The 230,686-nt window shown below is 60.3% G+C and carries 196 protein-coding genes, 1 tRNA gene, 3 rRNA genes and 1 pseudogene (2 of these 201 only partly in view); 116 read left to right on the forward strand and 85 right to left on the reverse strand.

What is annotated here, in order from left to right; all coding sequences use genetic code 11:
* The 5 genes in view from hutH to hutU are tightly spaced (at most 7 nt apart) and all read right to left on the reverse strand, a layout consistent with a single transcriptional unit that may run on beyond the window.
* On the reverse strand, positions 1-1,392 hold the 5' portion of the coding sequence (gene hutH / locus HALAL_RS0110235) for a histidine ammonia-lyase (protein ID WP_025273922.1). The gene continues 141 nt to the left of window position 1, outside the view; 1,392 of the gene's 1,533 nt are visible here — the first part of the coding sequence; the start codon lies at positions 1,390-1,392; the stop codon falls past the left edge of the window.
* Positions 1,389-2,549: an imidazolonepropionase gene (gene hutI, locus HALAL_RS0110240; RefSeq protein WP_025273923.1), complete on the reverse strand. Its 1,161-nt coding sequence runs from the start codon at positions 2,547-2,549 to the stop codon at positions 1,389-1,391. Before hutI ends, hutH begins: the two co-directional genes overlap by 4 nt.
* A gap of 7 nt (positions 2,550-2,556) precedes the next feature.
* Positions 2,557-3,870, reverse strand: a complete 1,314-nt coding sequence (locus HALAL_RS0110245; RefSeq protein WP_084471949.1) for a formimidoylglutamate deiminase — start codon at positions 3,868-3,870, stop codon at positions 2,557-2,559.
* Positions 3,867-5,093, reverse strand: a complete 1,227-nt coding sequence (locus tag HALAL_RS0110250) for an allantoate amidohydrolase (RefSeq protein WP_025273925.1) — start codon at positions 5,091-5,093, stop codon at positions 3,867-3,869. The genes HALAL_RS0110245 and HALAL_RS0110250 overlap by 4 nt, the downstream gene beginning before the upstream one ends.
* Entirely contained in the window at positions 5,090-6,736 is a 1,647-nt protein-coding gene (gene hutU / locus HALAL_RS0110255; RefSeq protein ID WP_025273926.1) for a urocanate hydratase, read from the reverse strand. The genes HALAL_RS0110250 and hutU overlap by 4 nt, the downstream gene beginning before the upstream one ends.
* 819 nt (positions 6,737-7,555) lie before the next feature.
* Here hutU and HALAL_RS16835 point away from each other — a divergent pair.
* From HALAL_RS16835 to HALAL_RS0110355, 19 genes and pseudogenes are all read left to right on the forward strand, one after another.
* Positions 7,556-8,479, forward strand: a complete 924-nt coding sequence (locus HALAL_RS16835; protein ID WP_211240455.1) for a MinD/ParA family ATP-binding protein — start codon at positions 7,556-7,558, stop codon at positions 8,477-8,479.
* A gap of 31 nt (positions 8,480-8,510) precedes the next feature.
* Positions 8,511-9,164: a hypothetical protein gene (locus HALAL_RS17650; RefSeq protein ID WP_025273928.1), complete on the forward strand. Its 654-nt coding sequence runs from the start codon at positions 8,511-8,513 to the stop codon at positions 9,162-9,164.
* 120 nt (positions 9,165-9,284) lie between these two features.
* Positions 9,285-10,592 (forward strand): histidinol dehydrogenase, encoded by a 1,308-nt coding sequence (hisD, locus tag HALAL_RS0110275; protein WP_025273929.1) that lies wholly within the window; start codon positions 9,285-9,287, stop codon positions 10,590-10,592.
* Positions 10,589-11,698, forward strand: a complete 1,110-nt coding sequence (locus tag HALAL_RS0110280) for a histidinol-phosphate transaminase (protein WP_025273930.1) — start codon at positions 10,589-10,591, stop codon at positions 11,696-11,698. Before hisD ends, HALAL_RS0110280 begins: the two co-directional genes overlap by 4 nt.
* Complete coding sequence (gene hisB, locus HALAL_RS0110285; RefSeq protein WP_025273931.1) at positions 11,695-12,303, forward strand: imidazoleglycerol-phosphate dehydratase HisB; 609 nt, start codon at positions 11,695-11,697, stop codon at positions 12,301-12,303. Before HALAL_RS0110280 ends, hisB begins: the two co-directional genes overlap by 4 nt.
* 46 nt (positions 12,304-12,349) lie before the next feature.
* On the forward strand, positions 12,350-12,517 hold the full coding sequence (locus HALAL_RS18620) for a hypothetical protein (protein WP_156937698.1): 168 nt from the start codon (positions 12,350-12,352) through the stop codon (positions 12,515-12,517).
* A gap of 45 nt (positions 12,518-12,562) precedes the next feature.
* Entirely contained in the window at positions 12,563-13,183 is a 621-nt protein-coding gene (gene hisH / locus HALAL_RS0110295) for an imidazole glycerol phosphate synthase subunit HisH (protein WP_025273932.1), read from the forward strand.
* A 64-nt stretch (positions 13,184-13,247) separates the two neighbouring features.
* A complete protein-coding gene (priA, locus tag HALAL_RS0110300; RefSeq protein ID WP_025273933.1) occupies positions 13,248-13,970 on the forward strand; it encodes a bifunctional 1-(5-phosphoribosyl)-5-((5-phosphoribosylamino)methylideneamino)imidazole-4-carboxamide isomerase/phosphoribosylanthranilate isomerase PriA in 723 nt (240 codons plus the stop codon).
* A gap of 104 nt (positions 13,971-14,074) precedes the next feature.
* Entirely contained in the window at positions 14,075-14,476 is a 402-nt protein-coding gene (locus HALAL_RS0110305; RefSeq protein ID WP_025273934.1) for a VOC family protein, read from the forward strand.
* Between the two features lie 92 nt (positions 14,477-14,568).
* Positions 14,569-14,967, forward strand: a complete 399-nt coding sequence (locus HALAL_RS0110310) for a Rid family hydrolase (protein WP_025273935.1) — start codon at positions 14,569-14,571, stop codon at positions 14,965-14,967.
* A 204-nt stretch (positions 14,968-15,171) separates the two neighbouring features.
* A complete protein-coding gene (gene icmA / locus HALAL_RS0110315) occupies positions 15,172-16,902 on the forward strand; it encodes a coenzyme B12-dependent isobutyryl-CoA mutase large subunit (protein WP_025273936.1) in 1,731 nt (576 codons plus the stop codon).
* A 205-nt stretch (positions 16,903-17,107) separates the two neighbouring features.
* Positions 17,108-17,899, forward strand: coding sequence for an SDR family NAD(P)-dependent oxidoreductase (locus HALAL_RS0110320; protein ID WP_025273937.1), 792 nt, complete (start codon positions 17,108-17,110; stop codon positions 17,897-17,899).
* Positions 17,889-19,967, forward strand: a complete 2,079-nt coding sequence (locus HALAL_RS0110325) for an acyltransferase family protein (RefSeq protein ID WP_169732437.1) — start codon at positions 17,889-17,891, stop codon at positions 19,965-19,967. The genes HALAL_RS0110320 and HALAL_RS0110325 overlap by 11 nt, the downstream gene beginning before the upstream one ends.
* A gap of 168 nt (positions 19,968-20,135) precedes the next feature.
* The gene (locus HALAL_RS0110330; RefSeq protein ID WP_029767727.1) at positions 20,136-20,528 is read left to right on the forward strand and encodes a thiol-disulfide oxidoreductase DCC family protein; all 393 of its coding nucleotides are present in this window, start codon (positions 20,136-20,138) and stop codon (positions 20,526-20,528) included.
* A gap of 229 nt (positions 20,529-20,757) precedes the next feature.
* Positions 20,758-21,087, forward strand: coding sequence for a hypothetical protein (locus HALAL_RS0110335; protein ID WP_156937699.1), 330 nt, complete (start codon positions 20,758-20,760; stop codon positions 21,085-21,087).
* Positions 21,084-22,043, forward strand: a complete 960-nt coding sequence (locus HALAL_RS0110340; RefSeq protein WP_025273941.1) for a hypothetical protein — start codon at positions 21,084-21,086, stop codon at positions 22,041-22,043. Before HALAL_RS0110335 ends, HALAL_RS0110340 begins: the two co-directional genes overlap by 4 nt.
* A 99-nt stretch (positions 22,044-22,142) precedes the next feature.
* Positions 22,143-22,571, forward strand: a pseudogene (gene rnhA / locus HALAL_RS0110345) (ribonuclease HI); the annotation flags it as partial.
* A gap of 150 nt (positions 22,572-22,721) precedes the next feature.
* Positions 22,722-23,630 (forward strand): co-chaperone YbbN, encoded by a 909-nt coding sequence (locus tag HALAL_RS0110350; RefSeq protein ID WP_025273943.1) that lies wholly within the window; start codon positions 22,722-22,724, stop codon positions 23,628-23,630.
* 320 nt (positions 23,631-23,950) lie between these two features.
* Positions 23,951-24,859: an arginase family protein gene (locus tag HALAL_RS0110355; protein ID WP_245598082.1), complete on the forward strand. Its 909-nt coding sequence runs from the start codon at positions 23,951-23,953 to the stop codon at positions 24,857-24,859.
* Positions 24,860-24,865: 6 nt separating this feature from the next.
* Here the strand turns inward: HALAL_RS0110355 and HALAL_RS0110360 are convergent, their stop codons facing one another.
* The 5 genes from HALAL_RS0110360 to HALAL_RS0110380 form a co-directional block, all read right to left on the reverse strand.
* Positions 24,866-26,443 (reverse strand): polyamine aminopropyltransferase, encoded by a 1,578-nt coding sequence (locus tag HALAL_RS0110360; RefSeq protein ID WP_025273944.1) that lies wholly within the window; start codon positions 26,441-26,443, stop codon positions 24,866-24,868.
* Positions 26,444-26,567: 124 nt separating this feature from the next.
* Positions 26,568-26,993: a DUF350 domain-containing protein gene (locus tag HALAL_RS0110365; protein ID WP_025273945.1), complete on the reverse strand. Its 426-nt coding sequence runs from the start codon at positions 26,991-26,993 to the stop codon at positions 26,568-26,570.
* A 259-nt stretch (positions 26,994-27,252) separates the two neighbouring features.
* The gene (locus tag HALAL_RS17655; RefSeq protein WP_025273946.1) at positions 27,253-27,735 is read right to left on the reverse strand and encodes a DUF4247 domain-containing protein; all 483 of its coding nucleotides are present in this window, start codon (positions 27,733-27,735) and stop codon (positions 27,253-27,255) included.
* A 105-nt stretch (positions 27,736-27,840) separates the two neighbouring features.
* Complete coding sequence (locus HALAL_RS0110375; RefSeq protein WP_025273947.1) at positions 27,841-28,338, reverse strand: DUF2617 family protein; 498 nt, start codon at positions 28,336-28,338, stop codon at positions 27,841-27,843.
* A complete protein-coding gene (locus HALAL_RS0110380) occupies positions 28,335-28,952 on the reverse strand; it encodes a DUF4178 domain-containing protein (RefSeq protein ID WP_025273948.1) in 618 nt (205 codons plus the stop codon). Before HALAL_RS0110380 ends, HALAL_RS0110375 begins: the two co-directional genes overlap by 4 nt.
* 505 nt (positions 28,953-29,457) lie before the next feature.
* Here HALAL_RS0110380 and HALAL_RS0110395 point away from each other — a divergent pair.
* Both HALAL_RS0110395 and HALAL_RS0110400 read left to right on the forward strand, forming a co-directional pair.
* Entirely contained in the window at positions 29,458-34,296 is a 4,839-nt protein-coding gene (locus HALAL_RS0110395; RefSeq protein ID WP_025273950.1) for an NAD-glutamate dehydrogenase, read from the forward strand.
* 492 nt (positions 34,297-34,788) lie between these two features.
* A complete protein-coding gene (locus HALAL_RS0110400; RefSeq protein ID WP_029767737.1) occupies positions 34,789-35,961 on the forward strand; it encodes an ROK family transcriptional regulator in 1,173 nt (390 codons plus the stop codon).
* 85 nt (positions 35,962-36,046) lie between these two features.
* On the opposite strand, the gene HALAL_RS0110405 is transcribed toward HALAL_RS0110400, so the two are convergent.
* From HALAL_RS0110405 to HALAL_RS0110415, 3 genes are all read right to left on the reverse strand, one after another.
* A complete protein-coding gene (locus tag HALAL_RS0110405) occupies positions 36,047-37,048 on the reverse strand; it encodes an ABC transporter permease subunit (RefSeq protein WP_025273951.1) in 1,002 nt (333 codons plus the stop codon).
* Positions 37,049-37,265: 217 nt separating this feature from the next.
* Positions 37,266-38,240, reverse strand: coding sequence for an ABC transporter permease subunit (locus HALAL_RS0110410; protein WP_025273952.1), 975 nt, complete (start codon positions 38,238-38,240; stop codon positions 37,266-37,268).
* Positions 38,237-39,259: an ABC transporter ATP-binding protein gene (locus tag HALAL_RS0110415; protein WP_025273953.1), complete on the reverse strand. Its 1,023-nt coding sequence runs from the start codon at positions 39,257-39,259 to the stop codon at positions 38,237-38,239. The genes HALAL_RS0110410 and HALAL_RS0110415 overlap by 4 nt, the downstream gene beginning before the upstream one ends.
* A 139-nt stretch (positions 39,260-39,398) precedes the next feature.
* Between HALAL_RS0110415 and HALAL_RS0110420 the strand changes: the two genes are divergently transcribed.
* Both HALAL_RS0110420 and HALAL_RS0110425 read left to right on the forward strand, forming a co-directional pair.
* Positions 39,399-40,190 (forward strand): ABC transporter ATP-binding protein, encoded by a 792-nt coding sequence (locus HALAL_RS0110420; RefSeq protein WP_029767741.1) that lies wholly within the window; start codon positions 39,399-39,401, stop codon positions 40,188-40,190.
* 46 nt (positions 40,191-40,236) lie between these two features.
* Complete coding sequence (locus tag HALAL_RS0110425; RefSeq protein ID WP_025273955.1) at positions 40,237-41,619, forward strand: alpha/beta hydrolase; 1,383 nt, start codon at positions 40,237-40,239, stop codon at positions 41,617-41,619.
* On the opposite strand, the gene lipB is transcribed toward HALAL_RS0110425, so the two are convergent.
* Entirely contained in the window at positions 41,607-42,272 is a 666-nt protein-coding gene (gene lipB / locus HALAL_RS0110430; RefSeq protein WP_025273956.1) for a lipoyl(octanoyl) transferase LipB, read from the reverse strand. The genes HALAL_RS0110425 and lipB overlap by 13 nt on opposite strands.
* Before the next feature lie 244 nt (positions 42,273-42,516).
* Between lipB and HALAL_RS0110435 the strand changes: the two genes are divergently transcribed.
* The 7 genes from HALAL_RS0110435 to HALAL_RS0110470 all read left to right on the forward strand — a co-directional run bounded on the left by HALAL_RS0110435 (position 42,517) and on the right by HALAL_RS0110470 (position 52,894).
* Positions 42,517-43,488 (forward strand): TAXI family TRAP transporter solute-binding subunit, encoded by a 972-nt coding sequence (locus HALAL_RS0110435; RefSeq protein WP_029767742.1) that lies wholly within the window; start codon positions 42,517-42,519, stop codon positions 43,486-43,488.
* Positions 43,489-43,900: 412 nt separating this feature from the next.
* A complete protein-coding gene (locus tag HALAL_RS0110445; RefSeq protein WP_025273959.1) occupies positions 43,901-46,294 on the forward strand; it encodes a TRAP transporter permease in 2,394 nt (797 codons plus the stop codon).
* 182 nt (positions 46,295-46,476) lie between these two features.
* Positions 46,477-47,439: an ATP-binding protein gene (locus HALAL_RS0110450; protein WP_025273960.1), complete on the forward strand. Its 963-nt coding sequence runs from the start codon at positions 46,477-46,479 to the stop codon at positions 47,437-47,439.
* 159 nt (positions 47,440-47,598) lie between these two features.
* Positions 47,599-48,009, forward strand: coding sequence for an SCO5389 family protein (locus HALAL_RS0110455; protein WP_025273961.1), 411 nt, complete (start codon positions 47,599-47,601; stop codon positions 48,007-48,009).
* A gap of 131 nt (positions 48,010-48,140) precedes the next feature.
* The gene (gene hisF / locus HALAL_RS0110460; protein ID WP_025273962.1) at positions 48,141-48,920 is read left to right on the forward strand and encodes an imidazole glycerol phosphate synthase subunit HisF; all 780 of its coding nucleotides are present in this window, start codon (positions 48,141-48,143) and stop codon (positions 48,918-48,920) included.
* Positions 48,921-49,376: 456 nt separating this feature from the next.
* A complete protein-coding gene (locus tag HALAL_RS0110465; protein WP_245598084.1) occupies positions 49,377-51,122 on the forward strand; it encodes an ABC transporter ATP-binding protein in 1,746 nt (581 codons plus the stop codon).
* Positions 51,119-52,894: an ABC transporter ATP-binding protein gene (locus tag HALAL_RS0110470; RefSeq protein WP_025273964.1), complete on the forward strand. Its 1,776-nt coding sequence runs from the start codon at positions 51,119-51,121 to the stop codon at positions 52,892-52,894. Before HALAL_RS0110465 ends, HALAL_RS0110470 begins: the two co-directional genes overlap by 4 nt.
* An 81-nt stretch (positions 52,895-52,975) precedes the next feature.
* On the opposite strand, the gene HALAL_RS0110475 is transcribed toward HALAL_RS0110470, so the two are convergent.
* From HALAL_RS0110475 to dut, 4 genes are all read right to left on the reverse strand, one after another.
* Entirely contained in the window at positions 52,976-53,662 is a 687-nt protein-coding gene (locus tag HALAL_RS0110475) for a DUF3159 domain-containing protein (protein WP_025273965.1), read from the reverse strand.
* 15 nt (positions 53,663-53,677) lie between these two features.
* Entirely contained in the window at positions 53,678-54,079 is a 402-nt protein-coding gene (locus tag HALAL_RS18155; RefSeq protein WP_025273966.1) for an OB-fold nucleic acid binding domain-containing protein, read from the reverse strand.
* 9 nt (positions 54,080-54,088) lie between these two features.
* Complete coding sequence (locus tag HALAL_RS0110485; RefSeq protein WP_051462901.1) at positions 54,089-54,838, reverse strand: DUF3710 domain-containing protein; 750 nt, start codon at positions 54,836-54,838, stop codon at positions 54,089-54,091.
* Between the two features lie 117 nt (positions 54,839-54,955).
* On the reverse strand, positions 54,956-55,399 hold the full coding sequence (gene dut, locus HALAL_RS0110490) for a dUTP diphosphatase (protein WP_025273968.1): 444 nt from the start codon (positions 55,397-55,399) through the stop codon (positions 54,956-54,958).
* 58 nt (positions 55,400-55,457) lie between these two features.
* Here dut and HALAL_RS0110495 point away from each other — a divergent pair, with 58 nt between their 5' ends.
* Complete coding sequence (locus tag HALAL_RS0110495) at positions 55,458-56,132, forward strand: DUF3093 domain-containing protein (RefSeq protein WP_084471957.1); 675 nt, start codon at positions 55,458-55,460, stop codon at positions 56,130-56,132.
* A gap of 115 nt (positions 56,133-56,247) precedes the next feature.
* On the opposite strand, the gene HALAL_RS0110500 is transcribed toward HALAL_RS0110495, so the two are convergent.
* On the reverse strand, positions 56,248-56,544 hold the full coding sequence (locus HALAL_RS0110500) for a DUF4193 domain-containing protein (RefSeq protein ID WP_025273970.1): 297 nt from the start codon (positions 56,542-56,544) through the stop codon (positions 56,248-56,250).
* A 250-nt stretch (positions 56,545-56,794) separates the two neighbouring features.
* On the opposite strand from HALAL_RS0110500, the gene HALAL_RS0110505 reads away from it, so the two are divergent.
* The 3 genes from HALAL_RS0110505 to HALAL_RS0110515 all read left to right on the forward strand — a co-directional run bounded on the left by HALAL_RS0110505 (position 56,795) and on the right by HALAL_RS0110515 (position 59,970).
* Positions 56,795-57,316 carry a LytR C-terminal domain-containing protein gene (locus HALAL_RS0110505; protein ID WP_025273971.1) on the forward strand — a complete coding sequence of 174 codons (522 nt, stop codon included), beginning with the start codon at positions 56,795-56,797 and terminating at the stop codon, positions 57,314-57,316.
* Positions 57,317-57,751: 435 nt separating this feature from the next.
* Entirely contained in the window at positions 57,752-59,374 is a 1,623-nt protein-coding gene (locus tag HALAL_RS0110510; RefSeq protein ID WP_025273972.1) for an RNA polymerase sigma factor, read from the forward strand.
* 359 nt (positions 59,375-59,733) lie between these two features.
* On the forward strand, positions 59,734-59,970 hold the full coding sequence (locus HALAL_RS0110515; RefSeq protein WP_025273973.1) for a DUF7455 domain-containing protein: 237 nt from the start codon (positions 59,734-59,736) through the stop codon (positions 59,968-59,970).
* Between the two features lie 131 nt (positions 59,971-60,101).
* Here the strand turns inward: HALAL_RS0110515 and HALAL_RS0110520 are convergent, their stop codons facing one another.
* Both HALAL_RS0110520 and dtd read right to left on the reverse strand, forming a co-directional pair.
* Positions 60,102-61,823 carry a DEAD/DEAH box helicase gene (locus HALAL_RS0110520; RefSeq protein WP_245598087.1) on the reverse strand — a complete coding sequence of 574 codons (1,722 nt, stop codon included), beginning with the start codon at positions 61,821-61,823 and terminating at the stop codon, positions 60,102-60,104.
* Between the two features lie 72 nt (positions 61,824-61,895).
* Positions 61,896-62,318, reverse strand: coding sequence for a D-aminoacyl-tRNA deacylase (gene dtd / locus HALAL_RS0110525; RefSeq protein ID WP_025273975.1), 423 nt, complete (start codon positions 62,316-62,318; stop codon positions 61,896-61,898).
* Positions 62,319-62,404: 86 nt separating this feature from the next.
* Between dtd and HALAL_RS17660 the strand changes: the two genes are divergently transcribed.
* From HALAL_RS17660 to HALAL_RS0110550, 5 genes are all read left to right on the forward strand, one after another.
* Positions 62,405-62,782: a DUF3099 domain-containing protein gene (locus HALAL_RS17660; protein WP_025273976.1), complete on the forward strand. Its 378-nt coding sequence runs from the start codon at positions 62,405-62,407 to the stop codon at positions 62,780-62,782.
* A gap of 18 nt (positions 62,783-62,800) precedes the next feature.
* Entirely contained in the window at positions 62,801-63,091 is a 291-nt protein-coding gene (locus tag HALAL_RS0110535) for a DUF3039 domain-containing protein (RefSeq protein ID WP_051463070.1), read from the forward strand.
* Between the two features lie 306 nt (positions 63,092-63,397).
* On the forward strand, positions 63,398-64,018 hold the full coding sequence (locus HALAL_RS0110540; protein ID WP_025273978.1) for a trimeric intracellular cation channel family protein: 621 nt from the start codon (positions 63,398-63,400) through the stop codon (positions 64,016-64,018).
* 234 nt (positions 64,019-64,252) lie between these two features.
* On the forward strand, positions 64,253-65,272 hold the full coding sequence (locus HALAL_RS0110545) for a sigma-70 family RNA polymerase sigma factor (RefSeq protein ID WP_025273979.1): 1,020 nt from the start codon (positions 64,253-64,255) through the stop codon (positions 65,270-65,272).
* Positions 65,273-65,339: 67 nt separating this feature from the next.
* A complete protein-coding gene (locus HALAL_RS0110550; protein ID WP_025273980.1) occupies positions 65,340-66,017 on the forward strand; it encodes a metal-dependent transcriptional regulator in 678 nt (225 codons plus the stop codon).
* Positions 66,018-66,069: 52 nt separating this feature from the next.
* On the opposite strand, the gene HALAL_RS0110555 is transcribed toward HALAL_RS0110550, so the two are convergent.
* The 12 genes from HALAL_RS0110555 to HALAL_RS17665 form a co-directional block, all read right to left on the reverse strand.
* On the reverse strand, positions 66,070-66,693 hold the full coding sequence (locus HALAL_RS0110555; RefSeq protein WP_025273981.1) for a hypothetical protein: 624 nt from the start codon (positions 66,691-66,693) through the stop codon (positions 66,070-66,072).
* Positions 66,693-67,460, reverse strand: a complete 768-nt coding sequence (locus tag HALAL_RS0110560; RefSeq protein ID WP_025273982.1) for a sulfurtransferase — start codon at positions 67,458-67,460, stop codon at positions 66,693-66,695. Before HALAL_RS0110560 ends, HALAL_RS0110555 begins: the two co-directional genes overlap by 1 nt.
* A 69-nt stretch (positions 67,461-67,529) precedes the next feature.
* The gene (locus tag HALAL_RS0110565) at positions 67,530-67,967 is read right to left on the reverse strand and encodes a deaminase (protein WP_025273983.1); all 438 of its coding nucleotides are present in this window, start codon (positions 67,965-67,967) and stop codon (positions 67,530-67,532) included.
* Between the two features lie 567 nt (positions 67,968-68,534).
* Positions 68,535-68,687 (reverse strand): hypothetical protein, encoded by a 153-nt coding sequence (locus HALAL_RS18825; protein WP_169732438.1) that lies wholly within the window; start codon positions 68,685-68,687, stop codon positions 68,535-68,537.
* 247 nt (positions 68,688-68,934) lie between these two features.
* The gene (locus HALAL_RS18160) at positions 68,935-69,075 is read right to left on the reverse strand and encodes a transposase (RefSeq protein WP_245598089.1); all 141 of its coding nucleotides are present in this window, start codon (positions 69,073-69,075) and stop codon (positions 68,935-68,937) included.
* Between the two features lie 2,314 nt (positions 69,076-71,389).
* Positions 71,390-71,662: a transposase gene (locus HALAL_RS19330; protein WP_425402660.1), complete on the reverse strand. Its 273-nt coding sequence runs from the start codon at positions 71,660-71,662 to the stop codon at positions 71,390-71,392.
* Positions 71,548-71,976 carry a transposase gene (locus tag HALAL_RS19480; RefSeq protein ID WP_025273985.1) on the reverse strand — a complete coding sequence of 143 codons (429 nt, stop codon included), beginning with the start codon at positions 71,974-71,976 and terminating at the stop codon, positions 71,548-71,550. Before HALAL_RS19480 ends, HALAL_RS19330 begins: the two co-directional genes overlap by 115 nt.
* Positions 71,977-72,186: 210 nt before the next feature.
* Positions 72,187-73,080 (reverse strand): glycine betaine ABC transporter substrate-binding protein, encoded by an 894-nt coding sequence (locus tag HALAL_RS0110595; protein ID WP_025273986.1) that lies wholly within the window; start codon positions 73,078-73,080, stop codon positions 72,187-72,189.
* Positions 73,081-73,155: 75 nt separating this feature from the next.
* Positions 73,156-74,097, reverse strand: a complete 942-nt coding sequence (locus HALAL_RS0110600; RefSeq protein ID WP_029767755.1) for a glycine betaine ABC transporter substrate-binding protein — start codon at positions 74,095-74,097, stop codon at positions 73,156-73,158.
* A 25-nt stretch (positions 74,098-74,122) separates the two neighbouring features.
* A complete protein-coding gene (locus HALAL_RS0110605) occupies positions 74,123-75,034 on the reverse strand; it encodes an ABC transporter permease (RefSeq protein ID WP_025273988.1) in 912 nt (303 codons plus the stop codon).
* Positions 75,034-76,083 carry a quaternary amine ABC transporter ATP-binding protein gene (locus tag HALAL_RS0110610; protein WP_025273989.1) on the reverse strand — a complete coding sequence of 350 codons (1,050 nt, stop codon included), beginning with the start codon at positions 76,081-76,083 and terminating at the stop codon, positions 75,034-75,036. The genes HALAL_RS0110605 and HALAL_RS0110610 overlap by 1 nt, the downstream gene beginning before the upstream one ends.
* Positions 76,084-76,365: 282 nt before the next feature.
* Complete coding sequence (locus tag HALAL_RS17665) at positions 76,366-77,274, reverse strand: amidohydrolase family protein (RefSeq protein WP_025273990.1); 909 nt, start codon at positions 77,272-77,274, stop codon at positions 76,366-76,368.
* 339 nt (positions 77,275-77,613) lie between these two features.
* Here HALAL_RS17665 and dxs point away from each other — a divergent pair, with 339 nt between their 5' ends.
* Positions 77,614-79,527, forward strand: a complete 1,914-nt coding sequence (gene dxs, locus HALAL_RS0110620) for a 1-deoxy-D-xylulose-5-phosphate synthase (protein ID WP_025273991.1) — start codon at positions 77,614-77,616, stop codon at positions 79,525-79,527.
* A 57-nt stretch (positions 79,528-79,584) separates the two neighbouring features.
* A complete protein-coding gene (locus HALAL_RS0110625; protein ID WP_211240457.1) occupies positions 79,585-80,004 on the forward strand; it encodes a nuclear transport factor 2 family protein in 420 nt (139 codons plus the stop codon).
* Between the two features lie 114 nt (positions 80,005-80,118).
* Here HALAL_RS0110625 and HALAL_RS17670 read toward each other — a convergent pair whose 3' ends face one another.
* From HALAL_RS17670 to lplAB, 5 genes are all read right to left on the reverse strand, one after another.
* Positions 80,119-80,991 carry a hypothetical protein gene (locus HALAL_RS17670; protein ID WP_051462905.1) on the reverse strand — a complete coding sequence of 291 codons (873 nt, stop codon included), beginning with the start codon at positions 80,989-80,991 and terminating at the stop codon, positions 80,119-80,121.
* Positions 80,992-81,346: 355 nt separating this feature from the next.
* Positions 81,347-83,431 carry a 3-hydroxyacyl-CoA dehydrogenase NAD-binding domain-containing protein gene (locus HALAL_RS0110635; protein WP_029767763.1) on the reverse strand — a complete coding sequence of 695 codons (2,085 nt, stop codon included), beginning with the start codon at positions 83,429-83,431 and terminating at the stop codon, positions 81,347-81,349.
* Positions 83,432-84,622: a thiolase family protein gene (locus HALAL_RS0110640; protein WP_025273994.1), complete on the reverse strand. Its 1,191-nt coding sequence runs from the start codon at positions 84,620-84,622 to the stop codon at positions 83,432-83,434.
* A 172-nt stretch (positions 84,623-84,794) separates the two neighbouring features.
* Complete coding sequence (locus HALAL_RS0110645; protein ID WP_025273995.1) at positions 84,795-86,009, reverse strand: ribonuclease D; 1,215 nt, start codon at positions 86,007-86,009, stop codon at positions 84,795-84,797.
* 109 nt (positions 86,010-86,118) lie between these two features.
* Positions 86,119-87,180: a lipoate-protein ligase LplAB gene (gene lplAB, locus HALAL_RS0110650; protein WP_029767764.1), complete on the reverse strand. Its 1,062-nt coding sequence runs from the start codon at positions 87,178-87,180 to the stop codon at positions 86,119-86,121.
* Between the two features lie 206 nt (positions 87,181-87,386).
* Between lplAB and hemE the strand changes: the two genes are divergently transcribed.
* From hemE to HALAL_RS0110670, 4 genes are read left to right on the forward strand one after another with little or no spacing between them, the layout of a single operon-like run.
* On the forward strand, positions 87,387-88,436 hold the full coding sequence (gene hemE, locus HALAL_RS0110655; protein ID WP_025273997.1) for a uroporphyrinogen decarboxylase: 1,050 nt from the start codon (positions 87,387-87,389) through the stop codon (positions 88,434-88,436).
* Positions 88,417-89,880, forward strand: coding sequence for a protoporphyrinogen oxidase (hemG, locus tag HALAL_RS0110660; RefSeq protein WP_051462908.1), 1,464 nt, complete (start codon positions 88,417-88,419; stop codon positions 89,878-89,880). The genes hemE and hemG overlap by 20 nt, the downstream gene beginning before the upstream one ends.
* Complete coding sequence (gene hemQ, locus HALAL_RS0110665) at positions 89,880-90,596, forward strand: hydrogen peroxide-dependent heme synthase (RefSeq protein ID WP_025273999.1); 717 nt, start codon at positions 89,880-89,882, stop codon at positions 90,594-90,596. Before hemG ends, hemQ begins: the two co-directional genes overlap by 1 nt.
* On the forward strand, positions 90,596-91,042 hold the full coding sequence (locus tag HALAL_RS0110670; RefSeq protein ID WP_025274000.1) for a S26 family signal peptidase: 447 nt from the start codon (positions 90,596-90,598) through the stop codon (positions 91,040-91,042). Before hemQ ends, HALAL_RS0110670 begins: the two co-directional genes overlap by 1 nt.
* 135 nt (positions 91,043-91,177) lie before the next feature.
* Here the strand turns inward: HALAL_RS0110670 and HALAL_RS0110675 are convergent, their stop codons facing one another.
* Positions 91,178-91,594, reverse strand: coding sequence for a VOC family protein (locus HALAL_RS0110675; RefSeq protein ID WP_025274001.1), 417 nt, complete (start codon positions 91,592-91,594; stop codon positions 91,178-91,180).
* A gap of 198 nt (positions 91,595-91,792) precedes the next feature.
* Between HALAL_RS0110675 and ilvD the strand changes: the two genes are divergently transcribed.
* The 4 genes from ilvD (at position 91,793) to rrf (ending at position 99,913) form a co-directional block, all read left to right on the forward strand.
* Positions 91,793-93,634 (forward strand): dihydroxy-acid dehydratase, encoded by a 1,842-nt coding sequence (gene ilvD / locus HALAL_RS0110680; RefSeq protein WP_025274002.1) that lies wholly within the window; start codon positions 91,793-91,795, stop codon positions 93,632-93,634.
* Positions 93,635-94,258: 624 nt separating this feature from the next.
* Positions 94,259-95,793, forward strand: a 16S ribosomal RNA gene (locus HALAL_RS0110685).
* 749 nt (positions 95,794-96,542) lie between these two features.
* Positions 96,543-99,679 (forward strand): 23S ribosomal RNA (locus tag HALAL_RS0110690).
* 117 nt (positions 99,680-99,796) lie between these two features.
* Positions 99,797-99,913: ribosomal RNA gene (gene rrf / locus HALAL_RS0110695) — 5S ribosomal RNA — on the forward strand.
* The 16S, 23S and 5S rRNA genes sit together here, the layout of an rRNA operon.
* A 307-nt stretch (positions 99,914-100,220) precedes the next feature.
* Here rrf and HALAL_RS0110700 read toward each other — a convergent pair.
* The 5 genes from HALAL_RS0110700 to HALAL_RS0110725 all read right to left on the reverse strand — a co-directional run bounded on the left by HALAL_RS0110700 (position 100,221) and on the right by HALAL_RS0110725 (position 106,640).
* A complete protein-coding gene (locus HALAL_RS0110700) occupies positions 100,221-101,993 on the reverse strand; it encodes an SDR family oxidoreductase (RefSeq protein WP_025274003.1) in 1,773 nt (590 codons plus the stop codon).
* Positions 101,990-102,829 carry a M24 family metallopeptidase gene (locus HALAL_RS0110710; RefSeq protein ID WP_025274004.1) on the reverse strand — a complete coding sequence of 280 codons (840 nt, stop codon included), beginning with the start codon at positions 102,827-102,829 and terminating at the stop codon, positions 101,990-101,992. Before HALAL_RS0110710 ends, HALAL_RS0110700 begins: the two co-directional genes overlap by 4 nt.
* 17 nt (positions 102,830-102,846) lie before the next feature.
* Positions 102,847-103,917, reverse strand: a complete 1,071-nt coding sequence (locus tag HALAL_RS0110715; RefSeq protein WP_025274005.1) for a PDR/VanB family oxidoreductase — start codon at positions 103,915-103,917, stop codon at positions 102,847-102,849.
* Positions 103,918-103,928: 11 nt separating this feature from the next.
* Positions 103,929-104,813: a metal-dependent hydrolase gene (locus HALAL_RS0110720; protein ID WP_025274006.1), complete on the reverse strand. Its 885-nt coding sequence runs from the start codon at positions 104,811-104,813 to the stop codon at positions 103,929-103,931.
* A gap of 180 nt (positions 104,814-104,993) precedes the next feature.
* Positions 104,994-106,640 (reverse strand): carbohydrate-binding protein, encoded by a 1,647-nt coding sequence (locus HALAL_RS0110725; RefSeq protein ID WP_025274007.1) that lies wholly within the window; start codon positions 106,638-106,640, stop codon positions 104,994-104,996.
* A 568-nt stretch (positions 106,641-107,208) separates the two neighbouring features.
* Here HALAL_RS0110725 and HALAL_RS17675 point away from each other — a divergent pair.
* The 5 genes from HALAL_RS17675 to HALAL_RS0110750 all read left to right on the forward strand — a co-directional run bounded on the left by HALAL_RS17675 (position 107,209) and on the right by HALAL_RS0110750 (position 114,059).
* Positions 107,209-109,914: a GGDEF domain-containing phosphodiesterase gene (locus HALAL_RS17675; protein WP_156937703.1), complete on the forward strand. Its 2,706-nt coding sequence runs from the start codon at positions 107,209-107,211 to the stop codon at positions 109,912-109,914.
* 286 nt (positions 109,915-110,200) lie between these two features.
* Entirely contained in the window at positions 110,201-111,964 is a 1,764-nt protein-coding gene (locus HALAL_RS0110735; RefSeq protein WP_425402661.1) for an acetolactate synthase large subunit, read from the forward strand.
* 2 nt (positions 111,965-111,966) lie between these two features.
* Positions 111,967-112,494 (forward strand): acetolactate synthase small subunit, encoded by a 528-nt coding sequence (gene ilvN / locus HALAL_RS0110740; RefSeq protein ID WP_025274010.1) that lies wholly within the window; start codon positions 111,967-111,969, stop codon positions 112,492-112,494.
* Positions 112,495-112,511: 17 nt separating this feature from the next.
* Positions 112,512-113,513 (forward strand): ketol-acid reductoisomerase, encoded by a 1,002-nt coding sequence (ilvC, locus tag HALAL_RS0110745; RefSeq protein WP_025274011.1) that lies wholly within the window; start codon positions 112,512-112,514, stop codon positions 113,511-113,513.
* A gap of 186 nt (positions 113,514-113,699) precedes the next feature.
* Positions 113,700-114,059 (forward strand): DUF952 domain-containing protein, encoded by a 360-nt coding sequence (locus HALAL_RS0110750; protein ID WP_035534495.1) that lies wholly within the window; start codon positions 113,700-113,702, stop codon positions 114,057-114,059.
* A gap of 45 nt (positions 114,060-114,104) precedes the next feature.
* Here HALAL_RS0110750 and HALAL_RS0110755 read toward each other — a convergent pair whose 3' ends face one another.
* Positions 114,105-115,760: a phospho-sugar mutase gene (locus tag HALAL_RS0110755; RefSeq protein WP_245598091.1), complete on the reverse strand. Its 1,656-nt coding sequence runs from the start codon at positions 115,758-115,760 to the stop codon at positions 114,105-114,107.
* A 408-nt stretch (positions 115,761-116,168) separates the two neighbouring features.
* On the opposite strand from HALAL_RS0110755, the gene HALAL_RS0110760 reads away from it, so the two are divergent.
* The 4 genes from HALAL_RS0110760 (at position 116,169) to HALAL_RS0110775 (ending at position 120,192) form a co-directional block, all read left to right on the forward strand.
* Positions 116,169-116,834 carry a FadR/GntR family transcriptional regulator gene (locus HALAL_RS0110760; protein ID WP_025274014.1) on the forward strand — a complete coding sequence of 222 codons (666 nt, stop codon included), beginning with the start codon at positions 116,169-116,171 and terminating at the stop codon, positions 116,832-116,834.
* 132 nt (positions 116,835-116,966) lie between these two features.
* Positions 116,967-117,893, forward strand: a complete 927-nt coding sequence (gene deoC / locus HALAL_RS0110765; protein ID WP_029767771.1) for a deoxyribose-phosphate aldolase — start codon at positions 116,967-116,969, stop codon at positions 117,891-117,893.
* 2 nt (positions 117,894-117,895) lie between these two features.
* A complete protein-coding gene (locus tag HALAL_RS0110770) occupies positions 117,896-119,308 on the forward strand; it encodes an aldehyde dehydrogenase family protein (protein ID WP_025274016.1) in 1,413 nt (470 codons plus the stop codon).
* Positions 119,309-119,337: 29 nt separating this feature from the next.
* Positions 119,338-120,192, forward strand: coding sequence for an aldehyde dehydrogenase family protein (locus tag HALAL_RS0110775; RefSeq protein WP_025274017.1), 855 nt, complete (start codon positions 119,338-119,340; stop codon positions 120,190-120,192).
* A 111-nt stretch (positions 120,193-120,303) separates the two neighbouring features.
* On the opposite strand, the gene nhaA is transcribed toward HALAL_RS0110775, so the two are convergent.
* The 9 genes from nhaA to HALAL_RS0110820 all read right to left on the reverse strand — a co-directional run bounded on the left by nhaA (position 120,304) and on the right by HALAL_RS0110820 (position 132,510).
* On the reverse strand, positions 120,304-121,701 hold the full coding sequence (gene nhaA, locus HALAL_RS0110780) for a Na+/H+ antiporter NhaA (RefSeq protein WP_025274018.1): 1,398 nt from the start codon (positions 121,699-121,701) through the stop codon (positions 120,304-120,306).
* A 40-nt stretch (positions 121,702-121,741) separates the two neighbouring features.
* Positions 121,742-123,523: a peroxidase family protein gene (locus HALAL_RS0110785; protein WP_025274019.1), complete on the reverse strand. Its 1,782-nt coding sequence runs from the start codon at positions 123,521-123,523 to the stop codon at positions 121,742-121,744.
* Positions 123,523-124,944, reverse strand: a complete 1,422-nt coding sequence (locus HALAL_RS0110790) for an aldehyde dehydrogenase family protein (RefSeq protein ID WP_025274020.1) — start codon at positions 124,942-124,944, stop codon at positions 123,523-123,525. The genes HALAL_RS0110785 and HALAL_RS0110790 overlap by 1 nt, the downstream gene beginning before the upstream one ends.
* Positions 124,941-126,362 carry a cytochrome P450 gene (locus HALAL_RS0110795; RefSeq protein ID WP_025274021.1) on the reverse strand — a complete coding sequence of 474 codons (1,422 nt, stop codon included), beginning with the start codon at positions 126,360-126,362 and terminating at the stop codon, positions 124,941-124,943. Before HALAL_RS0110795 ends, HALAL_RS0110790 begins: the two co-directional genes overlap by 4 nt.
* 1 nt (position 126,363) lies before the next feature.
* Positions 126,364-127,761, reverse strand: coding sequence for an FAD-binding oxidoreductase (locus tag HALAL_RS0110800; protein ID WP_029767775.1), 1,398 nt, complete (start codon positions 127,759-127,761; stop codon positions 126,364-126,366).
* Positions 127,748-129,385, reverse strand: a complete 1,638-nt coding sequence (gene mdlC / locus HALAL_RS0110805) for a benzoylformate decarboxylase (protein ID WP_025274023.1) — start codon at positions 129,383-129,385, stop codon at positions 127,748-127,750. The genes HALAL_RS0110800 and mdlC overlap by 14 nt, the downstream gene beginning before the upstream one ends.
* Positions 129,386-129,390: 5 nt before the next feature.
* Positions 129,391-130,848 (reverse strand): lipase family protein, encoded by a 1,458-nt coding sequence (locus HALAL_RS0110810; RefSeq protein ID WP_025274024.1) that lies wholly within the window; start codon positions 130,846-130,848, stop codon positions 129,391-129,393.
* Entirely contained in the window at positions 130,832-131,197 is a 366-nt protein-coding gene (locus tag HALAL_RS0110815; protein ID WP_025274025.1) for a hypothetical protein, read from the reverse strand. The genes HALAL_RS0110810 and HALAL_RS0110815 overlap by 17 nt, the downstream gene beginning before the upstream one ends.
* Before the next feature lie 86 nt (positions 131,198-131,283).
* Entirely contained in the window at positions 131,284-132,510 is a 1,227-nt protein-coding gene (locus HALAL_RS0110820) for a DUF6923 family protein (protein ID WP_025274026.1), read from the reverse strand.
* Positions 132,511-132,590: 80 nt separating this feature from the next.
* Between HALAL_RS0110820 and HALAL_RS0110825 the strand changes: the two genes are divergently transcribed.
* Together HALAL_RS0110825 and HALAL_RS0110835 are read left to right on the forward strand one after the other, a co-directional pair.
* Entirely contained in the window at positions 132,591-133,370 is a 780-nt protein-coding gene (locus tag HALAL_RS0110825) for a bestrophin-like domain (protein ID WP_483788299.1), read from the forward strand.
* 202 nt (positions 133,371-133,572) lie between these two features.
* Positions 133,573-134,553, forward strand: coding sequence for a hypothetical protein (locus HALAL_RS0110835; protein ID WP_025274029.1), 981 nt, complete (start codon positions 133,573-133,575; stop codon positions 134,551-134,553).
* 382 nt (positions 134,554-134,935) lie between these two features.
* Here the strand turns inward: HALAL_RS0110835 and HALAL_RS0110840 are convergent, their stop codons facing one another.
* Positions 134,936-135,451 (reverse strand): DinB family protein, encoded by a 516-nt coding sequence (locus tag HALAL_RS0110840; RefSeq protein ID WP_025274030.1) that lies wholly within the window; start codon positions 135,449-135,451, stop codon positions 134,936-134,938.
* Positions 135,452-135,835: 384 nt separating this feature from the next.
* On the opposite strand from HALAL_RS0110840, the gene HALAL_RS0110845 reads away from it, so the two are divergent.
* Positions 135,836-136,711: an NAD(P)-dependent oxidoreductase gene (locus tag HALAL_RS0110845; protein WP_025274031.1), complete on the forward strand. Its 876-nt coding sequence runs from the start codon at positions 135,836-135,838 to the stop codon at positions 136,709-136,711.
* A 213-nt stretch (positions 136,712-136,924) separates the two neighbouring features.
* Here HALAL_RS0110845 and HALAL_RS0110850 read toward each other — a convergent pair whose 3' ends face one another.
* Entirely contained in the window at positions 136,925-137,290 is a 366-nt protein-coding gene (locus HALAL_RS0110850) for a winged helix-turn-helix transcriptional regulator (RefSeq protein ID WP_025274032.1), read from the reverse strand.
* 89 nt (positions 137,291-137,379) lie between these two features.
* Here HALAL_RS0110850 and HALAL_RS0110855 point away from each other — a divergent pair, with 89 nt between their 5' ends.
* Positions 137,380-138,213, forward strand: a complete 834-nt coding sequence (locus HALAL_RS0110855) for an NAD(P)-binding domain-containing protein (protein WP_084471960.1) — start codon at positions 137,380-137,382, stop codon at positions 138,211-138,213.
* Between the two features lie 92 nt (positions 138,214-138,305).
* On the opposite strand, the gene HALAL_RS0110860 is transcribed toward HALAL_RS0110855, so the two are convergent.
* Positions 138,306-139,064, reverse strand: coding sequence for an alanyl-tRNA editing protein (locus HALAL_RS0110860; protein ID WP_025274034.1), 759 nt, complete (start codon positions 139,062-139,064; stop codon positions 138,306-138,308).
* An 830-nt stretch (positions 139,065-139,894) separates the two neighbouring features.
* On the opposite strand from HALAL_RS0110860, the gene HALAL_RS0110865 reads away from it, so the two are divergent.
* Complete coding sequence (locus tag HALAL_RS0110865) at positions 139,895-140,887, forward strand: LuxR C-terminal-related transcriptional regulator (RefSeq protein ID WP_025274035.1); 993 nt, start codon at positions 139,895-139,897, stop codon at positions 140,885-140,887.
* A 136-nt stretch (positions 140,888-141,023) separates the two neighbouring features.
* Here the strand turns inward: HALAL_RS0110865 and HALAL_RS19205 are convergent, their stop codons facing one another.
* The 4 genes from HALAL_RS19205 to lanKC all read right to left on the reverse strand — a co-directional run bounded on the left by HALAL_RS19205 (position 141,024) and on the right by lanKC (position 145,494).
* Complete coding sequence (locus tag HALAL_RS19205) at positions 141,024-141,158, reverse strand: hypothetical protein (protein WP_281171616.1); 135 nt, start codon at positions 141,156-141,158, stop codon at positions 141,024-141,026.
* Positions 141,159-141,381: 223 nt separating this feature from the next.
* The gene (locus HALAL_RS0110870) at positions 141,382-142,641 is read right to left on the reverse strand and encodes an MFS transporter (protein WP_025274036.1); all 1,260 of its coding nucleotides are present in this window, start codon (positions 142,639-142,641) and stop codon (positions 141,382-141,384) included.
* Between the two features lie 181 nt (positions 142,642-142,822).
* Positions 142,823-142,945 (reverse strand): hypothetical protein, encoded by a 123-nt coding sequence (locus HALAL_RS19210; protein ID WP_281171617.1) that lies wholly within the window; start codon positions 142,943-142,945, stop codon positions 142,823-142,825.
* A 2-nt stretch (positions 142,946-142,947) separates the two neighbouring features.
* Positions 142,948-145,494, reverse strand: coding sequence for a class III lanthionine synthetase LanKC (lanKC, locus tag HALAL_RS0110880; protein WP_025274037.1), 2,547 nt, complete (start codon positions 145,492-145,494; stop codon positions 142,948-142,950).
* 212 nt (positions 145,495-145,706) lie between these two features.
* On the opposite strand from lanKC, the gene HALAL_RS0110885 reads away from it, so the two are divergent.
* From HALAL_RS0110885 to HALAL_RS0110895, 3 genes are all read left to right on the forward strand, one after another.
* The gene (locus HALAL_RS0110885) at positions 145,707-146,309 is read left to right on the forward strand and encodes a class I SAM-dependent methyltransferase (protein WP_025274038.1); all 603 of its coding nucleotides are present in this window, start codon (positions 145,707-145,709) and stop codon (positions 146,307-146,309) included.
* Between the two features lie 138 nt (positions 146,310-146,447).
* Positions 146,448-146,524, forward strand: a tRNA-Ile gene (locus HALAL_RS0110890).
* A 972-nt stretch (positions 146,525-147,496) separates the two neighbouring features.
* Positions 147,497-147,844, forward strand: coding sequence for a YnfA family protein (locus HALAL_RS0110895; protein WP_025274039.1), 348 nt, complete (start codon positions 147,497-147,499; stop codon positions 147,842-147,844).
* 87 nt (positions 147,845-147,931) lie between these two features.
* Here HALAL_RS0110895 and ppdK read toward each other — a convergent pair whose 3' ends face one another.
* Together ppdK and HALAL_RS0110905 are read right to left on the reverse strand one after the other, a co-directional pair.
* Positions 147,932-150,565, reverse strand: coding sequence for a pyruvate, phosphate dikinase (gene ppdK / locus HALAL_RS0110900; RefSeq protein WP_025274040.1), 2,634 nt, complete (start codon positions 150,563-150,565; stop codon positions 147,932-147,934).
* Positions 150,566-151,104: 539 nt separating this feature from the next.
* Positions 151,105-151,533 (reverse strand): GNAT family N-acetyltransferase, encoded by a 429-nt coding sequence (locus tag HALAL_RS0110905; protein ID WP_025274041.1) that lies wholly within the window; start codon positions 151,531-151,533, stop codon positions 151,105-151,107.
* A 195-nt stretch (positions 151,534-151,728) separates the two neighbouring features.
* On the opposite strand from HALAL_RS0110905, the gene bluB reads away from it, so the two are divergent.
* On the forward strand, positions 151,729-152,343 hold the full coding sequence (bluB, locus tag HALAL_RS0110910) for a 5,6-dimethylbenzimidazole synthase (RefSeq protein WP_029767778.1): 615 nt from the start codon (positions 151,729-151,731) through the stop codon (positions 152,341-152,343).
* 14 nt (positions 152,344-152,357) lie between these two features.
* Here bluB and HALAL_RS0110915 read toward each other — a convergent pair whose 3' ends face one another.
* Positions 152,358-153,032, reverse strand: coding sequence for a winged helix-turn-helix transcriptional regulator (locus tag HALAL_RS0110915; protein ID WP_025274042.1), 675 nt, complete (start codon positions 153,030-153,032; stop codon positions 152,358-152,360).
* Between the two features lie 204 nt (positions 153,033-153,236).
* Here HALAL_RS0110915 and HALAL_RS0110925 point away from each other — a divergent pair, with 204 nt between their 5' ends.
* Positions 153,237-153,821, forward strand: coding sequence for a carbonic anhydrase (locus tag HALAL_RS0110925; RefSeq protein ID WP_025274044.1), 585 nt, complete (start codon positions 153,237-153,239; stop codon positions 153,819-153,821).
* Here the strand turns inward: HALAL_RS0110925 and HALAL_RS0110930 are convergent.
* Positions 153,779-154,405, reverse strand: coding sequence for a hypothetical protein (locus HALAL_RS0110930; protein WP_156937705.1), 627 nt, complete (start codon positions 154,403-154,405; stop codon positions 153,779-153,781). The two genes, HALAL_RS0110925 and HALAL_RS0110930, sit on opposite strands and share 43 nt — an antisense overlap.
* Positions 154,406-154,663: 258 nt before the next feature.
* Here HALAL_RS0110930 and HALAL_RS0110935 point away from each other — a divergent pair, with 258 nt between their 5' ends.
* A complete protein-coding gene (locus tag HALAL_RS0110935) occupies positions 154,664-155,008 on the forward strand; it encodes a DUF1707 domain-containing protein (protein WP_025274046.1) in 345 nt (114 codons plus the stop codon).
* On the opposite strand, the gene HALAL_RS0110940 is transcribed toward HALAL_RS0110935, so the two are convergent.
* Entirely contained in the window at positions 154,992-156,266 is a 1,275-nt protein-coding gene (locus HALAL_RS0110940) for a pyridoxal phosphate-dependent aminotransferase (RefSeq protein WP_025274047.1), read from the reverse strand. The two genes, HALAL_RS0110935 and HALAL_RS0110940, sit on opposite strands and share 17 nt — an antisense overlap.
* A 97-nt stretch (positions 156,267-156,363) precedes the next feature.
* Here HALAL_RS0110940 and HALAL_RS0110945 point away from each other — a divergent pair, with 97 nt between their 5' ends.
* Positions 156,364-157,263, forward strand: a complete 900-nt coding sequence (locus tag HALAL_RS0110945; protein WP_025274048.1) for a LysR family transcriptional regulator — start codon at positions 156,364-156,366, stop codon at positions 157,261-157,263.
* Between the two features lie 4 nt (positions 157,264-157,267).
* Here HALAL_RS0110945 and HALAL_RS0110950 read toward each other — a convergent pair whose 3' ends face one another.
* Both HALAL_RS0110950 and HALAL_RS0110955 read right to left on the reverse strand, forming a co-directional pair.
* Positions 157,268-158,533 (reverse strand): YibE/F family protein, encoded by a 1,266-nt coding sequence (locus tag HALAL_RS0110950; protein ID WP_025274049.1) that lies wholly within the window; start codon positions 158,531-158,533, stop codon positions 157,268-157,270.
* Positions 158,534-158,652: 119 nt separating this feature from the next.
* The gene (locus tag HALAL_RS0110955) at positions 158,653-159,435 is read right to left on the reverse strand and encodes a maleylpyruvate isomerase family mycothiol-dependent enzyme (RefSeq protein ID WP_025274050.1); all 783 of its coding nucleotides are present in this window, start codon (positions 159,433-159,435) and stop codon (positions 158,653-158,655) included.
* Between the two features lie 134 nt (positions 159,436-159,569).
* Here HALAL_RS0110955 and HALAL_RS17680 point away from each other — a divergent pair, with 134 nt between their 5' ends.
* The 10 genes from HALAL_RS17680 (at position 159,570) to dapB (ending at position 170,367) form a co-directional block, all read left to right on the forward strand.
* Positions 159,570-160,142 (forward strand): thiamine phosphate synthase, encoded by a 573-nt coding sequence (locus HALAL_RS17680; RefSeq protein ID WP_025274051.1) that lies wholly within the window; start codon positions 159,570-159,572, stop codon positions 160,140-160,142.
* Positions 160,143-160,210: 68 nt separating this feature from the next.
* The gene (locus HALAL_RS0110965) at positions 160,211-160,492 is read left to right on the forward strand and encodes a hypothetical protein (protein ID WP_025274052.1); all 282 of its coding nucleotides are present in this window, start codon (positions 160,211-160,213) and stop codon (positions 160,490-160,492) included.
* A gap of 181 nt (positions 160,493-160,673) precedes the next feature.
* Positions 160,674-162,008: an ABC transporter substrate-binding protein gene (locus tag HALAL_RS0110970; RefSeq protein WP_025274053.1), complete on the forward strand. Its 1,335-nt coding sequence runs from the start codon at positions 160,674-160,676 to the stop codon at positions 162,006-162,008.
* Positions 162,009-162,205: 197 nt separating this feature from the next.
* Positions 162,206-163,165 (forward strand): carbohydrate ABC transporter permease, encoded by a 960-nt coding sequence (locus tag HALAL_RS0110975; protein WP_025274054.1) that lies wholly within the window; start codon positions 162,206-162,208, stop codon positions 163,163-163,165.
* Between the two features lie 97 nt (positions 163,166-163,262).
* On the forward strand, positions 163,263-164,147 hold the full coding sequence (locus HALAL_RS0110980) for an ABC transporter permease subunit (protein ID WP_025274055.1): 885 nt from the start codon (positions 163,263-163,265) through the stop codon (positions 164,145-164,147).
* A gap of 263 nt (positions 164,148-164,410) precedes the next feature.
* Positions 164,411-164,650: a hypothetical protein gene (locus HALAL_RS0110985; RefSeq protein ID WP_156937706.1), complete on the forward strand. Its 240-nt coding sequence runs from the start codon at positions 164,411-164,413 to the stop codon at positions 164,648-164,650.
* Positions 164,651-164,725: 75 nt separating this feature from the next.
* Positions 164,726-165,655, forward strand: coding sequence for a bifunctional riboflavin kinase/FAD synthetase (locus HALAL_RS0110990; protein WP_025274057.1), 930 nt, complete (start codon positions 164,726-164,728; stop codon positions 165,653-165,655).
* 207 nt (positions 165,656-165,862) lie between these two features.
* The gene (gene rpsO / locus HALAL_RS0110995; protein ID WP_025274058.1) at positions 165,863-166,132 is read left to right on the forward strand and encodes a 30S ribosomal protein S15; all 270 of its coding nucleotides are present in this window, start codon (positions 165,863-165,865) and stop codon (positions 166,130-166,132) included.
* Between the two features lie 494 nt (positions 166,133-166,626).
* Positions 166,627-169,071, forward strand: coding sequence for a polyribonucleotide nucleotidyltransferase (locus HALAL_RS0111000; protein WP_084471965.1), 2,445 nt, complete (start codon positions 166,627-166,629; stop codon positions 169,069-169,071).
* Positions 169,072-169,638: 567 nt separating this feature from the next.
* A complete protein-coding gene (gene dapB / locus HALAL_RS0111005) occupies positions 169,639-170,367 on the forward strand; it encodes a 4-hydroxy-tetrahydrodipicolinate reductase (RefSeq protein WP_025274060.1) in 729 nt (242 codons plus the stop codon).
* 18 nt (positions 170,368-170,385) lie between these two features.
* On the opposite strand, the gene HALAL_RS0111010 is transcribed toward dapB, so the two are convergent.
* The 3 genes from HALAL_RS0111010 to HALAL_RS0111020 all read right to left on the reverse strand — a co-directional run bounded on the left by HALAL_RS0111010 (position 170,386) and on the right by HALAL_RS0111020 (position 173,115).
* A complete protein-coding gene (locus HALAL_RS0111010; RefSeq protein ID WP_025274061.1) occupies positions 170,386-171,324 on the reverse strand; it encodes an ICP22 family protein in 939 nt (312 codons plus the stop codon).
* A 410-nt stretch (positions 171,325-171,734) separates the two neighbouring features.
* Complete coding sequence (locus tag HALAL_RS0111015) at positions 171,735-172,427, reverse strand: hypothetical protein (RefSeq protein WP_025274062.1); 693 nt, start codon at positions 172,425-172,427, stop codon at positions 171,735-171,737.
* 1 nt (position 172,428) lies between these two features.
* The gene (locus HALAL_RS0111020) at positions 172,429-173,115 is read right to left on the reverse strand and encodes an LppM family (lipo)protein (RefSeq protein ID WP_025274063.1); all 687 of its coding nucleotides are present in this window, start codon (positions 173,113-173,115) and stop codon (positions 172,429-172,431) included.
* 136 nt (positions 173,116-173,251) lie between these two features.
* On the opposite strand from HALAL_RS0111020, the gene HALAL_RS16885 reads away from it, so the two are divergent.
* Positions 173,252-173,731 (forward strand): DUF2752 domain-containing protein, encoded by a 480-nt coding sequence (locus HALAL_RS16885; protein WP_025274064.1) that lies wholly within the window; start codon positions 173,252-173,254, stop codon positions 173,729-173,731.
* A gap of 9 nt (positions 173,732-173,740) precedes the next feature.
* Here HALAL_RS16885 and HALAL_RS0111030 read toward each other — a convergent pair whose 3' ends face one another.
* Together HALAL_RS0111030 and HALAL_RS0111035 are read right to left on the reverse strand one after the other, a co-directional pair.
* Positions 173,741-174,556 (reverse strand): DUF4097 family beta strand repeat-containing protein, encoded by an 816-nt coding sequence (locus tag HALAL_RS0111030; RefSeq protein WP_025274065.1) that lies wholly within the window; start codon positions 174,554-174,556, stop codon positions 173,741-173,743.
* Positions 174,557-174,601: 45 nt separating this feature from the next.
* Entirely contained in the window at positions 174,602-175,090 is a 489-nt protein-coding gene (locus HALAL_RS0111035) for a toxin-antitoxin system HicB family antitoxin (RefSeq protein ID WP_025274066.1), read from the reverse strand.
* A gap of 332 nt (positions 175,091-175,422) precedes the next feature.
* Between HALAL_RS0111035 and thyX the strand changes: the two genes are divergently transcribed.
* The 3 genes from thyX to HALAL_RS0111050 all read left to right on the forward strand — a co-directional run bounded on the left by thyX (position 175,423) and on the right by HALAL_RS0111050 (position 178,995).
* Positions 175,423-176,175 (forward strand): FAD-dependent thymidylate synthase, encoded by a 753-nt coding sequence (thyX, locus tag HALAL_RS0111040; RefSeq protein WP_025274067.1) that lies wholly within the window; start codon positions 175,423-175,425, stop codon positions 176,173-176,175.
* A 235-nt stretch (positions 176,176-176,410) separates the two neighbouring features.
* On the forward strand, positions 176,411-177,307 hold the full coding sequence (gene dapA, locus HALAL_RS0111045) for a 4-hydroxy-tetrahydrodipicolinate synthase (protein WP_029767787.1): 897 nt from the start codon (positions 176,411-176,413) through the stop codon (positions 177,305-177,307).
* Entirely contained in the window at positions 177,304-178,995 is a 1,692-nt protein-coding gene (locus tag HALAL_RS0111050; RefSeq protein WP_025274069.1) for a ribonuclease J, read from the forward strand. The genes dapA and HALAL_RS0111050 overlap by 4 nt, the downstream gene beginning before the upstream one ends.
* A 55-nt stretch (positions 178,996-179,050) precedes the next feature.
* Here HALAL_RS0111050 and HALAL_RS0111055 read toward each other — a convergent pair whose 3' ends face one another.
* On the reverse strand, positions 179,051-179,848 hold the full coding sequence (locus HALAL_RS0111055; RefSeq protein ID WP_025274070.1) for a hypothetical protein: 798 nt from the start codon (positions 179,846-179,848) through the stop codon (positions 179,051-179,053).
* A 92-nt stretch (positions 179,849-179,940) separates the two neighbouring features.
* A complete protein-coding gene (locus HALAL_RS0111060) occupies positions 179,941-180,645 on the reverse strand; it encodes an SDR family oxidoreductase (protein ID WP_084471966.1) in 705 nt (234 codons plus the stop codon).
* A gap of 62 nt (positions 180,646-180,707) precedes the next feature.
* Between HALAL_RS0111060 and HALAL_RS0111065 the strand changes: the two genes are divergently transcribed.
* The 13 genes from HALAL_RS0111065 (at position 180,708) to HALAL_RS0111125 (ending at position 196,606) form a co-directional block, all read left to right on the forward strand.
* Positions 180,708-183,314: an FtsK/SpoIIIE family DNA translocase gene (locus HALAL_RS0111065; protein ID WP_025274072.1), complete on the forward strand. Its 2,607-nt coding sequence runs from the start codon at positions 180,708-180,710 to the stop codon at positions 183,312-183,314.
* On the forward strand, positions 183,311-183,700 hold the full coding sequence (locus HALAL_RS0111070) for a DnaJ family domain-containing protein (protein ID WP_025274073.1): 390 nt from the start codon (positions 183,311-183,313) through the stop codon (positions 183,698-183,700). The genes HALAL_RS0111065 and HALAL_RS0111070 overlap by 4 nt, the downstream gene beginning before the upstream one ends.
* Before the next feature lie 130 nt (positions 183,701-183,830).
* Positions 183,831-185,282: a 30S ribosomal protein S12 methylthiotransferase RimO gene (gene rimO, locus HALAL_RS0111075; RefSeq protein ID WP_025274074.1), complete on the forward strand. Its 1,452-nt coding sequence runs from the start codon at positions 183,831-183,833 to the stop codon at positions 185,280-185,282.
* Entirely contained in the window at positions 185,279-185,851 is a 573-nt protein-coding gene (gene pgsA / locus HALAL_RS0111080; protein ID WP_025274075.1) for a CDP-diacylglycerol--glycerol-3-phosphate 3-phosphatidyltransferase, read from the forward strand. The genes rimO and pgsA overlap by 4 nt, the downstream gene beginning before the upstream one ends.
* A 50-nt stretch (positions 185,852-185,901) precedes the next feature.
* A complete protein-coding gene (locus HALAL_RS19215; protein WP_025274076.1) occupies positions 185,902-186,336 on the forward strand; it encodes a helix-turn-helix domain-containing protein in 435 nt (144 codons plus the stop codon).
* A gap of 276 nt (positions 186,337-186,612) precedes the next feature.
* On the forward strand, positions 186,613-187,482 hold the full coding sequence (locus HALAL_RS0111090; RefSeq protein WP_025274077.1) for a PspA/IM30 family protein: 870 nt from the start codon (positions 186,613-186,615) through the stop codon (positions 187,480-187,482).
* Positions 187,483-187,641: 159 nt separating this feature from the next.
* On the forward strand, positions 187,642-188,376 hold the full coding sequence (locus HALAL_RS0111095; protein ID WP_169732439.1) for a pyrimidine reductase family protein: 735 nt from the start codon (positions 187,642-187,644) through the stop codon (positions 188,374-188,376).
* Positions 188,373-190,091 carry an ATP-binding protein gene (locus HALAL_RS0111100; RefSeq protein ID WP_025274079.1) on the forward strand — a complete coding sequence of 573 codons (1,719 nt, stop codon included), beginning with the start codon at positions 188,373-188,375 and terminating at the stop codon, positions 190,089-190,091. The genes HALAL_RS0111095 and HALAL_RS0111100 overlap by 4 nt, the downstream gene beginning before the upstream one ends.
* A gap of 14 nt (positions 190,092-190,105) precedes the next feature.
* Positions 190,106-191,263, forward strand: coding sequence for a metallophosphoesterase family protein (locus HALAL_RS0111105; RefSeq protein ID WP_025274080.1), 1,158 nt, complete (start codon positions 190,106-190,108; stop codon positions 191,261-191,263).
* The gene (locus tag HALAL_RS0111110; protein ID WP_025274081.1) at positions 191,263-193,692 is read left to right on the forward strand and encodes an AAA family ATPase; all 2,430 of its coding nucleotides are present in this window, start codon (positions 191,263-191,265) and stop codon (positions 193,690-193,692) included. The genes HALAL_RS0111105 and HALAL_RS0111110 overlap by 1 nt, the downstream gene beginning before the upstream one ends.
* Positions 193,692-194,597 (forward strand): DNA double-strand break repair nuclease NurA, encoded by a 906-nt coding sequence (locus HALAL_RS0111115; protein ID WP_029767791.1) that lies wholly within the window; start codon positions 193,692-193,694, stop codon positions 194,595-194,597. Before HALAL_RS0111110 ends, HALAL_RS0111115 begins: the two co-directional genes overlap by 1 nt.
* A gap of 134 nt (positions 194,598-194,731) precedes the next feature.
* Positions 194,732-195,781, forward strand: coding sequence for an LCP family protein (locus HALAL_RS0111120; protein ID WP_025274083.1), 1,050 nt, complete (start codon positions 194,732-194,734; stop codon positions 195,779-195,781).
* A gap of 144 nt (positions 195,782-195,925) precedes the next feature.
* On the forward strand, positions 195,926-196,606 hold the full coding sequence (locus HALAL_RS0111125) for a peptidoglycan recognition protein family protein (RefSeq protein WP_051462914.1): 681 nt from the start codon (positions 195,926-195,928) through the stop codon (positions 196,604-196,606).
* A gap of 151 nt (positions 196,607-196,757) precedes the next feature.
* On the opposite strand, the gene gltX is transcribed toward HALAL_RS0111125, so the two are convergent.
* The 5 genes from gltX to HALAL_RS0111150 all read right to left on the reverse strand — a co-directional run bounded on the left by gltX (position 196,758) and on the right by HALAL_RS0111150 (position 200,975).
* The gene (gltX, locus tag HALAL_RS0111130; protein ID WP_025274084.1) at positions 196,758-198,227 is read right to left on the reverse strand and encodes a glutamate--tRNA ligase; all 1,470 of its coding nucleotides are present in this window, start codon (positions 198,225-198,227) and stop codon (positions 196,758-196,760) included.
* Positions 198,220-198,996: a fumarylacetoacetate hydrolase family protein gene (locus HALAL_RS0111135; RefSeq protein WP_084471967.1), complete on the reverse strand. Its 777-nt coding sequence runs from the start codon at positions 198,994-198,996 to the stop codon at positions 198,220-198,222. The genes gltX and HALAL_RS0111135 overlap by 8 nt, the downstream gene beginning before the upstream one ends.
* A gap of 41 nt (positions 198,997-199,037) precedes the next feature.
* Positions 199,038-199,361 (reverse strand): hypothetical protein, encoded by a 324-nt coding sequence (locus HALAL_RS0111140; protein ID WP_156937708.1) that lies wholly within the window; start codon positions 199,359-199,361, stop codon positions 199,038-199,040.
* A gap of 35 nt (positions 199,362-199,396) precedes the next feature.
* Entirely contained in the window at positions 199,397-199,831 is a 435-nt protein-coding gene (locus HALAL_RS0111145) for a GNAT family N-acetyltransferase (RefSeq protein WP_025274087.1), read from the reverse strand.
* A 166-nt stretch (positions 199,832-199,997) separates the two neighbouring features.
* On the reverse strand, positions 199,998-200,975 hold the full coding sequence (locus HALAL_RS0111150; RefSeq protein WP_029767794.1) for a GlxA family transcriptional regulator: 978 nt from the start codon (positions 200,973-200,975) through the stop codon (positions 199,998-200,000).
* A 125-nt stretch (positions 200,976-201,100) separates the two neighbouring features.
* On the opposite strand from HALAL_RS0111150, the gene HALAL_RS0111155 reads away from it, so the two are divergent.
* From HALAL_RS0111155 to HALAL_RS0111185, 8 genes are all read left to right on the forward strand, one after another.
* Positions 201,101-201,691 (forward strand): cysteine hydrolase family protein, encoded by a 591-nt coding sequence (locus HALAL_RS0111155; RefSeq protein ID WP_025274089.1) that lies wholly within the window; start codon positions 201,101-201,103, stop codon positions 201,689-201,691.
* 501 nt (positions 201,692-202,192) lie between these two features.
* Positions 202,193-203,611 (forward strand): cytochrome ubiquinol oxidase subunit I, encoded by a 1,419-nt coding sequence (locus tag HALAL_RS0111160; RefSeq protein WP_025274090.1) that lies wholly within the window; start codon positions 202,193-202,195, stop codon positions 203,609-203,611.
* A gap of 17 nt (positions 203,612-203,628) precedes the next feature.
* On the forward strand, positions 203,629-204,624 hold the full coding sequence (gene cydB, locus HALAL_RS0111165) for a cytochrome d ubiquinol oxidase subunit II (protein WP_025274091.1): 996 nt from the start codon (positions 203,629-203,631) through the stop codon (positions 204,622-204,624).
* Entirely contained in the window at positions 204,621-206,285 is a 1,665-nt protein-coding gene (cydD, locus tag HALAL_RS16895; RefSeq protein ID WP_035534506.1) for a thiol reductant ABC exporter subunit CydD, read from the forward strand. The genes cydB and cydD overlap by 4 nt, the downstream gene beginning before the upstream one ends.
* Positions 206,282-208,009: a thiol reductant ABC exporter subunit CydC gene (gene cydC, locus HALAL_RS16900; RefSeq protein WP_169732440.1), complete on the forward strand. Its 1,728-nt coding sequence runs from the start codon at positions 206,282-206,284 to the stop codon at positions 208,007-208,009. The genes cydD and cydC overlap by 4 nt, the downstream gene beginning before the upstream one ends.
* Positions 208,010-208,232: 223 nt before the next feature.
* Positions 208,233-209,528 (forward strand): sensor histidine kinase, encoded by a 1,296-nt coding sequence (locus HALAL_RS0111175; RefSeq protein ID WP_025274092.1) that lies wholly within the window; start codon positions 208,233-208,235, stop codon positions 209,526-209,528.
* A 79-nt stretch (positions 209,529-209,607) separates the two neighbouring features.
* Complete coding sequence (locus HALAL_RS0111180) at positions 209,608-210,255, forward strand: response regulator (RefSeq protein ID WP_025274093.1); 648 nt, start codon at positions 209,608-209,610, stop codon at positions 210,253-210,255.
* 130 nt (positions 210,256-210,385) lie between these two features.
* On the forward strand, positions 210,386-211,111 hold the full coding sequence (locus HALAL_RS0111185) for an LPXTG cell wall anchor domain-containing protein (RefSeq protein ID WP_025274094.1): 726 nt from the start codon (positions 210,386-210,388) through the stop codon (positions 211,109-211,111).
* A gap of 15 nt (positions 211,112-211,126) precedes the next feature.
* Here HALAL_RS0111185 and HALAL_RS0111190 read toward each other — a convergent pair whose 3' ends face one another.
* Positions 211,127-212,464, reverse strand: a complete 1,338-nt coding sequence (locus tag HALAL_RS0111190; RefSeq protein ID WP_025274095.1) for a cellulase family glycosylhydrolase — start codon at positions 212,462-212,464, stop codon at positions 211,127-211,129.
* Positions 212,465-212,657: 193 nt separating this feature from the next.
* Here HALAL_RS0111190 and HALAL_RS0111195 point away from each other — a divergent pair, with 193 nt between their 5' ends.
* Together HALAL_RS0111195 and HALAL_RS0111200 are read left to right on the forward strand one after the other, a co-directional pair.
* The gene (locus HALAL_RS0111195; RefSeq protein ID WP_156937709.1) at positions 212,658-213,206 is read left to right on the forward strand and encodes a hypothetical protein; all 549 of its coding nucleotides are present in this window, start codon (positions 212,658-212,660) and stop codon (positions 213,204-213,206) included.
* A 156-nt stretch (positions 213,207-213,362) separates the two neighbouring features.
* On the forward strand, positions 213,363-214,325 hold the full coding sequence (locus HALAL_RS0111200) for an acyl-CoA desaturase (protein ID WP_025274097.1): 963 nt from the start codon (positions 213,363-213,365) through the stop codon (positions 214,323-214,325).
* 94 nt (positions 214,326-214,419) lie between these two features.
* On the opposite strand, the gene HALAL_RS0111205 is transcribed toward HALAL_RS0111200, so the two are convergent.
* Positions 214,420-216,480 (reverse strand): M3 family metallopeptidase, encoded by a 2,061-nt coding sequence (locus tag HALAL_RS0111205; protein WP_025274098.1) that lies wholly within the window; start codon positions 216,478-216,480, stop codon positions 214,420-214,422.
* 202 nt (positions 216,481-216,682) lie between these two features.
* Here HALAL_RS0111205 and HALAL_RS0111210 point away from each other — a divergent pair, with 202 nt between their 5' ends.
* The 6 genes from HALAL_RS0111210 to HALAL_RS0111240 all read left to right on the forward strand — a co-directional run bounded on the left by HALAL_RS0111210 (position 216,683) and on the right by HALAL_RS0111240 (position 223,374).
* Positions 216,683-217,492, forward strand: a complete 810-nt coding sequence (locus HALAL_RS0111210) for a metallophosphoesterase (RefSeq protein ID WP_029767801.1) — start codon at positions 216,683-216,685, stop codon at positions 217,490-217,492.
* A 495-nt stretch (positions 217,493-217,987) separates the two neighbouring features.
* A complete protein-coding gene (locus tag HALAL_RS0111220; protein ID WP_029767803.1) occupies positions 217,988-219,208 on the forward strand; it encodes a helix-turn-helix domain-containing protein in 1,221 nt (406 codons plus the stop codon).
* A gap of 110 nt (positions 219,209-219,318) precedes the next feature.
* Positions 219,319-220,149, forward strand: coding sequence for a Nif3-like dinuclear metal center hexameric protein (locus HALAL_RS0111225; RefSeq protein ID WP_029767804.1), 831 nt, complete (start codon positions 219,319-219,321; stop codon positions 220,147-220,149).
* Positions 220,146-220,931, forward strand: a complete 786-nt coding sequence (locus HALAL_RS0111230) for a zinc ribbon domain-containing protein (protein ID WP_025274100.1) — start codon at positions 220,146-220,148, stop codon at positions 220,929-220,931. The genes HALAL_RS0111225 and HALAL_RS0111230 overlap by 4 nt, the downstream gene beginning before the upstream one ends.
* A gap of 186 nt (positions 220,932-221,117) precedes the next feature.
* A complete protein-coding gene (gene ftsY / locus HALAL_RS0111235; protein ID WP_025274101.1) occupies positions 221,118-222,272 on the forward strand; it encodes a signal recognition particle-docking protein FtsY in 1,155 nt (384 codons plus the stop codon).
* A 313-nt stretch (positions 222,273-222,585) separates the two neighbouring features.
* Positions 222,586-223,374 carry an aminoglycoside phosphotransferase family protein gene (locus HALAL_RS0111240; protein WP_025274102.1) on the forward strand — a complete coding sequence of 263 codons (789 nt, stop codon included), beginning with the start codon at positions 222,586-222,588 and terminating at the stop codon, positions 223,372-223,374.
* A gap of 20 nt (positions 223,375-223,394) precedes the next feature.
* On the opposite strand, the gene HALAL_RS0111245 is transcribed toward HALAL_RS0111240, so the two are convergent.
* Positions 223,395-224,012, reverse strand: a complete 618-nt coding sequence (locus HALAL_RS0111245; protein ID WP_025274103.1) for a LysE/ArgO family amino acid transporter — start codon at positions 224,010-224,012, stop codon at positions 223,395-223,397.
* Positions 224,013-224,126: 114 nt separating this feature from the next.
* Entirely contained in the window at positions 224,127-225,125 is a 999-nt protein-coding gene (locus HALAL_RS0111250; protein ID WP_025274104.1) for a nicotinate-nucleotide--dimethylbenzimidazole phosphoribosyltransferase, read from the reverse strand.
* A gap of 68 nt (positions 225,126-225,193) precedes the next feature.
* Between HALAL_RS0111250 and dapF the strand changes: the two genes are divergently transcribed.
* Positions 225,194-225,994 (forward strand): diaminopimelate epimerase, encoded by an 801-nt coding sequence (gene dapF / locus HALAL_RS0111255; RefSeq protein ID WP_025274105.1) that lies wholly within the window; start codon positions 225,194-225,196, stop codon positions 225,992-225,994.
* On the opposite strand, the gene HALAL_RS0111260 is transcribed toward dapF, so the two are convergent.
* Complete coding sequence (locus tag HALAL_RS0111260) at positions 225,991-227,406, reverse strand: NAD-dependent malic enzyme (RefSeq protein WP_025274106.1); 1,416 nt, start codon at positions 227,404-227,406, stop codon at positions 225,991-225,993. The two genes, dapF and HALAL_RS0111260, sit on opposite strands and share 4 nt — an antisense overlap.
* Before the next feature lie 425 nt (positions 227,407-227,831).
* On the opposite strand from HALAL_RS0111260, the gene hflX reads away from it, so the two are divergent.
* A complete protein-coding gene (gene hflX / locus HALAL_RS0111265; protein WP_025274107.1) occupies positions 227,832-229,265 on the forward strand; it encodes a GTPase HflX in 1,434 nt (477 codons plus the stop codon).
* A 137-nt stretch (positions 229,266-229,402) separates the two neighbouring features.
* Positions 229,403-230,686, forward strand: the 5' portion of a protein-coding gene (locus HALAL_RS0111270; RefSeq protein WP_156937711.1) for a hypothetical protein. It continues 321 nt past the right edge of the window; 1,284 of the gene's 1,605 nt are visible here — the first part of the coding sequence; its start codon is at positions 229,403-229,405; the stop codon falls past the right edge of the window.

Genomic DNA, 230,686 nt, shown 5'->3' on the forward strand with positions numbered 1-230,686 from the left:
GATGTGTCCCGATGGAGAAGGAGTCAGCGGCGCGCGCAGTTGCAGTCCGCGCGAAGCGCTCAGGAACTCCACGGCCAGCAGGTTGGCCAGGTTCGTGACGACGGTCCGCAGCTTATAGCCGGCCGACCAACCCATGGACACGTGGTCCTCCTGCATCCCGGAGGTGGGGATGCTGTCTACCGAAGCGGGGTTGGCGAGGCGACGGTTCTCCGCTACGATCCCGGCCGCGGTGTATTGGGCGATCATGAGGCCCGAGTTCACCCCGGGCTCCGGAGTGAGGAACGCGGGGAGCTCACGGTTGCGGGTGGCGTCGAGGAGACGGTCCACGCGGCGTTCGGCGATGGATCCCATGTCCGTGGCGGCGATCGCGAGGAAATCGAGGGCGTAGGCGAGAGGCGCACCGTGGAAGTTACCGGTGGACTCGACGCGTCCGTCCCGCAGCACCACCGGGTTATCCACGATGGATTCCAGTTCGTGGAGGCTGACCTGGCGGGCATAGTCGACGACGTCGCGAGCCGCTCCTGACACTTGTGGGGCGCAACGCATGGAATACGCGTCCTGTACCGCGTGCTCGAAGTCGTCGCGGTGTGAATCCATGATGGCCGAATGCTGGAGCAGCTTGTACAGGTTGGCCGCGCTCTTGCCCTGGCCCGGTTGTGGGCGTATGGCATGCAATTCGGGTGCGAAGGGGCGGTCGGTACCGAGCATGGCCTCGATCGAGAGCGCGGCGGTGACGTCGGCGACGGTGCTGAAGTGATTGAGGTCGTCGACCGCGAGGATGAGCATGGCCAACATGCCGTCCGTGCCGTTGATGAGGGCGATTCCCTCTTTGGCCGACAGCTCGACCGGCTCGATTCCGGCCTCGGCCAAGGCGGCTGCCGCGTCGACACGCTTCCCGTCGTGGTTGATCCATCCTTCACCCATCGCGACCATGGCGCAGTGTGCCAATGGAGCGAGGTCGCCCGAGGCTCCGAGAGATCCGTGACGGGGAACCCAGGGAACGATTCCGGAGTTGAGGAGGTCGGCCAGTTGTTGGGCGATGACGGGACGTACACCCGAGTAACCTTTGGCCAGAGAACGAATGCGGAGCAGGATCATGGCCCGCACGACCTCGGCGTCCATGGGGTCGTCGACACCTGCCGCATGGGAGCGCACCAGAGATTTCTGCATCCGCGCCCGGTCGGACTCTCCGATGAGCGTGTTGGCGAGCGCCCCAAAACCGGTGGAGACGCCGTAGACGGGTTTGCCCTGCTGTTCGATGTCGTCGATGATGGTGCGCGATTGGCGCATCTTGTCGAGGGCGGATTCCGACAGTTCGACGTTGTGCCCGTGGCGGGCGACGGCAATGACGTCGGCGAGGGTGGGGCCCTCAGGAGTAATGGTGATGGTCATCGGTTGTTCTCCCTGTGAATGATTTGTCCACCTTGGATGACGGTGGACACCAACGGTGTACCCGGCCGGTAGGCGAGGTGTATATGGCTGTCGGCGTTGAGCACGGTGAAATCGGCACGGCGTCCGACTTGGATGATGCCGATGTCGTCGCGCCGCAGCGCCCGTGCTCCCCCCGCGGTGGCGGCGGTGACCGCTTCGTGGGGGGTCAGGTGCATCTCGCGGACGGCCAAGGCGATGCAGAAGGCCATCGACGAGGTATAGGACGATCCGGGGTTGCAGTCGGTGGCCAGGGCGACGGTCGCACCGGCGTCGATCAGGCCCCTGGCGTCCGGGTAAGGGTTGCGGGTGGAGAACTCCGCGCCGGGTAGCAGGGTGGCGACGGTGTTGGAGTTGGCGAGTGCATCGACGTCGTCGGTGTCGAGGTGGGTGCAGTGGTCGGCGGAGGCGGCGTCGAATTCCACCGCGATCTGGACCCCGGGGCCGTGACTGAGCTGATTGGCGTGCAGGCGTGGAAGCAGCCCCGCCTTGACCCCGGCTTCCAGCACGTGCCTGGTTTGATCGCCGTTGAAGGCTCCCTTTTCGCAGAAGACGTCCACCCATTTGGCTTGAGGTGCGCACACGCTGAGCATCGATCCGGCGACTTCGTGCGTGTAGTCGTCGGAGTCGCGACCGCTGGGGACGGTGTGGGCACCGAGGAAGGTGACCTCACCGGTGTGCCGGGCGGCGATGGACAGCTGTTTGAGCTCGGTTTCGGGATTCAATCCGTAACCTGATTTGATTTCCACCGTGGTTGTACCGGTACGAGTCATTTCCCCGACGATGCGCTGGGCGGTCCGTTCCAGTTCGCTCTCCGTGGCGTCGTTCACGTCGGCGACCGTGGTGCGAATGCCGCCGCCGGTATAGGGCTGCCCGGCCATGCGGGCGGCGAATTCGGCGGCGCGGTCGTGACGGAAGACGATGTGGGAATGTGAGTCCACGAATCCCGGGAGCATTGCCTTGCCGCCCAGGTCGTAGCGGATATCGGCGGCCGGTGCCTCGCTGGAGGGGCCGATCCATTCGATACGGTCGCCATCGGTGACGACCGCGGCGTCGGTCAGTATCCCGGTCTGCGGGTCGGCGGTGAACAGTTCCCCGATATTGTCAAAGATTTGGCTCATAGTGTCTCTAATTTCGGTCCCAGAGTTTCTCGATGGCGGTGCGCAGTTCGTAGGCGGTGTCGATGGAGCCGTGCTGCCGATGGTTGGCGATGTGTCGGCCCTCGATGATGACATTGGTGATGTCACTGTCGGAGGCGCTGAGGGGCGCGGCCTCAATCGTAACGCCGGCGGTTCGTGGAGTATCGAGACTCAGCGTGACCAGGTCGGCGCGGGCTCCCGCTTTGATGACCCCGGCATCGTCCCACCCGAGGGCTTGGTGCCCGGTCCGGGTGGCGGCGCTCATGAGGTAGTGAGGACTGAAGTGACCTCGTTTATTGGTCGCGAGTCGTTGGTGACCTTCCAGCGCCTGCGTTTCGGCGAGCATGTTGATGAAGGTGTTGGAATCGGTTCCCAGGCAGAGCTGTGAGCCGGCTTGGGCCAGTCCGCGAGCTGGGCCGATGCCGTCGGCCAGCTCGATTTCGGTGGTGGGGCAGAAACACGCTCGCGCCCGGCTCTCGCCGAGGGTGGTGATATCGAAGTTGGTCAGGTGGGTGGCGTGAACGACGGTGGTGTTGGGGCCGAGAAGATTATTGCGTCGCAACAGTTCGGTGGGTGTAACGCCGAAGGCCGACATGCACTCGGCGTTCTCGGCGACCTGTTCGGACAGGTGGAGGTGAAGAGGCCGTTCGCCCACATAGTCCGCCAGCGGTTTGAAGTGCGCCACCGGCACCGCGCGCACCGAATGTGCGGCAAAGCCCTGCATGACGTGGTTACGCGCGGGCAATTGCTGGTGGCGCGCCACCCAGGCGTCGAAGTCGTCGTCGCTGAAACGACGTTGCACCGAATCGAGTTCCTTGTTGAATCCGCCCTGCAGATAGAGGGTATCAAGCAGGGTGATGCGGATACCGGCGTCGGCCGCTGCGGCGATCAAGGCTTCGCCCATGGCGTTGGGGTCGTCGTAACGTCCGCCTTCGGCGGGATGGTGGAGGTAGTGGAACTCGCCGACACAGGATATTCCCGCCTGAGCCATTTCGGCGTAGACGGCGCGGGCGAGGCGGTAATAGCCGTCGGGGTCGAGCTTATGGGCGAGCCGATACATCTTTTCGCGCCAGGTCCAGAACGTGCCGCCGTCGGTCCAGGCCCGTCCCCGCAGGGCGCGGTGGAAGGCGTGGGAATGGACGTTGGCGAAGCCGGGAACGGTGAGCCCGTAGAGGTGCTTGAACCGCCCGGTGGGTACCTCGGCTCCAGGGGTGACGGAGTGTAGGCGGCCGGCTTTGGTTTCAATGAGGACATTGGCGTGCGGGCCTGACTCGAGCCAGGCCCATTGTGCGAAATACTTCACCTGGTGAATTCCTTTAGAACGGTGGCCAAGGCCTGTACGCCGGTACCGCAGTCCTCGTCGGTCGCCCCCTCAGCGGGAGCGTGTGAGACGCCTGAAGGGTTGCGTACAAACAGCATGGCGGTGGGAAGTTCAGTGGACAGCACTCCGGCGTCGTGGCCCGCGCCGGTCGGGAGGATGGGCGCGTCGCCCAGTAGTTCACTGATTCGATCGCGCAGGCGGTGGTCGAAGTTCACCACCGCCGACTGCGATTCGCAGGTGATCGCCACCTCGGTACCGTCCTTGACGGCGCGTTGCCGGGCTTGGTCGTCCAAGCGCGACAGGATACGCCCCAGGGTTTCCTCGTCGGGCGCGCGGGCGTCGAGCCATGCGGACACGTGGGCGGCGATGGCGTTGGTCGCGCCCGGGTCGACTGCGACGCGCCCGACCGTGGCCAGGGCCTGTTCCTGAGCGGCCGCCTTGCGGGCGGCGAGAACGGTGAAAGCGAACGTGAGCATGGGGTCGCGCCGGTCGGTCAGATGCGTCGTTCCGGCGTGATCGCCTTCTCCGGTGAAATCAAAGCGCCAACGGCCGTGTGGCCAGATCGCGCTGGCGACACCGACGGCCCGATCTCCGTATACCAGGGACTTCCCCTGCTCGACGTGAAGTTCCACGAAGCGTTCGAATCGTTGTGCCGGTTGGGGAGCCTGTCCCAAGGCGTCGGGGTCGAATCCGGCGGCGGTCAGGGCTTCCGCATAGGTGGTTCCGTCGGCGTCGGTGAGGGAACGTGCCTTATCCGGAGCGACGGCTCCGGTGGACAGGCGCGAGCCCAGGCAGGGGACACCGAAGCGCCCGCCTTCCTCTTCCACGAAATCGGCGACCGTGATCGGGCGGGAAGGAGTGAATCCCTCCTCACGCAATCGGTCGATGGCGAGGAACGCCGATACGATGCCGAGTGGACCGTCGTAGGCGCCTCCGCCGGGGACGGAATCAAAATGACTTCCGGTGAGGACGGCCTTGTCGTCGCCGGTGCCCCAGGTGGCGAACATATTGCCGTTGGCGTCGGTCTCCACCTTCAAATCCCGCAGTTCAGCCTGCTCGACGAACCACGAGCGAAGTCGTGCGTGCTCGGGAGTCCAGCTGAATCGACGGTATCCACCGTTGGAGAGCCGGCCGACGGGGGCGAGTTGATTCCACAGGCGGCGAAACTCGGAGGCACCGTCGCTGGGCGTGGGTGTGTCGCTCACTCTGTCTCGCTCTCGCGGGTCGGCACGCGTACACCACGCTCGGCGGCGACGGTTTCCGCCTCCTCATAGCCGGCGTCCACATGGCGGATGACACCCATTGCCGGGTCGTTGGTCAGTACGCGCGACAGTTTCTCGCCGGCGAGTTTGGTTCCGTCGGCGACGCTGACCTGACCGGCGTGCAGTGACCGGCCGATACCGACACCGCCGCCGTGGTGAATGGATACCCAGCTGGCCCCCGACGAGGTGTTCACCAGTGCGTTCAGTAGAGGCCAGTCGGCGATCGCATCGGAACCGTCCTTCATGGATTCCGTTTCGCGGTAGGGACTGGCTACCGAACCGCAGTCCAGGTGGTCACGGCCGATCGCGACCGGAGCCTCGAGTTCTCCCGCTGCGACGAGTTCGTTGAAACGGGCTCCGGCGGCGGCTCGATCTCCCTGTCCCAACCAGCAGATACGGGCGGGAAGCCCTTGGAAGGACACCTTTTCTCCCGCCAGACGCAGCCAGCGCTGCAAGGGCTCATTGTCGGGGAACAGCTCGCCTATCGCGCGGTCGGTGCGGTAGATGTCGGCAGGGTTGCCCGACAGTGCCGCCCAGCGGAAAGGCCCTTTGCCTTCGCAGAAGAGCGGCCTGATGTAGGCGGGAACGAAGCCGGGATAGGCGAAGGCGCGGTGGTATCCGCCCTGTTCGGCTTCATTACGTAGGGAATTGCCGTAGTCGAACACCTCGGCTCCGGCATCGAGGAATCCGACCATCGCCTCGACGTGTGTGGCCATGGAGGCGCGCGCCGCCTCGGTGTAGCCTTCCGGGTCGGCGGCGGCCGCCTCGAGGGCCTTGTCGGCGTCAACGTTTTCGGGCACGTAGGACAGTGGATCGTGGGCGCTGGTCTGGTCGGTGACGATATCGACCTCGACGCCGCGACGCAGGAGTTCCGGCAGGACGGTGGCGGCATTGCCGACCAGTCCGACCGACAGGGCGCGACGCTCCCGCTTGGCCTGGACGACACGTTCCACAGCCTCGTCGAGGTTGGGAGCCACTTCGTCCAGGTAATCCTGTTCCACACGGCGATGGAGTCGACCGGCGTCGACGTCGATGATGAGGCAGGCCCCTTCGTTCATGGTGATGGCGAGCGGCTGGGCGCCTCCCATGCCGCCACAGCCGGCGGTGACGGTCAAGGTACCGGACAGGCTACCGTCGAAGCGTTTCGCGGCGACGGCGGCGAAAGTCTCATACGTTCCCTGCAGAATCCCCTGGGTGCCGATGTAAATCCAGGACCCGGCCGTCATTTGCCCGTACATGGTCAATCCGGCCTGTTCCAGACGGCGGAACTCCGGCCATGTCGAGGATTCGCCCACGAGGTTGGAATTGGCCAATAGGACTCGGGGCGCCCATTCGTGGGTCTGCATGACGCCGACCGGGCGTCCCGATTGCACGAGCATGGTTTCATCGTCCCGGAGCGTGCGCAATGTCCGCAGTATCGCGTTGAGGTCCTTGTGCGTGCGGGCGGCTTTGCCCGTACCACCGTAAACGACCAGGTCATCGGGTCGCTCGGCGACTTCAGGGTCCAGGTTGTTGTGCAACATGCGGTACGCTGCTTCGGTTTGCCATGAACCGCAGTGGAGTTCTGTTCCTCGCGGAGAACGCATCGTTGAGTCCGTCCTTTCCACATTTTGGGCGGGTGGCCCAATGTTGTCGTGAACCCGAACCGGTTGGGTGGTCAGGTGATGGTTCACGGGTCGTGTCAGTCGCCGTCAGCCGTCGAACCGGGTCGGTGACCCAAGGATTCAGCGGCCCCACGTAGCGGCATTACGTTCGATACGCTGCCGCTCACCGATCTCCTATCGCCGTATCAGGTCCAAGTAGGCAAGTATCGGGGTGCCGATCTTGAAACAACTCTGCTTGACGAGAGTCGTGCCCGTATTCGAAGGTGGCTTGTTTGCCATTATTCTCACAGATCCGCAGCAAAGCCTCAAGGGGAGTCGGTCGTGGCCACGCGCGAATCGCGCGACACGACATTCGGTTATGGAAATCGATCGCGAAGGCGTAGGTCCTACACAGGAGCGGATTATTCGGTAGGCAAGCGGAAATGCCGTCGGCGGCATTAGGTACAGGGCGCGAATGTATGGGATCGTATGAGTGGAGTGTGTTGACTGCGGCGAACACACCGGACGCAATTGCGCGATATACAATCGTCATAGGAAGGGGGCCCGAACAACGTGGCGACGCCAGAAGGTTGGAAGGAACCAAGGCGGACTTCGACATCACGATGGAGGAATTTTCTCTCCCGAGGTCGGAGTAGGAACACCGAATCCGCCTCGACGCCAGAGCGAGGTGACCACGAACAACCGAGCGATCGCCCGCCCCGTAACGAAGCACGTCCCGCACGCAGTACAGCCTCCGTGCCGCAGCCGCCTCCTTCACGATCGCGTGCCGGGATTCCGGTTGCCGGAAGTCAGCCCGAGGCCATGTCGACGCCCACCCCAGTGCACAGCCGGCCACGCGGTGGTGCCCCGGTGGCGGGAGCGGCGCAGGTGGGTGCGCCCATGCCCAATCCGACGCCACCTCGGCAAGTGCCACCTCAGCCTGTACAGCCCGGTCCGCAATTGATGGACGAGCTACGTCGTCCCCTGGGGCGCTCCCGGGTGATCGCCTTCATCAATCCCAAGGGCGGAGTCCATAAGACCACCGCCACCGTATTGGCGGCCGCGGCCATGGGAACCGCCCGTCAGAACGGGATCATCGCCTGGGACAACAACGAACTGCGCGGCACTCTCGGCTTGCGAGCCGGTTCGGCACGTCACGGCCGAACGATTCGCCATCTTGTCGAGCATCTTGATCAAGTTGAAGCCGCCGGTGTGCATTTGCCCGAACACCTGGACGAATTCCTGCGTCATTCCGCGGACGGGTCCTTCGACGTGCTTGCGGGCGACGAAGATCCCAAGCTGCAGACGAAATTGGACCCCACCACGGTGTTGCGTGTTCTCGACATTCTGACGCGTACACACGAGCTGGTTTACATCGATACGGGAAACAACGTGGAATCCAATAACTGGCGCACCGTCGTTTCCTCGGCCGACCGCTTGGTCATCACCACCGTTCCGCGTGAGGACGCCGCATTCAGCGCCGACTGGATGCTCGACCTGCTCGAAGACAGCGGATACAAACATCTCGTGTCCGATGCCGTGACTCTCCTGTCGCTCCCGACTCCAAACCCCGGCCCGCTCTTGGACGACTTGAGCAAGCATTTCAACAACCGCACCAGGTCGGTAGCGGTCGTGCCGTACGATCCCGCGCTGGAGCCGGGTTCGAAGATCGAGTTCTCGGGTTTGCGCGATCAAACCCGCCAGGCGTGGTTCGAAGCGGCACAGAAGATCGTCGCCGACTGGTAGACGCCCCCTTCGTTATGGCAAGATCTAAACCGTGACAGACACCGCCGCCCCGCATTCGGACCGCTCCACAGAGCAGAGTCGTTCCGACGCAACCAAGAATACGACGAAGGCCCCCGGCCGAACGCAGACTTTCGGAGTGGCCGCGGTGCTGGCCGCGACCCTGACGGCCCTGGGCTACCCCATGGCGGTGCTCTGGCAGGTCGTGACGCCGAGGGTAGAGATCATCTCGGCCGGATCCGGCTGGGCGATGACCGAACACTATCCGAGTGAGTTCGTGGAAGCCGACCTCAGTTTGGTGCTCATGGGACTGATCGCGGGGCTATTGGCCGCCGTTATCACCTGGACATGGCTACGGCGTTGGCGTGGCCCGACCGTCCTGCTCGGACTGGTGCTGGGATCCTTGGCCAATCAGATCGTGATCTGGCGATATGGTGTGACGCAATTCAATCAGTTCTGGGACAGCGTGCGCGACGCTCCCGAAGGCTGGCACATGTGGCGACCGGCGGCCGTCAAAATGGTCAACATCGATGTAGGGGCCGCTTGGCATGCCCTCGCAGACGGTGCCATTGGGGCCATGTTTTCGCACCTTGAACTGGGAGTTTTGGCGGGAATGCCGTTCATGGCGGCCTTCGTGTACACCGGTATCGCCGGATGGTCACGTTACGCCTCGCTGCGACCCGAGTGAGAACTCCGTGCCGTCGCCGTCCCTAACGAGGTCCTCCGGTGCCGCCGGCGACACGTTTGCGACGTCTCGTATCGCGGTCTCCTCCTCGTCACCGCGCTCTGCGACGGCTACGCTGGAAGAGTGTTGAGACGCATCGAGCTAGCAAACCGTGTATCAACCCACACGACCCGGCAGCTGTCCGAACTCATGCCTCGTGCGGAGGTCGACGTTCAGTCTGCCCTGAAATCGGTCCATCCGATCCTGCAGGCGATTCAGGCCCGGGGCACTACCGCCGTCATCGACACGGTAGAGCATTTCGACCGGGTGAAGCTCGAAACCACGCGCGTGCCCACGTCCGACATCAAAGAGGCCGTGCAACACCTCGACGCCGACCTGCGTCGGGCCTACCAAACCTCCATCGACCGCGCCCGTATCGCCCATGAAGCACAGACGGTGCCCAATAAGCGCACCGACGTCGCTCCCGGCGGTGTGGTGAGCGAACGCTACGTCCCCGTACGGCGCGTCGGTCTCTACGCACCCGGCGGCCTGGCCCCGCTCGCGTCCAGCGTCATCATGAACGCAGTCCCCGCGCAGGTGGCCGGGGTGGATTCCATCGCGCTCGCCAGTCCGGCTCAGAAAGCCAACGGAGGGCTGCCCGATTCGGGCGTTCTCGCGGTCGCCGGTCTACTGGGCATCGACGAGGTCTACGCGGTCGGCGGGCCCGCCGCGATCGGCATGTTCGCCTATGGAACCGATGAGTGTGAACCGGTCGATGTGGTCAGCGGCCCCGGAAACGTCTATGTCGCGGCCGCCAAACGCGCGGTTCGCGGTCTCGTGGGCATTGACGCCGAAGCGGGTACCACCGAGATCGCCATCGTCGCCGACCGGACCGCCGACCCGGCGCACGTGGCCGTGGACCTCATCAGCCAGGCGGAACACGATCCCTCCGCCGCGGCGGTGTTGATCACCGACTCGCCCTCGCTTGCCTCGGCAGTCGACGAGGAATTGGCCGAACGCGTTCCCGATACCCGACACAGCGAACGCATTCACACCGCCCTGACCGGGCCACAATCGGCAGCGGTATTGGTGGCCGACATGGAAGAGGCCATTACCGTCGCCGATGCCTACGCCGCCGAACACCTGGAGATTCACACCGTCGATCCACACCAGGTCGCCGACGACATCCACAATGCCGGGGCCATCTTCATCGGACCGTACTCTCCGGTGTCGCTGGGAGACTATTGCGCCGGTTCCAACCACGTACTTCCCACCGGCGGCTGCGCGCGGCACACCGGTGGACTGTCGGTGCACACCTTCCAACGGGCGATTCACGTGGTCGACTACACCGCCGAGGCCCTCCGTGACGTCGCCTCCGACGTCATCACCTTCGCCAATTCGGAAGACCTCCCCGCGCACGGGCAGGCGATCGCGGAGCGTTTTCAGAAGTGAGCGACGAAATTCACCGACTACTGCGCGAGGACCTGCGTGGGAAGCGTCCCTATGGAGCGCCTCAGATTCAGGTACCCATTGCACTGAACACCAATGAGAACGCCTATCCGCTCGATGACGAGGTCGTCGCGGTCGTCTCGCGGCACTTGGAGCAACGGCTGCGGAATCTGAACCGTTACCCCGACCGCGATGCCGTCGACCTACGCCACGACCTGGCGAAATACCTAGGTGCCGGGTTGTCGGTGGACAACCTCTGGGCGGCCAACGGCTCCAATGAGATCCTGCAACAGTTGTTGCAGGCCTTCGGCGGACCGAACCGGACGGCGCTGGGATTCATGCCTTCCTATTCCATGCATCCTCTACTGGCACGCGGAACCGGCACCGACTTCGTCGACGCCGGTCGTCGGGCGGACTACAGCCTGGACGCCGAACACGTCGCACAGGCGATCACCGCACACGATCCGGACGTGACCTTCCTGGTCTCTCCCAACAATCCGACAGGCACGGCCTTGACCACCGACGTCATCACCGCCGCCTACGACGCTTCCCACGGACTGGTCGTCGTCGACGAAGCTTACGCCGAATTCGCCCGCGACTCGTCGCACTCCGCGATTCACCTGCTACCGGGGAGATCGCGACTGGTCGTCAGCCGCACCATGTCCAAAGCGTTCGCCTTTGCGGGGGCGCGAGTGGGGTACCTCGCCGCCGATCCCGCGGTCGTCGAAGCGCTCCAGTTGGTACGGCTGCCCTATCACCTGTCCGCTTTGACACAAGCGGCGGCTCGTGGCGCCCTCGAATGCTCCGAACAACTGCAGCACGGAGTGGAGAGGCTACGTCGCGAACGCGATCGAATCGTCGACACCCTGCGGTCGTGGGGACTGCCGGTCGCCGACTCCGACGCCAACTTCGTCCTGTTCGGCGGCCTGACCGACAGCCACGCGGTATGGCAGAAACTGCTGGACCGAGGGGTGCTCGTGCGTGACATCGGTCTGGACGGACGCCTGCGCGTCACCGCCGGAACGGAAACAGAGACGACCGGGTTCCTGGACGCCCTGGACAGCACCCGGAACGAAAACCCGGAACTATTTGTGGAGGCCGAACAATGAGCCGAACCGCCCACGTCAACCGCACCACCGGTGAAACCAGTGTCGACGTTCACCTCGACCTCGATCCCGACACGGTGACCGTCGACGTGTCCACCGGCGTTGGATTCTACGACCACATGCTGCATCAACTGGGAAAACACGGTGGTTTCGGACTCTCCGTTCGTACCGAAGGCGACTTGCACATCGACGCTCACCACACGCTCGAGGACACCGCGATCGCGCTCGGGAGCGCCTTCGCGGAGGCACTCGGCGACAAACGCGGAGTCGTACGATTCGCCGATGCCACGGTCCCCCTCGACGAGGCCCTGTCCCGCGCGGTCGTCGATCTGTCCGGCAGGCCCTACTGCGTCCACGACGAGCCTCTGGAGATGGCCGACACCATCGGAGGGGACTATCCCACCTCCATGACTCGGCACGTTCTGGAGTCCTTCGCACACCATGCGCGAATCTGCCTCCACGTATCGGTGTTGCGTGCCTCCAACCCAGGACAGAAACCCGATGCGCACCACATCGTCGAATCACAGTTCAAAGCGCTCGCTCGCGCACTTCGCGCCGCGACTCGGCGCGAAGGAGACGAGATTCCCTCAACCAAGGGCGTCATCTGAGACTCGCCGTGAACAACGGAGACCACCGAACCGGGAAGGACTGATCATGGGTGAGAGCGTCGCCCCCATCCTCTTGATGGCACTGGCGGGAATACTGGCCGGAGGGTCGTATACCCTGCGACAGAACGACAAGACCCTGGCCTCCCTCATCTGCGGTTTGATCGGAATGGTGGCCTTCGCCTACGCGATCTACGTCCTGTACGGCCCGCAGTAGCGGCGCGAACCGCTCCAGGGAAGCTCCAGAAGGAGACATACAGCAATGGCTCAACCGCACGTCGTACTGTTCGACTACGGCTCCGGAAATCTCCGTTCCGCCTACCGGGCGCTCAGTCATGCCGGGGCGGATGTGGAACTGACCGGTGATCTCACCGCCGCCACAGCGGCCGATGGACTGGTGATTCCCGGAGTCGGAGCCTTCGCCGCCTGCATGAGAGGAATCCACGCGTCCGGAGTCGACCGCGTCGTACGAGAACGAGCCGCGACACATCGCCCCGTACTCGGAATCTGCGTGGGACACCAAGTCCTGTTCCAATCCGGAAACGAACACGGGCACGTTGCCGCGGGAATCGGGCTGTTCGACACCGCAGTGGAACGCTTGGACGCCCCCGTCCTTCCGCATATGGGATGGAATACCGTCACCGGTGGTGGCGACCTCCGGCTCTTCGACGGGATCGACCCCAATGAACGGTTCTACTTCGTCCACTCCTATGCGGTGAAAACCGCGCCGCACGATGCCCGGGTCGCCCGAACCGACCACGGTGGAGACTTTATCGCCGCCGTGGAATCCGGGCCGATCTCGGCGACTCAGTTCCATCCCGAGAAGTCCGGCACCGCCGGACTTCGACTGCTGGGAAACTGGCTGTCCACACTGGCGGAGTAGACGGCACCCGTAGTCGTCGAAGACCGCACCGTACCCGAAATAGTATCGCTGTAGAGGACCTGACATGACTTCACTTGAACTACTGCCGGCAGTCGACGTGGTCGGCGGCAAAGCCGTACAACTTGTCCAGGGCGTGGCCGGAACCGGGAAGCAATACGGCGACCCGCTCGACGCCGCCCTCGAATGGCAACGTCAGGGCGCGCAGTGGCTGCACCTCGTCGATCTCGACGCCGCATTCGGCCGAGGCGACAATCGCGAACTGCTGTCCCGCGTCGTATCAGAGGTGGAGATGAACGTCGAGCTATCCGGCGGAATCCGCGATACCGCCAGCCTCGAACGTGCCCTGGAATCCGGGGCAAAACGAGTCAACATCGGCACGGCCGCCCTGGAAAACCCCGACTGGTGCGACCAGGTGTGCGCCGAATACGGCGACCGCGTCGCCATTGGACTCGACGTGAAGGGCAACCGCCTGGCCGCGCGAGGCTGGACCCGCGAAGGCGGTCAACTGGACGACGTACTGGAACGTCTGGAGAAGGCCGGGTGCGCTCGCTACGTGGTGACCGACGTCGCGGGTGACGGTATGTTGAGCGGACCGAATGTGGACCTGTTGCGGCACGTCTGTGAACGCACCGACAAACCGGTCATCGCCTCCGGAGGAGTGTCGTCATTGGACGACATCCGAGCTCTGAATGCTCTGACCGATATCGGCGTTGAAGGAGCGATCGTGGGCACAGCTCTGTATGAACAACGCTTTTCGGTGGCCGAGGCCCTGGAGGCTGTTGCCTGAGCGGGTACCTCTGGACGGGTGATACCCGGACATCGCTAAAACCCTTGTCGGTATCCGCACGGTCACTTAAGCTGAATTCCTCAGCGACAGAAGGGAAAACAGCGTTGAAACTGACATTCAACCACACCATCGTGTGGGCATACGACAAGCAGAAGACCGCCGAGTGGTGGGAGCAGATCTTCGATGTGACGGCCGAGCCGTTCGGTCCGTTCCTGCAGATCAAATGTGAGAACGGTGCTGACCTTGATATTGCCGACATCGATATCAATGGGGACATGGATTCGGTTGTGGAGCAGCACTATGCGTTCCTTATCGAGGATCACGCCTTCGATGAGATCCTGGGGCGGATTCGGGACCGCGGTATTGAGATTCATGCCCACCCGGATGGAAGCGGACAGGGGGAGTACAACACCAACGACGGTGGCCGAGGAATGTACTTCAGTGACCCCAACGGGCATAACCTCGAAGTCATCACCGTTCCCTACGGCGGTTGGGATCAGGCTTAGGGCACGTTAGGCGATCGTCACTTTCGTTCATCTCAATCGTTAATTGCAATGACGAAGGGTCGGAATTGGATTGAACGTCAAGGTGGGCGAAAGTGGCGATTCTTAAGCGTGTAGAGGAAAGCGGACCGTGGGCGAACCTGTACGGCTACGCCAAAGCCGTAGGGGTCGGCCCCCTGGTCTTGACGAGTGCCTGTTCGGCGGATGTGGTGGCGAGTCCGCACCTATTGGATGAACCGGCAGGTCAAGCTAAGGAGTCGTTTCGGCGTGCTCTCGACGCCGTCGTGGAGGCGGGGGCCGGAGTGGCCGACGTGGTGCGCACTCGTATCTATCTGACCGATCCCGAATACGCCGATGTCGTGGGCCGGGTACACGGAGAGATCTTTGGAGTGGTGAAACCGGTGGCCACGGTGGTCATGGTTTCCCAGTTGATGATCCCGGGGCAGATCGTGGCCGTGGAGGTGGAGGCCTTTCGCGCCTGGCGCGAATCGTAGCGTCGGGAGCGACGCGAGCGGCGATCGAATCCTGGTGCCGCGGTTGCGACGTTGAGGTGGTCGAACCCGATCGACATCCCTGCTACCGTGATGTTGTGTGTCACACTTATAGGGCTCTGAGGAGGCACAACAGCGGTTTGCCGACGGCTGCCACTGTCAACCTGAACGATCGTTAAAGTACGATGGTGCTAGGAGGACGATCACATGCACTCTGATGACATCGCCGCAGGCCGGAAACGCTGGCAAGACCGCTATGAGGCTGCGCGTAAACGGGACGCCGACTTCACGACCATATCGGGGATGGAAGTCGACCCGCTGTATCACCCGCCCGAGGGCCAGGACGACGAACGATTCGAACGGATCGGATGGCCCGGCGAGTACCCGTACACCCGAGGGCTCTATCCCACCGGGTATCGAGGACGCGAGTGGACGATACGCCAGTTTTCCGGTTTCGGAAACGCCAAACAGACCAATGAACGTTATAAGATGCTGCTCGCCGCCGGTGGTGGCGGTCTGTCGGTCGCCTTTGACATGCCGACCCTGATGGGCCGAGACTCCGATGAGGCGGCCTCCGCGGGCGAGGTGGGCCACTGTGGTGTCGCGATCGATTCCGTATCCGATATGGAGATTCTCTTCGACGGAATCAATTTGCAGGACACCACCACTTCAATGACCATCTCGGGGCCCGCGATCCCGGTATTCTGCTTTTATCTGGCGGCCGCCGAACGGCAAGGTGCCGATATCACGCAACTCGACGGGACCCTGCAGACCGATATTCACAAAGAATACATCGCGCAGAAGGAATGGCTCTTCCCGCCGAAACCGCACCTGCGTCTTATCGGCGACTTGATGGAGTACACCAGTAGTACGATTCCGCGCTACAAGCCACTATCGGTTTCCGGTTACCACATCCGCGAAGCGGGAGCCACCGCCGCGCAGGAGTTGGCCTTCACGCTGGCCGATGGATTCTCGTACGTCGAACTTGGGCTGTCGCGGGGACTCGATCCCAATAAGTTCGCCCCGGGGCTGTCGTTCTTCTTCGACTCTCATATCGACTTCTTCGAAGAGATCGCCAAGTTCCGCGCCGCCCGCCGTATCTGGGCGCGTTGGTTGCGCGATACCTACGGCGCCGACAGCGAACGTGCCCAATGGTTGCGTTTCCATACGCAGACGGCCGGGGTATCCCTGACGGCGCAGCAGCCCTACAACAATGTGGTGCGAACGGCGGTCGAGGCACTGGCAGCCGTGATGGGGGGAACCAACTCGCTCCACACCAACGCCTTGGACGAGACGCTCGCACTGCCCACCGAGGAATCGGCCGAAATCGCCTTGCGTACCCAGGCCGTGCTGCGCGACGAAACCGGTATTACCAATGTGGCCGATCCATTGGGTGGATCGTGGTACGTCGAGGCGTTGACCGACAAGATCGAAGCTCAGGCGGAGGAAATCTTCCGTCAGATCCTGGCCCTGGGCGGGGAGGTCGGCGACGCCGACGCGGCCGAGGTCACCAAGGAGGCGTTCGACCGTCACGAGGTCGGCCCCATCACCACCGGAATCCTCCGTGGCATTGATGACGGCTGGTTCACCAGTGGAATCGCCGATTCGGCCTTCCGCTACCAGCAAGATCTCGAACAAGGTCGCAAACACGTGGTCGGGGTCACCGGGCATACCGACACGGTGTCCAAGGAACTCGACATTCTGCGCATCTCTCACGAAGTGGAGCGTGACCAGAACGAGCTCTTGAAGGACCGACGCGCGAAGCGTGACCAAGCTGCGGTGGACGCGAGCCTGGAGGACGTCCGCACCGCGTCTCGTGGAAGCGCCAATATGATCGAACCGATCCTGAACGCCGCCCGTCGGGAGGCGACTCTCGGTGAAATCTGCGGAGCGCTCAAGGACGAATGGGGTATCTACCGCGAACCCGCCGGTTATTAAGCCAAACGATCGACACGATGACGTGCGCCGTCCTGGACTACCGGGGCGGCGCATTTCGTTTACCCGCTTCCCGGTTCGGCCTCATCGGTCGGCACGATACACAATATCGTTCGCCAATCCAGTCGCTCTCGGGTACAACAGGGGAGGGACAGGTCATCCACGAAAGTAGGCGTTCAGTGGAAAACCGAAGGGACGACCACTAGCCATGTGGGCTTTGGTGACCGGTGCTACATCTGGGATCGGTCTGGAATTCGCGCGTGCGCTGGCACAGCGTGGCTTTCACCTTGCGCTTCTCGCTCGCACCTCCGTCGCGCTACGCGCCGTCGCGGAAGAGTTGGAAACCCAACACCGTATCCGAACTCACGTCATAGTTCAGGATCTCGCCGCCGAGGACGCCGCTCTGCACGTGGCAAAAGATCTGCACAACAGCGGAATAGACGTCGAACTTCTGGTCAGCAACGCCGGAATCGGAACGGTCGGCCCGGTGAGCGACGCATCGATTCTGGACCGCCAGCCCGAGTTGAACGTCAACATTCGCGCTACAGTAGGGCTCACCCAGGCCTTTCTCCCCGACATGCTGGAACGCGGTCACGGCTCCCTTCTCTTCGTCGGATCGCTGGCCGGAACCCGGCCCGTGCCGTATATGGCCTCATACAGTGCGAGTAACGCCTACGTGGAAAAGTACGGTCTGGCGCTGTGGGCCGAACTACGCCACACCGACATCCGTGTGCTCACCGTCGCCCCCGGCCCGGTCGCCACCGACTTCGCCACGCACAATGGAGTTTCCTGGAACCCGGCCTGGTTCGCCACTCTCACCATGAGTCCGGAAACCGTGGTCAAGCGGAGCCTGCGCGCCCTGGAAAAGAACCGAGGCTACTTCGTCCCCGACCGTAGATACCGCATTCTGGCCAAGGTAGCATCGCTTTTGCCTGGGAAACTCCTAGCGCGGACGATCGAGCCACTCATGCGGAAAGTTGCCTCTAAACGTGACCATTAAGCGACCTCCACTTAATTGGCCCCGGACGAAAAACCAAGTGGACGACAGTGGGGGCGAAACGGGGAACCGAACGACGTCCCGTCCCTCGACCACCAAGCGGATCGTCGAACTCGACGGTCTCCGAGGGCTCGCCATCATTATCATCGCCACTTATCACGTCTGGTTCAACGAAGTATCCGGCGGAGTGGACATCTTCCTCCTCCTGACGGGATTCTTCATCACCACCGGCCTCGTCCGCCGTCTACAGGACCGTGGCAACCTCGGCTACACGTCCTTCCTCGCCCGCATCATGCGCAAAATCCTCCCCACCGCGCTCGTCGTCGCAGCCGCCTGCCTCATCATGACGGCGATCTGGGTCCCCAAAGCCAAATGGAGTGAAACCCTCGGCGATATCGTCGGGGTGGCCCTGAACGTGGGCAACTGGCGTTTTGCCGAGCAATCGGTCGACTACCTGTCGTCCAATAACGGCGCCAGCATTGTGCAGCACTATTGGTCGCTCAGCATGCAATTCCAGTTCTATCTGGTGTGGCCGTTGCTATTGGGGCTGATCTATCTATTCGCTCGTCGTATCGACCGCTCGTTTACGGTCCTCACTGCCATCGGTATGTCATTGCTTCTGGTGGCCTCACTGGCGTATGCGCAATACGCGGTGGACGTTAATCAGGCATACGCCTACTTCGACACCCGCGCGCGCCTCTGGCAGTTCGCCCTAGGCGCGCTCTTGGCCCTGACGGTCCATAAGATACGACCGTTTCCAGGGGCCTGGTTCTTGTCCTGGATCGGCGTTTTTGGGCTTATCGCGACCGGAATGGTCACCGACAGCCGTGGATTCCCCGGGGTGACGGCCCTGCTTCCCATGACGGCGGCGGCACTGATCGTGGTCTCCGCCGCGGTACAGCCGGGTCGAGGTGCCGGAGTCATCCTGTCGTCCCGGCCGATGCTGTGGCTGGGGGACCTCGCCTTCACGCTCTACCTCTGGCATTGGCCGGTACTCGTCTGTTATCTGACGATCACCGATCGGTCCGTGGCCACCCCGACGGGCGGAATCGTGATTATCGCACTGTCGCTCGCCCTGGCCGTGGCCACCCGGTGGCTCATGCAGGTGCGCCTTCCCGCGACCGGATGGGGCCAGACGACCAATCGCAGTGCCTATGGTCTGGCAGCCGGTTGTCTAGCCGTCGTCCTTGCCGGGAGTGGAGTCTTCGCCGCGGGAATTCAGTGGCAGCGGCAGGACAACGATAAGCCGTTGGACCCCGATACGTTTCCCGGTGCCGCGGCGTTGAGTGAGGACATCGCGGTACCTCCCGCCGACTTCTCCCCCAGCACCTTGGTCGCTCCCGAGGATCGCCTTCCCGAACTGTCGGGTGAATGCAATCAGTCGATGGTGGGCAGTGAGGTCGTGGAGTGTGAGTTCGGAGCCGCTGCTGAGGATGCCGAACGTGAAGTGGTCATGTACGGGGCTTCGAAGATCTGGCACTGGTTTCCGGCGATGCGCCGGGTCGCCCAGGATCGGGACTGGCATCTGACGACCTATATCAAGAACGCTTGTCTGATCACCCCCACGCAACCCAACGACACCGACGACCGCTATGTTTCCTGCAACGCGTGGAATGAGAAGGTGACCGAGCGGATCGTCGACCGACAGCCGGACATGGTGTTCGTCATGGGCTCACGGATCGGGTACGACCCGGTGGAGACCTTCCCGGACTATGCGGAGCGCTGGAAGGAATTCACCTCGGTGGGGATCGAAGTAGCGGCGATTCGGGATACTCCGAGCCCTCGGTTTGACATTCCCACCTGTGTTGACGTTCATGGAGCCGGTGATGCGGAATGCGAGGTAGAACGATCATCGTATTATCCGGACGCGAGCGCCTTCGCACGCTGGGAGGTTCCCGAAGGGGTGCATAAAATCGACCTTATTGATTTTATTTGCGGTGCGACCATATGTTCACCGGTGGTGGGCAACGTCCTGGTGTATCGTGATGATGCTCACTTGACGGCCAGTTACGCACGCACCTTGGCGGAACCGCTGGAAGATCGATTGGTGGAAGTGCTGGAACGGGAATGACCGATATGGTGGTATGGCGGATCGTGTCACGGTCGACCGTGGGCGGCATTGCTTGGTGACGCCGAGCGGTGGAGGGACTATGATGGGGATGTCAGTTCGTTGTCGGGCCAAGACCGGAACGGTAACGCTCGGAACCACTGGACGTGGTGTGTGGAACGGTGAGGAGCAATGCATATGAAGCCGGTGTTCATCTTCGACGGCGATTGCGCGTTCTGCACCAACAGCGCGGAGTTCTTGAAACGGCGTGTGCGCACAGATGCTGAGGTTATTCCTTGGCAGGAGGCTGATCTCGACAGCCTGGGTCTCACGTTCGAGGACGTGGAGACGGCCGTGCAGTGGATCGATGATACCCAACGGGCGGCCGGTCCGGATGCGATTTCTGTCCTTCTGCGTCACGCCCAGTGGTACTGGAAACCGTTCGGTTGGGCGTTGCGTCCGGCTCTGGTGTCCAAAATGGCGTGGCCACTGTACAACCTCGTGGCTCGCAACCGGCACCGTATGCCTGGAGGAACCGCGGCCTGCGCGATATCCTTGCCGCCCTCAAGTAAAGAATCGGTTTGAGTACCGTCATCGTTGACGTTTGATAACTCGCGCATTACATGGACCTGGATGAGTTCGCGGAATCGGGTTTTGCCATACTCGGAACGTGCTTGCGAAATCCCAGACTGAACCTCCATTGACAACCCCAGGTCGAACGATTCGGATTCTCGTGACGACCGTCGTGACAGCTCTCATCGTAGCGACGACGTTTTGGGGCTCTGATGACTTTTTCCCATTTGCACCGTTCAAAATGTACACGCATCCGGCCGATCTTGACGGTGCGGTCAATTCCACTCGCCTGGAGGCGGTCAACGCCGACGGAGTGCGGTTCAAATTCACCACGTCGAACTCAGGACTGCGGCGTGCCGAGATTGAAGGGCAGATGTCGCGGTTTCGCGATGATCCCGAAGAGCTGAAGTACGTTGCTCAGTCCTATGAGAATACGAACCCGGACAAGGCTGAAGTCGTGACCGTGGAAATCATTGTGCGCTATTACGATTTGGAAGACGGAGAGCGTAGTGGCGAGGTGACCGAAAAGGTCGTCGCCAGCTGGACCAAAGAAGGTGAGGGCAGCGCATGAACACGATGCCGTTGACGCAGGGTTCGGCCCGACCATCGTGGATGTTTCAGCCGGTCGCCATGGGGCGGATCGCGGTATTGCGTTTTCTGGCCGCGGCGTTTACGCTCACCGACTGGTGGTGGTACATGCCGTGGATGATCGGTCACCGCCACGTCCCCGGGGAACTGTACGAGCCGTTGTTCATCGGTCGCCTCCTACCGTTGCCGGTGCCGAACTACGCTATTGTGGTGGGGACCCTGGTCGTGGTCATAGCTTCCTCGATCCCGCTACTCTTCAACGTGATGCCCCGCCTGTTCGGATGGATCCTGGCGTTTGCCTATCTGGAGTGGATGATCATCGCCATGTCGTACGGCAAGGTGGATCACGGAAAGTTCGCTCTTCTCGTACTGCTCTTCGTTCTCCCGACTTTGGGGAAAGCCGAATGGGGCGACCGCGAGACGCTTTCCGAGCGTGCGGGCTGGGCGGTCAATCTCACCATGATCGCAGTGGTGTGCACGTATTTCCTGGCCGCCATGGCCAAGTTGCGCTACGGCGGATTTGAGTGGTTGAATTCTGCGACCATGACCTGGGCGGTCATCCGTCGGGGGACCGACTTTTCGAATTGGACACTGGACTACCCGTGGATTCTGCACGCCTCGCAATGGGGCATCGTCGGGTTTGAACTGCTGAGTCCCATCGTACTCATCGCCGTATGGCGTAACTGGACGAAGACGAAATACGGGATCGTCGCATTCTTCTACCTCTTCCATCTGGTCGTTTACCTGTCGGTGGGAATCAGTTTCATGCCGCATCTGGTGGCCATGGCGTGCTTCCTGCCGCTGGAACGGCTGGACGTGCCCGGATGGACCCGTGCGCTGAAACAGAGGCTGACGGGATCGGCCGGCTCGGATGGTTCTTCGAGTCCCCGGCAACGTTCCGCGAGCGAGGACGAGGTCCCGAGCGAACCGACACGATAGTCGACCGGTGGTGCCGTGGCGATGTCGTTGTTACGGGTCGCAGCGGGACGGCACCGTCCGGTTAAGCTCTAGGACGTGACTTTTGACGACGACGATTCAGTGGTGATATACACCGACGGCGCGTGTTCCGGAAACCCCGGCCCCGGTGGCTGGGGCGTGTTTCTCAGCTATCGGGGTCAGGAAAAGGACCTGTACGGTGGCGAACGTGAGACGACGAACAACCGAATGGAACTGACCGCCGCCATCGAAGGGCTGCGGGCTCTCAAACGCCCCATGCGCGTCCACCTGTACACGGACTCGAGTTATGTGCGCAATGGGATCACCTCCTGGATGGCGGGGTGGAAACGCAATGGGTGGAAGACCGCGAAGAAGGCTCCGGTGAAAAACGCCGATCTCTGGCAAGAGCTGGACGAGGCGGTCCAGGACCATACAATTGAGTGGCATTGGGTGAAGGGACATTCGGGCGACCCGGGCAACGAACGCGCGGACGGCTTGGCGGTGAAGGGCCGCGACGAGGCCGCGTCGTTAGGGAATTCACCGGTGGGATATCGGACGAACCGCCGGAGACGGGCGAACGTGAATCCAGTCCGAGTACAAACGACCGTTGATACCGGGTAGTCGTGACACAACCGTCGCGCCCAGGTGGCAGCAAGTGACATGGAATGGAAAAATTGAAGCATGAGTGACCAAGTACCTTCCCGCTTTGCCAGTGGCGCTGTCGATCTCAGCGCACTACAGCAACAGGCACAGCAACAGCAGGCCCCAACGGGCCCGAGTCAACCTGCAGCGGCACCCTCTGAAGCGATGGGACCGAGTTCAGGTGTCGTCGCGGTGGACGTGACCGATGCGACGGTGCAGAGTGAAGTCCTGGAACGTTCCGCCAATACTCTGGTGATTCTGGTGTTCTGGGCCGACCAGTCTCCCGAAAGTGTGACCGCACGGGATCAGCTGGAACAAATGGCGCACAATTCCGGAGGAGCCTGGTCTCTGGCCAAGGCGGATGTCCAGTCGAACCAGCAACTCGCGGCCGCACTACAGCTCCAGTCGCTGCCGGCCCTGGTGGCCTTTGCCGGAGGTCGCCCCGTGGATCTGGTGCAAGGGCCGCAGACGCAGCAGGGTTTGCAGGACTGGATCAACAAGGTCGCTTCGGCGGCGGGAATGGCCTCACCCACCGAGGTGGATCCGGAATTGGCGTCGGCGGACGACGCCTTGATGAACGGTGATTTGGATACGGCGGAAGCGGCCTACACCAAGTACTTGAAGAATCATCCCGGATCCAACGACGCCGAGGTCGGTCTGGCACAGGTGAAATTGATGCGCCGTGCGTCCTCCGCTCCCGAGGATGTCGTTACCAAGGCCGATGCCAATCCCGCCGACGTTGACGGTGCTCTGGCCGCCGCCGACGTCGAAATGCTGTCGGGGCAACCGGAGGCGGCCTTTGAACGCCTGTTGGCCGTGGTGGCACGGACGGCCGGAGACGACAAGGAACACGTTCGTCAGCGTCTGGTTGAGCTGTTTTCGATTGCGGGAGCTGACGATCCGGCCGTCAATAGCGCGCGGCGTAAGCTCTCCGCCCTGTTGTTCTAATACTGTATTCAAATTTAGGATGCGGCTGGGTCACCGTTAACACCTTGTACTCTGCGTCGTCATCTCCGCTCCGCGTATGCTGAGGTAGCAGCTACAGGTTCGGCTCGGCGGTAGGGCAGTGTGACGGTCCCGGCCCGCCGGTTGGATCGACCCGTTCGTAAACGAGGTGCACGACCCCACTCCGACGTGCGCTCAAGGACAATCCCCCGGGGGTCGGTTACGGCATTGCCGTGGTCTCGTGTGTCGCTCGTTTGCGTCCGGTGGGGCGTGATTGGTCAGCCACGCCGGAACGAGAACAACGCACAGAAGGTAGAATGCCAGTGGACCGATCCAGGAAAATTGCCATACTCGATGCCCCATCGAACTTGGGCCTTCGGCCACCGGCACCGCACACCGTTCCCGGTTGCGCCAAAGCTCCCGGTGCATTGCGCGACCAGCGCCTGATCCATCGATTGAAAGCTCGCGATACCGGCTGTTTGACTCCGCCACGTTACGATCCGACCCATTGGCAGCCCGGAGACGGGGTGGATCAGGCCGCCGAGATAGGGCGTTACACCCGTCGCTTGGCCGATCGGATTGAAGACATGTGGCGGGAACGAACGTTTCCACTGGTATTGGGTGGTGATTGTTCGATCGTCCTCGGGCCCTTGTTGGCGTCTCGCCGACGGTCCGACCGCGACCGCTCACGCCGCGGACTGGTCTTCATTGACGGAAATTCGGATTTTCGACACCCGGGTAACAGCGAATTCGTGGGAGCCGCCGCCGCTGAGGAGTTGGCATTGGCGACCGGTCGGGGACAACCCGACCTCACTGATATCGAAGGCCTGCGCCCGTACGTGGAACAGGATTCGGTGGCCCTATTGGGGATTCGTACCGACGATCCGCATCGGGTGGAGCTCGAGGCGTCGGGAATCGCGGCACGAACCTCACCGCGTCTCAGAGCCGAGGGGCCGCAGCGTTCGGCTCAGTGGGCCTGCGACAGGCTGGGGAACGTCGCGACCTTTTGGCTGCATGTAGACGTCGACGTCCTGGACCCGTCGGTGATGCCGGCGGTCGACGGTCCCGTCAACGGAGGAATATCGATCGGCGAACTGGGGCATTTGGTCAGCGCGATCGTGTCGGATCAGCGCTGCGTCGGGATGGATATTACGGTGTTCGATCCCGATGGCGATCCCACCGGTGAATACGGGAGGGCCTTGGTGGACATGCTGGTGTCCGCCCTCACCTGACTGAGGCTAATAGTGCTTCCACTCGGTCCGTGAGTACTCCACGATAACCGGGTCGATCAAGGTATTGGGCGGTAGATCGCGCCGTTGTCGATCGACGGGGAAACTCTGTGCCGCCGCGAGGCTCTCTGAGTTCATGGAGCGAAGCGGACCGATGCTGTCGTCCAGACTCAAAGTCGGCTTACCTTCGCTACTCACCGAGTGGAATCCCCAGTCGCCGAAGGTGGGCACGCTGACCCAGTAGGAGACCGGGTCGAACCCGGCTTCTTCCAAGGTCGAGGCGACCGTCCAATACGAATCGGGAGCGAAGTATGGGGATGAGGATTGAATCGTCATCCGTCCTTCGTCCCCCAAAGCTTGGCGTGCCAGGGAATAGAACTCGACCGAATAGAGCTTGGCGAGTTCGGTGGAGTCCGGGTCCGGCATGTCGACGATGATGGTGTCCCAGGTGTCGTTCTGCTCCCGGAGCCAGGTGAAGGCGTCGTCGTTGACGACGTCGACTCGATCGTCGTGCATCGCCCCCTGGTTGAGATCGACGAGCCGTTCGTAGCTCATCGCCAATTCGGTGACCGCTGGATCCAGGTCGACCAATGTGATCGTGTCAACGTCGGGGTACCGTACGACCTCCCGTACCGCGAGTCCGTCGCCTCCTCCCAAGATCAACACGTCGTCACGTGGCCCGTCCATGATGGGATGGACAAGGGCTTCGTGGTAGCGATACTCGTCGACCGAGGAGAACTGTAGGTCGCCGTTGAGGAACATACGGAAGTCGTCGGTTTGAAACGGCGAGATCGATTCGGTCAGGACGATGTCCTGGTACTGGGTGGTATCGCTGTAGATGATGGGGTGGGAGTAGAACTCCTGCCGCGCCGAGGCCTCGATTTGCTTGGTGAACACGAAGACCGACACCAGCGACACCGCAACCAGCGCCGCCAGGCTCCCGGTCAGAATACGGCCGAGGCGAGTCAAGTCGGGACGGAAGACGGCGAACACCAACACCAGACCGGCGATGGCGTTGACCGCACCGACCAGAACGGCCCCTCGGATTTGTCCCATGAAGGGTAGGAGTAGAAACGGGAAGGCCAAGCCCCCGATCAGTCCACCCAGATAGTCCGCGGCATTGAGATCGGCCACCGCCGTTCCCGCCGATTGTTTCTTGATCCGCTGGAGAAGTTCCATCAGCAGAGGAATTTCCGCGCCGACCAGGCCTCCGATCAGAAAGGCGATGGTCACCAGCGGCGCGGTGTAGAGATGCAGCCAGGCGAAGGAGGCGTACAGGGCGACCACGCTGAGACCGCCGATTCCTGCCAGGGCCAACTCGATGAGTGCGAACGACAGCGCGGGACGTTTCTGGAGTGGTTTGGCGGCCAAGGCCCCCAACCCCATGGCGAAGACCATCACACTGAGCACAATCGATGCTTGCGCTGCGGTATTACCGATGAGATAGGCTCCGAGCGTGATGAGAGCCAGCTCGTATACCAGACCACAGGCGGCACAGACGAAAACCGTCGCCAAGAGAATCGCTCGTGACAAACGGGTGCGTTGAATCGGGTTGGGGACGGTTGCTTCTGCGGACGCAGTGGTCATGGTGCTCTCTTCTGAGAAATCGGGTGGGACGGGAAGATGTGTGTCGTGGACCGACAAGGTGGACCGTTACCGGAGGTAGACGGTGCGACCGGAGAAATCTTCCCGTCGCCGGGGACACTGTCTGTTACGACAATGCCATGGCGATGACGCCTCCGATCGCGATGTGCATGGTCGAGGTGACCCATACGGCAGGGTGCAGTTCCTCCGAGGTAACGATCTTGCCGAGTTTTCCGGGAGTAAGAGCGTCCAAGAGGAGGAACGCCACGGCCATGGCGGCGAGACCGATGGCTCCATACGTGAAAGTGCCGGCGAGCCCCTGTACCAGGTTTCCACTGCTGGCCCAGATTGCTCCCACGGTAATGATTCCGATTCCCAGGATATTGGACGACAGCAGTAGTGCGGCGTTCTTATTGCGTTCGGTCCAGATCAAGGTGCCGATGCGACCGGGGGTCAGCAGATCGACCAGGAAGTAGCCGATGATCATCAGGGCAATGCCGACCAGGCTGTACGAGGCGGCACCGATGATGTTGTCGAGGTAGTTGTCGTACATAGTGGGCTTGAATACCTTTCAATATGCCTCGAACCGTCGGTTCGAGTTCTGCTTTGTTCGTCACGGGTGCCTGAGGGCACACATCGCTGAATGATGTCAGACTGGGCGGCCGTTCCGGAAACGGGCGTCGGTTAAACTGCGTTTTTTCCTCTGGCTCAACGCATGTCCGTTTACGGCCACACCCGTATCGGGGCCGGGGTGTGGCCGTACGGCCGCCTAGACCACATGGCGTACACGGTAGGCCGGCGGGCGAGACCGCCTACTTGCCGCTTCCCCAGCCGCCACCGCGATAAGAGGAGCTCGGCGGAGTAGAGGACCAGCCGAAGAAGGCGAAGTGACTGCCGTAGTAAGACGATCCGCGCCGGTAGTTGAACAGCAGGATCTTCGACCCGGAACCGTTGCTTTCAATCGACACGATGTGCTTGGGGTACTGCAGGAAGTACATATTGTCCCGGTAGCGGTCACTGCGTTGATCGGTGTTCTCTCGCAAGTCGTTACGCACATCCCTGGGGCTCTTGGATGAGGTGAAGACACGGGCGTTCCCGTTGTCGTCGTCCATCGAGGCCGCGCGGGAATAATTGTCCTCAATATGGGAGGTGGGGTCTTCCCTGCGTGAATTGCAGGAGACGAAGACCAGGGAGAGGCACAGCGCGCCGATGACACCGATAACGATCCACATCGTGATCGAAATCTGACGTGCTTGCGTCTTCGCATCCTGGGTTTGGTCGTAGTCGTCGCTCATATTACTGAGCCTTCCTCTGTTTTCCGGGGGTCGTATAGGCGGATGGATGTCGTCCCAATCGTCGCGGGAACGACGATGATTGGGATCGGTCCAAGGTTTGTCAGGTCAGTGTAGTTGACGTACGCAACTTCTCGTGGTAACCACCTCACCGTATTGTGGATACGTATGGACTGTAGTCCATTCCATCTGGGTATCGCCAACTTCCAGCGCGGTGATCGCGTCGGGCGAGTCGCCGAAGACACCGATGAGCGTGCCGTCTCGGTGAGCTCTCGCCTGAAGTCCGCGAATCCGTGTGCGTAGGTCGGGCAGCGACAACGTCTCGACGACACAGGTGTACTCATGCCGCCATTGACCCGCGTTCTGTCCGAATTCGGAGGGAAGGTCGGGGTCGAGATCGGTTCGGTAGGCGAGGGTTTCAGCAAGTGTGCCCTCGGGTGTGGCCACCACCGCCTGATGACTCGCTCCCAACAACCGAAGGGAAAGTGCCAATGGGCCGCGTTGGGCCTCAATGGAATCCAACACGGGCAATGCGGGAGCGTCGGGGCGAAAGGTCAGGTTGGCGGCGGACACGTCGATAAAGGGAACGTCCAGTGCGGTAATCACGTGTCGGGATTCTGGTGGAAGATCGTGATTTGATTGCGGTCGAGTGTCAGACCGAGCCCCGCCTCCCAAGACCCGTCCTCGCCGAAGGCTTCGAAACTGATGAGTTTCCCTTCCGGCCCACGATAATCGTGATAGCGCACCGTTCCGTTCTCGGCGAGCCCCGTCGTCGCTTCGCTGGTGTACTTGGCTTTCCCGGATTCGTCGAGGCGGAACTTCTCACCCTCGTGTTCCACCGAGGAAGCACCCGGTTCCATGTCGGCGATCGGGATCTGGTCCCAGAGCACGATTTCCAAATCGGGGTCGGCCTCGACCGACAACCAACGTTTGACCCCCGTACCGGTGTCCAAGAAGTGTTCCGCCCAGGTGTAGTCGCCTTCCCGCAGACGCAGAGATCCGCGGACCGCGACGGTCTTGCCGTACACCTCGATCATGTCGCCGGCGGCGATCGTGCGGGGGTTTCCGCGTAGGATGTCGGAATCGCCGTCCGCGAAAGGGTCCTGAGGGGCGTTGTACTTGTCGTGCTCGGCCCGCTGCTTTTCCTTGACGCCCTTCCAGACCCAGTAAGCGACACCGGCCGCGGCCACGATAATGAGAATGATCAAAAGTGTAGTCATCACAGTCCTTTGGTCGGAACCGTTGAATTGGTGAGTGGATTGTACCTTTCAGAGGTGACCGCTTATTTTCACCTGAATCGTATCCGGAACGGTGACTCACGGTGGAACGCCGAAATGCGTCGCCGCCAATGGATGTCCCGGATGCCGTCGTTGAAATTCGTTTAAAACGGACTGGCCTCGAATTCATGATATCCGCCCGCTCCCAATCGGGACAAAGCCGATGGACCCGGTTGCGGTCGTCAGCGGTGTAGAGGTAGTGATGGAAGTGGCCGGCGGAAGTCGTGTGGAGGCGATGCCCCAGGGGGCCGTTGCGTTGTCGCGCGGAGTTGATCGGCTGTCATGGTGGGAGCTTGTCGCGACAAGTGCGGCTGCGGCCGTTGTGCCTGATGTCTCCATTTGTTAATCGTGTCTAGCGGGACGACATCGGGTGCAATTTTGACCATAGAGTTCTAATCTAGAGTTGAACCACAACGACGTGGCCTGAGAATTGATTTGGAGATGTAACGTGCTGTCGTTTATCGGTGATGAGGAATTTCCGGAGACCGTACCCGACCGGGATGAGATTTTGAATGAAGCGACCGAGGGTGCGCACGACGAGAATCTGGCAACGCTCATTCGGCTCTACTGGGGTCTGGTTGCCGATGACGACCTGATTGGTCGCAGTGCTGAACAGATCCGCGATATCACCGTCCACCATCAGGATTTGGCGTCCGTTCGTCAACCCGGCGAGTGCAATATCGACTTCGACTGTGAGCGCACCGAAGGCACCAGTGACGCCGATGCGGCGACTCGGATCGATGTCGTGTGCGACGATTCCCCGTTCCTGGTCGATTCTCTGACCGGGCTGTTCGCGCGGCACGGGCTCGACATTCACGTCTTCGTTCACCCCATCGTCGCGGTCAAACGCGATTCCGAGGGCCGCTTGTTGGAGGCTCCCGCTCAGCCCGGCGACGGTGAGGCGATGAACGAGTCCTGGATGCACATCGAGGTCCAACGGGTTACCGACCCGGACCTGCAGGAGACTCTTGAATCCGACATCCGCCAGGTACTGCGTGACGTCAAAGCGGCGGTTGCCGATTGGAAACCAATGCGCGCCAAGGCGTTGGAGATCGCTGAGAACCTGGAGAAGGACGGATCCGATCTTCCCGTTCCCGATAAGGACGTTACCGACACCATTGCTCTCATGCGTTGGTTGGCCGCCGATCGATTTACCTTCCTGGGATTTCGGCAGTATCGACTCGAGGGAAGCGGTTCGGAACGTGTCCTCGCGCCGGTCGATGGTACCGGCTTGGGGCTCAACGGTCTGCGGTCGGGGACGCCGAAGCCGCTGGCTAAATTCACTCCGGGCGCACGCGAGCAGATCAGTGCGAAACGCCTGCTGGTCATCACCAAGTCCAATGCGCGCTCGACGGTCCACAGTAATTCGTATATGGACTACATCGGGGTGAAGACCTTTGGCCCCGACGGAGAGCCGGACGGGGAACTGCGTTTTCTGGGACTGTTCACCTCTGCCGCGTACCTCTCCTCGGTGACCGAGCTACCGGTGGTTAGCCGTAAGGTCGACGAGGTACTGTCCCGCTCCGGGGTCACCCTCTCCTCCCATTCGGGGAAGGATCTGGTGACGGCTCTGGAAACCTATCCGCGCGACGAACTCTTTCAAGCCCGGACGGACGACCTTTTCGACACGGCCATGGGGGTTCTCCGACTGGCCGGGCGGCGGCGTCTCCGCCTATTCATGCGGCGTGACGCCTATGACCGTTTCGTCTCCTGCCTGGTGTATCTGCCTAAAGACCGTTTCAACACGGCTACCCGGCTGAAGATTCAGCGAATTCTGTTGGAACGCATCGGTGGGGCCGGAGTCGATTTCGACGTCCGCATGGGGGATTCGGCCTTGGCGCGTCTGCATTTCATCATCCGTCTGGATCGCACCAAGGAAATAAAGGACATCGATTCCGAAAGCATCCAGGTGGAGTTGGCGAACGCCACCCGTTCGTGGGACTCCGATCTTGCCTTTCAACTGGATCACCAAGTGGGAGAAGGGCAGGCACGGAAGCTGTACGGCATGTACGCCGAGGCCTTCCCGCCCGGTTACAAGGCCGATCATTCGGTGCTCGACGCGGTGAAGGACATCGCTTCTCTGGAAGTGCTTCATGACGAAGGCGACCTGGAACTACAGCTCTTCCGCGCCAAAGGCGACGAATCCGACGTGCACTTCAAGATCTATTCGGCGGGACAGTCGATTTCCATTTCGCACGCTCTCCCCGTCATGAAGAACCTCGGAGTCGAAGTGTCCGCCGAGCACCCCTACGAGATCAAACGCGACGACATGTCGCTGTTCCTCCACGACTTCTCAGTCACCTTGCCGGAGAACATGTCAGCCGGTGTACCGGAGGTACGGGCACGTTTCGAAAACGCCTTCCGAGCGGCCTGGACGAAAGAGACCGAATCTGACCGCTTCGACGAGCTGGTACTCATTGCGGGATTGACCTGGAAACAGGTGGTCATCCTGCGTGCCCTGTCGAAATATCTGCGTCAAGCCGGCCTGGTATACACACAGGACTTCATGGCCGACACCTTCCGGGACTATCCGGCGATCACGGCCGCTCTGGTGCGTTTGTTCGAGGCTCGCTTCGCTCCGGGCGTGGGCGACGACCGCCCCAATGCGATCGCTCGCATCGAAGAGGTACTGAGTTCCGAGCTGGAGCGGGTCCCCAGTCTGGACGCCGATCGGACGCTGCGCGCGTTCCAGACGTTGATCCAGACGATGCTGCGCACATCGTACTACCAGCGTGGGGAGCATGGACGTCCGAAGGAGAACATCGCCTTCAAGTTCGATGCTCGGTCCATCGACTTTCTGCCCCTGCCCCGGCCGGTGTTCGAGGTGTTCGTGTATTCGCCCAATTTCGAAGGGGTGCACATGCGCTACGGGAAGGTCGCCCGTGGCGGGCTGCGTTGGTCCGACCGTCGGGAGGACTTCCGCACCGAGATACTGGGGCTCGTCAAAGCCCAGGAGGTCAAGAACACCGTCATTACCCCGGTGGGTGCTAAGGGCGGGTTCGTTCTAAAAAAGACGGGCTTCGCCGATCGGGCGGCGTTCCAACAGGAAGGCGTGACCCGATACCGCCAGTTCATTTCGGCCCTGCTCGACATCACCGACAATCGCGATGCCGATGGAACGGTGATACCTGCGCACGACGTCGTTCGGCACGACGAGGACGACCCGTATTTGGTGGTGGCGGCCGATAAAGGTACGGCGACCTTTTCCGATATCGCCAATGAGGTGTCGGCCTCCTACGATTTCTGGCTCGGCGACGCCTTCGCCTCCGGCGGTTCGGTCGGATACGACCACAAGAAGATGGGTATCACCGCCCGGGGCGCCTGGGAATCCGTTAAACGACACTTCCGGGGAATCGGGAAGGACACCCAGACCGAGGACTTCACCGTCGTGGGAATCGGTGACATGGGCGGCGATGTGTTCGGCAACGGGATGTTGCTCAGCGAACACATCCGTTTGGTCGCGGCGTTCAACCACATGCACATCTTCATCGACCCCGATCCCGACGCCGCCACCTCCTTCGCGGAGCGGCAGCGCCTGTTCGAGACACCTCGAACGACGTGGGCCGATTACAATCCCGACCTTTTCAGTGAAGGCGGGGGCGTCTGGGACCGCAGTGCCAAGTCGATCACCATCACCCCACAGGTGCGGGAGGCACTGGGGTTGGACGCGTCGGTCACCGAATTGACACCGCCGCAGTTGATACAGGCGATCCTGCGAGCGCCGGTCGACCTCCTGTGGAACGGGGGAATCGGTACCTACGTCAAGTCCTCCGTCGAGACGAACGCCGCCGCCGGGGACAAGGCGAACGACAACGTCCGGGTCGATGGTAAGGAATTGCGCTGCACCGTTGTCGGTGAGGGCGGTAATCTGGGGTTGACTCAGTTGGGCCGCATTGAATATGCCCAGACCGGAGGTCGTATCACCACCGATTTCATTGACAATTCGGGTGGTGTGGACACGTCGGACCACGAGGTCAACATCAAGATTCTGCTCCGTACCGCGATGCTGCGTGGGCGGATCGAACCGGAGGCTCGCGACGAGCTGTTCATGGACATGGCGGATACCGTCGCGAACATGGTTCTGGGGGACAACTACCAGCAGAACCTGGCGTTGGCGTCGGCGACACAGCAGTCAGCTCGGTTGTTGCCGGTACACGTTCGCCTCATGAAGCACTTGGAGCGCGTTGCCGGTCTGGATCGCGAGATCGAGGGTCTGCCGAGCGACAAGCAGTTGAAGGATCGTGCCGCGCGCGGGCAGGGTCTGATGGAGCCGGAATTCGCCGTTCTGTTGTCGTACGTCAAGATTCATGCCAAGCGGGAGGTCAATGCTTCCAACCTTCCCGACGAAGCGTGGACCGACCAGGTACTGTACGACTACTTTCCCGGTCCATTGCAGGAATCCTATCGGGACCTGATGGACAAACACCCGTTGCGGCGGGAAATCGTCACCACGGCGGTGGTCAATGAGTGCGTGAACCGTTGCGGCACGACCTTCCTGTACCGAATCGCGGACGAGACCGGCGCGGAGCTGGTGGATATCGTGCGGGCGTACTTGATCATTCGTGACGCCTTCGGACTCCCGAAGCTGTGGCGGCGGATCCAGGATCTGGACAATCGTGCCGCGCAATCGGCTCAGATCGCGGCACTATTGGTGCTACGGCGTGCCCTGGATCGTGGGGTCCGGTGGCTGATTCAGCATCGGCGTGCGCCGTTGAGCGTGGAGACGGCACGGGAACGTCTGGTTCCGGCGATTCGTTCGTTGCTGCCGAACTTGAACGAATACCTGGTTGGTTCGGAGGCCGACGGCTTTGAGGAGTTCAAGGCGCAGTTGGTGGACAAAGGTATCGAACCGCAGCTGGCCGATGAGGTGTCGTCGCCGGTCTACGGTTTTGGTTTGGTCGATGTGGCGGATGTGTCGCGGCACCTGGGCGTTGACCCGACACGGACGGCACGGGTCTACTACCACATTGCCGCCGAACTCGGTGCGGACGCGATCTTGAACCAGATTTCGGCTCTGCCGCGCCGTAATCGGTGGCAGTCGTTGGCGCGTGGGGCGCTGCGATACGACTTGTACGGTGCGTTGGCCAGTTTGACCGCCGCGATTGAGTCGGAGTTGGACGGTCGTACTCCGGCGGATGCGGTCGCCGACTGGGCCAAGGGGCTGGGTAGCACCATGGACCGAATCCGACAGGGTGCCGCAGAAGCGGAGCATTCCGACGAAAAGCTGGCCGTCCTGTCAGTGGTTCTGCGTCAGATCCGTTCTTTGATCGAGACCGCGGACAACTAGAAATCGAACAGCATTTACTGAGGTGGATTCGAATAGTGCCGTCCGGATGGCACGGCACGTGCCTTTTCAGACAGAGGCCCGGGAACACTAAGTGTCCTTTCGAATCCACCTCAGTGCTTTTCACGGGGGAGCACGTTTCGGATATATCGGACGCATAAAGTCTCCGATCGGTAATGCCCGGTGAAATGAAGCATGTCTGTCATGCCTACTGGATTATAGTTTAATTGCAGTTCACGGCCATTGTTTCTGATGTTGCGTGCACATTGTGGTGTATTACTGCGCGTTTTCCGGCATGGGCGAGCATTAAGTTGCAGTCACTGGGGGCCATTTCCTCATGAGCGTCAAGCTGCGATAATATCGGAAAGTGACGAGACTTGATCTTGTTTTCCATAAGTGAAGAGCCGATAAGTACCGTTTATCATCACAGATAAATATGATGAGATACCGCCCTTGCCCCCTGGAACCAGGTTTGTGCCACATAGGAGCAAAATAATGGCCGATAAACGCACCCCGGGTGTCCCGAAGCTACTGCGTGTGCTCAACGATCAAGCCGCGATGAAATTGTTGATGGAAAAGGGACCGCAAACCCGTGCGCAGCTGGCGGAACATACGAATATGTCCAAGGTGACCGCTTCGCAGATCGTGGAGCGTCTGCAACGTCGCGGTCTCGTAGAAATCGTGGGCACGAAGTCCGGGGGGCGTGGACCGAACGCCGCTTTGTACGCGCCGGTCGCCAGTTATACCTATGTTGTCGGAGTCGACGCGGGGCCGCACTCGGCCCGAGCCGCGTGTGCGGACTTTGCCGGACGCATCGTGGGCGAGGCCCATGCGGAGGTGGGCGGCTCCAGCGAACCGGTCTCGGTGGTTCGGGGCGTGGTTCACGAAGCCGTCGCCAACGCCAATACCGACCTGAGTAAGGTCAGCCGTATTGTTCTGGGGACCCCCGGGGTCATCGACCCCGAAAGCGGCGAGATCGGCTTCTCCTGGGACCTGCCGGCATGGCATCGTGGGCTACTCACCGCCCTGAATCAGGAATTCAAGCCGGAAGTCAGCATTGAAAACGACGTCAATCTGGCGACCATCGCCGAACAACGCTACGGCGTGGCGGCCGGGGCCAGCGATTTTCTCTACACCTGGTATGGCCAGGGAATCGGTCTGGGCGTTATTCTGAACAACGAACTCTACCGGGGGCGCACCGGTGCGGCAGGGGAAATGGGTTTTCTCCCCGTTCCGGGCGGTGAAGTCCCCAGCAGTGGTGTGGTGACTCGACTCAGCCAAGGCTCCTACCAACGGGTTCTCGGTGGCGAGGCCATCGCGTCGCTGGCAGACGACCACGGTTATGACACGACCGATCCCGCCGAGATTTGTCAGCGAGCCCTGTCCGATGGGGATAACGGCAGTGCGCTCTTGGATGAACTGGCACGCCGCATCGCCTACGGGGTGGCCGCCTCCTGCATCGTTCTGGACCCGGCGGTCGTCGTGCTGGGCGGACCGATCGGATATGCGGGTGGTTTGGAACTGGCCGAACGGGTGGCGGCTCAGACCGCCCAGATCGCTCCGGTCAACCCGAACGTAGTGGCGGGCACCGTTTCCGAGGACACCGTTTTGCGCGGTGCGATCCGCGCCGGACTGGACGTCGTGGGCAATCAACTCTTCGAAAGCTGAACGTGCGAGCGGGGTGACCCCGCCCGCACGTACTCGATCCGGTTGCTCGGTGATCGGTCGTGCCACCGGAACGACCATGTGTCGGTTAGGAAATGTCGCGCTTGCTGAACGAAAAGGACGATATTGCCAGCAGGACGCCGGTGACGATGAGCATTCCGATCCCCACGGAACCGTAGGTCAGGGTCATTTCCTCCGCTTTGACCGGACCGGGTTCGAACGGCCCGGTATCGGGCCAGTGTTGCAGCGTGACCTCCCCGTCAAGCCATGCCTGCGTCCAGATGGTCACCGACCACAGCTCGGGGTACTTCACTTGTAGCGCGAGGGCGGCGAAACCGACCAGCATCGTATTGAGGATCAACAGTGCGGCTACGATTCCTCCGGCGATGGCGGTGTGGCGGCCCAAATAGGTGATCGTGGTACCGAACATCGTCATGAACAGTCCGAGAACGACGGCTCGTACCGTCCCGGCGAGGAGGTCGGACCACCACTCTCCGTCCAATGTGCCGATTTCCCCTTGCAGAGCCGCTGCGGCGTACAGCGCGAGGAATACGACGGCAATAAAGGCGGTCAGCGCCACAACGGTGACGGTCAGAGCGGCAGCGAGTTTACTGTAGAACACCTGCATTCGGTTGGGATGCCACAGCAGGAGGTTCGATATGCCACCGGAACGCCATTCGGCACCGATCAGTGAGGACGCCAAGATCAACATCAACAATCCGGCTATGACGGTGAGAGGTAGGATATAACCGGGCGCGTTCTCAGAAAAGTTGAAGGTCGAGATGACCAGATCGTAATAGTCCTCTTTGTCGTCCGAGTAGCCCATGTGCTCACATGGTTCTTGCACCGCTTCGCCACTGTGGGGATCGGTTTGCTCGGTTGGAGGGTTTTCCTCGCACTCTTCGATTCGTTGTTGGTCGTTTTCCCACATCCGTTCGGCTTCGGCGCGTTGGGAGGCAGTGGGCTCGGCCTGACTGGTCAGGGCGGTCAATCCGGATACCAATAGTACGATTCCCAGCGCGAGAATCATGAAAACCCAGGTCAAGCGGCGATGGGTTATTCGTCTTAGTTCGGCGAGAAAAAGGTTCATTGTCCCCTCCTGGGGAGTCAAAGTATTCGGCGGATTATTGATTCTTGTAGGTGGAGTGTCTCAACGGTGGTTGTCGGCCGTTATGTGCGACGTACGTGGACGTCCCGGAAAGCAAGGAACGTACGAGCAGAATCCTGTCCGCTCGCACGTGTCGGCGATAGCGCGTGGAGGCCACGCCTTGGAACGCCGACTTTCGTGATCCACGATTGGCGAACCCTTAGGCGATGTCCCGCTTGCGGAACGTCCATGAGGACAGGGCCAGCAGGACGACGGTTGTCACCAGCATCGCAATCCCGACCGTTCCGTAGGTGAGCGTCATGGTTTCCGGTTCCGTAACGACGTCGGCTGATTCGGGAAAGTGCGTCAGGGTCAACTCGCCGTCGAACCAGGCGTTCACCCACGTGTTGAGCGACCACATCTGGGGGTACTTCAACTCCAGAGCCAGTCTGGCGAATCCGACCATCAGCATGTTGAGGATCAGGGTCGCGGCCACGACCCCTCCGGCGATGGCGGTGTGGCGACCCAGATAGGTGATCGTGATTCCGAACAGTGCCATGAACATGCTCAGTACCACCGCGCGTCCTGCCTTGGGAAGAAATGCGGCCCACCATTCTCCATCCAAGGTGCCGACGTCCCCTCTCACAGCCGCTGCCACGTAGTAGGCGAGAAATACGATCACAATGAGAGCAGACAATGCGACGGTACAGGCGATGAGACTAGCGGTCAGTTTGCTCCACAGGACCTTCATGCGAGTGGGGTGCCACAGCAGGAGGTTCGACATGCCTCCGGAGCGCCACTCGGCGCCGATCAACGACGATCCGAGAATCAACATCAGGAGTCCGCCGACCACCGTCAAGCGAAGAATGAAGTACGGGGCCTCATCGGAGAAGACGAACGTCGAGGTGAACATGTCGTAGTAGTCTTCTTTGCTCTGCGAATAGGCCCTGTCCTCGCAGGTGAAATCCGGATCATCGTTTGCGGGCGGAGGACTCTCTTGGCACTCCGCTACACGTTCCTGGTCGGCCGCCCACACTTCTTCCGCATTGGCCAACTGGCTGGGAGTGGGTTCCGTGTGGCTGGTCAGGGCGGTCATTCCCGACGCCAGCAGGACGATACCCAGTGCAATGGCCATGAATATCCACGTGAGCCGGCGGTGAGTGATGCGTCGCAGTTCGGCGAGAAAAAGGTTCACTGCGCCACCTCTCGTGAAGCGGGAGTCTCCTCGTGCGCAACATCGCCGCCATCGTGGATGGACTGTCCCACCGGTACGGCCTCGCCGTTCTGCGGTGCGGTTCCGGTAAGCTCCAAGAAGACCGCTTCCAGGTTCTTAGATTCCGACGACAAGTGGGTCAAGTAGACTCCCCCGTCGGCGAGGTGTCGGGTGACCTCCGATGGATCGTTGATTCCGCTGACTCGGAAGTAGTCGTCGCCGTTGCGCGATACGGAGGCCCCCTCCAGGCTCTGGAGTACCTCCTCGGCTCGTGAATGGTCGTCTTCGTCCACCTTCAGCTTCAAATTCGTGCCGGAATGTTGCTCGATGATATCGTCCACCGGTCCGGTGATAATGCGCCGCCCCTGGGTAACGATCGTCATCGTGTCGGCCAACTGCTGAACCTCGCTGAGCAGGTGTGAAGAGACGATGACCGTCACGCCCTTGTCGTGTGCCAAGTGCTGCAAGAGTTCCCGCATTTGATGGATACCGGCCGGATCGAGACCGTTGGCGGGCTCGTCCAGAATCAACAGGTCGGGGCGCTTCAGCAGTGCCTGCGCGACTGCCAGGCGTTGGCGCATACCAAGCGAATACCCTTTGATCTTTCGGTCCGCTTGGTCGGGCAGGCCAACGGTGTGCAGTACTTCGTCGACCCGCTCTTGGGGGAGGCCCGCGCTCTTGGCCAAGAGGCTCAACGTGGTTCGGCCCGTGAATTGCGGAAAGAACTGGGGAGACTCCACAACGGCGCCGACGCGGTGGATGACGGACGGCAGTTTCTCGGGAACCGATTCTCCGAACAGTCGCATCGAACCGCCGTTGACCGAAATCAGGCCCATCAGAGCCCGCAAGGTGGTGGTTTTACCGCAACCGTTGGGGCCTAGGAATCCATGGACCTCACCTTGATTGACGGTCAAATCCAATCCGTCCAGCGCGTGGTGCGTGCCTTTGAGGACACTGCGATAGGTCTTACGGAGACCCGATATTTCAACTACAGCTGTCATTGGAATTTCCTAACAAATCGTCACTTTCGAGTAGAATACTCGGTATCCTTTATCGCTCTGCGGCGGCCCCCACTGACTCACGCCATACCGCGCACAGTTCCCGGACGAAGTGTGTGATTCGCATGATTAGATTGTGTACGTGGGACAAGCCGAAGCAATCATTCAAACCGCCGACCTGACCATTCGACGCGGTACCAAGAACCTGCTCAACCATATCGACTGGCGCGTAGAAGCGGACCAGCGCTGGGTTATTTTGGGGCCCAACGGTGCGGGTAAAACCACCCTGCTTAATCTGGCCGCCGCCCGTTCACACCCGACCAGTGGCACCGTCGACGTCCTAGGGGAGAGGATTGGGAAGGTGGACCTCTTCGAGTTGCGACCGCGCATCGGACTGTCGACGACCGACGTCGCCGCCTCCATCCCCAGCGAGGAAACGGCACTTGACGTCGTTCGTACCGCCGCTTGGGCCGTGGTGGGCCGCTGGCGGGAGGAGTATGATTCCTATGACACCGAAAGGGCTCAGTCCCTTCTCAATTGGCTCGGTATCGGTGATTTCGCCGAACGCAGTTTCGGGACACTCTCGGAAGGCGAGCGCAAGCGCACTCTCATCGCGCGTGCCCTGATGACCGATCCGGAACTGTTGTTGCTGGACGAGCCGGCGGCCGGACTGGACCTGGGAGCCCGCGAGGCGCTGATCGCCACACTCTCGTCGCTTGCCGCGGAGGCGTCCTCGCCCGCCATGGCGGTGGTGACGCACCATGTCGAGGAGATTCCCCCGAACTTCACGCATGTGCTGATCATGTCCGACGGCGATGTGGTGGCGCAGGGTCCGATTTCGGAGACCCTGACCGCCGACGCCCTGACCAAGGCTTTCGGAATGCCTCTGCGTCTTGATTATCACGAGGGGCGCTATGGAGCGAGGGCGGCCTAATCCAGGGACGTCGGAAAAGATGAGGACAGACTGTACGAGGTGAGAAGTGGAGCAGGTGAACCGCCGCAGAGGTCGGCATCCGTGGTTGACCGCTTTGATCGGAATCATGGTGGTCGTGCTCGTGAGTTCACCGACCCATGTGGTGCAGCCGGTGAACCTCACCGCGCCACCGCCGGTCACGTCTGACTTGGATGCCGAACTAGAACGCTTGCGAGCGGAGGCCGACGTCGACGTCTATGACACGCCCAAGGAAGCGGTGACGGCGGCACGAGAGGAACCGCGGTTGGCCCGGGAACGTGTACAGGCGGAGCCCAAGGGAGCCACGGGAAGCGTGGAATCCGCCGTACGTCTGCTCGCGGCCGACCCCACCGATCTGGCGGCGAACGTGCAGGCGGAGTTCTTCGCCGGTCTGGGCGCGGATGTGAACGACTGGCTGGCGGTCGTGTTTCCGCAGGAGATGATGAACCTGGACGGCGTGCCGCTGGACAGTAAACGATTGGCGGCCGACGTGACCGTCAGCGCGGCCCTCGAGGAGTCTCAGGGTTTCGATTCCCCTCCTCGCCCGTGGCACACGGGCGAGGGCCGTCCACAACGTCCCGACCTCAGCGAACTCCGGACCTCGGGACGTGACTTCGTTTACGTCGATCCCTACCTCAACGACGGGCACGGCGCGTGGATCGAAAGCGTCGGGGACATCGATGCCGCTGAGAGTCTAGCGATCCTGGTTCCAGGGGCTGCCGCGACGATCGACAACCACAATTTCGACCTTTATTACCAGCGTGCAAAGAGCCTGGTGGACGCGGAGGACGGCGATCTGGCCGTTCTCGTCTGGGCCGGTGCTCCGTGGCCGACCGGCTGGGTGGAGTCCTCCTGGGCCGATTGGTCTCAGGTCGCGGGGAAACGGCTGGCTCGATTCAGTCGTGACATCGGCACACAATATCCGGAGAAGCACCTGACGGTCATGGGGCATTCGTACGGTGGGGCCGTCGTAGGTGAGGCCGAGCGGCACCCGATGACGGCAGAGGCGGTTCTGCATCTGGCGTCGGCCGGTATGGGCCACGGAGTGGGTGGACCGGACGACTACTCTCAACCCTGTCGTGATCGCTACGCGATGACCGCTCCCGGTGACCCGATCTCCTATGTGCAAGGTGTGCCGGATTTTCCACTCCTGGGCCATGGGGAGGATCCGGCGAAGTTTCCCGGGATCGTCAACTTGGAACCCGGTTATCTCCCCAGTGCTCCCGATTCGGTCGACGACGAAGGAGAGCCCTTGTCGGAGAAAGGCATTCTCGGGAAGAAGGTCGAAGGAATGCATTCCCACTCGGAGGTCTTCTATCCCCATTCCGACGCATGGGAGAACGTGCTGGCCTTCATGACCGACCGGGAGCCGGCTCCGGCTGCGGAACAGCCGGAATCCTATGAATGTTGAACCGCGGCGGAACGCTCGTCGGGCTCGAGGAGCAATTCGAGGTGCTTTTCCACCACCGGAGTCACTTCCTCCACCGTCACTTCACGTCCCAGCTCGCGACTGAGGCTGGTGACGCCGGCGTCGGTGATCGCGCACGGCGCGATACGGTCGTAAAAGCTCATGTCCGGATTACAGTTGAGAGCGAAGCCGTGCATGGTTGTCGCCCAGCGGACGCGCACTCCGATGGCACAGATTTTTCGTTCGGGTCCTTGGTCGTCGGCGGGAAGCCAGACGCCTGTCCGATCCTTCATGCGACCGCGAGCCGAGGTGACTCCGAATTCGTGGCAGACGGCCGAAATCAGATCTTCGACCCGCCGCACGTAAGCGACGACGTCCACTCCGTGTTTCAGTTTGACAATGGGGTATCCGACGATCTGTCCCGGCCCGTGCCAGGTGATCTGGCCACCTCGGTCCACTGTCACCACCGGTGTGTCGTCTTGGGGAAGCGCCCACGCCTGGGTACGGCGACCTGCGGTGTAGACGCTGGGGTGCTGTAGTAGGACGACGGTGTCGTCGATGGCGTCGTCGATGCGTTCTTGCTGGAGTTCCTTCTGCCAGTCCCACGCCTCGCGGTATTCGATGAGGCCTCGATGCAGCACATGAATCTTTGACACGCCATTAGTCTAGCGCGCCGCCCAAGAGTTCGATGATTCTCGAATTAAAATGGGTGCACATGAGGTAGTCGTGATGACTCGCAGTGTTGGGGAACATAACGGTTTGAAAACACCTGAGCAACATCCCGCACCCAGGGGATGAATTCGGTTTGTGTACGACGTAGAGTCAGAGAATCCCCCGACACGTATGCGCGCGTGTCGAGTATCAACAACGTTGTTAATCAGAACTTGAATGGAGACGCGAATGCTGCGTAAAGCAGGACGTGTGCTGGCCCCGATAGCGGCCGGAGCCCTTCTGTTCACCGCCGCCTGCGGTGACAATGTCGGAACCGAGGACGTTGAAGAGGGCGAAGACCGCGACACCATGGAACTGGGTACCGGTTCCACCGGAGGTGACTACTACCCCTTCGGTACCGGCATCGCCGACATGTGGTCGCAAAAGACCGACATTAAGGTCAGTGGTATTGAAACCGGAGCGTCGGTTGAGAACCTCACCAAGATCAGCCAAGGGGAGATGGACCTCGGTATGGCGGTGAACGGCACCGCCACCGGCGCTCAGGCCGGGGAAGGCGACTTCGCCGAAGTCGAGGCGAACTTCCAGTTCATGGGGAACCTCTACCCCGAGGTCATGCACATCGTCGCCACCGAGGAATCGGGGATCGAAACGATCGACGATCTCGAAGGACAGCGCGTCGCCCTGGGACCGGACGGTTCGGGTACCGCGGCGCTGTCGGAGACCATTCTGGAAACCGCCGGTGTCGAAGTGGACGGCTTCCACGACGGTTTCGGCGACGCCGGTAACAAGATGCGTGACGGTCAACTGGACGCCGCCTTTGGAATTCTCTCGGTACCGTCCTCCACGATCACCGAGGTCGCCAATGCCATTGACATCAACTTCGTGGAGATTCCCAGCGAATTGAGCGAAGAGCTCCGTTCCAACGATCCGACGATGTCCACCTACACGATTGAGGACGGTGACTACGAAGGCGTCTCCGGCGACTGGACCACCGTTTCCAACTGGGCCTCGATCTACTGTGACCCGGCACTGAGCGAGGACCAGGTATACGAACTGACCAAGGCGCTGTACGAGGACATCGGCGACGTCAGCCACGCGCTGTCGGGGAACGTTGAGATCGAAAACGCCGTGAAGGGGCTGCAGGGGATTGAAATCCACCCCGGCGCGAAGCGTTACTTCGAGGAGCAAGACCTCCTGTAAGGGTCGTGTTGCTACCTGCGAATCGCATGTGAGACGCATGCGGGTATAAAGAATAAGGCTCTCTTGACGTCAAGAAGCCCTTAGCGCGATAACCAGGCGAGATATAACTCGCCTGGTTATCGCGCTAAGAGAAGGAATCATCTCCGAATCGGTCGCGGGTCATCATCACCCGCAATCCGAAGCAGCGGATCCTGTTGGGACCTTCCGCCGATATACCGTTCAGTTCGATCGTGCGGTTGACGCGACTGTGACGACCGGAAAGCGTCGGATCGGTGACGATGCGGTGGAACGGGGTCTGTTGGAGGAGAGGTATCGGGTTGCGCGCGGATCGAGTCCGGTGCGACCGGTTGACGACGATTGTGGTGAGATCCCATTTCACCAGGCAGTGCAATTCCCCGGAAAGGCGTGATCGATGGCGAATGCGCAGACCGATGCGAACGACGCATCGGAGGAGACGGTCGCCTATGACCGCGAACAAGCGGCCCGTGACATTCAAGCCCTATCGCAGGCAGAGCCGGTTACGGAAACCGGACCGATCCGCACCGACCTCAGTGCGGTATGGAAATGGATCATATGGACCATCGCCCTCAGTATGAGCCTGTTCCATCTCTGGATGGGATGGCGCGGAACTCTTCCGACGCTGGAGAGTGGTTCCATACACCTCGCCTTCGGGCTGGCCCTCATCTTCCTCGCCTATAAGCCCAGACGAGGGCGGGAATGGGGCCTCGAGGAGGAATATCGCGGTCCGGACGTATCTCCGGCTACGCGAATCCGGGGGTACCTTTTCGGCACCGAATCCGGTCGAGGCGTGATATGGACGGCTCTTCTGGTGGGGATTCTCCTCTACCTGACGTCGATCGCCGAAATGAACGTCGCGATCATCGTTCCCTCCTTGGCGGTCATCGCGCTGGTGCAGTCCACCCGAGTACTGCGCCTCGACTTCGGTGGGATTCCCGTAGCCGACGTGGTACTCGCCGTCTTGGCGGTGTGGGCCGCCTACTGGATCTTTACCCACCAACGGCAGGAATTTTGGCGCGACGAAGGTGAATTCACGGCAGCGGCACTGGCGGCGGCCACGGTGGGAACCTTGCTGGTGCTGGTAGCGGCCGTTCGCGCGGTTGGTCTGGCGCTGGGAATCGTCTGCGGTCTCATGTTCGCCTATGCTCTGTACGGACGAGCCATGCCCGACTTCCTGTACCACGGTGGCCGCGATCCGGAATCGATCCTGGAGACCTCGTTTCTGGGTACCACGGGTATTTTCGGCACCCCCCTCCAGGTGTCATACACCACAATATTCCTATTCATGATTTTTGCGGCCTTGCTGCAGTCCACCGGAATGGAACGCTTCTTCACCAACCTGGCCCTGGCCCTGGCCGGGAAACGAGTGGGTGGAACGGCGAAGGTCGGCGTCATCACCAGTGTTTTCTCCGGAACCATCACCGGTTCCTCGGTGGCCAATACGGTGTCCAACGGCGCGTTCACCATTCCCATGATGCGCCGCTCGGGCTATAAACGAGATTTCGCCGGTGCGGTGGAAGCGGCGTCGTCGACCGGTGGACAGATCGCTCCGCCGATCATGGGTGCGGGGGCCTTCCTTATGTTGGCTCTCATCGGAAACGGCGTTACCTATCGCGAAATCATGCTGGTGGCGATCGTTCCGGCGGTGCTGTTCTTTACCGCGCAGTTCATCATCGTCCACTATGTTTCCAAACGGGAGGGGATTACCGGGCTTCCCAAGGAGGAACTACCGAACGGACTGCGACTACTGCTGCGGCAGGGATACCTGCTATTGCCGCTCGTGGTCATCGTGGTCATCATTTCCTCCGGTAAGACGGCCAACGCCGCCGCCTTTGAGGCGATCTTCTGGACCATCGGAATCAACTTCGCGGTACAGCTGATTTTCTTCCTGCGTGGATTCCTGAAAGCCGACGCGGACGGAGGTCGTTGGGCGGCAGGGGTTTCCGCTTGGAAGCGGCTGGACTATCGCCTGACTCCCTTCGCTTTGCTGCAAACCTTGGTGAACGCGGCGAAGATGGCGCTCCCCGTCGTGGCGGCCACGGCGGCGGCCGGAATCATCGCCGGAATGATCAACGGAACCGGACTGGGCGGTTCCCTGGGAACCCGTCTGCTGCGGCTGGGACAGGACTTGGGAGCGGATATACCGTTCATTGACAATGCGGAACTGTACTTGGTTCTGCTCTTCACCGTCATCGCCTGCTTGATTCTGGGGATCGGATTGCCGACCACGGCGAACTTCGTGGTGATGTACACCGTCGCCGTGCCGACCGTGGTCGAACTGATTCAACCGCGATACGACGCCATCGGATTGACCGAACTGCAGGTCATGATCGTGGCCTCACTGTTCGTGTACTACTACGGCGTACTCGCCGATATCACTCCACCGGTATGTTTGGCGGCCTTCGCGGCGGCCGGAATTTCGGGGGGATCTCCGATGAAGACCGGTGTTCAGTCGGTACGAATCGCGATTTCCGGATTCGTGGTGCCGTTCGCGTTCATTTTGACCCCGGAAATGCTGATGCTGGGTGGCGACTGGCTGGCCTCCGGCGTAGCCATCGTGGCCGCTATCGCTGGAATTACGGCCATTGGAGCGGCCTTCGCCGGATTCTGGGACGTCAAACTGCTGTGGTATGAACGCCTGGGTCTGTTGGCGGCCGGTGCGCTCCTGCTGGGAGGTTCATGGACCACCGACCTTATCGGTCTAGTGGTGGGAGGACTGGCATTGGCCTCGCACTTCGCCCGCAAGAAGGCGGGGCGAGGAGAGACCGTGCAGCCTACCGCCGGATAGGTAGGTTCGCCCGACGGAAAGGGCCGGAAGTCGCTCACCGACTTCCGGCCCTTTCCGCGTCGAGACTTCGAAACCGGTCGGTGCGACGGCGTGTCACGGAGGTCAACGACGACTCGCTTGCTAATCTGAGCTTATTAATAATAGTAATCGTTTTCAACAAGCGACACGATAAGGAGCTCGGAGTGAAAATCGCATTCGTCGGTAAGGGTGGATCGGGAAAGACGACCCTGGCTTCGCTGTTCGCGCGTCACGCGGCTGACGCCGGAAGCCGAGTCATGGCGCTGGACGCCGACATCAATCAACATTTCGCCACCGCTCTGGGGATGGACCCGGAAACGGCCGAACGGCATCCGCGCTTGGCCGAGTACATGAGCGATCTGAAAACACTGCTCCGGGGCTCGAATCCACGTATTCCGAACAACGACCTCATGTTGAAGACGACCCCTCCCGGGCCCGGTTCAACCTTGCTGACTCTCGAGGACGACAACCCCGTCTTCGAGGCGGCGTTCAGCCGGATCGGTGACATCCGCTTCGCCGCCACCGGGGGCTTTGACACCGAAGACCTCGGAATCGCTTGCTATCACTCCAAGGTCGGGGCGGTGGAGATGATTCTCAACCACTTGATCGATCGCACGGATGAGTTCGTGGTCGTGGACATGGTCGCGGGGGCGGAGGCCTTCGCCTCCGGCATGTTCACTCGATTCGACCATACGTTCCTGGTTTGCGAACCCACCCTGCGCAGTGTGGGGGTTTACGAGCAGTATGCGGCCTATGCGGCCGATTACGACGTCAATATCGCCGTTATCGGAAATAAGATCGACGAAGACGACGATATCGAATTTCTCAAACGGCACGTCGGCGATGATCTCGCGGCGGTGGTGGGGAGGTCCCGATACGTCAAAGCCGCCGAACGCGGTGTCGTCGGTCCGATATCCGAGCTGGAGCCGGACAACCGACAGGCGATCGACCGGCTGCACCGTTGCGCGACGACGGCGACCAAAAACTGGACCAAATTCAGCCGACAAGCTCATGAATTCCATGCCCGTGCCGCCAAATCATGGGGCAACGACCGTACCGGTTCGGATCTCACCCAACAGATCGTTTCGGATTACATCCTCGGCCCTCATCTTCTACCCGAGGTATAGCGCCTGTTGGCCATCGCGCCGATCCGCCCGTACCCGACATCTTGGGGATTGTCGTCTGGACGTTTTGCGTGCGGGAACGGCCATGGGTCGTTTAAGCGACAGCGATCGGCTCATTCCTTATTGACAATGATGTGCAACGTTCTGTGAGAGGAGAATCGTATGTCCCTTGACGTACCAGAACAACTATTGGCCAAAGCGGAGCGGGGAAACGTGGAGGACTCCGAATTCGTGGAGTGCATCCGCACGTCTCTGCCCTTCGCCTGGGAAGTGATCAGCCGGGTCGTGGACGATCTCAAGAACGGCGTCGCCTCGTCGACGGGTTCGACCCAGTTCGCCGACAACACCACGCCGCCTCCCGACGAGGTGTCGCGCGGGCAACTGCTACGAGTGCTCGCCTCCGACTCCATGCGGGACGTCCTGGAGCGGTACTTCGGAGTCAAACTGGCGTTTCAGAACTGCCATCGGGTTGCCGCGTTCCCGCCCACCGAGGTTTCTTCGGGAACATACCAGGCGTTCGTCTCTCCACGCGGACAGCTGTTGAACCAATCGCCGGAACTACGCGATTGTTAGGAATCGCCGCTTACCCACTTTCGGCTCGTATCGGCCTACCTCGTCGCGAGGTGGGCCGGAGCCGCTTATGACGGAAATGATCGACCTCTCACCGGGGTTACCGCCCTCGTGACGGCCTGTATTCTGGAGGCATGTCAGTTGCCGTGCGTGTGATTCCCTGCCTTGACGTCGATGCCGGTCGTGTGGTGAAGGGGGTCAACTTCACCGATCTCATCGACGCGGGCGACCCCGTGGAATTGGCACGAGCCTATGACCGCGCCGGGGCGGATGAAATTACCTTCCTGGACGTCACCGCTTCCAGCTCTGATCGCGAGACCACCTATGACGTGGTGCGCCGTTGTGCGGAGGAAGTGTTCATCCCCCTGACCGTAGGGGGCGGAGTACGCAGTGCCGCCGATGTGGACCGGCTCCTGCGCGCCGGAGCCGACAAGGTGGGTGTCAACACCGCCGCCGTCAACCGCCCCGAGCTGATCGGCGAGATCGCCGACCGGTTCGGCAATCAGGTTCTCGTGCTCAGCGCCGATATCGCCGCGGAGGCGGACACGGATTCCGGCTGGGAAGTCACCACCCGCGGCGGACGCCGTCGCACCGGTATCGACGCCTTGGACTGGCTACGGCGCGCGGAGGAACTGGGCGTCGGCGAGATCCTGTTGAACTCGATCGCCGCCGACGGCACGAGGGCCGGGTTTGACCTGCCGCTGATTTCGGCTGCTCGTGCCTGCGTCGACGTTCCGATCATCGCCTCGGGCGGGGCCGGGAGGCTGCAGGATTTTCCACCCGCCGCCGCGGCTGGAGCCGACGCGATGCTCGCTGCCAGCGTATTTCACTTTGGCGAGCTGGCGATTCCCGACGTCAAGACGACCCTGTCGGAAGCGGGCCATCCCGTTCGCCACGTGGTCTCCACCACCTGAATCGCCCACGTTTCCACTTCCCGGGGTGTCGGACCTCACGGGAAAACGGGGAATTTTGTACCGCAATATACGGTTGGTAGAGGTGCGGCCCACAGTGTGCCTGCCTCGCCGCCGAACCGATGCTCGATAAATCGGTTTGCTCTAAGAGTCGAAGTAAGGCATCATTGCTAGGCTGACTACTTGCCTGTCGGCAGGCAAGTTCGACTTTGAGGTGCCGATCGGCACCATCGCTGACGTTCAAGTAATGGCGAACTGGAACAGCCGGCAAGGATGAGCCGGTTCACCATCTCCTGAACAGCAGATAGGTCTGGAACGCACCCAAGGTGCAGTACTCACCCCAGGAGGCGCCGTATGAGTGAATCGACCATTGACGAACCTTCCGAGGCGGATTCAACTCTGCCCAAGCCTACGAACAGGCACATACTCCGGCGCGGATTTTCCAATCTCGTACATTCCGTGCGTCTGGAACCAAAGCTCTTCTCCTTGGCCGTTTCAGGAGCCGTAGTCAACTCGGCGACCCAGATCGGAGCGGCCTTCGCGATCGGGTACGTGGTGGACAACGTCGTCGTCCCCAGCTATGAACAGGAACGTTTTCTCGTGGGAACGGTGCTGGTCGGAATTCTGGCGCTCTTCGCCCTCTCGCTGGTGCGGTTCTGCTCCATGGCGACCCGCCGGATATTCGCCGGGTCCATGATGTACCGGGTACAGGCCCATCATCGTCGGAACATCACGCGGCGCTACTTGGCGTTGCCGATTTCCTGGCACCAGAAACACCCCACCGGAACTCTGTTGTCGAACGCCAACGCGGACGTCGAAGCCTCCACCCGTCCCTTGGCCCCGCTGCCCTTCGCCTTCGGTACGGCCTTCCTCATCCTGGCTTCCGTCGGAGTGCTGTTCAGCCTGGACTGGGCGCTCGCACTGGTGGCTCTGGGGTTGATTCCGACGCTCTTTCTGCTCAACTCCGTCTACGCCACGCGTGTCTCACCACGTGCGAAGCGAGCTCAGGAATTGCGGGCCGAGGTATCCGGCGTCGCGCACGAATCCTTTGACGGGGCCCTGGTCGTCAAGGCCATGGGGCAGGAGGAACAGGAGACTCTTCGGTTCCGCCGCTCTGCACATCGTCTTCGGGATGCCCTGATCCGCGTCGGGCGGATACGCGCCGCCTTTGAACCGATCATCACCGCGCTTCCCGAATTCGCGTCGGTGACCGTGCTCCTGGTCGGTCTGTATCGTTACCAGGGCGGGCATCTCAACCTCGATCAGCTGGTGACGGCCACGTTCCTGTTCACCGTCATCGCCTTCCCCATTCGTGCCATTGGATGGGTACTCAGCGAACTTCCCACCTCGGTCGTGGGACGTGACCGTGTCGACCGCGTTACATCGGCGACCGGTGACATGACCTATGGGACGGCGCAATTGCCACCCAGCGATACGGCCGCTCGTCTCGAATTCGACGAAGTGGCCTACGAATACCCGGACGGCACGGTGGCGTTGAAGGACGTCAGCTTCGCGATTGAACCGGGTGAGACGGTGGCCCTGGTAGGAGCCACGGGCGCGGGTAAATCGACCGTGGCACATCTGGCCACTCGCCTGATAGACCCCAGCGACGGGCAGGTTCGCCTGGACGGCTATGACAGCCTCGACCTGGACCACCCCAGTCTGGCGGCGACCACCTCACTGGTGACACAGATTCCGTTCGTATTCGATGATTCGGTGCGACACAATCTAACGTTGGAACGCTCTCACGTCGACGACGACGATGTGAAACAGGCTCTGGCGGCCGCTCAAGCCGACGGATTCATTGGAGAGCTGTCCGACGGCTTGGAGACGGAACTGGGGGAGCGCGGCGCGAGCCTGTCGGGTGGACAACGGCAGCGCCTCACCATTGCCCGAGCCTTGGCGGGTCAGCCGCGCCTGCTGATACTCGACGATGCCACCAGCGCGGTGGATCCGACCGTGGAGGCGGCGATTCTGACCGGATTGCGGAATTCCGCACAAGCGACGTCGGTTCTGGTGGTTGCTTATCGACGCGCCAGCATTGCCTTGGCGGACAAAGTCGTGTTCCTGAAAGACGGCCACATCGACGACATCGGCGGTCACCGCGAACTGCTACGGCGCAATTCGGCCTATGCCGATCTGGTAACCGCTTATGAACAGGCGGAAGCGGAACGCGAATTCGACGAAGAAGCGAGCACGACATGAGCGAGATATCGGAAGCAAACCCACTGAACACGGTTCGTCGTGGCCTGGCGCTGTCACCGGAGCTCAAGCGCGGACTCACCTTGACGCTTATTCTCGCCCTCTTCGCCACGATAGGGCGCATTGTGGTCCCGGTTTCGGTGCAGAACGTTCTGGACAACGGAATCCTCGGCAGCGGTGGGCCGGATGTGGACTACGTGGTCGGGGTGGCAGTGTTGGCCTTCGCCGTCATCGTGGTGACGGCTGTGGCGAGCTACTGGATGAACCGGCGACTCTTCGTCTCCTCGGAGACGGCTCTGGCCAACGTTCGGGAACGTGCGTTTCGGCATATCCACGATCTTTCGATGCTGCATCAGCAGTCGGAACGGCGTGGTTCATTGACCGCTCGAGTCACTACCGACATCGACCAGTTGAGTCAGTTCCTGCAGTTCGGGGGAATCCAGCTGGTCGTCGCGGGAGGGCAGGTTCTGGCCGCCTCGGTGATCATGTTCGTTTACTCGCCCGTGCTGGCCGTCGTCGTCTGGGCGGCGGTCTTCCCCGCGCTTTGGCTCGTGAAATGGTTGCAGCCCCGCTTGGCCGTCGCCTATACGAGGGTGCGGCTTTCGGTGGGAACCATGTTGACGCGGGTGTCGGAATCGGTGGTCGGAGCCAACGTCATCCGTTCCTACGGGATCGGTGCTCGGACCAGCCGACGACTGGACGATGCGGTGGAACATCACCGGGTCGCCCAACAAAAGGCCATGTATCGTTCGGCCTTTTCCTTTGGAGCCGGGGAAATGGCGAACTTCATCGTGCTCGCCGCCGTGGTGGCGTTCGGGACCTGGCAGGCCTCTAACGGACAGATCTCAGTTGGTGAGCTGGCCGCATTCCTCTTCCTGGTGACCCTGTTCGTACAGCCGATCGTGATGGGTACCGAGATCCTCAATGAGGCGCAGAACGCGGTCTCGGGTTGGCGTCGCGTACTCGATATTCTGGACACCGACCCGGACGTCGCCGACCCGGGAGAAGAGGGAGTGGAACTTCCCGAAGGAACCTTGGGTGCAACGTTCTCGGACGTCCGGTTCTCCTATACGGAAGACGAAGAGATTCTGCACGGGATCAATGTCGACATCGATCCGGGCAAGAAGGTCGCCATTGTAGGTGAGACCGGTTCGGGGAAGACGACCTTCGCGAAGCTGTTGACCCGGCTGATGGACCCGACCTCCGGAGCCGTCACGCTGTCGGGTGTGGACTTGCGGGAGGTCCGCTTCGAGTCGCTGCGACGTCGCGTCGTCATGGTTCCTCAGGAGGGGTTCCTATTCGACGGGACACTGGCCGACAATATCCGCTTCGCACGCCCCGACATCGACGATGCCGAGATTTACACGGCGTTCTCCGCCATGGGCTTGGACGACTGGGTGGATTCCCTCCCGAGCGGCCTGAACACCGAGTTGGGGGAAGCCGGCGAAAACGTCAGCGTCGGCGAGCGCCAGTTGGTCGCCTTGGTGCGTGCCTATGTCGCCGATCCCGACCTTCTCGTTCTCGACGAGGCCACCAGTGCCGTCGATCCGGCCACCGAACTTCGTCTGGCACAGGCTTTGGACGCGGTGACGCGGGGGAGGACGACCGTCATCATCGCGCACCGTCTGTCGACGGCCGAAACCAGTGACGAGGTCATCGTGTTCGATCAGGGACAGATCGTGCAGCACGGGCCGCACACCGATCTGGTGGAGCAATCGGGAACGATCTACGCCAATCTCCATTCGTCATGGATCGAGCAAACTCGGGCAGTGTAGACCGCGCAGCTTAACGTCGGACGTCTAACGTGCCGTCGGTCAGGACATTTGGTGTTCCGACCGACGGCACGTTCGCGTCGCCTAATCGGCTGTGGTCGATCGTTGCGCCAGGTGGGGGAGCCGACGCTTGACCATCCAGATGGTCCAAACCACCAGCAGTGCCGTCACCGGCCATCCCCCGACAAGGGTGGCGAGTCCCAACATTTCTTCCGCCTCGATTTGGTAGAGCCACAGGCGAAGGACGTTCTTCAGCAGGAAGACGACTCCCCATACGACGGTGACGAAGGACATGACCCGAAGGAGGCTCTTGTCCTCCCGCCATTCCTTCTTTCCGCCCAGCGACAGGATGGCGTACAGCCATCCGACGATCGGGTGTCGCACCAGACTGGAGCCGATCAGCGCGAACCCGTAGATGAGCCCTTGGATGACGCCCCATATGTAGAAGTTGCGGGCCTCTCCGGTCTTCCATGCCAACACCGCACCGATGGCGACTCCGAAGAGACCGTTGAGCGCGTACCGGACGGATTCTTTCCGTATCAGCCGAAAACCGGCGATGGCCAAGGCGGCCAGCACCGCGGTCGTGATCGCGACATGGAGGCCCTCGAAGGGGCCGACCTGATCGGGGAGCAGGGGGTTGAGAACTATGAACACCGTCAGGGGAACGGCGGCCTCGATAACACCTCGTGCACCGCCCAGCTGTTGTGACAGTTGTTCGGTGAACGGAGGTAGTTCGTCTTCCGGCCGAGTGCCGTTGGAGTCGATGGCCACAGGTCCCCTTTCGGTTTAACGTACCAATTCATAGTACGGGTTGTAGAACGTGAAAAGCCCGTCACGGTCGGCGACACGTCCAGCGACGCGGAGACGGGCTCCCGCTTCCAAGCCGGGGATGCGTCCCCGGCCCAACCAAATCAAGGTGGCGGTAGCGCTGCCATCGGAGATTTCGGCGCTGACCCGTAGCTGTTGCCCACCCGTTTCGAAGACCACCAACGTCAGTCGGCCCAGGATCGTGGCATACGAGCGCACGTCGAGGTCGGCGATCGGAGTTCGCTGAAAGCGGCGTCGCGAGCGCACGTCACGGTTCAAGTCGGCGGCGTAGAGTTCCTCACTGGGGGCGCTCAGCTTACGGAAGCCGGCGCGTAGGCGTTCGCTCCAGCCGGTCTCGTCTCCCTTGGCGGCGGGGCTCATAGGGCGGTCTTATTTCCGTGGCTTGGGCGACGGTTTACGGCGTACCTTGGGGGTTTTGGTGTCGCCGGCGGCGATGACCGCTCGGTCGGATTCGCCCCCTTGTTTTTTGCGTTCCTCGATCTGGGCCGCCGCTTGCTCGGCCATCTTGGGAGGCAGTCGCAACGGCAGGGGCTCCCGCACCGGCATGGCGTTGTTGCCTCGATCGACCACGATATTGCGGAAGGCCTCGGTGAGTTCGGGCGCGGCTTCGGGATTGGCCGCGATCTCGCCTTGGAATGTGGCGGTGAGCAGCCAGCGGGGTCCGTCCACTCCGACGAAGCGAACCGTGGAGGTTCCTTTCTTTCCGGGGACTTTGGCGACGATTTCGGTGCCCCATTCCCCGTCGGTGCTCTCGTAGCTCCCGCCCTGGGAAGAGATTTGAGCGACGATGTCTTCTTGCAGCTCGTCCCAGATTCCTTCGCTACGGGGAGCGGCTCGCAGCATCAACTGCATTCCGGATTTTCCGGCCGAAAGCGTCACCTTGCCGACATTGCCCTTGGAGTCGGTCTGTGCTTGAAATCCGACCCCACTGGGGATCGGTAGTCGGAACGCGCCTAGATCAAGTTGACGACCATTGTCGTCGTCTTCGAGAGCGTCCTTGACGTCGTAGGGGCCCGAGGTGGTGGCTTGCTCGACGGTGTTGTCGGTATCCGCCAGCGAGTCCAACACGGCTCCGTCGTCATTGCTACGTTTTTTCGACGACCGTCGGCGACCAAACACAAGCACTCTCCTTTTGGTTGTGGATCCGCTGTTCCGGGGGTCCGGCCGGTGGATGACTCCGATGTCCCGTCGGGTGCGGTATTCGGCCGCGGTGACGGGGACCCATCACATGACTACCTAACCGGTCATTTTAAGGCCACTGTGTCCACCCGATGAACCGTGTCCGTTGTCCCCTCGGCTTGAGTCGTCGAGCGAGCTCACGGGTACGAACCGGGCCTGCAGCACCGGCTGTATGACCAGCTGGGCGATTCGATCACCTCGGTGAATGGTGACGGAGTCGGTGCGGTCCAGGTTGATCAGGTTGACACGTATCTCTCCACGGTAGCCCGAATCGACGGTTCCTGGCGAATTGACCCCGGTAATCCCCAAACGATGCGCCAAGCCCGAACGCGGAGTGATGAAGCCGACGTACCCGTGTGGGATCTCGACCGCCACCCCGGTGGAGAACAGGGCACGCTCTCCGGGAGCAAGGGTGGCGTCGTGGGCGGACCGTAGGTCGGCACCGGCGTCGCCCGGGTGTGCGTATTCGGGTGGAGGAAGATCTGGATCGAGCAGCACCATGCGGACGGGCAGGGTATTTGTCGCGACATTTGGTTGTTCCACACCTTGAGTCTAAGACGTGACGGGAACGATCGAGGTCCCCGCCTCCGGGGCCCTTGCGAGTCATCGTTGTGTCGGTTCCGACGAAGCCGGAATCGAGGCGGCGTCGGCCGTGGGACTCCGAACACCGCCGTTTCTCGCAGGATCTTCGCGTGTTTTCCAGTGGGGTAGTCTCGGGGACGTGGCTGAGGGAAAACCGCTGACGAATAGGCCGAGGGCAGCAGAGGCCCCGGCAAAGGGGTATGAAGAACAGCTGTATCTACCTTGGTGGGGTTGGATCGCGGCGGTCCTCGTCGCCTTGGTGTTGGCCGCGATTTTCTACATGGGTGACAACGTCTGGTATCGCCAGGCCCCACTGTTTCTGTTTCCATTGATGGCCGTTGCAGGTCTCTGGTGGTTGGGGCGGATACGTCTGGCAGTCGACACCAATGGAGGCGATGATCGTCGATTTCACGTCGACGACGCCCAGTTGCCTCGGTGGGCCGTGGACCGTATTGAGGTTCTGCGTGACCATGAATGGGCTGACGCGCTTTCGGTCGGGGCCCATCCCTTGGGGTTTGTCATCCAACGCCCCTGGATACGTTCGGGTGTCATGATCCATCTCGATGATCCGGACGACCCCACTCCGTATTGGCTGGTGTCGAGCAGAGATCCAGAGGCGTTGCGAAACGCCTTTATCGGCGAGGCGACGTAGCTACGTCGGGTCCTCCCAGCGCCGATGCTGATCGGAGGACCGGACCGAACGGCCGTGTAACGAATTCACGTTTACCGGTATGCGGATAACCGCGGTCTGTCCGGCATGCGGGCGTCTAGACGCAGTCGGTGCAAATCGGTTGGCCCTTTTTATCTCCCGCGTACTGGCTGCGGTGGTGGACCAGGAAACAACTCGAGCAACGGAACTCATCGTTCTGCATGGGCAGCACTTTGACCGACAGTTCCTCATCGCCCAGGTCGGCACCGGGCAGTTCAAAATTCTCCGCAACTTCGGCCTCGTCGACGTCTACACTTCCAGACTGGTCGCTACGGCCTTTGGCTAGCGCCTCAATGCCGTCACTGGCGGGCGTTTCGTCTTTTTCGCGACGAGGGGCGTCATAATCGGTCGCCATCGTGGGACTCCTCTTTATTGGTTTCCTTAGTGGTGAGCACTGGTTTTACCGAAGCGTTACGTAACAACTTCGGAACAGTTGGCGTACTGTACCGTACGCCGTTCCCTCATATACAACAGGGGGTGCGAAAATCTTCCTTGTTGTGATAAAACACACAGTAGGTGGTGGAATCTTCCCATCTACAGCGTCTGTGTAACACAAGAAAAAACTCAGGATAGTCTAAAGGCGAGTTCAACTCCTGGGAGGTTACATGCGGTTTGCGCGGTTTAGGGCACTTCTGGTAGTGAGTGTCCTGTGCATCGGGGCGGGTATCAGTGTATGGGTGGCGGTCGAAAGCGATACCCAGGCAGACGGTCAGAGGTCCCAATGCGACGATGACGCGATCCTCATTGAGACTGATCCGGAAAAGGTGCCTGCGACAACCGAGATTGAAGTGGTTGTCCTCAACGCGACGGATAGGGCCGGTCTCGCCGAGACGGTCAAGGATCAATTGGAGGATCGCGGATTCTCGGTATTGGAGACCGACGATTCTGATGCCGAGGTTCCCGATAGCGCACAGGTGACTTTTGGGGCCGAACAATATCTGGCCGGGGTGCATACAAAGGCCTATTTCTATCGCGGTGAGATGGACTTTCAAGCCGACTGGGACAAGCCCATAACCATCGTGGTGGGTGACGCGTTTGATCAAGTCAAACGCACCGACGAAGCCTTGCGCACCTTCGGGCAGGCCTCCAGCATTCAGGAGCCCGAGGGCACCTGTTCGATAGACTGATATTGTGTCGGATCGGCCTAATATGAATAGTGCGGACATTTAAAAGATGGCCCACAAAATTTAAAAACACATCCGAAAACGACCGTGCGGGCGAGCACTGCGGCGAATTCAGCGCTACAATTCACGCCTGCCCGGTTGTTTTGGCGCGTGAAACGGCACTCGCACTTGATTGACAACGCACGAACGTGTTATGGCAATTCTGCGATCGTAGCCCGTACAGTTGAATATCGGGAGGTCTGGTCGAAGGGCCGCTCGCCTCGCGGAAATATCCGACGTTTGTGGAGGTCAAACGCGGTAAAGCGAGAGCTGAGAGTGGCCGTTGAACGAACCTCCGTAACCGCGCTAGTTCAGCTTGGTTGCCGACCCATTTGCCAACGCTCATTAAGATAGGAGCTCGGCGTCAGCCGTGCCCACCACTGCCTCGGAAGGTTGCTCGTGACAGACGCACGTCCCAACGGCACTGACGTACAGTCGTTGACCGAATCGCTGCTCGCTCTCGCCCGTGAAAGCGAAGGCCAACTAACTTCAGCCACAGTCGCACAGGTACTCGAATCTGCGCAAGCCAGCCCAACGGAAGGCAAGCAGATTCTGCGTTCTCTGGCGGAGGCCAATGTGACCGTTGTGGTGGATGGCTCCTCATCCGCCCGTAAGCGTGTGCCCGCCGCCCGGACTGCTTCGACGTCACGATCCACGTCCGCGAAAGCCACGAAGAATTCGACGAAGAAGGCAGCGAAGAAGACGACGAAGAAGTCGGCCGCCGCCACCGCCGCGGCGAGCGCGCAAACCGATGACGCCGCCGACGACTCCGAGTCGAACGGCAAGGCGGCGAAGAAGACCACCGCCAAGAAGACGACGAAGAAGGCGGCCAAGAAGACGACCGCCAAGAAAGCGGCCAAGAAGGCCACCGCTAAGAAGGCGACCAAGGCGGCCGAACCGGTTTCCGACGTTGACGTCGTCATTGAAGAGGAACTCCTGGAACCGGAGAAACCCAAGAAGAAGTCGGCTAAGAAAGCCGCCAAGAAGGCCGCTAAGAAGGTGGACCTCGATGAGGAGCCCCCACCGGAGGACGCGGACTTCGAGTGGGACGAGGAAGACTCTGAGGCCCTGAAGCAGGCGCGAAAAGACGCCGAGATGACCGCTTCGGCCGATTCGGTGCGTGCCTACCTCAAACAAATCGGTAAGGTTCCACTGCTGAACGCGGCTCAGGAAGTAGAGCTCGCCAAGCGCATTGAGGCCGGGCTGTACGCCATTGAGCGTGTGCGGCAGATGCGTGAAGCGGGTGAGGAGATCCCCACTCGTCTGCGGCGTGATCTGGAATGGATCGGGCGCGACGGAGAGCGGGCCAAGGATCACCTCCTGGAAGCCAACCTACGGCTGGTCGTGTCCCTGGCAAAACGGTACACGGGGCGGGGAATGGCGTTCCTCGATCTGATTCAGGAGGGCAACCTCGGTCTCATCCGCGCGGTGGAGAAGTTCGATTACACCAAGGGCTATAAGTTCTCGACGTATGCGACTTGGTGGATTCGGCAGGCGATTACCCGCGCGATGGCCGATCAGGCCCGGACGATTCGCATCCCCGTGCACATGGTCGAAGTCATCAATAAGTTGGGTCGTATCCAGCGCGAAATGCTGCAGGACCTAGGGCGTGAGCCGACGCCGGAGGAACTGGCCAAGGAAATGGACATTACCCCCGATAAGGTCCTGGAAATCCAACAGTACGCTCGAGAGCCGATCAGTCTGGACCAGACCATCGGCGATGAGGGCGACAGCCAACTGGGCGATTTCATCGAAGACTCCGAAGCGATCGTCGCCGTTGACGCGGTGTCGTTCAGCCTCCTGCAGGGCCAGCTGCAGCAGGTGCTGCAGACACTGTCGGAACGTGAGGCGGGCGTGGTTCGCCTGCGCTTTGGGCTGACCGACGGGCAGCCGCGTACCTTGGACGAAATCGGCCAGGTGTACGGCGTCACGCGCGAGCGGATTCGACAGATCGAGTCCAAGACGATGTCGAAACTGCGCCACCCCTCGCGTTCGCAGGTCTTGCGCGATTACCTGGACTAGTCGGTGCCGCGGAATCCGTTTCATCCGACGCCGAGCGGAAGCGTGGTTATCACCCGAAAGAAGTCATCTGGTTTTGCCGACAGCGATATTGGGCGGTAACCGCTTGTCGTTCGGGTGGTAGTCGGATAACGTTTTGGTGTCCCCGCGACACGACACGCGATTCAGTGAGGATGGTCTCACCTGGATTTGGAACAGTAGAGTGTCTGGAGACGTTGTATTGGCCAGGAGTCGCAGAACGACTACTTGGATGAGAGAAACTCGGTCCAGGGCTCGATTTGGAGCCGGTCGCAGGGTAGACTCGTCCGACAAGCCAATACTGCGAACGAAATTATCAACCGGTCACAGCGGAGGAGTACTTCATGACATCCACCCTGACGCCCCCGAAGACGTCGGAACGTTCTATCGCGGGAGAGCGCTGCGATCGGTGTGGCGCTGCGGCTAAACTTCGTGTTCTGCTGGCAGAGGGCAGCGACCTCGTCTTCTGCGGTCACCACGCGAACGCTTACGCCGAAAAGCTCGTACCGATTGCCGTTGACTTCACCGTGGATCCAGAATTCGAATGGCGCGGTAAGGACTTGATGGCCAGCGAGAACTAGTCGATCGTTACGGGCCAAGGTCCCCGTCTGCAGCGTCATAATTGAACAAGGACCGGTCGATACCACTCGTATCGACCCCGAGACTTTCATGCCAGGTGCCGCAAGGCACCTGGCATTATTTTTATCCCGGTTTACCAGGAACGCAGCTTGCTGATGCGCTGTTCCAGCTGGTCGATGGTGGCTTGCGCGCTGGGAGGGCCACCGCAGGCTTTGCGCAGCATCGCGTGGATCTTGCCGTGGGGTTCCCCCGTGGCGTGGGAGCGCGCACCCACCAACTGGTTGAGCTGTTTACGCAGCTTCAGACGCCGCTGGGCATTGGTGAGGGGCGGCTCTGAGGCGCGTTTGGGCTCCTCGGCCTTCTCAGCGGTCGCCTGAGGTTGCTTTTCCTGCTTGCTGACTTGCTCACGTTGCCGTTTACGCAGGAGCAGCTCGACTTGATCACTGGTCAAGAGCCCGGGAATTCCCAGGTACTCTTCCTCTTCAGCCGTACCCGTTTGAGCCGGGATACCGAAGGAACTGCCCTCAAAGATGACCTGATCGAGTTCGGCATTGGTCTCCAGCGTTTCGTGACCACCGTCCAACTCCGCCGAAGGTTCGTTGACCTGGCGTTGCGCCTGTTCCATCAGATCTTCGGGGTCGGTGTCCGTCTTTTCGACGATGACGTGGTCGCGATCGGCTTCCAGGTTCTCCGCCAAACTCAACAACGGCACCACGCTGGGGAGAAACACCGAGGCGGTCTCACCGGGACGTCGTGACCGTACGAAACGCCCGATGGCCTGAGCGAAGAACAACGGAGTATGGGCGTTGGTAGCGTAAACTCCGACCGCCAGCCGAGGAATGTCCACACCCTCCGACACCATCCGGACGGCGATCAGCCATTCTCTGGTGCTATCGGCGAATTTGGCGATTCGGTCGGACGCGGAATCATCGTCGGACAGGACGACTTCAGCGGATTTTCCCGTCACACGTTTCAAAATCCCCGCATAGGCACGAGCGGTGTTTTGATCGGAGGCGATGATCAAACCGCCCGCATCGGACATACCGGCCGCACGCAACGATTCCAGACGTTTATTGGCCGCCTTGAGGACCTGCGGTATCCAGTCGCCTTTCGGGTCCAGGGTACTTTTCCACGCCTGCGACACCATGTCCTTGGTCATCGGCTCGCCGAGCCGGACATTGAGTTCGTCCCCGGCGCGTGAACGCCACTTCGCCTGTCCGGAATAGGCCATGAAGATGACCGGACGAACCACACCGTCGGTCAACGCTTCGCGATAACCGTAGAGCGCGTCGGCCTTGCTGCGCTTACCGTCAGGGCCCTCCTCATAGGTCACGAACGGAATCGGATTGTCGTCACTACGGAAGGGCGTACCGGTGAGAGACAGGCGGCGCTCTGCCTCGTCGAAGGCCTTGAACACCCCGTCACCCCAGGAGCGGGAATCCCCGGCGTGGTGCACCTCGTCCAGAATGACGAGTGAACGACGGGCCAGAGTGCGACGGCGATGCACCAGCGGATCAGCGCCCACCTGCGCGTAGGTGAGGACGACTCCGTGATAGTCGGCGGCCGAGTGGACGTCGGCATTGCGGAAGTTCGGGTCGAGCTGGATACCGAACCGAGCCGCCGCGATCGACCACTGGGTTTTCAAATGCTCGGTTGGGGCGACCACCGTCACGGTGTCGACCGTGCGCTCCGAGAGCAGGTCATAGGCGATACGCAGAGCGAACGTGGTCTTGCCCGCACCGGGAGTCGCGACCGCCATGAAATCCCGTCTGCGTTCCCGGTGGTATTCAAGCATGGCTTGTCGCTGCCAAACCCGAAGAGTAGGAAGAGATTCGGGTGAAACGGCAGGAATCATGCACGCTCCTTTTCTGTGGGGAACCGAAGATGGCGAACGACCATTCATTCTAATCGTGCAATAGTCGAGCTTTCAGCGCTCCAAGATAATCGTGCGCGGGCCGACGTTGACGCTCGAGACGTCCATCATGGCCCCAAACTTCCCGGTCTCCACCCGAGCGCCCAGCGTACGCAGCTGCTCCACCACCTGGTTGACGATCGGTTCCGCCACTTCCGAAGGGGCGGCCTCCTTCCACGACGGGCGGCGCCCCTTGCGAGCGTCAGCATAGAGAGTGAATTGACTGACGCACAGAATCGGAGCGTCACGATCGGAGGCCGACTGCTCATCGTCCATGATTCGAAGATTCCAAATCTTATTGGCCATCCACTCCACCTCGGCCCGTGAGTCGGTGTGAGTGACTCCGAGCAGCACCAACAGTCCTTCGTCAATGGCACCCACCACGGCGTCGTCAACGGTGACACGAGCCTGAGAAACGGTTTGAACTACAGCCTTCATACCCCCGATCCTCTCCGATTCCGGGAGGGAATCTACAGATCGGGGAGGGGCTTTTGTGAGCTCTCTAAGAGGAATACCCTGGAAGTATGAAACGCCAAGCGCAGGTGATCACCGATGCCGAGATGAGCCTGCAAGAAGCGCGTCGGATACGCACCAGGCGCTATCTGATCATGATGTCCTTGCGCATCGTGATCCTTCTCCTGTGTGGCCTGCTCGTCGCCCTGCACGTGCCGCTACTCGGTCTGTGGCTGCTGCTCGGCGTCATCGTCGTGGCCGCGATGCCCTGGATGACGGTACTTCTGGCGAACGACAGGCTCATGACCCGCAAAATGAAGCGCGTAAAGAAAGAACGGCGCCGCGCGCAAGCGGTCTCACGTCAATCCCCACGTTCGTTGGATTCGGATTTAGGCATCGCGCTCGCTACACTGGAATTGAAGCTGAACAGGGTGTTAGAAAGAGGGTGAGCTTTCGTGAGCGACCTGATGGAGTCCGGTATAGGGCTGCAGGCGTCGGGCGATGGCATTCCGACCACCGGTGGATCGACGGTTCTCGACGAACAGACCGAGACGAATCCGGACTATCGTTTCGACGAAGGCGATGAGGATCGTTTTTCGCACTACGTGCCGAAAGACAAGCTAATGCAGGCGATGCTGGACGGAATCCCGGTCAAAGCACTCTGCGGGAAAATGTGGGTACCCACCCGTGACCCCGAGCGTTTCCCCATTTGCCCAACGTGCAAAGAAGTCTACGAGGAAATGAATAAGGGCTCATAACCCGGTCAGCCGGTAGCCGCGTCGCGGTAAAGACCACGATGAGCAATGCCATTGACTGTGCGTCAACCGTCGTATCCCGGACTGGCGGAGGGACCGTCTGCGTGACGTCATACTGTACGGACGTCGTAAAAAGGACTTCTCGAGATCCCTCCGCATCGTCGTTGACGATTCGCACACCGGCCAGGGTGGCCGTGTCAGGAGGATCGCAGAGTTCCACCGGCGAGGACGTGGTCAGACGGCCCTACCGTCTCACAGATATGTCGCTCTTGGACATTATCGGGGCTTCGCGCTGTTATAACCGTAGGCGTGGAGCCCTTTTCCGTTACCTTGGCCGCCGACCTCCTAGGTGTCGCCGTGTTCGCCGCCTCAGGAGCCTCCGCAGCCGTCGCACGCCGCTTCGACATGTTCGGAGTGTCGGTCATCGGCATCGTGACCGCCTTGGGCGGAGGCGCTACACGTGACGTCCTCATTGGAGATATACCGCCGCTCCTATTGACCGACTGGCGCTACCCCGCCGTAGCGATAACCTCGGCTTTGGTGGTGTTCTACTTCCATCCCGCCTTTTCCCGCCTGTACCGATCCGTCCTCATCCTCGATGCGGCCGGTCTGGCGATTTTCACGGTATTGGGCACTCAGAAGGGGCTCGAATTCGGCCTCAGCGGCTACGCCGCCTGCATGGTAGGAATCCTATCCGGTGTCGGGGGAGGAATGGTACGCGATATTCTCACCCAGACCGTGCCGGTTATCCTGCGAGAGGACTTCTACGCCCTGGCCGCCCTGATCGGTTCGGTGATCGTCGTGATCGGATACCACTGGGACCCCACCCCCGGGTACTGGGCCAGCGGCCTCTTTGCCGGCGCAGTGGTCTTCATCAGTAGACTTCTAGCCATCCGTTATCGGTGGTCGGCACCGAAACCGCGAATTTAAGTGCCGCAAAGGGTTGCGTTCCGAAGCGATAACAGGCACACTCTAAGTGAATGTGACGGAGCCCAATCGACATACTGTCGGGTCACTCGTACAAAACGGCAAACCGTTATCTCCCAACTTTGTGCCACATCTACGGCCAAGGGGTTTCACCGCAGCGTTTTTCGGTCAAGCTGTAATTCCAAGCGATAGTTCTCCCCGGTGCCCGGTTGGAGTTGTCCAGGAAGGTGAATCCCGATGGCTCAGTCAGACAACACACGACCCCGCCAAGCCGCCCTTGATATCACAACAGACCCGGTTCGCCACTACCTCAATGGAATCGGAAAACACCGGCTACTCACCGCCGCCGAAGAAGTCGCCCACGCCAAGGCCATCGAAGTCGGCCTCATGGCGGAGCACAAGCTCAAACAGAATCCCCCGACCGACTTCGCCGACCGTCGCGCGGATCTGGCGGCGCTCGCGGCAGAAGGACGTGCGGCCAAATCCCGTATGTTGGAGGCCAATCTACGGTTGGTCGTCAGTATCGCCAAACGTTATACCCACCATTCGCTCAGCATGCTCGACCTGATCCAGGAAGGCAACCTTGGGCTTATCCGCGCCGTTGAGAAGTTCGATTACACGAAAGGCTACAAGTTCTCCACGTACGCCACGTGGTGGATTCGTCAGTCGATCAATCGGGCGCTGACCGAACAGTCACGCACCATCCGCGTGCCCGCCCACGCCATGGACCAGATCAAGCGTATGAACAAGGCTCGTTCCGACCTGTCGGCCCGACTGGGGCGTGAACCGCGTAGCCATGAGATAGCGGCGGAAATGGAGGTGGACACCCTGAAAGTCCTCGAGCTGTTGAGCTTTGAACGTGAACCGGTCAGTCTCGACCAGACCGTCGGCGAAGAGGACAACACCTCATTGGGTGACATGATCGCCGGGTTGACCGTTGAAACCACCTCGGAGCACTCGGTGGCGTACCGGATGATGCGTCGACACATCAACATGATTCTGGGTTCCCTGCCACAGCGGGAGAGCACGGTACTGCGACTGCGGTTCGGAATCGACGACGGTCGGCAGCGTACTCTGGAAGAAGTATCATCGGATTTCGGCCTGTCGCGGGAACGCGTACGGCAGATCGAAAAGAACGCCCTCCACCTCCTCCGCCAACCTGATTACGCCACTCAACTGTCGGAATATGTCGCCTTACCCACAACCATGCCGGTATCAGGGGAGGTTAATACCGGATTCGTCCGAGCATGGCGCTAAAATTGGGTTATACGATTTAGCGAACGTAGAGCCTTTTCAGCCGAACTCGACTCGAAGGAACAACCATATGGCTACCGACCTGGTTGACACAACGGAAATGTACCTGCGCACCATCCTGGAGTTGGAGGAAGAAGGCGTGCCCGCGCTACGTGCGCGGATCGCCGAACGGCTGGAACAGAGCGGGCCGACGGTCTCTCAGACCGTGGCCCGGATGGAGAGGCACGGTCTTCTACACGTCAAGAGCAACCGTCAATTGATACTCACCGATCTCGGGCGTAAGCAAGCCGTATCGGTCATGCGCAAACATCGACTGGCCGAACGACTGTTGGTCGACATTATCGGCCTGCCCTATGAACAGGCTCACGATGAGGCCTGCAAATGGGAGCACGTCATGAGTGACGACGTGGAACGCCGGGTCTACGAACTATTGCACAAACCCGATCATTCGCCCTATGGGAACGCGATTCCGGGGCTCGTGGAGTTCGATCGCGGCGCCGACGATACGGACCCCGAAGGCGTATCGCTGACCAGCGTCGACGATGGTCAGCAGGTCCGCGTCGTGCGGCTGGTGGAATCCGTGCAGACCCAACCCGAATTGTTGACGTCTCTCCACGAGGCCGGGCTGGACCCGGACGCCGTGGCCGATGTCAATGTCCGCAACGGCGATTTCGTTCTCGCCGGTCCCAAAGGAGAAGCTCTGGTCACTAGGGCCGATGCGGAGCGGTTTTTCGTATCGGTGGTGTGAACCCGAAGTAGGAGGGAGCCGGGTGCGCGGCGGACAACCCGCGGTCCCCGGTTCAATCCTCTTGCTCGGTAAAGCGGCTTTCAATGTCGCGGGCCAGTTCGACGAAATCGTCGGAATGGTCGTAGATGTCCTCGGTGTCCGCATCGTCGGCTGCGGTGTAGCGCAGTTCAAACCACACATCGTCGGCTTCGCTCAACCAACCGAGGTAGACGGCGGGACCGGCCCCGGTTTCCTCCGAAACGGTGAGGACATAGCCGATGTCCCCCAAATCGTCGATCGGTTCGGCGTCGTCGGGGATTTCTCGGTCGGTGTACGTCTCCACGCTGACGGCCCCGCTGCCGTTGGCCAGCGTGACGTCGGGGAACGATCCTTCGGCGGTTTTAAAAACGCAGGTGGACTCGTCGTATTCTTCCTCGTCGGCGTCGGTGTCCTCGTTCGGATATCCCGAGGCGTACTTGAAGTCGTCACCGGTGATTTCCATGAGGCGGTCGGCGTCGATGAGGGGACATAGCCCGCCCGCCGCTTCCGGATCCAGCTCGACCGGTTCGGAGGATTCGCTGGGGGACTCGTCCTCGGTGAGGTCACCTTCAAGCGAGTCATCGTCCGGCTCCGAGGAGTCGCCGCATCCGGTGGCGAAGAGCAGCGTGGAGAAAAGTACCGCCGTGAAACGTTTCATCATGCCTCCCCAACAGCTACGTCCCGTTCATGGGAAATCCAGTCACTCCACGAACCGACGTAAATCGGTGGGACGTCCTTGCCGTGCGATGCCTGCGTCCAGGCCGCCATTGCCGCCGTAACCCCGGAACCGCAGTAGAAGGCGGCGTCCTCGATGTCCGCTACGGAGTCGGCGTCCGTCATCGGTATGTTGATCGCTCCCGGGATATGCCCGGCAACCGGATCGATCGGTTCTTCGTCTCCACGGTACCGTTCAGGCGTGCGGACATCTACGAGATTATGTGATTCCACCCACTCTGGGATGTCATCGGCTTCCAGAAGGGGGAGACGTCCCGGGTCCAGCGTGACGCCACCCGGCTCGGGAAGGGCGGTGCTGCCGGACTCGACGCCACGTCCGGCTTCGCACCAGGCGGCAAAGCCGCCTTCGAGTACGGTTACCTCGGTGAGACCGGCCCACCGCAGCGTCCACCACGTGCGTGCGGCCGCGAGCGGCGCTCCGTCGTCGTAGATCACGATCGTGGAATCGTTATTGACACCAACGTCGCGCAGCGTGGTTTGCAGTTGATTGACGTCCGGAAGTGGATGGCGACCGCCGACCGAACCGGGTTCGCCGGTGATGTCGGTATCCAATTCCAGGAAATAGGCGTTAGGAATGTGAGCCGACAGGTAATCGGGGTGGCGACTGGCTCCCCCAAGTGTCCATCGGACGTCGATGACGATGGGCTCTCTCAATCGAGAGAAGTCAGCAACACTGATGCTGGGATTCATACCGTTCAGGTTACTAGGGAGCTCAGGAGAACGTCGGTTGAGGCGGACGAATTCGTTCGCACCTGTCGTTCAATGTGGGGGCAGATGCTCATTGGCCTCTCCAAGGGCGGCGTCGCTCAATTCGCCGACAACCGTGACTTCGATTCCCGCGTCCCGTAGCTGCTGTGCCCCGCTGGGACGCGACACGAATACGGTCGGCTCGGCCGCTGCGTATACCACGCGGGAGACGCCAGCGTCGATGAGAAGACGGGCACACGGCGACGGACGTGAAGCGCGATAACCGCAGGGTTCCATGGAAGAATAGATCGTCGCGCCCCGTGCGAGGCGACCAGCGTGGCGCAGGGCCACCTCTTCGGCGTGGTCGTGGTCTTGTTCGGCCCGTGAATAGCCTTCGCCGACCACCTCGTCGCCCTGCACCAGGATGGCCCCCACACTGAACGCCGTGGGTGACGGTGGGGCCTGTTGTGCGAGGGATATGGCGCGACGCAACCAATCGTGGTCATTCATGGAGTCGATTCTATCCCGTCCGGTGAACCCGGCGCGATTTCCGTGAACGTCCGGATCGGCAGCAACGCTTCACCAAATATTTCTCCTTTAACACGACTACCGTAAGTTCTCAGGGTGGAGCGTATTTTCGTTGGTAACGTCCTTGTCGGGCCTTTTCGCGGCAGCGTCGTTGCTAGTTGATAGACGCGAGGACATGTTCTAGGGAGCCGACTGTGGGGAAGATCAGGCCCAACAAACACCGAACGATCGGCGTGGTGAGCCTGCCCAGTCCGCATTGCCCTTCGGCCTCTTCGAAACCAGATTCGATTCTCCAGCGTGTCCCGGTAATGCTCACCAACTTGGATTTGGTCGTCCCTACGGGGCGAAGCACAAGTAGTAGGCGATATCGTCAGGGTCGGTCGGTGACCGGCGGGCGAGAACGGAGCGCTCATAGCCGTTACGGATGTTGCCCTGACCGGGAAGCAAATCTCAGGCCCAATCGTATTCACGGGGCCACGTTCTCCCTCGCCCTGGGAGAGAGGAGCCCATGCACGAAGTGGAGCCTCGGTGAACAGAGTTCGGATTTCTCTATTTCTGTCCGTCGGCGTCCGAGACCATGTGGTTGGTCTTCACTTCCAGCACATTCCGAATGCGTGCTTCTTCTAGGACGCGGAGTGTGAGGCCGTCGATGCCGTAGGCGGAGTCGGCGGTGACCCACACCCCCGAACTCGATCCTTGCATCGCGTGCTTGGGCGATCATGGCTCGCCGCAGTGTGTGTCTTGGCCACCAGGCCCTGTTCGGCCCGCCAGGCGGGGATGCCGGCGTCGGCGCAGCGGTCCGCGTCGCGGATCCACGACGCGGGGAGATAGACCTCCCTGTCGATCAGAGCTCATCCCCGCGGGGGAGACCAATGCGGCGAAGACTCCGATCCGGCAGTTATCCACTTTGCCCCGTCATGTTTGTGTATTGGCGTTGCACCCCAACTGATCACTGTCCCTTCGTGACGAAACCGGTGTCATCGACCACCAAAACCGCGTCCGGGCCACCGAACTGCGCTGAGACCGCCTGTGTCAGATGGTTACGAATCCGGCTGGCCTCCCAGGTCGCTCGCATCAAGAAGTTTTGCACCGTATGAGGATCAGCATGGCCGACCGCTTCAGAGATCTGCCAGCCGTTCTTCTGCTCCCACCGACGACAACAGCGCCGTCAGGTACTCCTTCGCATGTCGCGCTGTCTCGATCCGGCCGAAGTCATTCGTGATCCGCCCGAACCACTCCTCAAACCTCTATGATCAGGAGACCACGTCGTCCACCGCGATGTCCTCGACATCCACCACATCCATCATGACTGGAGAATACGACTTGACCAGCCGGAACACCACCGCCATGCAGCTCTCCACAGAAAATAGAAGCCATTGACGCACAATGGAACACAGAGACCGTCACCAATCCGTCACAGGCACTTACGGTAGTCGTGTTAACCACTAAATCGAGGACATCGCCGTATTTAAATTGATTCCGGAAAATCTCATAGGTCTACGCTGTAGCAATCCAATATTGGGGACAGCAGCTGTATTCGGGCAGAGTCAAAACTGGCTAGAGCATGCCCTCTTAACGGTTGACACCGTATAAGATGGGCATGCTCTAGAGTGAAGTTGGTCCTAAGGACGTGCTGGCTTCAAGTCGGGATCCACTTCCCGTCTGTATGTCATCGTCCGAGTTAGATTCCCAAGCCCAAAGCCAGATGTAATCTCCTTCTGGGATAAGGTTATGCAGGCCGTCGCAAACGGTCCATCCGGCAGCTGAGCCATGGCGGTTGTGGCAAATATACGTACCGTCAGTATCGGCAGTCCAGAATACGACGTCGGCATGGTAGCCGTCTCGTTTTGCGTCCTTGATCCATATTTCGTCGCCGTGGGGTTCGAAGCACATATGCACCCAACCATTAAGGTTGCACGTAACTTCACCAGCAGGAGGTCCTCCAGAGACGTTTTCCGCATAGTACTCCCCGTCATGTGACGATACTGTAGCTTGTGCTGCAGTAGGAGAAAAAATCGCAACAGCGAGAAGAAGCCCACCAGCAACGCCGAGGCGCGCACATATCCTGCGAAACTGTCTAAACATGTTATCCCTTTCTGTTAATAGGATGCTGTATCAGTCAATGTATGTAGCTCTCATGCTCCTATAGCCCAGAATTAGAGCCGTTTTGAATGACTAATGTGGCGAAATATTAGATTTAGGATTGGGGTTTGGCGAGCACCAGACTTCGCATAATCTCGTGGTATCTTTCCACTACGTTATGAGGAAACCCCGGCTAGGTGGTTCTTCGCGATTGATGCATTGCTAAGAAACCTAGGAATAGTGCTGGGTTGCAAGAGCCTTAATGTTCCAACGGTGAGCTATCAGAACAGTTGCCATATTTGTACGTATGGACCCCTAATGTTGTTGAAGTTTGGGTGAGCGGCCCGTGTCCACCGCCTGTCCATTTTGGCTTCTCATTCGATTTCTTAACCATCGCACGAAACAAGATAGTAGTGTTTTCTGGGATTCGGTCGTGCAGGCCGTCGCAAATGGTCCACCCCGCTTTTGCCGTCTGCTTATTATGGCATAGACCTGTAGAGATTCTACTGCCATGATCATCGTGAAGCTGGTAGTACAAGTCAACATGGTATCCGTCAGCGACTTTATCTTTGACCCAGAGTTCGTCACCGTACGATTCGAAGCATGCGACTGCATGAGATCCCATCGAGCATGGAGCGTCCAGTGGGGGCGTTGAAGATGTATTTGCGGCATACGCTTCTAGTTCTGCGTCAACCATATTGGCTTGCGCTGTAATTGGAAATAGGAGTGAGCCTGCTATGGCTGCTGCTAGGACAACAAGTATCCGTTTGAGATTCATAATGCCTTTCTGTTGAATGCGGACGAATTGCTTATGTTCATCCGCGTTGATGAGCCAGAAACTACTGTATGTGTCTGTAGTCAATCGATGCTACATGCGTTATTCTTTCGTTAACACAGTCATATACTCATGTTATTGAAGTAGGTCATTTCTCATCCTTTATGGATAATGAATCGACATATATGAGAAAAAAGATAAAGGCATGGTTATATAAGTGGAAGGGGCAGTTTGATGAATTCAGCCTTGATTTATATGAGTGTCATTCTGATATTGAGGCGGATCTTCAATCGAGTTGATATTCTACTCCCGTAACGACAGTTTAGAATTCACATACCTTAGAGCTGGGTTTAAGTTGCGTGTCGCACGTCGTCTGCAGTAGCTGAGGTGCGCAAATCCGTTGTGGAGCACCAGCGATCAATCCCACCGGATGGCGAGCCCTTTGAACTGGTGCCGATGGGGAATCGCTTGTTCGATTGCCCATCTGGCCTTGCCAAACCCTCTGATCACCCGGCATCCTCGACCGTTGACGATGGGCGTAATTCGCCTAGACGGCGGAAAGGTCGTGCATCGTAGCCTTAGTCAGCCAGTACAGTATCTGGGCGGCGTCGAGGTCGTCCGGTCGTCTCGCCACAGCCGGAACCGTTTCTTCTACGGCCGGACCGACCCTGATGTCATTAACATTAGCGCTAGTGGCCATGATTGCTAGGGGACCTCCGCGACCATCAAAGGTGACATGGTGTTTCGAACCAGGCCGGGACCGATCGACCGGGGAAAGACCGATACTAGGACCCCCTTTTTTTTGGCCCGGATATGGGATCCGTTCACACAGACGGATGACCAGTCGGTTGTGTCAACCCGGTGGAGCTCGGACGGCAGCTGGCGATGGAGTTTCTCCCAGATACCGGTCGCAGTCCACTGCTTGAACCTCCGCCTGTACGTGACCTCTGATCTGAACCCGAACTCGGTCGGTTGATGCTTCCACACTATGCCGGTATACGGGACGAACAGGAGGCCTTGGAGGCCCCTGCGGTGTCCGATAGGAACAGTGCCCCTGCAGTGCGGCCGGTCCTCCGGCTGCAAGTACTCGACCAGTTCCCACAACTGATCATCGATTTCCCATGGTTTTGCCATAACCTGACCAACGAACGAACCCCAAAGACCCGTCGTACAGCCAGTATGTTTAAAACACTACTTGAAACCTGATCTTAGCTGGCTACTAGCCGTATCATCTTCGCCACTGCTGGCAAGGGGTAGTGAGTGAGGGAAACTGTATTTTGGCGGCAGCAATGCTTCAGTGTGGGAGGCAGGGAAGCATTGCTGCCGGCCAGTCTGAACAGTAACTTAGGAGCTCGGGGGCTCCATCATCGAATCCATTGGATTGTCCTGCATCCAGGTGCTTACCGCCTGGGAGACGTCTTCGGATTCGTTGAGCGCGAAGTTCTCCAGGTCGGCCAGCTGCTCATTCGACATGGTGAACAGACGCAAGGCCTCCGCGAGATCGGGTTGGTCGGATGCGAAACCCGATCTAGTGAGAATATGCAAGGTCTCCACTGAATTCAGGGTATCGTACGGATCGATGAGGTCCCGCATGTTGAACGCCGTATACGCCCAATGCGGATGCCAGAGCGTTACCGCGATCGCCTCCTGTGATTCGGTGGCGGCTCGCAGGTCGGACAGCATTTCGGGGGTGGAGCTGGTTTTCAGTTCCACTTCGGTGAGATTGTAGGTGGGGATCACTTCGTTGCGCACGGCGGCGGTGAGACCGGCTCCCGGTTCAATGCCCGTCACAGTGCCGTCGAGAAGGTCCGCATAGGAATCCAGTTCATCAATCGCATTGATGTCGGTTACATAGTCGGGAACCGCGATCGCCAATGAACCGTTGTCGTACCAGAAACTCAAGTTGTCAATCGAGTCGCCGTGTTTTTCCATATAGTCGGCGTGCGTGGAGGGGAGCCAACCGTCGAGGAAAAAGTCGACGTCGCCGTTGGCGAGGTCGCGGAAAAGCGGTGCCGCGTCATCGTATTCGACCACATTGACGGTCCATCCTGCAGCGGTTAGAGCCTGGCGCCATAGCTCAGTGACGACGATGGCCTCATCCCAGTTGATGGAGGCGATGGTGAGGGAGTCCTCGCCGACGGGAATGGTCTCATCACTGCCCGAACCGGTTGCGCAAGCGGCGGAAGCGCCGGCCAACGCTCCTGTGGCGGTGAGCAAAACTGTGCGTCGGTGCATCATTCTCTATTCTTTAGGCAGTAAAAACGGCAGTGAAGGATTGCCATCAATCCCTCACTGCCGGTCATTATATGACGATTACTTGGTGAGTTCCTCGAAGGGGTTGTCCTGCAACCACTCCAGCACACCGGCAGCGATGTCGTCCTCGTACTCTTCGCCTTCGAAGACGACGCGCTCGAGGTCCGCCAGCTGCTCATCGCTCATGTAGAAGTTCTGCATGGCGTCAGCGATTTCGGGGAAGTCCTCTCCGAATCCGTCGCGCGACAGATTGTGGATTTCTTCGACGTCACCGAGAGCGCCCTCGGGATCTTCCAGGTCCTTCAGATCGTAGGAGCTGTATGCCCAGTGCGGCTTCCACAGCGTCACTAGAATCGGCTCCTCGTTGCTGATGGACGAGTCAAGACTTGCCAGCATGGCCGAGGTGGAGGAAGTGACGTGGTTGAAGTCCTCCAAGCCGTAGGTCGGAATGACCTCTTCGTCGGTGGCCGTGGCGAGGCCGGAACCTGCCTCGATGCCGGTGATCTTTCCGTCGAAGAGATCGACATTGTCTGGTAGATCTTCCAGGCTGTCGACTTCATCTACGTATTCAGGTACGGCAATCGTCAGCTTGGCGCTGTCGTACCAAACGCCATGTTGCTCCAACGAGTCGCCGTACTCATCCATGTAGCTGGCGTGAGTGTAAGGCAACCAGCCATCTAGGAACAAGTCGTAGGTTCCATCCGACAGACCCTGGAAGATGACACCTGCATCGGACATTTCGTGCATTTCAACGTCGTATCCGGCCTCTTCAAGCGCCATGCTCCACATGTGGCTGGTCACGACGTTCTCATCCCACGTGCCCAGATAGGCCAGATTGATTTCACCTTCCCCTTCGGGGATATTGAAACCGGCGTTCGCCATCTTGTCTTCGTCGACGGAGTCGTCGTCTTCACTTTCGACGTTGCACGCTGCCAAGCTAGTGGCCAGCATTCCTGCTGAGCCGAGGGCAACGGCACTACGGAAAAATGAGCTGCGTTTCATTTCTCATCCTTTCTTTCTGCTTCGGTTAGCTGTTGGCAAGGCGTTGTGCACGGGCGACCGGCGTGCGGTCGGACAGGCCCTGCGAGACACGGTCGAGGAAAATGGCCAGGAAGGCAACGGCGAGACCGGCATTGATGCCGTCCTCAACCCTAACGTGGCTGAGCGCGGAGTTGATTTCTTGACCCAGTCCGTCGCCTCCGACCAGACCGGCAATAACCACCATGGACAAGGACAGCATGATGACCTGGTTGAGACCGGCCATAATGGTTGGAAGCGCCAGCGGGAGTTTGATACGGGTCAGGATGCTCCAGGGGCTGGCACCGAATGCTTGTCCTGCCTCAATCGTTTCTTTGTCAACCTGACGGATGCCGAGCTCGGTAAAACGAACCCCGGGAGGCATGCAGAACACGATGGTGGCGATCATTCCGGGGACGACGCCAGGACTGAAAAGGATAACGACGGGAATGAGGTAGACAAACGCTGGAAGCGTCTGCATGAAGTCCAGTACGGGTCGGATCATGCGACTGACAGTCGCATTGTGTGAAGCCCAGACGCCCAAGGGAATGGCCAGAACAGTTGCAACCACTGTTGATATGAACACCATGGCCAGGGTCTCCATCGTGGCATGCCAATAAGGAGTCCAGGCAATGACGAAGGCGAAAATACCCATGCCCAGTCCGAGTTTCCACGACCGGCAGGCCCAGGCAACGAGGGCCAGAATGATGATCATGATTCCACTGGGGAGATAGGTGAAAACCTGGACAAGGCTATCAAACATCCAGGTCATTCCGTCAGTGATGCCGTTGAAGAGCGGGGCCCAGTTCGTGTCGAGCCACTTAACCAGCTGATCACCCCACTCACCGAATTTCATCTCGGGAAGCGGTTTCCAGACGTAGGTGTAGAACCAATCGTGGAGGTATTGTACGAAATCGCTCATTATGCATCACTCTTTTCGGAGCTGGGGCCATCACCGTCGTCGGGTGATAGCGATTCGAGGATGCGCTGCTGTGTGATCATGCCGATGGCGTCCTCGGAGTCGTCGACCACCAAAAGCGGGTCGGTCGTGGACGCGGCGGTCTCAAAGAGCTCGGTGACGGGAGTGCCGGCTTCAACCGTTTCGAATTCGCCGGTATCGGTACTGGCTGCGGGCTCCATGATTGTTTCCGCGGTGAGGACGCGGGAACGATCGACGTCCGCGATGAACTCCGAAACGTATTCGTTCGCCGGGTGAAGGAGTATATCCTCGGCGGTACCGATTTGGATGATGCGACCGTCACGCATGATGGCGATTCGGTCGCCGATCTTCATGGCCTCGTTGAGGTCGTGGGTAATGAAGACGATCGTCTTACCTAGAGACGTCTGCAGATCCAGAAGCTGGTCTTGCATCTCCTGGCGAATCAGAGGGTCAAGGGCGCTGAAGGCTTCGTCCATCAGGAGGATTTCGGTGTCCGAGGCAAGGGCACGGGCCAAGCCTACACGCTGGCGCATACCACCGGACAATTGAGCGGGGAGTTTATCTTCCCAGCCGTCCAGCCCGACCATTTCAATGGCTTTACGGGCGTTTTCGTATCGTTCTTCCTTCGAATTCCCCTGGATTTCGAGGCCGAAGGCAACATTGTCCAAAACCGAGCGGTGGGGCAGTAGAGCGAAGTGCTGGAATACCATACTGACCTTTTCGCGGCGCGTAGCCCGCAGGTCGGAGGCACTCAGAGAATTCACTTCCTCGTCGCCGATCTTCACCGAACCAGACGTGGGTTTGAGCAATCCGTTCAGCATTCGAATGAGCGTGGATTTACCCGAACCTGATAGCCCCATAACCACAAAAATTTCGGCTGGAGCCACTTCAAAATTGGCATCGATGACGGCTGCGGTCACTTTTCGGTTCTGCAGCTCGTCACGGTGGATGCCGGTAGACAGTTCTTTAACTGCATTTTTGGCACCCTTGCCAAATACCTTATATAGGGATTCGACCGTTATTGCTGACATGCTTTCCTTCCCCGGAACTAATTCCAGATCAGTATGGGGAATCGCTGTGCGATTTATTGTGCAAAACTCTTTTGCACGACCCTTAATTGTGTTCGACAATTAACATGCGAATGTGCGTCCCCACAATTAATATGTAGGGGCGCAAGGCGATCCGAATGAATATTGCGAACGTTCTTATGAGCTTACCGCAAAGTAGAGCTGAAATCATGTCCAATGGTGGTGATGGGAAAATCACGAAAGGTGACGATCCTGCGCACGGCTCCACCTGTTAAGGGTTCGTTACTAAATCGCAATTGACATGAGAGTTGAGGCGCGACGTGAAATACAGTCCAGATCCGAGTCGGAGACCCCGAGGGTGCGAGCCAGATCATACTCGTGGGCGATAGACGTGCCCAGACGCAGTGGGGAGTCAGTGCCAAGGACAACGTCTATATCCTCATTCAGGAAAGTATGAATGGGATGTCCCGCGGGTGAATCCACCATCCCCAGTAGAATTGCGGAGGTAAGGCATATTTCGACTGAAATCGACCTTTCCCGTATTTGTTGGAGGAAACGTTCGTCGCCTACAGCGTGGACTCCGTGACCGATCCGGCTGACGCCGTCCAATTGGAGAACAGATTCCATATTTGCATCTGTGAAGGCGCCGACGGGAACGGAGACCTCCAGTCCGGATTCCGCCGCAGAAGTGGCGAGAATGCGGCCGATCGACCAATCCGCTTCGGCCGCGTAGGGGACGTATAGAAGTTCGATACCAGCGAGGCCCTCGGATGCGGCATCGGGTAGAACGTCCGCTACCTCTTCGGCGGTCGGGTCCCAAAGATTCAGGCTCAACATGGCCCCGGCTTGAAAATCGGGATAGTCCCGCTGCACCTGTTTGAGGGCCAATTTGAAGTGTTCCATAAACGAGCCTAGAGCCACGGCCTCTTGGGGGAGTCGCAACTGGGTGAAACGGGCGCCCGCTGCGGCGGCGTCCTCGAGCGCGTCGGCGACGACTTCTTCAAATAGTGATGAAGAGACGTCTTCCATGTCGGTTGATGGAACTGAGAAGAGGTACTGGAGTCGAGCCAGGCCACCGGTGGGAATGTCGGACAAGCCTTCTCTGCGAGCGGGCCAGTCAATGGGGGCGGACGAGAGCAGGCCGTTGAGACGTGAATTCCACTCAACGTGCTGATGTAGATCGAACAATTCCATTAGACGATAGTCACACCACAATCCCGTATAGCGCGACCTTTTTGACGCGTGTTCAGCCAGAAAAAACTGACCAATTTCCGACATTACCGTACATCAGGCGCGTGAAATGCAACAAGGTTGCCAAGCGTAATCCCGAACCGAGGACTCATCGCATAATGCTGGTCTCCGGATACAGGTTGAATACACGGCAGCACCGCGTGGGTTCGGCAGTGGCCGACGGGGAACATACCGCCCCTGAGCTCAGCCGACAGGGCGGTTGCGGAATATGTCGTCGTTCTGTGACACCCAATGGCATGTGCAGGGTCCCTTAGAGCGTCGCGCCCGATAGAATTGGAAACCATGGATTCACCGCGCGACACCGAGCACGAGCAGCTCATGGAAGCCATATCCGACGTGGCCGACCTGAAACAGCTGGATACGGACCGGCTACCGATGCTGGCGGAGGAGATTCGCCGATTTCTCATCGAAGCAGTATCGAAGACCGGCGGTCATATCGGTCCGAACCTCGGTGTCGTGGAGCTGACCATCGCCATACATCGAGTCTTTGATTCCCCGGACGACCCGGTCATATTCGACACCGGGCACCAGTCGTACGTGCATAAGATCCTGACCGGGCGCGCCGACATGTTCGACGGGCTGCGTACTCGCGGCGGTCTCACCGGCTATCCGAATCAGAACGAGTCCCCCCACGACTTCGTGGAAAACTCCCACGCCTCTACCTCACTGTCCTATGCCGAAGGACTGGCGAAAGCCGCGTGCCTCAAGCAATCGGGAAACCACGTCGTGGCAGTCATCGGTGACGGGGCGCTGACCGGGGGAATGGCATGGGAAGCGCTCAACAACATCGCCGCACGCGAAGACCTGCCGCTGATCATCGTGGTCAACGACAACGGCCGCTCCTACGCGCCCACAGTCGGCGGCCTCGCGAAACGCCTGACGGGCCTACGGCTCGACCCGTCCTACGAGCCGACCTTGGACAAACTCAAAAACCACATCGAATCGATTCCCGTGGTGGGGAAGACAGCGTACTCCGCCTTGCACGCGGCCAAGACCGGTTTGAAGGACGCACTGTCGCCTCAAGGCATGTTCTCTGACCTCGGCTTGAAATACGTGGGGCCAATCGACGGCCATGACCTGGGTGAGCTTACCGAAGCGCTCGAGAAGGCCAAGAACTTCGGCGGCCCGGTACTGGTACACGCTCTCACCGAGAAAGGGCACGGCTGGGCTCCCGCCCGAGCCGATGAGGCCGAACAGATGCACGCCCCCTCGGCGGCGTTCGACCCCATCACCGGCGAATCGCTCAAGGGCAAAAAGACCCGATGGACGAACATTTTCAGTGAAAGCCTGATCGAGCAGGCGGAACAGGACGAGCGGATTGTGGCTCTCACCGCCGCCATGCCCGGTCCGACCGGGGTCGCGGCTCTGGCCGAGCGCATGCCCGATCGCGTATTCGACGTCGGAATCGCCGAACAACACGCGACCACCTCGGCAGCCGGACTCGCTTTGGCCGGAATGCACCCTGTGGTCGCGGTATACGCCACTTTCATGAACCGGGCCTTCGACCAGGTACTTCTGGACGTCGCCATGCATCGACTTCCCGTGACGTTTGTCCTGGACCGCGCGGGAATCACCGGACCCGACGGGCCCAGCCACTATGGAATGTGGGACCTTTCGCTGTTCCGCATGGTGCCGGGCCTGAAAATGGCCGCTCCACGCGATGCCGCCACCCTGCGGACCGAATTCGCCGAGGCGGTCGCGGAGGAAAACGGCCCCACCATGCTGCGCTTCCCAACCGGGGGAGTTCCGGAAAACAACCTCGACGCGCTCGATCAGCGACACGGACTGGATGTCCTGCACCAGGGACAGAAACCCACCGTCCTGCTCTTCAGCATCGGTGCCATGGCCCCGGTCGCCCTACGGGCCGCGGAACTTCTAGAGGAACGCGGACTAGGCGCCGTCGTCGTCGACCCGCGGTGGGTGGATTCGGTCGGCGAAGACGCGGTCAAATACGCCGCCGAATTCGATCTCGTCGCCTCCATTGAAGATGGAGTGCGAGAGGGCGGATACGGCGATACCCTGTCGGCCGCCATGCGCGATTACGGCGTGACCGTACCCTTCCAGGACTTTGCGGTACCCAAACGATGGATCGGCCACGGTACTCGAGCGGAGATTTTGGAGGAGATCGGCCTGACTCCTGAAGCCGTCAGCGAATCCATTGCTGCTAAACACCGAACCGTCGATCCGGGAAAGTAAACGGTGCCGTCCGAACCAGGGTGACCGGTAGACGACGGATAACGTCATCGTTTCATCATGCGGCAGAACTTGTGGGACAGTGGCGATATGGGGGACGGGGATACGGTAGGCATGGACGCCAAAGACCTATATCGGAGCTGGATCGAGCACCTCTGGAACGGCCCGAGCGATGCGGACGCGCTGCGGGCCGCCGCTGCGCGTATTGTGACCGCTGACTTCGTGGGACACTGGCCCGGACGTGACGTCCGGGGGTCAGAACGATTGGCCGAGCTAATCGCAGAGGCTAAGACCATGTTTAGCGGCCTCGCTTTTCAGATAGAGGTCCAGCCTCTTGTGGATGCCGACATGGTTTCTGCCCGATGGAACGGAGCCGGAACAACCGTCGACGGAAGTGTAACGCGCTTTTTCGGTAACGATATTCTGCGTGTTCGAGACGGTCGATTCTGCGAGTACTGGGTCGCCACCGGCGAAGTGTGAGGGTGCCCCGGCTCGAGTCCTGCGCGTTCCGTACCGATAGACCGAACGAGTACGCATAGGCAAAGGCGGGGTCGAATACGACCCCGCCTTTAACGTTATGACGTTGATTGGGATTTAAGCGGCTGAGTGGTAGGCGTCCACCACTTCATGAGCCATGTCCTCCCACTGCGCGTACGCGTCCGGGAAGGCCGATACCTGGACGGCCTGTGCGGCCGCTGCGATCGACATGTCCTCCCAGCCGCTGACCTGCTGTAGTGAACCGTAGAATTTATCGGCCGACGTCTTGACGTCCATGAGCTCCTCGACCGAGCCCCATCCCATCGAGGGGCGTTGCTGGAAGATGCCGACGGAGTCGTGGTCTTCCCAGTGGACCGAGGAATTGGTGTGATCCCAGCTTTCGGGGACGTCGTTGGAGGCCGCGTTGTACATCTTGGCCTCTTGCATGGCCGTGGCAAGAGCGACGGCTTGGCCGCGCTCGCTGATGCCCTTGTCTTCTCCGGCTTCGATGATCGTGACGGCATTGGCCAGCTGTTCATCGTCGAGCCCGGCAACGTTGTGCAGGGTAACGGTCTTGTCGTCGGAGGTCTCGGCCTTGTCCGCGCCGGAGTCTTCGGACTTTTCGGTCTTATCGGAGTCGTCGGATTCGGATTTTTCATCCTTTTCCTCGCCCTCGACTTCTTCCGAGGCGCCTTCACCGGAGGCTGCCTCCTCGGAGGCGGTTTCGGACGTGGCCGGTTCGGTGTGGTCGGAGTTGGCCAGGGCCAGCGTTCCGGGGCCACCAATGCCGATGAAGGCGATGGCGGCAGCGCCGGTCATGACGGCCTTTTGTTTGGCCTTGGGTAGAGCTTTGAACTTGTCGAAACTGAGCAGCGAAAGGCGGGAACGCAATGATGCGAAGATACCGGCCTGTGAGGTTGTCTCGCTGGTTTCGTTGTTGAGTTCGGTTTCCGTGGATTTTTTGCTTGAGTTTTTCTCGAATGAACGCACCCCGAAACCGTAGTTCGCGAGAAGGCCAGGTCAAAACGCATTACTAGCCAGTAGATAACAATTGGATTTCGAAAAGTTCTCGGAACGTAACAGAAGGGGCTTTCGCCGGATGTGGGCACTATCCAGAGGTATGTCGGGATTTTTGTACTTTGGCCTCACAGGATTGTTTGATCTCTAGACCAAAGCTGAAAATGGGTTCAACCTTTCGGTTGAGCCCATTTTCAGCAAAAAGATAATGTGACACTAGATACAGATAGTGGAATTGTGGCCCGATCGAGGGGACGACCGCCCGCCCGGACCGATTCCGAGCGCTGACGCAACGCCGCAAGCGGACGTCCCCACCCTGGATCCAGAACTACTTGAGGCCGGCGGCGAACTTCTTGCCGTTGGCCTTTTCCGCAGCTCCAATACGGTCCAGATACGGTGTCAGCCCACCGAGCCAGAACGGGAAGCCCGCACCCATGATCATGGCGAGGTCGATCTGCTCGGGGCCTTCGACTACGCCTTCTTGCAGCATGAGGCCAGCTTCCTCGGCTAGACCGTTGACGATCCGCTCATGCAGTTCATCGGCGGTCAGAGCTGCGTCACCTTGCTGCAGGAGTGACTTGCCGTGCTCGGTGAGAGCGAACTTGCCGTTGGAACCCTTTTCGAAGACCGGTTCTTTCGACTCTGCCATGCGCTTCTGGTTTTCCGACAGCGGGAAACGGTCGCCCAGGTCTTCGTGCAAGTGAGTGACCAGGTGTTCGGCGACCGCCGCGCCGACGAGCCCGAGGAGCTCGAACGGACGCATCGGAAGTCCCATCGGGTCGGTAGCCTGGTTGGCCACCTCGACCGGGGTTCCCTCGTCCACGGCACGTGCCACTTCGCCCAACATGCGTCCCAGCAGGCGGTTAACGATGAAGGCAGGACGGTCGGCGGACTTGACACAGGTCTTCTTGAGTTTCTTGCCGACGACGAATGCGGTGGCCAGAGTTTCCTCAGCGGTCTTTTCGGTGGGGATGATCTCCAGCAGCGGCATGACGGCCACCGGGTTGAAGAAGTGCATTCCCACCAGACGCTCAGGCTTGTTCAGGTCCGATCCCATTTCGGAGATCGACAGTCCCGAGGTGTTGGTGACCAACAGCGCCTCGTCGTGAAGCAGCGGTTCCACTTCCGCGAAGACCGACTTCTTGACCGACATTTCCTCGAACACGGCCTCAATCACCAGGTCGCAGTCGCCGTAGACGCTCTTGTCGTCGGTGCCGCTGACCAGGCCGCGTAGCTTCCCGGCCTTGACCTTGTCGATCCGACCCTTGCTTTCGAGCTTGTCGATCTCGCCGTTGACGTAGTCGACGCCCTTCTGCGCGCGATCGGCATCGAGGTCGGTCATGACGACCGGAACTTCCAGACGACGTGCGAACAGCAATGCCAGCTGGCTCGCCATGAGCCCGGCGCCGATAACGCCGACCTTGTTGACGTCTTTTGCCAGCGTCTTCTTGGGGGCTCCGGCGGGCTTTTTGGCCAGCTTGCGAGTCAAGTCGAAGGCATAGAGGCTGGACTTGCACTCCGGGCTGACCATGGAGTCGGCCAGGGCAACGTCCTCGGCCTCGCAACCGGCGTCGAACTCAGCGTCCTTTGCCAGGCGCAGCAACTCGACGGCGCGCTTGGCAGCCGGCGACGCCCCGTGGGTGCGCTCGTCGACTTCGGCTTCCACCGCCGCCATGACACCGTCCCAGGAGTTGGTGTCGATCTCGGGACGCTCAACAGTGGTTTCACCGTTGACCACGTCGACCGCCCATTCCAGCGAACGCTCCAGGAAGTCGGCGGCCTCGAACTCGGCATCGGCGATGCCGAGCTTGTAGGCGTCGTGGCCCTTGAGCATCTTGTTTTGGTTGAGCGGATTACGCAGGACGACCTGGGCGGCTTTCTCCGGTCCAATGAGATTGGGAAGCAGTTGCGTCCCGCCCCAGCCGGGGATGAGGCCGATGGCGACCTCAGGTAGCCCTATCGCCGCGGCCGTCGGAACGATCGTGCGGTAGTGACAGTGCAGCGCCAGTTCCATTCCGCCGCCGAGCGTGACGCCGTTGACGAAGGCGAACGTCGGGATGGACGAATCCTTGAGGCGACGGTACAGAGCGTGTCCCGCCTGACCCATGGCTTTGGCCTGCTCATGCGTCTCCAGGTGCGGCATCGCGGAGATGTCGGCTCCGGCAAGGAAGATGAAGGGCTTACCGGTGACGGCAATGAGCTTGACGTCTTCTTCGGCGTCGATTTCGTCCAGTGCGTCCCACAGCTTTTGAATACCGGCGGGGCCGTACGAGTTGGGACGATTGTGGTCGAAGCCGTTGTCAAGCGTAATGAGTGCCGCTTTGCCACCGAGACCTTTTGGCTCGGTGAAACGGACGTGAGCCTCGGTGACGACTTCATCGGGGAACTCGGGGAGTGTTGGCAGCTGATTCATTTACTTGCTCCCTTCGTAGTTCGGGTTTTCCCAAATGACGGTTCCACCCTGTCCGATACCGACACACATGGTGGTAATGCCGTAGCGGACATCGGGACGCTCGGCGAATTGCCGCGCCAGTTGGGTCATGAGACGGACACCCGAGGAAGCCAGTGGGTGACCGACCGCGATGGCTCCGCCCCACGGGTTGACGCGGGGGTCGGTTTCGGAGATCTTGAAGTGGTCCAGGAAGGCAAGTACCTGCACGGCAAATGCCTCGTTGATCTCGAACAGACCGATATCGTCAATGGAGAGGCCGGCTTTGGCGAGTGCCTTTTCGGTCGCCGGCACCGGACCGATTCCCATGACTTCCGGGTCCACGCCGGAGAAGGCGTAGCCGACCATCTTCATGGCCGCGGACAGACCCATGTCGGAAGCCGTTTCCGAATCGGTGAGTACACACGCGGTGGCTCCGTCGGTCAGTGGTGCCGAGTTACCGGCGGTGACGCGACCGTACGGGCGGAACGGGGTCTTGAGCTCGGCAAGGCCCTCTACCGTGGTTCCCGGACGAGGCGGCTCGTCGCCGTTGGCTACCGTCCAGCCTTCTTCGCTGCTGTAGGCGGACATGGAAACGATGTCGTTCTGCAGCTGCTTCACGTGCTCGGCGTAGCGAGCCTGAGTCTGCGCCGCGTAGGCGTCAGCCCGGTCCTTGGTGATCTCGGGATACAGGTCGTGAATGTTCTCGGCGGTCTTACCCATCTGCAGTGCTTCCGGGTCGACCAGCTTTTCGGCGATGATGCGTGGGTTGGGGTCGGCGCCCTCACCCATGGGGTGATTGGACATCGACTCCACGCCACCGGCGATGACCAGGTCGTAGTTACGCGAGGCGATTGCTGAGGCCGTGGTGGTCACGGCGGTCATGGCACCCGCGCACATGCGGTCGATGGAGAAACCGGGAACGGTTTTGGGCAGGCCCGCCAACAGTGAGGCGGTACGCCCCATGGTCAGACCCTGGTCACCGGTTTGGGTGGTAGCGGCTAGAGCCACTTCGTCAATCTTCTCTGGTGGGAGCGATGGATTGCGCTCCAGAAGCGAACGGATACAACGAATGATCATGTCGTCGGCCCGGGTTTCATCGTACATTTTCCCGGCCTTACCGAACGGTGTCCGTACACCGTCTACGAACACGACATCGCGAATGGTGTCGTTCACGCTTGCCCTCCTTTGGGTATGCGGCGTCACAAACTATGTTACTTGCCAGTAATCAGGCTTTGTCAACGCCCTGCCCCCACCTTACTGACGTCACAGATCTCCTGGGGAAACGACCTCACAGCGCGTGGAGAAAAGCATCCGTCGGTGCGGCATGGTGCCGGGGCATCTCGCGCTAGGACTCCACCTCGAGCAGAGTCGCCGTGATTTCGTCGCAGACCGCTTCGATCTGCCACGGTCGGGCACCGAGCTCGCGTAGGCGTTCTGCGATGTCTTCACTGGTCAACCGGTGCGGAGGTTCCCACAACAGGCGACGCAGGGTGGCGGGCGCCAATAGGTTTTCGGCGGGAAGACCGTGCTCTTTGGCAAGTTGGGCAACGGCATGGCGCGTGCGTTTGAGCCGACGGGCCGCCAAGGGGTCTTTATCGGACCAGCGATGTGCGGCCGGTGGCCCGTCGTTCGGCGGGTTCGTGATCGGCAAATCCTGTCGATCCAGTTGCCCGGCTCGCTCAAGTGCGGTCAACCAGCGGCGCGTCCATTGCCGACCTCTGCGTTCCAGAGTGGGAAGTTTCACCAATTCTCCGTGATCCGTGGGATTCACCGAGGCGATTTCCACAATCGCCTTATCGGAGAGGACCTTTGACGGAGCTTTATCCAGAGAGGCGGCGATATCGTCACGTTCCATCCAAATCGCGCGAACGCGCCCCAAGGCCTGCCGTCCCTTGACGCGATGGATGCCACTCGTGCGACGCCACGGCTCGGCGCGCGGGCTTGGGGGAGGTGCGAGGCGTTCGGACTCGAATTCCTGTTCAGCCCACTCCAATTTGCCCTGGAACTCCAATATTTCGCGCAACTGATCCCATAGGGGATGCAGGAATTCCACGTCGAGGGCGGCGTAGGAAAGCCACGAATGGGGCAGTGGGCGTTGCGACCAGTCCGCCGCCGAGTGTTGCTTTTTCAACTTCACCTGGAGCAGGCGTTCACACAATGACCCGAGTGCCACCTTGTCGAAACCGCACAGTCGGGCGGCCAATTCGGTATCGAACAGTCGTTTGGGAAGCAGATCGAGCATGTGCAGACAGGGCATGTCCTGGCTCGCCGCATGCAGAATCCACTCCGAACGGCCCAATAGGGCCCGAAGACGGGAGAGGTCGACGTCGGCAACCGGGTCGATCAGTACGATGCCCGCACCAGGGCGTTTGAACTGCAGCAGGTAAGCGCGATTGGTATAGCGAAAACCCGACGCCCTTTCGGTGTCCACCGCGATGGGGCCGTCGCCGTGACCAAGTCGGTCCACGGCTTCGTCGACGGTCTCCTGAGTATCGCAGAGCGGAGGTGTTCCCTCGGCGGGCTGGTCAATCGTCTGGGCATTGGAAAGCGCATCGGTCACCTCATCACCCTACGAGGTAAAGCCCAGTGGCGACTACCCGAACCGGTAAACACCACAAATTCACGTGGAAGACCACAGGTGTGGCGGTGCGGACTCCTCCGAGGACGCTTTACGGAACGCGGTGGAGCCAGTCCTCGGTGGCGAATTTGTCGGATACCAGACGTTCCGCGCGGTCATGTTCGGACTCACTCGGACGGTCGGGGCGCAAGCCGTAGCGACCTGCGAAATGATCGATCAAGGTATCGACGATGACCTCGCGCGCGAGCCCGGTCTGTCGCCGCAGCGGATCGACACGCTTGTTCGCACTACGGGTGCCCTTCTTTGCCAGCTTTTCCCGACCGATCCGAAGGACGTCCAGCATTTTGTCGGCATCGATGTCATAGGCCATGGTGACGTGATGCAGGACGGTGCCGTCGGCAAGCCGCTTCTGCGCCGCTCCAGCGACCTTGCCCTCGGCCGAAGTGATGTCGTTGATGGGTTCGTACCAAGCCGTGATACCGACGTCTCGCAAAGCTCCCAGCACCCAGTCGTCCAGGAACGCGTAGCTGTCGATAAACGACATGCCGGACACCAGCTCCGGGGGAGCGTACAGGGAGTACGTGATGGTGTTCCCCGGCTCGATGAACATGGCACCGCCTCCGGAAATGCGGCGAACGACATCGATTCCGTGGCGCCGGGCGGAATCCACGTCGACCTCATTGCGAACCGACTGAAAACTTCCTAGGACCACCGTCGGCGCCGCCCATTCCCAAATACGCAAGGTCGGTTGTCGGCGTCCATCCGCGACCTGACGGGCGAGTACCTCGTCGAGGGCCATATGAGTAAGGGGCGATTGCGGCTTCTCGTGAATCAGCCGCCAGTCGTAGTCCAACCAGCGAGAAGAGGTCGGTATGGCACGCCGGAACGCCGCCACGACGGCCTCCGGAGTGATTCCCACCATGGAAACGTCTCGTGGAAGCTCGGTATTGAGGCGCGCCACGATCTCGTCGTCTCGGTCCGATACCGACACACCGACCAGGGCGGCATTGAGAATTTCCAGAACCTCGTCCGGTTCCAAAAAGAAATCCCCACTCAATCTGGCGTCGGCAATGACCCCGTCGCTCACCCAGGCTTCCAGAACCACCAGTTTCGCTCCGGGTGCCTTGTACTCTCCACGTACGTATTCGCTCATATCCCAATTGAACACCACAAGACGCACAGGCATTCCGCCTAGTGACAGAGAAAGCTGAGGTATGGCGAACACCGTTGGGTCGACGGAGCCCGCCTCGCGGAAGTCTGCACCTTATGTTCGAAGATCAGAGCATTCCGATGAGGCTCTTGTACCACAATCACGTCCGGAAAGCGGCGACTCCGGACACGACGTGACACCATTGCACCATGGATTCCACGGCAGCGGGTACAACGACGACGTCCACTTCTCCTTATATGGCCGCAGCGCGCGGCGAGACTCCTCAGCACACTCCGGTCTGGTTCATGCGCCAAGCCGGGCGTTCTCTTCCCGAATACCGTGAGCTGCGGTCGGGCACGACCATGCTGGAGGCGTGCACTAACCCCGAAATGACCTGCGAGATCACACTGCAGCCGGTGCAGCGCTACGACGTAGACGCGGCCGTGTTCTTCTCCGACATCGTCGTACCGCTGGCGGCGGTCGGTATCGATATCGATATCGTTCCAGGAACGGGCCCTGTTCTCAATCAACCCTTCCGCACCGAGGCCGACCTCGAACGGCTTCGCAACCTGGACCCCTGCGACATCCCCTACATCACAGAAGCCATCGGTCTTGCCACAAAAGAGTTGGGCGACAAGCCTCTCATCGGCTTCGCCGGAGCGCCTTATACTCTGGCCTCCTACCTCATCGAAGGCGGACCGTCACGCGATTACCTGAACACCAAGACCATGATGCGTAACAACCCCGACCTGTGGAACAGGCTCCTGAACAAGTTGGCCGCAATCTGCGGCGAATTCCTCCGCGTGCAAGTGGAAGCGGGCGCGAGCGCGATCCAATTGTTCGATTCCTGGGCCGGAAGTCTCAGTAAAGCCGATTTCCGAACCTATGCCCTCCCCTACGCGGCTCAGGCCATGATGAGCGTCAGCGAAAGCACTCCGCGAACCTATTTCGGAGTCGGGACGAGCCACCTTCTGGAATCCATGCGGGATACGGGCGCGAGCGTTATCGGAGTAGATTGGCGCACCACACTTGACGAGGCGGCCGAAAGGCTTCCCGGAACCGTCCTCCAAGGCAATCTCGACCCCACGGTACCGTTCGCCGACACCGACATCATGCTTCAGGAAGCCGATAAGGTCCTTCAGGCGGGACAGGCGGCTCCCGGCCATATCTTCAATCTCGGGCACGGCGTTCACCCCACCACCAACCCCGACCAACTGAAACGCCTCGTCGACCACATTCATGAAACCACTCGACGTTGAGGAAGGAGTCAACGCCAGCCCACCCGCTGACGCCACCATTATGAATACCCAAGGACCCAAACGAATCCTGGTCATCGGCGGAGGCATCACCGGCCTCACCGCCGCGCATCGTCTCCGAGAGAACCTCGGTCCCGACGCCGACATCACCATCGCCGAGCACTCCGATCGGCTAGGTGGCCGCATCAAAACCGTTGACTTCGCCGGCTATCGGATCGAATCCGGAGCCGAATCCATGCTGGCGACCCGCCCCGAGACGACCGAACTCGCCAAAGCCGTCGGCCTCAGCGAACGACTCGTCGCACCGGCCCCGGTACCGGCCGGGTTGAGCTTCAACGGTCAGCTCCACGACCTACCGACCGGCACGTTCATGGGAATCCCACAGGATCCTGACGACGTCGCTGAAATCGTCGGTACCCAACGCCCACAAGTATCGGACAATGAATCCAATGCTCCGCTGCTGGGCGCCGAAGAGGATATTTCCGTGGGCGAGCTCGTCCGCACCCACTACGGTGACGAAGTGCTCAACCGTCTCGTGACTCCTCTGCTCGGCGGAGTCTATGCCGGAGATCCCGACCAGTTGTCTCTCGAAGCGACAATGCCCGCCCTGGCCGCTGCTCTACGAGAGCACAGCAGCGTACCCAGCGCGATCGAGGCGGTCAAGAGCCAACGGTCCACCAACAGCCAACCGCGCTCGCCGTTCGCGACCGTAAAGAACGGGTTGTCTGCCCTTATTACGGCTACCGCAGCGGCATCCGGAGCCAATATCAATCTCGGCGTCACCGTTCGTGAACTCCATCAAACCCCGTACGGTTGGGATGTCGTCGCCGGTCCCGTCGCCAACCCGTTCCAATTCAGCGCAGACGCCGTCATCATAGCGACCCCTGCTTACGTGACCGCTCGCCTGCTAAAACACGTGGCACCGGAGACGAGCACGGCGCTTGACAATCTAAAATACGCCTCGATCGCGCTGGCCACCTTCGCCTTTGACGAGATCAACCTGCCTGAACGATCCGGATTCCTGGTAGCGGAAGGAAAGGGGCTCGTTAAGGCCTCCACTTTCATTACCCACAAATGGCCGCACATTCGATCCCGCCGACCGATCGTCCGCGTCAGCCTGGGACGGATCGGCGACGTTGCGGAACTACACCAATCCAGTGACGACGACCTTGTTCAAGCGGCGCTCGGTGGTTTGGCCGAACATCTGGGACAAACGGTTCCCGAGCCGATCGAATCACGACTCGACCGGCACAACGACGCCATGCCGCAGTACTCACCGGGGCACGTGCAACGGATGCAGGGAGCGCGGGCGGAACTGGCCGGGAAGAATGGACTGGCCATCGCAGGCGCCGCCGCCGACGGCATTGGGATCGCATCGTGCATAGCGTCCGGTCGCCGAGTTGCGGACGAAATTTCGCAGGAAATACATATCGAAGAGGCAGGATAATGTCCGAAGCATCAAGCAACAACTCAAATGCGCAGCGCATTAACGAGCTAAACAACAGTATCCGCTATACGCTGTGGTCGGTATTCCGCTTTTCCGAGCCGATGCCGTCGATCCGTAATGACCTCATAGCCGATTCTCGTGAATTCTTCGAAAAGCATTGTGCGGATTACGGCGTCGTCGTGCGTGGCACCTATGACCTCACCGGAATGCGGGCCGATGCGGACCTCATGGTCTGGTGGCACGCTGATAACAGTGATGACCTGCAGAAAGCCTACAGTGAACTACGGCGAACGGCGTTCGGGCGACACCTGGCGCCCGTCTGGTCCAATATGGCGCTGCACCGGCCCGCCGAATTCAATCGGAGCCACATCCCCGCCTTTCTGGCCGACGAAGAACCTCGCGATTACATTTGCGTCTACCCGTTTGTGCGCTCCTACGACTGGTACCTGCTACCTGACGATGAGCGGCGTGACATGCTACGCGAACACGGTCAAATGGCGCGCGACTACCCTGACGTCCGGGCGAACACGGTGGCGAGTTTCGGGCTGGGAGACTACGAATGGATCCTTGCCTTCGAGGCCAGTCAGCTCCACCGGATCGTCGATCTGATGCGTGAACTGCGAGCATCTCGCGCCCGTCTCCACGTGCGCGAAGAGATCCCCTTCTTCACAGGCCGTCGCCGCGATATCGGCGACGTCATCGCGGACATGCCCTGATGACACTCTTCGGCATTCTTGTCACTGCGGGAGCGATCGGAATCGGATACTTTCTCGTCGCTCGTCGACTGCTGACCGTCACGGTCAACGGCGAAAGCATGACTCCGACGTTCCCGCCTGAAATGGATGCCCTCGTACGCCGTACGACGAAGGCGTCGAACGACGACGTGGTCATCGTGGCCGCACCCGATCCACTGACAGGTTGGCTGGAAGCCGACGAGCGCGCTCGGTTGACTAAAAACAACCGCACGTCCGCTCACTGGTGGATCAAACGCGTCGCCGCTACGACAGGGGAGACCATTCCCGATTCCACTGAAGTCGTTCCCGAGGGACATTATTATCTACTCAGCGACAATCCGGCCGGAGAGGACTCTCGCAAGCACGGAACGGTTCCCGCCCACCAGGTTCTAGGGACGGTCGTTCATGCGTGGAGCAACGACGAGTAACAGCGGTATCGGTTGCCCCGTACTCCTCCTGACAGTTGCGGGACGGCCGCCGGCACCGTCTGAGAACAAACAAGAAGCTTGGGTGGTCCCAGTGCCCCGGGGCCACCCAAGCTTGTCTACGACCGACATCGTTTCTTATGCGTGGGTATCTGAACCGCTGCCCGACCAGCCGCCGTACGGGACGGTTATCAATTCCATGTAGTGTCCCGCCGGGTCAAGGAAATAAAATCCTCGACCGCCGTCATTGGTGTTGTAATCGTTCTTCACCTGCTGCCGAGGATCGGCCCAATAGTCCTGTCCCCATTGCCGGATTTTACCGAGAGCTCGGTCGAAGACCTCATCTGAAACCAGGAACGCATAGTGTTGCGGCTGAATTTCTTCGATGTGTTCGGGAACGTTGGCGAAGTCGAGGGTGACGCCGTTCTCCAACTCGATGGGGATGAACGGTCCCCACTCTTTTCCGACTTTCAGGCCGAGCAGCTCGGCGAAATACTCAGCTGAGACTCGATTATCTCTAGATCCAATGATCGTATGATTGAACTGTACTGACAAGTACTACTCCTTATTGCTTCAAGCAGGATCACGACAAAGCTCCTGAAACAGCAATTCTGGACCAGAATCTTCATACGACAATCCCGCTGCGCGAAGGAGTCTAGCGTAGAGCCGGTCGATTGCCAAGACTCCTATCGACAAAACTCCCAGAATGTAGCCCCAGACGTCCCATGATATGAAACATGGGAGAATCGATTAATGGCAGAGCTACGTTCGAAAACAACCACACACGGTCGAAATATGGCCGGTGCTCGTGCGCTGTGGCGCGCCACCGGCATGGGGGACGGCGATTTCGGCAAGCCGATTGTCGCCATTGCCAATTCGTATACCCAGTTCGTTCCCGGCCACGTACACCTTAAGGAGCTCGGCGGCCTTGTAGCTCAATCAGTGGAGGCCAGCGGTGGAGTCGCCAAGGAATTTCATTCCATCGCCGTTGACGACGGTATCGCAATGGGGCATAGCGGGATGCTCTATTCCCTCCCGAGCAGGGAGATTATTGCCGACAGCGTGGAATACATGGTGAACGCGCACTGTGCGGACGCTTTGGTCTGCATTTCCAACTGCGACAAGATCACCCCGGGCATGTTCATGGCAGCTCTGCGTCTCAACATCCCCGTCGTATTCGTCTCCGGTGGTCCCATGGAGGCCGGTAAAACGGTCGACGATAACGGGGTCGTTACCCGGAAACTTGATCTGGTCGATGCCATGGTCGCGACTGCCGATGACAGTGTCAGCGACTCTGAACTCACTACGATGGAGCAGTCGGCCTGTCCCACCTGTGGTTCCTGTTCCGGCATGTTCACGGCTAATTCCATGAACTGTTTGACTGAAGCGATCGGCCTTTCGCTGCCGGGCAACGGTTCCACCCTTGCCACGCACGCGGCGCGTAAAGATCTCTTCTTCAAGGCGGGCGAGACGGTGATGGAACTGTGCCGCCAGTACTACGATCAAGACGATTCATCTGTCCTTCCTCGTAGCATTGCCAATCGGCACGCCTTTGAAAACGCCATGGCGCTCGATGTAGCGATGGGTGGATCGACCAATACGATTCTGCATCTCCTGGCAGCAGCTCGCGAGGCCGAACTCGATTTTCAAGTGGCTGATATCGACGACATCAGTCGGAGCATCCCATGTCTCTCGAAGGTCGCGCCGAACTCACCGAAATTTCATATGGAGGATGTACACCGTGCGGGTGGTATTCCGGCGATCCTCGGTGAACTCGATCGGGGAGGATTGTTGCACCGGGATGTGCGGGCCATTCATTCTCCCTCTCTGAACGATTGGCTTTCCCAATGGGACATTCGGTCAGCCGCACCTTCGACGGAGGCTAAAGAACTGTTCCACGCCGCACCGGGAGGTGTTCGTACGACTGAACCGTTCTCTACACAGAATCGTTGGGACAGTCTCGACGTCGACGATGAAGACGGCTGTATTCGCTCGGTTGCCAATGCGTATTCGGCCGACGGCGGTCTTGCCGTTCTGTTTGGGAACTTGGCGGAGGACGGGTGCGTGGTGAAGACCGCGGGCGTCCCCGACGAATGTCTGACCTTCGAAGGACGTGCCGTTGTCTTTGAGTCTCAAGACGATGCGGTCACCGGTATTCTCAATAAGAAGGTAGTGGCAGGTGATGTCGTTGTGATCCGTTACGAAGGCCCCAAAGGCGGCCCGGGAATGCAGGAGATGCTGTATCCCACGTCGTTTTTGAAGGGGCGTGGCCTGGGACAAAAGTGCGCGTTGATTACCGATGGTCGTTTCTCGGGAGGAACGTCCGGGCTGTCGATCGGTCACATCAGTCCTGAAGCTGCCGGAGAAGGAACGATCGGCCTGGTGGAAGACGGTGACACGATCCAAATCGATATCCCCAAGCGACGGATTGACCTGATGGTCAGCGCGAACGCGTTGCAGGAGCGGAAGATAGCGCAGGAGAAGCGGGATGCTCCGTACACACCGGTTGATCGCGACCGTACCGTGAGCAAAGCGCTCAAAGCCTATGCGTCTATGGCAACTCCTGCATCGGACGGAGCCGTACGAGAGATCTGATGTCAATCCGATACTGGATCTATTAATTGAGGGGTGGACCGATCTTGCTCGGTCCACCCCTCAATTAACTTCAGGTAAGCGCCAGAAGACGTCAAAGTTACGTTTGTGCAGGTCAATGTATGTGTCTTCGAGCACGCACCCCCCTTACATGAGCACTTCTACGATGCCGTAAATTAGTTCTTGTCGCCGAGGCAATCGGACAGACCGGCAGGAATGCGACATTTTGGTTGTGTTGTTGTGGGTGGCTTGGCTCTGTTGGGGTTGGGTGTTGTTTGGTTGTGTTGGTGGTGCCTTTGGCTTGCTGGCGTGTCTGTGTGATGCGGTCTACTGGGGGTTGTTCTTGACTTTCTGGTGGGGTTTGGTAATGTTGAGGGGTTGCTTCGGCTGGTGATGCTGTTTTGTGGTGTTGTTGGTTGTGGCGTGTTGTTTGAGAACTGAACAGGGTGTTTGGATAGTCAGCGTGCGGGCTGGCTGGATGATGCTGTTGTTGTGTCTGTTTGGGCATGGTGGTGGTGTTGTTTGGTTGGTTTGTATGACTGTTGATTTCTTTATTCCGATATTTTTTGGATTATTGTGGTCAGGTTGAGTTTTCGGCATTTGCCTTAACATTTTTGTTTTTGGTTTTTGTTGGAGAGTTTGATCCTGGCTCAGGACGAACGCTGGCGGCGTGCTTCACACATGCAAGTCGAACGGAAAGGCCCAGCTTGCTGGGTACTCGAGTGGCGAACGGGTGAGTAACACGTAAGTAACCTGCCTCTGGCTTTGGGATAACTGCTGGAAACGGCAGCTAATACTGGATATGACATGTCATCGCATGGTGGTGTGTGGAAAGTTTTTTCGGCTGGAGAGGGGCTTGCGGCCTATCAGTTTGTTGGTGGGGTGATGGCCTACCAAGGCGGTGACGGGTAGCCGGCCTGAGAGGGCGGTCGGTCACATTGGGACTGAGATACGGCCCAGACTCCTACGGGAGGCAGCAGTGGGGAATATTGCACAATGGGGGGAACCCTGATGCAGCGACGTCGCGTGGAGGATGACGGTTTTCGGATTGTAAACTCCTTTTATTCATGGCGAAGGCAGGCTTGTTGTCTGTTGACGGTAGTGTTTGAATAAGTGCCGGCTAACTACGTGCCAGCAGCCGCGGTAAGACGTAGGGCGCGAGCGTTGTCCGGATTTATTGGGCGTAAAGGGCTCGTAGGCGGCTTGTTGCGTCTGTCGTGAAAGGCAGTGACTTAATCATTGTTTTGCGGTGGATACGGGCAGGCTTGAGGCAAGTAGGGGAGATTGGAATTCTACGTGTAGCGGTGGAATGCGCAGATATGTGGAGGAACACCGGTGGCGAAGGCGGATCTCTGGGCTTGTTCTGACGCTGAGGAGCGAAAGCGTGGGGAGCGAACAGGATTAGATACCCTGGTAGTCCATGCTGTAAACGGTGGGCGCTAGGTGTGGGGCTCTTTTGTGGGTTCTGTGCCGTAGCTAACGCATTAAGCGCCCCGCCTGGGGAGTACGGTCGCAAGGCTAAAACTCAAAGGAATTGACGGGGGCCCGCACAAGCGGCGGAGCATGCGGATTAATTCGATGCAACGCGAAGAACCTTACCTGGGTTTGACATCACCCGGACGCCTGCAGAGATGTGGGTTTCTTCGGACTGGGTGACAGGTGGTGCATGGCTGTCGTCAGCTCGTGTCGTGAGATGTTGGGTTAAGTCCCGCAACGAGCGCAACCCTTATCCTGTATTGCCAGCAGTTCGGCTGGGGACTTGCGGGAGACTGCCGGTGTTAAACCGGAGGAGGGTGGGGATGAGGTCAAGTCATCATGCCCCTTATGTCCAGGGCTTCACGCATGCTACATTGGCCGGTACAGCGGGTAGCGAAGCTGTGAGGTGGAGCGAATCTCTGTAAAGCCGGTCGTGGTTCGGATTCGAGTCTGCAACTCGGCTCGATGAAGGTGGAGTCGCTAGTAATCGCAGATCAGCAACGCTGCGGTGAATGCGTTCCCGGGCCTTGTACACACCGCCCGTCACGTCATGAAAGTTGGCAACACCCGAAGCCTGCGGCCTAACCGGTTTTTGCTGGGGGGAGTGGTCGAAGGTGGGGCTGGCGATTAGGACGAAGTCGTAACAAGGTAGCCGTACCGGAAGGTGCGGCTGGATCACCTCCTTTCTAAGGAGTCTGTTGAGGGATTGCTGATGAAGTTGCTGTTGGGTGCTTTTGGGTGTCTGATGGTGTGCTGCTGGTTGGTTGAGTCTGACTGGTGGTGAGTAGTTGGTGGTTTCTTTATTGTCTGGAATGGTCTGGCTGATGCTGTGTGCAGTTGATGATTGGTGATCATTGGTTTGGTTAGTGGTTGTTGATTGTGGTGTTGGTTGGCGCGAGCGGCGAGTGTCGTTTGTTGTTGTGCTGTTTTGGATGTGGACTGATTGTTTTTTATGGTGTGTCGTTTACTCGTTGACTGTCTATTTACGCATTGATGCTGGTGTTTGCTGGTGTGGTGTTTCTTGTTGTCACTGTTGTTTGATGGTGGTGCTGGGGGTGCTGTGTTGGTGGTTCTGGTGTTGGTGTGGCACCCTGTTTGGGTTCTGAGGCGATAGGCCTTGGAGCGGGTTGATGTTGAGCGTGTGTGGCGTGTGTGCATTGGCTGGCGGATTGCTGCTGTGTTGTCTGTTGTGGATGGTGTGGTGGTGATGTGTTGGTTGGTGTGGTGCGTGTTGTGTGCGTGTGCATTGGCTGGTGTGTTGTTTGAGATTTGTATAGTGTGCGTGAGTGTCTTTATGTTTCTATCCTGACTGACTTGTGCCTACATGTGCTGTGGCGCGTGGGTGGTGTGTTGGTGTGGCTGTTGCGGGGTTGTGTCTTCGTGGTGGTGCATGAGCGGGCTGCTTTGTCGTGTGTGGTGTGTGTGGGTGTGTGTTGGTTAAGTTGTGTAGGGCGCATGGTGGATGCCTTGGTGCCGAATGATGCCGATGAAGGACGTGTGAGGCTGCGATATTCCTGGGGGAGTTGTCAACAGGGCGTTGATCCCAGGGTTTCCGAATGGGGTAACCTAGCCGGCTTGGTGGTCGGTTGCTGCTGGTTGAATGTATAGGCCAGTTGGTGGTGTGCGGGGAAGTGAAACATCTTAGTACCTGTTGGAGAAAACAATAGTGATTTCGTGAGTAGTGGCGAGCGAAAGCGGATGGAGGCTAAACTGTGATCGTGTGAAGAGGCGGTAGCTGTTGCGGTTGCGGGGTTGTGAGGTTGCGCTGGTCGTCTTCTACCGGGGGCGTGCGTGTGTGTGCTGGTTAGCTGAATGGCTTGGGATGGTCAACCGGAGTGGGTGAGAGTCCTGTAGGTGAAGGCTGGTGTGCATGTGTTGGTGTGATGCTCGAGTAGTGCGGGGTTCGTGGAGCCTTGTGTGAATCTGCCAGGACCGTCTGGTAAGCCTAAACGTGTTTGGTGACCGATAGTGGATGAGTACCGTGAGGGAATGGTGAAAAGTACCCCGGGAGGGGAGTGAAAGAGTGCTTGAAACCGTGTGCCTGTAAGCCGTCAGAGCCTGTTGCCTGTCTTTTGGTGGGTGTGGGTGATGGCGTGCCTTTTGAAGAATGAGCCTGCGAGTTAAGGTGTGCAGCGAGGTTAACCTGTTGTGGGGTAGCCGGAGCGAAAGCGAGTCTGAAGAGGGCGTAGAGTTGTGTGTTTTAGACCCGAAGCGGGGTGATCTACCCATGTCCAGGGTGAAGCGCGTGTAAGAGCGTGTGGAGGCCCGAACCCACCTAAGTTGCAAATTGGGGGGATGAGGTGTGGGTAGGGGTGAAAGGCCAATCAAACTCCGTGATAGCTGGTTCTCCCCGAAATGTATTTAGGTACAGCGTCAACATGTTCATGTGATGGTGGTAGGGCTCTGATTCGGGAATGGGCCGTGTTGGTTACTGACTCGAGTTAAACTTCGAATGCTGTTGTGTGGTGTTGGCAGTGAGACTGTTGGTGAAAAGATCAAGGGTCGAGAGGGAAACAGCCCTGATTACCGGCTAAGGCCCCTAAGGGTGTGCTGAGTGGAAAAGGATGTTTGATCGCGTTGACAGCCAGGAGGTTGGCTTAGAAGCAGCCATCCTTGAAAGAGTGCGTAATAGCTCACTGGTCGAGTGGTTGAGCGCCGATAATGTAGCGGGGCTGAAGTGCACCGCCGAAGCCGTAGCGCATGTGGCCACGTTGGTGGTTGTGTGTGGGTAGGGGAGCGTCGTGCATGCGGGGAAGCGGAAGCGTGAGCTAGCCCGTTGGGGTGTGTCCGTGGAGTGTGTGCGAGTGAGAATGCAGGCATGAGTAGCGTAAGGCTAGTGAGAATCTAGTCCGCCGTTTGACTAAGGGTTCCAGAGGACGGTTGTTCCGCTCTGGGTTAGTCGGGTCCTAAGGCGAGGCCGTGAGGCGTAGTCGATGGTTGACCGGTTGATATTCCGGTACCCGAGTGATGCGTGTTGTGCGAAGGCAGTTATGCTAACCGGCTGGTGACGGATGGTTGAGGGGTTTTGCTTCTTGGCTGTTTTGATCTGGTTGGGGTCCTTTCTGTTGGTAGTGTAGTGATGGGGTGACGCATGGGGATAGCAGTACCGTCTGGTGGATGAGGCGGGGTAAGGTGGTAGCCCGTTGTTTAGGTAAATCCGAGCAATGGCCCTTGAGTGGGTGTGGGTGAGCGCTGATGCGTAGACCGTTGGGTTGAATTCTGTGATTCCGTGGTGTCGAGAAAAGCCTCTAGCGAGTGTTGTTCGGCCCGTACCCTAAACCGACACTGGTGGTCAGGTAGAGTATACTGAGGCGTTCGAGTGATGTATGGTTAAGGAATTCGGCAAATTGCCTCCGTAACTTCGGGAGAAGGAGGGCCCTTACTGGTGTAGTCAAGCGACTGTGAGCTGGTGGGGGTTGCAGAGTCTGGTGGGGAACGACTGTTTACTAAAAACATAGGTCCATGCGAAGCCGTGAGGTGAGGTATATGGACTGACGCCTGCCCGGTGCTGGAACGTTAAGAGGATCCATTAGCCCTGTGGGGTGTCGTGGTGAATTGAAGCGCCAGTAAACGGCGGTGGTAACTATAACCATCCTAAGGTAGCGAAATTCCTTGTCGGGTAAGTTCCGACCTGCACGAATGGCGTAACGATTCCCTTGCTGTCTCAACCATATGCTCGGCGAAATTGCAGTACGAGTAAAGATGCTCGTTTCGCGCGGCAGGACGGAAAGACCCCGGGACCTTTACTATAGCTTGGTATTGGTGCACTGTTTGGTTTGTGTAGGATAGGCAGGAGACTGGGAAGCTGGCACGCTAGTGTTGGTGGAGTCGTTGGTGAAATACTGCTCTGGTTTGATGGTGTGTCTAACCTTCGGCCCTGATCGGGTTGGGGGACAGTGCCTGGTGGGTAGTTTAACTGGGGCGGTTGCCTCCTAAATGGTAACGGAGGCGTTCAATGGTGCCCTCGGGCTGGTTGGAAACCAGTTGGTGAGTGTAAGCGTATAAGGGTGCTTGACTGTGAGACTGACGGGTCGAGCAGGAACGAAAGTTGGGGCTAGTGATCCGGCATCAACGTACGGGTGTGGTGTCGCTCAACGGATAAAAGGTACCCCGGGGATAACAGGCTGATCTTCCCCAAGAGTCCGTATCGACGGGATGGTTTGGCACCTCGATGTCGGCTCGTCGCATCCTGGGGCTGGAGTTGGTCCCAAGGGTTGGGCTGTTCGCCCATTAAAGCGGCACGCGAGCTGGGTTTAGAACGTCGTGAGACAGTTCGGTCCCTATCCGCCGCGCGCGTTGGAGATTTGATGAGGGGCTGTCCCTAGTACGAGAGGACCGGGATGGACGAACCGCTGGTGTGCCAGTTGTTCCGCCAGGGGCATGGCTGGTTGGCTACGTTCGGGAGCGATAACCGCTGAAAGCATCTAAGTGGGAAGCGTGCTTCGAGATGAGATCTCCGTCAACATTGGTTTGTTGGTGAGGTTCCCTAGAGATGATGGGGTTGATAGGCCGGGTATGGAAGCAGGGTGACTTGTGGAGTGGACCGGTACTAATGGCCGAGAGCTTAACCAATATTTCCCTTTTTTGGGGGTTGGTTGGGGTAGAGATTTGATGCTCACGTGCATTATATGATTCTGAGGCAACATGCTGGGGTTTGTGTTCCTGGGTGTGTTGGCCTGTGTGTTTTTGTTTGGTGGTGTGTGCGGGAGGGGTACACTCAGTTCCATTCCGAACCTGGTGGTTAAGGCTTTCTGCGCTGATGGTACTGCACTCGTGGGGGTGTGGGAGAGTAGGTCGCTGCCAAACAATTTAATTTTATGTGAGGAGAAGGGGGAAAAGCCACTCTTATAGTGGCTTTTCCCCCTTCTCCTTTTTGTGTCTGGTGGTAGGGGTATGGAATGGAGTAGAAGGCGGATTGTTGTCTGCCGCCAGAACCACTTACAGAACGGACTTGTTCCACGCAAGCTTGTAGCGAAGCGGTAGAACGAAAACGTTGCAGTCATGTGCGTTCTGAAATTGTTGTTTTGACAGCAACTGGGGCGGTGGTGGTCGAAATCGACCACCACCGCCCCAGTCTTGTGTTACCAGCTAATTTTGACGCCGCTACGATGTTTTAGGAGGGGTCGACCCTCCCCACTAGGCGCATGATGCCAGGGCTGAAGCGCGAACCAAACCGAGCCATCTTGCCGTCGAAGGTAAGCGGTACAACGGCTCTGTCCTTGACAGCGGCCTTCACGATGTTCTTAGCGATCTTTTCAGGTCCGTAACCCTTGATGGCGAAGAGCTTAGTCGCGTGGTTACGTTGGTCGTCTTCAGTCGAGTCTTCCTTGCTTGAGAATGTCGATGCCTGGGTAATATTCGTACTGACAAAACCAGGGCAGATCGCCGATACGGAGATATCCGTCGGTGCCAATTCCACACGTAGACATTCCGACGCCATGAGTGCAGCCGATTTGCTAGTGGCATAGGCAGGAAGGATACGGACAGGAGAGTACGCCGCAGCCGAAGCGACATTGACGATATGCCCGTTTCCTCGTTCCACCATGGCGGGGGCGAAGGCTTTACACCCGTAGACGATTCCCCAGAAGTTGACATCCATCAGCTGTTGCCATCGATCGACGGGAGTGTCAAGGAACGCTCCCGAATGTGCGATCCCCGCATTGTTAACCAGAACATTGGGAACTCCGACATCGGCCATGACCTGCTTAGCGAAGCTCTGCACCTCATCGAAGTCAGATACGTTCACCTTGTATGCCTTGGCGAGCCCTTCACTGTGCTCAATCAGGCGGCAGGTCTCGCGCGCACCGTCGATATTGATATCAGCTGCGACCACAATCGCGCCTTCGGTAGCCATCTCGAGCGCCGTGGCTCTGCCAATGCCGCTTCCAGCGCCGGTAATGACGGCAACCTGACCTTCGAATCGAGGTTTGCGAGGGGGCTCAAGCAACACCTTGGAAGCCTCGGGAGCCGTATCGGTCGTAATCGCATTGACGAACTCATCAATATGGACCGCAAGTTCGTTCGGGTGCGTATTCGGTGCCCAGTGCGGTGCCTCCAGCGTCGTCCGCCAGAGGCGAGGTGCCCAGCGTTCGGCCGAGCGCGCCAACTGAGGTCGCACGAAGCGGTCCTTTGTAGGCACAATCTGGTGCACGGGAACTACAGTGCTACGAGACCGAGGTCGTGTGAGTCGTGGGAACATGTTGGCCCTATACAAGCGGAGCCCGCTCACAGCGTCTGCCTTGATGGTTTCGCTGGGGGTTTGCCCGATGGCGGCGCTGAGTTTGGGGCCCAGCATCTTCCAGGTCATTTTGGCGACGACCGGAGTATGAAAGTATCCGATGTACCAAGAGTGGAGAAACTGTCCGGTAAGATCAGCGACGTTACGCGGGGTCGGGTGACTGATATTGTGCCGCCACCATTTTCCCGTGTGGTCTAGGGACGGACCTGATATCGAGGTAAATGATGCAAACCGACTTTCGGCCCCAATATCGGTCATGGCTTCCCACGCCTGAATCGAACCCCAGTCATGTCCGACGACATGGACTCTTTCGCCAGGAGATACCGCATTGGCCACGGTGTGAAGATCGCTCGCGAGGCGGTCCAACCGATAATCGCGCAGCCGTTCCGGCCGCTGGGACCGTCCCGAACCCCGTACGTCGTAACGTACAACGTGGTAGCTGTTCTTGAGTTTCTCCGCGACATCGTCCCAGACCTGGTGGTTGTCCGGGTATCCGTGGACCAAAATCACGGTTGGATTGTTACGGTCTCCAGCCTGATAGACGGCAAGACGAACCCCGTCGTCCGAGACCACAAAATCTGTAGGTGCCGGGAGGTCTATCGGGCCGGTATTGGAGGCGGGTGGCTCCATGATGCTATTGGTGGTCATGACTTCGCTTTCTTCCGGTTCCAGCGGCGTACATGGGGCAGGTCGTCATCCAGCCAATAGGCGTCATCGTCGGTAACGACCAGTATTTCTTCGAACTTGATGCCAACGTCGCCACGCCCGATGTGTGGTTCTACCGCCCACAGACCTGGTGTAGGCGCATGACGGGAGGCCCGCCCATCGGCCCACAGGGGAGAACGTCCTTTGATCTTGTCGGTGACGAACTCGCGTCCCAGGGTCTGGAGGGTGCGGATGCCGAATCCGAACATGGTGAACCGTCCCGGTCCGAAGCCCTTGAGACGGGTGACGCGATGTCCGATGACCCGGCCGGGATAGACGCGGTGGCGATTGTCGTTACCTTGGGAAGCGACGAGTTCATCGACTTCGGTATAGATGTCGTCGAGCGTCAGTCCTTCTTTGACTTTGGCCAGTATGAAATCTCGGCACGCCGACAAGTCCTCGTCGAGTTTGTCCCAGGTTGGATTGTGCCCGAGGACCCCGCCGTAGCCAATATCTGCGGTGTATCCGTCAATGATGGGAGCGCAATCGAGGACGAACGGGGTTTTCTCATGCAGCCGTTTATTGGTCGGAAAGAATTGCAGTGGTACTTTGAAGCGTCGGAAGGCGGTTCGTCGGCCGAACCAGGCAAAGGGGACATGGAAGAAATCCTGTACGCCCGCCTTGACCAATTCGCGACGCAGTTTAGCTGCGGCTTCTTTTTCGGTGACGCCCGTTTCCAACCAAGCGGCAGTGGTCGTCGCACAATCGTAAGCGATCTGTTGCAACTCCCGGAAGCGCTTGATGTCTTTTTCGCTATAGTTGAATTCAGGTGCAGCCATATGCGCTCCCCTTGGTGTTACAGGTCCAGGACGAGACGGTCGTTATCAGAGCGCGAAACACAGATAAGGGCGTCACCGCGTCGGCGTTCTTCCTCGCCCAATCGTGAATCGTGATGAATGACTTCTCCGGACAGGACCTTGACTTTGCATGTGCCGCAGAAGCCCTGCCGGCAGGAATACTGTGTCGACGGATCGTGGTCGGTCAAAACGTCGAGTGCGGTTTGGTCGTCTGGTACGTCCAATACCGGCCCGCCTTGCCCGACCTGGATTTGGAATGGTTTTCCATCCACAATGGGCGGTGGGGAGAATCGTTCGGTATGGATTCGGAACGCCGGACTCTCCTCGAAGGCGGCGTATGCGGCCTTGAGCATCGGTGGTGGGCCGCAACAGTACACCGCGGCGTCCTGAGGAGTTTGGGCGAGTATTTCGGCGATATCAGGAGTTCCGTTGTCCTCGTCGGAAAGGATATGGACCCGCTTGGAATCCAGAGCCTGAAGCTCCCGGATGAACGGAAGGCTCTTTCGGCTGCGCCCGGTGTAGGTAAGACGCCAGTTGTGCCCGACCCGTTCACAGTGGTGGATCATTGCCAACAAGGGCGTGATTCCGATTCCCCCGGCGATGAAATGGATGGGGCGATCTGTCACCAGAGGAAACGCATTATGCGGACCGCTGACGGTGAGTACCGTGCCCTTCTTCAAGCGGTGGATCTCTCCGGAACCGCCCTTCTTATTGATCAAGCGAACGGCGATTCGATAATGGGTGCGTTGCGCCGGGTCTCCCGACAGGGAATACTGCCGTTTAAGTCCTGATGGAAGGGTGAGGTCAACGTGAGCACCCGCGCTCCATGGAGGAAGTGGAGTTCCGTCCGCGCTTTCCAAGCGAACGCTGACGACACCGTCTGCTTCTTTCTTTGTGGCGGTCACGGTGACTTTGAAACTACGGTCCTTGGGCGGCTGCGATTTGACCGGTCGCAATAGGTGTCGGTTAATGACGGCATTGCCCTTGAACAATAGGTCGAGGAACCGGATGTAACGATCGGTATGCTGGCGACCGTAGAGGTCGCCAGGCAATTCTGACTTGTTTGACATTGCGCCTCAATCTAATGAGCGGCTCGAGCGGCTGGGGATGTGGCGAGATAAGCGATGGCTTGGGCGGTATTGAAGTCCTGCAATGGGTGGTAGGACGGTTTCATATACCGCATGTAGGTGCGAGTCATGGACCCGAGTCCAGGAAGCAGACCGCGCTGACTGGCTCGGTAGTATCGACCGGCTCGCGCCAGACGACGACCACGGGTTGCCGGGTCCGATTGTAGGAAGAATCGCACTCCGCGCCACCAGAGCGCGAGAAGAGTGGTGACGCTGATGAGCGCCGATTTAATACGCAAGGGATAGCTGGGGGCGAGGTGTTGAGCCAAGTCGAAAGCCACCGAGCGGTGTTCCACTTCTTCGGCGCCGTGCCAGCGCAGTAGGTCAACCATCATGGGGTCGGCATTGGCCGCGTCCAAACCCTCCGCGTCGAGGGCCCATTGGCCGAGGAAGGCGGTGAAGTGCTCGATCGCGGCGATGAGTGCTACGCGCTCCTGGAGGTACCGCTTGCTCTGTGACTCGGAGAGACCTGGTTTATCTCCCAGAGCACGATGGAATAGCCACCGCATGTGCTCCTGATAGGGCTCGCAGTCGATGCCCTGTTCCTTAAGGTGATCGAGTACGCGCTCGTGTGCGTCGGCGTGCAGAGCCTCTTGCCCGATGAAACCGAGTACGTCCTTGCGGAGTTCCTCGTCCTGGATATACGGCAATGCTTCTTCGAAGACGCGAATAAACCAGCGTTCACCTTCGGGAAGAAGAAGATGAAGAACATTGATCGTGTGTGTGGCGAACGGTTCATTCGGAATCCAGTGCAAGGGCACCTTTGACCAGTTGAACTCTACATTCCGCGGTTGAAGGACGAGCTTATCGTCCTGTGAGGCTGCGGTCGAGGCTGACATAGGGGCCTCCTAAGCGACAGTTGAAAACAGTACTTACTCATGCGTAATATTACGTTCCAGTAAGTATTGCATGAAGACATTGAAGAACGCAATGGTGTTGTAAAAATGAATTCAAGCCGAGGTAAGAATACGTTCTTACCTCGGCTTGTGCCGTTTTCTAGCTATCGCCTGACGATGGGCTTAAACCTCCTGCCAGAGAGACGGAGTGGTCGGCGGTTCCCAACCGGGCAGCGAGGTGTGGCTGATCCGGCACTCATAAGTGCTTCCGCCGTAAGTTACCTGATCACCGGCCGAATATTGCGTCCACGGTTCCCACGATCCACCTGGGTCGCCGCCGTCGTCACCGACCGTCAGCGTCAGATCGGCGGTACGCTCCTCACTTCCCATGGCGGAAACGGTAATGGTGTAGGTGCCGTCGGCAACGTAATCTTTGACGACGACGTTCACCGACGTGGACTGTCCACTGGTGATGGTGTCGGACTCGAAGGCGAGGCTGACACCACTGGGTGCCCCGGTCGCGGACAGATTGAGGTTTTGCGGTTGACCCGACAGGGTCTCCGAGTTCAGAGATACATTGCCTTCAGAACCGGGATCGAGTTCCAAGTTATTGGGACTCAGAGATATGGCAAAACCGTCCTCCTCGCCGTTCCCGGTGGTCGTCAGTGTCGCTCCCGCCAAGTTCAGCGCTCCAGACAATGTGGAGAACCAAATGGGACCGCTTCCAGGGCAGCCGGTTTGGCCGCCTGACGTCTGGCCCTGAGCGCTGTTTCCGGAAATGAACGCGCCCCCGGAATCGCCGCCTTCCGCACAGGTCGAGGTGCGGGTCAATTGTCCGACAGTGCCTTCGGGGTAGTTGACCGATTCATTCTTGCCTTGCACCTGGCCGCATTGCCAGTTGGTAGTGGATCCGGATCGACAGATGTCCGCTCCGACAGGTGCTTCCGTACCGTCGTGTACCTGACGATCGCCTTGACCCCAGGTGTATACCAAGGGAGCCGCTTCCCAGCTCGAACCTGCCTCTACCCAGGCAATGTCCTGCCCGGGGAACGTGGAGTGTCGGAACTGGCCTCCAGAGCCGGTGCCGTCCGAGATCGGTTCACCGGTTCCGCCGCAGTGCCCTGCGGTGGTGAACCCGTCGCCATACGTCGGGTGCGTGGAGGAGAATCCGACGGAACAACGATACTGGCTGGTCCAGTAGGCCTCCCCGCCACGGATGTCGGCTGCCAATTCCAAATCGAGATCGTCGATCTCGACGGTGACTAGATTTGGATCGACGTCGGCGGCCGCGATGAATTCTGCGGCGACGTCCTCATTGGCGGCACTGACTGTGAGGCCGTTGTCATCGACGTCCACGGCCCAGCTGTAAACGTCGGAGCTGACTCCGTTGTTATGGGCCACCGCATCGAGATCCGCTTTCCAGGTATCCAGTTGCGCGTAGCTGTGGTCGACGACGACGGGAGTCGCGCCCTGTGCGGTGATATCGGATTTCGCCGCCGAGTCGGTGGTGGCAACGAAGATCTCATCGACGTCTTCGCTGACCCACGTTCCCGCGTACGAGTCGCCTAGGTCGAACTGTATGGACTGTTCGATCCATGCCCCGACCTTTGCCGTTGCCAGTCGATCCATAACATCGGCATGGGGCAGGTCGAGTTCCTCGGATAGGGCCTCAAGCATGCTGGGATCGACCGTGCTGCTTAGCTCCTCATGGGCCTGTTCGAACGCAGTGGGTTCTTCCGCCTGTGCCGGGGTGGTCAGTGAAAGAACGGTGAGTCCTGTTGCGGCCAAAACTGAAGAACCGAATGCAGCGAATGTTCTTCGCGATCGCATTGAACTTCCTTTTCATTGTGCGGAGGTTTGAATGGACAACGCATCCATTCCCGCAACTGAAATAATATAGAAAGAAAACTATTTGTCAATGAAAACTGCCCCCGGTTGTCCAATGCTCCTACTATGTAAGACGGCTGGTATGACCGGACCAAGGGGATCAGGGGCAGATTGCGGACATTGGAATGCGTTGCGCACCTTGTGCTACGGGAAATTGTGTTAATGAATGTAGAAATGTCAACTTTGTGACAAGGGGGTGACAACCGGGAGTGCGTGCCAATAATCTGTAATGACAATATGTGCAGTAAATAGTACCTATAGTAATTTCGGGAATGTTGCTGCACCGATAACGGTGGTCCGGATGGCGATCGAGTGTAGACAGGTCCCGTCACCTGCTCTCGACTCCCGACGATCCGCGGCCCGACCAAGAAGAATAATATGGCGCTCTTCTATTTCCGATAGGCGTGTTTGAAATCAGAGGACACCTCAGGGCACTGTCAGGCGCACAGGGCCTGCGTGCGATAGTTGAAGTCGCCATAGAGTTACGTGTCCGTCAAGGTGTGGTGATGTCGTGGAGGAAAGGTGGCGTCGGCAGTGGCGTGAATCCAATACCGGCAAGTTCATCCTCTCCGCTACGCCCCCCATCGTCGTGTGCGCCATTTGGGTAACCGTCTTTTATGCGATTTCGTTTACTGGAAGTCGTATGCCCGAAGGTGGGGTTCACCCCGATACCCCCTTGGTGTTGGCCAGTCTTGGATCTGCCGGTGCCGGCCTTATCGTTTGGCGGTGGGCGGTCAAAGTACGGCGTTCGAAGCGGGTCACGTTCCGTATGTTCGGGGCCACCATACAGGCGATCGCACTGATCTTCGCCGTTATGGTTTTGGTCCCCCATCAGCTTGCGCTAACGGTCGGAGCATGGGGCTTGAGCTTGTCGAGTCTCAGTTTTGCCGTGGCACTTATGCGACTTCCCGATTCCGAGTGGTCCTTCCCCGCACATCTGCGGCGTGGACTGGACGGATTGTTCATAGGCAGCACCATCGCCTTGGGCCTGTGGCTATTGTTCGGGCGCGAGCTGTTTCTCCATGCCAATTTCCGTGTCGATACCGAACCACTGGTGTTCTTTCCGCCTATTCTCGCTGAGATCGCACTGTTCGGCATCGGAATCGGAACGACCCTGCGCCTACAACGATGGCGAAGTCTGCACGCCGCCACTCTGGTCGGCATGATGCTGGTGCAGGTCTCCGCCGTAGGCGTCCTGAGTACCTGGCAATTGGAACGAGACACTTCCGAAGTCATCTGGTGGTCGGTCGTCCTTGCCGTCGCCTTGGCCTTGGGAATCGTACTGGTGCGCTGGGCGAGACATCAGAAGGCCTCGGTTCCGGGACCCGACGAACCGGTGTGGCATTACGGTATTTACATCGCGGCCGCGGCTTTGAGCGCCTTCGCCTTGCTTTACTACTCGATCACCGCCGGTGGAGGGCGTCCGCACATCGTGTTCATGGCGCTGGTTTGCTATGCCGCGCTGGGAGCACGATTGCTCATGACCTACCTTGACGTAAAACGTCTTGCCTCCGAATCGGAATCCCGCGAAGAACATTTGGCGGCCATAGTGGATGCCTCGTCGGACGCCGTGGTCATTACCGATGACGACTTCACGGTCCTCTGGGCCAGCGAAGGATCGGCGTGGGTTCCCAACGTATCGGTGGGGGAGTCGTTTCTGGCGGCGATTTCGTTTGGGGATCGATCCTTCTGCCAGCAGCGCCTCCGTGAATTCCTTGCCAATCCCACAGGTCGATCCCGCTCGTCGTTCAGCTTCCGCTTGGAAGATCGCAGGGGACGCTTGCGCAGAGTCGAAGTGACCGTAACCGACCGCAGGAGTGAACGCAGCCTATCGGGCATCGTCCTGCGTCTGGTGGATGTCGCCGAACGGCACCAGCTGGAGGTGGAACTGGCGCGCCTGGCTTACAGCGATCCCTTGACCGGCCTGGCGAATCGGCGTGCCTTGCTGAGTCGCCTTGAAGAGGTGGCGTTCCACAACAACGATCGCGTGATCTTGCTGTTGCTGGACCTCGACGGCTTTAAGAACGTCAACGATACCCGGGGACATGACCAGGGAGACGAGGTCCTTCAAGAGGTGGCGCGCCGCATGCTCGACATGTTGCGCCCCACTGATGTCGCCGCACGACTGGGCGGAGACGAGTTCGCCGTGATGTTGCGATCGTCGTGGGCCGACGCCCGTGCGCTCGCTGAGAAACTCGTGGACGAACTGTCCGAGCCCTATGAACTGGGTGAGGCACAGGTGGAGTTCGTGACCGCGAGCGTCGGCCTAGCGGTGGTGGACGAAAGCGTCGAAAACCCGCAGACCTTGCTACGCAATGCGGATCTGGCATTGCGGTCGGCAAAACAGTCGGGGAAAAACAGGTGTGAAACCTTCGACGCCGGGTTTGAGGCGCGACTGCGCCGCCGCAACGACGTCATCAAGAAACTTCGAGGTGCGATTGACCGAGGCGAGTTGGACGTCGTGTATCAGCCTATCGTGGCGGCCGATTCACTTCCGAACGATCTTTCGGTGGTGGGAGCCGAGGCGTTGATTAGATGGCATCATCCGTCGTTGGGCACCGTCAGCCCCGGGGAGTTCATTCCCGCCGCCTCCGAGGCGGGGCTGACCCATGACCTGGCGGTATGGATGGTGAAACAGGTAGCGCGACAACTGAATCAGTGGCGGTCCATCGCACCACGCCTGTGGGTATCGGTCAACGTCTCAGTCAAGGAGCTCCACACCTATCGGTTCGCCGAAGCGGTGAGCGAGCTGCTGATCGAGCATGGCATCTCGCCCAAACGACTGGTCATTGAAGTGACCGAACACGACTTCTCACAACAGGTCGCCACGTTGATCGCTCAGCTGAAGGCGTTGCGGGCCGCCGGTGTGTCCATCGCCTTGGACGACTTCGGAGCGGGCTACTCGTCGTTGAACCAACTGGACCGGCTTCCCATCGACATTGTGAAAATCGACCGCGATCTGGTGGCCAAGGACGACGGCGACCTGGGGACGCTGGCGCCGGTCATCGTGGATCTGGGGCATCGCCTCGGGCTGACGGTCATCGCCGAGGGAATCGAGTCACGTCGGCAGTTGGATCTCATTACCGCCGAACAAAAACCATTGCTCCAGGGGTATCTTCTGGCCCGCCCCATGTTGAGCGGGGAGCTCGTGGAGCTCTTTGACCGGGCCGAATCCAATCCGGAACCCGACTCCGACACACCCTATTCCAAAGTTTGAGAAAAGTTGACTCACGAGCCGGAATCGTGCATCCTAGGAGACATGCAAAAGGGGAACTACCGTGAGATTACCGCCGCGTCGCGGCGGCTCATTGTAGTACTTACCTAGCGCACCGCCGATATTCCAGGCGGTGCGCTCGCCCCGTGCGTCTTAGCACGCGGGCGATTTTTTCTGCCTAGGGTATCGGCGCTAACCAGACCGTACTACTCCCGAAACGGATGGTCACATGAGTACCGAAGCGAAGGCCCAGCGCCCGAAACCTGCCAAACCGGCACCGCCGCCACGAATGCGGGAAACGGTGGACCCCACTTTCACCGGTGCCCAGCTCGTCGTTAAGTCACTGGCTCAACTCGACGTAGAAGCCGTATTCGGCATTCCCGGAGGGGCCATCCTCCCCACCTACGACCCGCTTTTGGACTCGGCCGACGTTCGTCATATTCTCGTGCGCCACGAACAGGGTGCCGGCCACGCTGCCACCGGCTATGCCGCTGCGACCGGACGTGTCGGAGTCTGTATGGCCACGTCGGGACCGGGAGCCACAAACCTGGTCACGACTCTGGCCGACGCGCATATGGATTCGGTTCCCATCGTGGCCATCACCGGTCAGGTCGCCTCCAACGCGATCGGCAGTGACGCCTTCCAAGAAGCGGATATCCACGGCATCACCATGCCCATCACCAAGCATTCGTACCTGGTGGAAAAAGTCGACGACATTCCGCGCATCCTGGCGGAGGCCTTTCACATCGCCGCGACGGGGCGCCCCGGTCCGGTATTGGTCGACATACCCAAGGACATACAGAGCGCCAAAACCGGTTTCCATTGGCCGCCAACCATGCACCTACCCGGGTACCGTCCCGTCACACAACCGCATTCCAAGCAGATCCGTGAGGCGGCCGCCCTGCTGGCCGAATCGAATCGACCGGTCATCTACGCGGGCGGCGGTGTCATCAAATCCGAAGCACACGCCGAACTGCTCCACTTGGCCGATCGCAGCGGCGTCCCCGTCACCACCACGCTGATGGCCCGCGGCGCTTTCCCCGACGATCACCCGCAGCACGTCGGAATGCCGGGAATGCACGGAACCGTGCCGGCCGTATACGCCCTGCAGAAGTCCGACCTTATTGTGGCGCTTGGTGCCAGGTTCGACGACCGAGTCACCGGAAAACTGGATGCCTTCGCCCCTGACGCCAAGATCGTCCACGTCGACATCGATCCGGCCGAGATCGGGAAGAACCGGACCGCCGACGTTCCCATAGTCGGAGACTGCAAAGCAGCTCTCTCGGCCATTACCGAGGCCTACGAGCAGCAACGGCCGGACGCCTCACGCCTGCTTGCCTGGTGGGATCAACTCAGCGACCTGCGTAAACGCTATCCGGTGGGTTACGACAAGAGCGACGAGACGAACCTCGTGCCGCAGTATGTGATTGAGCGCCTTGGAGCGCTGGCACCGGAAGACACCATCTGGACGGCCGGAGTCGGACAGCATCAAATGTGGGCCAGCCAGTTCATCTCCTACAACCGACCAAAGACCTTCCTCAACTCCGGAGGGTTGGGAACGATGGGCTACGCCGTTCCAGCCGCCATGGGCGCCAAGCTCGGCTATCCCGACCAGTGCGTCTGGGCCATCGACGGCGACGGTTGTTTCCAGATGACCAATCAAGAGCTGGCCACCTGTGCCCTGGAAGGCCTTCCCATCAAGGTCGCCGTCATCAACAACGGAAACCTGGGAATGGTGCGACAATGGCAGACTCTGTTCTACGACCAGCGTTATTCGAACACGGATCTGGGCACCCACGGCGCGGCGCGTATCCCGGATTTCGTCGCGCTTGCCGAGGCATTGGGATGTGTGGGGCTGCGCGCGGAGACCAGCGAAGAGGTCGATTCGGTTATTGAACAGGCCAACGCGATCAACGACCGTCCCGTCGTCGTCGATTTCACCGTAGGGAAGGACGCCATGGTGTGGCCGATGGTGCCCGCCGGGCTCTCCAACGACGAAATCCTCTACGCCCGTGATCTCCGCCCCCAATTCGATGAAGACGAGGACTGTTAGCCATGTCAAAACACACATTGTCCGTGCTGGTGGAAAACAAACCGGGTGTCCTGGCGCGTATCTCGGGACTGTTTTCCCGACGTGGATTCAATATAGATTCGCTTGCCGTCGGGGAAACCGAGCACCCCGATATCAGCCGCATCACGATCGTGGTCGATGTGGAGAACCACTCCCTGGAGCAGGTCACCAAACAGCTGAACAAACTCGTACACGTTCTCAAGATCGTGGAACTGGAAACTCAGGCCTCCGTGCAGCGGGAACTGCTGCTGGTGAAGGTGAGAGCCGATACCGCTACCCGCGGTCAAGTGCTCGAGGCCGCCGGCCTATACAAGGCCCGTAACGTCGATGTCACACCTGACACGATTACTTTTGAGGTCACAGGAAACCGAGACAAAATCGAATCGTTCCTCGAAGTGATGGAGCCTTTCGGGATCCGGGAACTCGTTCAATCCGGCACCGTCGCCCTTGGACGCGGATCGAAGGCGATGACCAGCCTCACCAGATATCTACCGCCACAAATGACGAAGTAAGTAAGGAAAACCAGCAAATGGCAGCAGACGTTTACTACGACCACGACTCCGACCTCAGCCTGATTCAAGGCAAGAAGGTCGCCGTGCTCGGGTACGGATCCCAAGGGCACGCTCATTCGCTGTCCCTGCGTGACTCAGGTGTCGAAGTCGCCATCGGACTGCAAGACGGCTCGAAATCGCGGGCGAAGGCCGAAGAAGCCGGTCTCGACGTGAAAACGCCCGGGGAGGCCACCGCTTGGGCCGACGTCATCATGATTCTTGTTCCCGACACGGTTCAGGCTGATCTGTACAGAGACGAGATCGCCCCGAATCTGCGCAGCGGCCAGACTCTCATGTTCGGCCACGGTTTCAACATCCGTTACAACCTCATCCAAGCTCCCGGAGATGTGAACGTCGCCATGGTGGCGCCCAAGGGGCCCGGTCACCTCGTGCGTCGGCAATACGTCGACGGCAAAGGCGTCCCGTCTCTCATCGCCGTCGAACAGGATCCCAGCGGCAACACTCAGGAGCTCGCTCTGTCGTACGCGCAGGGGATCGGAGCCACCCGCGCCGGAGTTCTGAAGACGACGTTCAAAGAGGAGACGGAAACCGATCTGTTCGGAGAACAGGTCGTTCTGTGCGGTGGCATATCCGAATTGATTCGTGCGGGGTTCGAGACCCTCGTGGAAGCCGGATACGCGCCCGAAGCGGCCTATTTCGAATGCCTCCACGAGACGAAGCTGATCGTGGACCTCATCTACGAGGGCGGTCTGTCCAATATGTGGTACTCGGTATCCGACACGGCGGAATACGGTGGTTTGACCCGTGGCTCGCGTGTCATCAATTCGGAGACCAAGAAGGAAATGAAGCGGATTCTCACCGAGGTTCAGGACGGAACCTTCGCCAAGGAGTGGGTGCAGGAATCCAAGGAGCGTTCGAACCTGAAGCGCTTGCAGGACAAGCAGGAGGAACATCAGATCGAGAAGATCGGTAGTGAGATCCGCGATCTCATGCCGTGGGTCAAGAAGAAGCTGGACTAGGGGACTGCCCGAACGTACGGTTAAACCGGCGCCGGGGTGAACCCCTCGGTGCCGGTTCGTCCTTTGGTGACTTTGGACCAGTGTCGTTCTCACCGGCAATGATATCGCTGTAGCAATTCGAGAGTGCCGATCACATGGACACTAAAACGAATGGATCGTTCGCGGGGGCGTGGCTACCATAAGCGAATGGATCTCATTTGGCACGTCACTCGGGCGTCGGATTGGCACGTGGCCCAGGACAACGGCGAGTACACCGTTTCCACAAAGGGGATATCCCTGGCGCAGCAAGGGTTTATTCACGCTAGCCTGGCGCATCAGGTTGCCAGGGTCGCCAACGTCGTCCACGTGGACGACAATGACCTCATCGTGCTCGGAATCGATGTGGCCAGGCTCGGCGCACCGGTGAAGTATGAAGCTCCGCCGGATGAGGACGAGGAATTCCCACATATTTACGGACCGCTGAACCTCAATGCCGTGGTGTCCGTGCAACCGCTTTTGCGAGGCAAGGACGGCCGCTTTTCCTTCGCGGCGGAAAACGTCGGCTAGGTGCGGCATTATGGGTGCCGGAGCGGTACTCCGGCACCGCAGGACCTAGTTGATACCCAATGTGCTACGTACCTCGGTCCGCAACTGTTCGAGGCGATCACTCGCCTGACGGCGCGCTGCGGTGACGTCGCCCGCCGCATCCAGCCGGACCTCCAGGTAGGCCTTGAGCTTCGGTTCGGTTCCCGAAGGACGCACGACCAGTCGAACGCTATCGGTCTTGACGGTCACCACGTCCGTTTCCGGAGCCAGGTCGACGTAGTCCACTACCGGCTCGGACAGCAGCGTTTCAGGACGTTCGGCCCGCAGCCGCTCCATAATCGCGGTGATTTCGGCGGTTTCGTCGACCCGGACCGACACCTGGCCGGTCGCATATACGCCGTGGCGCTCGGCCAATTCGTCGAGGCGGTCGAAAACGGTCTTGTCCTGGGAACGTAGTTCACCGGCGATTTCGCAGACCGACAGGGCGGCCGCGATGCCGTCCTTATCGCGCGCCACCGTCGGTGCGACGCAGTAGCCCAGTGCCTCTTCAAAGCCAAAAGCCAGGTCGTCAGCCGCGCGAGCGATCCACTTGAAACCGGTCAGCGATTCGGCGTAGGGAACCTCGTTGTCTCGGCACATCCGCTCCAGCTGGGTCGTCGACACGATCGTCGTCACGTAAGTGCCGCTCCGGCCCTGGTGCATGAGGTGATCGGCGAGCAGGACGCCGACTTCGTTTCCGGTCAACGCACGCCATTCTCCTGTTGCGGTGGGCGCGGCGACCGCACAGCGATCAGCGTCGGGGTCGAGTGCGACGGCGACGTCGGCCTTCCGTTCGCGTGCGAGATCGAGTAGCCGGTCCATCGCGCCGGGCTCCTCCGGGTTGGGGAAGGAGACGGTCGAAAAATCGGGGTCGGGTTCGGCCTGTGAGGGGACCAAGGTCGGTTCGTCGAAGCCCGCCTGATAAATCGCCTCTACCAGCGTCGACCCGCCTACGCCGTGCATGGGCGTGGCGACCACGGACAGGTCCTTGGGACTCTTGGGGTCGACGATCGCGCTGACGGCGTCGATGTAGCCGGCGGTGATGCTGAGGGGAAGAGTCGTATAGAACTCGTCGACGGGAAGGTCCGCCAAGGATCCCACTCGTTGAATGGCGGCCTCGATGTCGCGGTCCGCCGGTGGGGCGATTTGGGCGGCGGCCCCGCGCTTTCCTCCGAGCTGCTCGCCGAGGTAAACCTTGTAACCGTTGTCCTGTGGGGGGTTGTGGCTGGCAGTGACCATAACGCCCGCGACGGCATTGAGCTCGTTGACCGCCCAGGCGAGCAGTGGAGTGGGAACGGTATGGGGCATCAGGTAGGCGTAACGGCCCGACCCTTGGATGATCCGAGCGCTTTGCTGCGCGAACTTCTCAGATCCGTATCGGGCGTCGTAACCGATGACGACGGGGCCTTGGGCCTCGTTCTCGTTCAGCCAGTCCGCGAGTCCCGCCGCGGCCGTGGACACGACGGCCAGATTCATACCGTTCGGTCCTGCCCGTAGCCGGCCGCGTAGTCCGGCCGTACCGAAGGTGAGTCGGCCGGAGAATCGGTCGGCGAGGTCGTCGGCGCTGTCGGGCCACTGTTTGAGGAGGGAGTCGAGTTCTTCCCGGTCTTCGGAGTCGGGGTCGTCGGCGATCCAGTCGCTCACTGCTTGTTTGAGTTCGTCGAGATTGAGCTCGTTTGTCATGCTCTTCATTTTTCCACGTTGCTTGTGTCGACGGCGTCAAGCGGACCGGGAAAGGGACGTGGTCAGAGGCTGATCCAGGTAGAACGATCGCCATACGGGGTGTTAAACTGTGATGTGATATTAGTCCTATGAGTCGGTGATCGGATGAATCGTGCGCTGTTCCCGGTGGCTGACGTGATCGTGGTGTGGTCGAACGTGCTTTTTCGCATGTGACGGGCGCATCATGATTCGGTGTCGTTGGGGTCTCGGGGTCTTCCTGAGGGGTATGGATGACAATTGATCTGATTTAATGAAATATGAAGGTAGCGCGTAAGTCCTGGAGGTCTGTGGTTGACGGTACCAAAGGCGACACGACGTGCGGCGTACCCTGTAGTGCACGACCCTACCCGCCCCCGGAGGTTGCCAACGATGGCTATTGAATCGGCTCGCAAGACGGGCCTGGTGGACCATGTTATCGAGCAGTTGCGTGCTCAAGTGACCTCCGGCGAATGGCCGGTCGGCTCGCGCATTCCTCCGGAAACCGAGTTGATCGATCTACTGGGAGTGGGGCGCAATACCCTGCGCGAAGGGGTTCGGGTGCTGGTCCATTCCGGCCTTCTGGAAGTTCAGCAGGGGTCGGGAACCTTCGTCGTCAGCCGCTCCGAAGCCACCGCCACCGTCCGCGAGAGAATTGCCTCGTCGCACGCGGCCGACACCATGGAGGTCCGTCGGGGACTTGAGCTTGAAGCCGCCCGACTGGCGGCTCTGCGCCGCACCGATGCCGATATCGTCAACCTGCGCGAGGCGCTCGCCAATCGTGAGGCGGCATTTCATTCGCGTGACTCCGAGCAGTTCGTCAAGGCCGACATTGCCGTCCATCAGGCCGTGGCCGATGCGAGTCACAATCAACTTCTATCGGATCTGTATCGGGAACTGTCGGAATCGCTGTACGAGACGGTTCGGGCCGGCTTGGGCGATGACTTCAACGGGCCCCATATTGATCACAGCAAGGCCATCGAGGCGATCGTCTCCGGAGACGTGGACGCCGCGGTTGCCGAAACAATGGCCTATATGCGGGAATTGATCGACAGCTAGGTCGTCTCCCCGCGAGATCACGTTCTCAGAGTTTCAGTGCGCCGTTCGGCGGCGTGAGCCGCCGAAGAACTCTATCCTGAAAGCGGCACCGGCCCGTGGCTAAGATAAAAGGTTTTCAGGTATCATCCCATCATGGGATCAATTTCAGGTAGCGTTACCAGCGGCGCTAACGCCGCCGCTCTCGTGCGCACCTTGCCGCGTATCGACGCCCAGGGACTCGAAGCACGAGCTGCCGACCTGTCGACCAGGTCGATTAAGAAAGACAGTAAGGCGCGGGCCATTGACCTGGCCATCAGCATGGTGGACCTGACCACTCTAGAAGGGGCCGATACCCCCGGAAAGGTCCGCACCCTGTGCACCAAGGCGAAGAATCCCGGCAGTGGATCGGGTCCGGTAGCCGCCGTCTGCGTCTATCCCGCCATGGTCGCCACCGCACGTGACGCACTGGCCGGAAGTGGAGTCAACATCGCTTCGGTGGCGACGGCCTTTCCGTCCGGGCAGGTACCCTTGCACGTCAAACTGGACGACACCCGAGCGGCCGTCGAAGCCGGGGCGACCGAAATCGACATGGTCATTAACCGAGGCGCCTTCCTGAGCGGAGACTTGGAAACCGTCTTCGACGAAATCGTCGCCGTCAAGGCCGTCTGCGGCAATGCTCACCTGAAGGTCATCCTGGAAACGGGCGAACTGGGCACGTACGACAATATCCGTCGCGCCTCCTGGCTGGCCATGTACGCCGGGGCCGATTTCATCAAGACCTCGACCGGTAAGGTCGCCCCCGCCGCGACCCTCCCGGTGACCCTGTTGATGATGCAGGCGGTGCGTGACTTCCGCGCCGAGACGGGAACTCAGATCGGAGTCAAACCCGCGGGCGGGATCCGGACGACCAAGGACGCCGTCAAGTACCTCGTCACGGTCAACGAAACCCTCGGCGACGAATGGCTCAACCCGGGATGGTTCCGTTTCGGAGCCTCCAGTCTGCTCAACGACCTGCTCATGCAGCGACAGAAGCTCGCCAGCGGTCACTACTCCGGCCCCAACTACGTCACGGTGGATTAACAATGTTCGATTACTCACCGGCGCCGGAGTCGGCGCCCGCCCACATCAACGACCATTACGGACTGTTCATCGACGGCGAGTTCGTCGAGGCGGACGGTGACCAGGTAGAAGCCTCGATCAACCCGGCGACCGGGGCCGAACTATTCACCTATGCCGGTGCCGGTTCGACCGACGTCGTCCGTGCCGTCGCCGCCGCTCGCAAGGCTCAAGCCGACTGGGCCGCCCTACCCGGGCTGGAGCGAGGAAAGTACCTGTACCGCATCGCTCGTCTGCTCCAAGAACGTGGCCGGGAATTCGCCGTCGCCGAATCGATGGACAACGGAAAACCGATCCGGGAAAGCCGTGACTTCGATATCCCGCAGGCGGCACAGCACTTCTTCTACCACGCCGGTTGGGCCGACAAACTCGACTACGTCCGACCGGGCGCGCAGCCGCTCGGAGTGGCCGGGCAGATCATCCCCTGGAACTTCCCGCTCCTCATGCTGGCATGGAAGATCGCCCCGGCCCTCGCGGCGGGCAATACCGTCGTGTTGAAACCGGCGGAGACCACTCCTTTGACGGCGCTCAAATTCGCCGAGCTGTGTCAGGAAGCCGAGTTGCCGCGCGGCGTGGTCAATATCGTTGGAGGAGGACCGCAGACGGGTACGGCTCTGGTGGAATCCGACGTGGAGAAATTGGCCTTCACCGGGTCCACCGGAGTAGGACGTCGCATCGCGCAGTCCATCGCCGGTTCCGACAAGCGCTTGACACTGGAGCTCGGTGGTAAGGGTGCCAACGTCGTGTTCGACGACGCCGCGCTGGACCAAGCCGTCGAGGGAGTTTTGAAGGGCGTGTTCTTCAACCAGGGGCACGTGTGCTGTGCCGGTTCGCGTCTGCTGGTACAGGAGAACATCGCCGAGGAAGTCGTGGAACGCTTGAAGACCCGGCTGTCCACACTGCGTTTGGGAGATCCGCTGGACAAGAACACCGATATCGGAGCGGTCAATTCCGGCGCGCAGCTCGACCGAATCCGTCAACTGGTGGAGCAGGGCCGTGAGGAAGGCGCACGGTTGTGGGACACCGGAACCGAGCTTCCCACCGAGGGATTCTGGCACCGTCCCACGATCTTCACCGACGTGCAGCAGTCGCACAGCGTCGCGCAGGAGGAGATCTTCGGTCCCGTGCTGAGTGTGCTGACGTTCCGGACTCCGCAAGAGGCCATGGTGAAGGCCAATAACACGCCCTATGGTCTGGCGGCCGGGGTATGGACGTCCGACGCGGCGAAACTGAACTGGGCCGCGGACAAACTACGGGCCGGAATCGTGTGGGCCAATACGTACAACCGCTTTGATCCGGCCAGTCCCTTCGGCGGAATGAAGGAATCCGGATACGGACGTGAAGGTGGACTGCAAGGACTGGAGGCCTACCTCAAATGAATTCCCGATCGGCACAGCGGAGCCAACGCATGAACACTCGACTCAATACCCTGAAGACCTACAAGATGTACGTAGGCGGAAAATTTCCTCGTTCGGAATCGGGAAGGACCTATGCAGTGACCACGCCCGAGGGTGACCATCTCGCGAACGCTCCACATGCGACTCGTAAGGACGTTCGCGACGCGGTGGCCAAAGCGCGTGCGGCCCAGTCTGCTTGGGCCGATGCGACCGCCTACCTGCGCGGCCAGATGTTGTATCGGGCGGCCGAGATGATGGAGGGTCGCTTTGAACAGTACGTCGACGAGCTGGTCGACGCCCAAGGACTGGATCGCGACGATGCCTCCGACGTGGTGGCCGACAGCATTGACCGTCTGATTCACTACGCGGGCTGGACCGACAAGATCGATGCGGTCCTGTCCAGCAACAATACCGTTGCCGGTAGCTTCTCCAATGTGACCAGCGTGGAGACTCGCGGGGTGATCGGACTGATCGCTCCGCAGGACGACCCGCTGTACGGCTTTATCGACGCCGTCGGTGCGGCGATCGTGTCGGGAAACACGGTGGTGGCCGTGACCAGTCACCGTCATCCGCTTCCGGCGCTGAGCCTCGGAGAGGTCTTTGCGACCAGTGACATTCCCGGGGGAGTGGTGAACATTCTCAGCGCCGACGCTGCCGAGGTCGGCTCCTGGCTGGCGTCACACGACGACGTGGACGGTGTCGACCTGACCGGGGTGTCCGATCGCGAGTTGGCGGCGGAATTGGAGACCAAGGCGGCCAACAGTCTGCGAGTCGTCCGTCGTCCCGGCGCCGATTCCTCCGATTCCCTCGACCGGATTCGCACATGGGTACAGTACAAGACCGTGTGGCAGCCCAGCGCCATTTAGAGCGGTAAGAGCCTCGCTCAACGGCAGTCGATATCGCGGCCTCCGCTCCTTTTCTTCGCAGCGGAGGTCGCGAACTCGTTTCCGGAACGGTGACGCGACGGCCACGTCGCCTCACCGTTCGCCCAGCGGAGAGGTGGTCTCCGAACGCGGACCGTCGGAGTTCTCGGTCTGACGTCCTCGTGTTGCCGCTGACAGAAGCACGATCGCTACGATCGCGGCAATGGCCGAGGCCCCGAGGACACCGATCTTGGCGGAGTCGAGCAGTTCGGACGTGTCGCCGCCGAAAGCCAGTTCGGTGATGAACAGTGCCACGGTGAATCCGATTCCGGCGGTCATGGCCAGTCCCAGCATCATGTTCCACGGAGTGTTCTTCGGTAGAGCGCCCCACCCCAGTTTCACCATCAGCCAGGCCATCCCGCTGATTCCAACGAACTTTCCGACCAACAGACCGGTCACGATCCCCAAGGTCACCGGTTCGCTCGTGGCCTGGCGAAGGATCTCCCCACTCAAGGGCACGCCGGCGTTGGCCAGAGCGAAGATCGGTAGCACGAAGAATGTGGAGAACGGATGCAGTCGGTGCTGGATTCGTTCGGTCGGCGGCATGGTTCCGCGCGCCAGCACTTCCAGATGGTGGTTGTTCTGAAAGGTCGCGTCGTCCTGTACAAGTCGGTCGGCCCAGTCGCGGGCCGCGTCCGGGTTGAACAACGGTTTGGCACTGATCAGGAGGCCCATGACGACGCCCGCGATGGTAGCGTGCACCCCCGACTGCAACATGGAGAACCACAGGGCGATCCCCAACGCCACGTAGACGGTGGGTGACCATACCCGCAACAGTCGCATCATCACGACCATCGCGACGATCACCCCCGCCGCCAGCAGCCATTCCAGTGACAGTGACGCCGTATAGAACACCGCGATGACAACAATGGCGCCGAGATCGTCCACAATCGCCAAGGTCAGGAGGAAAACCCGTGCGGGTGAGGGTATCCGTTTCCCGAAAAGGGCTACCACCCCGAGAGCAAAGGCGATGTCGGTCGCCATGGGAATACCCCATCCGCTTTGCCCCGGGCCACCGGCGTTGAAGGCAAGATAGATCGCGGCGGGAAGTACCATGCCGCCGACCGCGGCGGCGATCGGTGTGACGGCGTTCTTTGGTCTGTTCAGTTCCCCGGAGACGATTTCGCTCTTTATCTCGAGACCGACCACGAAAAAGAACAGTGCCATGAGCCCGTCGTTGACCCAGTGTTGCAGCGACATGTCCACTTGAGTCACCGTCAAATCCACGGTGATGTGGCTGTGCCAAAAGGAATCATAGCCGGCGGCCCACGGTGAATTGGCCCAGAGCAGGGCGATAACCGCGCAGAGAAAGAGAACCAGCCCCCCGGCCGGTTCGATCTTCAGGAACTGGGCGGCGGGGCGACCGATGTACCGAGCGATGGCCTTATCGGAGTGCAACAGGGTAGGTCCGGACTCCCATAGCCGTTCCCCTTTTGAATGCCGTCCGCTCATGCTTCGAACCCTCCTTCTCCGACGGTTGCGAGTCCCACGCCTATCGCCGTGGCCAAGGCGCGAACACGTTCTCCACTCCGTCCAGATGCGGGGCCAAACGCGGATGGTGACGACAGATGACCGTTGCCATCGAATTATCGTCGATCCAGCGCAAGCCCTCGGGCGTATAGATTTCCGGACGGTAGTCATCGGTGAAGAAGCGGTCGCTCTTCAGACGACGGGATGCCATGAGAACGAAGACGCGAAAAGCCGTGTCGGAGAATCCGAAACCCGCCGGAGGGCGCTCTGCGTACATCCCCACCAGCGAATCCACCGCATCTATGCGGTTGTCGTAGACCTCGCGCATTTCCTCGACCCAGCGGGTGTTGTCGCTCAAATCCGAGAAACGTTCCACGCGTGGTTTGCCGAGCATGGCACGGAAATCGTTGTAACGCGGAATCTTGCGCTCGCGATCTCGCAGTATGTCCACGGTTCCCAGATCGAGATGCTCGCCGTTGACCCGTACGAGGTCGCGTAGCACGTTCGGGTGGTTGTGCAAGGTGATCGACCCAGGGTGTTGTGTGGCCATCGAATACAGCAGATTGTCCTCCCCGAACCCCTCCACGGCCGTGCGAGTTCCATTTCCTTGGAGCGGCATGAAATCGACCGTCGCTATTGGTGCGTCATTGCGAAACGACCGGATGGAGAATTCATCGGGAATCAGCGGATGCAGCCGGTAGCAGGTCACGAACTCCTCGGTGATGGAATACGGTGCCGCGTGATGGTCGGACGGCGAGCCCAGAATTCCCGACAGCGCCTCGTTCTTGGAGACGCGACCCAATTTGGTGCGTACGGTTTTCCCCAGCGCCCCGTACCAGTTGCAGTTCATGCCGAACTGCAGAACCGGGTGAGGAAGAATCGCCGGGGTCCATTCGACGGTGTGGATTTTGGCCATGAGCGCGGTAGTCACCAACCGCGCGGTCTGAAACAGCCGTTCGTCACTCCAGGCCCGGTAGTGGCGGCGCAACATGTCGCAGACGGCATTGTGCTCCTTGACGAACATGGTGTGCAGAAGCGCCAATCCGGCCCAGTAGTTTTCGTTCATACCGGTCAGGTCCACACCTGGTAGTTCGGGATTCGTCTCCAACGGCAAACGTCCGTAATCGTCGACGATCATCTTGCCGTGTTCCCCGGTTCGCATGCGGGCATTGTGTTCACGGCTGGAACCGTAGATTTGGGAACCGTCCCACCAGTGCGTCCGGGTGTTGACATAGGTGTCCGGTCCCTTCGCGTGGTGTGTGGCGGTGGGATCGGGCATGGTACGACGGACGCACATAGGACGGTCGGGCCACGGGTCGTCGGATTCAAGAGGAACCTCGATCGGATGCTCCTTCGGAGATTCCCCGTGAAAAAACCAGTCGTGGTTTTGGAACTGAATCCAGGCGGCGGCGAAGAGGTTGACGATCTCCGCCGGTTGAAAGGATTCGCGATTCAGGAGACTGCGACTGACTTCCCGAGGCGACGGATCCAAATCGGCGTACGGAGAACCGATCTCCTCCAATGCCTGGTTCCGGTCGAATCGCGTCCACGCCCGGCCCATGTCGACGTCGTCGGCGTCGTATCCGGAACCGTCATAACTGCGATGCCAGGGGAGTTCACCGTCGCGTACCGCGCGTCGTGTCGCTTCACCGCCCAATACATAGGTGTCGTGCAGGTTGTCCCGACGCATCCTCTCTCGCAGGCGCGCCAGTGCGAGGGTCGCCAGTGGAAACGGCTTCTCATGCCATTCCTTCTTGGTGGAGCGACCGGAACGTCGATCGGTGTTCTCAGGATCAAGTACCATTATTGTCTCCCAAAACGCTTGCCTAGCTTACGAATGAGGCCTTCGGCCAGTTTGCGACCGTCGGTGGAGAAGAGCAGTGGGGATCGCAACGGGCTCCACCGAGGACGCGAGGTTGCCTTGGGTTGTGCCAGAGCGCGTAGTCCGTCGTCACCGCCGACCCGGCCCAGACCTCCCATGCCCCCGAACGGAAGGGTGGGCTGAGTCGCCCAAGCCAGACCGGAGTTCACCGCCGTCATCCCGGTGCGACTGGTGCGTGCGAGATGGGCGGCGTTTTTCTTGGAGAACACCGAGGAGGCGATTCCTCCAGAGGTGGAGTGTGCCAGAGTTATCGCCTCCCTAATGGAATCCACTTTAGATATACAGAGGACGGGGCCGGGAATCTCGTCCGTCAGGAGGCGAGCGTCGGTGGGCACGTCGATGAGGACGCTGGGTGGAGCATATGGCGGGTTGATCTCATCGGGGCCGCCGATGACCGCGGTAGCTCCAGCGGCGAGCGCCTCGTCCATTGCCGTGCGCAATTGTCCGCACCGTTCGTGTTTGGTCATCGGGCCCAGGTCCGCCCAGGGATCGTCTGATACGGTCAGTCGATCCGCGCGCTGGGTGACTCGACGTAGGAAAGCGTCGTATACCTCGGCGTGCGCCCAGGCTCGCTGAATGCCTACAGCGGCTTGCCCCGAGCCGGAAAACGCGGCGTAAACCGCTGCCGCGGCGGCTCGATCGGCATTGGCGTCGGCATCGACGATCATGGAGTCTTTGCCGCCGCACTGCATGATGGCCGGAGTCAGATTCTTTGCACAGTCGGCCATAATAGACTGCCCAATCGTCTCGGAGCCGATGAACAGTACCGCGTCAACTGAGCTCTGGCAGAGCTGTTGCCCCACTTGACCGTCGCCGTTGACCAGCTGAAGTACGGGTGCGTTGGGCGCGGCGTACTGGAACAATCGAGCCAAGGCCTGACCCGTTGCCGGGGCGTATTCGCTGGGTTTGTACACCACCGAGTTGCCGCCGGCAAGGGCGTATCCGATTGAGGAGATACCGGCGTAGAGCGGAAGGTCGGTGGAACCGATGATGCCCACGGTCCCGTACGGGCGATAACAGAGCGTATTGGTGTATTCGCGGAAGATTCCTTTGGTGGGCAGTCGTTTCTGTCCCAGTATTCGACGCGCCGACCGGGCTGCCCACATGACCGAATTGACCGCCAAAGAGATTTCCAGAACCCCGGTGGGAATGGGTTTTCCCGTTTCCCGGTGACACAGCCGCGCCAAATCGCGGGCGTTGTTGCTTATCGCGGCGCACCACCGTAGAAGATGGGATCGTCGCTGCGTAAACCCGATCTCGTCCCACCATGACGCGATGTCATGAGCCTTCTGCAGGGAAATATTCACATCACTGTGCGTTCCGTTCAATGTGGTCGTCGTCATGAACGCTCCTTTCCTCGGCCCACGGCGGCGGGCACGGGTATGTCGGTCAGGCTCTGCGTGGTGACGCGTTCGGAGACGGTGAAGGCCAGGTTCCAGAACGCGTTGAATTTGGGCAGCCCCTCACCGGTGCCCACGACGGAGCGACGGCCCCGGAAGGTGGCGCGACGTAGGAAAGAGTTCAAAGCCTCTTGAATCAGAAAAATACCCAGGTCACGGCCCGGGCATGACCCCGGTCCCTTACTGAAGGGGAGGTAGGCCCAATTGTCCTGGGCCTCGCCGCTCAACCATCGTTCGGGGACGAATCGGTTGGCTTCCTCCCCTCGTGCCTGCGAGCGCGCCAAAAAATGCGCGGGAACCATGATCGAGGTGCCCGACTCCAACTCGACACCGCCGAGGGAGGTATCCTCCGTCGTCACCCGCGAGAGGTTGGCGACCATCGGCCACAGGCGTGCGGCGTCACAGATGACGGCCGTCAAATACGGCTGCGCGAGAAAATGATCCTTGCTTCCCCGTCGATGAAAACGATCGGCTGTTTCAAGATCGTCGAGGACCCGCACCAGGGAACGTGGATACGAATCCAACAAGGCCAAGGCACGCATGGTAACGGGGCCCAGAAGCGCAGTGGCCATCAACCAGTGCGGAACCTGCCCCAAGGGACGAACACTCCCGTCGACCGGCAGATCGGACATCGAACCCACCAGTGACCGCGAATCCGCGCGTGTCGCATAGGCGCCGATCCGGTCTTCCAAACGACGTCGACACCGATCCGAGCGCCGCCTTGCCCCGGGGAGTCGACCGAACCAATTGCCTTCTCTGCGCAGCGCGGTCAGAAGTTCCGTGACTTCCTCGTCGTCTCGAGCGGCCCGCCCCAAACACACCTGCCGTCCAATGCGATCGAACATTCGTTTTACCGACGGCCATGACAGTCGACCGGTGACCAGCGCCGAATCCAAGACCTCACCCACCTCGAACGCCACGATCGCCGCGTCCGAACTCGCGGCGCGGGGAACCGGGTGGTGATAGTCCAAGACCTCGTCGTTCAACTCCCGGCGTCGATCCCGCAACTCGCCACCCGACAACAACAACCCGTCCGGTTGCATCCCTTCCGCCATCGCACGTTTCTCCGCCGAGGCGGGAGAGAAAACCGTGGCCGGCTGCGACAACATCTCGTGCGCATCCGAAGAGCTCAGCAGATAAAGCGTGCCGCCCGGGCCCCACAGAGGCAATCCATGGTATTTGCGCCGCAGACCGTCGAAATAGCTCACCATGGCCGGGTCGGTCAACCAATGCAGGATCGACCGCGCTCGCGGACGGACCATGAGCGTCCCACCCGCAACAGAGGGAACGGTGTGGACCATGAGCGTGGCGATTTTCTCCCAGCCGTTCATGGTGGGCCAGTTGTTCGGAGTCGCGGTCATCTCAGAGCACCTTCCCGGGGTTCAAGATCCCCTGTGGGTCGAAGACTTTTTTGATTTCCTGCATCAGAGCGAGTTCGACCGGGTCGATTTGGCGCGTCAGCCAGTCCTTTTTCAACGTGCCGACTCCGTGTTCCCCTGAAATCGTTCCGCCTAGGCGTAGACCGGCGGCCATGATGTCGTCGTAGGCGGCATGGGCGCGTTGAAGTTGAGCTTCGTCGTCGGGATCGAAGACCACGATGGGATGGAGGTTTCCGTCGCCAGCGTGCCCGAGCGTGGCGATCCACGTATCGCGCCGCCGTGAGATCTCCTCGATCTCCTCGATCAACTCCGCCAAGGCGGTGCGAGGTACGGCGACGTCCTCGATGAACGACACCGCTCGTGGGGAAATCGAGACGGCCTTGTCGTGAAGAGCGGCAGGAACCATGCGACGAGCCTCCAACAGCCGTGCGGCCGCCTCACCGTCGTCGCCAACGGCGACGTGATTGGCCCCGGCCGCCTCGCAGAGACGCCCGAACTCCGCTACATCGTCTTCCTGCGTAGGAGCATCGGATTCCACGATCAGACAAGTCGCTTCGGCCTCGACGAGATCCGGATGCCCCAACGCCGCTACCGCCTGGGTGGCGGTGGAATCCATCAGCTCCAAAGCCGACGGCGTATGTCCGGCCGCCACGATCGCGGCTACCGCGTCACCTGCCGCCGAGGCGCTGGGAAACTGTGCCAACAGCGCCAGAGCATCACTGCGTACGGGACGCAAGGCCAGCGTGGCTTCCACGACCACTCCGAGAGTGCCTTCCGCCCCCACGAACAGTTGCGTCAGGTTGTACCCGGCGACGTTTTTGACGGTGTCGCTACCCACCCGGACGAGTCGACCGTCGGCCAGGACGACCGACAGGCCCCGCACGTAGTCGGCGGTGACACCGTATTTCACGCAGCAGACCCCGCCGGCTCCGGTGGCGATGTTCCCGCCGACGGTGCAATCGCGGAAACTGACCGGATCGGGCGGGTAGGCCAGGCCCGATTCGGCGGCGGCCGCGGCCACCGCCTGCGTCGTGGCCCCCGGCTGGCAGCGAATGAGGCGGTTGTTCGCGTCGACGTCGAGGATCGCGTCCATCTGCTGCAGGTTGAGGACGATCCCATCGTCAACCGCGGTGGCCGCGCCGGCCAAACCTGTCCGAGCCCCTTGCGGGACAACGCCGATGCCCAGTTCACCGGCTACCCGCATGACATGTTGCACCTGCGCCACATTCTGCGGAAACACCACCACCGACGGCGATCCCACTTCGCAGAACGGTGCAGAATCCCGGGAATATTCGGCGAGAACGGCCTCTTCGGTTCGAACGTCGGAGGCGTCCAGCACCTCCCGCAGACGTTCGACAACGGTTTTGCTATCTATCAACATGGGACACATCGCCTCCCAACAATGGAGTCACGGTGGTGACGGGAACTTCGATGAGCGTCGGTCCACGCCGCTCCAACGCTTCGGTAACGGCGGCGATGATCTCGTCGCGGGTGCGAACCGATGCGGTGGCCAGACCGTAGCCGGAGGCGATCGTGGTCGTCTCGATGCCGCCCACGTCCAGACCCGGTACCGAGTCGGCGTTTTCAAACTGCGCGAACCACTTCAAAATCGCGTATTCGTCATTACGCAAAACCACGAACACAACCGGAATCGAATAGCGTTGCGCCGTCCACATCGCCGGCAACGCGTATTGAGCCGATCCGTCTCCGATGACGGCGATAACGGGTCGATGCGGTTGAGCCATCCCGGCGCCGACCGCGGCCGCCATCCCGTATCCGAGGCCGCCACCGGCCGAGAAATAGAACGAGTGCGGTTCACTCGGCCGAACCCGTTGCCAAAATTGACCTACGTTGGAAGGGGACTCATTGACCCACACCGTATTGGCGGGAGCGCTCGCCGCCAACGCGTCGAACACCGCTTCGGGCAAGGGCGGGTCAACGTCGGATACCGAGACCGGTTCCGGCAACGGTTCTGGTGGAGTGCGATGGTGCTGTACCTTCTTCAACAGGCCCTCAAGAGCACTACCGACATGTCCCACCCACGCCGAACCCACTACCGCGTCGACCGCCTCGTTCGGCGCCGAGGTCAGCTGGATCAGGTCCGTCCCGTTGGCCAGCCACGGCCCGGGCACGTACGGATAATATTTGAACACCGGAGCTCCGACCACCACAACCAGATCGAACTCCGCGAAGACATGAGCGATCAGCCCGATCGCCGGTTCCAGTTCGCCCTGGTACTGCGGATGGTTGTTCGGAAAGCACAATCGTCCCTCCACCGGGGCCGACCAGACCGGCGCGCCGGTGGAATCCGCGAGAGCCACCGCGGCGGAATGCGCGTCGTCGCGGTCGATCTCGCCACCGAACACCAAGGCGACCTGATCGGCCGCATCCATACGTTCGGCGATGGTCGCCAGCGAATCGTCCGCCACCACCGGTGTGGACCGGCACTCGCGAGCCAAGGTCGCCCGCAACCGATACAAATCGTCGGCAGACAGCTCCCGGCCCAGATCGTCCATCGGTGTGGAGAGGAAAACCGGACCGCACGGTGGTGTCAGGGCGGCTCGCAATGCGCGGGCCACATCGATGGGGATATCGCCGGCCCGTGTCGACTCGTGGGACCACTTGGCGATCGGGCGTGTCAGCGTGACCGCATCGGGATTGGCCAGCAACGGCTCGGCCACCAACATCTCACGGTGTTGCTGACCCGCGATGACCAGCATCGGTGTCTTATTGTCACGGGCGTTCGCCATGGCTCCCATGCCGTTGCCGACCCCGGTAGCGGTATGCAGATTCACCACCGCCGGGCGTCCCGAAGCGGCGGCGTAGGCGTCGGCCATGCCCACCACCACCGCTTCTTGAAGCCCGAGTACATAATCCAGATCGCTTGGGAAACGTTGGAGAAACGACAGCTCCGTGGAGCCGGGGTTTCCAAAGACCCGATCGATCCCGAAAGCACGGAAAACTTCGAATACCGCATCTTGAACAGTCGTAGTTTTTTCAGTCATCGACGTCAGTCCTTCAAAAGCCATAGGGACGTCTCCGCTACACGTCCTCGATAACGCTCCATACGCGCATCGATTTCGGCGGCGGCCTGTGGAATGTCGTGAGCCAGATTCTCGGCATACTTCATTGCGTGATGGCATGCCGGAAAACCGTGACTAGGGTCGGAGTAGTCCACCTCGAACCACTCCGGGTGTGGATTATGTGGGCTTCCCGGCCCTCGACCGTCCAGAGACGGAACGATGTCGTGCTGATTGGTGACTGAAGCGCACCAGATCGATTCCAACGGATTCTTATGGTCCACCGGAGAACCGATCGCCACGATATGGGTGATCGTATATTTCTTATTGAAATCCTCGTCCTCACCCATGTTCATCGCCACCGAACCGCCTTGGCTGTGCCCGATAAAGGCGATTTCACTCCCCTCCGGGACGGCGTGGGCGATAACGAACTGTTTGAGCGCCCGCGTGTAGGTCGAATCAGAATGCTGCACATTACGAATCGCTCCCACCAGATCCTGAGTCGATTCGCCGCTCACCTCGTCGGCGGTCATTCCCGGAAGATCCACAATGTAGCGATCCTGCCCATCGTGACAGTCAATACGCTGCACCAAGACATAACCTTCCGCACGAAGCGCGCCAATGTTACGCATATGCGACTCCACACCGAAATCGGCGTTCAACCTGGACGCCACTTCAGCGCTCGGTTCCACCTTCACCGCGCTACCGGCACCGGACTCAAGGCCCGCGACCCACTCGGCCGACACACCCAGCAAAGGCTCACCCCTAGGTGCGGTGCTGGTGACCAGACTCCAGGCGACCGCATCATTGAACGGATTATTGTCCAAAAGGGCCAAAAGCCCCGTCAGCTCCGTAAAGATCGGAGCGAAATCCGCCATCACCTGCGAATTACCGCGCTCACTCTTCATACGTCGATAGATACGGAGAGCGTCCAACTGCCGCCCGTCGGACAGCGCGACGATAATCGAGTGAACCTCGGAATCCTCCAACAACTCCGGATGCGCCTCCGCCATAGCCTCAATACGCAGGCGCAAGGCCAAGGCCGCCACATGTGAGGACAGACTGTTCGACCCCGTCACCGTGCGGATTGCCGCGAGACTACGCGCCACATTGCCCCCGTGGGCCATACAACCCAACCGCGATGAGCTCACCAGCACCCGAGCCAATCGGGTCATGAAGGCGCTGGTCGGCCCCGGCAACGCGCGGAGCGCTCGCCGCGTTCGCTCGTTGGAGAGCAAACCGTTGAGACGTTTGGAGACGTTGGCGATGGCCTCGGCGGAATTCGCCAGCTGCCGCGAGGCCGACATTCGAACCGCTTGACCTCCGGTCGCGTCGCGGCTGATATGAGTGCTGGTCGCGCGGGGAGTCGCGTGCGGACATCCCTCGGAGACCATTTCGGCCTCCGGGCCCTCCAGCTCGGTAGTGTCCTGCTCAATCGCGTGTGCCACGACGTTTCCCTTTCAGCCCGAACCAGAGCCCGGCACCGCCCACGACACTGGCCGCCAGCGCGGCCACCGTCCATTTCATCGGACTTCGAGCCTGCGCGTATTGATGTGCGAGGCGGTCGGAGGCGTAGTCGACCGAGGCGGCCAGTTGATCGAGTTCGTAGGCGACCGATTCAGCACGTCGTGCTTGCTGAAGTGCATCGCGTTTCCACACGCCGCTGGAATCGGTGTTCTCCGCGAGTTGGTTGATCTCAGAGGCGTGGGCCCACATGTCGTCCGCTTCGATGCGGACCATGTTGGCCAGTTCGGACACCTCTGTGGGTGACACGGTTTGCTTGGTGAGCGTCGGCACGCTCCCACCTCCTCAGTGGATAGGTATCGCAACTGAGGGTGATGCTAACAATCGCTCACATAAAGTCAGTCGTTTTAGAAAAGAACTCATCTTGCTCTCCCGATGCGGGCGACCCCCGCTCCCAAAACACCCATTGTCACAAATCCGACGAACATCATGCGGGTACGAAGGCTGGTACTTTCGCTGGACTCGGTGGCGGCTTCCTCTTCGCCGGAAGAAACAATCAAACGGGCGGGACGGTCGGGTATTACTTCGATGGACGGAGAGGGCGACGTGGGTTCGTCGACCGCTGGATCGTCGCTCGGAGGCGGGGGCGGGTTGCTCGGCTGAGGTTCCGGCGGTGGAATCACCGTCGGTGGGGGAACGGCCGCAGGTGCGTCGTCGGGCACGGGTTCGGAGGTCGGCTTCGGCGGCGTCGGTTCGACGGGAGTCGGCGACTCCGGCGGTATGGGGTCTGCCGGAAGCGTGGGGGATTCGCTCGGGTCGGCGGGTTCGTCCTGTTCCCGCGCGGGGCAGTGGGCGGAATCCGAGGACGTCACCACCTCTACCTCAGCCAAACGCTCCATATCCTCGCCGTCGAGGTCGGCCTCGAACAATACCGCTTGGTCGTCGAGGTTATTGACCAGAAAACGAATCCGGTCGTCGGAAACCGATACGGCACCGGCCGTGGAGTCGGATGGAACGTCGGGTACAGAACGGTATTCCACAGTACCGTCAACCAAGTCGATCCGAACGAAGGCCTGGCGTTCGGTACTGACACCCCAGAGAGCGTCGTCCCAGTATCCGACGTCTCCCACGCCCCCGGTGGCGACTACTTCGTCAAGCGCCAACTTCTCGGTAACGACTCCCAGCTCGGACTCCAGGTCGATGCCGACCACCGCCCGTCGAGTGACGACCATGAGGTGATCGTCGACGACGTCACCGGCGAACGCGCCCGCCAATCCGGGTAGGGGAGCGCCGTGCCATTCCAACGGACCGTGGTCGGTCCACTCGCCATCGCGGTCTATCTCCACGAGACGTGGCAGGTAGTCGGTAGAGTCCTCCGGCGGCCTGGCGAGACCGAAAAGGGACTGGCGGGAGTCGTGCCAACCGACGGCGTTGATGCGTTCGGGGAGAGAAGCCAAAGGGCGTACCGAAGTGTCGCGTTCCGGTTCGATGCCGAACATGCCCCATTCGCGGGTCTCAGGATCGGACCACGTGTAGATGAATTGGTCGTCACACGGTTCACTATCTTGTGCCACAGCAACATGAGGCGAGCAGGCCACGGCTCCGGCGCATACGGCGATCACGAATCGACGCACCGAATTGGACATGTCGTACCCCCTTTTATTCCAGTCGGAACGTTACCATTTGCACAGAAATATGGTCGTATGCGTTGCTTAGGGGAAATGTCGTGTTGTGGCTTGGAAGTCTCTTTTTTGTTGTAGCGGCGGTAGGTTTGACCTGCATGCTGGTATGGATTGTGCAGCGGCGCAGCAGTTCGGAGGGGATTTCCGAAGACAATGACGTACGGGTAACCCTGTTTGAAATCACGACAGTCCTGTACGCGATCGTCCTTGCCTTTGTACTCATCACGGCGTGGGAACAATGGAGCGACGCGCGCAACACCACCTATCGAGAGGCGGACGCCTTGGTGGAGGTCTATTGGGGAGCCGACGCCTTTGCCGATGAAGACAAAGAGGACGTTCGACAGGCGGTGCGCAGCTACACCAACGAGGTCATCGACTCCGAATGGCCCGCGATGGACGAGCAAGAGCCGGTGGGGAATCGAGGTTGGCGTTTGCTGGACGACATGCGTGGCCCCTTGACCGAGTACGAGGAAGAATCCGAGTCGGCACAGATGCGTTTGGACGACGCACGCGACCAAATGCGAGTGGTGGCCGACTCCCGGATCGAGCGCCTGTTTGAGGCGTACCGGGGGCTGACTCCGGCGATGTGGACGCTTTTGATCATCGGAGCGTTCGTGGTGATGGGGGTGCTATTGAGCCTCCGGACGACGAACCGGCGTTATCAGTACTTCATGGCCGGAACGATCGCGGCGATGATGACCCTATTGCTGTTCTCGGTGTATAACCTGGAGTTCCCCTTCAGCCGGGGAGTGGCATTGGACGCGGCACCGTACGAGACGGCCCTGGATCGCTTTGATCAGATCGATGAAGAATATCCGAATTAGAGGTTCATTCGAGCATTCCCCGATGTCGCAAGTGGCCCATAGTCCACGCCGCTCACGCCGTATTTTAGGAGGCGGGAAACCACCGTGCCATGCTCGACCGAGTGGATCCGACGCCGCTCGACCTGCATGTTGTCGCTGAGGAGCTGAGCCTGTAACGTCGAATCGTTTGACGGATTTGACCCCCAGAGGAAGTTAGCCCCCAATGCCCTCAACACCCGCAATACTCAAAAAGCGCCTGCCCGTGGTAGCAATTGCGGTTCTGATTTTCAGCGCGACGATCGTTTCCAACATCGCCCTGTGGGATACGACCTGGACCTGGACAGTGGACGGCGACGAACTGAGCTCCGTGCTCGCGTCGAGTACGCCGACCAGGTGGGACGATTCCCTTCCGGATGAACTGGGAATGCGAACCTCAGCCGCCATCCCCGCCACATCGGCGACATTCCAATACGAGGACGGTGCTAGGGACGGCACAATCAACCTGACTTGGCAGGAAGGCCTGACACCTACGTCCATGGCGATTACCAGAACCCATGACGCGGCGCGAACCTCCGACCGTTTTGAAATCGCCTACGACATCACCGAAGAGGCACGGAACCCCTGTATTCACGTGGAATATACCCTCTCGGACTCCGCAGGGGAAGCAACCCATGTCGGGGTTGTCTGCGCCGGGCAATATTACGGCGAGAAAGACGAGAAGATTCGCATCACTGCCTTGCGAAAGATCGCTGTGACGTCCCCTTCCTCAAAGGACGCATGGGTCACCGACTACAGTCTGTTTGCGCGGGCACACGATACTCGCGGCGAACACACCCTCAACCACATCAACTCACCACATGGTAAAACCTACCCAGACCGTGGATGTGAGGAGAACTCCTATATGCGCCTCAATTATCCGGGCTCAGGTATGGAGGACCATACTGGCCTACGAGTTTACAAAAACGTCTGCGTGCCGTATAACGGCTCAACTCCTCGCGGTATCGAAGGGAAAAGTTACACGGGGATGGAAGCTCAAGCCGACTTCCCACTCTCCTATGACACCCGTCTTGAAGTCGCGAAGGAATACAGCCGCAACTATCCGAACACTGAAGGCGTGGAATGGAACGACATTGCCACGTTCGAGATCACGAACTGTACTCTTCCCGCCGACCTGTCCTGCAACATTGACAATACGGCCCCATAATGTTGAGGCGCATTGAGCAATGAAACTCTGTTCGTAACTCCGGTTGTACCGATATCCAACGATGCCGTTTCGGATGGTGTCGTCCCCAACGACGCATCAAACAACGGTGGTTATCCCGTAAAGGTTGTGCAGCGCGAACCCGTGATTCGTTTGAGAATGCCGGACGCGCCTCAAGTACGGTCGACCTCTTGGCGGCGGATTCCGAGTTCACCGCCCGAGACCGTTTCCCTTAAAGCGGATAACAGCAGTGACCGGACCAACTCAGCGGGTCGGGTGCGCATTGGCTTAGGGGTAAACACAAAACCGAATCAATCGGTAACGCTAAACAGGGGGTTCAATGGTCACTGTTGAGCCATTGTACTGAGCCCAGTGGTCGAAGGGGCTAGTAATAGCCGGTTTGTCCGTCGAGCAGCTCGCGTATCGCGTCGGCATGACCGGCATGGCGTGCGGTCTCCTCGATCATGTGCAGAACCATCCAGCGCAGGGACGCTTCTGACACACGATATTTGGAGTTGGAATTGCCGGTTTGATCGAGGTCGTGTTCCGCGATGATCCGGTTCGAAATGTCGCATTGGTCTTTGTAGTTGTCAATCAACTGTGGAAGAGTCAAGCCGTCCGCCAACATGTCGGCGTCCTCTTCGTCCTCGCTGAACTGTGGGTTGTCATCCGGACGACCGAGAAACATTACTTCGAACCAAGTGCTCTCGGTCCATCGCAGGTGCGCCAGTAGTCCGGCCATGGTCATGCGGGGAGACGCGGGTAGGACCGCACGGTGGGCGTCTGTTTCGGATAGGCCCTCGCACTTCCACAGAACCACGGCACGTTGCATGTCCAGCCAGCTGACAAGCTGGGTTGGTTCGTCTGCGGTAAAAGGAGGGCGAGTACGATGTATGTTCATATCCGCTGATCCTACTCCGGCGAGGCTCGTCGGGCATCTGGTTATTGATCGTCCATTTCCGCCAACCAGTACATAAGAGTGGAGGGTATACCGTGAGTGCGAAAGCACCGATCCACGTGGGCAACCGCGCCGGATCAGTTACCTTACGCTCCTTCGGCACGGGTTCAAGTAAATGAAACGGTTGCGACCCGACATGTCCCCGCGGGACTCAACGATGTTCCAGGCATATGTTGTGTTTCCCGTCTCGCCTTTGCGATTCGGTACGGGTGTCACCGGATTCCTTACTCGCCGGTTAGTGGCTTACTAAAAAGTATGGTCTTGTGCAGGACAGAAACCTGGCCGACTCTTGTTCGTACCGGAATCGAACCCAAGACAGGAGTCACAATGTCAGACATCAATACCTCGATCAGCTTTCTCGGTTTGGGAGCCATGGGAACAGCGTTGGCTCAAACTGCACTGCAGAAAAGCTACGACGTTACCGTCTGGAACCGAACGCGATCCAAAGCCGAAGCCTTGCGGGAGTCCGGTGCTCAAGTGGCGGATTCCGTAGAGGACGCCCTCCTCGCCAGTCCAATCGTTGTGGTTTGTCTTCTCGATCGTGATTCGATGACCGAACAGCTCTACAGCCGATCCGAATATCTGCGCGGGAAGGATATCATCAATTTGACCACCACCAGCCCTAACGAATCTCGGGAGATCAACCGGTGGGCAGAGAAGCATGGCATCAACTTCCTCGACGGTGGAATCCTCGCCGTACCGCCCATGATCGGTCAAGAGGGGGCGTCGATTCTCTATAGCGGAGATGCCAACGTATTCGAACATCATCGGGATATCCTGGACATTTGGGCCTCATCTACGTACTTCGGTTCTGATGCCGGGTTGGCTTCGCTGTACGATTTGGCATTGCTTGCAGCGATGTATACGATGTTCGCCGGGTTCTTCCAAGGTGCGGCCATGGTGAAATCCGAAGGCGTGAGCGTATCCGAGTTCGCCGGCATGGCGGCACCTTGGCTGACAGCCATGACTGGAGGTCTCAGTGGATTCGCCAAGGTAATCGAGGGAGGTGATTACCGGCAAGCTGAGCAAAGCCTGGAGTTCTCGGACTTGAAAGCCATGGTCGAGGCCGCTAAAGCGCAAAACGTAAAAACCCATGCGATCGATATGGTTCAAGGCCTTATTCAAGAGCAAATCGGTCAAGGTCATGGGCGCGACGGATTCGAGCGAATCTTCGAAAGCTTCCGTCAACTCAAGCGACGATGAACCTCGCACTTATGCACGCTGCCTCAACGTACTACCGATCGGATATACGAATATAGTCACGGTCGGTTAATGTGCTGCTCAGTCCCCTTACGCCGAGTCTTCTGCGAATTTCGTTGGACGTCTTTCGGTGTAGGGGGAACTTCTGCTCCGGCCTACAATGGCCACCACAGACTACGAGGTATCAGGCGATGCCCATCGGGCGTTCGACTCCGCCTAATTGTTGGTTTCCTCGATCGTCTGCGAATTCAGGATACGTTCGCGCACTGCCTCACCCCAATGTTCCAGCGATTCCAACGCCTTCGCAAGCTCCCAGCCTTGTTCCGTTAGTTCGTATTCCACTCGGGGAGGAATCTCCGCGTAGACGGTTCGCTTTACGATGTCGTCATCTTCCAGCTGCCGTAGTTGTTCGGCAAGTACCTTTTCGCTAATGCCGTCGAGAAGGCGCCGAATCTCTCCGAACCGTTTCGGCCCGTCGTCGAGCACCCACATCATGTGTAGCTTCCATTTTCCGCCTACGATCTCGATCGCGACGCCCATGCCGCACATGTTAGCTACATCTCTCAATTGGCTCACCGTCATACCTCTGACAATATTGCTCACGTATAGGTAACTACCGTACTTGAAAGTGCGTTCTTGCAGATCAACCCCGATAGCCTCATCATTTTTACATGGCTGACCACAAGATCAACACAATCAATGCTCCATCGGTGACGGTTATAGGCCTAGGTCCGATGGGGAAAGCTACTGTTCGTATGCTTCTTAATCAGGAATACCGGGTCACCGTTTGGAATCGAACCTCGGCTAAGGCAGAAAGAATGGCAGCCGAAGGCACTGCCTCTGCAGCAACCGTATCGGAAGCCGTTCGCGCGAACGAGGTGACGATTCTCAGCTTGACCGACTACACGGCCATGTACGACGTCCTGAGTCAGGCGGAGAACGCCCTGGACGGTAAAGTGATCGTCAATCTGTCCTCCGGGACACCCCAGGAGGCGCGTGACGGTGCCAAGTGGGTGGATGACCGGGGAGGGACCTTGTTTACTGGAGGTTTTATCTCCCAATCCGACGATATCGAACATGAATTGTCGTACGTACTCTACAGTGGTCCGCAACGAATCTACGATCAGTATTGGACTCTCCTGCAGTCTATTTGCCGCCCAGAATATCTCGGCGACGACCCTGGTTTGTCGCAGTTGTACTACCAAGCGATGCTGGCTCTTTTCCACCCCTTCCTCCTGACCGTGCAGCAGTCTATTTCGGCCGTCGATGATGCGAATGGAGACAGCGGTAGGTTCGCCGCATTCGCGGCCGACTTTACCGCGAACCTGACGGAGTTCGTCCCCCTGATCCATCGTCTACATCAACAGGGCGCGAACGACAACGCCTCTGATGCCATGATGCGTGCGAGTGCGGGCCATGTTGCCGATACCTTCAATGCGGCCGGTGTCGACGATTCGATTCTCCGAGCGGTGGAGAGAGTTTATGAGAACCGGTTAGGTAGTTGAGCGGTCGTCCTCAATCGGACGACCGCTCAACTACCTGGACGTGTGGCAACGTCGCTCGGTAACGTTATTAATGCCCGGTGGTGCAAGGGAGTCTATCGATCATTGGGACGTTGCAAGGTGACTGTCAAGCGAACCTTTCCTTTTCCCTTCGAACGACGGGATACGGAGATCTCGCCTTCGATTTGAGAGAGATCGTTGACATGTGTGCCGCCACAGGGTATTTCGATTTCGCCAAGGCGCCATATATAGGCGTCGTCGGCACCGTTGATGGGAGTAACCGTAGCGGTTCCCCCTTCAGCGAGTCTCTTGTTCACACGGCATTCGATCTCAGTGGCATCGTCGTGATCGAAGCTGTTGAGAAAGTCGAATCGGGAACGGTATGAGTCGATATAGCATCCCAAGGTATTACGTTCCTCGCCCCGTTCGCTGAGCAGCTCGCCTGCTGCGACGAACATGAGGTGGGCGAGGGTGTGCATCTGCATGTTTTGGAAACGGTGGTCCCAATCCAAGCGACAGTGAACTTTCTGGCCGGGGCTGAACGTAGGGACCGGTCCTTCGGGGTCCAGCTCGTGGACGAACACCGTGTCAACCTTGATGCTCTCTCCGTTGGGGAGCAAAAACGGCGAGCCGCCTACCTTCTTCACGTTCGTGACTTCAGCGCCGTCGATGAAGCCGAGGTCGGCGACCTGTCCGCCCGATTCGGCGTAGAACAATGTTTCTTCCAGCGCTACCAGGTTTTCCACCTGTTTGACCACAACACATTCGGCTTCGGTGCGCCACAAATTATGGTGATACAGCTTTTCAGTACGCGGCAACGCCGTGAACCGAGCGATTCTTGAATCATTCGCCATGGGGATTCTCCAGTATGCCTGTTCTGTTGAGGATACGTCTGTATGGGGTTACCACGATCGTGATTGCCGTGGGTGACAAATGCGGCAACGCGGCTTCTTGCCTATCCCTCGGATTCGCCGACACATGCGCGTTCGGTTGTTGACGTTGTGGGATTGGCGCACGATGTTATCTCACGCTCAGTGGTCCCGACGAGCATTATGTGTCCAACCGCCATAGTCGTTTGGCCGGCTACTAATTCGGTACCGGCGATTTGCCCCAATGCCTACTCCCCGAACGGAGGTTTCATGTTCTCCCACATCGTAATCCATCGTGGGCGTCGAATCCAGTTACGAGCCGGTGCCGTCGGGCGAGTCTGTTGACACTGGTCCGCGTCCAAAACGGCGGGTGCGCAGATTCATCGCTGAATCCTCATTCGCCTCTGTCGTCCCGAGGGAGGTCGTCGCTGGGTCTGACCGTCTCCTAACAATCGGCGCTGTGGAGAGAAAGAACCCAGCCCTGTGGTGGGGCTCTGGATGGTGTGGCAGCGCCGCTAGTGGCGCTCAAGGATAGGTGATGAACCCCTATCTCGTCGCTGTTGAAGGGAGGGGCCTTAGTTTCCCAAGATTCGAGGTACCCGTGTACCAAGGAGGGTCTGTATTTCTGCATCGGATGGGGGACTGCGATGGCTGTGTCCAGGTGAATGAAAGTGATATCATGCATATTTGCATGGTAGATACAGAAATAAACTCCGTGTCATGCATGTGCGACAATGGTTTTCCCTATATAAACGTCTTCGCGGCCCAGGTGCCCCGGGGTCGCTGTTGCGAAGCCTATATCGTAAGGAGACCGGATGCTCGAATCGTTGGGCATTGACAAGAATATTGAATCGGTCTATGTTGCCCTCCTGCAGAACCCAGGTGCCTCCGTTCGGGTTTTGGCGGAATCAGTGGGAATCGATGAATCTGAGTCGACCGAAGCGGTCAATGTACTCACCGGATTGTCCTTGGTGGCCCCGCGAGCCGACGGTGGTTACGCCGCAATCGATCCTGAAGTAGGACTGTCCTCCCTGTTGACGGATCAGAGCCATGAGCTATTGCAACGCCAGCGTGAAATCGAACAGACTCGTCTGGGAGTCGCGACTCTGCTGGCCAATATCGGCGGTGCCGGACATGGGCGGGATTCCGATACCGAACGGGTTATCGGTCGAGAAGCGATCGGACGACGCCTGAGGGAACTGGAACAGTCCTGCGTCGAGGAAATGCTGTCGTTCAATCCGCAGAGTAGTATTCCGCCGGAACACATCGAAGAAAGTCGACCGTTGTTCGAGGATTCCCTTGAGCGAGGGGTACGGACTCGCATGGTCTTCCTGGAATCGATTCGCCGCGACCGACCATCGGTGGAGTATCTCGACTGGATAGGTGCGGAGGGCGGTCTGGTGAGAGTCACTCCTTCACTGCCGGTTCGGCTGTTGATCGTGGACCGGTCCGTTGCCTTCGTCCCGATCAGTGATCGGCATTGTTCCGGTGGTGCGCTCGTTGTGAAGGGGGAAACCTTGGTGACCGCTATGGTGGCGCTGTTTCACGATGTATGGAGATCGGCGGTGCCGCTGGGGCGGAAAAGGAAGCGCGATGACAACGATCTCTCCGACCAGGAGAGGCACGTGCTACAGATGTGGAGTCGAGGGCTCACCGACGATGCTGTTGCCCGACAGCTTCACGTCTCACCACGTACCGTTCGGCGCATCAGTGCCGACCTGTTGGAGCGCCTCGGTGCGCAGAGCAGGTTCCAGGCTGGAGCCTTGGCGATCGCTCGCGGTTGGTTGTTGGCCCACGACTTGGTCTGACCTGGGAGTGGGAGCCTGAAAACGTGATGGCGATTGCCCCTTGTGGGCAAATTGCTTGTGCATTGTGCTGAGTTGTCGGTCGGCGGGCTGATGTTGAGCCACGGCCTCGCCGACCGATGGCGACATCTCGAGAGGATTAATCCGGATCGCACCAGATCCAGCATCCTGCCGATGAGACGTCAACGGGGTCACCTGCTTCGATAGCGTGTGGCAGGATCAGCGCGCCTAGAAGGGCCGTCAGAGTGAGTACCGCACGGGTCCAACGTCGCATATGAAGTCCTTTCGGTGGCGATTGAACTGCTACTTCAGTTCTACGCTCGACGGAAGAAGATATCAATAAACATGCAGTGTCCTCAATGTGCCTGTCTCGTATAGGACACACCAGGGAACGACCGTAGCCGTCAGGATTGGAACTCTGACAAATTCTACTAAGTCGAGTCGTGATCCCGTGGTAATCGGCGGTCGCTGCGGCCGTCCTGTATGTTCAGGGCTTTTCAGCTTTGTGAGGCCGATTGGCCTGCCGGTTCGCTTTTCACGTCTGTGCCATGTCCGTCCCGGCTTGACTTCAGCAATGGCCGCAATAGGAAGAGCCCGCACAGAGACAGTATCGCCCCGGTCCATAGGCCTCCCCGAATACTGATGAGTCCGCCGAGGATACCGCCCGCAAGTGCGCCCACCAAGGTCGCACCACTGGTGACCAGCCGGAGGGTGACGATGAATCGTCCGAGTTTGTCCTCGTCGACGGCTTTGGTAATGAACGTGGTTATCCCGATGTTGTGCATTGAGCTGAGGAGCGCCGGGGTGGAGATGGCAATGATCAGGATTGCGACCGCCACGGGAAAAGGCCCTGAGGCCGCCGGAAGCAGCACGACACTCACGGCCATTCCAACCGCGGTAAAGACTGTCAGTTTGCGAGGATCCATATCGCTGCACCACCGAGCGACAATGACCGTCCCGGAGAAGGCGGCGGCGGTGACACCGATGAACATAAGCGAATACCACTGCTCGCTCACGCCGATCACAGTAAGTATCAGGAGGGCCATTAGGGCCCGGGTGATTCCGGTGACGAACGACTGTAGCGAAGTGTAAGCGATGTACCAGCGAAGGAAGGTATTCTCGCGGAGCACCCGGAAGCCTTCGAATACGCTGGACCATCGCGAGGTCTTGTCACTCGACGGCCTTTCCGTCGGTACTTCCGGCGTACGGATTCGCGATAGAGCCAATGCGCTGAGCACCGAAGTTATTGTATCCACAATGAACACTAGGCTGGTGCTGAGCGCTACCAGCGGGCTGGAGGTTCCTTGCCCGAAAACTCGAGCGGTCTGCTCACCTCCCTGCAAGCGTGCCCGTGCGGCCATGAGCCCGTCGTCTGACACGATGCTCTTCAGGTGAGAGAAGTAGAGCGACTCGATCGCTACCCCCACCACCGCCAGCCCCAGGTTGACGGCGATCAAGAGCCAGAGTGTCGCATCGAACATCAGAATGTAGAGGCCCGCGAGAGCCACGATCGCGGCGGAACCGAGGTCGCAGGCGATCAAAGCGGGGCGTTTGCGGCGTAGGCGATCTGTCCATGTCGCGATGAGAAGGCCGAGAAACAACATGGGGACCGTGGACGACGCCGTCAAAAGCCCCACTTCGAAGGGCGTGGCCCCGAGTTTGCCGACTGCGATCAGCGGTATCCCGAAGGTGACGACGGTAGCGCCGTAGACGGAGGAGGTCTGGCCGAGGAGATAGGTGCGGAGATCGCGATTCATCGTTCACGTCCTTATATCGAGAATGTCCTGCGTCCGAAGCCCGTCCCCCCATCTGAATTCGGAGTCAGGTATGTCGGCAGTGGGGCTTCTTGGGCGCCGACCGGAAGGCGAGCAAACCGTTCTGACTCCGGGGCGGGTCGATCGGGTCTTCCCGACCAACCCGCCCCGGAGTGATGATGAACTAGTTCATCTGCTGATCGCCGCAGCAGCAGCTGACGGTGGACCAGTTCGAGGAGGCGAGGACGCCGTCGTTGGCGTCGAGCTCTTCGTTCTCAATGGCCTGAAGGTCGAGTACGTCGCTCATTGTTATATCCTTTCGTTGAATTTCATTGATACCGTTCCGGTCGCGCCGACTGTTCGGTCTGGCGTGACCGGAGTTGTGAACTCGAAACCGGGGAGTTCACAAGTCTGTGGTTCGGACAAGGTCATCTCCGTCAAAGCCATTCCGGCTGAGCCGGTGGCCAAGTCGGTGGAGAGACGCAGACCGAACCGTCCGATTCCTGCGGGGCCTTGGGCGCTGTGGGCATAGTGGATGTTCTGTAGGTGACTACTGTTCTGCGCGAGGAAGTGGTATTCCGGATGTGCTCGAGAGGATTGAGCAAGGAAGTAGGTGAGACCACTACGGCCGTGGAGGAGACTGCCGTCGAGGACCACACGAGTGCGGGCCCCGTTGAGCGCCAGCCGTAGATGGGCGGACAAAGCCTCCGTTAGATGGTCTTCCCACGCCAGCAATGCCATTCCGTATCCCGCTGAGCCATTGCCGAGGTATGGATACAGTCCCGTCCTCTGCCGCAAGCCCAAAGCACTACCATGCCGATTGGTTTCAGCGTGCGGAGCTTCGGCTTCCAATGCGGCAAGCCCGGCGCGGACCCAAGATGCATCTCCGGTCAGTGTGTGGCACCGAGCGAATAGGAGCGCCGCTCCGGAACGCCCGAAGAGCGCTCCAGGGGCGGAGAAAGCCTGGGGGTCCTCAAGGGAAGCGGCGACCTTTTCCGCCAGTCGGACGGCGTCGTTGGCGCGGCCCGCTTCGAAACAGAGGTGAGCAATTCCTACCGTCCCTGATTGCAGGCTGGAGGACAGTGAGGTGTTGTCCTCCATGATCTTATCCAGCAGACCGGTGGCTGACGGGTGTGCGAGTCGATGAAGTACGAAGGCCGCTCCTCCCAATCCGTCGTACAGACCTGTGGGGGTGCCGGTCCGAGCTCGTTCAGCCGACGTCGCGAGCCATTCGACATGATCGTCCGGCGGTGTGTGGCCATTCGCAAGCAGTGCGAACATGACGCCGGAGGCGCCCGACGCAAGTCCTAGGCTGCCGCCCGCCTCCAGGGCAGTGGGATCGGCGGGATAAAGCAGATCTCCACGGTCTGTTCTGGCGCATTTCAGAGCGGTTCGCAGGAGTTCGTTCGGCGTGGCGTCAGGTGAACGACGTGTCTGGCCGATTCCGATGCCGAGCCGATTTCTCATGCGTTCGACCATTGCCGACGCACAGTCGAATTGTTCCTCGATGACGTCTATCGCATCGGTGATCGCTCCGGGATTGAGGTGAAACAAGGTGTTAAACGGTGCGAGCACCGCTATTTGACTGGCGGCAAAGGCGAACCAATCCTTCTCCACCGGGTCGTCGGAAGCGGTCGTCATATAACCGGGAGCACCCATGGCGAGGTCGTTCGGAGCGTCGATCCGGCCGGCCGCTTCGAAGTCGATGAGAGTCAAGGAACCGTCCGGCTTGATAAGGACGTTCTTAATATGCAGGTCGCCGAAGTAGAGGCCGATCTCATGTAGGTCCTCGACGATCGATTCAAGCTGTTCAAGATGAGGGAGGGCCTCATCGAGGTAGTCTTGCCGTTCCTGTGTCGACGGATCGGGATGGATGAGCGGGTATCCGTCAACGACGAACTGCTGCAACGATGTTCCTTGGACGTGTTCCATGGCCAGGAAACTGTGTTCCCACACTTGGAAAAAGCGGTGTGCCTGAGGAGCCCACGGCACGTCGTCAAGGTGTCGCAGGGTTTCGTATTCGTTTCGCAAGCGGTCGACCGCGTCTTGTCCGGCAGCGTCGATCCCGGTATGGGGTCGAGCCTCCTTGAGTACGATGTCGTGGCCGTTTTCATCTTCGGCCAGGTAAACGCCTCCGGAGTTGGAGAAGTGCAGTGGTTTGACGACCGTGTACCCGTCGATGTGGCGATTGGGCACGCGCTCGGGATCGAAACCGGTGCCCTCTCGCAACCACTCCGGCATTCGGACCCAGTCAGGTAGGTCGAAACTCGCTCTGCGTCGGTCCGGCACCTTCTCTCCACTGGGATTCCGCAATGCCGCCACCTCTGTGCCTTTGTCGTCAAGACAAACTAGGCGGACGAATGAACCGTAGCGGAGGAAGATCGGCAGTTCTTTCCATCTGAGGTCTGAGAGAATATAGGGCCCTGCGCAATCCGCCAGGAGTGCTTCCAGACGTTCGATGACCGAGCGAAGTTGGTCTTCGCCGTCGGGGTACACGGTGACGGCCTTTCCGCTGCCACCACGGTGCGAGGCCTTATCGTTCTGGGCATTGAGGATTGCCGTATGAGGAATAAATTTCCAGGTTATTCGCATGGCAGAGCATACTTGCCAGGCTTTTTCCACAACATACTCATGATTGGACGGCGTGCAGCTGAGGTGAACCTTCCATCCTTGTTCCGGTAGCGTGCCGCCTGTGGGAGTCAATTCGGTCCAAATACCGTGGGTCGACCGGTGCCAGTCCGAAATCGGCTCGCGTGCAAGTCGAAGTGCTGAGGTACGCCCGGCCAACTCGGCGGGGTTCTCGAACCACACGGGGTCGGCGAGGAGGTAGCTCGTGGCAATCGGTCTGTCCATCATGTATGAGATCCTTGTCCATCGGTGTGATGTGACTGTTTCTCCATTGTTGGCGCCTAAGAAATCCGAATACAAGGGTCACAACAGGACTCGAGATCGTTGTCCGAATTAGGAATTCGCGGCCAAAGTGTCCGCGATAGGATATTCCGCCATAGGACACGTCGTCGCATGCCGCCGGTACAAAACATTGATGGAAATGGGTGAAAAAGAGGGTGATGACAACCGAGCAGATAAGGAATGCGTACGGCATTCGTTCCCACGAATACGTGGAGAAACTCGGCTCCGTGGGCGACATGTCTCCAGAGGACAAATCCGTGATCGAGGAGTGGGGTCACAGCGTGGTCGGGTCACTTGTTGACGCTGGTTCGGGACCCGGTCACTGGACGGAATACCTGCGAGAGTGCGGGGCCGACGTTGTCGGGGTGGATGTTGTACCGGAGTTCGTCGCGTCCGCGCGGCAGCGATTTCCCAAATCTCGGTATCGTCGGGGGACTCTGGATGAACTCCCTGCCGGTAACGGTGAGCTGGGAGGGGTACTGGCCTGGTATTCGCTTATCCATACGCCGCCTGCCGACGTGGCGGTAGTTCTCGGCGAATTCGCCCGTGTCCTGCGTCCAGGCGGGTCATTGCTTCTCGGCGTTTTTGAAGGTCCACACGCCGTCGCGTTCGATCATGCCGTCGTTACCGCTTATTTCTGGTCGGTCGATGCTCTCCGGTCGGCACTGGAAACGGCTGGATTCGCGATCCAAGAGGTGCATACGAGGCATGACCCGGGGGCGCGCCCTCACGCTGCGATCGTCGCGAAACGGAACAGGTGATGCGGGCGAGAACATTAATGCGCAGTACAACCGATCAACCGCGCGCCGATAGAATCGTGATGGGAGTCACTTGATACGGGCCATTGGTCGATTATCGGTACCAGTGCTGAGAACATCATCAGGGCAGTAATGCTTTGAGGGGCAGTAGCTCAGATGGTTAGAGCAGGGAACTCATAATTCCTTGGTCGCGGGTTCAAGTCCTGCCTGCCCCACCATCGATAATCGATGGATGTGTCCCTGAATTATGGTGCTAACCCCTTCACGCAGCTCGGCTGATTCGTGATGATCCGCTCATGGCATCTGAACGGCGCAGTGAAGTCAGGAACCGAGTTGATGTGATCATCGCCCGAGGTGTGATGCGGCGGTCCCATTCCCTGCCTATTGTGGTGAATAAAGAATTCGCGTGTACGGTTTTGTTTCCTGACTCTTCAGCGCTCATGTATCACTCCTCGCCATCTGTGCGATGTCGTTTAATGTACGGTCGTGACGGGCCTTTCATGACGTATGAATCCAGCATCGGTTATTGATTATTCAGCTTGGAAGTTTCGATTAATAGTGTGGCGCACGCGATTAGACGTCTATATAGCTGAACATAGAAATGCAGCTATGGTTGAATCGGTATTCATGGTTTAAAGGCAGAGGTAGGGAGATCGAATGAAGCTCGACTACGAGTTTCTTTGTCGAACTTCGTCATTTATGAAAATCGTATTCGGGATACGTGCGACCTTTATTGTCTTTCTCTCTGGAATATCCCTTATCATGGTATATGTTTCGGTTCCTGGGTGGCGTTCTCTCTTTGAGGAATTCGGTTTTGTCCCACTCATTTTGACAATGCTGATGGTCTGTTCCCGTGATTGCGGCATCAGGAATCAAGGAATTGGAAGACCACGTTACTCCACTCTCGTTCAGCAGCGTTAGTCCATATCATGCACATCAGATGAACCATGTATGGAAACTCGTCGTTGAGCCGTTTCGGCAAGCGTTTCTTCTAAAAAGAAGAATCTAAGCCCGGCGTACGATGAACAGCTGATTTTAGTTCACGCCACTATGGTCTCATTTTGTCGACAGTTCGTCGTTACGAGCATCTATGCGACGTCGAATCTTCCTGAGTTGACCGTCCGTGTCCGTGTTGAATCTGATCGGTAACCGACCTCATGGCAGCCTGAGTCACCGCATAGAATCGCGCCATGGATATCGTGCGTTCAATACTTCTGTTCTTGCTGGCTGCCCTCGCTGAAATCGGGGGTGCCTGGTTGGTGTGGCAAGGCTGGCGGGAAGAACGTGGAATTCTCTGGATCGCCTTCGGCGTCTTGGCTTTGGGCGCGTACGGGTTCGTTGCCACCTTTCAACCCGACCCTCATTTCGGGCGCATCCTCGCCGCCTACGGTGGTGTCTTCGTAGCGGGCTCGCTGGCGTGGGGGATGATTGTGGACGGTTTTCGCCCGGATCGATGGGATGTCATCGGTGCCGGTATTTGTCTGGTCGGCGTTGCCATCATCATGTATGCGCCGCGGGCGGACTCGATGGGGGCGTGACAACACTGTGGGGTGCCGTCTATCAACGAGCACCCCACATGGACGTCACGCCCGCCGCTGGTTAGTAAACCAGACGTCGGGGACCGATCAGTCCTTCTGTTTGACCGCGGCTTGGCCGCTCGCTAGACGTGCGACGGGAGCACGGTACGGCGAGCAGGACACGTAATCCAGCCCGGTCTGGTTGAAGAACTGGATCGACGCCGGATCGCCACCGTGTTCACCGCAGACACCAATGTGCATGTCGGAATTGGCCTTGCGGCCCAAAGAGACCGCCGTGGAAACCAAGGAGCCCACTCCGTCGGTGTCCAAGGTCGCGAACGGCGACGTCTCAAAGACCCCTTGTTCCAAGTACTCGCTGAAGAACGAACCTTCGACATCGTCACGCGAGAAACCCCACGTCATTTGAGTGAGATCGTTCGTGCCGAACGAGAAGAAATCGGCGTGCGGAGCGATGCGGTCGGCGGTCAATGCGGCTCGGGGAACCTCGATCATCGTTCCCACGGGGATTTCCACGTTGAAGTCGGACAGGACCTCATTGGCCTTGTCCTTCATGATCTCCAGTTCGCGGTGATCACCGACCAACGGAATCATGATCTCCGGCTTCGGCTGCAAACCACGTTCACTCAGCCGCGCGGCCGCTTCGGCCACCGCTTGGATCTGCATGGTGTATAGACCTTCCAGCACGATGCCCAGGCGGACTCCGCGCAGACCCAGCATCGGGTTGTGTTCATGGAGCTTACGTGCCGTCCGTAGCAGCTCAGCGTTGGCCTCGGTCGGGTTGACGGCATTCTCCACCGACAAGTCGACGAACGACGGAAGGAACTCGTGGAGCGGCGGATCGAGGAGGCGAATCACGACCGGTAGCTCGTCCATGGCCTCCAGGATTTCCTGGAAATCGCCAACCTGCAACTCTTTGAGTTGCTCCAAGACGCCTCCGCGCTGTTCCGGTTCCGCGAGAATGAGCTTCTCCACCAATTCCCGGCGGTCGCCCAGGAACATGTGCTCGGTACGGCACAGGCCGATGCCCACGGCACCGAAGCGCCGCGCCAGAGCCGCGTCGGCACCGGTGTCGGCATTGGCCCACACCTCCATGCGGGAACGTTCATCCGCGTACGTCATCAGACGGTCGACCGCGCGCGTCAATGCGTCCGCGTCGGCGCCCAGTTCACCCTTGAAGTATTTCTCCACCGGGGAACTGGTGACGGCCACGGCGTCGGCCCAGATTTCCCCCGAAGTCCCGTCGATCGAGACGATGTCGCCTTCGTGGATTTCCGATCCGTTCGGCCCCTTGGCGTGATCGTCCAGAACCTCCAGGCTGTCGGCCCCGCACACACAGGTCTTCCCCAAACCGCGTGCCACCACGGCCGCGTGCGAGGTCTTACCGCCCCGAGCGGTGAGAATTCCGACCGCGCCGATCATGCCCGGAAGATCGTCGGGGTTGGTCTCGTCGCGAATCAAGATGACGTCCTCGCCGGCCTCGGCTTTTTCGGCTGCCCGCTGTGGGTCGAAGATCGCCTGACCCACCGCGGCACCCGGCGCGGCCGCCACACCCGAAGCGATCGGTTCCGGGGCGTTGGCGCGATCGAAGGCGGGGAACATCAATCGGGTCAACTGTTCCCCCGACACACGCGTCAGCGCTTCGTCCGCCGAGATCAAGCCTTCGTCGACCAGATCGATCGCGACGCGGAACGCCGCAGCCGGGGTACGTTTACCGATCCGGGTTTGCAGCATCCACAGTTTGCCCTGCTCGATCGTGAACTCGATGTCACAGACGTCGCGATAATGCTGCTCCAGCAACTCCATGTGCTCCAGCAGTTGACGGTAAGCGGTGGGGTTGATGTGTTCGAGGTCGGCCAGCGGCGAGACGTTGCGGATACCGGCGACCACATCCTCCCCTTGGGCGTTGGCGAGGTAATCGCCCCAGACTCCGGGCTCACCCGAAGACGGGTCACGGGTAAAGGCGACGCCGGTACCGGAGTCGGATCCCCGGTTCCCAAAGACCATGCCCACGATGTTGACGGCGGTGCCGAGGTCGTCGGGAATACCTTCCCGTTTGCGGTACACCTTGGCTCGTTCGCCGTTCCACGACGTGAAGACGGCTTCAATGGCCATCCACAGTTGATCGAGCGGGTTTTGCGGAAACGGGGAACCGGTCTGTTGATAAATAACGTCTTTGTAGTCATTAACGAGATCCCACAGTGCCGATGCCGGTAGCTCACCATCATTGTCGACGCCCGCCTTGGTGCGGGCAATGCTGAGAGGCCCTGAGAACAATGCGGCGTCCAGTCCCAGGACGGTTTGCCCGAACATGGTGAGAAGACGGCGGTAGGTGTCGGCGGCAAAGGCTTCGTCATTGAAGGTGGCGGCCAAACCGTGCACGGTCTCGTCGTTGAGACCGACGTTGAGAACCGTATCCATCATGCCTGGCATGGATACCTTGGCCCCCGAACGAACCGACACGAGAAGCGGATCGGCACTGTCGCCGAAGCGACGACCGATGGCTTTCTCCAGAGCGTCCACCTGCTGACGTACCTGTTCCTCCAATTCAGAGGGAACCGCGCCTTCGGCCAGGAAATACCGGCAAGCGTCGGTGGTGATGGTGAACCCGGGCGGTACGGGTAGCCCCAGCCGAGTCATTTCGGCGAGGTTGGCTCCCTTCCCTCCCAGGAGATCAGCCTGCGTGGCGTCTCCGGAATCGAAATTGAAAACGTAATTGGTCATGTCATCCTCCGGTCTCAGGCCCAAAAGGCCTGGGATCGTGTTCATGCTAATTAACAGGGAGCGTAACCATGTTCTGAACTAAAGGGAAGGTGCATGTGTTTTATTTTACTGCCCAGTGAGTGGTTGTAATCGAATTGCGTGATACTCGATCGTGTATGCGCAAGCGGTGGGCATAAACTGCACAAAGACATGGGATCAATTACGGTATCGTAGTTATCGGATTTTAGTTCAGGGAATCGCGAAACGATAGTCCAATCGGGATAATTCTGTTCACAGAGTGGGATTTCCCTTTGATCTCCCAATTCATCTACCGGCGAGTAGGAAACAATGGCCAATGACCTCGGTATTGTCTGGAATGCGACCGGATCCACGATGAAATTCAAATTCCGTGTCCGCAACGGTATCGCTTGTGCCCGTTGCTTATTACGCGGATTGGGTTAAAACCGGATAAGTCGGGGAGGCCTGGTAAGTACCGTCGCCTTCCGGTCAGGCTTACCTCCCAGGCGTTCTGCAGCGTATTAAATTTTCGGAAAGCGCCCTTACGAAGTGGGGTTTCTGCGCACCATGCAGGTACTGTCTCCTTGTTCTGCGGGAACGAAGTCGTATTTCTCGTACAATCCCTCGGCACCCTGCGTGAACAGTGCGGTGCGACGTAGCCCCACGGCGTCCAGATCGGTGAAGATTCGGTCAAGCAGAAAACGAGACAGGCCGTGACCGCGTTGCGCCGGGTCGACGTACACGTCGGCAAGATAGGCAAAGGTGGAGTGGTCGGTGGTGACTCGGGCGCACCCGATCTGTTGCCCCGCAGCGGTGTACAGACCATACGCGATTGAATTCTCGAAGGCGGTTTCGGTGATGGATCGGTCCCGTCCCTTGGCCCAATAGGTATCCGTGGCGAGGACATGATGCACCCAATCGAGATCGAAGCGATCGCGGTCGGTGGAAACGAAGCATTCAAGCTGCGACATGGTGAATCCTTAAAGGAGAGAAAAAATGAACCGATGTCGCATTTTAGGGTAGTTCGGATGTCAGATAGGCGGGCCGGTGATTTGATGTGAGATATCGGTTTCAGCGCTACCCTCGGTGACCGGTACGGCGGTGAGCTGACTGGCTTTTGTCGGGTTCGGTACCGAACGGCGAAACGTCGGCGATACTAATAGCGAGTGGATCTTTATGAAGCCGTATACCGCCGCCGCGACGTCCGAGCGGAATTCTCCGGTGCACCGCTACCGGACGGTGCCTTGGAGCGAGTACTCAATGCCGCCAACGCCGCGCCGAGCGTAGGAATGTCACAACCTTGGGATTTCATCGTCGTATCCGATTCCGATCTCAAACGACGGTTCCATACCCATGTTGACGAGGAACGCCGTGAATACGCCTCCCAACTGGACGCCGAACAACGGGAGAAGTTCCAACGCATCAAAATCGACGGAATCCTGGAGTCCACCCTTTCCGTGGTCGTCACCTACAACGCCGATCGTGGCGGACCGAACGTTCTAGGGCGGCACGCCATCGCCGATGCGGGCCTGTATTCCGTATGCCTGGCCATCGAAAACCTCTGGCTGGCCGCCACCGCGGAAGAGCTGGGCATGGGATGGGTCTCGTTCTATCGCGAGCATTTCCTCTCACAACTGCTTGGAATACCCGACGGCATCCGCCCGATCGCGTGGCTGTGTCTGGGGCCGGTGACGCGCCTGCAGGAGACGCCGGATCTGGAGAGACACCGCTGGAGGAAGCGTCGCCCGCTGGAAGACAGCCTGCACCGCAACGGATGGTAAGTCCCTCAGCAGCATCAGCGTTCGAAATCCGGACGAGCCGCGCCCGCCGATTCGGGTAGTCGGAACATGTCCAGAAATCGTTCCGCCAGGTCCTGGTTACCCGTCACTACGGCACGTTCGGCGTGCAGGGCCACCCCGAGGGAGCGTTTACCGATCGTCAGACGCTTCAGAGTCTCCGCGTCGGTGGTGATCGTGGCGTGCGGGTGTTCGATCATGCCCGGATTGAGAAGTAGGGCCCGGTCGGTGATCTCAGCGGAGAAAAAGCGCTCCCCGATCACCAACTGTACGGCCAGATCGAGTCCCTGCGCGGCAGCCGGAACAAAGAGGCTGCGCAGGGTCAGAATGACCGCATCAGTTCCGACCTTGGTGTCCAGTGGAATCGCCGGGGAACGTGCGCCCCAGCGCAGTAGCTGCACGATGATCCCCTCCAGACCACGCCCCCACTCCGTCAGCTCGTATACTCGACTGGCCGCCGGTGGAGGCAATCGCCGCCTGGCAACCACCCCGGCAGCCTCCAAGTGCCGTAGTCGATCGGAGAGAACGTTCGCGCTCGCTCCCGGAAGGCCGGATCGAACATCGGTGAATCGTTTCGGTCCCAGTAGGAGTTCGCGCACTATGAGCAGTGACCAGCGTTCTCCGACGATGTCGAGCGCGTGAGCGGCGGGGCATCCGTCGTCGTAGGAACGCATGCGTACTCCTCAAGTCGTGGTGATGGTCGTTCCAATGCCCGTACGTGTGTGGGCGTGAAGTTGGACGTTGGAACGAGTGGCGCAGTCCGACTCCAGCATACTGTCGCGGATGAGTGCGGCGAGCTCGGTCAGTACGCTCAGTATGGCGTTGATCGAAGACGTGTCGGAATGTTTCCGACAAGCCAGGATATGGAGGTACAAAGGATGAACGTATCCATGCCGGACGAGGCGAAACAGACTCTGCGAGGTCTGTTGGAAGGCAACGATCGATTTCGCGACGACCGAATGCGCTACCGGCGCGATGTGGAGGCGGCGAAACGAACCGCGCCGTCACAGAGCCCAAAGGCGGCGGTGTTCACCTGTGTGGATTCGCGGGTGATGGTCGAGTCGGTTTTCGATTGTGACTTCGGCGAACTGGCGGTGGTCCGTACGGCCGGGCACGTACCGGATCGAGCGGCCGTGGGGTCGTTGGAGTTCATCGCCACCGAGTTGAAGGTCGATGTAGTCGTCGTTTTGGGACACCAACGGTGCGGGGCCATCGCGGCGGCCTTGGAGACGGTCAAGGAGTCCGACGACAGCACGGGGACCGGGTTCTTGATCGAGCAACTGTGGGATCCCGCTGCCCAGGCGCTGAAGGAGTGCCCCGACGATGCGGCTCCGTACGCCGAAACCCTGCATGTGCGGAAAACCGTCGCTTCCCTGAATGAGAGGGACAAGTTTCACAATGTCCCGGTCATCGGCGCGACTTATGAATTGGACACCGGAGCGGTCAAGTTTCTGGACGTCTGAGCGGGTTCGTGATCGGCGCACTGCACCACGACCGTCGCCCCGGCACGAACCAGGTTCCGCGCCACGGCGCGTCCCCGGACGGCGGGAATGCGGTGCAGTATGACCGCCGGGCGCCGGTGGACCAGCGAACGAGCGTTCCTTTTGGCGTGACGATCGCCGGATGCTTGCAGTGATTCGGCGATGATGCCGACGATCCGGCGGTAGTCACCCCAATCCTCCGGTACATGGGTGAGAACGACGTCCAATCGAGAAGTACCGTTGTTGACGTCAAGGCTGCCTTCGAGGAGGACGTGGGCTTCGGGGTCGCGCACGCGACGGGACATGGTGAATCGTCCTTTCGTGATGAGACGGAACAATACCGTCACCAAGGTGAGAAGGGAAAGAGCAGCGAGCCACTGCCGGAAATCAGACAAAGAGGGATCCGAGCCGGCGACCCGGACGATGAACACGATGACGGCTATTCCATTGCCGACCAGAAGCGCCGCGTAGACGATCGGAGCTCGCGAGATGCTTTCCACCGGGCGTTTTCCAGGTATTTCAGCATCACGAACACCGTCTACGCTCATGCGGCTTGGCGTGTGCATGGGTTAACCCTAAGCATTGAAGGGAAATTCAGAGTTGCCCTTATGTGTACTTGGGTGGAAATTTGAGAAACCTGCGGTGGTGGAGCGGAACGCACCGGTGTCGGAGCACGTCATCGGGGACCGGGTGACCGGTGTGCTCCATCGGTGTCATCGCTTGCGGCGAATTACGCCAATGGCTTTCGCGCCTTGTGAATCAGGGGGTTACATCTGTGGAATTCCTCTGCCATGCTGAGGAAAAAGCAATGGAGGAATTCCGCTATGGACCCGTTTAACATTCGTGCCGGAAGGGCGGACAAGCGATTCGCCATTGATTGTCTCAATGAAGCCGTCAAACGGGGAAACCTGCCCAAAGAGGAATATACGTCCCGCCGTCACGACATCATCAGTGCGGTTTCGGTGGGGGAACTGCAGCAACTGATCGACGACCTCGACCGCCTCGAAGGCCGCGACAGCTGGCGCTACGGCCATTGGCGCGGACCCGTTCAAGACGGTCGAGAACTGGAGATTCAGCGAGCGGTCGGCGTCGCCTTCCTCATCGCCGCTCTCGTTGTGCTCATAGTGGTCGTCTACGTCGTGGTCAATGTGATCAACGACTGGCTGTGAGCAGCTGGTCGGCCGCTACCAGACCGTTGACGGCCGTGTCGAGACGGGCCAAAGCGTGCGATACCCACGGCACCGACAGCGGGTCGTCCGCTTCCAAGACCTCGGTGCGTTGGGCATCGTTGATCCCGTACAAACCGGGAACGGCGACACGCAGCGTCAAACTCCCGGGAGCGTCACCGAATTCCGACCCCGGAATGGTCACCACGTCCCACTGTTCGGTCAGCCACTCGGCCAGCTCAGCGGAGGTGGAAATGCCGTGTTCCGTCTTAAGGTAGGCGCGCCACGGCTCGAAATCCGGCCAAACGTAAAACGCCCCTCGTGGTTTGACGACTTCCAGGTCATAGGACCGAAAGATGTCGGCCACCGCCGACGCGACGGTGCAGTGCAGGTGACGGGAGCGGTCAATGCGGTCACGCAGGGCCGGGAGGTCGGACCAGGCCAGTGCGGCCGCGTGCTGAGCCGGAAGCGGAGGAGTCGACCAGATTTCGCTGGCCGCCGTTCGTACCCGCTTCATCAGGCGTTCACCTGTCGGCCCCGCGGAAAATCGCAGACCTCCGAGCCGCCAGCCTCCCAGAGCGAAGTTCTTTGACAAACCGGTGGAGACGACTGTACGGTCGGGCGCCCATTGTACCGGCGTCGGCACCGCTGCCTGGTCGAACACCAGGTCCCGGTAAATCTCATCGCTAATGATCGTCAAGCCGAATTCCTCCGCCACGGAACAGACGCCCCGCATGGTCGTTTCCGACGGCAAGGCACCAGTGGGGTTGTCGGGGAGGGTGACGATGATGCTGCGTGGACGCATCCCCGCTTTGATCGCCTGGAACAGCGCCGGCCGCAACAGTTCGGGGTCAGGTGCACCGCCCTCACCGGCGGAAGCGGGAACCCGGATCGGGCGGGACCCCACCATGGCCGTCTGCGCCGCGTAGGAAACCCATGCGGGAGACGCCACCACCACGTCTCCATCGAGGGCTTGCAAGAGCGCGAACAGCAGAGGTTTGGTACCCGGTCCGAGAAGTACCTGGTCGGCATCGGTAGGGACGTCATGTCGGGTGAAGTAACCGGCGAGCGCCTCGCGGGCGGACTTGATACCCGCCACCGGGCCGTAGTCGGCTAGAGAGGCGGCGCTGGCGTACGCCTCCCGCAGTGCGGGGTGGACGGGTAGGTTGGCCCCGCCGAAGGCCAGGGGTACGACGTCCCGGCCGGCTGCTCGGCGAGCGGCAATGGTCTCGTTGGCGGCGAGTGTGGCAGAGATGGTCATGATCGTTCCTTCTATATCCGATGTGGTATTTAAAGCCTCGCTCGCCTTAAGAGATAATACAAGTAATTGCCGCTTGTGCTTAGGGTAAGATTAACTTATGCTCGGAGTTTCGCGCCTCAGTCTGCTATACGAATTCGCCTCCCACGGCTCAATTCGGGCAACAGCCGTTTCTACTGGTCAAACCCCCTCAGCGGTGTCACAACAATTGCGAGCCTTGGAAGACGAAGTCGGTGTTGCCCTGCTGGAGCGGACGGCCCGTTCGGCACGCCTCACCGATGCCGGTCGTCGCCTGGTGGAACATGCGGGCGCCATTTTGGACGCCATTGCCGCCGCGGAAGCCGATGTGGCCTCCGTGGACGCCACCCCGCAAGGCGAAGTGACGGTATCGGCCACCCCGTCGGTTGCGGTGGCGCTCGCCGGTTCGGTGTTGAAACGGTTGCGCCGGTACAAAAAGCTGACCTTGGTTCTGCGGCAGCAACCGAACGTGTCCGAAGCGGAGGGACGAGTCAAGGCGGGACAGTTGGACATCGCCCTGATCGATGATTGGACCGGATTGCGGCGTTCCGATAAGGAGGGTCCGTTGACCTATCATTACCTGTTGCGGGATCCGTTGATGGCGGTGCTTCCGAAAGATCATCCGTTGGCCGCGAATAAGCGGGTATCGTTGCGCCAATTGGCAGGACAGCCGTGGATAGCCTCTCCGGAAGGCGAGCCGTCGCGTTTGGCCATGGAGCGGCTCTGGAGACGTGAGTCCATTGCCGCGCCGCTATCGGTGTTCGAAGGTCTGGACACGATTCTCATGCTTGTCGCCAAGGGGCTCGGTGTGACCGTCGCGCCTTGGATGGCGACACTGGAACGTAAAGGTATCGTCGTTCGGCCCTTGGTCGGTGCGGCACCCGGCCGTGAGATCTATGCGGTGCATCGGACCGCTTCGACCGGGCGCCCTTCCGTCATGACGGTGTTGCAGGCCCTGCACCACGCCGCTCGGGTGCTGTAATGCGCTAGAGGTGGCCGGGCGGGTATGGCAGATCCTCGTCCCACGACGGCTCTTCGGAGATTCGCTTGCGTCGCCGTGTGGGTGGTGTGAGCGGATCGTCGTCCGGATCATGGTGGGACGAGCGGCCTTTGCGAATGAAGACGGCTGCCAGGTAGGTGGTGATCGGGACGGCCGCGATCAGCCCCAGGGTTCCTACCACGGAGCGTAGAATCTCTGCCGCGATCAGTTCGTTGGTGAGTACCTGCCCGACCGGGGAGTCGGAACCGACGATCAGAACCAATAGGGGCAGGGAGGCTCCCGCGTAGGCCAGTACAAGGGTGTTGACCACTGAGGTGATGTGGTCGGTACCCACTCGGGTTCCCGAGCGGAACAGGTGACCGATGGTCCATTTGGGATTGGCCTTGGCCAGTTCGTCCACTGTGGCGGCTTGGGAGACGGTGATGTCGTCGATAACACCCAGAGCACCGATCAGAATGCCCGCCAATAGCAGCCCCGACATGTCGAGATCAAAGTTGAGGCTGAGGTTGCTGGTGTCCTCGTCGACGATGCCGGTGAGATTGGCCAGCGAAGTCGCGGCGGCCGCGAGGACTCCGGTCACAAGGAGGGCGCTCAGAGTTCCCAGTACCGCCACTGTCGCACTGCGGTTCCATCCGTGCGTCACGAAGATCGACACCAACATGATCGCCGAGGCCCCGACGACGGCGACGGTCAACGGTGATGAGCCGTTGAGAATGGCGGGAATGATGAACAGGAGCAATACTGCGAAGGTGATCGCCAGGCTCAACAGGGATCGCAGGCCCTTCCAGCGCCCGAAGGCGATGATGGCGAGAGCGAAGGCGATCAGCGCCGCCCACAGGACGGACGAACGTTCGTGGTCGATGATGTGATAGACGGTTCCGTCCATGGCGCCGGGGAGATGCATGACGATGACGGAGTCACCGACGTCCACCGTCGGCGCGCCCGGCCCGGACGGCAGATCCACGATGGTTTCCTTCCCCTGATCGGGTCCGCTCATGAGCCGGATGGCCACCTCACCACAGGGCCCGGGTACGGCGAGTTCACCTTGACCTTCGGGACATTCCATTTCATTGACGGCCAAGACGTCGGCCTTGTACTCGTCGTTGTGTTCAACGTCGGCGGCGGAATAGTCGATCGGCCAGAGCCAGACGAGCCCGATAAGGGTGGCCAGCGCGGCGGGTATCAGTATCCAGAGTGCGCGGCGTGGGACGGTGTCGTTTCCGGTTGTGTGGGTGTGATGGTTGTGGCTCACCCGCCCAGGATAAGGATGACCGTCGACTTTCGCCAGTGGCCCCGTGAGCGTGGGCGGGTCTCACACTTGGCCTCGACTTCATGACTGACGTCAGGGAGCCGCACACCGCGACGCCCCGATCATACGTCGATGGGAACGGACCAAACGACCGGAGACAGCTCGGCCCACAGTTGCAGCGGATACCGGTCTCCGACACAGTCGAGATCCTGGAAGGGGAGTCGGTTCCACAGGGAAAGGTACAGCAGTTCGGCCGGACCCCGCACGGCTGATTCCGGGGGCAGGGTGGGGTAGGAGGTCACCAGGGGCGGCATGTGACTGAGATGAATGTACCAGTCACCGCGAGTGTGGGGGACGTCGCTGGCTTGCAGGTGAATGCAGGTGGGGCGGATGGTTCGCAACAGGGTGGAGCTGCGGCTTTGAAATCCCATCAACATTTCGTCGATGCCGTCGAGGGCGTACAGCGGATGGATTTCGGATATCTCGTCTCCGAGGGTGAGCTCGGCGTCGACTCGGTGGATCGTGGTCTCGTGTACCTGGCGGCGCGTCCAGAACTCCAGGCTGCTCGGGGCGGCGAACGACTGCCAACATCGCAGGTCGTCGGGGGCTTTTCCCAAGGTGTCGCAGAGGTCGAGCACACCCTGCATGGCCCACTCGCTGAGCTGGTCGTCATTGGGAAGCGGGCCGACGAACTGTGTAAAAGCGGTGGGGTCGGGTTCGTTGTGTCGGCGTTGGCCGACAATATAGGTCGACCAACGATGTGAGATTCCAATGTGTCGAATGAGATCGCGTAGGCACCAGGTGGGGCACGACGGTACGGGATGGTCAAGGGAGGTGGCATCGGCTATGCTGACGATGCGTGCCCCCTCGTTCTGTATCACGTCGATCTGATCCCCAATACTCATTACAAGCAGTCTTACGCATAAAATGTGACGAACGCAAGTGTTGGAGATAACTGTTATCGTAGCGTTAGGAAAACCAACAGTCCGTTTTCTTAACGTTACTTATGAGTAGATTCTATGATTTAGGCTGTGCGGCAATGACTCTCCCGGGTAACCGCCTTTTGGTTATTACTGATGAAACTCAATGTTTCGATGACACCGTACTGCGGCGGCTCGTGGAGGCGCGTAGTGGGGGTCCGTTCAGCGTGGTGGTGCGGGACAAGCACATGAGTCCACGTTGGCGTCGTGGCTTGACCGAGGAGCTGAAACGCGCCGATTTCGAGGTTATCGTGGCCGATCCTCCGGATTCGGAGGCCAGGGTGCACCTGTCGGCACAGGCGGAGTTGCCGAATCACGCCGTCACGTGTCTGGGTCGCTCGTGGCACCAGGGTGACGGGATTCCATCAAGCCGCACACTGGATTACGTGACGTATTCACCGATCTGGGCCAGTGCTTCGAAGCCGGGGTACGGACCGACGGTGGGAATCGACGGCTTGGGGGCCTTCTGCGGGGCCGCGCCGATTCCGGTGTATGCGCTGGGCGGCGTGGAGACTCCCGAGCGGATTCACGCGGCCCGCGCGGCGGGGGCCTATGGAGTAGCGGTCATGGGTGCGGTCATGCGCAGCGTCGAGCCCGCCGAGGTCGTCAGGCGTTTCAACGACGCCTTGTAGCGGGATTGTAGAGTGTCAGGGTAGCGAATATCCGATCTCCTGTCCCTCTTAACACTTGGAAGGATTCCATGGTCTCTCGCGATAAATCGGAAAATCACGACGATCTACCGACGGATGTGTCCCGTCGGGGACTGAAGGCCGCCCGTGCCATCCAGTATTCCGTCGTTCCCCTCGGGCTCGGCGGGGCCGTTCTTGGCGTCCTAGGGCTCAGTTTGCTGATAGTGGTGTTCTCGATAATGGGAAGCCTCATTCTCTATGCCTTGGGAAGCATCCTCGAAGTGCAGATCATCAGCCTCTGGGAGGCACACAAGGACCGTCAGGCGTCTGCGGCGGACCGAATGGGAAGCTGACGGTCTACTCCGGCCCGTATCGGCGGAAGAACGGTAAATAGTCGTAACAAGTTCATAAACAAATCTTGACCTGGATCATACTTGGCGGCAATATTACTTGAGACACAAGCGATCATGGTTGCCGTGCGAACGGCTGGGAGGAGCCGTGGTCGCCGCGCAGATATGTTTCAGGGAGTCATCTATGACAAGAGCGAAGACCACCACCTCCCGTGCCGTGGGGATCACAGCCCTATTCGGACTGGTGTTGACCTCGTGCGGGGCACCGGATGAGGAAGACACCCGGGGAGACACCGCTGAAGGGGCGGAAGACTGCTCGAACTACTCCGAATACGGAGAGTTCGACGGAGAGACCGTTCAGATCATGTCGTCCATCCGTGATCAGGAAGCGGATGAGATGGCCGCCGCGTGGACCGACTTCGCCGAATGCGTCAACATCGACATTCAGCATGAGGGGACCGGCGACTTCGAGACCATTATTCAGCAGCGGGTCGATGGTGGTTCGGCTCCCGACATCGCCCTCTTCCCCCAACCCGGCCTCATGCGGTACTTTGCCGACGACATGGTTCCCGCCTCTGACGAACTGCGTGAACGTGCCGAAGAGGGCTGGAGCGAGGACTGGCTGAACTACGCGACCTTCGACGGCACATTCTACGGCGCTCCGCACTCCGGCAATGCCAAGTCGTTGATCTGGTACTCCCCGAAAATGTTCGCCGACAAAGGCTATGAGATCCCCGAAACCTGGGACGATCTCATGGCGCTGTCCAATGAGGTCGCTGCCGATGGGATGGCTCCCTGGTGCGTCGGTTTCGGTTCGGGCGACGCGACCGGGTGGGTCGGAACCGACTGGGTCGAAGACATCATATTGCGGGAAGACACCGACCTCTATGACGACTGGGTGACCAACGACGTCTCGTTTACCGACCCCCGCGTTAAAGACGCTTTCGACAAGGCCGGAGACGTCCTGCTCAATGACGAATACGTGTACGGCGGCTCCGACCGGATCTCGTCCAACGCCTTCGAGACCTCGGCCCGTCCCATGTTGGAGGACAACTGCGCCTTGCACCGGCAGGCGTCGTTCCTGGGATGGCCGGAAGACACCGATGTTTCGGAGGACGGCGACGTCTTCATTTTCCGTTTCCCTGAAACGAACGCCGAGGACAACCGCATGTTGATCGGTGGAGAGTTCGTGGCCGGGTTCAATGACGACGCCGCGACCGAAGCCGTCCGGATGTATCTGGCCAGCGAGTTCTACCACAACAACCGCCTGCAGACCGGTCCCTGGACGACCGCTCGACAGGGTGTTGATCCTTCGAACGCCACCACCGCCGTCAACCAGTACGCCACCGAGATCATGACCGACCCCGAAGTGACCGTCAGGTTCGACGGGTCCGACCTCATGCCCGGTGAAGTAGGGGCTTCCGTCTTCTGGGAGGCGATCACCGATTGGGTGGACGGACGTAAAAGCACCGAGGAAATCCTGGAGGACATCCAAGCCGCCTGGGACGACTTGGAATAACTCCGAGTGAGGTGGTGCTGCTCCCGGAAGTCGAGCAGCACCACCGCCTCGAACAGCGCTGACATCGCTCGTCCCACCTGGGACGAGCGTGCTCACGCGACATGTCCGCCAGTATTCGGCGGTGGTGCCCGTAGCTCGCCGTCGAATACCCCGCCCTCGACGTGTTGAGGAATAGTCCATTGAATCCCGACGATATAATGAGTCGTCTATTGTGGCTGGGGATCGGCCTGGCCGCGGTAGGCGGTCTGGTATCTCTTGTCCTGGCTCAAGCCGAGTTGTCCAAACGAGTGCGGCGACAGGGTGTGACCGCCGCAGTTTTTCTCTTCCCCGCGTTGCTGTTCATAGCCGTGGGACTGATCTATCCAGCCAGTCGAACCCTGATTCTGTCGTTCTATGACAGAGACGGCGATAACCCGGTCGGTTGGGATAACTTCACGTGGGTGGTGACCGATCCCGACACCCAGCACATGCTGATCAACACCGCGATGTGGATCATTATCGTTCCGATGACGGCGACGTTCATCGGGTTGGTCTACGCCGCGCTGATCGACGGTAAACGCGGCGAACGGGTTTACAAGATGCTGGTATTCCTGCCGATGTCGATTTCCTTTGTCGGGGCTTCGGTGATCTGGGCGTTTATTTATGATGTGCGTCCGCCGCAGGAAAACCAGATCGGAATTTTGAACGCGATGGTGACCGCCTTCGGCGGGGAGCCGGTCGATTGGCTGCGAGACTGGCCGGTCAACACCCTTCTACTCATAGCAATCTTGGTGTGGATCCAGGTAGGTTTTGCCACGGTTCTATTGTCGGCCGCGCTGAAAGCGGTGCCCAGTGAAATCAACGAAGCGGCTCGCATGGACGGAGCGAGTCGGTGGCAATTGTTTTGGCGGATCACCGTCCCTTCCGTGAAACCCGCGATCGTCTTGGTCATGATTACGATCTTCATCGCCACCTTGAAGTTGTTCGACATCGTGCGGACCATGACCGGTGGTCGACGCGGAACCGACGTCATCGCCCACAACATGTGGGCCCAAATTTACGAACAACGGCATATCGGACGAGGGTCGGCCATGGCGGTATTGCTGTTGGTACTGGTCGTCCCGGTGATCGTGTACCAGGTCCGGAACTTGCGTCGTTATCAGCGGGAGGGGCGTTAAGATGTCGCAGGAGAGTACCCTTACATCCGACGTCGGAGGATCGTCTGACCGGCGCGACGATCGGAGAACCGAGTCTAAGCCCAAGCGGCGTTCGGGGATGGGCTGGCTGTCGAGCCGAGTGGGTTCGGCGGTGGCCATTCTGATCGCGGTTCTGTGGACCTTGCCGACGGCCGGTCTGTTCATCAATTCACTCCGTTCTCAAGACGACATCGAGGATGCCGGATGGTGGACGACGGTTCGCGACCCGGCTTTTACCGTGGAGACGTACAACTACGTTCTGTACAGTTCCGGTTCCGGCGGAGGGTTTGCCAACTATTTTCTGAACAGCCTCGTCATCGCCGTTCCCAGCGTTCTGTTGCCCATCGCATTGGGGACCATGGCGGCATACGCCTTGTCGTGGATTCGCTTTCGCGGACGCGGAATCATCTTCATTGGAATCTTCTCCTTGCAGATTGTTCCGCTGCAAATGTCCATTGTTCCGCTTCTGTCGTTTTTCAGCGATGGTTTGAGTTTGGGTGGAATGACGATTGTGCCGCCGTGGGACCTGGCCGGGTTCGAACGCTATATTCAGATTTGGATCGCGCACACCGTTTTCGGGCTCCCTTTGGCAATTTTCTTGCTGCACAACTTTATTCGTGAAATACCGGCGGATGTGGTCGAGGCGGCTAGAATGGACGGAGCCAGTCACGTCCAGATATTCCGAAGTGTGGTGTTGCCGTTGGCGGCACCCGCCATTGCCTCCATCTCGATTTTCCAGTTCCTCTGGGTATGGAACGACTACCTGGTAGGTCTGGTGTTCGGCGGTGGCCCGATGACCAATCCCCTGACCGTCCAATTGGCGAACATGGCGGGGACTTATGGGGACAATTGGACCCGTTTGCCCGCTGCCGCGTTCGTATCGATCATTGTGCCGCTTATGGTGTTTTTGGTATTGCAACGGTACTTTGTCCGGGGGCTTTTGGCCGGAAGTGTCAAAGGTTAGACAGTTTGAGTTGACCAAACAATGAACAAATCTCAGATGTTTTGCTAATTCGCTGCGGCCCGAGAAGGCGTAGGACACAATCGGAATTGCCAGAGATTCCAATCTCACTTGTGTCGGAAGATTGATTGACATGGCGGTACGGCCGGGGTAGGAAAACGGGAACGGATAGGGACCTGTCATTCCCGTTTTCTCTACTTCGCGGCTTCGGCACATGTCGGTGATCGATACGAGTGGCGATACTTCGCTTGCATCTGGGGGACGTCATGTCTGATCGAGATCTACCGGAGGAATTCCGCGACACTCTACCACTGGAGGAACGCGATTCTTCGGGAAATCCACCCGTTGACCAGCCTTCGGTGATGGGGGACGAAGCGGACGCCCAAAGCGGTTCGGTAGGAAACGCCTGGGTCCTGTTGGGTCTGTTCTTGTTGATTGGAATCGGGGTGGTCATGCTGATCGTATTCGCTTCGAGTGGGGACGCTTCTGAATCCATGCTGTTGTGAGGCCATGGCGAGATCCACGCCAAAGCATGGCCCGTTCAGTTGTTACTCCGACGTTGGAGTGGGAAACTCGAACGCATGGAAACTTGGCGCGGAATCGAAGCGACCCCGCAGAACTGGCCGAAGTCGGTCGTCGCCATCGGCGTATTCGACGGGGTGCATCGAGGACATCAGGCTCTCATTCGCACAACCGTCGCGGAAGCCGAACGGCGAGGCGACTCGGCCTCGGTCGTCATCACCTTTGACCCCCATCCCACGGCGGTAGTGGCCCCGAAACACGTGCCCGCCTCCCTGGCCACCGTGGACCGCCGCATCGAACTGATCGGTGAATGCGGTGCGGACGCGGTCTGCGTTCTTCCCTTTACCCGCGAACTGTCTCAACTGAGCCCAGAAGACTTCGTGAAGCAGGTCTTGGTGGATCGGCTCCATGCGGAGGCCGTCGTGGTCGGGGAGGACTTCCGTTTCGGGCACAAGGCCGCCGGAGATACCGCTCTACTCGCGCGCTTGGGCGCGGAATGGGGTTTCGACGTCTACCCACAGACCTTGGAGGCCGATACGGAATCGTTTTCCTCCAGCCGAGTGCGGCGCCTTATCTCCTCCGGTGATGTGGAGGGGGCGGCCGAAGTGCTCGGACGGCCGTACAGTATTTCGGGAACCGTGGTCCGAGGAGCCGGTCGAGGTGTCGACCTGGGATTTCCGACCGCGAATATCGGCCACGACACCCACGTGGCGGTCCCGACCGACGGTATCTACTCCGGGTGGCTGCACGTCGACGAACGCCGTTTGCCCGCCGCCGTCAGTGTGGGGACGAATCCGACCTTCGGCGAAGCCGAACGAACCATCGAGGCCTACGTGCTGGATTTCGAGGAGGACCTCTACAACCAGCGGGTACGACTTGACTTCGCTCACCACCTGCGAGGACAAATCACCTTCGACAACCTGGACGAACTGGTAAAACAGATTAGTGACGATGTCACGCAGGTGCGCCGCCTTTTGGAGGGGGAATAGCCGGACTGCTAAGGTTAGGCAGGTTACCGGTCTGCGACCGCCCGTCCGGGTAGGTCGACGAATGGAACCGACACCGTCGTTGCGGGGTTCAGGCCCCCACGGCCGTAACACGGGTCTGCACGACGCCGCGGGCCGCGTGTGACCCTCATCGATCCGAACGGAGGAATCGGTGAGGCATCATTGGTGCGAAACAAGATTGTGAGAGAAATGGCGCTCGATACTGCCCAGAAGGCTGAAATCATCAAGGAATACGCCACCCACGAAGGTGACTCGGGTTCGACCGAGGTCCAGGTGGCGCTGTTGACCGCTCGTATTTCGGAGCTGACCGAACACTCCAAGCAGCACAAGCACGACCACCACTCACGTCGTGGTCTTCTCCTGCTGGTCGGTAAGCGTCGTCGTCTGCTGAAATACCTGCGTAATCAGGACATCAACCGCTACCGCTCGCTCATCGAGCGTCTCGGAATTCGCGGTTAATCAGCTGGATGGGAGCGGCAAGGGCCGCTCCCATCGGCGTATAAGGGGTCTTGTAGGTCTATCGAGATTCCCAGTCGAACACGAAGACGGCACCGCGCTGGAAAATCGCGTCATTGAGCGAAAACCAAAGAAACGTCCAGCGAGCGTTTGAGTAAGCCTGTCAAATGTGAAATGTTCGTCTGGTGGACTCATGACAGGTAGCATTCCAAAGAGACCGACGTACTGTATATCGCGTACAACTCGCCGCGTACCCCGGTCCTCGGTAGTGGCATACGGTGACACCATCGGTTCGAGTCTCGACTCGAACGACGGCAATTACCGTGTGCTTCGATCGAAGACCGGAACCGTCGGGCCAAGCTCGGTCCCGACCACAGGATGGCTCCAATGCACTGCGGTGTGGAGTTGACCCCGCGCAATGAGTCGCTGGGCCCACTCGGTGACAACCTGACAGGTGAGTTGTACTCCAAACAAATGAACGGAGTAAAGCAACTCTTATGACAGAACCAGAAGCCCCAAACGGGGTGAGCAACGCACACCGTCTTGGCAACGACCACGCCACCGCGGTGATCGACAACGGTGATTTCGGAAAGCGCGAGATCACCTTCAGTGCGGGAAAACTCGCCAAACTCGCGCAGGGGTCGGCGGTAGTCACGATGGGCGACAGCGTCGTCCTCTCCACCACCTCCGCCTCCCGTACGCCCAAGGAACACTTCGACTTCTTCCCACTGACGGTCGACATCGAAGAGCGTATGTACGCCGCCGGTCGGATTCCCGGGTCCTTCTTCCGCCGGGAAGGGCGTCCCAGTGAAAACGCCATCCTTACCTGCCGTCTCATCGACCGAGGCATCCGTCCCACGTTCGCCGACGGACTGCGCAACGAGGTGCAGGTAGTCGGAACGATCATGTCGCTCGACGAAAAACACGAGTACGACGTCATCGCCATGAACGCCGCATCCATGTCCACCCAGTTGGCCGGGCTCCCGTTCTCGGGTCCCCTGGGGTCGACCCGAGCGGTGCACATCGACGGCCAGTGGGTCTTCTTCCCCACTGTGGAGGAAATCGAACGGGCCACCTTCGACATGGTCGTCACCGGCCGTGTCCTCGACGACGGCGACGTGGCCATCATGATGGTCGAGGCCGAAGCCACCGACACCTCCTATGACCTCATCGAAAACGGCGCACCGCAGCCGACTGAGAACATCGTCGCCGACGGTATCGAAGCGGTCAAGCCCGTCATCGCCGAACTGGTACGGGCCCAGAGTGATCTGGCCTCCCGCACCGCCAAATCCGAAGGCGAGTACCCGCGCTTCCCCGAATACCAGGACGATGTCTTCGAGGCCGTGGAACAAGCCGTCGGGCCACGTCTGGATCGCGCCCTCACCATCGCCGACAAGGCCGAACGCGGGACCGAACTCGACGCGGTCAAAGCCGAACTACTCGAGAAGATCGGCGCCGATTTCGAAGGTCGCGAAGGCGAAATCAGCAATGCGCTGCGCTCGCTGACCAAAAAGTACGTGCGTCGTCGGGTGATTTCCGAGCGCCTCCGTATCGACGGACGGACGCCGACCGATATCCGTCCTCTGGCGGCGGAAGTGGGCATCCTGCCCCGCGTGCACGGTTCGGCCCTGTTCGAACGCGGCGAAACCCAGATCCTGGGAGTCACGACGCTCAACATGCTGCGCATGGAGCAGTCGATCGACACGCTCTCGCCGGTCACCAAAAAGCGCTACATGCACAACTACAACATGCCGCCCTACTCCACAGGGGAGACCGGTCGCGTCGGCACGCCGAAGCGCCGCGAAATCGGTCACGGCGCCTTGGCGGAACGGGCTCTGGTGCCCGTGCTTCCCGGCAAAGAGGAATTCCCCTACGCCATCCGTCAGGTATCGGAGGCGATCGGTTCGAACGGTTCGACCTCGATGGGGTCGGTCTGTGCGTCGTCCATGAGCCTGATGAGCGCCGGGGTTCCACTGAAGGCCTCGGTTGCCGGTATCGCCATGGGACTCATCAGCGAAGAGGTCGACGGGGAAACCAACTACGTCACCCTGACCGACATCCTCGGAGCGGAAGACGCCTATGGCGACATGGACTTCAAGGTCGCCGGTACCACCGAATTCGTCACCGCGCTGCAGTTGGACACCAAACTCGACGGGCTTCCTTCGGACGTGCTGAAGAACGCTCTCAGCCAAGCCAGGGAAGCGCGCCTGGAAATCCTGGACGTCATGTCCTCGGCCATTATCGCGCCCGGCGAACTGGCCGCCTCCGCACCGCGCATCACTACGCTCAAGGTTCCGGTGGACAAGATCGGTGCGGTCATCGGTCCGAAGGGACAGACGATCAACCAGATCACCGAAGACACCGGTGCCGACGTGACCGTCGAAGACGACGGCACGATCTACGTATCGGCGGAAAACGGCTCGCAGGCCGATGCCGCCGTCGAAGTGATCAACGGAATCGCCAACCCGGCACAGGCCAACGTGGGTGACCGTTTCCTCGGTACGGTCGTCAAGACCACCGACTTCGGTGCCTTCATCTCACTTCTGCCCGGTCGCGACGGGCTCCTGCACATCTCGAAGGTGGGCGACGGCAAGCGCGTCGACCGCGTGGAAGACGTGCTCAACGTAGGCGACAAGCTCGAGGTGGAGATCAGCGATCTCGACAATCGCGGCAAGATCTACCTCGACAAGGTCTACCCCGAAGGCGAAGAGCCGGAAGGCTACAAGAAGGGACGTCCACAGCGCGACGAAAACCGTCGCGAAGGTCGCGGCGGTGGCCGTGGAGGTTCGCGCGGGGGAGGATCGCGGAACAACAACGAAGGCCGCGGCGACTCGGACAACGAAGGGCAACAGCGCCGCCGCCGTCGTCGTCGGGAGTTAGGTGACCGCTCAGCTTGCCCCAGGCACTCCATATTTGCGCTGTGGGGGATTCTCACGACCTGAAGGTCGCGACGAATCCTCCTCGCGCAAATCTGAAGCACCTGGAACAACCTGAGCTCTTCTCCAGCTCTACCGCCGCTGCACACGCGCTACGCGCGCTGTTAGCGGCTCGCCAGTTGGCTCATCCTTGGGGAAAGTGTGACGGCAGCTCTTTAGGGAGCACAGGCAGCTCTACCGCTTCTGCGCTGCGCTCGAAGCTCGCCAGTTTCGTAAAACTTGCGCGATGGCCGATTTCGTCCTGAAGGTACGGCCGGCTCTACCGCCGCATCGCACTTTCAGTGCTAGCATCTCGCCAGTTGGCGTAGCCGTGGGGATGGAGTGACGGCAGCTCTTTAGGGAGCACAGGCAGCATTACCTACCGCATGTACGCACGCTATGTGGTCTGCTGGCGGCTCGCTGGTTGGGTTTTCGGATTGGTGCTGGAGCTTGGGCGTGCTCGCGGTTCAACTTGATACGTTATATCTTTGGCTGGTTCCTCGGTTTGACACTGGGGGACCGGCTTTTAATGTCTACGGGCGATGGTAGATACGCCTGCGTTAACCGGTTAACGAACCAGAAGGGTGGACGATGATTCGGGTAGGTATTTTGGGGGCGCATGGACGGATGGGTTCTACTGCCGTTCAAGCGGTTAATGAGGCCGGGGACATGGAATTGGTCGCCGCGCTGGGACGGGATGACGAGTTGGAAGAACTCAGTCGGGCCGAAGCCGAAGTGGTTCTGGACTTCACCTTGCCCGACGTGGTCATGTCGAATGTGAAATGGTGTCTGGACAACGGCATTCGTCCTGTAGTGGGCGTCAGCGGTTTTGACGCCGAACGGATTGATCGTGTTCGTCAGTGGGTCGATGGCGCACAGTCGGGCGCGGCCATTATTCCGAACTTCTCGATCGGAGCGGTCTTGATGATGCGGTTCGCCGCTCAAGCGGCTCCGTATTTTCCGTCGGTGGAGGTCATCGAAGCGCACCATCCCCGTAAGATCGATGCTCCTTCCGGCACCGCAGCGCATACCGCTGAGCGCATCGCACAGGCACGACGGGGTTTGCCGCCCGCTCCGGACGCCACCGAGCGAGATGAGAAAGGTGCGCGGGGAGCCGATATCGATGGAGTTCCGGTCCATGCGATACGTTCTGCCGGGTACGTGGCCAGCCAGCAAGTCTGGTTCGGTGGTGAAGGGGAACGGTTGACGCTGTCTCACGACTCCACCGATCGGCAGTCCTTCATGCCGGGTGTTTTGCTGGCGATTCGACGTACCGCCGAATCGCCAGGTCTTACAGTTGGTCTCGATGAAATCTTGGACTGATTTTTCTCTATGCGAGGTTTAGGAACTCTGTTCTTCGTCCTCGCTGCTTTCATCGCTGGGTTCGCTCGGTTCCGGCTCGGTGTCGTCCTCCGGCACGTCCTCCGACTCCTCGGGTGTTTCAGGCTCGTCGGAGGTTGATTCCTCTGGAGACTCGGTGGGTTCGTCCTCCGGGGTCCCGGAATCGTTCGCCTCAGGGGAGTCGGTATTCTCCGCATCCGTCTCGCTGTCGGCGTCTTCCTCAGGGACAACGTCTTCCGGAACAGCACCGCCTGGATCGTCGTATGGCGCCTCGTCCTGTTCGGCGGGGGCGCTTTCCGGCGGTGCGCTGTTGTCGCCGTAGTAACGACTGACGTTTCCAGTGGCGACTTGGCCGACGATCGACAATATGATCATGGTGAGAACGAACACCACGGCCGAAGAGATGGCGGCCGTCAGCGTGGTCCGTTTCCAGCGCTTGCTCTGTTTGTCGGTCGAATCGAATTCGGCGAGCGGCGGCATTTTCCGCGTTTCGGTGAGGGGAGCCGGTGTTTCGGGAACGACCGGAATCACCGACACCTGAGTCGCGTCCAGGTCGGAGTCGTCGGCGTAGCGAATTGCCACCGGATACGTGGCGCTGGCGGTAGGTCCGTCGCCGGTATGGGACGCCGGGTTTGAGCGACGTAGAGAGTTCAACTGGGTGACCTGCGCCTTGACCTTGGCGTGGGTCGAGCGCATGGCACGCAGTATGAATACGGAACCGACAGTGGCGCACACACTGAGAATCGCGGTTCCGGTGACTGTCCCCCACAATCCGAGCCCTTTGGCCACCACGGCTCCTAGGGTCGAGGCGGCGGTCGCGGCCGCTATCTGCCCCAAGCTCAGCGACGTATCGCCGCTTCTATGAGTCCGAGTGCGGTTAACGGTGGCCGGCTGTGGGGTAATGGTTGGTGTCTGTTTTTCAGCCTGCTGTACAGCCACGAGCCCTCCTGGCATAAGTCAATGAGGTGGTGGTATGGACGTGGAAGGTGGTCTGGACATGGAATGTGTCCCGGCTCGAGTGGCATTGAGACCGGTGAGATGACGAGTGATCGTCTCCGTGAACGGATCCTGTCGGTAGACCGTGAAGATGGGGTTCCCCCGATGGCGAGTATTCAATTATGGGTATACATGGAGTCGGAGAATCAATGAGACGATCCATGCCCGAACTCCAATGGTCACAGTTCACGCATCAGGATGCTACCCATTGTGTGAAGTATTACGATTTGATATCAACCGTATTACGATACTTTACCGCCTGCTACACACGAGCATTCACTCGGGTGGGCATAGTCCCCTTGATGCGGCACTACATTGTGCAACACGCTATTGACCAAGGGTATTCCGTGGATTTATTCCTCCACCGGGCTCGGCGACGGGCTCGGAGAGGGAGACGGGGAAGGCGACGGTGAGGGTGAGGGCGATATGGAAGGTGAGGGCGACGGGCTGATCGAAATGCTGGGTTCGGCCGTCGGGGTCTCGGTCGGGGATTCGGTGGGAGACGGTGAGGCGGTTTGGGGAGGGGGCTCAGCGGTCGGCGGATTGATCGTGACCGTCACCCGGGGTGGAGTAACGTAACGATCCCCTTGGCCGGTGAACACCCCGAGCAGGAGGAGTGCGCCCATGGTGATGGCGAAGACGATGACACTGGCAATGGCGGTGCTGACCAACAGGCGTTTACGGGAGGAGGATTTGTGTACGTATTCGTGGGACGTGGCTTTAAAGGTGGGTATGACATTCGTGCGCTCGTCATCCGCTTCTGCGGTGGCTTCGGTTTCGGTGGAGTCCTGTTCGGTTACCCGAATACGCTCGTGAGCGCGTCGCATGGCACGCAGGATCAGTACCGATCCAATGGTGGCGACCAGACTCAGAATCGCGGTACCCCAGACGGTTCCCCAGGCACCGAGGTAACGGATGATCAACGCTCCCAAAGTGGAGGCACCGGCGGCGGCGATGACCTGTCCCACCGTGACCTTGGTTTCGGACTCGTCGGGTTCTTCCGCGGGTTTCTTTCCTCGTGTGCTCCCGCTGCGATAAAGCTCCATGTTAGAAGCCCTGTCCCGGTTTACGCAGGGAGTACCGGCTGAGGCGATGCAATTGCCATGCCCATAGGGCACCGAGCACCGCGATGGACAGGGACAATGCGATGAGGGTGATGCGACCGCCGTCGAACTGCACTGCCCGGGCGTGGAGACGGTATTCCTGACCCGGTTCCAGAACCCAGGTGACCGTTCGGCCTTCCAGCGTTCCGTTGTGTTCGGCTACGTTGGCGGGAAAGGTGACCGCAACCTGGTAATTCAGGCCGGGGGGTAGCGTGGCGGTCGAATCGTGCTTGAGATTCCAATAGCCTTCGGCCACCCAGGTGCGCTCGCTTCTACTGACCGATAGATTGCCCATTTCGTTGGTGATGAACGGATGCATGGCATCGATCGGTATATTGTGGAACGACACGCGCTGTCCTACCAATCCGTGGCGGTGAATCGATTCCCGGTGCTGGTAGGGAACGGACTCGATAACTCCGTTGACGAAACCGTTGAATTGTCTCGGCGTCATTTCGGAATCGTTCACACTGGTCTGTTGCCACAGGTCTCCGTCCCACATCACCGTGATCGAGCCGCTGGCGGTGTTGTCCGCGCGCAGGTCGACGGCAGCGTTGGCGTGAACGCACGCGGTCAGAGCGAACACGAGCCCCAACGTCATCGTGAGCGCGGCGTAGCGGCGTGGGAGAGACATGACATGAGATTAAATCCAAATCATCCCGTGATGTCGCGAATTCGCCAGACCGCGTTATTGGATTCGTGTTCGATGCGAAAGTTCTGAGGTAGACCGCCGTCGAGCGTTCCTGGTGTAATTCCTCTATGCTGTAGGCATGTCGTTGAGTACCGTACCGGAGACCGACACCTCGCAGTCTCGTTCTGATCAGCCCTCGCAGCGTGGATTCTGGCGAGGCTGGATGGGGCCGGTCGCGGTTCTGGCCGGTTTTGTCGTGGCGGCCGGGGCGGTTCTGTGGATCGATCCGACCGACGACGTCGGCCCGACGACGTGTCTGTTTAAAATGATGACCGGTTTCGACTGCCCGGGGTGTGGTGGAACGAGGGCCTTCTACTACGCGTTGACGCTGGACATACCTGAGGCGGCGCGTCACCATGCGATTGCGGTGTTCGCCGCCCCGTTCTTGGTATGGATGTTCGCTACCTGGGCCGGGCCGCGTTTGTTTCCCCGCCTACGCTGGAATGTACCGCGATTGCGAATGACTCCGGCCGTTATCGGTTGGTTCTTTGGTGCCTGGGGGTTGTACTGGGTATTGCGGAATCTGCCCTTCGAACCCTTTAGCCTCCTGTACGTCTAGCGTGTGCCATCAAGCCCGTACCGAACGGTGCAGGTGGATGTCTCCCGACAGCGAGCGGGCGTTGATCTCTACGTTCTTGCCGTCCTCGCTCGGTCGAGGCGAGGTGTCTCCGGCGGCGAGGTCGCTGATGACCGAACCGGCCTTCGCGTCCAAGTCCATCCATATGTCCGTGCCCGGAACGACGCCGATGTCGATGGAGCCGGAGACGGTCTTGGTGTTCACCACGCCGTGGGAGACCGCTTCCAGGTCGATGGAACCGGACACCGTTTTGGCCTTGATCGAGGAGTCGGCGCGGTAGACGGTCGCGGTTCCGGAAACGGTGTTGATGCTGAGTTCACCGCCGACGTGATTGATGTCGACCGATCCCGAGGCGGTGTTCACGCGAACGTCGTCCGAAGCGTTTTGGATGTTGATGCTTCCCGAGGCCGTGGTGGCGCGCACGGTCTGTGCCTGCTCTATTTCGATCTGCCCGGCGGCCGTGTGTGCGGCGACGGGACCCATCCGTCCCAGCGTGTAGAGCGGTGCGGAGGCCGATTTCAGGCTGATGTCGGAACCGAACGGCACCTTGACGTCGATGTGGACGGCGATGTTCTTTTTGAAAAACCAGTTGCTTTGTTTTTCCGGGGCGACGATCCGAAGGTGGTTGGAATCGAAGTCGACCTTGGCCAAATCGGCCGCGTCGTCACCGGAATCGCTGGTGCGGGCCGCCCGGATCTCGACGAAAACGGTATCGGAGTCGTGTCCGGTAACGGTGGCGGATCCATCGGCCAGGGTGATGGACGCGGTTATGGGCCCATCGGCTTCGAATTCGGTGTACTCATTCATGGTTATTCCCTTTGCTGATGTGTGTGAGCGGTCATGGGTCGCGTATTAGGCCCGTGCGTAGCCGGTGACGCGTTGACTGTGCTTGGCGCCGCGTTGCGGTCCCGAGCCGCGTGAATGTACGGCGCCGTTGACCGCTCGTACCAGCCAGGCATTGACGGATATGCCGGAGTTCGCGGCCGCGGCCTCCACATCCTCCTTGAGCGATTCGGGTAGTCGTAGCGTGATTCGGGAGACGTCGTCGTCGCTGGGTGGTGTCGGTGGAACTTCTGCCACGTCGGTTTCGACGTTGTTTATGGTGAAGCTGACGTCTTTACCTCGGATCTTGAGGTCGACCGAAGCATCCGACCCTGCCTTGTCGAGATCGTCGGTGATCTCGGCGGCGGCCTCGGAGAGAGCCTCCATCAAGGCAAGACGTGCACCGGAGTCGAGAGCCTCGGCCAAGAGTTCGGCGGTCTGTGCGGCATCGTCACCCGCCGGCGCGGCAGCGGCTGTGAGGCTGCGGCGCAGTGAGTCGATGTACGGTGTCAAATCCATGACGCCATAATGACATCATATTTGATGTCTGTCAAGTCCAGCGGGCGAAACCGAACGTTCCGTCGTGCTGATGTCACGGTACTCGAGTTGAAACACGGTCAAGCGAATGTTGGACGCCCAGGGTGGAGAACTGAAAACCGGTGGTAAACGGGTGCGCGGCCGCAGGTGGAGTGGAAGGGGTCGTCGCACGCCGGTGAGTGCTGGCTCTCGCGGGTTCAGAGGGTAGAGTCATTAGTCGAAGGACCACGGTGACCAGGCCCGGGTGGTGCTACGACGGCAAGCGTAGGCCCGGATCGGCCTAGGTACGGCGATAATACAAGGGGGACACTTCCATGACAGAGATTGCACCGCTCAATGTTCGGCTCATCGCCTGGACGCATTTCGAACCGCCGGAGGACGTGCCGTGGGAGGCCGACGCCGAGGGCGGCCAGGCTCTCGCGGAATTCGCCGGACGTGCCTGCTATCAGTCCTGGAAGAAACCCAACCCTAAAACCGCGACCAATACCGGCTACCTTGATCATATTATGCGTGTGGGTCACCTGTCGGTCTTGGAGCACGGCAGTGTCTCCTTCTATTTGACCGGAATTTCACGGTCGCTCACCCACGAGCTGATTCGCCACCGGCACTTCTCCTATTCGCAGCTGTCGCAGCGTTATGTTCCCGAACGGGACGCCCAAATGGTCGAGCCCGACGTGATCGCCGACGACCCGGAGCTGCATCAGAAGTTTCTCGACGCCGCCGAAGCGAGCCAGAAAGCCTATACCGAACTGCTCGAAGGGCTGGAGAAGAAATTCGCGGATGTGGAGAACCGGACGCTGCGTCGCAAGCAAGCGCGCCAGGCTGCACGGGCGATTCTTCCCAACGCGACTGAGACTCGTATGGTGGTAACAGGCAATTACCGTGCTTGGCGTCACTTCATCGCGATGCGGGCGAGCGAGCACGCCGACGTGGAAATTCGGGCCATGGCGATCGAGTGCCTGCGCCAGCTGCAGGACAAGGCCCCCAATGTGTTCGCTGATTTCACCATCACCGAACTCGAGGATGGAACCGAAGTGGCATCGTCTCCGTATGTCACGGAGGGGTAGAATCCGCCGAATTCCCCGTGGAAAAATGTTGAAGGTGGCCCCGTGGGGCGGCCACAATTGAGGTAGTTGTGACTGGTCAGGTAGTGGAGCTTCGAGCGATAAGACGGTAACGTCAGAGCTGGAATGGACCGGGTCGGACGGCCTGGTAGTGACCTGACCAGTAGCGTTGGTTCGTTCGCGTCCCTCCGGTGGGTAGCCTCCGGTGCGGGCGCCTAACTAGTATTGGTGAAAAAGTATGCGTAATGTGACGCGCCCCTTCGGGCGGACATTGGTTGCCATGATCACGCCGTTTACCCGTTCCGGAGAGCTGGATGTGCCGGGGGCGGCGGAATTGGCCAGGTATCTGGTGGATGACCAAGGTTGTGACGGTTTGGTGCTCAACGGCACGACCGGTGAATCCCCGACGACCACTGACGCCGAGAAGGTTCAGCTCATCGAAACCGTGGTCGACGCGGTGGGAGATCGTGCTCATATCGTGTCCGGAGCGTCCACGAACAATACTGCGCATTCCATCGAACAGGCCAAGGCCGCTGAGAAGGCCGGAGCCAACGGTTTGCTGCTGGTGACGCCGTACTACTCGCAGCCGCCTCAAGACGGTGTGGAAGCGCATTTCAAGGCGATCGTCGACTCCACCGATCTGCCCGCCATGCTGTACGACATTCCGATACGCACGGGTATCACCCTTACTCCCTACACCTATGACATTTTGGCAAAACACCCGCAGATCGTGGCGGTCAAAGACGCCACGCACGATATTCGTTTTACGCAACGTGTTCGTGTGGACACCGGCCTGGCGGTATACTGTGGTGTCGATTCGTTGAATCTTCCGGCGTATTCCACCGGTCAGGTCGGCGTGGTCAGCGTCATCGCCCACCTGGTTGGCAAGCACATCAATACGATGTTCGACGCTTACGACAAAGGCGAGACGGATCGCGCGCTGGCGGTGTCCGACGGTCTGCTGCCTGCGTTGCATGCCTTGCAGGGTCCGGCCCAGGGGGTAGTCGCGGTGAAGGCGGCATTGAAGGCGAAGGGCCTTCCCGCCGGTGATCCGCGTATGCCTTTGCCGCCCGCCGATGCGCCGACCGTTGAGCTTATTAAACAGAATCTGGCGCTGGTGGAGGAAAACCTGTGAGTCTAACGCGACCGAAGAATCTTGCCGCACCGTCCGAATTGGCTCCCGGAGGGTTGCGCGTCGTTCCTCTGGGGGGACTGGGCGCGATCGGTCGTAACATGACCCTCTTCGAGCATGAGGGTCGTCTTCTGATTGTGGACTGCGGAGTGCTGTTTCCCGATGTGGATCAGCCCGGGGTGGATTTGATTCTGCCGGACTTCTCACCGATTCTGGATCGGCTCGACGACATTGAAGCCATCGTGGTCACTCACGGCCACGAGGATCATATCGGTGGTATTCCATACCTGTTGAAACATAAAAACGACATTCCTCTGGTCGGGTCGCAGTTCTCGATCTCGCTCGTTGAGGCGAAGCTGAGAGAGCACCGCATCAAGCCGACCACCACGATCGTCACCGAGGACGACACCCTGGACCTTGGTCCGTTCGGGCTGGAGTTTCTAGCGGTCAACCACTCGATTCCGGACGCTTTGGCGGTCGCGATTCGTACCTCTGCCGGTTTGGCCCTGCACACCGGGGACTTCAAAATGGACCAGTTGCCGCTGGACGGCCGCATTACCGACCTGGCCGGCTTCGGTCGTTTGGGCCGTGAAGGTGTGGACCTGCTCCTGTCCGATTCCACGAACGCGGAGACGCCTGGTTTCGTGACGTCGGAACGTGAAATCGGACCGGTCATCGACGACATGTTCGACGGGGTGCAGGGGCGTATCATCGTCGCCTCGTTCGCCAGCCACGTGCACCGCGTGCAGCAGATCTTCGACGCCGCGCACAATCACGGCCGGAAGGTCGCCTTCGTGGGCCGTTCCATGGTGCGCAACATGGGGATCGCCCAGGACCTTGGCTTGTTGCGGGTTCCCGAGGGGCTTCTGGTCAGCATGGATCGGGCGGTGGATCTGCCCAACGACGAGGTCGTCTTCATGTCGACCGGTTCGCAGGGCGAACCGATGAGTGCCTTGGGACGCATGGCCTCCGGTGACCACCGGCATATCACCATCGAGCCCGACGACACGATCATTCTGGCCTCGTCGCTGGTACCGGGCAATGAGACCGCCGTCTATGGTGTGATCAACCGTCTTGCCATGACCGGGGCTACGGTGATCCACAAGGGTGTGGCCAAGGTGCACGTCTCGGGGCACGCGCCGGCCGGTGAGTTGCTGTACGTGCTCAATACCGTGAAGCCGTCCAACGTCATTCCAATCCACGGAGAGGCACGCCATCTACAGGCGCACGCGCGTTTGGCGACGCAGTCCGGAGTGGAAGAGGATCAGGTGATCGTGGCGGAGAACGGTGACGTCATCGATCTGATCGACGGTAAGGCGGAGCTGGTCGGGCATGTCGACAACAAACTCGTTTACGTGGACGGTCTTTCCGTGGGCGACGTGGTCGAGCCCGTTCTGCGGGAACGTCGCGTGCTCGGAGACGGGGGATTCATCTCGGCGACGGTAGTGATCGATTCGGAGAACGGCAAGGTCGTCGGTGGCCCCACGATCTCGGCCAAAGGCTTCTCCAACGATCCACGTGCCTTTGACGAGGTTTTGCCGTTGATCAACAGTGCGATGGAAAAGGCGGCCCGTGACGACGTCCTCGATCCGCACCGTCTGCAACAGATCATGCGTCGAACGGTGGGGAAGTGGGTCAACGACACCTATCGGCGGCGCCCCATGATCGTTCCGCACGTGCTGGAGGTTTAAAGCGCCGAGTTATCGTAATGGCCCTGGAATTCTTCGCAATTCCAGGGCCATAATTCTATTGCGGTGGGTTTTGGTTGGGTTGCATGGTCACCGTCGGCTGATTGGGGCCGCCGCCGGTCACCGGCCCGTAGTATGGTCCCTGGTTCTGCTGGGGCTGCATCTGCAGTTTTAGATCCATGAGGAACGTGGAGGCCGCGAGCGCGATGGAGCCGAACATGACGAAGTAGAAGCCGCCCCCGACCGAGACGCTGATGTCCACCTCGTCTTGGTCCTGCTGCAGAAAGTCGACCATATGGGAGGCCTCGGCCATGGGAATGTAGGCGGCGGCGATGCTCAGGACCGCCAGAAAGACCGCAGCGGCACGGACCGGCCATTTGATTCGATCGAAGCGGGTTGCGGCCGCGATGACGGCGAGAACCAGGAACGGCAGGATGATCAGGCTCTTGTTTTCGAATCCACCCGAAGCGGCATAAGGGATGGAGTAAATGGAGAACATGCCTCCCGATTCACTGAGATCCTCCGTGTCGACCTCGACGATGGGGAGGATGAGTCCCACTGCCAGGAGGATGAGTCCGAGGGCGGCGACGATGAGCCCCAGGATCATGCCCAGCGGCGGTTCGGGTTTCGACATCGCGGGAGCGGGTGGAGGCATGGCCGGGGGTGGCGGGGGCGGCGCCGAGTGCGGCGGTTGCTGCTCACTTGGGCTGCTGGGTTGAGACGAGCCTTGGTCGGTCGGCGGGGTCATGTCCGGCGCGAAGGAGACCTTGTCGGCATCGGAATCGGGTATGGAGTCGTCCCCGGATTGATTGCCGTGTTCCGGAGGCCCCGAGGGAGACGGGTTTGAATGTGTCATGTCCCCACCATACTGGACGGGGACTCCGGGCAACCGTATGATTGCGTGAAACACCGTCACGTCGTTGGGAAGTGCCGACGAACGTCGCCGTGTTACTTCTTTGGTGTGGACATCGACAATGGATTCGGCGGTGCGACACGGACGTCCTCGAAAACCAGGTCGGCGGGAGAGTCCACCAGGGCGATGATCGAGTCGGCGATGCTGTCGACACTGGTGGCGCGGGCAGGATCGTACTTCGCTCCGAGGTCGTCGCGAACCTGACGCTGCATGTCGGTGTCGAAATGGGAGGGATACAGGCTCGAAACCCGCACTCCGTGAGGTCGTTCCTCCGCTCGTAGGGAATCGGCGACCGCTTTCAGCGCATGCTTGGACGCCGCATACGAGGCCCATACCGGACCGGCGGAGAGTCCCGCTCCGGAATTGACGAACAGAATATGCCCCTTCGATTCTCGCAGGCGAGGCAAGAGCACTCGAGTCAACTCCACGGGAGCCAGTACATTGACGTCCAGAGACTGACGCCACTGTTCCAAACCTTGTTCGGCGAGTGAACCGATATGGGCCACACCGGCATTGTGAATGAGAATGTCCACCTCGTCCACATCGGCTTGCTGTACGGCACCGGCTATCGTCGTGGCGTCCGACAGATCCGCCACAATGGTCGTATCGACGTCCAGGTCTTCCACAGACGAGTCGTTCCGTACCACCGGAACCACCCGGTCGCCGTGAGCGATGAATTTTTCCGCCAGCGCACGACCCAAACCGCGTCCGGCGCCTGTAATCACTACTGTTTTTCCCACGTCTGTACTTTAACGCCCAACTCCGCAGCAAGTCTTCCATTGTGAGGGTTATCCTCAATTACATGGCCGGAACCTCACGTGCCCGTAAGACTACGGCGAAGAAGCGATCGCGCACCACGCGATCGAGTGCACGACGCTCCACGAACACACGTCGCACTCCACCGAGGCAGAGCGGCGGAGCCAAAAAGCGGACCACCGCACGCCGTTCCTCCACGGCGGGGCGCACGAAAAGGACCCCCGCGCAGAAGCGGGCCGCCAAACAACGTCGTGCCGATATGATTCCCGGACCGCTCGAAGCCGGAGGTATGGCGGCACGGGGAATTTGGAGCGGAACCGCCCGCGCCACCGGGTGGCTCGCCCGTTCGGTGGGACAGGAAGCCGCCAGCGCGCGCGAGTTGGACCCCGAATTCCGACGTGACGGTTTGGGGCTCATCTGGATCGCGCTCGGCATTGTGTTGGGCGCGGCCGTATGGTTCGACGTCACCGGCGTGGCGGGCAAGTACTTTTCCTTCGGTTTGGAATGGCTCATGGGCTTGGCCACCCGCGTGTTGCCGGTCCTCTTGGCGTTGTGGGGAGTCAAACTCATGCGTCAAGCACCTCCCGAGGAAGGACACGGACGCTCTCTGGTCGGCTGGATCGCCATGTGGGCCGCCTGCCTCGGCCTACTGCATCTCATTGACGGCCAACCCACCGCCATGAGTGACCGTATGGAGGCGGGCGGACAGCTCGGCTGGATCATCGGTGGAGCGCTGTCCTTCGGAGTCTCGGCCTGGGTGGCGGTGCCTTTGCTCGTGCTGCTGCTGTTTTTCGGCGTATTGGTCGCCACGGCCACGCCGGTCGCCGAGATCCCGGCACGTCTGGCGTCGTTGTGGGCCTTGGCGACCGGAAAGGTTCCCGACTATTCCGGAGCGTCGGAAACGCGCGATGCGGACCCGCCGGATACTCCCAAGAAGTCAAAACGGCGTCGTCCCACCAAATCCGAAACACAGGACACCGTGGTCATGAGCGAGGAGGACGAGCCCTCCGGGCCACCACGGTTGAAACCACAGGAGGTACCCCAGCTCAACGACGATCCGATCGATGTGGCGGAGGAAGCCGGTACCGGAAGTGCCGATTCGGCGGCGGTCATCATGCCCGAGAAAGCCCCCGAACCGCCTACCGCGTCCGCGCCGTTGGTCAACGAGGTGGATTCGGAGGGTACGTACGAGACGCCCTCGCTCGACCTCCTGACGGTCGGCCCGGCCGCCAAGAAACGCTCGAAGGCCAACGAAACCGTCATCGCCTCACTTCAAGAGGTCTTTGAACAGTTCAAAGTAGACGCCGCGGTTACCGGATTTACGCGTGGACCCACGGTGACACGCTACGAAGTGGAACTCGGCCCGGCGGTGAAGGTCGAACGTGTTCTGCAGCTGTCGAAGAACATCGCCTACGCGGTCAAAAGCGCCGATATCCGTATCATCAACCCGATCCCCGGGAAAAGCGCCGTCGGTGTGGAAATCCCCAATACCGACCGGGAAAACGTCGCCCTGGGAGACGTGCTGCGCTCGCGGCAGGCACGCGACGACCAACACCCCCTCGTGACCGGGCTGGGCAAGGACATCGAAGGCGGCTTCGTGCTGTCCAACCTGACCAAGGCTCCGCACATGCTCATCGCCGGAGCGACCGGGTCGGGTAAATCCAGCTGCATCAACTCGATCCTCATGTCACTGTTGACCCGTGCGACCCCGGACGAGGTGCGTGTCCTGTTGGTGGACCCCAAACGCGTCGAGCTCAGTTCCTATGAGGGCATTCCCCATCTGGTGCATCCCATCGTCACCAACCCGAAGAAGGCCGCCGACGCGTTGAACTGGGTGGTCAAGGAAATGGACCAGCGTTACGAAGACCTCGCCGGAGCCGGAGTGCGGCACATCGAGGAGTTCAACAAAAAGGTCGACGCCGGAGAGCTGGAAACCATGCCCGGCAGTGACCGTCCCGCCCGCAAACACCCCTACCTCCTGGTCATCGTCGATGAGTTGGCCGATCTGATGATGGTGGCGGCACGGGACGTCGAGGAAGCCGTGGTCCGTATCACGCAGCTGGCCCGAGCGGCGGGCATCCACCTCATCCTGGCGACACAACGCCCCTCGGTGGACGTCGTGACCGGACTGATCAAGGCCAATGTGCCCTCGCGGCTGGCCTTCTCCACCTCGTCCCTGGCCGACAGCCGAGTCATCCTGGACCAGCCGGGAGCCGAGAAACTGGTCGGTCGCGGAGACGGGCTCTTCCTCCCCATGGGTGCGGCCAAACCCGAGCGTATCCAAGGGTCCTGGGTCGGAGACGCCGAAATCGACGCCGTGGTCGCCCATGCCAAACAGCAGATGACCCCGCAATACATCGAAGAGGTCACCGCGAGCGCATCGGCCAAGAAGGACATCGACCCGGATATCGGCGGTGATCTCGACGTGCTCTGTCAGGCCGTCGAGCAGGTCGTGACCACGCAATTCGGATCGACATCGATGCTGCAACGTAAACTACGTGTCGGGTTCGCCAAGGCGGGCCGCCTGATGGACCTCATGGAAACGCGAGGCGTCGTCGGCCCCTCCGAAGGTACCAAGGCCCGAGACGTCCTGGTGAAACCGGATGACCTGGACGGGGTCATCGCTTCGTTGAGAGGAGAACCCACCCCATGACCAAAGCGGAACGCGGAATCGAAGGAGCCATCGCCGACGCACAGCGGCGTGGAGAATTCGACAACCTACCCGGCGCGGGGAAACCCTTGCCGCAGGATTCCGAATCCTATGGCGAGGACTGGTGGTTGAAGCAGAAGAGTACCCGGGAAAACATCGGTGCCGACGCCTTGCCCACCACCATCAAGCTCGCCCGTGAACTCGACGCACTCGACGACACTCTCGCAGGGCTTTCCACCGAAACCCGGGTACGAAAATACCTGGACGACCTCAACACGCGACTGAAGAAGGCCCTCATGTTCCCCGGCGACGGGCCACCCCTCCGGCGTGGACTCGTGCAGGTGGACGAGGCCGTCGACGCCTGGCGCTCCCAGCGACGCGACGCCTGAGGCCGCCCCTGAGCCGGCGAGTCGACCGGGTGGCGGAGGTGCACATCACTCTCTAGTCGTGGAGTGAAAGGTAATGCACCTCGCCGCCTCGGCCCCCGGCAAAGTCCCCACGATGGTCGGTAGAATCTGACTGGTGTCAGCAGTGGATGAAAACTCACGAAAAGTATCGGTCGTCACCCTAGGATGCGCTCGCAATGAAACCGACTCCGAAGAGTTGGCGGCGCGTCTGGACCAGGGTGGGTGGTCGCTCACCGAGGAAAGCGACGACGCCGATGTCATCATGGTGAATACCTGCGGTTTCATCGAGCAGGCCAAGACCGAATCGATCGACACGCTTCTGGCGGCGTCCGACACCGGCAAGAAGGTCGTCGCTACCGGCTGCATGGCACAGCGTTACGGTGACGAACTGGCCGGATCGCTGCCGGAAGCCGACGCCGTTCTCGGTTTCGACCATTATCCTCGCATCGCCGAACGGCTGGATCAGGTCCTCGCCGGGGAGACGGTCACCTCGCATCGACCCACCGACCGGCGCAAGATGCTCCCGGTCAGTCCGGTACAGCGCCAGGACAACGACACGGTCGTCCCAGGCCACAGCCGGGAAAGCCAGGCCGACTCCGCGGCCGTCGACCAATCGGCGCCGGCCCACCTCACCGTCATGCGTCGACGGCTCAGCAGCGGACCGGTGGCCAACTTGAAGATCGCCTCAGGTTGCGATCGACGCTGCACCTTCTGCGCCATCCCCAGCTTCCGTGGCTCGTTCATCTCCCGTCATCCCGATGAGATCGTCGCCGAGGCGGAGTGGCTCGCCTCCGACGGCGTCCGTGAACTCAACCTTGTCAGTGAGAACACCACGTCCTACGGTAAGGACCTGGGCGACCCCGACGCGCTGGTGGGCGTATTGAAGCGCCTCGCCGACATTGACGGGATTGAGTGGATACGGCTGTCGTACCTGCAGCCGGCCGAACTGCGCCCGGCGCTGATTACGGCAATGGGAACGATAGACCAGGTCGTTCCCTATTACGATCTGTCGTTCCAGCATTCCGCATCGGAGGTACTGCGGCGGATGCGGCGTTTCGGTTCCACCGAGACCTTCTTGGCGCTTCTCGATCAAATTCGCTCCTATGACCCGAACGCGGGAGCCCGCACGAACGTCATCGTCGGCTTCCCCGGCGAGACGGAGGCCGACGTCGACGAATTGGCGGATTTCCTGGATCGGGCCCAGCTGGATGCCACCGGAGTATTCGCCTACTCTGACGAAGACGGGACCGCCGCCGTCGAACTCGACGGTCACGTGGACCAAGACGTCGTCGACGAACGTGTCAGCCGCATATCGGCATTGGTCGACGAGCTGGTCACCCAGCGCGCGGCGGAGCGTATCGGTGAGACCGTCGACGTGCTGGTGGAATCGGTCGCCGACGACGGTGTCGACGGGCGGGCGGCGCATCAGGCCCCCGAGGTGGACGGAACGACCGCGCTGGTGGGCGATGTCGACGATCTTCGGGTGGGCGATATGGTTACGGCACAAGTTGTAGACGCCTACGGTGTAGATCTGACCGCTGAAGTAATCGAGGTTTCTCGGTGAGCACACATCCCCGACCGGTATCGGTGTGGAATATCGCCAATGCCATTACCGTCGCGCGAATCGCGCTGATCCCGCTGTTCGTCTATATCGTCGTTCAATCGGGTATGGACGACGCCAAGCTCCAAATCATCGCGACCGCGGTGTTTCTCATCGCCTCCCTTACCGATTTTCTGGACGGTTGGCTGGCGCGTTCGCGCGGATTGGTGACGTCGTTCGGTAAGCTCGCCGATCCGATCGCGGACAAGGCGTTGATCGGGGCCGCGCTTATTCTGTTCAGTTTTTACGAGGTACTCCCGTGGTGGGTAACGGTTATTATTCTGGTTCGTGAACTGGGAATAACCGGACTACGCATGGCTGTTTTGAGACATGCGGTGATTCCGGCGGGTAGCGGTGGTAAAGCCAAGACTGTTTTTCAGATCTCCGCTGTGGCCTGGTATTTGTTCCCTTGGCCCGAGCCGATTGACATGCTGGGGCCGATATTGATGGCTATAGCGTTCGTACTGACGGTATTCACCGGACTGGACTATCTCTGGAAAGCCTGGAAAGTGTCTGGACGCAATGTCGGGTAAACGCGCTAGTCTATAAAGCAACACTCAAATTGACAGACTTGGAGGACGCGATGGTCTTGATGAGGGAAATGCTTGGACAGACCCTTCGACGACGTCGCCGTGCCCAAAGGCGGACCCTGCGCGAGGTTTCCAAAGACGCGAACGTGAGTCTGGGGTACCTCTCCGAAATCGAAAGAGGTCACAAGGAACCGTCCAGCGAGCTGCTCTCGTCGGTTTGCGGCGCACTCCAAGTGAAACTCAGCGAGGTCCTAGCGGATGTCACCCGTGAAGTCTCCAGGGCCGAACGCGACGATCACGTGGAAACGGACGCCACACAGGTTCGGGTGCTGCCTCGTCCGCAGCTGCCCGCCACCGAGCACCGTCGCCCTCTGGGTGGCGGCGACAAGCACGCTCGGCCCAAGGGTTCTTCCGTGCCGGTGAATTCGTCTCACAAGCGAACGACGGGTGGCGAAGTGACCAATTCGGTGCTGGAGTCGATCGGCTGACCGTAATCGGGCGTCGACTCCGCCTCGAGGCTTGCACTGGGGCGTACTAGAATCGGGTATTGACCTGTGCGTGAGGCCGCTACGGCGGTCTCTACAATTAGTTGTGGTTATCCTTGAACGTACTGCGGTAGCGAGGATGGCTCACCCTGGAAACAGGACCTATCTCGTCTCTAGTTGCGCAGCGGCCCGAGCTGATTCACACTGGAAACAGGTGGGGAACGTTTGCAAACCTTATTAAAGCGTCGGCGTAGAGTAAACCACCGGAAGGACCCAATAATGGCCAATCCGTTCGTTAAGGGCTGGAAGTATCTAATGGCGCTGTTCGGCGCGAAAATCGATGAACACGCCGACCCCAAGATTCAAATCCAGCAAGCCATTGAAGAGGCACAGAAGCAGCACCAGACCTTGGTCAGCCAGGCTGCCTCCGTATTGGGAAACCAGCGTCAGCTGGAGATGAAGCTGAACCGTCAGATGGAAGAGGTCGAGCGCCTCCAATCGCAGGCTCGCCAGGCGTTGGTCCTTGCCGACAAAGCCCGTGCCGACGGGGACGAGAGCAAAGCCCGCGAGTTCGAAAACACCGCTGAAGTGCTCGCCGGTCAATTGGTGTCCACCGAACAGTCGCTGGAAGACCTGAAGGTCATGCACGACCAGGCCCTTCAAGCGGCGGACCAGGCGAAGGAAGCGGTGGAGAACAACCAGAAGATGCTGCAGCAGAAGCTGCAGGAGCGCACCAAGCTCATGGGGCAGCTCGAACAGGCCAAAATGCAGGAGACGATCGCTTCGTCGTTGGAATCGATGTCCAGCACCGCCGGTGGTGGCAGCACGCCCGACTTCGGCGAGGTGCGCGACAAGATCGAATCGCGCTACTCCACGGCCATGGGGCGTGCCGAATTGGCGAGCAACAGTGTGGAAGGCCGCATGATGGAGGTCGAGAAGGCCTCCCAAGACATGGCGGGTGTCTCGCGACTCGATCAGATTCGTGCCTCCATGGAAGGCGACAAGCTCTCCGGTTCGGCCTCGGAATCGAAGGGGGCCGAAGAGAAGCCAGCGGCCGAGGGGAAGGACTCGTCGGTCACCAACGCTCGTTTGGCCGATATCCGCGCCTCGATGGACGACGGTGGAGAGGCCGACACCGCGAAAAGCTAGAGTCGGCGACACGGCTTGCCGACGTCAGCGTTTCCGCAGCGAGCCGTGGAACCGAGCCCGACGGACCGGTGGGCCAAACCGGTCCTTTTTTCGTGTGCGGAACTCCCGTCTCAGCCGTGGGTAGGACGTCGTGACCGCCCCCTGCGGTACGCTGGCGTGGTGCACAAGCTACCTACCCTGAACCGGCTGGACGGGCTGACCGACGATGAACTGCGCGAGGCCTATCGACCCCCGAAGGAATCCTGGTTGCGGGTGAACTTCGTGTCGTCGGCCGACGGAGCCGCCACCCTCGACGGAGTCAGCGGCGGCCTGTCGGGACAGGAGGACAAGCGGGTTTTCAAGCTTCTACGCGCCGGCTGTGACGTCCTGCTGGCGGGAATGGGAACCGTGTCGGCCGAGAACTACGGCCCCCTGTTGTTGAGTTCCGAGCGGCGGCAGTGGCGGCTCGCCCAAGGGAAACCCGAGTATCCCGTCATGGCGGTGGCGAGCGCTTCGGCAGGTTTGAGCCCGACGGCGTCGCTGATCACCGATGCCCCACGTACTCCGATCGTCGTCTGTGCCGCCGACGCACCGGCATCACGCCTTTCCGCGCTCCGTGAGGTCTGCGACGTGATCGCCGTCGGTAGGGGCGCGATCGACTATCAGTCCGCGATCGCACACTTGCGTGAACGCGGACTGCGGCATGTCCTCAGCGAGGGTGGACCGCGCGTTTTCGGTGATCTTGTGGCCGCCGGACTGGTCGACGAGTTGGACGTCACCTATTCGCCCTTGTTGGTGGGCGCGGGGCCCGACCGGATAGCTGCGGGAACGCCCGCGAAGGCGACGAATTCCATGCGACTGGCCCACGCCCTGGAAGCCAACGGTAATTTGATCTGCCGATATCTGTCACAATGACGCTCATGAGTGAAGCCATCGGACGAGTACTGGGGACCGAGGACGCCACTCCGCTGTCGTTCTGGACAGCGGTGGAATCCACCGCTTACGCACAACTCGACGATGTGCTGATCACCGAACGCGAGGTACCCGAGGTGGGGACGGTGCGGATCTCCGGCGTGGTGACCGCGGTTCGCAGCCGTCACGAAGGGGCCCAGTTCGACTCGGACGTGTTCGACATCAGTGAAGGGCATCTTCCCGCCCAGGTGCAGGAGGCCGCCGAAGTCACCGTGACTCGGGTGGAGCCGGAGATCTTCGTTCCGCCGCTTCCCGGAGCGGTCGTCTCCCGAGCGGCCGCCGACGACCGCGATCGGGCCCTGTACTTTGACGGGATGGAACATCGTGTGCCCCTGGGATTCTCACGCGACGGCCATCCGGTGTTTCTGAACGCCGACTTCCTCACCGGGAAACGCGGTGCCCACGTGTCGATTTCCGGCGTCAGCGGGGTGGCGACCAAAACCTCCTTCGCCACGTGGCTTCTGTACTCCCTGTTTCGTTCCAAGGCGCTCGAAGGGGAGGCGGCCAACACCAAGGCCCTCATATTCAACGTCAAGGGAGAGGACCTTCTTCTCCTCGACCACCCCAACAGCAAATTGGACGACGCCACCGGTGAACAGTACCACCGTTTGGGCCTCACGCCCGGACCGTTTCCGTCCGTGCGGGTCGACGCTCCGCCCCGAATCGGGGACCCGAAGGGCGTCCCGGACGTGGCCTGCCGCTCCACAGGTGTGGCACCGCTGTACTGGAGTCTGGCGGAATTCTGCACCGAAGGACTCCTGCCTTTCGTATTCGCCGACGCGGACGACGACCGGCAGCAGTACACCATGGTGGTCAACCAGGTCACCGCCCGTCTGCGCAAAGAGGCACGCCCGAAGGACAACGGCGCGGTCGCTCTGGACGGAGAACTGCTGACCAGTTACGACCACCTGGTGGACTTCATCTGCGAGCGGCTCTCCGACGAAGCCGAACGCGGCCAATGGGCGGGAACGGCCGTCGGACTCGGAACGATCAGTGCGTTCATTCGACGTTTGGTCGCCAGCCGTCGTGACCTGTCGCGAATCGTGCGTGGCGACCTGTCTCCGCCCGCCGAAGACGAATCGCCCGCCCAAGTACGCGTGGTGGATCTGCACAATCTTCCCGACCGGGCCCAGCGATTCGTTGTCGGAGTGACGCTTCGCGCCGAATTCGAGCGAAAGGAAAAGTCCGGCACGGCTCGACCGCTGCAGTTCATCGTGCTCGACGAACTGAACAAGTACGCTCCACGGGACGGGTCCAGCCCCATCAAGGACCTTCTCCTCGACATCGCCGAACGTGGGCGCTCGCTGGGTATCGTTCTCATCGGTGCGCAACAGACGGCCTCGGAAGTGGAGCGGCGGGTGGCGGCCAACTCCGCCGTTCGCGTCGTGGGTCGTTTGGACGCCGCCGAAGCGACCCGACCCGAGTACGGATTCCTGACCCACGCGCAGCGGGGACGGGTGCTGATGGCGAAACCGGGAACCATGTTCGTGGCACAGCCGGAACTCCCCGTTCCCTTGGTGGTGGGATTCCCGTTCCCGTCCTGGGCGACTCGTCCGGAAGAAGCGGGCCCGCCACCGGCGGGTACCGGTGCGTCGGTGACCGCCGCCCGCGATCCCTTCGAACTGGCCGCTGACGATGACGACGACATTCCGTTCTAAGAGGGAAGGCTGACATGCGGATACTGCACACGTCCGATTGGCATGTGGGAGTGAGTTTGAAGGGGCGTGCGCGTCTCGACGAACAGCGGCGAGTCTTCAGCGAGATCGTCGACGTCGCACGGGAGAAAAAACCCGACCTTGTCATCGTGGCCGGTGACCTGTACGATTCCGCCTCTCCCTCGTCGGCGGCGCAGAAGGTGCTGACCTCCGCGCTGTCGGCACTGCGCTCGACGGGAGCCGAAGTCGTCGCCGTGGCGGGCAACCACGATAACGGACCGGGGCTGGAGGCCCTGCGAACGTGGGCCCATGCGGCGGGGATCCATCTGCGTGGCCGTATCACCAGTGCCGACGACCACATCATTGCCTCGCAGACCGCGAGCGGGGAAGAGTGGGTGCTGGCCGCCTTGCCGTTCGTTTCGCAACGGTACGCCGTGCGGGCGGCGGAAATGTTCGAACTGTCGGCGGCGGAAACGGAATCGGGATACGCCGATCACCTACGGCGTCTAGTCGTCCGCCTGTCACAGTCGTTCCGTGACGACGCGGTGAATCTCTTTACCGGACACCTCACCGTCGTCGGCGGTACGACCGGCGGCGGCGAACGTGAAGTACACACCGTAGCCGACTATGCGGTGCCCGCCTCCATTTTTCCCAGCTCTACGTCCTATGTGGCATTGGGGCACCTGCACAAGGCACAGACGATATCCGGGCCGTGTCCGATTCGGTATTCGGGCGGACCGGTCATGGTGAACTTCGGGGAGGAAAGCTACCGCCCGTCCGTTTCGATCGTCGATGTCACCGCCGATACGCCCGCCAAAGTGGAAACGGTCGACATCGACGCCGCCGTGCCCTTCCAAACCGTGCGGGGAACGGTCGATAAGTTGCGGGAGGCCACGGTTGACGATAAGGCCTTCCTGCGAGTGTTCGTAGAGGAGCCCGCTCGAGCCGGTCTGCGCGGAGAGGTCGCCGAACTGTTCCCCGACGCCGCCCAGGTCCACATTCAGCCTCCGGTAACGGGAACCGACGAACCGCCCGCCTCCCGTCGACTCGGACGTAGTCCCGCCGAGCTGTTCAGCACCTACCTCGACGAAAGCGGGCACGATGATCCGGCGGTACTGGAGTTGTTCAACGAACTCTACGCCGACGCCCAGACCAACCCGGGAGAGGACGACTGATGCGACCCATCCGTTTGGATCTCAACGGTTTCGGTTCCTACGCCGACACCACGACGCTCGACTTCAGCGACGTCGAATTCTTCGCCCTCACCGGACCGACAGGAGCGGGAAAATCCACCGTTCTGGACAGCATCTGCTTCGCCCTTTATGGACGGACTCCCCGACTGAAAGGCAAACTCGACTTCACCATCGCACCGTCGGCGACCGAAGGGAGCGTACGGTTCGTATTCGCCGCAGGGGCCAACCGTTACGTTCTCACCCGCACCCTTCGGCGCTCCAAACAAGGGCAAGTGAAGACCCAGAACGCGGGCATCGAACGTCTGCCCGCCGATGTCGACGTCACCGACGCGAACGAACTCACCTCCGGCCTGGGCACCCCGCTGGCCACGGGGGCCAATAAGGTGAACACCGTGGTGGAAAAGATCATCGGTCTGCCGTTCGAGCAGTTCACCAAATCGGTGCTGCTGCCGCAGGGCGAGTTCGCTCAGTTTCTCCACGCCACCGCCGCCGAACGACGTAACATCCTGGAAAACCTCCTCGGACACGGTGTCTACGCTGACATTCAACGCAAAGCCGCCGCGCGACGCGATCACGCCGATACGACTCGTAAAACTCTCGACGCTCAGCTGGCCAAGATACCCACCGTCGGCGACGCCGACCTCTCCCACGCGGAAGGAAAGGTCACCGAACTCGACGACCTCTCCCACACCGTTCGACAACGTGCCGAGGAACTCGACAACCTCACCACGACGGTCACCAACCTGCGTGAGCGGCTCACGGCCCTGGACGCGGATCTCTCCCACCTGACCTACGTCAAACGTCCTCACGGACTGGACGACCTGACCGAACGATTCAACGACGCGGCGGAAAAGGTCGCGGCCAAAGCCGCCGATGTGGAAAACGCCGAGGCCGACGACGAACGCCTCCGTGAGGAGCTGGCCGGGCTCAATCTCGCCGTCATCACCCGCCGCATCGACGCCTGGCACCAGCTGCACGAATGCGAAAACAATATCAACCTGGGCACCGAAATGGTCGATGCGCTCAAGGGTGAAATCTCCGAACAGCGCGAACTGGTCGACGCTGCCCGCGAAGAGGTCGACGTCCAGACGCAGCAGGTTGAACAGGCCCGCCTGGTCGACTTCGCGGGAAGTCTCCGTGATCAACTCGCGGAAGGATACCCGTGCCCCGTTTGCGATCAGGAAGTCGACCGCCTACCCAAACGCGACATCAACCACGCCCTCCATGACGCCCAGCAGGCAGTCGGCCTGGCCAAACAGGAACTCGAAGACGCCGAGAAGAACCTACAGAGCAATGAATCCAAGCTCATCACCTATGAAACCCGGCTGAACGAGCGACTGGCGGAACAAAAACGCCTCAAACGCAAACTCGCCGAAGCGCCCGACCTCGCACAATTGCAAGAGCAACAGGAACGCGCCGAAGCCGCAGACAGCCGACTGAAAGCCAGTTCCACGACGCTCGCAACGGCCCGTAAAGCCCTCCGCGCCGCACAAAAACGCCGCGACACGATCGAAAACGAGCATCAAAACGCGTGGCACGACTTCCGTCACGCCCGCGATCAAGTGGCGGGACTCAACCCGCCGGTCGCCCCCGACGACCTCCACACGGCCTGGGGCGAATTGGTCGACTGGGCGAAAGCACGCCACGCCGACACCCGGGCGGCACGGGACGAGGTCCAACGCGAGCTGGCGGCGTCCGACGACCGTGCCGGAGCTCTGCGGCGCGATATGGCCGGAGCGCTCGCGGAAGTGGGAGTGAAGGCCCCGACCGGCGGGACGGGGACCGATTACATCACCGCGCATCTGGAGGCGACCAAGGACGCACGTTTCCGCCTCGACGGACTGCGGGAATCGCGGCAGCGCCGGGTGGACTTGGAGTCGGAGATCGGTCGGCATGTCCGCGAATGGGAAGTGGCCAAGGCCCTGGCCGATCACTTGAAGGCCAATCGCTTTACCGGGTGGCTGCTCAGCGAGGCCCTCGATGAGCTGGTGCTGGGTGCGTCGCAGACGTTGAATCGCATCAGTAACGGGCAGTACGATCTGGTGCGGCGCGACAACGAATTCTGGGTCATCGACCACCATGACGCGGATTTGGCGCGACCGGTACGGTCGCTTTCCGGCGGTGAGACGTTCGCGGCTTCGCTGTCGCTCGCTCTGGCCCTGTCGGATCAGTTGGCGGCCATGGCTTCCGGCGGAACGGCCCTGGAATCGATCCTTCTCGACGAGGGATTCGGCACCCTGGACCCCGACAGTCTCGACGCCGTGGCGACCACTCTGGAAGCTTTGACCACCGATTCGAACCGCATGGTCGGGGTCGTGACTCACGTGGCGGACCTGGCCAATCGAGTACCGGTACGCTACGAGGTCACTAAGGGCGTACGCGGTTCACGAGTCGAGAAGCTGGTGAACTGATGCGGATCACCGTAGACGCGTGGGACCCTTCCTTCGCCGACGGTTCCGAGTCGCCGGGAGCGGCCGGTGCGGCGGAATTGGAGGTCAATGTCGAACGTCCGGGTGCGGACTGGGCACCGATCACTCCCACCGCGCCGGGGCCGAACCGAGTGGCCGTCGTCGACGGGGTGCGACGTCTCGACGCCCGGGTGGAACTGTCCGACTCGGAGGGACGGTGGCCCGGGCTGTGCGTGTCCTGGGCGGCGGGGCTGGTAACCTGCGACTTCGCGGCCGCCCACTCAGAGGTGTCGACCACTCGGGTTCAACGCGGGCTGTTCAGTCCGGTTGATCCGGAGCGGGAACTGGGACCGTATCCGTATTTCCCCATCAAAAGCGACGACACCGCCGAGTTGATCGCGGCCTCGCAGAACGCGATGTCCGCTCTGGAAGCGGAGATCGCCCTCAACGCGGAAGAAACGGATCTGGCCGTATTGGACGGAACCCTGCGGGGACGGCGGCACGCGGACAGAGCGATCGGATACATTAAAAGTCATCAGCGTTCCTATTTGCCCGCCGACCTCAATCCGATCGTGGAACAACTTCAACCGGCACAACGCACTCCGGTCTTCCAATTGACCACCACCTGGCCACGCTACTGCGCCTATTTGCGCCTGCCCGGAGTAACGCCCTACGGGTGGAACGGCATTGCCCGGCTGGAGGCGGCCGACCACGGTCAGGCCGACGATGCGGCGGAGGCGATCCGACTGGTGAACTCCGCTGCCGCCGTTCTGCCTCGGCTCGCCTCTTCCAGCCATAAGGATCCGCGTGCGCCGCAGAACCTCACTCCCATCGCGGGTCTGGAACGGCGCTTGAAACATCTCATGGGAGATCCGCGAATCCTGTTGCGCACCATTCGGCGTGCGTGACATTTTTGTTATAAATAAGCGTTCGAACCGCAACCATCCTTGGTATCTCAGACGTCTAGCCACATAGAACAACCGTCGACGTCCCCTCGCGTTTCCGCGGCTGGGCGTTCTATTCATTACCGAGGAGATTTTTCATGGTCAGAGCGCAGCGTTCCCCCTGGTGGGCACATGCTCTCGTGTGGGTCGGTGCCGTGACGTTCCTTTTGGCGGGGACCACCGCCGCACTGACCCATCTCACCGATTCACTGGTGGAGGAGACGATTCCCGATGAGAACTTTCTGGGCGATGACCGGGCCGAGATGGACACCGAGAACATCTCCGGTCCGCTGAATTTTCTCGTCGTGGGCCGAGATAAGGACGAGAACGGTGTGACCCGTACCGACACGCTCATCATCGTGCACATCAACGCCGAGTTGGATACGGCGTCGATGATTTCCGTGCCACGTGACTTGTGGATCGAAATCGCGGATTGCGGGAACGGATCTCCGTGCGTGGACAAGATCAACAGCGCCGCCACCAAGTTTTCCGAGGAGAAGCGGCAGGTGCAGAACATTACGGATACGCTCTACAATCTGACCGGCCTGCGCTTCAACGGTCTGGCCATCGCCAACTTCGAGGGGTTCCTCGACCTGATCGAGGTGGTCGGGGAAGTCGAGCTCTGCCCGTGGCATGAGATCACCACCGACCACACCGGTCAGACCTTCCCCGGGGAATGCCGCTATTACGGTAAGGACGACGCGCTGGAGATCGTGCGAGAGCGCAAAGCGTGGAGCGAGCCGGAGGACTATCGGGAAGGTCGCGGAGGAGACTACGGGCGGCAGGCCATGCAGCAGCAGGCCATCATGTCGATTCTCAAGGAGGCCAAAAAACAGGGCTACCATACGAACCCTGGGAAGGCCATCGAAATTTTGGAGGAAATCGGGGAAAACCTGGTATTCGATCGAGGTGGGATGAAGTTGACCGACTTGATCCTCTCGCTCAGCGATATCGACCCCGACGGTATTCAGCGGGTGCGTATTCCCAGTACGACGTCCAGCGTCATGGTGAACGGGAATCCGACCTCGATTGAAATCATGAGTGAAGAGCAGGGGCATGTGGAGACGGCCGACAATCTGTGGCGCTCCGTGGAAAACGACACCGTAGACGAATGGATCGGCGACAACCCCGAGTGGGTCCACTCCTAGCGGCTCGCGGTGCCGAGGTGATCGGGTGTCGACGCGGCGATGATTATCGGCCGTTGAGAATTCATCCTCCCATAGGTTGACATCAATACGTATGGCAATCATAGTTTCAGATGTATAGTTTGAAACCCACATCGAGGGGGAGAAGTGAAATCAACCCAAGGTATCGCGCTGTCACGGCGCGGACTCTTCCAAGCCGGGACGGCCGTCGCGGCGGGAGCCGCCCTGTCGGCGGCCTGGCCCGACGCTGCCGCGGCGAGTGACGAACCCACCCTGCTGTACGGACGAGCCGTCTGGAACGCGCGCCCGCCGAGCTCACCGGTGTCGATCATTTCGGCCCCCGATACGATCGTCATACATCACGCCGTATGGCCCAACACCATGGACTTCTCCCTCGATCGAGCAGCCCAGGTGTCACGCGAGATTCAAGATCTCCACATGGACCAGAACGGTTGGCGCGACTCGGGCCAGCAACTGACCGTGGGACGTGGCGGCCACGTCATGGAGGGACGACACCGCTCTTTTGAGGCCATCCGCTACGGCCAGAACGTCCACGGAGCCCACGTCGGGGGACACAACCACCACACCATCGGAATCGAAAGCGAAGGTACCTACACCGACGCCGACACCATCATCCCCAGCGGACAATTCGGTTCCCTCGTCCAGACCTGCTCCTGGCTGTGCCAACAGTACGGACTCAACCCCTACCACGCCATTGCCGGACACCGCGACTTCAACAACACCATCTGCCCGGGAGACGCACTCTACCAACGACTCCCCGAACTGCGGCAGCGTACCGCTCAGCACATGGAACAACACGGACGCTGAAGCGGCGCATCGTCGTCAACTCGCTATAAGGAAAAGTGGGACCGCCTCTCAAGGGAGGCGGTCCCACTCAACGATTACTCAGCGACGGTGTCCACGGCTCGTTCACCGGGATGAATACGGTCTTCTCCGCGACCGTCGCACTGCCAACCGTTTACAGCGTCGCACGGGCATCGCGGAGGCGCTGTAGGCTGACGTCCCGGCCCAACAGCTCCATCGACTCGAACAGAGGCGGCGACACCGTCTTTCCCGATACGGCGACCCGCAACGGTGTGAAGGCCTTGCGCGGTTTCAGCTCCATGCGTTCCACCAACGCCGTCTTCAAAACGGATTCGATGCCGTCGGTTCTCCAGTCGTCGAGGCCCTCCAGGGCGTTGATGGAGGCGTCCAGTACAGCGTCGGAGCCCTCCTTGAAACCCTTCTTCACACTTCCGGCCTCCATCTCGAAGTCCTGACCGGCGAAGAAGAACCGCATCATCTCCGCGGCCTCGCCCAAGTTCGCGCAGCGTTCCTGCACCATCGGCATCGCGGAACGGACGATGTACATCTGAGCGTCGGTCGGCTCGTCCGGAAGCAAGCCGCGGTTCCGGAGGAACGGTACAGTCTGCTCCACCAGCTGTTCGGTGTCGGCGGCGCGGAAATGATCCGAACAGATCGCCCGGAACTTCTTCTCGTCGAACCGAGCCGGGTTGCTCTTGACGTCGTGCAGATCGAAGGACTTCAAGAACTCACTCACCGTGAACACGTCACGATCGGGACCGATCGCCCAGCCCAAGGTGGCCACGTAGTTGAGAACGCCTTCAGGGAGGTAGCCCTCGTCCTTGTACAACAACAGGTTCGAACGGGGGTCACGCTTCGACATCTTCTTGCCGCGTTCATCGGTGATCAACGGCAAATGCGCGTATTCGGGGACGCCGTCGGCGATGCCCAGATCGGTCAACGCGCGCCACAGCACGATCTGGCGTGGAGTGGACGGCAAGAGGTCCTCGCCGCGAACCACCACATTGACCTTCTGCATGGCGTCGTCAAGCGGATTGGTCAAGGTATAGAGAGGCGAACCGTCGCCACGGGCAATGACGTAGTCGGGGATCGTTCCCGCCGGGTACGTGACCTCCCCGCGTACGAAGTCGGTGAAGGTGATGTCCTCGTCCGGCATCCGCATCCGGTACACCGGGCGGCGTCCCTCGGCGCGGAACGCCGCCTTCTGCTCTTCGGTGAGGTCGCGGTCGTAATTGTCATATCCCAGCTGCGGGTCGCGTCCAGCGGCCTCGTGACGTGCTTTGACCTCGTCGTTAGTGGAAAAAGCCGCATAGGCGTAGCCGTTCTCCACCAGTTTGTCGATGACGTCGGAATACGAATCGCCGCGCTCGCTCTGGCGGTAGGGGCCGTACGGACCACCGATATCGGGGCCTTCGTCCCAGCTGAGGCCCAACCAGGACAGGGCGTCCAGAAGCTGGTTGTACGATTCTTCGCTGTCCCGGGCCGCATCGGTGTCTTCAATGCGGAAAATGAACGACCCGTCGAAGTGACGGGCGTATCCCCAGGAGAACAGGCAGGTGCGCACCAGTCCTACGTGAGGGGTTCCAGTGGGGGACGGGCAAAATCGGGTACGAATATTACTCACTTGCGACCACCTGATTTGTCAGAGTTCCAATACCGGCGACAGAGATGGACACTTTATCGCCCGCGTTCATCGGCCCGATTCCCGCCGGGGTTCCGGTGAGAACCACATCGCCGGGAAGCAGAGTCATCACCTGGGAAATATAAGCGACGATCGAGGCCGGATCGAAGACCATGCTCTTGGTGGAGTCCAACTGCCGCACCTCTTCGTTGACCTCACAGCGGATTTCGGCGTCGTGAGTGTCGAGGTCGGTCTCAACCCACGGACCGAGCGGGCAGAAGGAATCGAATCCCTTGGCGCGAGTCCATTGTCCGTCACGTTTCTGCAAGTCCCGTGCGGTGACATCGTTGGCACAAGTGTAGCCCAGAATGGCCTGCCGGGCCGCTTCTCGAGAGACTTTGCGGGCCCCCGGCAGTCCGATGACGACGGCCATTTCGGCTTCGTGCTCGATATCGTCGGCAACGGTGGGTACGGTGACCGGGTCGCCCGGTCCAACGACGGCGGTGGACGGCTTCAGAAAGAGCAGCGGTTCACTCGGTACCTCGGCACCCTGTTCTTCGGCGTGCTCGGCGTAATTTCGCCCGATGCAGACGATTTTGGACGGTATGACGGGAGCCAACAGTCGCACGTCGTCGAGGGCCCAACGTTGCCCGGTCAGCTTGACGCCGGCAAAGGGGTGGCCGTCGATTTCGGCGGCGGTGGCCCCCGGGCCGTCCCCTTCCAGACGAGCGAAGGACATGCCTTGTGGATGTGCGATTCGCGCTATGCGCACGTTATTCTCCTTATTGGTCACGATGGAGGCAGGGTGGCGCCCTAAATCAGTAGGAACGCTCCTGCGGTAATGGCGGTCATGAGGATCGATCCTATGACAATGCCCATGCCGAGGCGGCGAAGTCGCCCGGACAGGCCGATGGCGAAGCCGAGGCTGCAGAGGGCGGGAGTGGCGACGAGGAAGGACATGACCGTGGCACCAAGACGGACCTTCCAATCGAGATCCCCGGTCAGGAAGAAACCGAGGACGCCGGCGAGGATCCCGGTCAAAACGAAACCCGCCGCGATGCCCGCACCCATACGACGGCGTGCGTACACGGCTTGATCACCGGGTCGAGATGTTCGGTAGTTTGCTTGTGATGTCACCATGTCAGAATAGACCGTCAATTCATCTTGGATTATTATCCCTCGGGGAGACGACGCATGCGGCGGTGCGGAATGTCGTCCTCCAAGAATTCCTCCCCTTCGGCGACGAAGCCGTGTTTTGCGTAAAACCCCAGGGCGTAGGTTTGTGAGTCCAGAATGATCGGAACGTTTCCCGCCGTCTTCAATGCCGCCTCCATGAGTTTTGCCCCGAGCCCGGTGCCACGTTGGTCGTGAGCCGTGCAGACTCGACCGATTTTCCGGCCGTCCTCGTACGGGTACACGCGTAGGTAGCCCACGACTTGATCGTTCTCTTCGGCCCAGAGGTGAACGGTGTCGGATTGGAGATCCAGCGCATCCAGATCCGGATACGGGCAGTTCTGCTCGACAACGAAAACGTCCTGCCGCAGTCGAGCGATCTGGAACACGGTTGTGGCGTTGAGATCGGCTAGGTGGGCATCGAAGACGGGCATGGTGGCTCAGCTTCCTCACGTCGCCTGGATTCGGATGACCTCCAAATACTAGCGCGGTTGCCGTGACGGATCCGGGCGATCGTGGGCGATCTTGCTCATGCGGAGGAGAGCATCGACGCTCAAGTAAAGTCGACCGCCGGCACGATTCATACCGGAATTCCGTGGTTCAATCCTTTCGAAATCGACTTCGATAGTCGGTGGGAGTCGTATTCAACCGTCGGCGGAATGCTCGCACCAAGGTGTCGGAGCTTCCGAAGCCACTCAGACGGGCCACGCGTCCCAGTGTGTCGTCAGTGGATTCCAAACGGTTTCGGGCGATCTCCACCCGGGCGGCTTCAATGTAGGCGGCCGGGGTCGTATTCAATTCCGTCTTGAAGATTCTGGCCAGCTGACGTTCGCTGACATGAGCCCGACGAGCCAGGTCGGCTATATCGATGGGGCCGGTGGCGTGTTCGTGGACAAAGCGCCTCAGGTCGTCGATCCGTCGCGACGCAGAAATCGGTTCCAACGGCACACTGAACTGGCTCTGCCCGCCGGGGCGCTTCAGATACATGACCATTTGCCGAGCTATGCGCAGGGCGATGTCATCGCCGTATTCCTCGGCGACCAGAGCCAAGCTGAGGTCGAGACAGGCAGTGACACCCGCACCAGTCCACACGTCCCCATCACGAATGAAGATGGGGTCGGGATCGACGTCGACGTTGGGGTATTCCCTGGCCAGTTGCTCCGCAGTCAACCAGTGTGTCGTCACCCGTCGCCCTTCCAGCAAACCCGCCGCTGCCAGGACGTGAGCGCCCACGCACACCGACGTCACCCGACGGGTATCGCGTGCCAGACGACGGATCCACGCGACGACCGCCGGGTCGACGTCGGCGATGGCGTGTCCGGCCGCATCGAGGTTGACGGCGCCAGGGACGACGAGTGTATCGATCGGAGTGCCGTCCAGCTCGGCGAAGGTGCAGTCGGGGACCACAGTGACACCTGCCGCCGTGACAACGGGGTCGGCAGAGGGCGCCGCGAGGCGGACGATGTGGCGTGACTCTACCGCTCTTTCTCGGGCGAGCAGCGAGAATACTTCCGCCGGTCCCGTCACGTCCAGCAGGTCGACATTGGGAAACAGGGCGATGACCAAGGTTTTGTGCATGACCGCCTCCAAGATGACGGGACGACGATAGGGATGTCTGAATCTGCATGCTACCTGACATTGCAGACACGACGGTGCGACCATACGCTTGGTTCTGAAACCGCAATCGAGAAGGGGTACACCATATGTCGAGCACAACTCTCCGAGATCTCAATGGACTCGAATCCACCCCGGCAAGCCTGGACGACGCCACATTGGTCCTGATCGACTACCAAAACACCTACACCACCGGCGTCATGGAACTCGACGGCTGGAAAGAGGCACTCGAGCGCGCCTCCGCCTGTCTACAGCAGGCCCGTCACAAGCAAACACCCGTCATTCACGTCCGACACGACGGCGGAGCCGGATCACCCTACGATCTCAGCACTCACCTCGGTGCGATTCACGACGACGTCGCACCACGCGACGGGGAACCGGTCGTCACCAAACAGGCCCCGGACGCCTTCGTCGGTACCGATCTGGCCGAACACATCGCCGAAACCGGCCGCGACAAACTGATCGTTATCGGCTTTATGACCCATATGTGCGTCACGTTCACCAGCCAAGGTGCTTTCCTTCGTCAGTTGGCTCCCACAGTGGTCGCCGACGCCTGCGCCACCCGGCCCTTGGAGACCGACGTGGCTCCAGTCGATTCCGCACAAATGCACGCCGGCGCGCTCGCCACGATCGGCGACCTCTACGGTGTCGTGGTGCCGCGCGTCGCCGACCTCGCATAGGGAACGTCCCATCGGGAACCGTGTCCCGACCGTGTACCGGTTCCCGATGTTCGGCGCTGTGGCGTCCTCGACAAGAAATGCGACATCGTCGCAATCCGCCGACATCGTCTCGATCACCTCAATGACCGAGACCTGTGGCATACGGGCCTAAGACACTATATTTCCGGTGCTCGCTCTCTCCATTAGAAAAAACTGTTCCGCCGTATTCCGGACGGTATGGTGACCGTTTCTTCGTGACAGCAGTGTGTGGCCGTCGCTCCGTACATATTAATTCCATAAAAGACGATACGTAGATATAGTGGTGCAACGTCGGTCACTTTCAGCGGTCGCCTGTTTCGGTTCATATCATGGTTTTCCGTTGTAAGCACAGAAATGTCACTAGACTTCCGAAGCAGTGATGTTACATCGGTGAACCTACTCGTGTCGGAGCGATTCGACGAGTTCTCATGCTGGTTGAGGCAGTTCGACACCTGGGGTTCTGCTTTGGGGGAATGGTTGACCATGGATGTGCTCGAAGTCGCCCGACTGCAGTTCGGGACGACGACCGTATACCACTTTCTGTTTGTGCCCATCACAATCGGAATGTCAATGTTGGTGGCCCTACTACAAACAATGTGGAGGGTCACCGGTAAGGACTCGTACCTCAGAGCGACCAAGTTCTGGGGCAACCTCTTTCTCATTACTCTTGCCATGGGGATTGTGACCGGGATCGTGCAGGAATTTCAGTTCGGGATGAACTGGAGCGCCTACTCTCGCTTCGTCGGAGACATCTTCGGTGCACCACTCGCGTTCGAAGCTCTACTGGCCTTTTTCCTCGAGGCCACCTTCGCCGGGATCTGGATCTTCGGCTGGGACAAATTGAAGCCCTCCCTCCACCTCGCCTGTATTTGGATAGTCGCGTTCGGAACGGTCCTATCGGGATACTTCATTCTGGCGGCGAACGCCTTCATGCAAAACCCGGTCGGCTATGAATACAGTGAGGCCAACGGGCGTGCCGAACTCACCGACTTCGGTGCCGTACTGACCAACCCGGTGGCCTTGACGCAGTTTCCACACACCATATTCGCCTCCTGGCTGACCGCCGCCATGATCATGATCGCCGTCAGTGCCTGGCACTTCAAACGCAAGCGCGACCTCGACGTACATCGTCCGGCCCTGCGTCTGGGAGTTCTCACCAGCGTCATCGCCGGGATCGGGCTCGTCATCTCCGGTGACTCCCTGGGTAAAGTCATGACCTCCACTCAGCCGATGAAGATGGCGGCCGCCGAAGCGCTGTACAACACCACCTCGGGTGCCCCGTTCTCCGTGTTGACCGTCGGCGACATCAGCGGACAGGAACATACGCCGATTCTCGAAATCCCCGGTCTGCTGTCGTTCCTGGGAACCGGTTCGTTCGGGGCCGAAGTCCAGGGCATCAACGATCTGCAAGCGCAGTACGCCGCCCAGTACGGGCCGGGAGACTACACTCCGTACATTCCACTCACCTACTGGTCCTTCCGCGCCATGATCGGTTTCGGCATGCTCGCCGTCCTGATCGCTTTGTACGTATGGTGGCGGACGCGGCGAGGCAAGCTGCCGCAAGGCCGCCTGTTCTGGATCGTTGCCGTCTGGTCGGCCGTCCTGCCGTTCGTCGCCAATTCCACCGGATGGATCTTCACGGAAATGGGCCGTCAACCGTGGGTGGTGTTCTCCCTCATGCTCACCGAAGACGGTGTCAGTCCAACGGTGGGGGAGAGATCCGTCTGGGTGTCGTTCGTCGGATTCACCCTCGTCTACGCGATATTGGCGGTGGTCTGTATGAAACTGTTCCTCAAATACGCGAAGCTCGGTCCGCCCGATGAGGAAAAGGCCAAGGCCGGTGTCGGGGGTCCCTCCTCCGACGATGACGACAGCGATAAACCCATGGCATTCGCCTACTGAAGTGAAGGAACCTCTAGATGGATTTGACAACGATCTGGTTTCTCGCCATAGCGATCCTCTTCACCGGATACTTCGTCCTGGAAGGCTTCGACTTCGGCGTCGGCATGCTGCTTCCCGTCCTCGGCCGTGACGATCGCGAGCGCCGCCTGGCGATCAACACCATCGGCCCGGTATGGGACGGGAACGAAACCTGGGTAATCACCGCCGGTGGAGCCATGTTCGCGGCGTTCCCGGTGTGGTACTCGAGCTTGTTCAGCGGATTCTATCTGCTGTTGTTCCTGATTCTCATCGCACTGATCGTACGCGGAGTGGCCTTCGAATACCGTGCGAAGGGCAAGACCGAACGATGGAAGGCCACCTGGGATCGCTCGATCTTCTGGTGTTCCCTGGCAGCAAGTCTCCTGTGGGGAATGGTCGTCGGCAACATGGTGTACGGAGTGGCGCTGGACGCCGACCACTATTACGTCGGATCGTTCTGGGAGCTGTTCAACCTTCCGGCACTACTGGGCGCGGCCACCTTCGTTCTACTCTTCGCGGGTCACGGCGCGACCTTCCTGTCACTGAAAACCAAGGGCGAGTTCTCACAGCGGGCCCACTCCCTGGCATGGAAGTTGTCCACCGTAGGAGCACTTCCGGCCGCGGTTTGGCTGGTGTGGATGCAGACCCACAGTGGCTCGGTACTGTCGGGCGTCTTCATCGCCGTCGCCGTTGCCTCTCTGCTCACGTCCATCGTGTGCAACCTGATCGGCAGGGACGGATTCTCCTTCAGTTTCACCGCCGCGACCATCGCATTCGCCTCCGCCGGGCTGTTCGCCGCCCTGTGGCCCAACGTCATGCCCTCCACGATTCAGCCGTCCTACTCCTTGACCCACGAGAACGCGGCGGCGACCGAACTGACGCTGACGATCATGAGTTGGGCGGGAGCGATATTCCTCCCGGTCGTTCTGCTCTATCAAGGCTGGACCTACTGGGTGTTCCGCAAGCGCATGAGCGTGGAGAACATACCCGCATGACGACGACGGAAGCACCGCGCTCGCGCGGTATCGACCGGAGGTTGTTGCGGTATACGGTGGGCACCCGACGCTACATCGTACTCTCTGCGCTGTTGGGCGTCGCCACGACCGCCTGCATTATCGCCGGTGCCTGGTTGATCGCGACCATAGTGGCAGGAGTGTTCGCGGGTAACGAGAGCTTCGGCGACGTCTCCGATTCACTGCTCGCCTTGGCGCTGGTTTTGATCGCTCGGGCCTTGGTGACGTCCGTACAGGAAAGTGCGGCACAGGCGTCGTCGTCGAGGGTGAAACGGGACCTGCGTTCCCGTGTGTTGACGTCGTTGGCGGACAATCCCAACGACGGGCGCAACTCCGGAGAGACGGCGAACCTGCTGGTGCGAGGAATCGAGGCCCTGGACGCCTACTTTTCCCGGTACATACCGCAGTTGGTGCTGGCGACGCTCGTTCCCCTGACGATCGTGGCGACGCTGGCGTGGGTCGACATGACCTCGGCGATCGTGGTGATGGTGACCCTACCGCTGATCCCGGTGTTCGGCATACTGATCGGGCTCTACACGAACACCAAGGCGGAAAAACAGTGGAAGACCACCGCCTTGCTGGCTCGCCGCTTTACCGACCTGGTCGCCGGCCTGCCAACGCTCAAGGCCTTCGGGCGGGCCGAACGGCAGTCGCGCCATCTGGAAGAGACGACGGCGACCTATCGCAAGCGCACCATGGGGCTCCTGCGCGTCGCGTTCATGTCCGCCTTGGCGCTGGAGTTGGCGGCGTCACTGTCGGTGGCTATTGTGGCCGTCCAAATCGGAATACGTTTGATCGAAGGAAATCTGACCGGAGTCGAGGGACTGACCCTGGCGCTGTTCGTCCTCATCCTGGCACCGGAGGCGTACCTTCCCCTCCGACAAGTGGGCGTGCACTACCACGCCAGTGCCGAGGGACTGGCCGCCGCCGATGACCTGTTTCAGACCATGTCGCCGGAACGCACGCCCGGCCACGAAACTCAGAAAACCAGGCCGGTACCGGCAGCACCGCCGAACCGGGCCCCGCTGATCCACATCGATCGGGCGGTCTTCGCTTACCCGGGACGAGAACCGCTTCCCGAACTGTCCGTCACGATTCGCGGCGGGGCACTGACGGTGTTGACCGCTCCCTCGGGTGCGGGAAAATCCACCCTGTTCGCGGCCCTCCTGGGCTTCCGTTCACCGCAATCCGGACGGATCACGGTCGGCCAACGCCGCCTGGAGACGATGGACCTGTCGCAGTGGCGCGGCCGGGTCGCCTGGATGCCACAGAGGCCGGTCCTCATCGACGGGACCGTCGCCGACAACGTGCGACTGGCCGTGGCGGAAGAGACGAGTGACGCGCGGGTCGCCACGGTTCTGGAACGCGCCCAGGCGCCGGAAGCCGACCGTCTGGTCGCCGCCACGGGAACGGGCGTCAGTGCCGGGGAAGCGGCCCGCATCGCATTGGCCCGCCTTTTTCTGCGTACCGACGTTGTCGATCCGGACGTTCTCCTGCTCGATGAACCGACCGCCCATCTCGACCCCGATACCGAATCCACCGTTTTGGAGGCGTTGACCGAGTACACGCGCGGCCGAACGACCGTCGTCGCGTCGCACCGTCCGGCGCTCGCCGCCCTGGCAGATCGTGAGGTCACCTGGTGAGAAAAAGACTTGGTTTGTCCGTCCTGTTGGGTACGGTCGCCCAGCTCAGTGCGATCGCATTGATCGCACTGTCGGCGTATCTGATTTCCCGCGCCTGGCAACAGCCGCCGATCCTGCACCTCATGGTCGTGATCACCTCGGTGCGGCTCTTCGGCACCAGTCGAGGCGTTTTTCGTTATGCCGAACGGGTCGTCAGCCACGACACGGCGTTTCGGGGGATGGAGAAACTGCGGGTGGCCATGTGGCGGAAGTTGGTCCGCCTCGCGCCCGCTCCCGTGCAGCGATCGGGACGTGCGCGGTCGACCGGTGAACGAGAGCCCTCTCTCTGGCGCAACGGCGATGTGCAGACCCGCCTCATCGACGACGTGGACGGCGTCGGGCAGCGCTGGATACGTGGCCCGCTGCCGGTCATCACGACGTTGTTGACCATGGCCGCCGCGATCGCCGTTCAGTTCGTCATCTATCCACCCGCGGGTTGGATCATGGCGGCCGCCGCGACCGGCGCGGCGGTGCTCGCTCCGGCGATGGCCGCGCTTTCGGACCGCTCCGGAGCCCGGGCCACGGCTCGGGCGCGCGCCGACCTGACCGCTGACGTACAGGCTTTTCTGGCCGGACGCGAGGAACTCGTCGCCGCTGGAACGGCCTCTCGTGCCTTGCGCGCGATGGAGCACACGCAACGCGGCCTGTCCAAGGCGGAGACGAAGACGGCATGGACGGCGGGGCTCGCCGGTGGAAGCGTGTGGATCGCCATGGCGGTCGCCGTGGTCGGTGGTCTGTACGTTGCCGTTCCCGCCGTCGAATCCGGTCGATTGCCGGGTGTGGAGCTGGCCGTTCTCGCCCTCACGCCACTGGCCGCGTTCGAAAGCCTGCAGGCGCTCCCGCAGGCGGTCCAGGAGGCGGCTAAATCCCGTGCGAGCGGACGGCGCTTGCGGGACGTTTCCGAGTCGCCGATACCTCGACCCGACCCGGTCGACCCGATGGACGTGCCGGTCGACCCCTCCTCCGGGCCGCCCTGTCTGGAGGCGAAGAATCTACAACTGACCTGGCCGGGAGCCTCTCACTCCGCGGTGCGGGGATTGACCTTTACCGTGCGTCCGGGGGAGCATATCGGAATTCACGGCCCGTCGGGAGCGGGTAAGTCGAGCCTGGCCGCCGCGCTGGCGGGCTTCGTCGCCTATCAGGGGAGCCTTCGTATCGGAGGGATCGAGTATTCGGAGCTGACCGGGGACGCCGTGCGGGAGAACGTCGCATTGTGCAGTCAGGAGGCGTACGTCTTCGACGCCACGGTGGCCGAGAATCTCAAAATCGCTCGACCGGAGGCCTCGGTCGCCGAGCTGGAACGTACCCTGCGCTGGGCGGGTCTACGTGACTGGTACGAGCAACTCGAGTCTGGACTCGACACCAGGCTGGGCGAATTCGGTAAGGAGATCTCGGGAGGAGAAAAGGGACGGATCGCCTTGGCGCGGGCGTTTCTGGCCGACCGTGAGATCGTCGTCATCGACGAGTTGGACGCTCACCTCGACGCCGCTTTGGCACGTCGGGTGTTGCGGACGGCCGTCGCGGCCTTGGAGGGTAAAACCGCGATCATCATCAGCCACCGACCGTTCCCCACAGGGGTCGTGGATCGGGTGCTGGAGCTGTCGCGGCCGGACGAAACGGTACGCCTGACTCAGAACCGGAGTAGTAGTGACCTTTCGCTCCCGGCGGCAGGAACGACGCGGTGACCAAGGCGCCCGTCACGTTGCGCCTCTGCCTCCGATTCCCTTCAATCAGGCACATGAACAGTGTAAGTATTACTCTACTATTCTATAGTTAGAAATAATAACTACTAGATTGTATTTATTAACAATCAAGTGGTTATTATCGTCTTAAGATTACCCTCGGTGGCCTGCCTGTCATCCGGCCTGCCTCGAACTGGATTTTCAGACGAGTTACTACCATTGAAGTGTGTTCAAACTGAAGCCGCGCATTCACGCCCACCTGAGCTTTATCGCCGCGACCCTGGCGTTGCTGGTGAGCTCCGTACTTGGAGTGGTGTTGATCGCCATTGCCCTGGTATCGGGAGTTTTGGTGCTGTTTTGGGTGGGCATACCGCTGACCCTGGCCACCTTCGCGGCAGTACGAGAATGGTCGGATTGGCATCGTCGTCTGTTCAGCCTGGTCTTCGACCTCGACATCGCCAGTCCCTACCAAGAGCCGACCGCGCGGTCCTGGGACCGGCGCCTGCTGGACCGGGTGAAACAGGCCGCGACCTGGCGAGACGCCGCGTGGCTGGGAATCAATTCAACGCTGGGTTTTCTGGTCTACGCCACTTTGCTCGCCATTTTGGTGTCCGGACTCTATTTGACCGTACATCCGATGGTGAACCTCGTCGTCGACGGAGGCCTGGCCGGGCTGGATCGTTGGGGACTGGGCGCCGACCATCCGTGGCGATCGCTCCTCACCGTTCCCGTCGGGCTCCTGCTTATCGCCAGTTGGTTGCATTGGGGGCGCCGCTTGGTGGCCTGGTATTCCCGTATCGCCGCCCTGCTCCTCGGTCCGACGCGAGCGATGCGCTTGGCACGTCGTGTCAACGAGCTCAGCAGGTCTCGTGCCGACACGGTGGAGGCGGCGGCCGCCGAACTGCGTCGCATCGAACGCGATCTCCACGATGGGGCTCAAGCTCGCTTGGTGGCATTGGCGTTGAACCTGGGAATGGCCGAACAGATCGTTCTGAACGATCCCAAACAAGCGCGGACGATGGTACTCGAGGCTCGACAGGAAACCCAGTCGGTATTGGCCGAGATACGTGATCTGGTCCGGGGCATCTATCCACCCGTGTTGGCCGACCGTGGACTTTCCGGCGCGCTGGAAGAGGTCGCCCTCGAGCACCCCCTGCCGGCGACCCTCATCGACCGGGCGCAAGTGTCCCTGCCGCTGCCGTTGGAGTCGGCGGTGTACTTCGCCGTCAATGAACTGCTCACGAATGTGACGAAGTATTCCCGTGCCACCGAAGTCTCCCTAACCGCCGATGTCACCGATACCGGCTACCGACTGGAGGTCACCGACAACGGGATCGGCGGTGCGGAAATGAATCCGGGCGGAGGGCTGGAAGGGATACAGCGCCGTTTGGAGGCGTTCGACGGGGAATTTCGGATTGCCAGTCCTGACGGGGGTCCGACCACCATGACGCTGGACGTGCCCTGTACCGAGATGAAACGTTGCACGGATGCGGAGCGCGCCGGCAGCGAGTCGGCGCGCTAAACTGCCCATTCGAGGGCGGCGCGGGTGAGGCGAGGGATTCACCGCATCGATCGTAAAAATCAAGAACGGGAGTACTGTCGTGAAGGTAGTTCTGGCGGAAGACAATTCCCTGCTGCGCGAAGGGCTGATTCGCCTTCTGGAGGCGCACGACTGTGAGGTGTGTGCGGCCGTCGCCGATGGGGACGCCCTCGCCGCGGCGCTCCTGGAACACCGTCCCGATGTGGCGGTGGTGGATATCCGTATGCCTCCTACTTACACGGACGAGGGGCTTCGCGCGGTGGTGTCGGCGCGTGACAGCCTGCCCAGTCTTCCCGTCCTGGTGCTGTCGCAATACGTCGAACAGCTGTACGCCCGCGAACTGTTGCGTGACGGCAGGGGAGCGGTCGGGTACCTCTTGAAAGACCGTGTCGCCGACGTCGAGGAATTCATTACCGCCTTGCAGCGCGTGGCCTCGGGAGGAACCGCGATGGATCCGGAGGTCATTGCCGGATTGCTCGGGGGACAAAGTAATCGGCTCGATGCGCTCACCGCTCGTGAACAAGAGGTTCTGGCGCTCATGGCCGAAGGGCGCTCCAATGCCGCGATCGCCGCGGAACTGCACGTATCGGAAAAGGCCGTCGGTAAGCATTCGGCGAGTTTGTTTCGAAAACTGGATTTGAACCAGTCGGAGGACGACAATCGGCGAGTTCTCGCGGTCCTGGCCTATCTCGACGGGCGAACGGCCTGACTCCGGTCACCTCGGGATAGTGGTGATGCCGCGAGCATTCCGCACCATGGTAGTCTGCGGTATCAATTCGAGAATTATTTTTTTCTCACTGTATTTTTTTGATTTCACACTGTCATCGAGGAGGATAGTCGTGTCCCCAAAGGCCGGATTCCGCTGGGCGGCAGGTGCCCTATTCGCAGCGATCGTCGCCGCTCCTTCGGCTGCGCCGGCGGAAGAGACCACTACGATTTCTATTCAGGACGATCATCGTGGAGTTGAGGCCGCCGATTTCGGTGATCAGCTGTGCGACGCCAACCAAGGTGGCGGCCCGTACGTCGGTGAGGACGTCTGGGTTTTCAACCTTCCCGGAGGTAAGCGCGACTTCATCAGCCTTACCGTCACGTTCGATACCGGTGCCGGAGAGACCACGTTGACTCTCCCCGAAGACGGCACGATCATTGCCAACGGCGAAGGCCCGGGCAGTGGCACCAGCAAGGCTTGGGTGCGTACCGAGGCCGGATGGACCATCAGCGCCGCTGACGCCGAGGTGACCGAAACGTCCTCTCGCGGAAAGACCGGTGACTTCTTCGTCTTGACCCACACCTGTGCGGCCGACGATGACGGCGAGGTGCCGCCGGAAGAGTCCGACGACGGAAACGGCGGAGAGGAGTCCCCTGACGACGGTTCGGGTGACGGTTCTACCGACGACGGTTCCGAGAACAACGGTGCCGACGACGAGACGAGCCCGGCCGCCGAGTCGGGCGACGAACTCCCCACTACCGGGGCCGGTTTGACCTGGGCACTGGTGGCCGGTGCCGGACTTCTGTTGGCGGGCGGATCCGCACTGTTCTTCCTGCGCGTTCGTAAGGACGCCTAAGCGGACGGTTTGTCCTCAGGCGGTTATGGTGATGGTCGCCGGACCATCACCTGACTGCCATACCGACATGATTCGTCGGTCGTCGTTCCATTCCACCGAACACGAAGCACTGCACGTCACCTCCCCGCCTTCCGCGAAGTTCTCCGGTAGATAAAACTCGGTCGGTGCTTCGATGGACGCGTCTCTGTCGTAATCGAGAGACAGCCGCCCGTCGGGGTCATAGTCGACTGTAGAGGGAGTGCCGGCCACGGCACGTGGGTAGGCGCGGTCGAGGGTGTCGCTGAGCGGCTGGGCCGATCCTTCTTCGTCGTAGGGGCCCCAGGATCCGGGATCGCTGGACCAGTACGCCCATCCCATGCCGGTGTCATCGGTAATGTCCACAACGGATTCGACATAGTCAAGTGCGCCCGGTGCGGTCGCGTCCAATCCGAATTCTCCGAGAATTACCGGCGCGTCCAGCCGCTGTGCGGTTCGTAGGGTGTTGTCCGTCCACGTTTCGAGGGCCGAATCGATGGCCGCGGTGCTGTCGGAATAGTTGCTTCCCAAGTCCAAGGGCAGCGGATACAGGTGGGGTGCGTATCCGATACGAGCACGTCCCTCCCTGGGGTCGTCGAATCGCGGCAGGGAGGTGGACATACCCCAATTCACCCCGACTGCTTGGGGCTCAACAAAGATCCAGCTGTCCTCGTCGGATTCGCGAATGGTGTCGATGCTGCGTCGATAGAGTTCGGCGAGTGGTCCGGTTTCGAATTCCGTGGCCTGAAGGGTTCCACCCCATGGTTCGTTCATAATGTCGTAGGCGATCACGGCCTCCGTATCGGCGAAGTAGTCGGCGACCGAACCCCAGGCATCGGCATAGTGGTCCATGAGGCCGTCGTCGCCCGAAGTGGTGGCCCAGAAGTTGTCAAAGGAGCGGATGACTCCGGGTTCGAGATAGTACAGTTCCCATTGCTCCAGGTCCGTATTGACCGGTAGTCCGTCGGGGTGTGTGGCCCACTCGGGTGCGCCGTTTCCGGCGACCCGGGTGCTGTTGGTATAGGGCGAATACAAGTCCTGGTGCATGTCCAGCATGACGTGATAACCCCGGTCGGCGTACCACTCGACGCGCTCGGCAACGGCGGCGAGGTAGTCCTCGTCGATGACGCCCGGTTCGGGTTCGACGGCCTGCCATTGCAGTAGATACCGCACGAAATTGGTGCCCATGTCGGCGTACTCCCGCTCGACGTCCTCTTCGGTGAGTTCGGGGAGGCCGTTGGCGCGCTTGGCCGAAGCGGCGGTATTGAATCCGTGCAGAATGAGAGAACGTCCGAATTCGTCTGTCAGATAACGACTTGCGCCGTCATTGGTCGTCATCGTGCGCACCAGCCCTCCTGTGATACCTACCGACAATGTGGTAAGTATGAGAAGTATCGACAGAAATGCGAGTGGGCGTCGGGTGCGTAGGCGGTGGAACGTCGTCATGAGTGCGGCCTGCTTTCTAGGTATGTCGGCCCGCGTGCCGGCTGGGGCACTCGCAATGAACAGTCAACTATATATAGGGATATGCATGCTAAAGGATATTATATCGCGGATTGTGCGCAATGGGGCCGCCGTGGGATCCGCGCTGACGGCAGCACTCCTCTTCATTATCGTCGGCAGCGGTTGGTTTCAGACCGCCGTTTATGCGCGGGGCGGTTATCTTGTTCCCCTAGAGGCTCTGGGGCTCCCCAACGACCTCCCGGCCCTGCGGATCTTGCCGTTGGGATACACCCCGCCGTTCGTGATGCTCATGAACACCGTCCTTGCCTTGGGAGTCGTGGTGTTCCTTGCCGTGTGGACGCATCTTTACACCCGGCGCCACCGGGAGGCATCGGGGATTCAGCTTGGATTCGCCGTCTTCCGAGGCACGGTTGTCGCTCTGATCATCGTCAACACCGTGCGGGTCACGGCCCACAGTTTCCTCGGTGCCGGGACGCTGGAACATTACCTGTATCAGGTGGTGGGCTCGTGGATACTGGCGTGTGTGTTCGGGTTCCTGGCGGCTGTTCCGATTGCCGGAGGCGCCGTCTTCGGTCGTGAATTGTCACGCCCGTCGCGGACCTTCGACGAGAACTGATCCACAACCGTCTGAACAGCGGCCCTAGATAAATGGTAGGCCTAGCCCTACCTCGCGGAGTGGGTCCACCCTACGAAAAAGACGGGTATCGTCCCCAATGACTTTGGGCGTGAACAGGAGGAACATTGGTGTTGTCAACGAGAGATGGGAAGATCAATGACGACACTGACAGAAGCACCCGCACCTCCCGCCCCACGTCGAAAAGCCAAACCGGTCTTGGGGGAGCGGCGTAACCTCTGGCACCAGAGCCTGGTGTATCTCTTTCTGCTCGTGCCTACCGCCGCGCTGGTAGCCTCCATTCCCCTCGCCTGGAGCGCCGGATGGCTGACACCTTTGGACGCGGTCTTGGCGGTCGCCTTCTTCTTCTTGACCGGTCACGGTGTGACCTTTTCGTACCACCGTATGTTGACCCACGGATCCTTCAAGGCCAATCGGCCGATCAAGATCATCTCGACCATTCTGGCCAGCATGACCGTGCAGGGTAATGCGATCGGGTGGGTTGCCGACCACCGTCGCCACCACGCCTTTTCCGATAAGGAAGGCGATCCGCACTCCCCATGGTTGTATGGAAACGGACCGTGGGCCCTGGTGAAGGGGTTCTGGCACTCCCACATGGGCTGGATGTTCCAACGGGACAACACCACCAACATCGAACGCTACGCGCCCGATCTGCAGCGTGACAAAGACATCGTCTGGATCTCCAAGTACTTTTGGCTGTGGACGATCCTGACCTTCCTGCTGCCGGCCGCCATCGGTGGTCTGGCGACCATGTCGTGGATGGGCGCACTCACCGCCTTCTTCTGGGCCGGTGTGGTTCGCGTGGCCGTTCTACACCACACCACGTGGTCCACCAACTCGATTTGTCACATGATCGGGGAACGCCCCTTCAAGGCCCGTGACAAGGCCGCCAACTTCTGGCCGCTCGCCATCGTGTCCTTCGGCGAGTCCTGGCACAATATGCACCACGCCGATCCGACCTCCGCTCGACACGGAGTGAAGCGTGGCCAGCTTGACACCACGGCGCGCATCATCTGGATCTGCGAGAAGTTCGGCTGGGTGAGCAATGTGAAATGGCCGAGCGCCGAACGGCTGTCCAAACTGGAAAAGGAAGCCGCCTAAGCGGGTCTGAACACCGCGAAGAAATCCAAGCCGTGTGGCCGGGGAGCGTGATTGCTCCCCGGCCACACGGCTGTTCGGCGTGGTTGAGTCGATGCTAGTCGAGGCCGTGCCGCCGCAGAAGCGGCTCGAGTTCGGCGGGCCGTCCCCGGAATTTGACGTACGACTCCAGCGGCGGTACCGACCCGCCCTTACTGAGCAGTTCGGCGCGGAAGCGGTCGCCGTTGGCGCGATTGAGGCCGCCGTTGTCCTTGAACCATTCGACCGTGTCGGCGTCGAGGATCTCGGACCAGATATAGGAGTAGTATCCGGCGGCGTAACCTCCGGTGAAGGTGTGCGCGAAATACCCGGAACGGTACCGAGGCGCGATTTCCTCCATGTCGAGGCCGATATCGCGCAATGCCCGTTTTTCGAATTCCTCGACGACCTCGGCCGCGTCGCGACCTTCGGCCTGGGGAACCTCTTCGGGAGTCAAACGGTGCCAGACCTGATCCAAGAGGGCGGCGGCCAGATACTCGACCTTGGCGAAGCCGTGGCCGAACTCGGTGGAGGCCTTCCACTTGTTCAGTAGGTCCGTATCGGCCGCTTGGCCCGTCCGGTGATGCTTGACGTAGTTGGCGCGCACCTCCGGCCAGTGAATCCACATCTCATTGACTTGAGAGGGATACTCCACGAAGTCGCGCGGTACGGAGGTCCCCGAGGTCTGGGGAAAACGGCAGCGCGAGAAGAGGCCGTGCAGTGCGTGCCCGAACTCGTGGAAGAGGGTGCGAACGTTGTCGGGTGTGACCAGGGCGGGCTGTCCCTCCGCAGGTTTGACGATATTGAGGTTGTTCATGATGACCGGGGTGTCGCCGGTCAGGTCCGACTGCTTGACCAAGGGGTTCATCCAGGCTCCGCCGCGTTTGGAGTCCCGCGTGAAGTAATCGGCGCAAAACAGGCCCAGGACCGATCCGTCGGAGTCGCGTACCTCCCAGATACGGACGTCGTCGTGGTAGGCGACCAGGTCCGGGCGTTCGTGGAAGGCAAGTCCGTATTCTTTCTCGGCGGCGTAGAACACGCCGTCGCGGATGACGGTGTCGAGCTCCAGGTACGGTGTCAGGTCGTCGGGGTCGAAGCCGTACTCGGCGGCCTTGACCTGCTGGGCGTAGTACTTCCAATCCCACGCCTGTAGGGTGAAGTCCTCGCCGGAGTCCTGGATCGCCTGCTGCAGGCGATCGGCTTCAGCACGAGCGTTGCGCATGGCGGCGGGAACCATGGCGGTCAGTCGATCCCACACCGCGCTCCCGCTACCGGCGGTAGCGTCGTCGGCGACGAAGTCGGCGTAGTCGTCGTATCCCATGAGGCGCGCGACGCGTGCCCGCAGTCGTACGATCTCCAAGATCGCTTCGGCGTTGGCTTTACCGCGATTGACCGACGATTCCCAGACACGGCGGCGCACGTCGCGATGTCCCAGTTCCTCCAGGGCCGGCGTGGCACTGTACATCTGCATGCCAATGAGATAGCCGTCCTCGCCGCGTTCCTTGGCGGCCGCGCGCGCGGCGGCGATACCGGCTTCGCTGAGGCCCTCCAGCTCGGCGGGGTCGGATACGACCACGGCCGCGTCGTTGATGTCGGTGCGGACCTGTCGGCTGAATCCGGCGTGCAGTTCCGCCAGACGACCGTTGATCTCCTTGAGCTCGGCGCGGTCGGCTTCGTCCAGGGCGGCACCTGCCCGCCGAAAACGCGTGCGGTAGCGCTCCAGCAGGTAGAGCTCCTGTTCATCGTAATTGTGGCTGTCACGGTTCTGCCAGAGTTTCTCGATGCGATCGTAGAGTCGGCCGTCGAGAAAGATCGCGTCGTTGTGGGCGGCGAGTCGCGGGCTGAAGTCCGCTTCGACGGTTTCTCGGTCAGGATTGGTGTCGGCCGCGTTGACAGTGTAGAAGGCAAACTGAGTACGGCTCAGAATCCCGGTGTGCAGGGCTTTCTCCAAGGCGACGACGGTGTTGTCGAAGTCGGGCTCGGCCGTTTGCTCGGCGATCGCTGCGACGGCACGCGCCTGTTCTTCCATACCCTTCTCGAAGCCCTCACGGTAATGGGCGTCGGTGATCTGGTCGAAGGGCGGGATTTGGAAGGGGCGTGGCGACGGTTCCAGAAGTGGATTGGTGGGAGTGGCGGACATGATTCTCCGTTTCCGTTCCTCGCCGTCAGAGTGGACGACACATCATTCTGTGCGCATCGGCCGCTGACGGTGTCCAACGCCGGTGATGAGGCTGGCCTCCCGGCGTCGAATTGACGTTCGATTGTCTGTCTTTGAGATTAACCGGATCGAGTTTTACCGACAAGTTGTCGTCGGCGTCGCCGCTGCCATTACCATCTTCACTATGCCGCAAAACGAACCCGCCGTAGCTTCGGCTGTATACGTCGCCAGTGATGTTCACGGACACTTTGATCGGTTCCGTGACGCGCTTCGGGAGAAGGAGCTGATTGACCAGGATGATCGTTGGTGTGCGGGAGACAGTCAACTGTGGGTGCTGGGCGACCTCTTCGATCGGGGTGACGCGGGCTTGGAGACCCTGCGACTACTGCGTCGGCTCGGCACCGAGGCGGAGGCGGCGGCGGGAACCGTCGAAGTGCTTCTCGGTAATCACGAAATGCTCCTGCTGGGGTCACACCGCTTTGGTACGGACCGGTTTCAGGACTTCGACGGAAACGAGCGTCAATTTCTCCAATGGTGGATCATCAACGGCGGTCATGAAACCGACGCCGAGGAATTGAATGCCGACGAGGTGGAGTGGTTGTTGCACCGCCCGGCGATGGCCTTGGTACGGGACACGCTTCTCGTTCATTCCGACACGGTGAGCTATGCCGAATGGGGGTCGGATGTGGACGAAGTGAACGCGACCGTTCGTGCCGAATTGGACAGTGATGATCCACAACGGTGGTGGCAGCTATTCCGGGAACTCACCCGTAGGCATGAATTCGAGGGTGAGGCCGGGGTGGAGCGAGCCAGTGGAATTCTGGGAATCTTCGGTGGGCGATTGATCGTGCACGGGCACTCAACGATTCCTGATACGACCGGGGTGGAGGCGGAGGAAGTGAGCGAACCTCGACGGTATGCCGACGGTTTGGTGCTCAATGTAGACGGAGGAATCTATGAGGGCGGGCCCTCGCTGGTGGTGCGACTCGAGTGACCGTTCAGAGAATGTCACCCTTGGTGTCCAATAGTTGACAAAATTCGGTATCTCCTAGTTCTTGCCTTTCTGTCTCCGGCGTCGCATTCTGTAGGTAGAAAAACCAAATTCGTATACCGCTCACGATCCTGTCCGAGGAAGGATCGGCTACGACGGAACGCTCCCGAGCCCGCATCGGGACGGTCGTCTGACCGGGGTTCTCTCCGTCCCATGCCGATCGTTCGCGGACCCATGAACCGACCAATGGTTGCCGTCGCTTGCCATTGCGTTTGGGCTCGTATTGGACAGGACGGTTCGACGGTTCGTACCACGAGTGTGAACCGCCGTTCCGCATGCCCGTCATACCGCGGGCCGCCAACCGACACTGACCGAGAACCGGAGCACGCTCCGGCCTCAAACGACGTCGCACCGTGGACCGCCGTTCCCGGCCTGCCGCGCGGGCGCGTCGCTGCGAACGAGAATCCGGTGAAGCCTGTGGAATCTAAAGAACAACACATGGGACGCAGAGTCGCTTACTGGCGTGGGCGACGGGGGATGAGCCAGCAAGTTTTCGCCGATCAACTCGGCAAGTCAAAAAGCTGGGTCGACAAGATCGAACGGGGGGTGCGTCGCCTGGACAAATATTCGGTGATCACCGATATCGCCGCGGTACTGAAAATCGACGCCGGACAGTTGGTCGTTACCGAACCCAAGCGCAAACCCCACCACATCAGTTGCCTGGACGAAATCGAGATCGAACGTATTCGCCAATCCTTGGAACGTTATGAGCGGCTCGGACTGTATCTGGATTCCGCCAACATCCGACCACCTGAACTTTCCACTTTGGAAAAGGACGTTCACTATGCCTGGCACGCGTACGAAAAAGGCCATTACCCCGTCGTAACCCGTTCTTTGGTCAACCTGCTGGGGACGGCACCCATGGCGGAACAGGAGGCCACGACACCGGCCTGTGCCGCTCGTGCCGCCGAATTGACCAGTCAGGTCTATCAGATCGCCTCCACGGTACTGCGTAAAATCGGGGAATCCTCGATGGCCTGGCTGGCCGCCGATCGAGCCATCAGCGCCGCCAATCGGGGAAATGACGACCTCCTGATCGGTACCTCGACCACCAAAGTCGCCAACGCCCTGCGGTCCCTGGGTCGCCACGATGCCGCCCTAGACCTCAATATTCAAGTCGCCCATGGACTTATCAGTCACAAGGGCGGTACGAAAGCCGATCCCGCCGCCAAAAGCGTATACGGAATCCTCCTTCTCCAAGGGGCGATGGCCGCCGCGCACGCCGGAGACACGGCCAGCACCCACGATCTGCTGGCGAGCGCGGAACACGCCGCCGCGATGGTGGACGAAGGCAGCAACCACTACTGGACGTCCTTCGGTCTTACCAACGTCTACCTGCACCGTGTCGCCGCCAACATCGAACTCGGCGAGGGTCATGCCGCCGTCGCCATCGCCGAAAAAATCCCTGACTCTCAATTGAACCACCTGGTGGCCGAACGTCGCGCCCATCATCATCTCGACCTCGCTCGGGCCAATCTGCAGATCGGCGATATGAAGGAGGCCGGACACAACATCTTGAAGGCGCAAAACATCGCGCCTTCGGAGATCATGTGCCGTCCGATGGCGATCGAGGTCGTGGAACAGATTCTCAAGCGTTACCGGGGCGAGCCGGGGACACACATTCGTCGGTTGGCGGGTGACATGGGAGTCAGTGTTTAGCGCGTCCGCTCGAATACCTGAAAGTCGCGGAGCCAACCCTCGCGGCCGATGCTCGACACGTGCGAATCGCCCGAACCACCGTGGTTTGCGTTAAACCGTACAATTACCGAGTGCCAACCTTCGCTGAAATCACCGAGCATCTGGACACGCTGTACCCGCGACACTGGGCCGAACCGTGGGACCGCGTCGGTCTCGTCACCGGACGCGGTGAAACCGAGGTCGCCGCAGTACACCTTGCCGTGGATCCGACGCCGGCCACCGTCGCCGAGGCCCGTCGGAACGGGGCGAACCTGATCGTCACCCATCATCCCCTCCTGTTGCGCGGCGTTTCGAGCCTCGATCCCGCCGCCGATTTCAAAGGCGAATTGATCCACACCCTCATCGAGAACGGAATGGGGCTCTACTGCGCTCACACCAACGCCGACGTTGCCAATCCGGGCGTCTCGGACGCGCTCGCGCGGCTGCTCCATCTGCACGAACTGGAGCCTCTGCATGCCTTGAGCGGGGCGGAGCACACCGGCAGCGGCCGTGGGATCGGACGGGTCGGACACCTGCGTCGTGCGATCACGCTGGGAGAATTCAGTGCCCAAGCGGCGGCGGTCCTGCCGAGGACGAGCTGGGGTCTACGGGTCGCCGGTGACGTGAACCGCCCCGTGCGCAGGATCGCCGTATCAGGAGGCGCGGGTGACTCATATCTAAATGATGCCGCCGCCGCGGAAGTCGAGGTATATTTGACAGCCGACCTGCGTCACCATCCAGCCTCCGAAGCCATTGACAACGGCGGCCCGGCGCTCATCGATGCCGCCCACTGGGCCACCGAACGCCCCTGGCTGGATCTGCTCGCGACGCAACTGGCCGATGTCGTCCCCACCGTTTCGGTATCCGACATCCCCACCGACCCATGGAACCACCACGTCAGCGCGGAGGCTACAGACAAGTGACCCGAGTAGACTATTTTGACCAGCGCCGCCTGCTTGAGGTGCAGGTAGCCGACACCCGAACCGCTCAACTACGTCACCGTCTGCGCCGCGTCGCCGAGGAATACGACACCGCTTCGATCGAGGCGTCGATGACCGAACTTCGCGATGGAGCGGGCGCGTTTGAAGCGCAGTACAGTGATTTGGAACGTGATCTGGAGACGGTGCGTCGTGAACTGGTCAGCGTCGACAAACGAGCCGACGCCAACCGGGACATCATGGCGTCCGGAGACGCGCCGAAACCCGAGATGACGCGGCTGCAACGTGAACTGGAACAGCTGAATCGACGTTACGGCGATCTCGAGGAGCGCAAGGTTCAGATCAATGAGCGCCGTGCGCAGCTGAAAAAGGCGGTCGGGTTGATCGATGAGAAACTCGTCGAACTGTCGGAGGAGAAGGAAACCCGCGAGAAGAAGCGGGTCGAGGCGGAAGCCGAGTATCGCACCGAACTCGATGGAGTCGTCACCGAGCGGGAGCGGGTCGCCGCGGCCCTCCCCGACGCCCTCATCGAACTGTACGAGAAAATTCGTTCCAAGCAGCCGGTCGGGGCCGCCGAACTGGTGGACAGTCGCTGTAGCTCCTGCCGTATCGAAAAGACGCCCAACGCTTTGAAAGCCATCGCCGAAGCCCCTGCCAATGACATCGTTCGCTGTGACGACTGCGATGCCATCCTGGTGCGTAGCGATGGCGCCGCCCGCAAGCCGCAGACGTCGGCCGACAGCGAGCTGGATGAATTCCTTAACTGAGACCTCGCTCGATTCCGAGTCGCCGTCCGTTCCGGGTATTCTGGCCGTTGGCGCCGAACGTCCGGACCGTGTGAGGCGGACGCGGTGACGGTGAATGCGGTTCAAAGGAAACCGACGTGAGTGCCTCCCGGCTTGGTCCAGAGCCTCGCATGGAAGACGACGCAACGAAACCGGAAAAGGTGAAGAGTGGAAAACTGGGTAATGTGGCTGGTCATTGCCATAGTAGCGATAGCGGCGATATCCGGGTCCATCGTTTGGGCGACCCGCCGTAAACCCGAGCTTGACGACCGTCGTGACGAGGTCGACGCGGACGGCTCCGTCGCTGTGGAAGCGACCGACGAGGATACCGAAACCGTTGACGGGGACGGGGATACGGCAGAGGCGGCACCGACCGTTCAACCGGAAACACCCGAACCGACCGGCGGTCGACTCGTTCGGCTGCGTTCCCGCCTCGCCCGATCCAATAACGTGTTCGGAAAGGGCCTTTTGGCACTCCTGTCGAGCGACAAGCTGGACGAGGAGGTCTGGGAAGAGGTCGAGGACACTTTGCTGACCGCCGACGTCGGCATCAACGCCACGATGGAGATTGTGGAGCGCCTGCGGGAGCGGGTTCAGGTACTGGGCACCCGCGATGCCGGCCAATTGCGTGGACTGTTGAAGGAAGAACTCACCGCCGCGCTCGACCCCGAACTCGATCGTTCCATTCATACCGTCGGTCAGGACGGAAAGCCCGCTCCGGTGCTCGTGGTGGGGGTTAACGGCTCCGGTAAGACGACCACCTGCGGCAAGATCGCCCGGGTACTGGTGGCCGACGGCAATTCGGTCGTGATGGGTGCGGCCGATACGTTCCGCGCGGCGGCCACCGAACAGTTGCAGACGTGGGGCGAACGTGTCGGTGTGCCGGTCGTGCACCGTGAAGAAGGCGCCGATCCCGCGTCGGTGGCGTATGAAGCCGTTTCCACCGCGGACGATAAGAACGCCGACGTGGTCTTGCTTGATACGGCCGGTCGTCTGCAGAACAAAACCGGCCTGATGGACGAACTGGGCAAAGTCAAGCGTGTGGTGGAGAAACGTGAGCCGATCGCGGAGACTTTGCTGGTCATCGATGCTACGACCGGTCAAAACGGTTTGAAGCAGGCGGAGGTGTTCGGGCAGGTCACCGATGTGTCCGGAGTGGTTCTCACCAAACTTGACGGCACCGCGAAAGGCGGGATCGTGATCGCCATCCAACGTCAGCTCGGAGTGCCGGTGAAGTTGGTGGGTCTGGGAGAGGGGCCCGACGATCTGGCCCCGTTCGAAGTCGACGGTTTCGTCGACGCCTTGGTTGACGGTGACGATTAAACTGTTGCTGAGGTGGTCTAGGAGTTCCCGGTGTATCGGGCTTGCGTTCGGCGGCTCGAGGAATGATGCGGTTGCGACGGTCTCCAGCGGAGACTCTTCCCTCCCGACACAATCATCCGGAATCGAACGGCGACGATCGTAACGGTCATCGCCTACCGGGCGCATTCGATGATCGTGTGCCCAGTACTATCTAGAGCACTTCTCAAATGGCGATCGTACAGTAGGCGGTCGCATCGTCGGTGTAGGCGGGCGGCCACCGCTCTCCACCGCCGACGGTGACTGTGACAGAAGCGCGTACACGAGGCACGGGACAGTGAGTCAAGATGAGATTCCGCTGCACGGCGGTAACACCAGCACTGTAGTTCGGTTGGGCGATACGGTTCGGCGTAATACGGGCCCTTGGACGAACGCTGTCCATGCCCTGCTCCGGCACCTGAAAGAGAGCGGCTTCACCGGTTCACCGCAGGCCTTGGGTATCGACGAGCATAACCGCGAAGTTTTGGAGTTCGTGGAGGGCGAGCCGGGAAAGTACCCGCTGGCACCGCACTGGACGACCGACGAGACGCTGGCCGACGTGGCGCGCATGCTACGCGGCTTCCACGACCACCAGTACGGTTTCCGGCCTCCGCCGGGGGCGCAATGGCGCTCTATGGGAGGACCGCCGCCCGACACCGAAGTCATCTGCCACCACGACGCCGCTCCACACAATGTCGTCCGTCGTCCGGACGGAACTTTGGCCCTCATCGACTTCGACCTGTCCAGCCCGGGTACGCGCATCTACGACGTCGCCTATTCGGCGTGGACGTGGGTACCGCTGTTCACCGATCGGGATTCCATCTCTCTGGGATGGAAGAAGCCCGACCGGGCCCGCCGGTTGCGTATCTTCGCCGACGCCTACGGCCTGACGACTCATGACCGGGGCCGGTTGATCAGAGTGGTACGCAAAAGAATCGTCGACCATATCGAAGGTATTCGCCGGCTTGCCGATTCCGGAGACCCCGTATTCGAGCGATTGGTGCGCAAGGGGCATCTCCGTCGGCCTGCTCGTGACCTACGGCTTCTCGACGCTGAACGGTATGTACTGGACGAAGCGCTGCGCTGACCGTATCGAGCGGCCTCGGGTCAGCGTAGAGTCTGCACCAATTCGACCACCAGCATTCCCGCGAAGAACAGCATCACCATCCCCGACACGCGATCGAACCACACCCTCCGCTGCGGGGTCAAGAAGCGACGGAACGCAGCCGCTGCTCCCGCCAGGAGAAGGAACCAGATCCACGACGCGGTGAGAGCCCCGGCCGCGAAGGCGGTGCGGCCGGCCACCTGTTGTGCGGCGATAGCGGCACCGATGACCACGACCGTGTCCAAGATGGCGTGCGGATTCAACAGGGAGACTGAGGCGGTCTTGGCGATGACGCCGCGCGGAGAGGTGACCGCCGTCGTCGTCATCCCATCGTCGGTAACCTTGGCGCGCAAAGAATCAACCGCCAGGTACACGAGGAACGCCGCCCCGCCCGCCAGTAGGATTTCACGTAGACCGGGAACGTTGCCGATCAAAACCCCGGCTCCGGCGGCCCCGAGGACGATCAGCAGCGTATCGCATATCCCGGCCGCGACGACCGCCCACAGGGCGCGGGGCATTCCCATCGTCAGACCTTGGCTGAGTACGAAAACATTCTGAGCCCCAATGGGGATGATCAAAGCAAGTCCAAGCAAAAGCCCGGTGACGTAAGTGGCGGCCACAGTACGATCTCCGTTAAGCGAGTCCGACGATCATTGGCCCACAAGGGAGCCGTTATGCACTCGCCCAACATATACGAGACAGACCACGGTTTCAAGACGCTGGGAATCGTCCGGCTAGTCGGTGGAGGCGTTCCCAAACAACTCCGAGGTCCGCAATGCCTCCTGAAGGACATTCCAGCCCGGAATCAGACCGGCCCCGTCACCGAGATTGACGTCCAGCCCCATACCGTCGCTGAAGCCCGCTTGTGCGGCCAATTTATCGATCACCGGGTGCGACGGCCGATTCGGCATGTAGCACCATTTCGGGGCGGCCAGCTGAACGTCTCGTGCCACCATGGCCGCCGCCGCACCGGTGACCCCGTCCAGCAACACCGGAGTTCTCCGCGCCGAAGCGGTAACGATCGCCGCCGCCATGGCACCCAATTCCGCTCCCGCCACACGAGCGATGATCTCCTCCGGTCGACGCTCGAAACCGCGATGAGCGCCCAGATGATCCCGCAACGACACGATACGATCCATCCACGCCGCGTCGTTGACGGTGCCGTCCGGGTGCACCAAGGTCGGCAGGAAATTGGTGATGTCGTTCTTCACAAACGTCGCACACACCGCAACCGCCGCCGTCTGCGCGCCGGTGCCCAGCCCGGTCATCAAGAGAACATCGTGGCCCGCGTCAATCGCCTTGTCGGCCACCTCTCGGCCCGCCAAAACGGCGTCCTCCACCTCGGCGGAATCCAACAAAGGCCCACCTTGCCCCAGAGACGGCGAGACCTCCACCAATTTCGTCGAGATTCCCGCCCGTGCGGGGGGTTCCCCGATCACCCCGTGCTGAGTCTCCACGTCGGTCATCGCCACATTGACGTCGTCCTCGGCCCCCGCGTCCCAGCCGTCCGGATAACGTCCCGCGAAAAACAGTGCTCGCGGGCGCTGAAACGGTACGGGAGCGGCCACCTCCTGAATGCGGGAGCTCCACGTCAAACCGCCCTCCCACGCGCCGAACGCCGCGGGATTCGGAGTCAGGCGCTCCAGTCGACGGCGTGCGCGCGAGGTCCACACGCCGTTGGGAAACTTCGCCTTCAGGTCGTTAATGGGTGCAAGTTCAGTCGAATCGGTCACGCCTCAAGGTTATCTGGTCGAAAAAGCGCCATAATGAAGTCGTGACGCCAGAAGCAGAAGCCAACACGATCCCGTTCGCCAAGGGCCACGGAACGGGCAACGACTTCGTGATCATTCCCGACCCGCACCACCGCTACGACATGAAACCCGAGGACGTGGCGCTCCTGTGCCATCGCCGCTTCGGTATCGGCGGCGACGGACTACTGCGCGTCGTCCCCGCCGGGAGCGACAGTGACGCGGACTGGTTCATGGACTATCGCAACGCGGACGGATCGATCGCCGAAATGTGCGGCAACGGACTTCGGGTATTCGCGCGATACCTGCTGGACCAGGCTCTCGTCAGCGGCGACAGGCTCGTCATCGACACCCGAGCAGGACAGAAAATCGCCACGGTCAGCCCCGAGGGCATTCAGATCGATATGGGATCCGCCGAATTCGGACCGGCCTCCTGGACCGACGTGCACGGGTTCACCTGGACCGGGCAAGCCGTATCGATGGGAAACCCACACCTGGTCACGCAACTGGCGGAATCCGACCGCCTCGAGGACCTGGACCTGACCCGCCCACCCCGCTTCGACCCCGACGTCTTCCCCAACGGAGTGAACCTCGAATTCGTCACCGGACACTACCCTCACGTGGCGATGCGTGTACACGAGCGCGGAGTAGGCGAGACCCTGTCCTGCGGCACCGGCGTGGCAGCCGTGGCCGCCACAGCCCTGCGACGTCACGATCCCGACGCTACGACCGGACACGTCACCGTCGACGTACCCGGGGGACGCCTCGAAGTGGACGTGACCCCCGAATCGATTCTTCTCAGCGGCCCGGCCACGATCGTCGCCGCGGGCCGAACCGACCTGACATCCCCCTAAAGGTCCCCGGCGCTCGCCGTCGGTGCCGCGCTCACGGCCCTCACCGACTTGGCGACGGCGGGGGCGACCTTATTGTCGAAAACGCTGGGAATGATGTAGGTGGGGTTGACCTTGTCCGGTCCGACGCAATCGGCGATCGCATCGGAGGCGGCCAGAGCCGCGTCGTCGTTCCACGAGGTCGCCTGGGCGTCGAGGAGACCTCGGAACACCCCCGGGAACGCCAACACATTATTGATCTGGTTGGGCTGATCGCTGCGTCCGGTGGCCACGATCGACGCATAGCGGGCCGCCTCGGCCGGGGCGATCTCCGGATCAGGATTGGCCAAAGCGAAGACGATCGGGTCGCGTTTCATTGTGGCGACGTCAGAGCCTTTGAGGATATTGGGAGCCGAGACCCCGATGAACACGTCCGAGTCCTCCACCGCTCCGGACAGATCACCGGAATAGTTGTCCTGGTTGGTGTTCTCGGCCAACCACTGCCAGGTGGCGTTGTCGGTGTCCATGCCCCGCCACAAGGCTCCTTCACGATCGACCGCCACAATGTCGCCCACACCCTTGCGCAGCAACAGACGCATGATCGCCGTACCGGCGGCACCGGCACCGACGACGGTGACCTTGATGTCGCCGAACTCCTTACCCACCACGCGCAGCGCATTGGTGAGGGCGGCCAGGACGACGATGGCCGTGCCGTGCTGATCATCGTGGAAGACGGGAATGTTCAAACGGTCCCGAAGCCGACGCTCGATCTCAAAGCAACGTGGAGCGGCGATGTCCTCCAGATTGATGCCCCCGTACGTCGGAGCCAACGCGGACACGATGTCGACGATCTCATCGGTGTCCTGGGTGTCCAGGCACACCGGCCAGGCGTCCACATCGGCGAACTTCTTGAACAGAGCCGCTTTACCCTCCATGACCGGCATGGCGGCCTCCGGTCCGATGTTTCCCAACCCCAGTACCGCCGAACCGTCGGACACCACCGCCACGGTATTGCGTTTAATGGTCAAGCGACGCGCGTCGTCGGGATTGTCGGCGATGGCACGGCACACGCGAGCGACACCCGGGGTGTACGCCATGGAAAGGTCGTTACGGTTTTTCAGGGGGACTTTGGACTGTACTTCGATCTTTCCGCCCAAGTGCGTCAAAAACGTCCGATCGGACACCTTCTTGACGTCGAAATCGGGCATAGAAGTCAGTATCTCGGTCACCTGCTCGGCATGGTGAGCATCGGCGGTATCGCAGGTAAGGTCGACGACCATACGATCCACCTCGGACTCGACCACATCGAGAGCCGTTACCACGGCACCGGCTTGACCGACGACGGTGGCCAGGCGACCCGCGGCCCCTGGATCGGCTGAAAGGGCCAGACGGACGGTAATGGAAAAACCGGCACTGGGCAGACGCGCATCAGTCATTGCTCTCCTTGGTAACCACGTCGGTGTACAGCGGGTCGATTGACGGTAGAGGGTCCACACCGTCGAACGCTCGCCAGGTGACCCATCCTCATAGCTGCTTGTTTCGGTCATCACCCTGGCAGAACGGTCTCAGTGGCCTATACGCGCCGCAGCGGCCCTGACGTCTCTATTGAATCGACCTTTATTGTGCCACCGACGGGCGGGGGCGGCACCTTCACGATGGCTGTGAGCAGTGCGGCTCACGAGCGGTATGTCGGGTCACACACCGTTCTCACGAGCGGAGACACGTTACCGCCGAGTCGGCGTCCCCGGCGACGGTCAAAAAGAACTCGCCAAGCCCGAAACTTCGTGCCAAGCTTATGACAATACGGCACCTGTTACGGATGGTGTCGATACAGACACGTGACTAAAGGTTGCTTAAAGATATGAGGAATATGGAATTTGAAACCCCCGGGTACGATCCCACCACCGGAGAGCTCGACCTGGAAGCCAGACAAGCGCTGCGGCGCGTCTCCGGAATCGCCTCCACCGAGTTGGTTGACGTCAACGATGCCGAATACCGGCGCTTGCGCCTGGAAAAGGTCGTCCTCGTCGGAGTATGGGCCCACGGGCGATTGGTTGACGCGGAGAACTCCATGAACGAATTGGCCGCGCTCGCCAAGACGGCCGGTTCTCTGGTTATGGATGGATTGTTGCAGCGGCGCTATAAACCGGACGCCGGAACGTACATCGGTTCGGGGAAGGTGACCGAAGTGCGCGCCGTCGTTGAGGCGAGTGGGGCCGATACCGTGATTTGCGATGGGGAACTGTCTCCCGGTCAGCTGATCGCCTTGGAAAAAGCCGTCAATGTGAAAGTCATCGATCGTACGGCGCTCATTTTGGACATCTTCGCTCAGCATGCCAAATCCTCTGAGGGTAAGGCGCAGGTCGAGCTGGCCCAGTTGCAGTATCTGCTTCCCAGACTGCGTGGTTGGGGTGAAGCCATGAGCCGTCAGGCCGGTGGTGCCAACGGCGGTGTCGGTCTGCGTGGACCCGGTGAAACCAAGTTGGAAACCGATCGTCGCCACATTCGCGCCCGTGTGGCGCGATTGCGTAAGGACTTGGCGAAGTTGGAAATCACCCGGGCGACGAAGCGGGAAACGCGCCAGCGAAACGCCGTGCCGTCGGTGGCCATTGCCGGGTACACCAACGCCGGTAAATCGAGCGTTCTGAACAGTTTGACCAATGCGGGAATCCTGGTACAGGACGCCCTTTTCGCGACTCTGGACACCTCCACGCGACGTACGGAGACGGCCGAGGGGCGGCAGTACACCATTTCCGACACGGTCGGATTTGTGCGCCATCTTCCACACCAGCTGGTCGAGGCTTTCCGATCGACCTTGGAAGAAGTGGCCGAATCGGATTTGGTGGTGCACGTCATCGACGGTTCGCATCCCGATCCGATCGGTCAGGCCGAAGCCGTACGAGAGGTATTGGCGGACGTGGGGGCCGATGACGTTCCCGAAATCGTGGTGGTGAACAAGATCGACGCGATTTCGCCCGATGCGATCATGCGGTTGCGTTCGGATTGGCCGCAGGCGCAATTCGTCTCCAGTTTCACCGGAGAAGGAATCGACAAGCTGAAGGAACGCATCGATGCCGAACTGCCCCGACCTGAGGTAGGTATGACCGCGCTCGTTCCTTATACTCGAGGCGACCTCGTTTCGCGGGTTCGGGAGCACGGTGAAATCCTGTCTCAGGAACACTTGGCGGCGGGCACGAAGGTGTCGGCACGGGTCAATGCCGCGTTGGCCGCCGAATTGGCGGAATTTACGACCGATTCTTTCGGTGACGCATCGAACGACGTTACCGACGGTTAGTCGTCATGGGGTCGTTTGTCGGGTTCGGGGGATTTTGCGGAGGCGTCAATCTGAGTAAATCTCCGGTTTCAGTGTTATTAGTCAATGCTTCCGGGGGGTAGAGTTTGTGGCATCAGGTGTTCTGCAACACTTGACGAATGCAGCCACGGCAATCACATATGCGCATCGTAGTCTCCGCGTTGCTTGTGGTGATACTGGGATTGATTGCCCAGTTGATCCCGGCGACGGGGTACGCGCAGGACGGTGAGGACGAAGCAGTATGCGACCTCAACGATGCGCGCCTCGACCGTTTGGCGGGAATCGCTCCCGCTGACAACGGTTGGTGGGTCATACCCGACGGTGAGAGTCAAGGGAATGTCACCAACCTCTACCAGGTCGGGTCGGACTGCAATGTCCACGAGGCGATGCAGATCGACCACCGCCCCCTGGCACCTGGAAATTTGGCCCTGGACGGACAGAACCGGCTGTGGATTTCCGATGTCCGTACGCCCCAGGGAGAAGTGCGTGATTCTGGTGCGATGACGGTTTTCTCTCCCGCCACCCCCTACCAATTCGAGATGTTCCGCTTCAGCCTCCCGCAAGGAGTGGACACCTTCGACACCGCCGCGGTATCGCCGGACGGCAGCGTGCATCTTCTGGCGGCACAGGGAGATACGGTCGAGGTTTACACCGCGCCCGGTACCTATCAAGCCTGGGACACTCCGGTGGAAAAGGTCGGTGAGCTCAACCTTGGTGCGGACGGTACGGTGCTCAGCGCCGCCTTCGATTCCACTGGAAAGAATCTGGCAGTCCGCACCGCCAAGGGGATCCATGAGTTCGCCGTGGATACGAGCGACTGGGGATCGGCAAAGGACATCGAACCCGTGGTGACCGAGGTGCAAGGCAGTGCGTCCGATTCCGGTTTCAATTACGACGGGGACGGGAACTTCATTACCGCTTCGCACGCCACAACCGGTGATGTCGGTAAGCTGCGGTCGGTGGCGGCCGCCGAACCCCCGGAACCGAAGGATGAGGACGCGGAGTCCGATTCCGAGGAGAGCTCTGAGGCGGCCTCGGACGACGGATCGTTCATGGGCTCGTTCTTCCAAAAATATCGCGTCACGGACATCGTCAAGTACTTGACGATCATAGCGGTTATCGGTTTTGTAGCCATGGCAAGCGGTATCTATGTCATGGTCCGCAACCGGAAGGCACGGCGTCGGGACGACGGGGACGCGGCCGACGACGATGACGACGAATGGGGTGAACGGGTCCCCGGTTCCGACCCTGCGGTGGACGCCGACGACGACCTGGTCAAGGTCGGGGTCGATTCCGGGGCTCCCGATGAGGACTTCGAACGGGTCGCCCAGAAGGGGGCCCCCGCGCAGACGCGCGGTGAGGACAAGGGCGCGGCAAACGCCACGGGCACGGTGTACGGCGCG

The sequence above is a fragment of the Haloglycomyces albus DSM 45210 genome, from assembly GCF_000527155.1.
Classification (GTDB): domain Bacteria; phylum Actinomycetota; class Actinomycetes; order Mycobacteriales; family Micromonosporaceae; genus Haloglycomyces; species Haloglycomyces albus.

Coding starts and splice junctions, on each gene's coding strand:
- HALAL_RS0111065 (WP_025274072.1), top strand. CDS start 180,708: ATGGCCGGAACCTCACGTGCCCGTAAGACTACGGCGAAGAAGCGATCG.
- HALAL_RS0111190 (WP_025274095.1), bottom strand. CDS start 212,464: ATGACGACCAATGACGGCGCAAGTCGTTATCTGACAGACGAATTCGGA.
- HALAL_RS0110600 (WP_029767755.1), bottom strand. CDS start 74,097: ATGAAACGCAGCTCATTTTTCCGTAGTGCCGTTGCCCTCGGCTCAGCA.
- deoC (WP_029767771.1), top strand. CDS start 116,967: ATGGGATCAATTTCAGGTAGCGTTACCAGCGGCGCTAACGCCGCCGCT.
- HALAL_RS0110555 (WP_025273981.1), bottom strand. CDS start 66,693: ATGAAACGTTTCACGGCGGTACTTTTCTCCACGCTGCTCTTCGCCACC.
- HALAL_RS0110535 (WP_051463070.1), top strand. CDS start 62,801: ATGGAGTCCGGTATAGGGCTGCAGGCGTCGGGCGATGGCATTCCGACC.
- HALAL_RS19210 (WP_281171617.1), bottom strand. CDS start 142,945: ATGAGCGACGTACTCGACCTTCAGGCCATTGAGAACGAAGAGCTCGAC.
- HALAL_RS0110980 (WP_025274055.1), top strand. CDS start 163,263: ATGGGCTGGCTGTCGAGCCGAGTGGGTTCGGCGGTGGCCATTCTGATC.
- HALAL_RS0110965 (WP_025274052.1), top strand. CDS start 160,211: ATGGTCTCTCGCGATAAATCGGAAAATCACGACGATCTACCGACGGAT.
- rpsO (WP_025274058.1), top strand. CDS start 165,863: ATGGCGCTCGATACTGCCCAGAAGGCTGAAATCATCAAGGAATACGCC.
- HALAL_RS0110470 (WP_025273964.1), top strand. CDS start 51,119: ATGAGCGAGATATCGGAAGCAAACCCACTGAACACGGTTCGTCGTGGC.
- HALAL_RS0110775 (WP_025274017.1), top strand. CDS start 119,338: ATGAACACTCGACTCAATACCCTGAAGACCTACAAGATGTACGTAGGC.
- HALAL_RS0110520 (WP_245598087.1), bottom strand. CDS start 61,823: ATGATTCCTGCCGTTTCACCCGAATCTCTTCCTACTCTTCGGGTTTGG.
- HALAL_RS0110340 (WP_025273941.1), top strand. CDS start 21,084: ATGAACACGATGCCGTTGACGCAGGGTTCGGCCCGACCATCGTGGATG.
- ilvN (WP_025274010.1), top strand. CDS start 111,967: ATGTCAAAACACACATTGTCCGTGCTGGTGGAAAACAAACCGGGTGTC.
- dapA (WP_029767787.1), top strand. CDS start 176,411: ATGCGTAATGTGACGCGCCCCTTCGGGCGGACATTGGTTGCCATGATC.
- HALAL_RS0110715 (WP_025274005.1), bottom strand. CDS start 103,917: ATGTCAAACAAGTCAGAATTGCCTGGCGACCTCTACGGTCGCCAGCAT.
- nhaA (WP_025274018.1), bottom strand. CDS start 121,701: ATGAGCGGACGGCATTCAAAAGGGGAACGGCTATGGGAGTCCGGACCT.
- HALAL_RS0110840 (WP_025274030.1), bottom strand. CDS start 135,451: ATGAACATACATCGTACTCGCCCTCCTTTTACCGCAGACGAACCAACC.
- hflX (WP_025274107.1), top strand. CDS start 227,832: ATGAGGAATATGGAATTTGAAACCCCCGGGTACGATCCCACCACCGGA.
- HALAL_RS0111115 (WP_029767791.1), top strand. CDS start 193,692: ATGCGGATCACCGTAGACGCGTGGGACCCTTCCTTCGCCGACGGTTCC.
- HALAL_RS0110795 (WP_025274021.1), bottom strand. CDS start 126,362: ATGACCGCGACTCCGAACAACTGGCCCACCATGAACGGCTGGGAGAAA.
- HALAL_RS0110400 (WP_029767737.1), top strand. CDS start 34,789: ATGGCCGATAAACGCACCCCGGGTGTCCCGAAGCTACTGCGTGTGCTC.
- HALAL_RS17655 (WP_025273946.1), bottom strand. CDS start 27,735: ATGAGCGACGACTACGACCAAACCCAGGATGCGAAGACGCAAGCACGT.
- HALAL_RS0110865 (WP_025274035.1), top strand. CDS start 139,895: ATGCTCGAATCGTTGGGCATTGACAAGAATATTGAATCGGTCTATGTT.
- HALAL_RS17665 (WP_025273990.1), bottom strand. CDS start 77,274: ATGGAATTGTTCGATCTACATCAGCACGTTGAGTGGAATTCACGTCTC.
- cydD (WP_035534506.1), top strand. CDS start 204,621: ATGACGACGACGGAAGCACCGCGCTCGCGCGGTATCGACCGGAGGTTG.
- HALAL_RS0111100 (WP_025274079.1), top strand. CDS start 188,373: ATGACGCTCATGAGTGAAGCCATCGGACGAGTACTGGGGACCGAGGAC.
- HALAL_RS0110610 (WP_025273989.1), bottom strand. CDS start 76,083: ATGTCAGCAATAACGGTCGAATCCCTATATAAGGTATTTGGCAAGGGT.
- HALAL_RS0110500 (WP_025273970.1), bottom strand. CDS start 56,544: ATGGCGACCGATTATGACGCCCCTCGTCGCGAAAAAGACGAAACGCCC.
- HALAL_RS0111070 (WP_025274073.1), top strand. CDS start 183,311: ATGACCAAAGCGGAACGCGGAATCGAAGGAGCCATCGCCGACGCACAG.
- HALAL_RS18825 (WP_169732438.1), bottom strand. CDS start 68,687: ATGCAAGGATCGAGTTCGGGGGTGTGGGTCACCGCCGACTCCGCCTAC.
- HALAL_RS0111110 (WP_025274081.1), top strand. CDS start 191,263: ATGCGACCCATCCGTTTGGATCTCAACGGTTTCGGTTCCTACGCCGAC.
- HALAL_RS0110885 (WP_025274038.1), top strand. CDS start 145,707: ATGACAACCGAGCAGATAAGGAATGCGTACGGCATTCGTTCCCACGAA.
- HALAL_RS0110790 (WP_025274020.1), bottom strand. CDS start 124,944: ATGACGACGACCACATTGAACGGAACGCACAGTGATGTGAATATTTCC.
- HALAL_RS0110915 (WP_025274042.1), bottom strand. CDS start 153,032: ATGCGTTCCTACGACGACGGATGCCCCGCCGCTCACGCGCTCGACATC.
- hemQ (WP_025273999.1), top strand. CDS start 89,880: ATGTCCGAAGCATCAAGCAACAACTCAAATGCGCAGCGCATTAACGAG.
- HALAL_RS17680 (WP_025274051.1), top strand. CDS start 159,570: ATGACTCTCCCGGGTAACCGCCTTTTGGTTATTACTGATGAAACTCAA.
- HALAL_RS0111200 (WP_025274097.1), top strand. CDS start 213,363: ATGACGACACTGACAGAAGCACCCGCACCTCCCGCCCCACGTCGAAAA.
- HALAL_RS0110365 (WP_025273945.1), bottom strand. CDS start 26,993: ATGTACGACAACTACCTCGACAACATCATCGGTGCCGCCTCGTACAGC.
- HALAL_RS17660 (WP_025273976.1), top strand. CDS start 62,405: ATGAAACGCCAAGCGCAGGTGATCACCGATGCCGAGATGAGCCTGCAA.
- HALAL_RS0111260 (WP_025274106.1), bottom strand. CDS start 227,406: ATGACTGATGCGCGTCTGCCCAGTGCCGGTTTTTCCATTACCGTCCGT.
- HALAL_RS0110320 (WP_025273937.1), top strand. CDS start 17,108: ATGTGGGCTTTGGTGACCGGTGCTACATCTGGGATCGGTCTGGAATTC.
- ilvC (WP_025274011.1), top strand. CDS start 112,512: ATGGCAGCAGACGTTTACTACGACCACGACTCCGACCTCAGCCTGATT.
- HALAL_RS0110845 (WP_025274031.1), top strand. CDS start 135,836: ATGTCAGACATCAATACCTCGATCAGCTTTCTCGGTTTGGGAGCCATG.
- HALAL_RS0110635 (WP_029767763.1), bottom strand. CDS start 83,431: ATGAATCAGCTGCCAACACTCCCCGAGTTCCCCGATGAAGTCGTCACC.
- HALAL_RS0110990 (WP_025274057.1), top strand. CDS start 164,726: ATGGAAACTTGGCGCGGAATCGAAGCGACCCCGCAGAACTGGCCGAAG.
- HALAL_RS0111120 (WP_025274083.1), top strand. CDS start 194,732: ATGGTCAGAGCGCAGCGTTCCCCCTGGTGGGCACATGCTCTCGTGTGG.
- HALAL_RS19215 (WP_025274076.1), top strand. CDS start 185,902: ATGGTCTTGATGAGGGAAATGCTTGGACAGACCCTTCGACGACGTCGC.
- HALAL_RS0110545 (WP_025273979.1), top strand. CDS start 64,253: ATGGCTCAGTCAGACAACACACGACCCCGCCAAGCCGCCCTTGATATC.
- dxs (WP_025273991.1), top strand. CDS start 77,614: ATGGATTCACCGCGCGACACCGAGCACGAGCAGCTCATGGAAGCCATA.
- HALAL_RS0111000 (WP_084471965.1), top strand. CDS start 166,627: ATGACAGAACCAGAAGCCCCAAACGGGGTGAGCAACGCACACCGTCTT.
- HALAL_RS0110835 (WP_025274029.1), top strand. CDS start 133,573: ATGCCCTCAACACCCGCAATACTCAAAAAGCGCCTGCCCGTGGTAGCA.
- HALAL_RS0110850 (WP_025274032.1), bottom strand. CDS start 137,290: ATGACGGTGAGCCAATTGAGAGATGTAGCTAACATGTGCGGCATGGGC.
- hisH (WP_025273932.1), top strand. CDS start 12,563: ATGGCTCAACCGCACGTCGTACTGTTCGACTACGGCTCCGGAAATCTC.
- ilvD (WP_025274002.1), top strand. CDS start 91,793: ATGGCAGAGCTACGTTCGAAAACAACCACACACGGTCGAAATATGGCC.
- icmA (WP_025273936.1), top strand. CDS start 15,172: ATGCACTCTGATGACATCGCCGCAGGCCGGAAACGCTGGCAAGACCGC.
- HALAL_RS0110565 (WP_025273983.1), bottom strand. CDS start 67,967: ATGAATGACCACGATTGGTTGCGTCGCGCCATATCCCTCGCACAACAG.
- HALAL_RS0110515 (WP_025273973.1), top strand. CDS start 59,734: ATGACATCCACCCTGACGCCCCCGAAGACGTCGGAACGTTCTATCGCG.
- HALAL_RS0110930 (WP_156937705.1), bottom strand. CDS start 154,405: ATGCACACGCCAAGCCGCATGAGCGTAGACGGTGTTCGTGATGCTGAA.
- HALAL_RS18155 (WP_025273966.1), bottom strand. CDS start 54,079: ATGAGCCCCGCCGCCAAGGGAGACGAGACCGGCTGGAGCGAACGCCTA.
- HALAL_RS0110455 (WP_025273961.1), top strand. CDS start 47,599: ATGTCCCTTGACGTACCAGAACAACTATTGGCCAAAGCGGAGCGGGGA.
- HALAL_RS0110970 (WP_025274053.1), top strand. CDS start 160,674: ATGACAAGAGCGAAGACCACCACCTCCCGTGCCGTGGGGATCACAGCC.
- HALAL_RS0111020 (WP_025274063.1), bottom strand. CDS start 173,115: ATGTCTCTCCCACGCCGCTACGCCGCGCTCACGATGACGTTGGGGCTC.
- hisF (WP_025273962.1), top strand. CDS start 48,141: ATGTCAGTTGCCGTGCGTGTGATTCCCTGCCTTGACGTCGATGCCGGT.
- HALAL_RS0110985 (WP_156937706.1), top strand. CDS start 164,411: ATGTCTGATCGAGATCTACCGGAGGAATTCCGCGACACTCTACCACTG.
- HALAL_RS0111035 (WP_025274066.1), bottom strand. CDS start 175,090: ATGGATTTGACACCGTACATCGACTCACTGCGCCGCAGCCTCACAGCC.
- HALAL_RS0110405 (WP_025273951.1), bottom strand. CDS start 37,048: ATGAACCTTTTTCTCGCCGAACTAAGACGAATAACCCATCGCCGCTTG.
- HALAL_RS19480 (WP_025273985.1), bottom strand. CDS start 71,976: ATGGCAAAACCATGGGAAATCGATGATCAGTTGTGGGAACTGGTCGAG.
- HALAL_RS0110720 (WP_025274006.1), bottom strand. CDS start 104,813: ATGTCAGCCTCGACCGCAGCCTCACAGGACGATAAGCTCGTCCTTCAA.
- HALAL_RS16885 (WP_025274064.1), top strand. CDS start 173,252: ATGTCGTTGAGTACCGTACCGGAGACCGACACCTCGCAGTCTCGTTCT.
- HALAL_RS0110905 (WP_025274041.1), bottom strand. CDS start 151,533: ATGTCGCAGCTTGAATGCTTCGTTTCCACCGACCGCGATCGCTTCGAT.
- HALAL_RS0110975 (WP_025274054.1), top strand. CDS start 162,206: ATGAGTCGTCTATTGTGGCTGGGGATCGGCCTGGCCGCGGTAGGCGGT.
- HALAL_RS0110860 (WP_025274034.1), bottom strand. CDS start 139,064: ATGGCGAATGATTCAAGAATCGCTCGGTTCACGGCGTTGCCGCGTACT.
- HALAL_RS0111210 (WP_029767801.1), top strand. CDS start 216,683: ATGCCGCAAAACGAACCCGCCGTAGCTTCGGCTGTATACGTCGCCAGT.
- hutU (WP_025273926.1), bottom strand. CDS start 6,736: ATGCGTTCTCCGCGAGGAACAGAACTCCACTGCGGTTCATGGCAAACC.
- HALAL_RS0111015 (WP_025274062.1), bottom strand. CDS start 172,427: ATGGAGCTTTATCGCAGCGGGAGCACACGAGGAAAGAAACCCGCGGAA.
- HALAL_RS0111205 (WP_025274098.1), bottom strand. CDS start 216,480: ATGTCCGCCACTCCCACCAATCCACTTCTGGAACCGTCGCCACGCCCC.
- HALAL_RS0110870 (WP_025274036.1), bottom strand. CDS start 142,641: ATGAATCGCGATCTCCGCACCTATCTCCTCGGCCAGACCTCCTCCGTC.
- HALAL_RS0110560 (WP_025273982.1), bottom strand. CDS start 67,460: ATGAATCCCAGCATCAGTGTTGCTGACTTCTCTCGATTGAGAGAGCCC.
- HALAL_RS0110935 (WP_025274046.1), top strand. CDS start 154,664: ATGGACCCGTTTAACATTCGTGCCGGAAGGGCGGACAAGCGATTCGCC.
- HALAL_RS0111145 (WP_025274087.1), bottom strand. CDS start 199,831: ATGCCCGTCTTCGATGCCCACCTAGCCGATCTCAACGCCACAACCGTG.
- HALAL_RS0110330 (WP_029767727.1), top strand. CDS start 20,136: ATGCATATGAAGCCGGTGTTCATCTTCGACGGCGATTGCGCGTTCTGC.
- HALAL_RS0110445 (WP_025273959.1), top strand. CDS start 43,901: ATGGCGAATGCGCAGACCGATGCGAACGACGCATCGGAGGAGACGGTC.
- HALAL_RS0111055 (WP_025274070.1), bottom strand. CDS start 179,848: ATGACACATTCAAACCCGTCTCCCTCGGGGCCTCCGGAACACGGCAAT.
- HALAL_RS0110710 (WP_025274004.1), bottom strand. CDS start 102,829: ATGGCTGCACCTGAATTCAACTATAGCGAAAAAGACATCAAGCGCTTC.
- ppdK (WP_025274040.1), bottom strand. CDS start 150,565: ATGACCAATTACGTTTTCAATTTCGATTCCGGAGACGCCACGCAGGCT.
- HALAL_RS0110435 (WP_029767742.1), top strand. CDS start 42,517: ATGCTGCGTAAAGCAGGACGTGTGCTGGCCCCGATAGCGGCCGGAGCC.
- HALAL_RS0111105 (WP_025274080.1), top strand. CDS start 190,106: ATGCGGATACTGCACACGTCCGATTGGCATGTGGGAGTGAGTTTGAAG.
- HALAL_RS0110605 (WP_025273988.1), bottom strand. CDS start 75,034: ATGAGCGATTTCGTACAATACCTCCACGATTGGTTCTACACCTACGTC.
- hemE (WP_025273997.1), top strand. CDS start 87,387: ATGGATTCCACGGCAGCGGGTACAACGACGACGTCCACTTCTCCTTAT.
- mdlC (WP_025274023.1), bottom strand. CDS start 129,385: ATGACTGAAAAAACTACGACTGTTCAAGATGCGGTATTCGAAGTTTTC.
- HALAL_RS0110800 (WP_029767775.1), bottom strand. CDS start 127,761: ATGTTGATAGATAGCAAAACCGTTGTCGAACGTCTGCGGGAGGTGCTG.
- hutI (WP_025273923.1), bottom strand. CDS start 2,549: ATGAGCCAAATCTTTGACAATATCGGGGAACTGTTCACCGCCGACCCG.
- HALAL_RS0110895 (WP_025274039.1), top strand. CDS start 147,497: ATGGATATCGTGCGTTCAATACTTCTGTTCTTGCTGGCTGCCCTCGCT.
- HALAL_RS0110750 (WP_035534495.1), top strand. CDS start 113,700: ATGGATCTCATTTGGCACGTCACTCGGGCGTCGGATTGGCACGTGGCC.
- HALAL_RS0111160 (WP_025274090.1), top strand. CDS start 202,193: ATGGATGTGCTCGAAGTCGCCCGACTGCAGTTCGGGACGACGACCGTA.
- HALAL_RS18620 (WP_156937698.1), top strand. CDS start 12,350: ATGGGTGAGAGCGTCGCCCCCATCCTCTTGATGGCACTGGCGGGAATA.
- HALAL_RS0110380 (WP_025273948.1), bottom strand. CDS start 28,952: ATGACTACACTTTTGATCATTCTCATTATCGTGGCCGCGGCCGGTGTC.
- HALAL_RS0110945 (WP_025274048.1), top strand. CDS start 156,364: ATGCTCGGAGTTTCGCGCCTCAGTCTGCTATACGAATTCGCCTCCCAC.
- HALAL_RS0110595 (WP_025273986.1), bottom strand. CDS start 73,080: ATGATGCACCGACGCACAGTTTTGCTCACCGCCACAGGAGCGTTGGCC.
- thyX (WP_025274067.1), top strand. CDS start 175,423: ATGACAGAGATTGCACCGCTCAATGTTCGGCTCATCGCCTGGACGCAT.
- HALAL_RS0111195 (WP_156937709.1), top strand. CDS start 212,658: ATGCTAAAGGATATTATATCGCGGATTGTGCGCAATGGGGCCGCCGTG.
- HALAL_RS0111220 (WP_029767803.1), top strand. CDS start 217,988: ATGGGACGCAGAGTCGCTTACTGGCGTGGGCGACGGGGGATGAGCCAG.
- HALAL_RS0110550 (WP_025273980.1), top strand. CDS start 65,340: ATGGCTACCGACCTGGTTGACACAACGGAAATGTACCTGCGCACCATC.
- HALAL_RS0110735 (WP_425402661.1), top strand. CDS start 110,201: ATGCGGGAAACGGTGGACCCCACTTTCACCGGTGCCCAGCTCGTCGTT.
- HALAL_RS19205 (WP_281171616.1), bottom strand. CDS start 141,158: ATGCGACGTTGGACCCGTGCGGTACTCACTCTGACGGCCCTTCTAGGC.
- HALAL_RS0110785 (WP_025274019.1), bottom strand. CDS start 123,523: ATGGTACTTGATCCTGAGAACACCGATCGACGTTCCGGTCGCTCCACC.
- HALAL_RS0110760 (WP_025274014.1), top strand. CDS start 116,169: ATGGCTATTGAATCGGCTCGCAAGACGGGCCTGGTGGACCATGTTATC.
- HALAL_RS0110940 (WP_025274047.1), bottom strand. CDS start 156,266: ATGACCATCTCTGCCACACTCGCCGCCAACGAGACCATTGCCGCTCGC.
- HALAL_RS16835 (WP_211240455.1), top strand. CDS start 7,556: ATGTCGACGCCCACCCCAGTGCACAGCCGGCCACGCGGTGGTGCCCCG.
- hisB (WP_025273931.1), top strand. CDS start 11,695: ATGAGCCGAACCGCCCACGTCAACCGCACCACCGGTGAAACCAGTGTC.
- HALAL_RS0111150 (WP_029767794.1), bottom strand. CDS start 200,975: ATGCACAAAACCTTGGTCATCGCCCTGTTTCCCAATGTCGACCTGCTG.
- dut (WP_025273968.1), bottom strand. CDS start 55,399: ATGGTGCTGCTCGATCCAGATCTTCCTCCACCCGAATACGCACACCCG.
- hemG (WP_051462908.1), top strand. CDS start 88,417: ATGAAACCACTCGACGTTGAGGAAGGAGTCAACGCCAGCCCACCCGCT.
- HALAL_RS0110505 (WP_025273971.1), top strand. CDS start 56,795: ATGCGGTTTGCGCGGTTTAGGGCACTTCTGGTAGTGAGTGTCCTGTGC.
- HALAL_RS0110700 (WP_025274003.1), bottom strand. CDS start 101,993: ATGACCACCAATAGCATCATGGAGCCACCCGCCTCCAATACCGGCCCG.
- HALAL_RS0111090 (WP_025274077.1), top strand. CDS start 186,613: ATGGCCAATCCGTTCGTTAAGGGCTGGAAGTATCTAATGGCGCTGTTC.
- lplAB (WP_029767764.1), bottom strand. CDS start 87,180: ATGAGCGAATACGTACGTGGAGAGTACAAGGCACCCGGAGCGAAACTG.
- HALAL_RS0110335 (WP_156937699.1), top strand. CDS start 20,758: ATGTACACGCATCCGGCCGATCTTGACGGTGCGGTCAATTCCACTCGC.
- HALAL_RS0110955 (WP_025274050.1), bottom strand. CDS start 159,435: ATGAGTATTGGGGATCAGATCGACGTGATACAGAACGAGGGGGCACGC.
- priA (WP_025273933.1), top strand. CDS start 13,248: ATGACTTCACTTGAACTACTGCCGGCAGTCGACGTGGTCGGCGGCAAA.
- HALAL_RS0110360 (WP_025273944.1), bottom strand. CDS start 26,443: ATGACCACTGCGTCCGCAGAAGCAACCGTCCCCAACCCGATTCAACGC.
- HALAL_RS0111030 (WP_025274065.1), bottom strand. CDS start 174,556: ATGAATGAGTACACCGAATTCGAAGCCGATGGGCCCATAACCGCGTCC.
- lanKC (WP_025274037.1), bottom strand. CDS start 145,494: ATGATGGACAGACCGATTGCCACGAGCTACCTCCTCGCCGACCCCGTG.
- HALAL_RS0110755 (WP_245598091.1), bottom strand. CDS start 115,760: ATGACAAACGAGCTCAATCTCGACGAACTCAAACAAGCAGTGAGCGAC.
- HALAL_RS0110925 (WP_025274044.1), top strand. CDS start 153,237: ATGAACGTATCCATGCCGGACGAGGCGAAACAGACTCTGCGAGGTCTG.
- dtd (WP_025273975.1), bottom strand. CDS start 62,318: ATGAAGGCTGTAGTTCAAACCGTTTCTCAGGCTCGTGTCACCGTTGAC.
- HALAL_RS0110415 (WP_025273953.1), bottom strand. CDS start 39,259: ATGACAGCTGTAGTTGAAATATCGGGTCTCCGTAAGACCTATCGCAGT.
- HALAL_RS0110855 (WP_084471960.1), top strand. CDS start 137,380: ATGGCTGACCACAAGATCAACACAATCAATGCTCCATCGGTGACGGTT.
- HALAL_RS0110725 (WP_025274007.1), bottom strand. CDS start 106,640: ATGCGATCGCGAAGAACATTCGCTGCATTCGGTTCTTCAGTTTTGGCC.
- HALAL_RS0110670 (WP_025274000.1), top strand. CDS start 90,596: ATGACACTCTTCGGCATTCTTGTCACTGCGGGAGCGATCGGAATCGGA.
- HALAL_RS0111155 (WP_025274089.1), top strand. CDS start 201,101: ATGTCGAGCACAACTCTCCGAGATCTCAATGGACTCGAATCCACCCCG.
- HALAL_RS0110350 (WP_025273943.1), top strand. CDS start 22,722: ATGAGTGACCAAGTACCTTCCCGCTTTGCCAGTGGCGCTGTCGATCTC.
- HALAL_RS0110625 (WP_211240457.1), top strand. CDS start 79,585: ATGCGGCAGAACTTGTGGGACAGTGGCGATATGGGGGACGGGGATACG.
- cydB (WP_025274091.1), top strand. CDS start 203,629: ATGGATTTGACAACGATCTGGTTTCTCGCCATAGCGATCCTCTTCACC.
- HALAL_RS0110820 (WP_025274026.1), bottom strand. CDS start 132,510: ATGTCCAATTCGGTGCGTCGATTCGTGATCGCCGTATGCGCCGGAGCC.
- HALAL_RS0110770 (WP_025274016.1), top strand. CDS start 117,896: ATGTTCGATTACTCACCGGCGCCGGAGTCGGCGCCCGCCCACATCAAC.